The sequence below is a fragment of the Iodobacter fluviatilis genome (assembly GCF_900451195.1).
In the GTDB taxonomy this organism is placed as follows: Bacteria; Pseudomonadota; Gammaproteobacteria; order Burkholderiales; family Chitinibacteraceae; genus Iodobacter; species Iodobacter fluviatilis.
The window spans coordinates 1,842,814-2,073,499 of record NZ_UGHR01000001.1 but is presented as its reverse complement, the minus strand read 5'-3'; the positions used below and the strand labels follow the sequence as shown (position 1 = coordinate 2,073,499).

At 49.3% G+C, this 230,686-nt stretch carries 208 protein-coding genes, 3 pseudogenes and 1 riboswitch (2 of these 212 running past the window's edge); of the genes and pseudogenes, 103 read left to right on the top strand and 108 right to left on the bottom strand.

The window, feature by feature from the left end; genetic code table 11:
* From DYD62_RS09465 to ggt, 3 genes are all read left to right on the top strand, one after another.
* Nucleotides 1–2,828, top strand: partial view of an EAL domain-containing protein gene (locus DYD62_RS09465; protein WP_115227111.1) — the 3' portion only. 1,027 nt of this gene lie to the left of the window's left edge; 2,828 of the gene's 3,855 nt are visible here — the last part of the coding sequence; its start codon lies beyond the left edge, outside the window; it ends in the stop codon at nt 2,826–2,828.
* Nucleotide 2,829: 1 nt separating this feature from the next.
* Complete coding sequence (gene fosX, locus DYD62_RS09460) at nt 2,830–3,243, top strand: FosX/FosE/FosI family fosfomycin resistance hydrolase (RefSeq protein WP_276527787.1); 414 nt, start codon at nt 2,830–2,832, stop codon at nt 3,241–3,243.
* A 91-nt stretch (nt 3,244–3,334) separates the two neighbouring features.
* Nucleotides 3,335–5,068, top strand: a complete 1,734-nt coding sequence (ggt, locus tag DYD62_RS09455; protein ID WP_115227110.1) for a gamma-glutamyltransferase — start codon at nt 3,335–3,337, stop codon at nt 5,066–5,068.
* A 234-nt stretch (nt 5,069–5,302) separates the two neighbouring features.
* On the opposite strand, the pseudogene bioB reads toward ggt, so the two are convergent.
* Nucleotides 5,303–6,294 (bottom strand): annotated as a pseudogene (gene bioB / locus DYD62_RS09450) (biotin synthase BioB).
* A 294-nt stretch (nt 6,295–6,588) separates the two neighbouring features.
* Here bioB and DYD62_RS09445 point away from each other — a divergent pair.
* A complete protein-coding gene (locus DYD62_RS09445) occupies nt 6,589–7,092 on the top strand; it encodes a ComF family protein (RefSeq protein WP_165928613.1) in 504 nt (167 codons plus the stop codon).
* Here DYD62_RS09445 and DYD62_RS09440 read toward each other — a convergent pair.
* A complete protein-coding gene (locus DYD62_RS09440; RefSeq protein WP_267896114.1) occupies nt 7,089–7,850 on the bottom strand; it encodes a substrate-binding periplasmic protein in 762 nt (253 codons plus the stop codon). The genes DYD62_RS09445 and DYD62_RS09440 overlap by 4 nt on opposite strands.
* A gap of 417 nt (nt 7,851–8,267) precedes the next feature.
* Between DYD62_RS09440 and DYD62_RS09435 the strand changes: the two genes are divergently transcribed.
* The gene (locus tag DYD62_RS09435; RefSeq protein WP_115227107.1) at nt 8,268–8,594 is read left to right on the top strand and encodes a helix-turn-helix domain-containing protein; all 327 of its coding nucleotides are present in this window, start codon (nt 8,268–8,270) and stop codon (nt 8,592–8,594) included.
* Here the strand turns inward: DYD62_RS09435 and DYD62_RS09430 are convergent.
* Nucleotides 8,583–9,440, bottom strand: a complete 858-nt coding sequence (locus DYD62_RS09430; RefSeq protein WP_115227106.1) for a radical SAM protein — start codon at nt 9,438–9,440, stop codon at nt 8,583–8,585. The two genes, DYD62_RS09435 and DYD62_RS09430, sit on opposite strands and share 12 nt — an antisense overlap.
* Nucleotides 9,430–9,885: a universal stress protein gene (locus tag DYD62_RS09425; protein WP_115227105.1), complete on the bottom strand. Its 456-nt coding sequence runs from the start codon at nt 9,883–9,885 to the stop codon at nt 9,430–9,432. Before DYD62_RS09425 ends, DYD62_RS09430 begins: the two co-directional genes overlap by 11 nt.
* Before the next feature lie 120 nt (nt 9,886–10,005).
* On the opposite strand from DYD62_RS09425, the gene DYD62_RS09420 reads away from it, so the two are divergent.
* From DYD62_RS09420 to DYD62_RS09410, 3 genes are all read left to right on the top strand, one after another.
* Nucleotides 10,006–10,476: an acyl-CoA thioesterase gene (locus DYD62_RS09420; RefSeq protein WP_115227104.1), complete on the top strand. Its 471-nt coding sequence runs from the start codon at nt 10,006–10,008 to the stop codon at nt 10,474–10,476.
* Nucleotides 10,448–10,861, top strand: a complete 414-nt coding sequence (locus DYD62_RS09415) for a hypothetical protein (RefSeq protein WP_099399242.1) — start codon at nt 10,448–10,450, stop codon at nt 10,859–10,861. Before DYD62_RS09420 ends, DYD62_RS09415 begins: the two co-directional genes overlap by 29 nt.
* 199 nt (nt 10,862–11,060) lie before the next feature.
* Nucleotides 11,061–12,857, top strand: a complete 1,797-nt coding sequence (locus DYD62_RS09410) for a methyl-accepting chemotaxis protein (RefSeq protein WP_165928611.1) — start codon at nt 11,061–11,063, stop codon at nt 12,855–12,857.
* A gap of 120 nt (nt 12,858–12,977) precedes the next feature.
* On the opposite strand, the gene DYD62_RS09405 is transcribed toward DYD62_RS09410, so the two are convergent.
* Nucleotides 12,978–13,397: a hypothetical protein gene (locus DYD62_RS09405; RefSeq protein ID WP_115227102.1), complete on the bottom strand. Its 420-nt coding sequence runs from the start codon at nt 13,395–13,397 to the stop codon at nt 12,978–12,980.
* Nucleotides 13,398–13,476: 79 nt separating this feature from the next.
* On the opposite strand from DYD62_RS09405, the gene DYD62_RS09400 reads away from it, so the two are divergent.
* Complete coding sequence (locus DYD62_RS09400) at nt 13,477–14,127, top strand: nucleotide-binding protein (protein WP_115227101.1); 651 nt, start codon at nt 13,477–13,479, stop codon at nt 14,125–14,127.
* A 72-nt stretch (nt 14,128–14,199) separates the two neighbouring features.
* On the opposite strand, the gene pnp is transcribed toward DYD62_RS09400, so the two are convergent.
* From pnp to rimP, 7 genes are all read right to left on the bottom strand, one after another.
* Nucleotides 14,200–16,350, bottom strand: coding sequence for a polyribonucleotide nucleotidyltransferase (pnp, locus tag DYD62_RS09395; protein ID WP_115228257.1), 2,151 nt, complete (start codon nt 16,348–16,350; stop codon nt 14,200–14,202).
* 282 nt (nt 16,351–16,632) lie between these two features.
* Nucleotides 16,633–16,902: a 30S ribosomal protein S15 gene (gene rpsO, locus DYD62_RS09390; protein WP_099399238.1), complete on the bottom strand. Its 270-nt coding sequence runs from the start codon at nt 16,900–16,902 to the stop codon at nt 16,633–16,635.
* 102 nt (nt 16,903–17,004) lie between these two features.
* A complete protein-coding gene (gene truB / locus DYD62_RS09385) occupies nt 17,005–17,922 on the bottom strand; it encodes a tRNA pseudouridine(55) synthase TruB (protein ID WP_115227100.1) in 918 nt (305 codons plus the stop codon).
* Complete coding sequence (gene rbfA, locus DYD62_RS09380; RefSeq protein WP_115227099.1) at nt 17,922–18,332, bottom strand: 30S ribosome-binding factor RbfA; 411 nt, start codon at nt 18,330–18,332, stop codon at nt 17,922–17,924. The genes truB and rbfA overlap by 1 nt, the downstream gene beginning before the upstream one ends.
* 167 nt (nt 18,333–18,499) lie before the next feature.
* Nucleotides 18,500–21,340 carry a translation initiation factor IF-2 gene (gene infB, locus DYD62_RS09375; protein WP_115227098.1) on the bottom strand — a complete coding sequence of 947 codons (2,841 nt, stop codon included), beginning with the start codon at nt 21,338–21,340 and terminating at the stop codon, nt 18,500–18,502.
* Between the two features lie 18 nt (nt 21,341–21,358).
* Entirely contained in the window at nt 21,359–22,831 is a 1,473-nt protein-coding gene (gene nusA / locus DYD62_RS09370) for a transcription termination factor NusA (RefSeq protein WP_099399234.1), read from the bottom strand.
* Between the two features lie 49 nt (nt 22,832–22,880).
* Nucleotides 22,881–23,315 carry a ribosome maturation factor RimP gene (rimP, locus tag DYD62_RS09365; RefSeq protein WP_099399233.1) on the bottom strand — a complete coding sequence of 145 codons (435 nt, stop codon included), beginning with the start codon at nt 23,313–23,315 and terminating at the stop codon, nt 22,881–22,883.
* Nucleotides 23,316–23,673: 358 nt separating this feature from the next.
* On the opposite strand from rimP, the gene DYD62_RS09360 reads away from it, so the two are divergent.
* From DYD62_RS09360 to dapE, 4 genes are all read left to right on the top strand, one after another.
* Entirely contained in the window at nt 23,674–25,335 is a 1,662-nt protein-coding gene (locus DYD62_RS09360) for an AMP-binding protein (RefSeq protein ID WP_115227097.1), read from the top strand.
* Between the two features lie 11 nt (nt 25,336–25,346).
* Nucleotides 25,347–26,486, top strand: a complete 1,140-nt coding sequence (locus DYD62_RS09355; RefSeq protein ID WP_115227096.1) for a PilT/PilU family type 4a pilus ATPase — start codon at nt 25,347–25,349, stop codon at nt 26,484–26,486.
* A gap of 118 nt (nt 26,487–26,604) precedes the next feature.
* The gene (locus tag DYD62_RS09350) at nt 26,605–26,952 is read left to right on the top strand and encodes an ArsC family reductase (RefSeq protein WP_115227095.1); all 348 of its coding nucleotides are present in this window, start codon (nt 26,605–26,607) and stop codon (nt 26,950–26,952) included.
* 9 nt (nt 26,953–26,961) lie between these two features.
* Entirely contained in the window at nt 26,962–28,092 is a 1,131-nt protein-coding gene (dapE, locus tag DYD62_RS09345; protein ID WP_115227094.1) for a succinyl-diaminopimelate desuccinylase, read from the top strand.
* 69 nt (nt 28,093–28,161) lie between these two features.
* On the opposite strand, the gene DYD62_RS09340 is transcribed toward dapE, so the two are convergent.
* The 3 genes from DYD62_RS09340 to DYD62_RS09330 are packed head-to-tail and all read right to left on the bottom strand — an operon-like array spanning nt 28,162 to nt 30,500.
* Nucleotides 28,162–28,587, bottom strand: coding sequence for a DUF4019 domain-containing protein (locus DYD62_RS09340; protein ID WP_115227093.1), 426 nt, complete (start codon nt 28,585–28,587; stop codon nt 28,162–28,164).
* A gap of 47 nt (nt 28,588–28,634) precedes the next feature.
* Nucleotides 28,635–29,696: a DUF418 domain-containing protein gene (locus DYD62_RS09335; RefSeq protein ID WP_115227092.1), complete on the bottom strand. Its 1,062-nt coding sequence runs from the start codon at nt 29,694–29,696 to the stop codon at nt 28,635–28,637.
* A gap of 30 nt (nt 29,697–29,726) precedes the next feature.
* Nucleotides 29,727–30,500: a MipA/OmpV family protein gene (locus DYD62_RS09330; protein WP_115227091.1), complete on the bottom strand. Its 774-nt coding sequence runs from the start codon at nt 30,498–30,500 to the stop codon at nt 29,727–29,729.
* Nucleotides 30,501–30,713: 213 nt separating this feature from the next.
* Here DYD62_RS09330 and DYD62_RS09325 point away from each other — a divergent pair, with 213 nt between their 5' ends.
* Both DYD62_RS09325 and DYD62_RS09320 read left to right on the top strand, forming a co-directional pair.
* Nucleotides 30,714–31,400 (top strand): response regulator, encoded by a 687-nt coding sequence (locus DYD62_RS09325; RefSeq protein WP_207916351.1) that lies wholly within the window; start codon nt 30,714–30,716, stop codon nt 31,398–31,400.
* A gap of 6 nt (nt 31,401–31,406) precedes the next feature.
* Nucleotides 31,407–32,723, top strand: coding sequence for an ATP-binding protein (locus DYD62_RS09320; RefSeq protein WP_115227089.1), 1,317 nt, complete (start codon nt 31,407–31,409; stop codon nt 32,721–32,723).
* Nucleotides 32,724–32,731: 8 nt separating this feature from the next.
* Here DYD62_RS09320 and DYD62_RS09315 read toward each other — a convergent pair whose 3' ends face one another.
* Nucleotides 32,732–32,947: a (2Fe-2S)-binding protein gene (locus DYD62_RS09315; protein WP_115227087.1), complete on the bottom strand. Its 216-nt coding sequence runs from the start codon at nt 32,945–32,947 to the stop codon at nt 32,732–32,734.
* Nucleotides 32,948–33,214: 267 nt separating this feature from the next.
* Between DYD62_RS09315 and DYD62_RS09310 the strand changes: the two genes are divergently transcribed.
* The 13 genes from DYD62_RS09310 (at nt 33,215) to DYD62_RS09250 (ending at nt 41,567) form a co-directional block, all read left to right on the top strand.
* Complete coding sequence (locus DYD62_RS09310; RefSeq protein WP_115227085.1) at nt 33,215–34,654, top strand: cyclic-di-GMP receptor FimW-related protein; 1,440 nt, start codon at nt 33,215–33,217, stop codon at nt 34,652–34,654.
* A 358-nt stretch (nt 34,655–35,012) separates the two neighbouring features.
* A complete protein-coding gene (locus tag DYD62_RS09305; RefSeq protein WP_115227083.1) occupies nt 35,013–35,450 on the top strand; it encodes a hypothetical protein in 438 nt (145 codons plus the stop codon).
* Nucleotides 35,451–35,694: 244 nt separating this feature from the next.
* On the top strand, nt 35,695–36,213 hold the full coding sequence (locus DYD62_RS09300; protein ID WP_132038622.1) for a helix-hairpin-helix domain-containing protein: 519 nt from the start codon (nt 35,695–35,697) through the stop codon (nt 36,211–36,213).
* A gap of 180 nt (nt 36,214–36,393) precedes the next feature.
* Nucleotides 36,394–36,714 (top strand): hypothetical protein, encoded by a 321-nt coding sequence (locus DYD62_RS23810; RefSeq protein WP_207916348.1) that lies wholly within the window; start codon nt 36,394–36,396, stop codon nt 36,712–36,714.
* 81 nt (nt 36,715–36,795) lie between these two features.
* A complete protein-coding gene (locus tag DYD62_RS09290) occupies nt 36,796–37,032 on the top strand; it encodes a hypothetical protein (protein WP_132038621.1) in 237 nt (78 codons plus the stop codon).
* Nucleotides 37,033–37,227: 195 nt separating this feature from the next.
* Nucleotides 37,228–37,548 (top strand): hypothetical protein, encoded by a 321-nt coding sequence (locus DYD62_RS09285; RefSeq protein WP_207916345.1) that lies wholly within the window; start codon nt 37,228–37,230, stop codon nt 37,546–37,548.
* 153 nt (nt 37,549–37,701) lie between these two features.
* Nucleotides 37,702–37,998 (top strand): hypothetical protein, encoded by a 297-nt coding sequence (locus tag DYD62_RS09280; protein ID WP_115227075.1) that lies wholly within the window; start codon nt 37,702–37,704, stop codon nt 37,996–37,998.
* A gap of 256 nt (nt 37,999–38,254) precedes the next feature.
* Entirely contained in the window at nt 38,255–38,671 is a 417-nt protein-coding gene (locus tag DYD62_RS09275) for a hypothetical protein (protein ID WP_115227073.1), read from the top strand.
* A gap of 342 nt (nt 38,672–39,013) precedes the next feature.
* A complete protein-coding gene (locus tag DYD62_RS09270) occupies nt 39,014–39,250 on the top strand; it encodes a hypothetical protein (RefSeq protein ID WP_115227070.1) in 237 nt (78 codons plus the stop codon).
* 45 nt (nt 39,251–39,295) lie between these two features.
* Nucleotides 39,296–39,553 carry a hypothetical protein gene (locus DYD62_RS09265; protein ID WP_115228254.1) on the top strand — a complete coding sequence of 86 codons (258 nt, stop codon included), beginning with the start codon at nt 39,296–39,298 and terminating at the stop codon, nt 39,551–39,553.
* Nucleotides 39,554–39,920: 367 nt separating this feature from the next.
* The gene (locus DYD62_RS09260; protein WP_115227068.1) at nt 39,921–40,460 is read left to right on the top strand and encodes an ankyrin repeat domain-containing protein; all 540 of its coding nucleotides are present in this window, start codon (nt 39,921–39,923) and stop codon (nt 40,458–40,460) included.
* A 33-nt stretch (nt 40,461–40,493) separates the two neighbouring features.
* Entirely contained in the window at nt 40,494–41,081 is a 588-nt protein-coding gene (locus tag DYD62_RS09255) for a hypothetical protein (protein WP_115227066.1), read from the top strand.
* A 78-nt stretch (nt 41,082–41,159) separates the two neighbouring features.
* Nucleotides 41,160–41,567, top strand: coding sequence for a GFA family protein (locus DYD62_RS09250; RefSeq protein ID WP_115227063.1), 408 nt, complete (start codon nt 41,160–41,162; stop codon nt 41,565–41,567).
* On the opposite strand, the gene DYD62_RS09245 is transcribed toward DYD62_RS09250, so the two are convergent.
* Nucleotides 41,508–41,855, bottom strand: a complete 348-nt coding sequence (locus tag DYD62_RS09245) for an IS110 family transposase (RefSeq protein ID WP_115227060.1) — start codon at nt 41,853–41,855, stop codon at nt 41,508–41,510. The genes DYD62_RS09250 and DYD62_RS09245 overlap by 60 nt on opposite strands.
* A gap of 182 nt (nt 41,856–42,037) precedes the next feature.
* Between DYD62_RS09245 and DYD62_RS09240 the strand changes: the two genes are divergently transcribed.
* Complete coding sequence (locus tag DYD62_RS09240; RefSeq protein ID WP_115227059.1) at nt 42,038–42,487, top strand: HIT family protein; 450 nt, start codon at nt 42,038–42,040, stop codon at nt 42,485–42,487.
* Nucleotides 42,488–42,812: 325 nt separating this feature from the next.
* A complete protein-coding gene (locus tag DYD62_RS09235; protein WP_115227058.1) occupies nt 42,813–43,454 on the top strand; it encodes a hypothetical protein in 642 nt (213 codons plus the stop codon).
* A gap of 101 nt (nt 43,455–43,555) precedes the next feature.
* On the opposite strand, the gene hisC is transcribed toward DYD62_RS09235, so the two are convergent.
* On the bottom strand, nt 43,556–44,656 hold the full coding sequence (gene hisC / locus DYD62_RS09230) for a histidinol-phosphate transaminase (RefSeq protein WP_115227057.1): 1,101 nt from the start codon (nt 44,654–44,656) through the stop codon (nt 43,556–43,558).
* An 808-nt stretch (nt 44,657–45,464) separates the two neighbouring features.
* Here hisC and DYD62_RS09225 point away from each other — a divergent pair.
* Both DYD62_RS09225 and grxC read left to right on the top strand, forming a co-directional pair.
* Complete coding sequence (locus DYD62_RS09225) at nt 45,465–45,968, top strand: YHS domain-containing (seleno)protein (protein ID WP_207916343.1); 504 nt, start codon at nt 45,465–45,467, stop codon at nt 45,966–45,968.
* A 73-nt stretch (nt 45,969–46,041) separates the two neighbouring features.
* Nucleotides 46,042–46,314, top strand: a complete 273-nt coding sequence (gene grxC / locus DYD62_RS09220; protein WP_115227056.1) for a glutaredoxin 3 — start codon at nt 46,042–46,044, stop codon at nt 46,312–46,314.
* Nucleotides 46,315–46,401: 87 nt separating this feature from the next.
* On the opposite strand, the gene DYD62_RS09215 is transcribed toward grxC, so the two are convergent.
* Nucleotides 46,402–46,623: a hypothetical protein gene (locus DYD62_RS09215; protein ID WP_115227055.1), complete on the bottom strand. Its 222-nt coding sequence runs from the start codon at nt 46,621–46,623 to the stop codon at nt 46,402–46,404.
* A gap of 114 nt (nt 46,624–46,737) precedes the next feature.
* On the opposite strand from DYD62_RS09215, the gene DYD62_RS09210 reads away from it, so the two are divergent.
* Entirely contained in the window at nt 46,738–47,790 is a 1,053-nt protein-coding gene (locus DYD62_RS09210; protein ID WP_115227054.1) for a hypothetical protein, read from the top strand.
* Here DYD62_RS09210 and DYD62_RS09205 read toward each other — a convergent pair.
* Nucleotides 47,753–48,370 carry a TetR/AcrR family transcriptional regulator gene (locus tag DYD62_RS09205; protein WP_115227053.1) on the bottom strand — a complete coding sequence of 206 codons (618 nt, stop codon included), beginning with the start codon at nt 48,368–48,370 and terminating at the stop codon, nt 47,753–47,755. The genes DYD62_RS09210 and DYD62_RS09205 overlap by 38 nt on opposite strands.
* 82 nt (nt 48,371–48,452) lie before the next feature.
* On the opposite strand from DYD62_RS09205, the gene DYD62_RS09200 reads away from it, so the two are divergent.
* Both DYD62_RS09200 and DYD62_RS09195 read left to right on the top strand, forming a co-directional pair.
* On the top strand, nt 48,453–49,496 hold the full coding sequence (locus DYD62_RS09200; RefSeq protein ID WP_115227052.1) for a zinc-dependent alcohol dehydrogenase family protein: 1,044 nt from the start codon (nt 48,453–48,455) through the stop codon (nt 49,494–49,496).
* An 18-nt stretch (nt 49,497–49,514) separates the two neighbouring features.
* Complete coding sequence (locus DYD62_RS09195; RefSeq protein WP_115227051.1) at nt 49,515–50,072, top strand: carboxymuconolactone decarboxylase family protein; 558 nt, start codon at nt 49,515–49,517, stop codon at nt 50,070–50,072.
* Nucleotides 50,073–50,184: 112 nt separating this feature from the next.
* Here the strand turns inward: DYD62_RS09195 and DYD62_RS09190 are convergent, their stop codons facing one another.
* From DYD62_RS09190 to gyrA, 8 genes and pseudogenes are all read right to left on the bottom strand, one after another.
* Nucleotides 50,185–51,102 carry an HD-GYP domain-containing protein gene (locus tag DYD62_RS09190; protein WP_115228252.1) on the bottom strand — a complete coding sequence of 306 codons (918 nt, stop codon included), beginning with the start codon at nt 51,100–51,102 and terminating at the stop codon, nt 50,185–50,187.
* A 204-nt stretch (nt 51,103–51,306) separates the two neighbouring features.
* Nucleotides 51,307–51,879, bottom strand: coding sequence for an LOG family protein (locus DYD62_RS09185; RefSeq protein WP_115227050.1), 573 nt, complete (start codon nt 51,877–51,879; stop codon nt 51,307–51,309).
* A gap of 256 nt (nt 51,880–52,135) precedes the next feature.
* Nucleotides 52,136–53,209, bottom strand: coding sequence for a prephenate dehydratase (pheA, locus tag DYD62_RS09180; protein ID WP_115227049.1), 1,074 nt, complete (start codon nt 53,207–53,209; stop codon nt 52,136–52,138).
* A 27-nt stretch (nt 53,210–53,236) separates the two neighbouring features.
* A pseudogene (locus DYD62_RS24030) lies at nt 53,237–53,377 on the bottom strand (excalibur calcium-binding domain-containing protein); the annotation flags it as partial.
* Between the two features lie 242 nt (nt 53,378–53,619).
* Nucleotides 53,620–54,702, bottom strand: coding sequence for a 3-phosphoserine/phosphohydroxythreonine transaminase (gene serC / locus DYD62_RS09170; RefSeq protein ID WP_115227047.1), 1,083 nt, complete (start codon nt 54,700–54,702; stop codon nt 53,620–53,622).
* A gap of 14 nt (nt 54,703–54,716) precedes the next feature.
* On the bottom strand, nt 54,717–55,133 hold the full coding sequence (locus DYD62_RS09165) for a PaaI family thioesterase (RefSeq protein WP_115227046.1): 417 nt from the start codon (nt 55,131–55,133) through the stop codon (nt 54,717–54,719).
* Nucleotides 55,130–55,585: a PaaI family thioesterase gene (locus DYD62_RS09160; RefSeq protein ID WP_115227045.1), complete on the bottom strand. Its 456-nt coding sequence runs from the start codon at nt 55,583–55,585 to the stop codon at nt 55,130–55,132. The genes DYD62_RS09165 and DYD62_RS09160 overlap by 4 nt, the downstream gene beginning before the upstream one ends.
* 116 nt (nt 55,586–55,701) lie before the next feature.
* A complete protein-coding gene (gene gyrA, locus DYD62_RS09155) occupies nt 55,702–58,374 on the bottom strand; it encodes a DNA gyrase subunit A (RefSeq protein WP_115227044.1) in 2,673 nt (890 codons plus the stop codon).
* Between the two features lie 350 nt (nt 58,375–58,724).
* Here gyrA and DYD62_RS09150 point away from each other — a divergent pair, with 350 nt between their 5' ends.
* The 4 genes from DYD62_RS09150 (at nt 58,725) to serS (ending at nt 63,012) form a co-directional block, all read left to right on the top strand.
* The gene (locus DYD62_RS09150) at nt 58,725–59,414 is read left to right on the top strand and encodes an OmpA family protein (RefSeq protein ID WP_115227043.1); all 690 of its coding nucleotides are present in this window, start codon (nt 58,725–58,727) and stop codon (nt 59,412–59,414) included.
* 65 nt (nt 59,415–59,479) lie between these two features.
* Nucleotides 59,480–60,088 (top strand): outer membrane lipoprotein periplasmic chaperone LolA, encoded by a 609-nt coding sequence (gene lolA / locus DYD62_RS09145; RefSeq protein ID WP_115227042.1) that lies wholly within the window; start codon nt 59,480–59,482, stop codon nt 60,086–60,088.
* A 32-nt stretch (nt 60,089–60,120) separates the two neighbouring features.
* The gene (locus DYD62_RS09140; protein ID WP_115227041.1) at nt 60,121–61,431 is read left to right on the top strand and encodes a replication-associated recombination protein A; all 1,311 of its coding nucleotides are present in this window, start codon (nt 60,121–60,123) and stop codon (nt 61,429–61,431) included.
* A gap of 306 nt (nt 61,432–61,737) precedes the next feature.
* Complete coding sequence (gene serS, locus DYD62_RS09135; protein ID WP_115227040.1) at nt 61,738–63,012, top strand: serine--tRNA ligase; 1,275 nt, start codon at nt 61,738–61,740, stop codon at nt 63,010–63,012.
* Between the two features lie 110 nt (nt 63,013–63,122).
* On the opposite strand, the gene DYD62_RS09130 is transcribed toward serS, so the two are convergent.
* The 3 genes from DYD62_RS09130 to DYD62_RS24025 form a co-directional block, all read right to left on the bottom strand.
* Complete coding sequence (locus DYD62_RS09130; protein ID WP_115227039.1) at nt 63,123–64,166, bottom strand: phospholipase A; 1,044 nt, start codon at nt 64,164–64,166, stop codon at nt 63,123–63,125.
* 146 nt (nt 64,167–64,312) lie between these two features.
* Entirely contained in the window at nt 64,313–64,999 is a 687-nt protein-coding gene (locus tag DYD62_RS09125) for a DUF3313 domain-containing protein (protein WP_115227038.1), read from the bottom strand.
* A gap of 230 nt (nt 65,000–65,229) precedes the next feature.
* On the bottom strand, nt 65,230–65,469 hold the full coding sequence (locus tag DYD62_RS24025) for an EAL domain-containing protein (protein WP_267896127.1): 240 nt from the start codon (nt 65,467–65,469) through the stop codon (nt 65,230–65,232).
* Between the two features lie 272 nt (nt 65,470–65,741).
* On the opposite strand from DYD62_RS24025, the gene DYD62_RS09115 reads away from it, so the two are divergent.
* Entirely contained in the window at nt 65,742–66,818 is a 1,077-nt protein-coding gene (locus DYD62_RS09115) for a hypothetical protein (RefSeq protein ID WP_132038620.1), read from the top strand.
* Nucleotides 66,819–66,996: 178 nt separating this feature from the next.
* Here DYD62_RS09115 and tssA read toward each other — a convergent pair whose 3' ends face one another.
* The 5 genes from tssA to DYD62_RS09090 form a co-directional block, all read right to left on the bottom strand.
* Nucleotides 66,997–68,088 (bottom strand): type VI secretion system protein TssA, encoded by a 1,092-nt coding sequence (gene tssA / locus DYD62_RS09110; protein WP_115227035.1) that lies wholly within the window; start codon nt 68,086–68,088, stop codon nt 66,997–66,999.
* Nucleotides 68,085–71,873 carry a type VI secretion system protein gene (locus tag DYD62_RS09105; protein ID WP_115227034.1) on the bottom strand — a complete coding sequence of 1,263 codons (3,789 nt, stop codon included), beginning with the start codon at nt 71,871–71,873 and terminating at the stop codon, nt 68,085–68,087. Before DYD62_RS09105 ends, tssA begins: the two co-directional genes overlap by 4 nt.
* Before the next feature lie 222 nt (nt 71,874–72,095).
* Nucleotides 72,096–72,830: a DotU/TssL family secretion system protein gene (locus tag DYD62_RS09100; RefSeq protein ID WP_165928610.1), complete on the bottom strand. Its 735-nt coding sequence runs from the start codon at nt 72,828–72,830 to the stop codon at nt 72,096–72,098.
* Nucleotides 72,823–74,184, bottom strand: a complete 1,362-nt coding sequence (tssK, locus tag DYD62_RS09095) for a type VI secretion system baseplate subunit TssK (protein ID WP_115227032.1) — start codon at nt 74,182–74,184, stop codon at nt 72,823–72,825. Before tssK ends, DYD62_RS09100 begins: the two co-directional genes overlap by 8 nt.
* 553 nt (nt 74,185–74,737) lie before the next feature.
* Nucleotides 74,738–75,136 (bottom strand): type VI secretion protein, encoded by a 399-nt coding sequence (locus DYD62_RS09090; protein WP_115227031.1) that lies wholly within the window; start codon nt 75,134–75,136, stop codon nt 74,738–74,740.
* Between the two features lie 299 nt (nt 75,137–75,435).
* On the opposite strand from DYD62_RS09090, the gene tssB reads away from it, so the two are divergent.
* The 12 genes from tssB (at nt 75,436) to DYD62_RS09030 (ending at nt 89,892) form a co-directional block, all read left to right on the top strand.
* Nucleotides 75,436–76,002: a type VI secretion system contractile sheath small subunit gene (gene tssB, locus DYD62_RS09085; protein ID WP_115227030.1), complete on the top strand. Its 567-nt coding sequence runs from the start codon at nt 75,436–75,438 to the stop codon at nt 76,000–76,002.
* A 16-nt stretch (nt 76,003–76,018) separates the two neighbouring features.
* Nucleotides 76,019–77,497 carry a type VI secretion system contractile sheath large subunit gene (tssC, locus tag DYD62_RS09080; RefSeq protein WP_115227029.1) on the top strand — a complete coding sequence of 493 codons (1,479 nt, stop codon included), beginning with the start codon at nt 76,019–76,021 and terminating at the stop codon, nt 77,495–77,497.
* A 112-nt stretch (nt 77,498–77,609) separates the two neighbouring features.
* Nucleotides 77,610–78,110 carry an Hcp family type VI secretion system effector gene (locus DYD62_RS09075; protein ID WP_099398105.1) on the top strand — a complete coding sequence of 167 codons (501 nt, stop codon included), beginning with the start codon at nt 77,610–77,612 and terminating at the stop codon, nt 78,108–78,110.
* Nucleotides 78,111–78,179: 69 nt separating this feature from the next.
* Nucleotides 78,180–78,626 (top strand): type VI secretion system baseplate subunit TssE, encoded by a 447-nt coding sequence (tssE, locus tag DYD62_RS09070; protein ID WP_115227028.1) that lies wholly within the window; start codon nt 78,180–78,182, stop codon nt 78,624–78,626.
* 442 nt (nt 78,627–79,068) lie between these two features.
* Nucleotides 79,069–80,856, top strand: coding sequence for a type VI secretion system baseplate subunit TssF (tssF, locus tag DYD62_RS09065; RefSeq protein ID WP_115227027.1), 1,788 nt, complete (start codon nt 79,069–79,071; stop codon nt 80,854–80,856).
* 561 nt (nt 80,857–81,417) lie between these two features.
* Nucleotides 81,418–82,524 (top strand): type VI secretion system baseplate subunit TssG, encoded by a 1,107-nt coding sequence (tssG, locus tag DYD62_RS09060; protein ID WP_165928609.1) that lies wholly within the window; start codon nt 81,418–81,420, stop codon nt 82,522–82,524.
* Nucleotides 82,521–85,088 (top strand): type VI secretion system ATPase TssH, encoded by a 2,568-nt coding sequence (gene tssH / locus DYD62_RS09055; RefSeq protein WP_207916341.1) that lies wholly within the window; start codon nt 82,521–82,523, stop codon nt 85,086–85,088. Before tssG ends, tssH begins: the two co-directional genes overlap by 4 nt.
* 194 nt (nt 85,089–85,282) lie before the next feature.
* Nucleotides 85,283–85,789, top strand: a complete 507-nt coding sequence (locus DYD62_RS24415; protein ID WP_115227025.1) for a putative adhesin — start codon at nt 85,283–85,285, stop codon at nt 85,787–85,789.
* Between the two features lie 197 nt (nt 85,790–85,986).
* Entirely contained in the window at nt 85,987–86,475 is a 489-nt protein-coding gene (locus DYD62_RS09045; protein WP_115227024.1) for a hypothetical protein, read from the top strand.
* Nucleotides 86,476–86,544: 69 nt separating this feature from the next.
* A complete protein-coding gene (locus tag DYD62_RS09040) occupies nt 86,545–87,069 on the top strand; it encodes a hypothetical protein (RefSeq protein ID WP_115227023.1) in 525 nt (174 codons plus the stop codon).
* A gap of 57 nt (nt 87,070–87,126) precedes the next feature.
* The gene (locus DYD62_RS09035) at nt 87,127–89,133 is read left to right on the top strand and encodes a type VI secretion system Vgr family protein (protein WP_115227022.1); all 2,007 of its coding nucleotides are present in this window, start codon (nt 87,127–87,129) and stop codon (nt 89,131–89,133) included.
* Between the two features lie 240 nt (nt 89,134–89,373).
* Nucleotides 89,374–89,892, top strand: coding sequence for a toxin-antitoxin system YwqK family antitoxin (locus DYD62_RS09030; protein WP_115227021.1), 519 nt, complete (start codon nt 89,374–89,376; stop codon nt 89,890–89,892).
* A 26-nt stretch (nt 89,893–89,918) separates the two neighbouring features.
* On the opposite strand, the gene DYD62_RS09025 is transcribed toward DYD62_RS09030, so the two are convergent.
* From DYD62_RS09025 to DYD62_RS09010, 4 genes are all read right to left on the bottom strand, one after another.
* Nucleotides 89,919–90,188, bottom strand: coding sequence for a hypothetical protein (locus DYD62_RS09025; RefSeq protein WP_115227020.1), 270 nt, complete (start codon nt 90,186–90,188; stop codon nt 89,919–89,921).
* A gap of 49 nt (nt 90,189–90,237) precedes the next feature.
* Complete coding sequence (locus DYD62_RS09020) at nt 90,238–90,633, bottom strand: DUF4280 domain-containing protein (protein ID WP_099398095.1); 396 nt, start codon at nt 90,631–90,633, stop codon at nt 90,238–90,240.
* A 194-nt stretch (nt 90,634–90,827) separates the two neighbouring features.
* Nucleotides 90,828–91,910, bottom strand: a complete 1,083-nt coding sequence (gene hppD / locus DYD62_RS09015; protein WP_115227019.1) for a 4-hydroxyphenylpyruvate dioxygenase — start codon at nt 91,908–91,910, stop codon at nt 90,828–90,830.
* Between the two features lie 84 nt (nt 91,911–91,994).
* The gene (locus tag DYD62_RS09010) at nt 91,995–92,780 is read right to left on the bottom strand and encodes a phenylalanine 4-monooxygenase (protein ID WP_115227018.1); all 786 of its coding nucleotides are present in this window, start codon (nt 92,778–92,780) and stop codon (nt 91,995–91,997) included.
* Between the two features lie 156 nt (nt 92,781–92,936).
* On the opposite strand from DYD62_RS09010, the gene DYD62_RS09005 reads away from it, so the two are divergent.
* The 5 genes from DYD62_RS09005 to DYD62_RS08985 all read left to right on the top strand — a co-directional run bounded on the left by DYD62_RS09005 (nt 92,937) and on the right by DYD62_RS08985 (nt 102,141).
* Nucleotides 92,937–93,410, top strand: coding sequence for an Lrp/AsnC family transcriptional regulator (locus DYD62_RS09005; RefSeq protein ID WP_099398092.1), 474 nt, complete (start codon nt 92,937–92,939; stop codon nt 93,408–93,410).
* A 292-nt stretch (nt 93,411–93,702) separates the two neighbouring features.
* The gene (locus DYD62_RS09000) at nt 93,703–94,128 is read left to right on the top strand and encodes an NfeD family protein (RefSeq protein WP_132038619.1); all 426 of its coding nucleotides are present in this window, start codon (nt 93,703–93,705) and stop codon (nt 94,126–94,128) included.
* Nucleotides 94,128–95,075: an SPFH domain-containing protein gene (locus DYD62_RS08995; RefSeq protein ID WP_099398090.1), complete on the top strand. Its 948-nt coding sequence runs from the start codon at nt 94,128–94,130 to the stop codon at nt 95,073–95,075. Before DYD62_RS09000 ends, DYD62_RS08995 begins: the two co-directional genes overlap by 1 nt.
* Before the next feature lie 21 nt (nt 95,076–95,096).
* Nucleotides 95,097–96,029 carry a DHH family phosphoesterase gene (locus DYD62_RS08990; protein WP_115227016.1) on the top strand — a complete coding sequence of 311 codons (933 nt, stop codon included), beginning with the start codon at nt 95,097–95,099 and terminating at the stop codon, nt 96,027–96,029.
* Nucleotides 96,030–96,279: 250 nt separating this feature from the next.
* Nucleotides 96,280–102,141 carry an AAA family ATPase gene (locus DYD62_RS08985; protein ID WP_115227015.1) on the top strand — a complete coding sequence of 1,954 codons (5,862 nt, stop codon included), beginning with the start codon at nt 96,280–96,282 and terminating at the stop codon, nt 102,139–102,141.
* 112 nt (nt 102,142–102,253) lie between these two features.
* On the opposite strand, the gene nudB is transcribed toward DYD62_RS08985, so the two are convergent.
* Nucleotides 102,254–102,718 (bottom strand): dihydroneopterin triphosphate diphosphatase, encoded by a 465-nt coding sequence (gene nudB, locus DYD62_RS08980; RefSeq protein ID WP_115227014.1) that lies wholly within the window; start codon nt 102,716–102,718, stop codon nt 102,254–102,256.
* 228 nt (nt 102,719–102,946) lie between these two features.
* Here nudB and DYD62_RS08975 point away from each other — a divergent pair, with 228 nt between their 5' ends.
* Genes DYD62_RS08975 through DYD62_RS08965 form a run of 3 tightly spaced genes read left to right on the top strand, consistent with a single transcriptional unit; the run spans nt 102,947 to nt 105,374 of the window.
* Nucleotides 102,947–104,155: an aminotransferase class V-fold PLP-dependent enzyme gene (locus tag DYD62_RS08975; protein WP_115227013.1), complete on the top strand. Its 1,209-nt coding sequence runs from the start codon at nt 102,947–102,949 to the stop codon at nt 104,153–104,155.
* 12 nt (nt 104,156–104,167) lie between these two features.
* Complete coding sequence (locus DYD62_RS08970) at nt 104,168–104,572, top strand: SufE family protein (RefSeq protein WP_115227012.1); 405 nt, start codon at nt 104,168–104,170, stop codon at nt 104,570–104,572.
* Between the two features lie 52 nt (nt 104,573–104,624).
* Nucleotides 104,625–105,374, top strand: a complete 750-nt coding sequence (locus DYD62_RS08965) for a basic amino acid ABC transporter substrate-binding protein (protein WP_115227011.1) — start codon at nt 104,625–104,627, stop codon at nt 105,372–105,374.
* Between the two features lie 118 nt (nt 105,375–105,492).
* On the opposite strand, the gene DYD62_RS08960 is transcribed toward DYD62_RS08965, so the two are convergent.
* On the bottom strand, nt 105,493–107,178 hold the full coding sequence (locus DYD62_RS08960; protein WP_115227010.1) for an ABC1 kinase family protein: 1,686 nt from the start codon (nt 107,176–107,178) through the stop codon (nt 105,493–105,495).
* A gap of 407 nt (nt 107,179–107,585) precedes the next feature.
* Between DYD62_RS08960 and DYD62_RS08955 the strand changes: the two genes are divergently transcribed.
* The 5 genes from DYD62_RS08955 (at nt 107,586) to DYD62_RS08930 (ending at nt 113,204) form a co-directional block, all read left to right on the top strand.
* Nucleotides 107,586–108,464 carry a C40 family peptidase gene (locus DYD62_RS08955; RefSeq protein ID WP_115227009.1) on the top strand — a complete coding sequence of 293 codons (879 nt, stop codon included), beginning with the start codon at nt 107,586–107,588 and terminating at the stop codon, nt 108,462–108,464.
* Nucleotides 108,465–108,732: 268 nt separating this feature from the next.
* Nucleotides 108,733–109,080 (top strand): hypothetical protein, encoded by a 348-nt coding sequence (locus DYD62_RS08950; RefSeq protein WP_115227008.1) that lies wholly within the window; start codon nt 108,733–108,735, stop codon nt 109,078–109,080.
* 209 nt (nt 109,081–109,289) lie between these two features.
* The gene (locus DYD62_RS08945; RefSeq protein WP_115227007.1) at nt 109,290–110,063 is read left to right on the top strand and encodes an EAL domain-containing protein; all 774 of its coding nucleotides are present in this window, start codon (nt 109,290–109,292) and stop codon (nt 110,061–110,063) included.
* A gap of 74 nt (nt 110,064–110,137) precedes the next feature.
* Entirely contained in the window at nt 110,138–110,956 is an 819-nt protein-coding gene (locus tag DYD62_RS08940) for a dienelactone hydrolase family protein (RefSeq protein ID WP_115227006.1), read from the top strand.
* 610 nt (nt 110,957–111,566) lie between these two features.
* Nucleotides 111,567–113,204, top strand: a complete 1,638-nt coding sequence (locus DYD62_RS08930; RefSeq protein WP_115227004.1) for an acid phosphatase — start codon at nt 111,567–111,569, stop codon at nt 113,202–113,204.
* Nucleotides 113,205–113,293: 89 nt separating this feature from the next.
* On the opposite strand, the gene DYD62_RS08925 is transcribed toward DYD62_RS08930, so the two are convergent.
* Nucleotides 113,294–113,776 (bottom strand): hypothetical protein, encoded by a 483-nt coding sequence (locus DYD62_RS08925; RefSeq protein WP_115227003.1) that lies wholly within the window; start codon nt 113,774–113,776, stop codon nt 113,294–113,296.
* Nucleotides 113,777–114,020: 244 nt separating this feature from the next.
* Here DYD62_RS08925 and DYD62_RS08920 point away from each other — a divergent pair, with 244 nt between their 5' ends.
* From DYD62_RS08920 to DYD62_RS08890, 7 genes are all read left to right on the top strand, one after another.
* On the top strand, nt 114,021–114,404 hold the full coding sequence (locus tag DYD62_RS08920; RefSeq protein ID WP_115227002.1) for an NUDIX hydrolase: 384 nt from the start codon (nt 114,021–114,023) through the stop codon (nt 114,402–114,404).
* A 53-nt stretch (nt 114,405–114,457) separates the two neighbouring features.
* Entirely contained in the window at nt 114,458–115,624 is a 1,167-nt protein-coding gene (locus DYD62_RS08915; protein WP_115227001.1) for an acyltransferase family protein, read from the top strand.
* A gap of 166 nt (nt 115,625–115,790) precedes the next feature.
* Nucleotides 115,791–117,188 carry a sensor histidine kinase gene (locus DYD62_RS08910; RefSeq protein WP_115227000.1) on the top strand — a complete coding sequence of 466 codons (1,398 nt, stop codon included), beginning with the start codon at nt 115,791–115,793 and terminating at the stop codon, nt 117,186–117,188.
* On the top strand, nt 117,185–117,628 hold the full coding sequence (locus tag DYD62_RS08905) for a hypothetical protein (RefSeq protein ID WP_115226999.1): 444 nt from the start codon (nt 117,185–117,187) through the stop codon (nt 117,626–117,628). The genes DYD62_RS08910 and DYD62_RS08905 overlap by 4 nt, the downstream gene beginning before the upstream one ends.
* On the top strand, nt 117,625–118,992 hold the full coding sequence (locus tag DYD62_RS08900) for a sigma 54-interacting transcriptional regulator (protein WP_115226998.1): 1,368 nt from the start codon (nt 117,625–117,627) through the stop codon (nt 118,990–118,992). The genes DYD62_RS08905 and DYD62_RS08900 overlap by 4 nt, the downstream gene beginning before the upstream one ends.
* Before the next feature lie 325 nt (nt 118,993–119,317).
* Nucleotides 119,318–119,815 carry a hypothetical protein gene (locus DYD62_RS08895; protein ID WP_115226997.1) on the top strand — a complete coding sequence of 166 codons (498 nt, stop codon included), beginning with the start codon at nt 119,318–119,320 and terminating at the stop codon, nt 119,813–119,815.
* Between the two features lie 231 nt (nt 119,816–120,046).
* Complete coding sequence (locus DYD62_RS08890) at nt 120,047–120,418, top strand: lysozyme inhibitor LprI family protein (RefSeq protein WP_115226996.1); 372 nt, start codon at nt 120,047–120,049, stop codon at nt 120,416–120,418.
* Nucleotides 120,419–120,724: 306 nt separating this feature from the next.
* Here DYD62_RS08890 and DYD62_RS08885 read toward each other — a convergent pair whose 3' ends face one another.
* Complete coding sequence (locus DYD62_RS08885) at nt 120,725–122,359, bottom strand: methyl-accepting chemotaxis protein (RefSeq protein ID WP_115226995.1); 1,635 nt, start codon at nt 122,357–122,359, stop codon at nt 120,725–120,727.
* A gap of 217 nt (nt 122,360–122,576) precedes the next feature.
* Nucleotides 122,577–123,113, bottom strand: coding sequence for a DUF4337 domain-containing protein (locus DYD62_RS08880; RefSeq protein WP_115226994.1), 537 nt, complete (start codon nt 123,111–123,113; stop codon nt 122,577–122,579).
* A gap of 209 nt (nt 123,114–123,322) precedes the next feature.
* Here DYD62_RS08880 and DYD62_RS08875 point away from each other — a divergent pair, with 209 nt between their 5' ends.
* Nucleotides 123,323–123,709 carry a ribosomal maturation YjgA family protein gene (locus DYD62_RS08875; protein WP_207916338.1) on the top strand — a complete coding sequence of 129 codons (387 nt, stop codon included), beginning with the start codon at nt 123,323–123,325 and terminating at the stop codon, nt 123,707–123,709.
* 9 nt (nt 123,710–123,718) lie between these two features.
* On the opposite strand, the gene DYD62_RS08870 is transcribed toward DYD62_RS08875, so the two are convergent.
* Entirely contained in the window at nt 123,719–126,400 is a 2,682-nt protein-coding gene (locus DYD62_RS08870; protein ID WP_115226993.1) for an Lcl C-terminal domain-containing protein, read from the bottom strand.
* A 353-nt stretch (nt 126,401–126,753) separates the two neighbouring features.
* On the opposite strand from DYD62_RS08870, the gene DYD62_RS08865 reads away from it, so the two are divergent.
* On the top strand, nt 126,754–127,311 hold the full coding sequence (locus DYD62_RS08865; protein WP_115226992.1) for a hypothetical protein: 558 nt from the start codon (nt 126,754–126,756) through the stop codon (nt 127,309–127,311).
* 202 nt (nt 127,312–127,513) lie between these two features.
* Entirely contained in the window at nt 127,514–129,517 is a 2,004-nt protein-coding gene (locus DYD62_RS23600; protein ID WP_115226991.1) for a methyl-accepting chemotaxis protein, read from the top strand.
* A gap of 41 nt (nt 129,518–129,558) precedes the next feature.
* Here DYD62_RS23600 and DYD62_RS08855 read toward each other — a convergent pair whose 3' ends face one another.
* From DYD62_RS08855 to DYD62_RS24220, 11 genes are all read right to left on the bottom strand, one after another.
* Entirely contained in the window at nt 129,559–130,353 is a 795-nt protein-coding gene (locus tag DYD62_RS08855) for a substrate-binding periplasmic protein (RefSeq protein ID WP_115226990.1), read from the bottom strand.
* A gap of 187 nt (nt 130,354–130,540) precedes the next feature.
* Complete coding sequence (malG, locus tag DYD62_RS08850; protein WP_115226989.1) at nt 130,541–131,431, bottom strand: maltose ABC transporter permease MalG; 891 nt, start codon at nt 131,429–131,431, stop codon at nt 130,541–130,543.
* On the bottom strand, nt 131,431–132,954 hold the full coding sequence (malF, locus tag DYD62_RS08845; RefSeq protein WP_115226988.1) for a maltose ABC transporter permease MalF: 1,524 nt from the start codon (nt 132,952–132,954) through the stop codon (nt 131,431–131,433). The genes malG and malF overlap by 1 nt, the downstream gene beginning before the upstream one ends.
* Before the next feature lie 624 nt (nt 132,955–133,578).
* Complete coding sequence (malE, locus tag DYD62_RS08840) at nt 133,579–134,778, bottom strand: maltose/maltodextrin ABC transporter substrate-binding protein MalE (protein ID WP_115226987.1); 1,200 nt, start codon at nt 134,776–134,778, stop codon at nt 133,579–133,581.
* Between the two features lie 88 nt (nt 134,779–134,866).
* Complete coding sequence (locus DYD62_RS08835) at nt 134,867–135,976, bottom strand: ABC transporter ATP-binding protein (protein ID WP_115226986.1); 1,110 nt, start codon at nt 135,974–135,976, stop codon at nt 134,867–134,869.
* Between the two features lie 3 nt (nt 135,977–135,979).
* On the bottom strand, nt 135,980–137,596 hold the full coding sequence (locus DYD62_RS08830; protein WP_115226985.1) for an alpha-glucosidase: 1,617 nt from the start codon (nt 137,594–137,596) through the stop codon (nt 135,980–135,982).
* Between the two features lie 533 nt (nt 137,597–138,129).
* Entirely contained in the window at nt 138,130–139,428 is a 1,299-nt protein-coding gene (locus DYD62_RS08825; RefSeq protein ID WP_115226984.1) for a maltoporin, read from the bottom strand.
* Nucleotides 139,429–140,002: 574 nt separating this feature from the next.
* Nucleotides 140,003–141,016, bottom strand: a complete 1,014-nt coding sequence (locus DYD62_RS08820) for a substrate-binding domain-containing protein (RefSeq protein ID WP_115226983.1) — start codon at nt 141,014–141,016, stop codon at nt 140,003–140,005.
* Between the two features lie 180 nt (nt 141,017–141,196).
* A complete protein-coding gene (locus DYD62_RS08815) occupies nt 141,197–142,714 on the bottom strand; it encodes an ATP-binding protein (protein WP_115226982.1) in 1,518 nt (505 codons plus the stop codon).
* A 10-nt stretch (nt 142,715–142,724) separates the two neighbouring features.
* Nucleotides 142,725–143,795, bottom strand: a complete 1,071-nt coding sequence (locus DYD62_RS08810; protein WP_115226981.1) for a uroporphyrinogen decarboxylase/cobalamine-independent methonine synthase family protein — start codon at nt 143,793–143,795, stop codon at nt 142,725–142,727.
* A 239-nt stretch (nt 143,796–144,034) separates the two neighbouring features.
* Nucleotides 144,035–144,151: riboswitch (yybP-ykoY riboswitch) on the top strand.
* On the bottom strand, nt 144,119–144,244 hold the full coding sequence (locus tag DYD62_RS24220; protein ID WP_267896113.1) for a hypothetical protein: 126 nt from the start codon (nt 144,242–144,244) through the stop codon (nt 144,119–144,121). It overlaps the preceding riboswitch by 33 nt.
* On the opposite strand from DYD62_RS24220, the gene DYD62_RS08800 reads away from it, so the two are divergent.
* On the top strand, nt 144,243–145,235 hold the full coding sequence (locus DYD62_RS08800) for a sodium:calcium antiporter (protein WP_115226979.1): 993 nt from the start codon (nt 144,243–144,245) through the stop codon (nt 145,233–145,235). The two genes, DYD62_RS24220 and DYD62_RS08800, sit on opposite strands and share 2 nt — an antisense overlap.
* A gap of 50 nt (nt 145,236–145,285) precedes the next feature.
* Here DYD62_RS08800 and DYD62_RS08795 read toward each other — a convergent pair whose 3' ends face one another.
* The gene (locus tag DYD62_RS08795) at nt 145,286–145,735 is read right to left on the bottom strand and encodes a hypothetical protein (RefSeq protein ID WP_115226978.1); all 450 of its coding nucleotides are present in this window, start codon (nt 145,733–145,735) and stop codon (nt 145,286–145,288) included.
* A 612-nt stretch (nt 145,736–146,347) separates the two neighbouring features.
* Between DYD62_RS08795 and DYD62_RS08790 the strand changes: the two genes are divergently transcribed.
* Nucleotides 146,348–146,836 carry a hypothetical protein gene (locus DYD62_RS08790; protein ID WP_115226977.1) on the top strand — a complete coding sequence of 163 codons (489 nt, stop codon included), beginning with the start codon at nt 146,348–146,350 and terminating at the stop codon, nt 146,834–146,836.
* Nucleotides 146,837–146,871: 35 nt separating this feature from the next.
* Here the strand turns inward: DYD62_RS08790 and DYD62_RS08785 are convergent, their stop codons facing one another.
* Nucleotides 146,872–147,744, bottom strand: coding sequence for a methylated-DNA--[protein]-cysteine S-methyltransferase (locus DYD62_RS08785; RefSeq protein WP_115226976.1), 873 nt, complete (start codon nt 147,742–147,744; stop codon nt 146,872–146,874).
* A 237-nt stretch (nt 147,745–147,981) separates the two neighbouring features.
* On the opposite strand from DYD62_RS08785, the gene DYD62_RS08780 reads away from it, so the two are divergent.
* The 4 genes from DYD62_RS08780 to DYD62_RS08765 all read left to right on the top strand — a co-directional run bounded on the left by DYD62_RS08780 (nt 147,982) and on the right by DYD62_RS08765 (nt 151,912).
* Nucleotides 147,982–148,332, top strand: a complete 351-nt coding sequence (locus DYD62_RS08780) for a hypothetical protein (protein WP_115226975.1) — start codon at nt 147,982–147,984, stop codon at nt 148,330–148,332.
* A gap of 672 nt (nt 148,333–149,004) precedes the next feature.
* Nucleotides 149,005–149,652, top strand: coding sequence for a helix-turn-helix transcriptional regulator (locus tag DYD62_RS08775; protein WP_115226974.1), 648 nt, complete (start codon nt 149,005–149,007; stop codon nt 149,650–149,652).
* Entirely contained in the window at nt 149,653–150,606 is a 954-nt protein-coding gene (locus DYD62_RS08770; protein ID WP_115226973.1) for a threonine/serine dehydratase, read from the top strand. It begins immediately after the preceding gene.
* Nucleotides 150,607–151,078: 472 nt separating this feature from the next.
* On the top strand, nt 151,079–151,912 hold the full coding sequence (locus tag DYD62_RS08765; protein ID WP_115226972.1) for a response regulator: 834 nt from the start codon (nt 151,079–151,081) through the stop codon (nt 151,910–151,912).
* 236 nt (nt 151,913–152,148) lie between these two features.
* On the opposite strand, the gene DYD62_RS23595 is transcribed toward DYD62_RS08765, so the two are convergent.
* From DYD62_RS23595 to DYD62_RS08725, 9 genes are all read right to left on the bottom strand, one after another.
* Nucleotides 152,149–152,295 carry a hypothetical protein gene (locus DYD62_RS23595; RefSeq protein ID WP_165928608.1) on the bottom strand — a complete coding sequence of 49 codons (147 nt, stop codon included), beginning with the start codon at nt 152,293–152,295 and terminating at the stop codon, nt 152,149–152,151.
* A 113-nt stretch (nt 152,296–152,408) separates the two neighbouring features.
* Nucleotides 152,409–153,365, bottom strand: coding sequence for a fimbrial protein (locus DYD62_RS08760; RefSeq protein WP_115226971.1), 957 nt, complete (start codon nt 153,363–153,365; stop codon nt 152,409–152,411).
* Between the two features lie 39 nt (nt 153,366–153,404).
* The gene (locus DYD62_RS08755) at nt 153,405–153,926 is read right to left on the bottom strand and encodes a fimbrial protein (RefSeq protein WP_115226970.1); all 522 of its coding nucleotides are present in this window, start codon (nt 153,924–153,926) and stop codon (nt 153,405–153,407) included.
* A gap of 10 nt (nt 153,927–153,936) precedes the next feature.
* The gene (locus DYD62_RS08750) at nt 153,937–154,464 is read right to left on the bottom strand and encodes a fimbrial protein (protein WP_165928607.1); all 528 of its coding nucleotides are present in this window, start codon (nt 154,462–154,464) and stop codon (nt 153,937–153,939) included.
* 86 nt (nt 154,465–154,550) lie between these two features.
* Nucleotides 154,551–155,285 carry a fimbrial biogenesis chaperone gene (locus DYD62_RS08745; protein WP_115226968.1) on the bottom strand — a complete coding sequence of 245 codons (735 nt, stop codon included), beginning with the start codon at nt 155,283–155,285 and terminating at the stop codon, nt 154,551–154,553.
* An 18-nt stretch (nt 155,286–155,303) separates the two neighbouring features.
* Nucleotides 155,304–157,685 (bottom strand): fimbria/pilus outer membrane usher protein, encoded by a 2,382-nt coding sequence (locus DYD62_RS08740; RefSeq protein WP_267896126.1) that lies wholly within the window; start codon nt 157,683–157,685, stop codon nt 155,304–155,306.
* A gap of 173 nt (nt 157,686–157,858) precedes the next feature.
* Complete coding sequence (locus tag DYD62_RS08735) at nt 157,859–158,266, bottom strand: hypothetical protein (protein WP_115226967.1); 408 nt, start codon at nt 158,264–158,266, stop codon at nt 157,859–157,861.
* Between the two features lie 84 nt (nt 158,267–158,350).
* On the bottom strand, nt 158,351–158,878 hold the full coding sequence (locus tag DYD62_RS08730) for a fimbrial protein (protein WP_115226966.1): 528 nt from the start codon (nt 158,876–158,878) through the stop codon (nt 158,351–158,353).
* 278 nt (nt 158,879–159,156) lie between these two features.
* On the bottom strand, nt 159,157–159,513 hold the full coding sequence (locus DYD62_RS08725; RefSeq protein WP_115226965.1) for a hypothetical protein: 357 nt from the start codon (nt 159,511–159,513) through the stop codon (nt 159,157–159,159).
* 517 nt (nt 159,514–160,030) lie between these two features.
* Here DYD62_RS08725 and DYD62_RS08720 point away from each other — a divergent pair.
* Nucleotides 160,031–160,696 carry a response regulator gene (locus DYD62_RS08720; RefSeq protein ID WP_115226964.1) on the top strand — a complete coding sequence of 222 codons (666 nt, stop codon included), beginning with the start codon at nt 160,031–160,033 and terminating at the stop codon, nt 160,694–160,696.
* A 28-nt stretch (nt 160,697–160,724) separates the two neighbouring features.
* Here DYD62_RS08720 and DYD62_RS08715 read toward each other — a convergent pair whose 3' ends face one another.
* Nucleotides 160,725–161,213, bottom strand: a complete 489-nt coding sequence (locus DYD62_RS08715; RefSeq protein ID WP_115226963.1) for a hypothetical protein — start codon at nt 161,211–161,213, stop codon at nt 160,725–160,727.
* A gap of 431 nt (nt 161,214–161,644) precedes the next feature.
* Between DYD62_RS08715 and DYD62_RS24020 the strand changes: the two are divergent.
* From DYD62_RS24020 to DYD62_RS08690, 4 genes and pseudogenes are all read left to right on the top strand, one after another.
* A pseudogene (locus DYD62_RS24020) lies at nt 161,645–161,716 on the top strand (DUF2256 domain-containing protein); the annotation flags it as partial.
* A 2-nt stretch (nt 161,717–161,718) separates the two neighbouring features.
* On the top strand, nt 161,719–163,314 hold the full coding sequence (locus tag DYD62_RS08700; RefSeq protein WP_233702895.1) for a cryptochrome/photolyase family protein: 1,596 nt from the start codon (nt 161,719–161,721) through the stop codon (nt 163,312–163,314).
* Nucleotides 163,315–163,506: 192 nt separating this feature from the next.
* Nucleotides 163,507–164,238: a DNA-3-methyladenine glycosylase I gene (locus DYD62_RS08695; RefSeq protein ID WP_115226959.1), complete on the top strand. Its 732-nt coding sequence runs from the start codon at nt 163,507–163,509 to the stop codon at nt 164,236–164,238.
* 490 nt (nt 164,239–164,728) lie between these two features.
* Entirely contained in the window at nt 164,729–165,133 is a 405-nt protein-coding gene (locus DYD62_RS08690) for a hypothetical protein (protein ID WP_115226958.1), read from the top strand.
* A gap of 127 nt (nt 165,134–165,260) precedes the next feature.
* Here the strand turns inward: DYD62_RS08690 and DYD62_RS08685 are convergent, their stop codons facing one another.
* Complete coding sequence (locus DYD62_RS08685) at nt 165,261–167,960, bottom strand: phosphocholine-specific phospholipase C (RefSeq protein WP_115226957.1); 2,700 nt, start codon at nt 167,958–167,960, stop codon at nt 165,261–165,263.
* Between the two features lie 354 nt (nt 167,961–168,314).
* Between DYD62_RS08685 and DYD62_RS08680 the strand changes: the two genes are divergently transcribed.
* The gene (locus DYD62_RS08680) at nt 168,315–168,710 is read left to right on the top strand and encodes a hypothetical protein (protein WP_115226956.1); all 396 of its coding nucleotides are present in this window, start codon (nt 168,315–168,317) and stop codon (nt 168,708–168,710) included.
* A gap of 132 nt (nt 168,711–168,842) precedes the next feature.
* On the opposite strand, the gene DYD62_RS08675 is transcribed toward DYD62_RS08680, so the two are convergent.
* Nucleotides 168,843–169,601, bottom strand: coding sequence for an SDR family oxidoreductase (locus tag DYD62_RS08675; protein ID WP_233702894.1), 759 nt, complete (start codon nt 169,599–169,601; stop codon nt 168,843–168,845).
* A 267-nt stretch (nt 169,602–169,868) separates the two neighbouring features.
* On the opposite strand from DYD62_RS08675, the gene DYD62_RS08670 reads away from it, so the two are divergent.
* The 5 genes from DYD62_RS08670 to DYD62_RS08650 all read left to right on the top strand — a co-directional run bounded on the left by DYD62_RS08670 (nt 169,869) and on the right by DYD62_RS08650 (nt 174,525).
* On the top strand, nt 169,869–170,480 hold the full coding sequence (locus tag DYD62_RS08670; RefSeq protein WP_207916331.1) for a DUF1697 domain-containing protein: 612 nt from the start codon (nt 169,869–169,871) through the stop codon (nt 170,478–170,480).
* A gap of 460 nt (nt 170,481–170,940) precedes the next feature.
* On the top strand, nt 170,941–171,645 hold the full coding sequence (locus tag DYD62_RS08665; RefSeq protein WP_115226953.1) for an RNA polymerase sigma factor: 705 nt from the start codon (nt 170,941–170,943) through the stop codon (nt 171,643–171,645).
* Between the two features lie 435 nt (nt 171,646–172,080).
* Nucleotides 172,081–172,284, top strand: coding sequence for a hypothetical protein (locus DYD62_RS08660; protein ID WP_115226952.1), 204 nt, complete (start codon nt 172,081–172,083; stop codon nt 172,282–172,284).
* Between the two features lie 389 nt (nt 172,285–172,673).
* On the top strand, nt 172,674–173,282 hold the full coding sequence (locus DYD62_RS08655) for a RhiA family protein (protein ID WP_115226951.1): 609 nt from the start codon (nt 172,674–172,676) through the stop codon (nt 173,280–173,282).
* A gap of 283 nt (nt 173,283–173,565) precedes the next feature.
* Nucleotides 173,566–174,525, top strand: a complete 960-nt coding sequence (locus tag DYD62_RS08650) for a hypothetical protein (protein WP_115226950.1) — start codon at nt 173,566–173,568, stop codon at nt 174,523–174,525.
* Nucleotides 174,526–174,965: 440 nt separating this feature from the next.
* Here DYD62_RS08650 and DYD62_RS08640 read toward each other — a convergent pair whose 3' ends face one another.
* Together DYD62_RS08640 and guaA are read right to left on the bottom strand one after the other, a co-directional pair.
* On the bottom strand, nt 174,966–175,574 hold the full coding sequence (locus DYD62_RS08640; RefSeq protein WP_233702938.1) for an oleate hydratase: 609 nt from the start codon (nt 175,572–175,574) through the stop codon (nt 174,966–174,968).
* Between the two features lie 218 nt (nt 175,575–175,792).
* Complete coding sequence (gene guaA, locus DYD62_RS08635; protein ID WP_115226947.1) at nt 175,793–177,370, bottom strand: glutamine-hydrolyzing GMP synthase; 1,578 nt, start codon at nt 177,368–177,370, stop codon at nt 175,793–175,795.
* A 202-nt stretch (nt 177,371–177,572) separates the two neighbouring features.
* On the opposite strand from guaA, the gene DYD62_RS08630 reads away from it, so the two are divergent.
* Nucleotides 177,573–178,001 (top strand): GNAT family N-acetyltransferase, encoded by a 429-nt coding sequence (locus tag DYD62_RS08630; protein WP_207916328.1) that lies wholly within the window; start codon nt 177,573–177,575, stop codon nt 177,999–178,001.
* Between the two features lie 149 nt (nt 178,002–178,150).
* Here the strand turns inward: DYD62_RS08630 and DYD62_RS08625 are convergent, their stop codons facing one another.
* From DYD62_RS08625 to DYD62_RS08615, 3 genes are all read right to left on the bottom strand, one after another.
* Nucleotides 178,151–179,236 carry an extracellular catalytic domain type 2 short-chain-length polyhydroxyalkanoate depolymerase gene (locus DYD62_RS08625; protein WP_115226945.1) on the bottom strand — a complete coding sequence of 362 codons (1,086 nt, stop codon included), beginning with the start codon at nt 179,234–179,236 and terminating at the stop codon, nt 178,151–178,153.
* 260 nt (nt 179,237–179,496) lie between these two features.
* Entirely contained in the window at nt 179,497–180,903 is a 1,407-nt protein-coding gene (dacB, locus tag DYD62_RS08620; RefSeq protein WP_207916325.1) for a D-alanyl-D-alanine carboxypeptidase/D-alanyl-D-alanine endopeptidase, read from the bottom strand.
* Nucleotides 180,904–180,907: 4 nt separating this feature from the next.
* The gene (locus tag DYD62_RS08615) at nt 180,908–181,108 is read right to left on the bottom strand and encodes an oxidoreductase-like domain-containing protein (protein WP_233702893.1); all 201 of its coding nucleotides are present in this window, start codon (nt 181,106–181,108) and stop codon (nt 180,908–180,910) included.
* A 14-nt stretch (nt 181,109–181,122) separates the two neighbouring features.
* On the opposite strand from DYD62_RS08615, the gene dnaX reads away from it, so the two are divergent.
* The 3 genes from dnaX to recR all read left to right on the top strand — a co-directional run bounded on the left by dnaX (nt 181,123) and on the right by recR (nt 183,854).
* Nucleotides 181,123–182,823, top strand: coding sequence for a DNA polymerase III subunit gamma/tau (dnaX, locus tag DYD62_RS08610; RefSeq protein ID WP_115226943.1), 1,701 nt, complete (start codon nt 181,123–181,125; stop codon nt 182,821–182,823).
* A 15-nt stretch (nt 182,824–182,838) separates the two neighbouring features.
* Entirely contained in the window at nt 182,839–183,168 is a 330-nt protein-coding gene (locus DYD62_RS08605) for a YbaB/EbfC family nucleoid-associated protein (protein WP_099397227.1), read from the top strand.
* Nucleotides 183,169–183,257: 89 nt separating this feature from the next.
* Nucleotides 183,258–183,854: a recombination mediator RecR gene (gene recR / locus DYD62_RS08600; RefSeq protein WP_115226942.1), complete on the top strand. Its 597-nt coding sequence runs from the start codon at nt 183,258–183,260 to the stop codon at nt 183,852–183,854.
* Nucleotides 183,855–183,875: 21 nt separating this feature from the next.
* Here recR and DYD62_RS08595 read toward each other — a convergent pair whose 3' ends face one another.
* From DYD62_RS08595 to DYD62_RS08540, 12 genes are all read right to left on the bottom strand, one after another.
* The gene (locus DYD62_RS08595) at nt 183,876–184,208 is read right to left on the bottom strand and encodes a DMT family transporter (protein ID WP_115226941.1); all 333 of its coding nucleotides are present in this window, start codon (nt 184,206–184,208) and stop codon (nt 183,876–183,878) included.
* Nucleotides 184,209–184,295: 87 nt separating this feature from the next.
* Nucleotides 184,296–185,387 carry an ABC transporter ATP-binding protein gene (locus DYD62_RS08590; RefSeq protein WP_115226940.1) on the bottom strand — a complete coding sequence of 364 codons (1,092 nt, stop codon included), beginning with the start codon at nt 185,385–185,387 and terminating at the stop codon, nt 184,296–184,298.
* Nucleotides 185,388–185,560: 173 nt separating this feature from the next.
* Complete coding sequence (locus tag DYD62_RS08585) at nt 185,561–186,412, bottom strand: carbohydrate ABC transporter permease (protein WP_115226939.1); 852 nt, start codon at nt 186,410–186,412, stop codon at nt 185,561–185,563.
* The gene (locus tag DYD62_RS08580) at nt 186,402–187,304 is read right to left on the bottom strand and encodes a carbohydrate ABC transporter permease (protein WP_115226938.1); all 903 of its coding nucleotides are present in this window, start codon (nt 187,302–187,304) and stop codon (nt 186,402–186,404) included. The genes DYD62_RS08585 and DYD62_RS08580 overlap by 11 nt, the downstream gene beginning before the upstream one ends.
* A gap of 110 nt (nt 187,305–187,414) precedes the next feature.
* Nucleotides 187,415–188,659: an ABC transporter substrate-binding protein gene (locus DYD62_RS08575; RefSeq protein WP_115226937.1), complete on the bottom strand. Its 1,245-nt coding sequence runs from the start codon at nt 188,657–188,659 to the stop codon at nt 187,415–187,417.
* A gap of 175 nt (nt 188,660–188,834) precedes the next feature.
* Nucleotides 188,835–189,443 (bottom strand): response regulator transcription factor, encoded by a 609-nt coding sequence (locus DYD62_RS08570; protein ID WP_099397220.1) that lies wholly within the window; start codon nt 189,441–189,443, stop codon nt 188,835–188,837.
* A gap of 115 nt (nt 189,444–189,558) precedes the next feature.
* Entirely contained in the window at nt 189,559–191,826 is a 2,268-nt protein-coding gene (locus tag DYD62_RS08565; RefSeq protein WP_115226936.1) for a PAS domain-containing sensor histidine kinase, read from the bottom strand.
* 296 nt (nt 191,827–192,122) lie between these two features.
* On the bottom strand, nt 192,123–192,803 hold the full coding sequence (locus DYD62_RS08560) for a Bax inhibitor-1/YccA family protein (protein ID WP_115226935.1): 681 nt from the start codon (nt 192,801–192,803) through the stop codon (nt 192,123–192,125).
* 68 nt (nt 192,804–192,871) lie between these two features.
* A complete protein-coding gene (locus tag DYD62_RS08555; RefSeq protein WP_115226934.1) occupies nt 192,872–193,939 on the bottom strand; it encodes an enoyl-CoA hydratase/isomerase family protein in 1,068 nt (355 codons plus the stop codon).
* Between the two features lie 348 nt (nt 193,940–194,287).
* Nucleotides 194,288–195,727 (bottom strand): metalloprotease TldD, encoded by a 1,440-nt coding sequence (gene tldD, locus DYD62_RS08550; protein WP_115226933.1) that lies wholly within the window; start codon nt 195,725–195,727, stop codon nt 194,288–194,290.
* Between the two features lie 189 nt (nt 195,728–195,916).
* Nucleotides 195,917–196,720 carry a carbon-nitrogen hydrolase family protein gene (locus DYD62_RS08545; RefSeq protein WP_115226932.1) on the bottom strand — a complete coding sequence of 268 codons (804 nt, stop codon included), beginning with the start codon at nt 196,718–196,720 and terminating at the stop codon, nt 195,917–195,919.
* A 17-nt stretch (nt 196,721–196,737) separates the two neighbouring features.
* Entirely contained in the window at nt 196,738–200,526 is a 3,789-nt protein-coding gene (locus DYD62_RS08540; protein WP_115226931.1) for a YhdP family protein, read from the bottom strand.
* A gap of 166 nt (nt 200,527–200,692) precedes the next feature.
* On the opposite strand from DYD62_RS08540, the gene glnE reads away from it, so the two are divergent.
* Nucleotides 200,693–203,374, top strand: a complete 2,682-nt coding sequence (gene glnE, locus DYD62_RS08535; RefSeq protein WP_233702892.1) for a bifunctional [glutamate--ammonia ligase]-adenylyl-L-tyrosine phosphorylase/[glutamate--ammonia-ligase] adenylyltransferase — start codon at nt 200,693–200,695, stop codon at nt 203,372–203,374.
* A 59-nt stretch (nt 203,375–203,433) separates the two neighbouring features.
* Here glnE and DYD62_RS08530 read toward each other — a convergent pair whose 3' ends face one another.
* The 9 genes from DYD62_RS08530 to DYD62_RS08490 form a co-directional block, all read right to left on the bottom strand.
* Nucleotides 203,434–203,805, bottom strand: coding sequence for a hypothetical protein (locus tag DYD62_RS08530; RefSeq protein ID WP_132038616.1), 372 nt, complete (start codon nt 203,803–203,805; stop codon nt 203,434–203,436).
* Nucleotides 203,806–204,022: 217 nt separating this feature from the next.
* Nucleotides 204,023–205,828 carry an aspartate--tRNA ligase gene (gene aspS / locus DYD62_RS08525; protein WP_115226929.1) on the bottom strand — a complete coding sequence of 602 codons (1,806 nt, stop codon included), beginning with the start codon at nt 205,826–205,828 and terminating at the stop codon, nt 204,023–204,025.
* Nucleotides 205,829–205,967: 139 nt separating this feature from the next.
* The gene (locus DYD62_RS08520; protein ID WP_233702891.1) at nt 205,968–206,633 is read right to left on the bottom strand and encodes a DUF502 domain-containing protein; all 666 of its coding nucleotides are present in this window, start codon (nt 206,631–206,633) and stop codon (nt 205,968–205,970) included.
* The gene (locus tag DYD62_RS08515; protein WP_099397209.1) at nt 206,626–206,838 is read right to left on the bottom strand and encodes an FmdB family zinc ribbon protein; all 213 of its coding nucleotides are present in this window, start codon (nt 206,836–206,838) and stop codon (nt 206,626–206,628) included. Before DYD62_RS08515 ends, DYD62_RS08520 begins: the two co-directional genes overlap by 8 nt.
* 109 nt (nt 206,839–206,947) lie before the next feature.
* Nucleotides 206,948–207,628 (bottom strand): Fe2+-dependent dioxygenase, encoded by a 681-nt coding sequence (locus DYD62_RS08510; protein WP_115226928.1) that lies wholly within the window; start codon nt 207,626–207,628, stop codon nt 206,948–206,950.
* A gap of 129 nt (nt 207,629–207,757) precedes the next feature.
* Nucleotides 207,758–209,854, bottom strand: coding sequence for a TonB-dependent receptor (locus DYD62_RS08505; RefSeq protein WP_172476487.1), 2,097 nt, complete (start codon nt 209,852–209,854; stop codon nt 207,758–207,760).
* Nucleotides 209,855–210,016: 162 nt separating this feature from the next.
* Nucleotides 210,017–210,427, bottom strand: coding sequence for an ExbD/TolR family protein (locus DYD62_RS08500; protein WP_099397206.1), 411 nt, complete (start codon nt 210,425–210,427; stop codon nt 210,017–210,019).
* A gap of 2 nt (nt 210,428–210,429) precedes the next feature.
* Nucleotides 210,430–211,107 (bottom strand): MotA/TolQ/ExbB proton channel family protein, encoded by a 678-nt coding sequence (locus DYD62_RS08495; protein WP_115226926.1) that lies wholly within the window; start codon nt 211,105–211,107, stop codon nt 210,430–210,432.
* A gap of 12 nt (nt 211,108–211,119) precedes the next feature.
* Entirely contained in the window at nt 211,120–211,791 is a 672-nt protein-coding gene (locus tag DYD62_RS08490) for an energy transducer TonB (RefSeq protein ID WP_115226925.1), read from the bottom strand.
* Nucleotides 211,792–212,022: 231 nt separating this feature from the next.
* Between DYD62_RS08490 and DYD62_RS08485 the strand changes: the two genes are divergently transcribed.
* The gene (locus DYD62_RS08485) at nt 212,023–212,646 is read left to right on the top strand and encodes a LysE/ArgO family amino acid transporter (RefSeq protein WP_115226924.1); all 624 of its coding nucleotides are present in this window, start codon (nt 212,023–212,025) and stop codon (nt 212,644–212,646) included.
* 103 nt (nt 212,647–212,749) lie between these two features.
* On the opposite strand, the gene DYD62_RS08480 is transcribed toward DYD62_RS08485, so the two are convergent.
* Nucleotides 212,750–215,422, bottom strand: coding sequence for a PAS domain S-box protein (locus tag DYD62_RS08480; protein WP_115226923.1), 2,673 nt, complete (start codon nt 215,420–215,422; stop codon nt 212,750–212,752).
* A gap of 488 nt (nt 215,423–215,910) precedes the next feature.
* Between DYD62_RS08480 and dapA the strand changes: the two genes are divergently transcribed.
* The 4 genes from dapA to DYD62_RS08460 all read left to right on the top strand — a co-directional run bounded on the left by dapA (nt 215,911) and on the right by DYD62_RS08460 (nt 219,651).
* On the top strand, nt 215,911–216,789 hold the full coding sequence (gene dapA / locus DYD62_RS08475; protein WP_115226922.1) for a 4-hydroxy-tetrahydrodipicolinate synthase: 879 nt from the start codon (nt 215,911–215,913) through the stop codon (nt 216,787–216,789).
* Between the two features lie 13 nt (nt 216,790–216,802).
* Nucleotides 216,803–217,945 carry an NlpB/DapX family lipoprotein gene (gene bamC, locus DYD62_RS08470; RefSeq protein WP_165928605.1) on the top strand — a complete coding sequence of 381 codons (1,143 nt, stop codon included), beginning with the start codon at nt 216,803–216,805 and terminating at the stop codon, nt 217,943–217,945.
* 72 nt (nt 217,946–218,017) lie between these two features.
* Nucleotides 218,018–218,233, top strand: coding sequence for a Lar family restriction alleviation protein (locus DYD62_RS08465; protein ID WP_046353191.1), 216 nt, complete (start codon nt 218,018–218,020; stop codon nt 218,231–218,233).
* 437 nt (nt 218,234–218,670) lie between these two features.
* On the top strand, nt 218,671–219,651 hold the full coding sequence (locus DYD62_RS08460; protein ID WP_115226920.1) for a serine/threonine protein kinase: 981 nt from the start codon (nt 218,671–218,673) through the stop codon (nt 219,649–219,651).
* 295 nt (nt 219,652–219,946) lie between these two features.
* Here the strand turns inward: DYD62_RS08460 and nagA are convergent, their stop codons facing one another.
* The 10 genes from nagA to DYD62_RS08410 form a co-directional block, all read right to left on the bottom strand.
* Nucleotides 219,947–221,089, bottom strand: coding sequence for an N-acetylglucosamine-6-phosphate deacetylase (gene nagA / locus DYD62_RS08455; RefSeq protein WP_115226919.1), 1,143 nt, complete (start codon nt 221,087–221,089; stop codon nt 219,947–219,949).
* Nucleotides 221,079–221,510: a PTS galactosamine/N-acetylgalactosamine transporter subunit IIA gene (gene agaF / locus DYD62_RS08450; RefSeq protein WP_115226918.1), complete on the bottom strand. Its 432-nt coding sequence runs from the start codon at nt 221,508–221,510 to the stop codon at nt 221,079–221,081. Before agaF ends, nagA begins: the two co-directional genes overlap by 11 nt.
* A gap of 56 nt (nt 221,511–221,566) precedes the next feature.
* On the bottom strand, nt 221,567–222,460 hold the full coding sequence (locus tag DYD62_RS08445; RefSeq protein WP_115226917.1) for a PTS system mannose/fructose/sorbose family transporter subunit IID: 894 nt from the start codon (nt 222,458–222,460) through the stop codon (nt 221,567–221,569).
* A complete protein-coding gene (gene agaW / locus DYD62_RS08440) occupies nt 222,450–223,217 on the bottom strand; it encodes a PTS N-acetylgalactosamine transporter subunit IIC (RefSeq protein ID WP_099397194.1) in 768 nt (255 codons plus the stop codon). Before agaW ends, DYD62_RS08445 begins: the two co-directional genes overlap by 11 nt.
* Nucleotides 223,218–223,228: 11 nt before the next feature.
* Nucleotides 223,229–223,708, bottom strand: a complete 480-nt coding sequence (gene agaV, locus DYD62_RS08435; protein ID WP_115226916.1) for a PTS N-acetylgalactosamine transporter subunit IIB — start codon at nt 223,706–223,708, stop codon at nt 223,229–223,231.
* Nucleotides 223,709–224,118: 410 nt separating this feature from the next.
* A complete protein-coding gene (locus DYD62_RS08430) occupies nt 224,119–225,279 on the bottom strand; it encodes an SIS domain-containing protein (RefSeq protein WP_115226915.1) in 1,161 nt (386 codons plus the stop codon).
* A complete protein-coding gene (locus DYD62_RS08425; RefSeq protein ID WP_115226914.1) occupies nt 225,276–226,559 on the bottom strand; it encodes a D-tagatose-bisphosphate aldolase, class II, non-catalytic subunit in 1,284 nt (427 codons plus the stop codon). Before DYD62_RS08425 ends, DYD62_RS08430 begins: the two co-directional genes overlap by 4 nt.
* Nucleotides 226,560–226,583: 24 nt before the next feature.
* Nucleotides 226,584–227,366, bottom strand: a complete 783-nt coding sequence (gene agaR / locus DYD62_RS08420; protein ID WP_115226913.1) for a transcriptional repressor AgaR — start codon at nt 227,364–227,366, stop codon at nt 226,584–226,586.
* A 460-nt stretch (nt 227,367–227,826) separates the two neighbouring features.
* Nucleotides 227,827–228,291, bottom strand: coding sequence for a CreA family protein (locus DYD62_RS08415; protein ID WP_115226912.1), 465 nt, complete (start codon nt 228,289–228,291; stop codon nt 227,827–227,829).
* Nucleotides 228,284–229,336, bottom strand: a complete 1,053-nt coding sequence (locus DYD62_RS08410; RefSeq protein ID WP_115226911.1) for an oxidoreductase — start codon at nt 229,334–229,336, stop codon at nt 228,284–228,286. The genes DYD62_RS08415 and DYD62_RS08410 overlap by 8 nt, the downstream gene beginning before the upstream one ends.
* A 230-nt stretch (nt 229,337–229,566) precedes the next feature.
* Here DYD62_RS08410 and DYD62_RS08405 point away from each other — a divergent pair, with 230 nt between their 5' ends.
* Nucleotides 229,567–230,686: the 5' portion of a GNAT family N-acetyltransferase gene (locus tag DYD62_RS08405; RefSeq protein ID WP_115226910.1), read on the top strand. It continues 20 nt past the right edge of the window; the window shows 1,120 of its 1,140 coding nt (coding positions 1–1,120); the start codon lies at nt 229,567–229,569; its stop codon lies beyond the right edge, outside the window.

The window sequence follows — 230,686 nt, the reverse complement described above, 5'->3', positions numbered from 1 at the left end:
ATGCACAAGCGCTGATCGGCCAATCTTTGTTTAATCTGGTTCACCCCGATTATCACCAGACAGTACAAAACCGCTCCAAGCTTATTTCTGATGGCGGCGTGGCCGAGCGCATGATCGAAATCAAGCTGATTCGCCCTGATGGTGGGGTGGTTGATATCGAAGTACAGAGCACTTTAATCACCCTCGATGGCGAGCCCGCTATCCATGCGCTCATCCGGGATATTACCCAAAGAAAACAAGCTAGCCAGTACGAGCAATTTCGCAACCGAACACTAGAAGTATTAGCCAGCGGCGCGCCTCTTTTACAGCAGCTAACAACGCTGGCTCTTGGGGTAGAGCAGCTTTATCCCGCTATCAAATGCAGCATTTTATTGCTGGACCAAGAAGGCCAGCATCTGCGGCATGGCGCGGCCCCTAGCCTGCCTGATTTTTACAATGAAGCCATTGATGGGGTCGCCATAGGAATCGGGGTGGGCGCCTGCGGTACAGCGGCATTTACAGGGCAGCGCGTGATTACCGCAGATATCGCCACCCATCCTTTCTGGGATCAATATAAGCAGCTTGCATCAGATGCAGGCCTTGCCTCATGCTGGTCTCAACCCATTATTGCCTCCAATCACCAAGTGCTGGGCACTTTTGCCATTTACCATGCGATCGTCCACTCTCCTAACCCTCATGACATCAGGATCATTGAGCAATCGGCTCATTTAGCCAGCATCGCCATTGAAAGAAACATCGTTGCCGAGAAGCTCAGAGCCAGCGAAGCACACTATCGCTTACTCACCGAAAATGTATCAGACGTGGCATGGCGGCAGGATATCAATAACAACTACACCTATATCAGCCCGGCAGATGAATTACTGAGGGGCTATCAGTCTCACGAGGTGGTGGGCCATCACATTTTTGAGCATCTCACCCCGGATGGGATCGCTTTTATCAAACAAAAAAGAAAGCAGAGGCAAGGGGAAGAAAACAAAGGCATTCAAACCGGCCCTTACACATTAGAGATTCAGCAGCGGTGTAAAGACGGGCGGCTGATCTGGACCGAAATCCTTTCCACCCCAGAGCGGAATGCGCAAGGCCAGATTACCGGCTATTACGGCATCACCCGGGATATTACCCAGCGCAAGCAGGATGAAGCCGAGCTACGCATCGCAGCGATTGCCTTTCAGTCACAAGAAGGAATGTTTGTGACCGATGTAAACTGGCGCATCTTGCGGGTAAACCATGCGTTTACCACCATCACGGGCTACAGCCTGCAAGATGCACTGGGGCAAACGCCCATCATGCTCACCTCTTTACGCCATAAAGCCGCCTTTTACAGTGATATGACCCATCGCATCCGACAAAAAGGCACATGGCAGGGGGAAATCTGGAACAAACGCAAAAATGGCGAGATCTTCCCTGCCTGGCTGATTCTGACCGAAGTTAAAGCTGAAAATGGCGAAGTCACCCACTATGTGGCCACCCTTACCGACATTACTTCGCGCAAAGCCGCAGAAGAACAAATCCAGAGTTTAGCTTTTTATGACCCACTCACCGCCCTGCCCAACCGCCGCCTGCTGATGGACAGGCTGGCCCAAGCCATGACGCTGGGCGCACGGCATGAAAGCAAAGGTGCCTTGCTTTTTATTGATCTGGATAATTTTAAAATACTGAATGACACCCTCGGGCACGATAAAGGGGATCTCTTGTTGGTGGAAGTAGCCAAGCGGCTTTCTGCCAGTACCCGCCAGGGCGATACCGTGGCAAGGCTGGGCGGCGATGAGTTTGTGGTCATGCTGGAAGATCTGAGCATCAATGCACTCGAAGCCGCCACAGAGGCAGAAGCCGTCGGTGAAAAAATCCTTAGTACGCTCAATCAGATTTACCAGCTTGCCGGTTACAGCCACCACAGCACGCCCAGCGTAGGCATCACGCTGTTTGGCGAACAAGCCGAAAGCATAGACGAGCCATTAAAACGCGCCGATCTGGCCATGTATCAGGCAAAGGCTGCGGGGCGCAACACCCTGAGATTTTTTGATCCGCAAATGCAGGCCGATGTTACCCACCGGGTAGCACTGGAAACGGGTTTAAGAGATGCACTGGAGTGTCAGCAATTTACGCTGTTTTATCAGGCGCAAGTGAAAGGCACAGGGCAGCTTACCGGCGTTGAGGCACTGGTACGCTGGCGTCATCCTCAGCAAGGCATGATCTCCCCCACAAAATTTATCCCCTTAGCTGAAGAAAGCGGCTTAATTCTGGCGCTGGGCCACTGGGTGCTATCAGCCGCCTGCAAGCAACTTGCCCGCTGGGCCAAATCGCCTGAAATGAGCCACCTCACCATCGCCGTTAACGTCAGCCCGCGCCAGTTTCATCAGGCCGATTTTGTTGAGCAGGTACTCAATATTCTTGCACGCACGGGGGCCAGTGCGCAGCAGCTCAAGCTTGAGCTCACCGAAAGCGTGCTGATTGCCAATGTAGAAGATGTCATTCTTAAAATGAGTATTTTGAAACAGCAAGGCGTGGGTTTTTCGATTGATGACTTTGGCACTGGCTACTCCTCGCTCTCTTACTTAAAACGCCTGCCGCTGGACCAGCTCAAAATTGATCAGAGCTTTATCCGCGACATTCTGACCGACAGCAACGATGCCGCCATCGCCAAAATGGTGATTGTGCTGGCCGACAGTTTAGGGCTGAGTGTGATTGCCGAAGGCGTAGAAACCGAAGCCCAGCGCAATTTTCTGGCCAGCCAAGGCTGCCTGTGCTATCAGGGCTACCTATTCAGCAGCCCTCTTTCCTTACACGATTTTGAGGCTTACGCCCTTTCAGAACTGGTCGAGCATTAATATGCCCATTCAACATCTCAGCCACCTCACTTTTATCGTTAAAGACCTCGATCGCATGGCGCAGTTTTTATGTGAGGGCCTTGGCGCAATTGAAATCTACGACAGTCAGAGCCAGCACTTCTCGCTTTCGCATGAAAAATTTTTCAGCCTTGGCAGCCTATGGATTGCCGCCATGCAGGGCGATCCACCAGCAGAGCGCAACTATCAGCATGTGGCGTTTAAAATTGCAGAACACGAGCTGGCAGACTACCAGGCTAGGCTTGAAGCCCTAGGTGTCGAAATCAAACCACCCCGCCCCAGGGTAGAAGGCGAAGGACAATCGCTCTACTTCTACGATTTTGATAACCACCTGTTTGAGCTGCATACAGGCACGCTGGAACAGAGGCTGGCGCGCTATAGCAGAGATAAAGCCTAGGACAAGTAAGCGCCCCTTGCGGCAACTCCCCACTACGCTACTCATCGCGGCTTGTGTAGCATGAGTAGCTCCTGAAGCCGGAGTTGATTCAATGAATAAACCATTCATCGCTACACTCATCGTCTTAATGATTGCACCTGCGTGGGCTAGGCAGCCCGTTGCCACGGGTTATGGTGGCGCGGTGGCGACCATTTCCGACCCTGCCAGCCAAGCCGCGATGCGCATTTTAAATGCAGGGGGTAATGCCATTGACGCCGCCGTTGCAGCCGCGGCCACGCTGGGTGTGACCGATCCATTTAGCTGCGGCATTGGTGGCGGCGGCTTTATGCTGATTTACTCTGCCAAAGATAAAAAAATCATCAGCATTGATTCCCGCGAAACGGCTCCCGCCTACTTCAATCCGCAGGTGTACCAAAAAAACGGCAAAGAAATGGAGTGGGATGATGTGGTGCCCACCGGCATCTCTGTTGGTGTGCCGGGCACGGTGCGTGGCTGGCATGAGGCGCTGGCGCGCTATGGCTCTATGGATATGGCGCGGGTATTGCAGCCCGCCATTCAGGTGGCTGACTCCGGTTTTAAAATCAGCCCTAATTTCTATCGCATTAATCAAATCAATGAAGCCAAATTTGCCCGTTTCAGCTCAACATCGGCATTGTATTTAAAAGACGGTAAAGCCCTGCCTGTTGGCACGAGCTTTCGCAACCCCGATTTAGCCGCCACCTATCGCGCCATCAGCAAAGGCGGTGTGAAAGCCTTTTACGAGGGACCACTGGCCAAGCAAATTGTGCAAGCAGTGAATATGCCGCCCGTGAATTCAGGCGTTTCTGTGATGACAGGGCAAATGACACTGGCTGATTTAAAAGACTATGAAGCAAGGCTGCGCCAGCCTGTTCACTCTACCTACCGGGGTTTGGATTTATACGGCATGGCCATGCCTTCATCCGGCGGCATTGCCATTGCCGAGGCTTTAAACATCTTAGAAGGCTTTGATCTTAAAACCATGCCCAAGGCGCAAGTTGAGCATCTGTATATGGAAGCCGCCAAGCTGGCTTTTGCCGATCGTAACGCCTATGTGGCCGACGGGGAATATACCGATGTGCCTAAAACCGGCCTGCTATCCAAAGCCTATGCGGCAGAGCGCGCCAAGCTGATCGATCTGAAACAAAGTCACGGCAAAGCCAGCGCTGGTGATCCGTTTTTATTTCAAGACGATCAATCCCGCCCACTGCGCCCTAAAGCCAGCCTCAGCACCGAGCCCGCACACACCACGCACCTGACGGTTAGCGATAAGGAAGGCAATATCGTTGCCTATACCTTTACCATTGAAGACTGGGGTGGCAGCGGCATTGTGGTGCCCGGCAAGGGATTCTTGCTAAATAATGAAATGACCGATTTTGAGTTCAGCGGCCCGCACCCGAACATCCCCGAAGCAGGCAAACGCCCGCGCTCCAGCATGTCGCCTACCCTTGCCTTTAAAAATGGTAAGCCGGTATTTAGCATCGGCTCGCCTGGCGGCTCCACCATTATCACCACTGTTTTACAAACCATCGTCAACCATATTGACCTTGGCATGCCACTGGGCGATGCACTGGCCGCACCCCGCCTCAGCCAAAGAAATGGCGACAAAACTGAAGTGGAAACGCTGCTGCAATTTACAGGTAGCCCTCAGGCCAAGGCGCTGGAGCAATATGGACATCAATGGAGTGAAACCGATGAAATTGGTGCCGCCAACGGTCTGCAGTTTAATGCTGATGGCAGCACGACAGCGGTAAGCGAACCATTACGCCACGGCGGTGGTAGCGCCATGGTACAAAAGCCACAGTGATTTAAACAGACACTTCAGCTTAAAACTGAGGGTACAAAATCACGCCCCCTCAATCCCACAGAGGGCACAGAGTTTCACAAAGAAAACAAGAGATTTGCTGCTTTTCTCTGTGAAACTCTGTGTTCTCGTTTTGCTCTGTGGTTCAAGGTGTAGCTCTCTGGCAAGGCAGATTTGTAGAATGGGTGGAGCCGTGAGGCGATACCCATCCTACGAAACTATAAAAGCCTTACCCTCTTACAGGGGCTGAATACTCAACTTAGCAAATAGATTACGATCGCGGCTAACATCAGGGTTGCCTGTAGTCAGTAATTTATCACCGTAAAAATCGAATTAGCCCCCGCCATAAAACACAGCGCCTGCATGGCTTCTGGCATTTGCTGGCGGCCAGCAGAAAGGCGCACAAAAGATTTAGGCATGGTAATCCGTGCTACGGCAATCATACGCACGAACTCTGTCCAATCTATCGCCTCACCTTCTTCCAACGGCGTGCCTTCGATTTTCACCAAATTATTAATCGGTACTGAATCAGGCTGAGGCTCGAGATTAGCCAGCTGAGCAATCAGGCCAACGCGATCCAGCCTTGTTTCACCCAAGCCCACAATCCCGCCACTACAGACGTTCAAACCCGCCTTACGCACCTTACCCAAGGTATCCAAGCGATCCTGATAGCTATGGCTGGTCACAATATTGGCGTAATTTTCTGGCGAGGTATCAAGATTATGATTGTAATAATCTAAACCTGAATCACGTAACTCTTCTGCCTGGCCTTCTTTGAGCATGCCAAATGTTGCACAGGTTTCTAAACCCAGCGCTTTCACCCCGGCAATCATTTTTTTCACTTCAACTAAATCTTTGGTCTTTGGGCCGCGCCATGCCGCGCCCATACAGAAACGCGATGCGCCATTTTCTTTAGCAATGCGTGCCACATCGATCACTTCATCGGCGTTCATCAGCACTTCTTTTTCCAGACCCGTATCGTACCTGGCCGATTGCGAGCAATAACCACAGTCTTCTGAGCAGCCACCGGTTTTCACTGAAAGCAAGGTAGATAGCTGTACCTTATTGGCATCAAAGTGCTGACGATGCACTGTCTGCGCCTGAAAAACCAGATCATTAAAAGGCAAGTCAAAAAGAGCGGCAACCGCCTCCAAAGAGTAAGCACCACTTTCCGGATGTGGCGTTAAACGTTTAAATTCAATGGGATGGGCTTGTTGTGCTTGAGGCATCGTCATGGGCATAGACATCCAAATGTGGCCTTGGATCCGCACAGGAAGCTGGCAATTTCCAAGGTAAAACGCATAATCAAGCTGTGATTGTCTGAATCGGGAGCTCAGTTGTCAAATTTTATCTTTAATTTTTTGAACAACTGTACGCCGCCCTGTCGCTGCGTGCTTTGCGCGGCCAGCTGTAAAAACAGCGCGCTTTGCCCTGACTGCCTGAGCCACTTACCCTATTTAACTCAGGCGCTTTGCCCTCAATGTGCCCTGCCTGCACATGATGGCTGCCTGTGCGCAGCCTGCTTGAATCATCCACCTGCATTTGATTTTAGCTTTGCAGCTTTTACCTATACCCCGCCGATCACACAGCTGATTATTGCCGCAAAGTTTTCCGGCCATTGGTCGCTTCTGCCAACGCTGGGGCAATTACTACTGGACCAAGTCTCTGCCGCACCGCGCCCCCATTTTATCATTCCACTCCCTTTGCACCCTAAGCGGCTAAAAGAGCGGGGCTATAACCAGGCATTTGAGCTGGCAAAGCCCATTACCCGACAACTACAGCTAGATCTGCGGCCTGACCTGCTGGAGCGCCGCATCAATACCGAGCATCAAGCCCGCTTGTCACAAGCAGAGCGCCATAAAAATATGCAAAAAGCGTTTTATACCCGTCACAATCTGGATGGAAAACATGTGGTACTTATTGATGATGTGATGACCTCAGGCTCCAGCCTGCATGCGGCGGCGGCTTGTTTAAAAAAAGCAGGCGCTGCCCGCGTGGATAATTGGGTATTAGCCAGAGCGATCTAAACACCACCCTGACGCTGATAGCTGCGAATAATTTTGCTCATTTCTCCACGTGCAGAAAGTTCTGCTATGCCTTTATTTATCTCATTGATTAATTTCTGCCCATCCGGGTGTGCTTTACTGACTGCAAAATACAGCAAGTATTTTTCTGTACCTGGCAAAGGTTTAATTTGGTAAGCACTCTTTTTTAAATCAAACAAACCCAAATTGGCCAAGCCCCAGAAAACTTCCTGCATATCCACCACTACATCGCAGTGAGCTCTGTCTATTTTCTTTAATAAACTTTGATAATCATAAGCACCCCGATCAATTCTATTCTCTGGCAAACGAATATAAGGTGTCGCACTCCCATGAACAGCACATGTTTTTAAATGAGCCAAGTCAGTTAATCTATTTACAGGAGGCGTTTTATAACGGCTGCGGGCATACAAATATGAAGGCGTCAGGCTGTGATAACTTTTTGAAAAAAAGAATTTTTTCTCACGCTCCGCTGTTTTAAATACCGACATCGCCACATCAAAGCGATGATGTGATTCAACCTCATACATACAACGCGCCCATGGAATCAAAGCAATGTCAGGCTTTTCATCTGATTGAAAAACATGATGAATCACTGCAGCAGAAATACCCTCCACATCTGCATGGCGGTTTAACTGATAAGACATGGGTGGCCAGTGGCTATCCCCGCCACAAACCTGAACCGGTATTGCGGCGGCAGAAATAGAAAAGCCCAAAAAAAGTAAAAAACTCAACAACTTCATTGTTTCACCGCCCATATAAATGAAGCATAGCCTCGCCGAGGATATTTACACATTACTTTACAAAAAACATTTGATTTGACGCTAAAAATGATTGCCTTATATTTAATCCGGCACATCGAAAATTACCTGAAAATATTTTCTATAAGCAGGACTACTTACGCCATCTAAATTAAGCCAGCCATTAAATTATGAATAATTTTCATTTGAGCGTTTTATTCAAAATAAACACTTACTTAGCTATTGTTCTTTAAATAGAGCGCAATAAGTTCCCTTGCATTTGCGTAAATTGTTACGGCCTTAATCGTGTAATAGTGACATGTGCATTATGGATTTGATCGTTAAAATGACGTCAACATTCAGATGACATGAGGCTGCAGGTACGCCCTGCCAGCACATGCGCCACAAAGAGGAAACACTATGCAAAACCAGATCATTAATCCACGTGAAGTTCGTCAGCAGCTCGGCATGAACCAGCAAGAATTCTGGAGCAAAATTGGCGTAACGCAAAGTGGCGGCTCGCGCTATGAAAGTGGCCGTAATATGCCGCGTCCGGTTCGTGAGCTGCTGCGCGTTGTTCATGTTGAGCAAATCGACTTAGAACGCATCAACCGCGAAGACTACCAAATCATTCAACACCTGCGCGAAGAACGCGTAGAGCTGTACAACACACTGCGTGCAGCGGCACAAGCTCACAGCGAAGAAAAGCCGCGTCAGCATTCTGCCTCCAACCACTTACAGGCTTAATTTCACTTCTAGCCCAAGCCCAGTGATCCGCTGGGCTAATTCCTGCATCCATATTGCAGGTGCTGCGGCTAGGCGGCCTGCTTCTGCCTGCATTGAAGGCCGCGCCAACCCATAGAGCAACACACCTTTTATTTTGACGCCTGCAGCAATGCTTTCCTGCAAAAAATCTAGGTAGCCTTGTAATTGCGCCTCATCGGGCAAAGCGCCATCCATTTCAAACATACAGGTTTGAATCCATGTAGGACAATATTTGGCTGCCAGCATTAAACGCCGTGCAACTTGCGTGCGCTTATGCGAGATCTGATTTACCACTGAAAATCCGTCTTCCGGCGCGCGATCCAGCTTAAACCACACTTCTCCACCTGACTCACTCATCAGGCTCAATGCTTCCTGCACTTGCTTGCGGTCTAACTGACTGCCATTGGTAATCAGTACCAGCTTAATTTTCCCTGCCAGATCAAAATCACGAAGAACAGCCATCACCCGCTCTGCGCAGGCTAAAAACTGCAAGCTACTCGTGGGCTCGCCATTTCCGGAAAACGCAACATCATTCAAGCGTCTGGCCTCAGGCGGGACTCGGGTCTGCATAAAATCGCCCTGCACAATATCGTGCAGCAGATGGCGCAACTCGGCCTCCATTAAATCCAAATCCAGCTCTGGCGCACCACCCCGCTTTAAATCCGGCACCTGACAGTACACGCAGCGCCAGTTGCAGGCGTTATTCGGATTAAGATTAATCCCAACAGAAACCCCCCCTGCACGCCGCGAAACGACGGGGTAAACATAAACACAGCCGGCGCTATCCCGGCTGTGGTCAATCACTTGCAAAACGGTCTTACTTGTCATTCGCCTTCGCTCTCACTAATAACACAGGCACAGGTGTGGCATGCACAACGCCTTCGGCCACGCTACCCATTAATAAATGAGTCAGCCCACCATAGCCATGTGTCCCCATCACAATTAAATCTGCCGGCCAGCTACTTGCTTCATTCACAATCGCCAGCGCCAAATTGCCGCCCCATGATTCCAGCAGGCTGGTTTCCACATCCAGACCATCCGCTCTTAATCCTTCTGCCAGCTCGGCCAGTAGTTTCTCGCCCGATTGACGCAAGGCATTTTGCAATTGCGGCACATCCAGAAATTCATTTGCGCTCCATGCAAATTGAGCCAAATCAACAACATGGATCAGTTTCACTTTTGCTCTTTGATCCCCTGCAAAACGCCGCCCTTCAATAATCGCTGCCGCACTGGTATCACTATTATCGACGGGCACTAAAATACGTTGGTACATGATCAGTCTCCTTATTTAAAAGATACAGATATACATGTTTAGTTTAACAGCAAGCCACGGTTGCCTTGCATAAAGCTTCAGCATACACTCGTCCGCATATGTTTAACCGCCCATTTAATAATGCCAAGACTTAAACTCACTTTGCCAGAAGGCTCAGATTTTGAAACACAACTGAATGTACGGGTGACTGATCTTAATTATGGCAATCATCTTGCAAATCAGGCATTACTTGGTATGCTTCACGAAGCAAGGGTTCGTTTTCTGGCTTATTTAAACTATACAGAATTAGGCAATGCAACAACGCCTGGCATTATATTGGCGGATGTTGAAATTCAATTTCGGCATGAGGCCTTTTTAGCTGATCAGCTCAATATTGCACTACGGGTGGATCAACTAAACCGTGTTGGTTTTGATTTGTATTACCGGGTCAGTAATGTAACTGATCAGACTGAAATTGCGCTTGCCAAAACATCGATTGTTTTTTTTGATTATCACACAACACATAAACGAGCATCCATGCCTGCGTCTTTTGAACAGGCGATCAATGCCATAAGGGAAACAAATGAAAAAATACGCAAACAACAGCCCTGAAGCAATGGCTCGGGTTTTAGTCATGCAAATGGTCTGTGATGGCAATTTCAATCCTGAAGAGCTGGAAGAATTAGAGCACTTACATGTTTATGAAGCCATTGGCATCAGCCGCAAAGGGTTTATTCAGGTTTTACAAGATTACTGTAATGACATATCTGATGAAGCAGATGAAGATGGCCGAATCAGCCTGATTAATCGTGAGCGAATTGATCTTATTTTAGATAATGTGAGTGATCCCAAAAAACGTTTACATGTTGCAGCTATGGCGCTTGATTTATCTAAATCAGATCAAATTATTAATGATGCAGAACTTGCTGTATTCGGCCATATGCTCAATCACTGGCACCTTACACTTGATTCATTGCAATCTGCTTTTGAATCATAGGCCGTAAGGGCAGCAATAGAATAAGCCCCCTATTGAGCACAGGCCTGAAAGAAGCCCCTTCTTTCAGGCATATTTTGCTTCTTACGCATTAAATATTTTTTTGAATACAGAGTAATTTCAGCCCGCACTCCGGGATGACAAACGAATAATAAAAATAAGAAAATGCCCTTTGTTTCTGATGAAACATGGAGAAAAAAAGATGGAATGGATCAATCAAATCCACATTTCGCTGGAAAAAGCATTACTCCCGACGCTGGCCAGAAAATTTGCCTTTATTCTGCTCTTTCTCGCCTTCCCCCTCATCATCCTGATCGCCAGCTACTCGGCCGAAGACAGCCTGCGCCAGCTAAGCCAGACCCTACACCTTGCTGCAGCAGACAGCGAAAAGCTGCTCGGCATTATTATTAAGATTCAATTTTGGTGCTGGTTCAGCCTGTTTGCAGCCACCATTCTGGCCCTTATTCAAATCACCTATCTGAAATACTGGATTACACGGCCAATTAATTTAATTGCCAGTGTATTTCGTGATGCCGCCAGCGGAGAAGGCGATTTATCCAAAGATATTCCAGCCATTACTCATGATGAAGTCAGCCAATTAGCACGCAGCTGCAATTTATTTCTGGCCAAGCAGCGTGACATCATCGCTAATGTACAGGCCATGACCGTAGGCATTGCGCTGGAAGCGGCAAAGTCGATGAAAAACATTAAAGAGTCATCCGTTGCAACCCAACAACAAGACCAGCTGGCTCAAATGGTTTGCGAAGCGAGTAATTCAACTACCACCGGCATTAACCAAATCACCGACCGAACCCAGCACATATCAAAAACCACATCTGATAATTTGCAATCTGCACGCTTATCCTTTGCTGAATTACAAGACGTCAGCGCGAAAATCAGTACCATCACCCAGCGCTTGGCGCTTTTCAGCCAGACTGTTGATAATTTAAATCAACGCTCTGCCAGCATTAAATCAATTGTTGGCCTAATCAAAGAAATTGCAAGCCAGACTAATTTACTGGCGCTGAATGCCGCCATTGAAGCGGCCAGAGCAGGCGAACAAGGGCGTGGATTTGCAGTTGTTGCAGATGAGGTTCGTAAACTTTCAGAAAAAGTACGCGTTGCCACTGAAGATATTTCGCACAATATCGACAATATGCTGGATCAAGTTGCTGAAACACTGAATGAAACAGAAATGATTAATCAGGATGCAAACAGCACTAAAGAAGTCGTGATCAATGCATCACTGCAATTCTCAAATATGATGGCGGATTTTGAACAAACCTCGGTCACACTCGTTGATATTGCAAGCACACTAGAGCTGTTTACTTCAGCAAATGAGCTGGTCAATTCAAATGTGACTGAAATTCACAAACTTTCTCTTTCTGTGAATGAGCGCATGGGCCATTCTGCCAGTTCCTCACAAGACTTGGCACAGGCCGCAGAGCGTGTTCAATCATTAATTGGCAGCTTTACGGTTGGCAAAGGAGAGCTGGACGCCACAATTCAGCGTGCTGCGCAATTCAGAGATCAAATAGCAAAACATATTGCTGCATTAAAAGAGCGCGGCATAGATGTCTTTGATCAGCGATATCAGGCAATACCCAACACCAATCCTGCTAAATTTAAAACCGGTTATAGCGCATTGTTTAATAATGAGATTCAGGCGCTATATGATCAGCTGGTAAAAAGCACGCCAGGCGGAAAATTTTCAGTGGCTGTCGATCAAAATGGTTATGCACCTACGCATAACAGCTGGTGCTCTAAAGCAATGAGCGGTGATTTAGAAACAGATTTAATCAACAGCCGTGATCAGCGAATATTTAACGATGCCGTGAGTTTGCGCGCAGCACGAAACTTGCAACGCTTCTTTTTACAAACCTATGTGCGTGACACGGGTGAAATTTTGACGGAATTAGATTTACCCATTCATATTAATGGCCAACACTGGGGCGGGCTGCGTCTGGGCTTTGACGCCAGTACAATGACCAAGGGCTAAAATTACATAAATATAGTGCCGCTGATTTGCCTTTCTGCCTAGCAAACCAGCCCGTCCTAAAACGCTTTTTTTGTGATTGAATATCACCAAATAGAACAGCCGTTTATAAGAAATATGCGTTTACCCAGTCTTAGAGGGCCTTCCTGTTTTAAGCTTTTCTATCGAATCAAATTGCTTTATTAGGCGCTCATCAGGCATCGACACCAAGGCCTGTAAACCCGCCCGCAGTAACTCACTTTTTTTAACTGCAAGACCTGCTTCCAGGCAACGCTGCTTCAGCTCTGCCAGCTGAATATATTCGGCCTCAGGGATCGTAAAGCTATCACGCACTAACCTAGGTTTTTTCACCTTAGTCAGCTTTGTTTTCTTATGCATCTGCGATACCTGCTCCGCAGGCAACGCCTCTACTAGCACCTCTTGCACCGCCTCTGGCAATACTTGTTTTGTTCTTCTGCGGCTAGCTGGCACATTTCTTACTACAGGCTTCTCTTGCTCTACAATAACTTCTTCAGTTATTTCTTTAACTTTACTTGAAGCCATAGTGCGCACTCCCATATAAGGTAAAATCAGTATAAACTATATAAACAATATAAACTGTTGAATTCACACTCAGGTCATTATGCGCAGCATACTTATTGCAAATCCCAAAGGTGGCAGCGGCAAATCCACCCTCTCAACTCATTTGGCAGCATGGTTTGCATGGCAGGAAGAAACAGTCATGCTGGGCGATATAGACAGCCAGCAATCCAGCCGCCACTGGCTATCGCTGCGGCCTCTTGAGTCTCCGCAAATTCTGGGCTGGGATTTGGATGAAGATCAAAAAGCAAGACCACCCAAAGGCACAGGTATTGCGGTACTGGATTCTCCTGCGGGCTTGCACGGCAAGCGTCTGAAGCAGGCACTGATGCGGGTTGATCATGTGGTGATCCCCGTATTGCCCTCTGCTTTTGATATGTGGGCCAGTGCGGCATTTTTTGAAGAGCTTGCAGAAGTAAAAGCTATACGCCGCGAAGAAATATCTGTTGCTGTAGTGGGCATGAGAGTAAACCCACGCACTCAATCTGCCCAGCAGCTTACCGATTTTTTAAAACAATATGATCTACCCCTGCTTACTTGCATTCGTGAAACACAGCTCTATGTGCAAAGCATTCAGCGCGGGCTAACCCTATTTGATCTTCCTGCATCCCGAACCAAACAAGACCGCATACAATGGCAGCCCCTGCTTGATTGGCTGGTCAGCAATAAGCGCCAGCAGCGGCACGCAATCTAATGGTCCGCTCCTTCCAAGCAAAAAAATGCCGGCCTTTTCAGGCCGGCATTTTTATCAGCTAAAACTCAGCAATTATTCCGCTGCAGCTTCAACCGGTGCAACAGCAGCTTCGGCAGCCACTGGTGTTTCTTCGTTTGTTACCGCTTTAATCGACAAGCGGATACGGCCACGCTCGTCTTGCTCAATCACTTTAACACGCACAACTTGGCCTTCTTTCAGGTAGTCGCCCACGTTTTTGATACGCTCATTAGCGATTTGACTGATATGCACCAAGCCATCTTTACCTGGCATGATCGATACAATCGCGCCAACGTTATTGTCCAGAATCTTAACAACCGGACCTTCGTAGATTTTGCCGATTTCAACTTCAGCAGTGATATCAGCGATACGGCGTTTAGCTTCATCCGCGCCTTCAGCAGAGATCGAGGCGATGGTGATGGTGCCATCTTCCTGGATATCAATCTGAGTGCCGGTTTCTTCGGTCAGCGCACGAATCACCGAACCACCCTTACCGATCACATCACGGATTTTTTCCGGATTGATTTTCATGGTGTAAAGACGTGGAGCATGCTCACTCACTTCAGTGCGTGCGCCTTCCATCGTGCCTTTCATGATAGCAAGGATATGCACACGGCCTTCTTGCGCCTGATCCAGAGCCACTTTCATGATCTCTTTAGTGATACCGTTGATCTTGATGTCCATTTGCAGCGCAGTGATACCGTTTTCAGTACCCGCCACTTTAAAGTCCATATCGCCCAAATGATCTTCATCACCCAAGATATCAGACAATACAGCAAAGCGATTGCCTTCCTTGATCAAGCCCATGGCGATACCGGCCACGTGGTTTTTCATCGGAACGCCCGCATCCATCAGCGCCAGACAACCACCACAAACCGAAGCCATCGAGCTTGAGCCGTTTGATTCGGTGATTTCCGAAACAACGCGCATCGAGTAGCCAAAGTCTTCAACAGATGGCAGCATCGCAGCCAGTGCACGCTTAGCCAGACGACCGTGACCAATTTCACGACGCTTTGGCGTACCTACACGGCCTGTTTCACCCGTAGAGTACGGTGGGAAGTTGTAATGCAGCATAAAGCGATCTGTGTAAGCACCGGCCAATGCATCAATTTTTTGCTCGTCAAGTTTTGTACCCAGCGTAGCTACTGCAATCGCTTGTGTTTCACCACGGGTAAACAATACTGAGCCGTGTGTACGTGGCAATACGCCAGTACGGATCGTGATTGGGCGAACAGTACGTGTATCACGGCCATCAATACGCGGGTAGCCATCCAGAATCTGACCGCGAACGATTTCAGCTTCCAGACCTTTGAAAATACCTTTGATTTCATTAGCAGCCAGAGTACCGGTTTCTTCGGTAATCAGTGCAGCCTTAACCAATGCCCATGTTTCATTGATTTTGATAGTACGCAATTGCTTCTGACGCAATTTGAATGCTTCAGACAGGCCAGCAGCAGCCACTGCACGAACTTGTGCAATCAGCGCTTCATTGGCAACAGGCTCAGCCCATACGAACAATTCTGGGTTCGCTTCATCAGCCAACTCATTGATGGCATTGATCGCCACTTGCATTTGCTCGTGACCAAATACCACAGCGCCCAGCATGATGGATTCAGACAATTCATCTGCTTCAGATTCAACCATCAACACAGCTTGTGAAGTACCTGCAACCACCAGATCCATCTGGCTAGTTTTCAGCTCAGATAAGGTTGGGCAAAGTACGTATTCACCGTTGATATAAGCCACGCGTGCAGCGCCGATCGGGCCATCAAATGGCACGCCGGAGATCGACAAGGCAGCAGAAGCACCCAGCATCGCAACGATGTCTGGATCAACTTCAGGATTAACCGACATCACGGTCGCAATGATCTGGATGTCGTTATAAAAACCTTCAGGGAACAGGGGACGAATCGGACGGTCAATCAGACGACAAGTTAAAATTTCTTTTTCGGAAGGACGGCCTTCGCGTTTAAAGAAACCACCTGGGATGCGACCAGCAGCGTAAGTACGCTCTTGGTAATCAACGGTCAGCGGAAAGAAATCCTGACCCGGCTTAACGTCACGTGCGGCTACAACCGTCACGAGAACAACGGTATCGTCCATATTGATCAGAACGGCGCCGCTAGCCTGACGGGCAATTTCACCAATTTCCATGGTGACATTATGCTTACCGTACTGGAATGATTTCACAATTTTATTGAACACTGACTTTCCTTTTTTCACACTAACGCCTCCAGTCCAAGGCGTGATCGGTTTCCGCTGCAGCTTGACTGACTTGCTGCCGGCTTCGGCACAACCAATAGGCTCAGTAAAAAACACTGGGACTTCTTCAACCCGCCGCCGAAACCGCTGTTTGACAGGTTTGAAGGTTCTTATTTAAAAAAGTGCCACGGTTTCTTGCGTAATAATGACAAGGAAAGTCCGTGGCGCTTCTCTAAAGAATACAAAAACAAAAAAGTCGCAGTCTTGCGACTGCGACTTTCTTTATTACTTACGCAGACCGAGTTCAGCGATCAGAGCACGGTAACCTTCAGAGTTAACGCGCTTGAAGTAATCCAGCAGGCGACGACGTGTGCTAACCATCTTGAGCAAACCACGACGTGAGTGGTGATCTTTCTTGTTGGCTTTAAAGTGAGGTGTCAAGTCATTGATACGCGCTGTCAACAATGCAACCTGAACTTCAGGACTACCAGTATCGCCTTCAGTGCGTTGAAACTTCTTAACGATATCTGCTTTTTGAGTAACTGTTACGGACATGCTTACTGCTCCAGTGAGATAAGGCTTCTTTACACATTATAAAGAGCCGTCGAGGAAAACCGAGCCAAAACCCAATCATCCTCCCTTTAATCTGTCTGGGTTTTACAAACCAGACAGAAGTCGTTTAGGCCGCAGCCATGCATGCGGATTCTCAGCCGCAGCGGCCACTTCGCCCAAACCGATGAACCGTGCATTATCCCTGCTTTCGCCTTCGGCGTAAAGACGATACTCACCGGGCAGCAAACCACCCCGCTCTACCGTCATGCCGTGACGAATTTTTTCGAACTCTGCAGTATCAAAAAACAAGGCTGGCAAATCAAGCAGCAGGCAATCAGCAGGCAATAAATAAGCATCACGCGCCTCAACCGGCACATGATTATAATCGTCCAGATTAACTGAATTTTCCAATAGAAAACCTGCAGTTCTGGTACGGCGCAAGCCGGTTAAGTAAGCTCCGCACCCCAAAGCCTTACCAATATCTTCCGCCAGAACACGAATATACGTACCCTTAGAACAGCTGACATCAATCACCAGCACATCACCTTCAATCGAAATAATATCGATGCTGTAAATGGTGATTTGCCGGGATTGCCGTTCAATTTCCACGCCATCCCGCGCGTATTCATATAGGGCCTTGCCCTGGAATTTCAGCGCAGAATACATAGGAGGGGTTTGAGTAACCGGCCCGATAAATGCGTTTACCGCCGCACGAATTAAGGCTGCATCACTAGGCGCATCACCACTTTTGGTGATTTCACCCTCGCCATCTAGGGTGGTTGAAACCTCTCCCAGCTTAATCGTGGCACGGTAGCCTTTATCCGCCTCCAGCATACGCTGGGCAAATTTAGTGGCCTCGCCAAAACACAAAGGCAATAAACCTGTTGCAAACGGATCCAGCACACCCGTGTGGCCGCCTTTTTCTGCCTGCAGCAACCAGCGTGCTTTTTGTAAGGCATTATTACTGGAAATACCAAAGGGCTTATCCAGCAATAAAACGCCATCAATCTTTCGTTTAGCCATTATTCCTTGCCAGCAGTATTTTCATCATCCGCATCAATGCCATCTTCTTCAGGTGCTTTTGGCAAACTGGAAGCCTGATCAATCAAGCGGGATAAATTCATGCCATGTTCTACTGAATGATCATATTCAAAATGCAATTCCGGCATTTTGTATAGAGAGATGCCACGGGCCAGCTGGCTGCGCAAAAAGCCTTTTGCGCGCTCAAGCAAAGATGCAATATCTTTACCCTGCTCTGTCGTTCCAAGAAAAGTATAAAAAACATTGGCATGCGAGTAATCACGTGTGACTTCCACATCCGTAATCGTAATTAAAGATGCCTGCGGATGATCCAGCTCCGCGCGGATAATGGTGGCTAAATCACGTTGAATTTGTTGTGCCACGCGATCGGCACGAGTAAATTGTTTGGCCATACATGCCTCAGCAAAGAGTCCAGCCAAAGCTTTGCGCGGGGCTTCAATGGCGCAAACACTTATAGCTACTTAAAAATGGCGAAAGGCGGTTGCCCGCCTTTGCCGTATTCAACCCGTTTTCTATTTATACCGCAACTTTTTCCAAACAGAAAAAGTGGCGTGTATTTTTAGAGTGAGCGGGCGACTTCGATAATTTCGAAGATTTCCAGCTGGTCACCCAGTTGCAGATCATTGTAGTTCTTCAAGCTTAAACCACATTCAAAGCCGGCCTTCACTTCCTTAGCATCGTCTTTGTAGCGTTTCAGGCTATCGAGCGTACCCTGATGAATCACCACGTTATTACGCAGCAAGCGAACACCCGCATGACTGCGGATCAAGCCTTCCATCACCAGACAACCTGCAATCGTGCCCACCTTGGAAACAGTAAAGACCTGACGAATCTCAACCATACCAATGATTTGTTCACGTTTTTCCGGAGCAAGCATGCCTGACAGAGCCAGTTTCACGTCATCAACCACATCGTAAATGATGTTGTAGTAACGGATATCCACGCCTTCGGCCTCGGCAAGCTTACGCGCCGCTGCATCTGCACGGGAATTGAAACCAACCACAACCGCTTTAGAAGCCAGCGCCAAGTTAATATCAGATTCACTGATACCACCCACAGCACTGTGCAGAATCTGCACGCGCACTTCGTCTGTAGACAGTTTTTGCAAGCTTTGTGACAACGCCTCGGCAGAACCTTGTACGTCGGCCTTGATGATGATAGGCAGATTGCGAACTTCGCCTTCTGTCATTTGCGCCATCATGTTTTCCAGCTTGGATGCTTGCTGGCGAGCCAGTTTCACATCGCGGAACTTACCCTGACGGAACAGCGCAATTTCACGCGCTTTCTTCTCATCAGTCAGCACCATCGCGTCTTCACCAGCCGCTGGCACATCCGACAGACCCAGAATTTCAACCGGAATCGAAGGACCCGCTTCAGTAATCGACTTACCATGTTCGTCGATAATCGCACGAACGCGGCCCGATACCTGACCAGCAAGAATCACATCACCCTTACGCAAGGTGCCTGATTGAATCAGCATGGAAGCTACCGGACCACGACCTTTGTCCAGACGCGCTTCGATGATAATACCCTTCGCAGGTGCATCTTCAGCTGCAGTCAATTCAAGTACTTCGGCCTGCAACAGAATAGCAGACAGCAAGTCATCAATACCCAAGCCTTTTTTGGCCGAGACATCAACAAACATCGCGTCACCACCCCAGTCTTCCGGCACAACTTCGTGTGTCACCAGCTCTTGGCGGATGCGTTCTGGATTTGCTTCAGGCTTATCAATCTTGTTCACCGCAACCACAATCGGCACACCGGCGGCTTTCGCGTGAGCAATCGCTTCGATGGTCTGTGGCATCACGCCGTCGTCAGCAGCAACGACCAGCACGACGATATCGGTTAGCTTGGCACCACGGGCACGCATCGCAGTAAACGCTTCGTGACCTGGGGTATCCAGGAAGGTGATCATGCCTTTCTCGGTTTGCACATGGTACGCGCCGATATGCTGGGTAATACCACCGGCTTCACCCGACGCCACTTTGGCGGTACGGATGTAATCCAGTAAGGATGTTTTACCGTGGTCAACGTGACCCATCACCGTAACAACCGGAGCGCGCGGCAAGAGTACATGTTCAACCGCAGTGCCATCGCCCAGATAAATTTCCGGATCATCCAGCTTGGCGGCCATTGGTGTGTGGCCCATGTCTTCAACGATAATCATCGCTGTTTCTTGGTCCAGCACCTGGTTGATGGTCACCATCATGCCCATCTTCATCAGTGCCTTAACAACTTCAACACCCTTCACCGCCATTTTATGCGCCAGATCGGTCACGGAAATCGTTTCCGGAACCATCACTTCATGCACTACTTTGTCAGTAGGGGCTTGGAAGCCGTGTGCATTATCTGGGTTAGCTGCAGCCTGACGGCCTTTACCACCCTTCTTGCTCTTCCAGTCATTACCTGTATCGCCACCACGGCTGCGAATACCTTTCTTACCACGACCATCGCTCCAAGGCTCTTTCTTACCTGGCGCAGCAGCAGGCTTTTTATCGCCTGGTTTTGCTGCAGGAGAAGCGCTGCTTGGGCTGGCAGCAGGTTTTGCTTTCGCTGCCGGAGCAGGTGCTGGTGCGGCAACCGGAGCAGGAGCTGGTGCTGGCGCAGGAGCCGGTGCAACTGGCTCTGGCGCCTTCATTGGCTCATTGCGCGGCTTACGCAGCTCAACACGCATACCTACACGCGGGCGATCCGGGTGACTGGCTTGCGAAGCGCCCGGCGAAGGACGTGTCACTGCTGGTGCTGGCGCAGCAGGCTTCGCAGCGACCGGAGCAGGAGCAGGTTTCGGGGCTGGAGCCGGTACAGGTGCAGGCTGAGCTGGTTTAGCAACTGGAGCCGGAGCAGGCTTCGCAACCGGCGCTGGTGCAGGTGCAGGTGCAGGTGCAGGTGCTGCAACAGGAGCTGGAGCCGCAACAGGCGCTTCAGCAGGCGCTTTTCCACCTTGCTTGGCGCGCATTTCTGCCGCCTGGCGTGCAAACAGCTCATTCTGACGACGGGCCTGTGCTTCGCGGGACGAGCGCTCTGCATCATCAATCACTTGCCCTGCAGCAGCAGGAGCCGCAACAGGCTCAGCAGCACGCGGCGCAGCAGCGATCACATCAGCAGCAGCCGATGCTTCAACAACACGCTTTTTACGCACTTCAACAGGAATTGACTTTGCTTTGCCTGTTGAGTCGGTTTTACGAATCTCAGTATTTTGCTTACGGATTACAGTGATTTTTTTATCACCATCACCGCCATGTTTCTTTTTCAGGTGATCGAGCAGACACGCTTTGTCGCTTGCAGTAACCACATCTACTTCACTCGATTTATTCACACCTGCTGCACGGAATTGCTCCAGCAGCTCTTGCGGTGCCATTTTAAGCTCTACCGCAAATTGGTTGACATTGAGTTCACTCATGCATTTCTCTCCCGAGCGTTAGGCGAACCAGTGCTCGCGCGCCTTCATGATCAGTTGCTTAGCAGCTTCTTCATCAATTCCGGTCATTTCTATCAGCTCGTCGACGGCTAGTTCGGCGAGTTCGTCTCGGGTATGAACCTCTTTATCAGCCAGTAAGGCAGCAAGTTCTGGTGTCATTCCCTGAAGGCTTTTAAGGTCTTCTGCCTGATGCTCAAGCTTTTCTTCGCGGGCAATGGCTTGCGTCAGCAAGGCATCACGGGCACGAGTACGCAGCTCATTGACGGCATCTTCATCGAAGGCCTCAATTTCAAGCATTTCAGCAATCGGCACATAAGCCACTTCTTCTAACGTGGTGAAGCCTTCTTCTACAAGAACGTCCGCCACTTCTTCGTCAACCCCCAGCACATCAATAAAGAGCTGACGCACATTGGCGAACTCTTCCTGATGTTTTTGCTGAGCTTGGTCAACGGTCATGATATTGATTTTCCAGCCTGTCAGCTCGGCCGCCAATTTCACGTTCTGACCACCACGACCAATGGCCATGGCTAGGTTATCTTCATCCACCACCACATCCATGCTGTGTGTTTCTTCATCAAGCATGATGGAGTTCACTTCAGCCGGAGACAGGGCGTTAATGACAAATTGCGCCGGATCCTGCGACCACAACACAATATCGACGCGCTCACCTGCCAGCTCATTCGTTACCGCATTGACGCGCGTACCACGCACACCAATACACGTACCCTGAGGATCAACACGTGCATCGTTCGATTTTACCGCCACCTTGGCACGCGCACCCGGATCCCGTGCTACCGCCTTGATTTCAATCAGCTGATTTTCAATCTCAGGCACTTCCATTTCGAAGAGCTTGGTCATGAATTCGCTGGAAATACGCGACAACACCAGTTGAGGGCCACGACCCAAACGATCCACACGCAGCAGGAACGCTTTAACGCGATCGCCAACCCGTAAGTTTTCCTTAGGAATCATCTGGTCACGCGGCAATACGGCTTCCAGCTTACCCAGCTCAAGAATGGCACTGCCACGCTCAATCCGTTTGATATTGCCTGAAACAATAAACTCGCTGCGTTGCAGAAAATCATTCAGATTTTGTTCACGCTCTGCATCACGGATTTTTTGCAAAATCACTTGCTTGGCGGTTTGCGCACCGATGCGACCAAATTCAATCGCCTCAAGCTCTACCATCCATGTTTCGCCCACTTTCAGCTCTGGATCATATTCCGGAACATCAGTAATCGCTATCTGACGAGAAGGCTCTTCGTGATCATTGTCTTCAACCACTGTCCAGCAGCGGAAGCTACGATAATCACCACTATCACGATCGATATCCACTTGGATATCCACGTCTTCCTCGTAGCGTTTTTTGGTCGCCGAAGCCAGTGCCATTTCTAATGCACCAAACACGACATCTTTTTCTACGTTCTTTTCACGCGCCAGCGCGTCGACCAGCAACAGAATTTCCCGGCTCATCTCACTACCCCTCCGGCAAACAACCCGAACATTCTAGGCTGATTAGTTCTTAAAACTGCGGCTCCAGCCGCACCTTGTCGATTTGTGATTGCGGCAGGGATAGCTCTTGTCCATCGACTTCTACGCGCACCACATCATTTTCTAGCCCAAGCAAAACACCAACGAGCTTTTTACGTTTATCCGGTAACGGCAAACGCAGCTTCACTTTCACGACCTGCCCGGCAAAGCGCACAAAATCAGCGGCTTTTACAATTGGACGATCCAGCCCAGGGGATGAAACCTCCAGCCGCTCGTAATTCACGCCTTCAACAATAAAAAGCCGCTCAAGGTGGTGACTGACCGTAACGCAGTCCGTCACATTGATACCGCCTTCCTTATCAATAAAGACCCGAACCAACCCATTTCGCGCAAGCTCCAGATCTACGAGTTCGTACCCGAGACCTGGCAGGGTGGTTTCCAGCACGTCCTGCATATTTGCTGCCATACATTCCTTTGCCACTTATCTGGCCAAATACAAAGGCAATATCTGCTTCATCCAGCCAAACATCGCTGTATATCCAATTGCATTTTCGCTGCAAATATCCACAATGACTCAGCCAGCGAATGTCGCCGCATTTTCTGCAAAACAACACTCGGAACACGATACAGGATCGCCACAAACAAAAAATGGGCTGCAAAACTGCGCCCATTTCTTTACCACTTCTCCGGCCTTTTAACCGAAGAAGGCGGGATTGTAACAGAAACAATCATTTAACGAAACAGGGAACATAGATACTTGTGAGCTTGACGCTTGCACACTAGAGTAGTGAAATTTACGTGTAATACAAACCGAGGAAAGATAGATGGATCAAGCATGGTGGGCAAGCTATCAACCGGGTGTTCCCCGGGAAATTGACATGACTGAATTTGCCGCAATCCCCGCGGTGCTTGCTCGCTCAGTTGAGCGGTTTGGAGATCGCCCCGCATTTTTAAATATGGGCAAATCAATCACTTACACCGAGCTGGATCAGCAATCCTCGGCATTTGCGGCCTATTTGCAGCACGATTTAAAACTCCCCCGTGGCGCTCGCGTAGCGGTCATGCTGCCTAATCTGCTGCAGTATCCTATCGCGATTTTCGGCATTTTGCGGGCAGGCATGGTGGTGGTGAACGTCAACCCACTCTATACACCGCGAGAACTTCAGCATCAGCTTAAAGATTCTGGCGCTGCGGCCATTGTGATTCTGGCTAATTTTGCCCATACCTTGGAAGAAATCCTTGGCAGCACCGATGTAAAACACGTATTGCTAACTGAAATTGGCGACAGGCTTAGCCTACCCAAGCGTCTGCTTGTGAATGCAGTCGTTAAACATATCAAAAAAATGGTGCCGGCTTTTAACTTACCCGGTCACACTCGTTTTAACGATGCAATCAGCGCAGGCGGCAAGAAAAAAGCGCAGCCCGTTGAGCTAGACCATAGTGACATTGCTTTCTTACAATACACGGGTGGCACAACAGGGGTCGCCAAAGGTGCCATCCTCACCCACGGCAATATTGTCGCAAACATGCAACAGGCCCACGCTTGGATTGCGCCTTTAGTGGACGAAGGCACGGAAATGATCGTGACGGCGCTGCCGCTCTATCATATCTTTTCACTCACCGCCAACTGCATGGTGTTCTCTAAAATTGGCGCAACCAACCTGCTGATCACCAACCCGCGTGACATTCCTGGCTTCGTCAAGGAAATCGGCAAATACCCGGTCACCTGCATGACCGGTGTAAATACACTATTCAATGCACTGCTTAACCACGCCGATTTTGCCAAACTGGATTTTAGCAAATGGAAACTAGCACTCGGCGGCGGCATGGCTGTGCAGCACGCGGTAGCAGACCGCTGGGTAAAAACCACGGGCGTACGCCTGATTGAGGCCTACGGCCTGACCGAAACATCGCCCGCAGCCATGATGAACCCGATGAATCTGCCCGAATTTAACGGCATGATCGGCCTGCCGATTCCATCGACCATCGGCGAAGTGCGTAATGAAGAAGGCAAAGTATTGCCGCCTGGCGAAGCGGGCGAATTATTTATTCACGGCCCACAAGTAATGGCCGGCTACTGGCAGCGCCCTGATGAAACTGCCAAAGTTTTAGGCAAAGACGGCTTTGTCAGCACGGGCGATGTAGCCATCATGTCTTCAACCGGTTTTTTCCGCTTGGTTGACCGCAAAAAAGACATGATTCTGGTCTCCGGCTTTAATGTTTACCCCAACGAAATTGAAGATGTAGTTGCCAGCCACCCAGGCGTTTTAGAAGTGGCCTGCATCGGTGTAGACGACGAGCGCTCTGGTGAAGCCGTCAAAATCTTTGTTGTAAAGAAAGACCCTAATCTCAGCAAAGACGACATTATTGCCCACTGCAGAAAGAACCTCACCAACTACAAAATACCGCGACAAGTGGAGTTTCGGGACAGCCTGCCTAAGTCAAATGTGGGTAAAATACTGAGACGCGAATTGCGCCCAACTTAAATGAGCTTTTCATGAATCTTTTGCCGTTTTTTAAACTGATGGCGGAGCGTAATGCTTCAGACCTTTTTCTTGCAGCTCAGTCGCCGATTGTGATCAAGATTGATGGCCAGTGCTATCCGGTCAACAATCAGGTTTTAGCCCCTGAGCATGTGAAGCAATTAGCCTATCAGTTAATGACGCCAGAGCGGATTGCAGAGTTTGAAAACACACTGGAAATGAACTTTGCCTACCCTGTTGCCGGGGTAGGCAGTTTTCGGATTAATATCTTCAGAGCGCGCGGCTCAGTATCAATGGTGGCACGCTATATTCGCAGCAACATCCCCTCTTTTGAAGAGCTGCGTGTTCCTCCCATTCTTAAAGATCTCATTATGGAGAAACACGGCATCATTTTGGTGGTAGGGGCAACCGGCTCGGGTAAATCATCCACCATGGCCGCCATGCTGAATCATCGCAATGAGAACCATGCAGGCCATATTTTAACGATGGAAGACCCAATCGAGTTTTTGCATAAGCACAAGAAATCGCTGGTCAATCAGCGTGAAATCGGCATCGACACTAAGAGTTATCATGAAGCCCTGAAAAACGCGATGCGCGAAGCACCCAATGTGCTGATGATTGGTGAAATCCGCGATCGCGAAACCATGACGCATGCGATGCAATACGCGCAAGCGGGCCATTTGTGCATCTCTACTTTGCACGCCAATAACAGCTACCACTCGCTCTCCCGCATCGTCAATTTTTACCCGCAAGAATCACGCGAAGCTTTGCTCTATGACTTATCGTCTTCGCTCAAAGCCATTGTTTCGCAACGCTTGGTTAAAAACAAAGAAGGCAAGCTGGTTGCCGCAGTTGAAGTGCTGCTTAACACCCCTCGCATTTCGGAACTCATTCGCGCAGGCGAACTGAGCGATATCAAACAGGCCATGGAACAAAGCCTCTCGGAAGGCTCGCAGACTTTTGAACAAGCCCTTTATAAGCTCTACCGTAATGGCGAAGTTGAGCTGGACGAAGCACTGAAAAGCGCCGATTCGGCCACTAACCTCTCCTGGCTGGTCAATAACGCTCAGCCCCTTACCGAGCACCAGAACAGTAAACCGGACGACAAACCCGACACCGCACCGGATATGTCCTTCGATATTTCACTGCATTAATCTGAACCGTACTGCCTGCACAATCTCTTCAGCGGTATTTCATCCTGCGGGCGATATCACATCGCCCGCCCCGCCCCATTGTTGTAAAATCCCCCATCCCATCAGGAAGACAACAGCAATGAAGCTCTATGGCATTCCCAATTGCGACACCGTAAAAAAAGCAAAAACATGGCTCAGCGGGCAAGTCCATGATTTTGAATGGCATGATTATAAAAAATCAGGCATCAGCGCTCCGCTTTTAGAAGCATGGATTACACAAGTGGGCTGGGAAACCCTACTCAATCGCCAGGGCACAACATGGCGAAAATTAGACGACGCCACCAAGGCTTCGATCGATAATAAAGAGGCCGCAATCGCTTTAATGATAATGCAAACCTCAATCATTAAGCGCCCGGTACTCGACAACAATGGTACGATCACGGTCGGCTTCAAACCCGAAGTCTACGCATCCCTTTTTAGAGACTGAACCACCGCAATGAACGACCCCACTCTTGCACTGACCCAACAATTATTACGCCAGGCGTCTGTCACCCCGGATGATGCCAACTGCCAGAATATGCTGGCCGCCCGCCTATCGGCCATCGGCTTTCGTATTGAGCATATGCGTTTTGAAGATGTAGACAATCTGTGGGCGCGCTTTGGCGACAGCGGCCCTGTACTGGTCTTTGCAGGCCATACTGACGTTGTGCCTACCGGCCCGCTGGAGCGCTGGCACTCTGATCCATTCGCCCCCACCATTCGGGATGGCCATCTGTTTGGCCGTGGCTCAGCCGATATGAAAGCATCCCTTGCTGCATTTGTAACGGCAAGCGAGCAGTTTCTGGCTAAAAACCCAAACCCTAAGGGCTCGATCGCCTTTTTGATCACGTCTGATGAAGAAGGCCCCGCGCATCACGGCACAGTTAAAGTCATTGAGGCGCTGAAAGCACGTGGCGAGAAAATTGATTACTGCATCGTAGGCGAGCCCACTTCAGCTGAAGAATTTGGTGACACCATCAAAAATGGCCGTCGTGGTTCGCTCTCCGGCCACCTGATTGTGCACGGCGTACAAGGCCATATTGCCTATCCGCACTTGGCCAAAAACCCGATTCACCTGCTCGCCCCAGCCCTAGCAGAACTGGCCAGCACAGTATGGGATACAGGTAATGAATACTTCCCGCCGACCACATGGCAGGTATCCAATATTCATAGCGGCACAGGTGCAACCAATATCATCCCCGGCACCATTGATGCTTTGTTTAACTTCAGATTCAGCACCGCCAGCACGGCCGATTCGCTCAAAGCCACAGTGCATGCCATTCTGGATAAACATCAGCTTGAATATGAAATTGACTGGGCACTCTCTGGCGAGCCTTTCCTAACCGACCACGGCCAGCTGATCGATGCCATGCGCGATGCAGTGAGCGAAGTCTGCGGCAAAACACCCGCCCTTAACACGGTAGGCGGCACATCCGACGGGCGCTTTATTGCTAAATACTGCCCGGAAGTGGTTGAATTTGGGCCGATCAACAAAACCATACATAAACTAAATGAATGTGTGGCAGTTGAAGACTTACCTAAGCTTTCTGCGATTTATGAAAAAGCGTTAGAGAAATTAATTGCTTAATTAAATACGCAACAAGGGCAAGCCCAAAGGCTTGCCCTATTTCCGCTTAATTGACTTTCAATCCAGAGATCAGCCTTTCAGCTTAATAAAATAGGCCATCACCCGCCAGCTATCATTCTTTTCCCGAAATGGCACAACCGTTTCAATGGCTTTAATTTTATTTTCAAACTGACTTTCATACTGCAAAACAAGGTAATCGCCTTCAGGCAAACTAGGCACAGTGTGGGTGAATTCTGCTGATTTAAACCGGCGCGAAACCACTTTACCCAAACGGGCACGCACCGATACCGCCCCCTCCTCCCATTTACGCTTACTCATTGTTTCGTGCAAATGATCAGAAAGCTGCTCCCAGCTGCGAGCGTAATCACCTTCATCCTGCAACCCCAGCCACGACTTAGCCGCCTCATGCGCCTTTGCCACACTCTCCGCCCGCGCACTCCCTGCAAAGCTCAAAGAAATACTGAGCACCAATAAGACCGAAAGAATGTATTGCACTGCTCACCTCCTCATCACATCTTTATTTAACTAACATCAGGCAAGGTTCAGCGACTCACCCGTCGCAACATGTTTTCTAATGGCCCCTGCGAAAAAGACTTACGCCAGTAACTTGCAAACACCACGGCCAGCACACAAAACAGCAGCGCACTCGATACAGAAAAAGCTAAAGATTGATTTTCCAGCATGCCCAGAGACTCCAGCAGCCCCATGCCTAAAATGACATGCGCCAGATAAAAAGTCAGCCCCAGCTGGCCGGTGTATACAAAGGGCATCAGCCACGACTTTTGCCCAAACTTTTCACCCAAAGCCACGCAAAGCGTAATGATTACGACGGCACTTCCCGCCGCACCGATAAAATACAGCGGCAAAGGCGGCATGGGCACGGTACTAAAAAAGACGCCATAAGCTGAAGGCATGCCCATCAGTAATGCATAAGGCAAAAACAATACAATCAACTCGGCCAGCACCGCCGCAAACAAACCCAATAAAAACAATCGTTCACGTATGGCAACATGGCTTAAATTTTGCCGCCCGATCACCATGCCCAACAATAAAAAACCCAGCCATGGCAAAACAGGATGAAAGCCATTAAAAAGCAAATGGCGAATAAAACCGGGTATGGTCCACAAATCAGCATACGACAAAGTTTTCCAATCCCACGCCGTGCTGTAATTCAGCATAACAAACAATGTTGTAGAAATAATTAACAGTAAAACAATCAAAGCCATAATATAGCGGCTAGCCAGCACTAGGCATAAAGTACCCACCAAGATATACATGCCATAATAATGCAAAATATCTGCAGGCCAGATTTCAATATACAAAAGCCCAAGCACAAATAAAAAACCTGCACGCTTTAACAGCACTTTACGGACACCCGCCAAAGCCACTAAATCACCAGAAAACTGCCGGGCAAGCAATGACAAACCTACTCCGGCCAAAATAACAAACAAGGCAGAAGCCCGGCCATCAATGACATTAACGATATTAAGCCATGCCGCATTTTCACTGGCTTGGGCATGCATAACTATTTTAAAATTAACAATCACCATTCCAAAAATAGCCAAGGCACGGGCCAAATCGAAACCTAGGATTCGTTGTTTCATTTTAACCCTCACGCATCACGACCATTGTATTTAGAATGAATAGCCAAGAGCAAGAGAAGCAGAAGGATTCGTTTTTGATTCTGTTAAAGGGCTATTTTCAGCATTCTTTAACAAACGCTTCAACCCCACGGAAGAAGAAATACCCCAATTCTTATCAAATTGATGATTCCATGTCAGGGTTAAGCTAGCCGCATCAAAACCGGCCTTAGGCGAATATATTTTATAATCAGAAGCTAGGCTTTGCGCTGCAGTCACGCCATAATAGGTTTGAGCATATTTAGCGTCGGCATAATGAGCAAAGGCACTGATTGAGACTTGATTTGCCTCGGTGGTATACACAGGCACAGCCAGCGTCACATGATAAGCATTGCCATTTTCTCTGTGATTAAGCTTTAATTCTGCGCCCAGCGATAAATGCGCCACATCCCATAAATTAACGCCCCCCTCTAAATTTAATAACGCCGAGTTTTTAATATCGCCCATACCCTTAAATTTACTTTTCGTATCGGAGACATTAGCAATATCATCTCCACGACTGCCGCCATAAGCCAATGCAATACTGCCATCGAAAATACCTTTTTCTGCCTGAAAGCCAATACCACGCATGCCTGCAAAAAAACCATTTGCAGCCTGATAATCCACATATAAGAGAGGGAATATCTTATTATTCTTTGCCCCCACAAACTCTGGGCCATAAGCCATCCCCACCGCAAGCGTAATTTTAGATTCATCTTTAGGCTGATCTGCCGCATAGAGGGGCGCAACCATTAACAGAGAAACGAAGGTAATAATATGACGCATCATGCCTGCTCGCTTTATGAAAGTAAGCCATATTAAAGCCCGACGATTAAAAGTTCCCCCATTAGCTGTCTATAAATTGTCAACAAATTGTACATAAGTAAAAGCTAAAGAAGTTTGTATAGAAAATGTAGATCTTTGCAATGAAGTGTCTTTCCCCAAGCCATCACTGGCAAGCGCTTGTACAATACCGATTGCATATCAAGCCAAGGGTAAACAATGTTCAGGTTAATGCTGGTAGAAGATGATACTAAGCTGGCGGCGCTCATTCAGGAGTACCTCAGCAGCTATGAGTTTAAGGTAGAGATTATTGGGCGTGGGGATACGGCCCTTGCCCACTACAAGGCAACTCTGCCCGATATTATTGTGCTCGATTTAATGCTACCTGGCTTAGATGGCATGGTGGTATGCCGGCAGATTCGTGAAATCAGCAGCGTGCCTATTTTAATTCTAACTGCCCGCGAAGATATGTTTGATGAGGTGTCCGGCCTAGAGCAGGGGGCGGATGATTATGTCAATAAGCCTATCCAGCCACGTATTTTACTTGCTCGCTTACGGGCCCTATTAAGGCGCGGCGCAGGAAAACAAAGCAACTCCAATGCTCCGCTCAACTTTGGCGACCTGGAAATCTCCAAAACCGACCGCAGCGTACGCTGGAAAAATGAAAATGCTTCTTTAAGCAATTCAGAATTCAAACTATTACTCTTACTGGCCGAATCCGCAGGCCGCGTTTTATCACGCGATGATATTTTAAAATCCATGCGGGGCATTGAATTTGATGGCATGGATAGAAGTATCGACAATAGTATTTCGCGCTTACGCCGCAAATTTAATGATCATGATTCAGAGAAAATAAAAACAGTATGGGGTGAAGGCTATTTATTCAGCCCTTCAGCCTGGGAGTAAGCCACCATGTGGAGAATTTATTTACGCATCTTTATATTAATTACCGCCGTTACCTTTTCATTAACGCAAGTACTCAGCTATCTGACCAATCAGTTTTATGCAGAGCAAATAGAACAATTTTCTATCAAAGATGCCAATGCGCAAATTTTTCTGGTTGAGCAATATCTAGACAATAGTGTTGGGCAGCTTTGGCTAAGCCGCTTTAAAAATCTACAAAAAAAATCCAATCACAGTTATGAACTGATCCCGCTTGAGCGGGCAAAAGCCTTAATTTCTCCACGTAATCTGCAAAGATTACTGGATAGAAAAGTAGTTGTAGATTTTAGAAGCGAGGCCTATTTCCGCCGGGTAGACACAGATAATTCAACCTTTTCTGGTAGCTCAAACCAAGTTATTTATGTTACAGACAAAGAAGACCGTGACCCTATAATTACTAAAATAAAACGCTTTCAATACAGCATTATTTTTTTACTTCTGCTGCTTATCTGCGGCATCTGGGCACATCTGCACTGGCGTGAATTGCAATCTCTTTCTAAAACAGCAAATGAATTTGGCTCAGGCCTTTTATCCAGTCGGGCAAAAGCCAGAAAAAGCGCCATAGTCTACCCCTTGGCACAATGCATGAATTTAATGGCTGACCGGACTCAACGCTTGATTGATTCACAGCGTGAATTACTGCATTCCGTTTCCCATGAATTACGCACCCCAATTGCACGGCTGGAATTTGGCCTTGAGCTGCTTAAAAACGATGCCAATAACAAACAGCTGGAGCCGCGCTTTACTTCAATGGAAAATGATTTACATGAATTAAATGATTTAGTCAGTGAATTATTAAGCCTTGCGAAAATTGAGCAGCAACAAGCCCTGCCCATGCAAAGTGTAAATACAGCGGAGGCCCTGCATCAGGTCATCAATTCATTGAGCCATCTGTTGCAAGAGAAAGAAATGAGCCATTCACTGCATTCAGAAACCAGCACCATATCCGGCGATCCCAAATTGCTGATGCGTGCACTGAGCAATCTATTACGTAACGCGGCTAAATATGCCAATCAAAAAATCAGAATATCCACACTCAGCAATGCCAGCGGCGGTGTTGATATTAGGATTGAAGACGATGGGCCAGGCGTCCCGGCCAATGAGCGCGAACATATATTCGAGCCATTTTATCGCCTAGATAGAAGCCGTGATCGGGCAAGCGGAGGCTTTGGACTGGGGTTAGCCATTGCTAAAAAAGCAGTAACTTTACATAAAGGAAGGATTTGGGTGGATCAATCTGATCTGGGTGGCGCACGCTTTACGATCAGCCTGAGCAGCTCGGCTTAAAACCGGCTTTAAGCAGCGGCCAGCTGAGGCACCCAGCGGATGACCTGAGGCACAGGCTGGGCATTGAGTGCATCGGCCATCACCTGTTTGGCGCAGCTGGTGCACTTACCACAGCAGGTGGCAACCGCAGTTTGTGCTTGTAATTGGGCAAATGTGCGTACGCCACCGGCCACAGCTTTGTGGATTGCTTTGTCAGTAACACTATTACAGATGCAGACGTACATGGCAGCTCTCAGACTGATAACTGTTCTCATTATAATTGAAAACTAGCCCTTGCCAAGTGTTAAATAACACCCATTCTCAAAAAAACCATACTGTATTCCAGCCGATAGCAAACAGCACACGAAGCACAGATTTGTGAAAGCAAAATAGTGCTTTTGCCTTTATATTTCTTTCTTCAATTTTATTGGTAATAATCCCAAAAAATATAAGCCAAGAATGCTCACGGGGTATGATGCCGTTCTAACTTATACCCAGCATGTCCGATCACGATGCCAACGCTTGCTTCTTCCCCATTTGCAGCCCATCAAGACGCTTTAAACTATCCACCCCCTTCCCCGGAACACTCAGCCCGGCGCCAGCATGAAACCCTGTTTGCACTTCGCCATGAAAACGATCCACACCGGCTAAGCACGGCGCTGCTGCAATGCTTTGAATCTACCCTGCTGCTTTTGCCCCAGCTTGAAAAACCCGGCCATTCTGATGTGCACACCCGACAACTCAGCCATTACCTGCTACAGGAACTGATGCAAGGATTTATCCGCACGGCCTTACTCAGAAGTACCGAAACCGGCCTTTTTACCAGCAGCCGCCCCCGACTGGAGGCCTTTGGCCATGCTTTAGAAAGCGCATGGCAACTGGCCTGCCTGTATTCACGCAACAGAACCCCTTTGCCGCCGGGCTTTTGGCGCAGCTGCCATCAGCTCTTTACCGATATCCATGCATTGGGCTGGGCAAAACGCAGCCTGAAAAATGGCAGCACCCCCGGCACGCTCTACCGCAAAATCATGCTACTGGGCATCAGCGCAAGTAATCGTCTTGAGCCCCAAAAAATGGCGATTCTGTTTAAAATTATTGAAGAAGAAGCACGCTTTCTTGAGCTGGTGCAGCGGGATCAGGCGCTCACAGAACAAGGTGCTTTTATTTATCAGACAGATCGTGATGAAGCACCCCGCTTCGCCCAAACCCTGGCAGATGAAGAGCAGCAAGTTTGGTGGACCATCGAAACCCAGGGCATTCTGAAGCAGCTGAGCAGCAGATTACAACGGCTGCTAAATCTTCACGAAGACCGCCACCATGAAATCCAGCTGATTGGCCGTTTACTGCAAGAATGGAGCGCACAGCCAAGGCGGCAGCACTTTCGTATCCGCAGGCAAAATGGCGAACAAATTCAATTAGTCAGCCTTTGGGACCGTTGCTGGGATCTTGCTGCTGGCCACATTGATGAAACCGCCCCAGAGCCTGCCCGACTGAATATTTGCAATATCAGTGCAACAGGCCTGTTGCTGCAGGGCGAATCCACAGATCACCCCCTACAGGCCGGCGAAATACTGATGCTGCGCCGTGGTGGCCAGCACTGGCAAATTGGGCTGGTGCGCTGGCTAAGCCTGCGTGGCGACGGTTTATCCAGCGAATGTGGCATCGAGCTCATTGGCCGCTCACCAGAAGCCGTACAGATTGCCCCTGTGACCAGCCTTGGCACAGACATTCTTACACCAGCGCTCAGCCTTACCGCAAACCACCGCCGTGGCCACAGCGGCATGCTGATCCTGGCTGGCAAGCAATACCAAGCCATGCGCATGTTTACCGTGCACGATTCTCGCGGCATCTGCATCGTGCGGGCCACCCGCCTTGTGATGCAAACCGCTTATTACCAGTTTATTGAAACCCGGCTGGAGGAAATCACGCCCAAAGCCCAGCCGGAGGAGTAATGAACTGCTTTTATCTGTGTTGCGAATCAAGTCCGGCCATTAGCAGAATAATCAAACCGTTTACGCACACGGCACCATAGCAAAGATGACATTAGTCAGACCGCCCGAAGAAGCAAACCCCCACCCCTGCCATACCTGATTAACCAGGCTGCAGCACGATTTACACAATCGATTGCCAACCTGATTCAACAGCGCGAACAAGGTGGAAGTCTCCGTTTAATCGGGTGTAGTATATCGGCATAAAATATCTCAGGCCGCGCCTAGGAAGGTATTTAAAGAAGGCGCAGCGTTTTTATACACCCAAGACGGTGGTTTATCTGCCGTTTTAGGGTGTCTACATATTGTTAGACGCTTACCCATGCTCACTGCCGAGAACATCAAGCGTTCCATTGCCATTGTTGTCTTGGCCTGTTTTTTCCTGCCTTTGTGTCAGTGCACGGCAAAGATGCCACCTACACAAAATGCTAATGCACAGGGAAGCACAACAACCGAGGTGTTTGTTCCTTACGAAAAGGTACGCCTTGAAGACATTAATGAAGTTGTGCTCGTTACGCTTTTTGTTTGGCCTTTGTGCTTCTGGGCACTTCGTCGATTTGCCGTGACAAGAGTAAAAAAGATAGCGATCAATTCGGCAGAAATCGTCTGTGGTCTCGCATCACTCTTCTATCTCGGTCTATTCTTTCGGCTTTGGGGTGATCTCAAATACGGCGGGGTCATTGCGCTCTTTTCTTTTGCTATCCAGGTCGCAGTATCAGCATTCTTATTGGTGCAATATGTCGCCCGTAAGCGCGTCTAACCCTACAGTCGAGGGGATGGCCAGTAAGCTGGCTTCCCTCCCTGCGGTCGGCGCCCCCTCACTTCCACGTTAGGCAGCAGCAACACCATATGGCACATCGACTGACATGAAAATAATACCAAGAGCTTCGCTTCTGATCGCTGCCGTTGCGGCTGTGGCATGCAAGCCTTCCCAGCCCTCTGCTGACTATCTTGCTGTATGCGAAGGCCAACCGCTCCGTACGGTAGAACGGCGCAATCAGGCGATGGAAGATGGTTATGAGATTGATCGTCGCTACAATTGCATTACGAAGCAATCTGCCAAAGTATTGGCCGAGCAGAAAGCACTGTGGGAAGCTGCCAACACACCCGAAGCGAAGGCCGCGCGGCAGGCGGAATTTGAGCGCCGCGTCTCGGAAAGCAAGATTAGCCTTGAGGCGAAAGCTGAAGCCGAGGCGCGCACAGAGCGCGAACGGCAATGGACCGCAGCTGAAGCAGCGCCCATCGAGACTGTAGAGATCAACAGCGCGACCGAGTTGCAACTTGCGGGGTTGCAGGGATTGAGTGCCGACGTTGCGCACCAAATCTTGGAGGAGCGGACGAAGGCTCGCTTTAAGGGCTGGGACGATGTGGTCCGACGCGTCACGGGACTAAGTGCCGCTGAAACCGCAGTGCGGGCTTCCGCATTCGGCCTTACCGTGAACGGTCGCAGCCTCGATAGTGCGGAACCCGACTCCTCCATGGCTCGGTACGCGCGCGAAAAGTGGCTGCGCAGGAATGGATGAAAATCGCAGAAACCGGGGACAGACCACGGTTAATTACTATTTTCGTGGCGTGCTTATTTATTTTTTTGCAGCGGCAATACGTCTAACATGGCATTCAAGCAGACTGGCCGGAATGTGCGGCTGTTTTATTCAATTGCAGCGTAGGCCAGCTGCTTAATTTTAACGTTAGGCTGAACATAAATGGTTGAGGACAATTGGAAACTAAAGCTCCGCTATGGAAAACTTCAAACACCTTTTAAGCATTTCACAGCAATAGGAGAAGGTGTTGTCGGTGAGCTTAAAGATGGTTTTTCATGCCCTCAAGGTTCAGCGTTTATGGGCATGAAAACTTGGGCTTTATCCACTGAACAATCAGCAGATATGCTTAGAGTTATTGGGTCACGGTTAGGCTTTGAGGTAACTGGCAATGTGCAGGTATATGAAACTGAGCCTGTAGATCCGCCCAGCGAAAAACCCTATGGCTACAGCATCCAGTTCACCCCTTTTGGGGAAAGTGACTAGCAATGCCTAACCCGTCCATCAAGCGGGACGCGCCAAAGCGCGCCCCTTATGTCAAACGTTAGGCCTTCGGTGAATACGCAAATGTTTAAATATCAAGACGGCTCAGAAATCATGATTGGAGATTCCGTGCTCCTTGAGAATGGCCGCACTCTGGGGACGGTCAAGTTCATCGTCACCACACCAGAAGAAATGAAGGCGATCAATGTTGAAGAGCCTGGCGTCATGCTCCAATCTCCACCATTTGGGCGAGTCTATCTTCCACAATGGTCGCTAGTGCAAGATCCCTTGAGGTTTGTGTCGCGTGAGCAACAGGCCTAACACTGCGGTCAAGCGGGACTGGCTTACAGCGGGCTTCGCCCACTTCCAGCCAGCCCCTTACCTTCAACGTTATGTGAAGCTCTACTGAAATAATATCTTTGAAGCAAAGAATTTTTGGAGCATAAAATTTAATAGCTTGCGTTAGAGTATTCTGTCTCAAAAGTAGCGTAGAAATTTAATTTTTTGGAGTCGGCCGTGACACCTGAAGTATTCGTCAAAGAATTTGAAGAGCTTAAAGAATACATCGGAGAAGGCTACTTTTCTGAAGGGTCGGAAATATCCAGGCTTTCGCGCTTGCAAGCTGCAGGTTTTAGTGCAAGTCAAATTGAATTAACAAAAGAGCTTGTATCTGAAGCACTCACTGACGCTTTGTATACAGTTCTTCTTGGTCTTGAAGGCAGCGCCTCTATAAGCCGCCACCAAGAAATGTATAAACTGCTAGACGAATCTGGGCAAGAGTTAACTGGCAAAATCGAAAGTTTGGCATGGGAACGGTTCCACGGAAAAAACACATAACAAATCGCTGAAGCATCGCGCACTTCGTGCGCTGGACAGTTTTTAAGTCGCAGTTTTGTGGTTTTGCTGCGCAAAAGTATTCCACAAAACCGCAACTTAAAAACTGCCGCTTAGCTCGGCGTTAGGCATCGCATATTTCCCGTCGGGCTAAAAATGATCCTCATAAATTTCATCGGAATCGCACTGTTGCTTGTGGGCTTGGGTATTCCGGCCATGGCTTCATCTGCACTGCATTTGTCTCACGAAGCTTCCCTGGTCGTAACAGGAGTCTTGCTCGTGGCAATGGATGTGACATGGCGGCTAATCCAGAGAGGTGAAAACTCCTGGCGAGCGGCTCTTGCTCTCCCAAAGCAAGGCGGCAGCATCTTTTTCTTGCCAGTGTGGCTATGGGGCGGGTGGTGGATTGGCCTAGGGATGTATCGCCTTGTATTCGCAAGCCAGAGCAGCTAACGACCTTTCGTTTGCCATTGCAAGTGCACCGCGATTGAGAAACTGAGACCACGAGAAACTGGGGACGGACCACGGTTAATTGCGCATTTTTTAATTAAAGGGACCTCGCCCCTTTAATGACTGCGTTCATAACGTATTTTTTTGTGCCATGGTAATACGCCTAACATGGCATTCAAGCAGACTGGCCGGAACGTGCGGCTTCTTTATTTAATTGCAGCGTAGGCCAGCTGCTTAATTTTGACGTTAGGCCTAGGACATGAATACAAGAAACCGCAGTGCACTACTGGTCATGTTGCTCTTGCCAGTGCTGACCTTTGCTGGCCCAAAGAGTCCCGAAATCCCGAGGGAGAAGTACACCCCCGAACGGACGATGGAGATCATCAATGAATCGAACGCGACGACTGGGAAGGTGAAGGAATGCAAAAACAAGTTCTTCGCTGAGTACCAGGAATCCTTGTACAAGCACTGCGTTGCAACGAACGGTGGCAAGGAGATCGGAGGTGGCTGCGAGCATGTTGCCTATGCATACTCGATTCACGAAAGGGTTATTGAACTGGCGCTTCAAAAGTGCAAGGGCAACGTGATTTCGCCCGCGAGTGGCGCTAGGCCTAACCAGTCGCTCGAGCCGACTCGCGTCGGCAAGCCGCCGCTCGCGGCTCAGCTTCAACGTTAGGGCTTAAATGCGTTGGCTCCTGATAGGTATCGTACTTTTGGCTAATGCTGCGGCTATATTTCTTGCTTTTGCACCTACATTAGTCACCTTCGCGGAAGTGGTACCGCTTGGGGTCAACTGCGCTTCGTGTAGCTCTCCCGAAGTCACCGCAACCCTTTCTCATGCAGCTAGTGTTGGCCGCGCTCAGGTTATCGGTGTGGTTTCGTCCTACAGTTGGCTATTGGTCGCGGTGGCTTGCTTTAACGTTACCGCAGTTATTGCTGCTTTATTCATGCCCGCCCTAACCCGGCGGTCAAGCGGGACGCGCTAAAGCGCGCCCCTTACCTCAACGTTAGGCCTCACATGACAGACCACTCCCTCTACGTGCTACTGAGAAAGCTTGAGGACGCCAAGATTCCATTCACGCTCGCTCGCGACCGACCTGACACGATTCGTGTCACGATGCATTTGGTCGGCGAGCGGACAGAGATTGATGTCTTTGATGATGGCCATATGGAGGTCTCGCGCTTCTGCGGAGCTGAAGACATTGTCGGAGATGAAGCACTTGTGGATAGACTCATTCAAGAAAACCGAGACTGAATGTCGAATGATTTCCGGCTACGCCAAGGCAGTAAGGACAGACACATGGTTCTTTTAGCGATCTCTCCGAAAGGTCTGGCAGATGCCTTGCGGATCTCCGCAAAGACTGGTGAGGCTGTCTGGTGTGGTTCTGAGGCCGTAACGGAGTCCGAATTCAACGCGTCGATGCCGGCGCGCGTCACCCGCTTCGTCTATGGGCTCACTGGCGACAGCGCCACGTTGTTAGATGACGCGCTCGAAACCATAGCGGAACATCATCCCGCACAGACCATTTGGGTCGAGTCAGCACCCGGTGCGGCCTAACCCTTCCTTCAAGCGGACCCGCCTTCGGCGGTCCGCTTAAGTCAAACGTTAGGCACCCCTGCCCATTATTTTGTTTTTTAGTCGGCGCGTTGTGGTGGCAGTTTGTGTTGCGGTGCGCTGATATTTTTATTCTGTTTTGCAGCTTTCTGTTTGCGCTGTTTATTAATACGCTTTTAATTCGTTTGCTCCGTTTTCGTGGCTCCATTATTTAGTTTTGTGGTTTGCTGCGGAAAACGTGGGTTATATTTTTTGTGCAGTAGTAATACGCCTAACATGGCATTCAAGCAGACTGGCCGGAATGTGCGGCTTTTTTATTCAAGTGCAGCGTAGGCCAGCTGCTTAATTTTGACGTTAGCACTTTACGCCTATGCAAACAAATGAACGTAACATTTCTCGAGCAATATTTAAAGGCGAGATTGAAGCTTTTAACTTACTCGTTTCAACAGATGATGAAATAAACTCTATTACTAAGAAAGAGCATTGGAATTTCCTACATCAAGCTTTGGTAAGCGTTTCTTTAGCTCCCTCTCGACCTATGGTAGTACATCTTATTTCTCGTGGTGTCGACGTTAATGCAAAAGACATTTGGGGAAACACCCCATTGCATTATGCAGCGCGAATAAAAAATAGCGAAATTATTGAATTGCTGCTAAACGCAGGAAGTGAGATTAATGCTATCAATCATGAGGGAATTACACCACTTAGACAAACTCTACTTCAAAAACCACATAATTTAAAAGCGACAGAAATTTTTTTGGCCTATGGAGCAGACGTTAACCAACATACCAAAGGTGGTTGTACTACTAAAGAGTACGCTAAAATAATCAGCCATGGCAATGGCGCAGAAATCTATGCTTTATTTGAAAAATACTCAACGGCTAACCCATCATTCAAGCGGGACGCCTAACGGCGCCCCTTAATTCAAACGTTAGTTAAAACTATGATTGAACCAAATTGGAATCAAGAAAGACCGTCCCATTCCGAAATTCAAGAATTTTGGAATGGAAGTATATTTGATGAGGTCGGGGTACAAATAGAAGGAGCTTCTAAAGTTTGCAATGAATTAAAGAGTACTCATGTAAACGGAGGATGTGATATTTTTTGTGCAACATTCATCAACCACCCTGTATTACATTGGTTTGTGTCGAGAAATAGGCTCGATGAGATTTCGTTTTTTGAAAAATTCCTTTCATCTAGAGTATTTGGTGAAAGGCAAATTAAATTTGAATTTGACAATAATTTGGAGTGGGAGTGGTCAAGCTCCTATATTTTGGACGGAGACATCGCGAGGACTTTGAAGTCAGGTGGTGCTTATAAGGCTTTCTCAGGCAGCGGAAAAGAAGCGAAAGCTTTGGGACAGTTACTTTGCACTGATATTTTCGGAGAAAGATATGATGATATTCAGATCTTCAAGACCTATAAGCCTTGGTCGGATTGGTTTTACGACGTTGCGTGGGATCAAACGTGGATGATCGTTGATAAAAGAAATTTACTAATTTGGGCAATTTTGCTCACGGACACTGATTGAAAGCTAACAAGTCATTCAAGCGGACCCGCTGACGCGGGCCGCTCAACTGCAGCGTTATCTGTTCGCAGGAAATAAAGTATGAGTATTAACCTGAAGGAAGTAGACGGCGCATTTATAAAACCTAAGCACAAGGCTTCTTGCCATTGTGGTTCTGTAGAGTTTGAACTTGACCTACCGGATGGTTTAATTGACGTGCGTCGCTGTGATTGCTCTCTTTGCAGAAGAAGGGGCGCAATTGCCGCATCAATTCCACTTTCAGGTATAAAAATATTAAAGGGTGAAAGCTTGCTAAAGCTCTATCAATTTAATACCAAAACAGCCAAGCATTATTTTTGCAGCAACTGTGGAATATATACACACCATCAACGCAGATCTAATCCAACGCAATACGGTTTTAATGTTGCTTGTCTTGAAGGTATTAATCCTTTAAAAATAGCAAACGTGCCAACCTATGACGGTGTGAATCATCCGGCAGACCGAGAATAAGGCACATAACAAATCGCCACTGTGCTTGAGTCCGTCATACTGTTTAACAGCCGTCGTATTGACCAGCTTCACCTCATAATCGGCGTCTTGCAGCGCATCAACCAGCAAATACCAGTTGTAGGTCGACTCCACAGCCACCGAAACAATCGGGCCACACGCAGCCAAGGCACCGAGAATCGTCTCGCGCTGATTGGGCAGGCGTTTCTGACAAACAACACGGTCGCTCGAATCGAGCACCACGATCACGCTATTGTTTGAGTGCAAATCAATCCCCGCGTACAGTTCCATACCGGTCTCCTTGGTGACGACGTTTCGCTAAGTGTTCGCACTCTTACGATACGCCACAGCTCGGAGACCGGCCCCCCATCTACTTTGTTTTTAAGTCGCAGTTTTGTGGTTTTGCTGCGCAAAATTATTCCACAAAACCACAATTTAAAAACTGCCACTGAACTCGGCATTAGGCGCCTCAAATGCAGCATCACGCTCCCTCGCCATATCTCTGCCCGTTCTGCGCAATCGCCGCTGGCGCCGAGTCCGATGCAGTCGTGTTCAATGACGGCAAGGCCATTGGTGTCCTTGGTTTGCATCAAAAAGTTGGCAACGAAGGTCACATCCTCGTAATGCCGGTAGGACACTTTGAGAATTTGTACGAACTGCCTTCCGAGCTAACGGGGCATCTTTTCCTCGTTACACAGCTTCTAGCGAGAGGCATCAAGCGTGCGTTCGGTACTGATGGAATAACCGTCTTACAAAACAACGAACCCGCTGGAGACCAAGATGTTTGGCATGCCCACATACACGTCATTCCACGGTTCACTGGTGACCAGTTTCATGCCAGGCAAGGCGCCTTCATGCCACTTGCGGAGCGTGCCAAGTTGGCAACGACAATTCGCGCCGCACTTCAATCGGCAGGCACCTAACCCTTACTTCAAGCAGACTCGCCTTCGGCAGTTCGCTTAAGTCAAACATTAGGACTCTCAAAATGGGCACTCTCACTCACCCAATGGGATCAGGTCTTGCATTAGCACATAGCAAACTTAGACTAAGTTTGAAAATATGTTAATGCAAGACCTGATCCCAGCTACTTTTCTACCTCAAAGCAGGAAAATAACTAATCCTGTAACAAAGCAGCTGAATTAATAAATCTCACCACTTATTATTATCTTTAAACAGACATTTGTTTGCCCTCTGCCCCACCCTTCAGGCGGCGCTCCTTAAGCAGACCTAGGACTGACTCTCATCATCATGATCAAATCCATTGCCATGCTCTCAACGCTTCTCATCACGCCCTTTTGTGCCGCAGGCAGCCCGATTGCTGAGCAAGCAACACCAAAGCTGGCTGCAGAGTGGTGGCAGTGGGCAATGTCAACGCCTAGGGATGAAAGCCCGGTTGCAGATCTAAGCGGCGCGAACTGCTCAAAAAACCAGAGTGGAAACACCTGGTTTCTGGCAGGTGGATTTGGCTCATCAAAGATTCGCAGAACCTGCACCATTCCTGCAGGCAAGACCTTGTTCTTTCCCCTGATCAATATGGTGTACATTCCAGCAAGGGGAGTTAAATCGATTACATGCGAAGATACAAAGGCCGCAGCCGCGCTGAACAATGACACAGCGCTTGATCTGTTCGCTGAACTCGACGGCAAGCCTGTCAGCAACCCTAGGCAATATCGTATCTCATCCAAAAACTGCTTTGATGCATTCGCCCGGCAACCCGCCTCAATGCAGCCATATAAGGCATTTCCATCGGCGACAGATGGGTTCTGGCTATTGCTAAAACCCTTGCCTCCTGGCCCACATACTCTAAAATTTGGCGGCAAATACAACCGCGAATCCGCTGGCTATGGGCGCATGGTGCAAGATATCGAATACGTTTTGCTTGTCAAATAAGCGCCATACCTTTACCCCCCCATTGGGCGAGAGTAAATCCGAAAAAGAAAAAGCCCCGGCCATCGTTCTGCCGGGGCTTACTTAAACGATTATCTGGCTGATTAATCAGCCAAAGCTTCTTCTAGTACCTCAATAAAACGAGCATTTTCTGCTGGCAGGCCAATCGAAACACGCAGGGTGTTGGTCAGGCCGTATGGGGCTAATGGGCGGATAATTACGCCGCGTTGCAGCATAAATAAATTAAGCGCTGCGGCATCACCGCAGTGAAAGGCAATAAAGTTGGCCTGGCTTGGAATATAGCTAATACCCAGCCGTACAAATGCTGCCGTTAATTGCGCCATGCCTTCGCTATTGACGCGCAGTGTTTCTTTCAGAAATTCTTCGTCATCCAGCGCCGCCGTTGCTGCCGCTTGTGCAAGGCTGTTGACATTAAACGGCTGGCGCACGCGGTTGATGATGTCTGCAACTTCCGGCGAAGTGAGTGCCATACCCACACGCAAACCAGCCAGACCAAAGGCTTTGGAGAAAGTACGCACCACGATCAGATTGGGGAAGTCTTTCAGCCAAGCGATTGAATCCGGTCGTTTTTCCGGAGTAAAGAATTCGGTGTAGGCCTCATCCAATACCACCAGCACATTTTTCGGGCAGTTTTGTAAAAACTCAAGCAAATCGCCTGGCCTTGCCATGGTGCCGGTTGGATTATTTGGGTTTGCAATCCAGACAACCTTGGTATTTGGCTCAATTGCGGCGAGCATGGCGTCTAAATCGTGGCCATAATCCAGCGCATTCACCTGAATACCTTTTGCCCCAACGGCTTGTGTAGCCAGCGGATAAACAGCAAACGCATATTGCGAATAAACCGCAGAATCACCCGGTGCAAGAAAAGCATGAGCGATTAAATCCAGTACATCATTAGAGCCATTGCCCAAAACAATTTGCTCAGTTTTTACATTGTATTTTTTTGCTACTTTACTTTTTAAATCAAAGCCATTGCCATCGGGATAACGGGCTAATTCTGCCAATTCTTTTTCAATTGCGGCCCTTGCTTTGCTGCCCATGCCCAGCGGATTTTCATTAGAAGCCAATTTCACGATATGGTCAGGATTTAATCCCATTTCGCGGGCTAATTCTGAAACAGGTTTGCCCGGCTGATAGGGAGCAATCGAGCGCACGTAAGCGGGGGCCAAATCTTGCAAACTCATATAAACATCCTTTTGTGTGAATCAACTCAACAGGTATCAGGTGATACTAGCCGACATCAATTACGTAATACAAATTGTTGATATCCGCAATATTGCATTTGCCAGCCAAAGATTGTAAAACCCAGACTCCGGCAACACTAAGCAGTTTATTTTGTAACGTTTTTAACAAACAGCCCTTTTACTCAAAACCGACACAGGCTTTAGCCTCCAAGGCTGCTCAAACTTACAAAAAATTCGAAATAAAACCACGATTCAATTTTTTTCATATTATTTTTGGCATAAGTTGCCATATCAACTCTAATTATGCAGCCCTGCATTAATTTAAAGCGCAATTTTACTTCCGCACTTCGGCTTATAAATCAACTAAGCGAAGAATTTTGGCCTAACCATAACGCCATTCTTAGCGCACGATGTAAATAGACAAGGGCTGCGGCTCGCTTTAATTAATCTTTTACTGGTGAGCCAATCGTGTTGCCAGTAATGGCAAATCTGCGTAGAGAAGCGTATCTGCCAAATCTATCTTTTGCCAGAAGTCCTGGGCTGTAGTGCTTGCCATGCCTGCCACCGAAGGCAATACCTAATGTGCTGCTTGTACGCCTCTGTAAGCTGCTGATCATTCAAGCCCAAATACTTTCAAGTTAACACCTTTAATCTTTCTTTTCCTATCAAACAAAAAACCTCAGACTATTCCATAAATTAGAACAATCAATTGTAAAACATGACGATTCTTCTTTTTAAGACACTTAGGCACAATCCATTTACTCGCTCAGCCACAGCGGTAAACCCCTAAACCCAAAAGGAAAACATCATGTCCCCATTTATTTTTCGCCGCACATTTTTTGCTTCAGCCATGCTGGCCTCTTTGATCGTAGGCGGCTTGATGCCGACCTCGGCGTTGGCTTATGACGAAGCGTCTACTGCCGCCATCAATGTAGATGCAAAAAACGTGGCGCTGAAAGGCTTTGACCCGGTGGCCTATTTCACTGTCCATAGCCCTACTTTGGGGAATGCGGCTTATAGCGCCAACCATAATGGTGTGACTTATCACTTTTCTTCCCAAGAGAATTTGGCCAAATTTAACGCCAACCCCGCATATTACGCGCCCCAATTTGGCGGTTTTTGTGCAATGGGGGTCGCGCTGGATAAGAAATTTGATGGTGATCCAGAGGCATGGAAAATCGTAGAGGGAAAGCTGTACCTGAATGTGACCAAACAAGTGCAAAAGAAGTGGCTGGAAGACCTACCGGGCAATATAAATAAAGCCTATCAAGAGTGGCCAGCCATTAAAGACAAAGCTCCCAAAACGCTCTGATTGATATGGACACGCCACACTAAAACGCCGCAGCCTTTCCCAAATCAGCCGCCCCATAGGCTAGGATTTCATCATGTCAGCTATTACCATGTACAGCACCCACACTTGCCCATTTTGCGTGCAAGCCGAAAACTTGCTGCAAAGCAAAGGATTAAGCGTGAATAAAATATGGGTCGATCAAAACCCGGATGAGTTTGCCACCATGCTCAAGCGCAGCGCCCGCCGCTCTGTGCCCCAGGTTTTTATTGGCGACCGCCACCTTGGGGGCTTTAACGATTTACTGGTTTTGGAGCAATCTGGCCAGTTATCAAAGTGGCTAGCAGACGCTCAGCCAAGCCATTCATAGCCAGCACCGTGCCGCAATAAAACACTGATTGCTACGCACCGCGACACAGGCGGTTAAGCCATTTTGTGGTGACACCGCTTGTGCATTTTATGTGCGGCTACAAGATAAGCCAGCACCCGCTTGCCCACCCATTTGCTTCATCAATAACACACTACCCTGCCGCAAATAGCCCTCGCCTTTTATGCCCCGCCACTTGGCAAAACCACGGTCTTTCCCTCGGCCCTCAGCTGCAATACGGAGCCATTCTTTGCTCATCCGCGCTACGCTGGCCCAGCAAGCACAAGCAGGCTCAAGCCCAAACGGCTTCACGCTTTCCTACTCTGAATTATTCCTTAAAATACAATAAAATCTTCCATTTCATCGCTATTCTTTATATTTTTAGCATTTGGTAAATTAGCCGTATTCCTTGCCACGGCGACAACCATGACAGTGCTCTCTATCCCTAGCAAACCATTTGAAACGCTTATGCCACTGGCACCAAGCGTCATTTTGAGCAATGGCCGTCCGCATGTGCCACAGCATTATGTGCAGTATCAGCACAGCATCACGAGCGTGGCTCAAATAATCAGTGAGATTGAATTTGACACACATACCCCTTTATTTGCAGCAGAAGATGCGGGCGGGATGTATTTGCAGGTGGGCCTGATCGGGCGGGAGAATTATGATCGCAGCCATACCATCCGGCCGCAGAAACTGGTGTACGGCAGAAAATGGCGTATTGATCGCGATACGCCCAGCTCTGAAATTATCCAAACCGCTTTTTTGGCCATCAAAAAAGCACGTGAGCACGAGCTGCGTGAGTTACTGACTTTTCGCAAAGCAGCGGGGCAAGTCAGCGCCCCCTTTAGCAGTCACCAAGATTTAGCCCTGATGGCGCAGAACCCAGAGCTGGTCCATGCCCCTAAGACGGTAGAAACAGCAGAGGCTTTACGCTCCTGTTTGTTGCAATGGCAGTTTGCACAGCGCCCCATTGAAGTACTGCATATCGAGCAGCGACATAATCAAACTATTTTGCTGGATATTCGCCTAGGAGAGCCGCCCTTGGCACGCAAAATTGAGGCAGATTTCCCCGAGTTTGACGGCCTGGAATTAACGCTTTTGCTGCAAAACAGCAGTGCATCCGAGCTACTCTATGCACTGATGGACGCCTTAATTGCACATAGTGATCATTGGGTCGCAAGGCACTTTACTTACCAAGGCTTGCATCGTTTTAGCCGCAAGCTTGATCCGCATCGTATTGCCGAGCTATCAATCAGCACCCGCCCCTATCAGCGCGATATGCAAAACAAACCCTTTGAGGCTATTTTTCGCCTTAGCAACTACGCCGTGGATGCAGGGCGTGCGCCGGACTTAGGCAGCGGGCCTCTGGCCGACAAAAACCGTCAGCTCATCAGCCGCTTTGAGCCGCTGGCAGGGCACTTACCGGGCGGTTATGCCACTAAGCATGAGCGGGCCACGCCCGCAGAGCAATTTTAACCAGGGCATTTAGTTGCGCGTGGCTGGCACCATCAATCGCCTGCACCGACATTCCCTGGATTACACCGGCATAGAACATCGCCAAGCCATCCACATCCGTCTGCGCGCTCATCAACCCACGGCGGATATCCAGAGCGATTCGTCCAGCAATCATAGCCAAGGCATTGCGCCGATGCGTGGCAGTAAGCTGCGCCATCGCTTCATTCGCCTCTGCGCTGCGTAATACCCCGCTGGCAATCGGGCAGCCCGCTGGCTGATCGGGCCGGGTGTATTGCTCGGCAGCCGCATAGAGCATGGCTTCCAAGGCTTCTCTGGCGCTTAATGCCTGATCCATCAAAGCCGTAATCTGCTCGTGTTGACGGGCCAGATACAGCTCTAGCGCTTCGCTGTACAGCGCAGGCTTGGATTCAAATGCGGCATATAAGCTTGGAGCGTTAATCCCCAAAGCGCTGGTTAAATCGCTCATTGAAGTGCCTTCATAGCCCTGCGCCCAAAACAATCGCAGTGCTTTATCTAAGGCTAAGGCACGATCAAATGCACGAGGTCTGCCGCGTGTTTTTCTAATTTCGTCGCTTTCCATAATGATTACTACAAAATATATTGACGAGCGAATATTAGCTCGATTACATTATGTATCGTTCATTACATAAATAGGAAAAACGATGAAGCTCCCAGAACAAATACATTTTCAGCGCTATCAATTGCAGCCATTGGGTGAGGTGATGGCTTTAGAGCAGATACAGACCCACATCGGAGCACTAGCTGCCGATGAGGTATTGATCAAGGTCGCTGCGGCTAGCCTGAATTACCGTGATTTGATTATTTTGCGCAATGTTGGCAAAGGGAGTGTAGCTGGGCAAATCCCCTTATCCGATGCGGCGGGAACGGTGGTGGCAGCGGGTGAAAGCGTCAGTGAATGGCCAATAGGCGCACGGGTGGCAACTGGCTTTTTCAGCACCTGGCAGACCGGAAAATACCAGCCTCAGCACCATTTAGCCGGCGCACTGGGTGGCGCGCAAACCGCTGGAGTCTTAGCGCAATATATCGTCGCCAAAGCCAATGCCATTGTGGAAGTACCCGCACACTTAAGCCTGCAGCAAGCGGCAACATTACCCTGCGCGGCAGTTACGGCGTGGCAGGCTTTATTTGACCGCGGCCAATTGGCGGAGGGCGAAACAGTATTAATTCAAGGCACGGGTGGTGTGGCGCTGTTTGCTCTGCAACTGGCGGTAGCGCAGGGTGCACGCGTCATCATCACTTCCTCATCCGATGAAAAACTCGCTAAAGCGCACGCACTGGGTGCATGGCAAACCATCAACTACCGCAAGCAGCCCGATTGGGATCAGGCCGTACTGGAGCTCACTGCAGGCACTGGTGCAGATCAAATTTTAGAGCTGGGTGGCCCTGACACTTTTAGCCGCTCAATCAGTGCAGTGGCAGGAGGGGGGCATATCCATCAAATTGGCGTTCTCAGCGGGTTTGCTCCCAGCCCGAATTTACTGCCGTTGCAATTACAGAACGCCACTATCCACGGCACTTTGGTGGGCTCGCTCGCACACTTTAAGGCTTTAAATCACTTTATAAGCCAGCACAAAATTGAGCCGATCATTGATCGCAGTTTCTCTTTTAACCAGGCACAAGCAGCATTTGATTACCTCGCCAGCGCGCAGCATTTTGGCAAAATCATCATTAATTTCGAGCTGTAAAACTTCAAGGGAAAGTACATGACTCAATTTATCAGCCACAGTATCACCTCCGCTCCTGCCGCCAGCCAGCCCTTACTCAGCCATGCACAGGCTAACTTTGGTTTTGTGCCTAACCTGTTCGCCCATATGGCCAGCGCCCCTGTTTTACTGGAAGGCTACCTCACCCTAACTGGCATTTTCAATAAAAGCAGCATGACTGAAACCGAGCGCCAGATCGTCATGATGACGGCCAACCGCCTGCACCGCTGCGACTACTGCATGGCGGCGCATTCCATGATTGCACAAAGCAGTGTGGCCCCAGAGGTGATTCACGCCCTACGTCATAACACCGCGATTGCAGATGCCAAGCTGGAAGCCTTGCGCCAATTCACCATTGCCATGATCGAAACCCGTGGCTGGCAAAGCAAAGAAGCCGTCGCGCAATTTCTTGCCGCCGGTTATACCCAGCAAACCGTATTGGAAGTGATTCTAGGCACCAGTCTGAAAATCATGTCCAACTACACCACCAGCGTGGCCGATACCGCTTTGGATGTCGTGTTTGCTGAGCATGCATGGCAAGCCGCCCAAGCTGGATAAGCAGCAAAAAACGCCCTCCCCAATGGCTTTTACATTGCGGGAGGGCGTGACTGATTGCCGGCTCTAAGCGGCAGTTTTTTAATTTCGGGTTTTGCCATCAACCCGCATAGGCTCAAGCTACTGCTTGCAGCGCATTGGACCACTCTTGGACCAAGGAGGCGATCTGCTGCTGATCTGCGCGAGGTGCCATTGCCTCGGCGCTGGCTTTTTCCCCCGTTGCCACAATCGAGAGCTGGCCCTCACTGCCGCGCTCCCACACATAATCACCGTTGCAATTAGGGCAGGCGGCGTGTTCACCCTGCTGCGCTACACGATATCGCACAATCGTTGGCCCGCACATGGTGCAGTGCGCCAGCGGAATGCCTGCATCGCTATGACCAACGATATGGTCCAGACCGCCAGCCTGGCCAAGTTGAATAAACACTTCACTACACTCTTTATCAAACTGCCGGCCTGATTCACTTTGAATAATGGCCAGCGCCTTGCTGATAGGCATGCCAGACCGATATGGACGAGAGCTGGTCATGGCGTCAAAAGCATCGCACACCCCCACAATCAAAGCATCACGCGGGATATCTGCCCCTGATAAGCCATACGGATAGCCTTGGCCATCCGGCCTTTCATGATGCCCTTCAACGGCTGCAAGCACTAAAGGCGAAAGTGGGTGGCTGGCCAGTAAACGTGCACCAAGCGAAGGATGGGTTTTAATCACCGCATATTCATCGTCCGTCAGCTTATCAGGCTTACGCAAAATAGCATCTGGCACACCAATTTTGCCCATATCATGCAAGAACCCGCCCATGGCAATACGGCTGACGCTGGGCGCGGATTCTCCCAGTGCCTGCGCCAAAAGCGCCGACATGGCTGCCACCCGCCACAAATGCCCACCCGTGTATGGATCCCGTGCTTCCACCACCCATGCCGATGCCAAGAGGCTAGCTAACAAGCCCTGCTCCTGCACCAGCAAGCGGGCTTGTAGCGCTCCGAGCAAGGTTTCCGAGCGGGCAGAAGCGGGGCGAAATATATTCATTAACTGCTCAAACATAACAATCTCACCACGGTAACTGACTATCAGCTTAATACATCCAGCCATACTACAAAGACTTTTTATAAGCCTAAATCACTTAAACCTAAATGTTCCATCTTATCTTTTAAATAAAAAACGCCATCTATTTTTGATGGCGTTTTTTATAGAGGCATGAATAAAACGGAAAGAAAGGCCGCCGCTGATCACTTACACTTTCCACCACTGCCCTTCAGGCACACTGGGCAAACGGCTTAAAATATCCAGCAAGGCCGCTGGCGTATGGGCAGACTGCAGCTTGTGGTATTCCGCCTCAGCCAAAAAGCCTGCGGCAATGGCGCCTTCCAAAAATTTTGTCAGTGCATCGTAATAATTTGCAGTATTGAGTAAGCCCACCGGTTTAGCGTGCAAACCAATTTGTGACCAAGTCAGAATCTCGAACACCTCATCCAAAGTGCCAAAGCCCCCTGCCATAGCGATAAAGCCATCGGCTAATTCAGCCATTTTTGCTTTGCGGCTGTGCATGGAATCCACCACAATTAATTCTGTACACGATTCTAGCGCCAATTCACGCTCCACCATAAACTCTGGAATCACCCCTATCACCTGCCCGCCCGCATTCAGACACGCCGTTGCCACTTCCCCCATCAGGCCAATATGTCCACCACCATAAACTAGGGTGATTTCACGCTCAGCCAATAACGCACCTAACTCGCGCGCAGCGGCCGTAAACTCAGGCCGAAGGCCGTGTCTGGCCCCACAAAAAACGGCTATCGATTTCATTTTTTACCTTAGCGATTTAAAAGCGGCTTCTCTTGGCCCTGATAGAGTGCTAAACCTTGACCACAAACGAGGGCACAGAGCACACAGAGCCCCTTCAGACCTTGTTTTCTCTGCGAAACGCTGTGCCTTCTCTATACTCTGTGTTTTAAAATTTTGCCCACTCAGCCTTGAACTGATGCACGCTTATAATCAGGAAATAACAGACAAAACAATGCCGCTCCCGTAAGAGCGGCATTCCATTTAGACGGTAATTGAATTAAATCACCGCCACCGGATAAGACCCCAGCACCTTCACAAAGGCTGCCACATCGGCCAGCTCAGCCAGCGCGGCTTGTAGTGGCGCGCCGCTGACATGCCCTTCAACATCCACAAAGAACACATACTCCCAAAGGCCTGCGCGGCTGGGGCGGGATTCGAATTTATCCATGGAAACGCCGTTTCTGGCGAGCGGTTCAACCAAGGTATGCAGCGCACCAGGCCGATTGGGGGCAGAGATCACCAAAGAGGTTTTATCCCGGCCGCTTGGACCTACTTCCTGCATACCCAACACTAGGAATCGCGTGGTGTTGTTTGGCTCGTCTTCAATATTTTGCGCAAGGCTCAGCAGCGCGTAGTTTTCTGCTGCTGCATCCCCAGCAATCGCCGCAGATGATTCATCCAGACTAGCCAAACGTGCGGCTTCTGCATTGCTGGATACGGACACCCGCTGCACTTCGGCGGGCAGGTTTTTATTCAGCCATTCATGGCATTGCGACAGGCTTTGCGCATGCGAATAAACCCGCTGCAAGCCACCCTTGCCTTCCACTTTACGCAGCAAATGGTGATGAATACGCAGCACCACTTCGCCGCAAATCTTAAGCGGGGTATTGACCATTAAATCCAGTGTGCGGCCCACCGCGCCTTCAGTAGAATTTTCAACCGGGGCGACTACATAATCTGCCGTTTTGGCTTCTACCACGCGGAACGCTTCGTCGATCGAGCAGCAAGCCATAGTATGCGCGGCATGACCAAATTGCTTGATCGCCGCCGCCTGGCTGAATGTCCCCTCTGGCCCTAGGTAGGCAATCGTCAGCGGGCGTTCTAATGCTAGACAGGCCGACATGATTTCGCGGAAGAGCTTGGCCATTGTTTCACCGCTTAAAGGCCCTTTGTTTAAAGATTTAACGCGCGATAAAACCTGCGCCTCGCGCTCGGGGCGATACACAATCCCGCTGCCTTTAATCTCACCGATGGTGCGGGCATGGCTGGCACGCTGGTTTAATAGCTGAATAATCTGTTCATCGATGGCATCAATGGCATCACGATGTTGGCTTAGTTGTTCTTCACTCATTGATTTCTCGAATTTAAATAGGCCGTGTTAACGGCGGCAAAACTGCTCTTCACAAGGAATGCCATCATGATCCCCGTCCATTTTTGTGCCTGGGCAGTTATTCAAAAAGAAAGTGGCTTCTTCGCAAGATGACATCTGTGAGCAATGCATTCTACCGTCACAACTATAGCGGCTCACAGGTACAGGGGTGCTCATTGCAGAGACTGTTTCTGGCACTACTTCGGCATGATTAGACGTTAAGGCAAGGGGCTCATCTACTTGCCTTTGATGCTTGGAATACCAATTCCAAGCACCAAAGGCAATAAGCAACAGACACAAAAACTTTATCATCGCTTAGGCAGCCCTTGTTTAATAAAAAACCACTCAATTATTTAGGGAAGGAAAGCCCAATACCCCCCCCTTGCGAATCATTAACCGTGGCTTTTGGCAAAGGTGCGCATGTATTCGCACAGCACACGCACGCCTTCGATCGGCATGGCGTTGTAAATGGAGGCACGCATCCCGCCAACTGAACGATGGCCTTTTAATTGCAATAAGCCAGCGGCCTTTGCGCCTGCCAAGAAATCATCGTCTAATTTTTCATTCTTTAAATTAAACGGCACATTCATGCGCGAGCGGAATGGTTTATCGACTGGGCAGTGATAAAACCCATTCGATGATTCGATGGTTTCATAGAGCAAAGAGGCTTTTTCGATGTTTTTTTGCTCAATTGCAGCAAGGCCGCCCTGATTTAGCAGCCATTTAAACACCAAGCCTGCCACATAAATACCAAATGTTGGCGGCGTGTTGTACATCGATTCGGCATCGGCATGCACGCTGTAATCCAGCATGGTTGGCGTATCGCTGCGCGATTTGCCCAATAAATCTTCACGCACAATCGCAATACAGAGGCCGGATGGGCCAATGTTTTTTTGTGCACCAGCGTAAATCAGGCCAAATTTAGACACATCAATCGGGCGCGATAAAATATTGGACGACATATCGCAAATCAGCGGCACTTCGCTTTTGGGGATATCGGCAAACTCAACACCACCAATGGTTTCATTCGCGCAGTAGTGCAAAAGAGACGCTTCTTTGGAATGCTGCCATGTGGATTCGGCAGGCACATAGCTGAAATTGCGATCTTCACTGCTGGCAATCACATTAACCTTAGCAAAACGCTTCATTTCTTTGATGGCAATCTTGGACCAGTGGCCAGTGTTCACCACGTCGATCGTGCCATTTTCAGAAAGCAAATTCAGCGGGATCATCGAAAAATGAACATGAGCGCCGCCTTGTAAAAACAGCACTTTATAATTTTTCGGGATATCTAAGAGCTTACGCAGATCTGCCTCTGCCTCATGAATAATCTGCGTAAATTCTTTACCGCGATGGCTCATTTCCATTACACACATGCCCGAGCCGTGCCAGTCGGTCAGCTCTTGCTGTACGGTCAGCAATACTTCTCGCGGCAACACCGCGGGGCCAGCAGAAAAATTATAAATCTGTGTCATGGCAAACTTATCCCTTAGGCAAGTAGAAAATGGGCGCGGGCAACCGCCACCGGCTTACTGCGATCTTCCTGCCAGGCTGTCATCAGCACGTTAGCAACGCGCTTGCCCTGGCGAATAATTTCACACTGAGCGTAGAGCTCTACCGGACGGCCAGTGCGTAAGTAATCAATTGAGAAATCCACAATCTTAGGCACGCTATGCGCCTCCGATGCCCACATCACATGCAAAATGGCGGCGGTTTCTAAAAAGCCACCGATCACACCACCGTGCAGAGCAGGCAGAATGGTATTGCCAATGTTATGCGTCTGAAATGGCAGAAAAAACAAAGGCTGGCCGTTATCTTCACGGCTTTGAATCCCCAGTAATTTGGCATAGGGGACTGCATCAACAGCCATGGCTAGGGAATCAAAACTGGTAATCGGCGGGCTCATGCTGCCACCTCTCGCGCGGAATTACGCATAAATGTCCCTACGCTGTAAGCAATAGGATCGTTGATGTCTTCCTGATACGCCGTCGCACGGGTAAAGGCAATCTGCTTAGTGAGTTTATAGCATTCTGCGGTGCAATAAATGGGGAAATCCGGCTTGGCAGGGCGAAGATAATCGAGACGTAAATCTAAAGTGGCGATGGCTTCCAGCTCGGTCAGCATAGTGTAAATAGCGCCAGCGCTGGTGGAATCCACCAGCGAGGTAACCACGCCGCCATGAATGACCCGCGTTGCAGGATTGCCAATCAGCTCGTCTTTAAAAGGCAGGCAAACGGTCATGCTGCCGTAATGCGCTTCGCCAAATTTAAAACCCAGCACCTGACAGTGCGGCAGGGTCATAAACCATTCTGAAATTTGATTAAATAATGCAGGTGATGCAACAGGCGCTTCGCTCATAGACCATCCCTTATTTGAGCAGGGCTGATGTTTAAAACAAGCACCAGCCACAGCAAACTCCACACACAACACTGGCCTGTCTTGCAGGCCAGTGTTGTTATTGCGATGAGAAAAGCTTACTCAGCCGCTGGCTCGTCGCCTTTTTCAGCACCACCCTCTGCAGCGGGCGCATCGCCCTCTGCAGGAGCTGCGTCTGCAGCAGCAACTTCACCTTCAGCAAGTAACTCGTCATCTTCCAGCAAATCGTCATCTGAATCAGTTTCACACACTTTTTCCAGACCTGACAAATGCTCGCCTTCATCCAGATTAATCAGACGCACGCCCTGAGCCGCGCGGCCTGTTTCACGGATTTCAGCTACTTTGGTACGAATCAGCACGCCGCCGGTGGTAATTAGCATCACGTCATCGCTGTCTTCAACCAAGGTGGCCGCAACGAGCTTACCGTTACGATCGCCAGTATCAATGGCGATCACGCCCTGCGTACCACGGCTGGTAAGGCGGTAATCGCCGACCGGTGTGCGTTTGCCATAACCGTTTTCGGTTGCAGCCAACACTTGCTGATCGTCGCGCTCTGCCACCAGCAGGGAGATCACTTTCTGACCTTCCTGCAGCATCATGCCGCGCACGCCGGTCGCTGTACGGCCCATGGCCCGCACGTCACCTTCGTGGAAGCGAACAGATTTACCTGCGTCAGAGAACATCATGATCTGATCGCCACCATGCGTCAGCTCTACGCCAACCAGGTAGTCGTCCATATCCAGACCACAAGCAATAATGCCCTTCTTCATTGGACGCGAGAAATGCACGAGTGAGGTCTTTTTCACCGTACCCATCGCTGTGGCCATAAAGACAAACTGATCTTCGGTGAATTCTTTCACCGGCAGAATCGCACTGATTTTCTCGCCTTCCTGCAGTGGCAAGAGATTCACAATCGGCTTGCCACGGCTATTACGGCCGCCCTGTGGCACGTTGTAAACTTTCAACCAGTAAACACGGCCATGCGATGAGAAGCACAAGACGTAATCATGGGTATTTGCCACAAACAGCTTGTCGATGAAATCATCTTCTTTGGTCGCAGCAGCCTGTTTACCACGGCCACCACGGCGTTGTGAGCGATATTCATCAGCAGGCGTGGCTTTCATATAGCCGCTGTGTGTCAGTGTGACCACCATATCTTGCGGCGTGATCAGGTCTTCTAAGCTGAGATCTTCACCGTAAGCAATGATTTCAGACTTACGCACATCACCAAATGCGGTTTTAACTTCGTTCATCTCGGTTACGATGATTTCGGAAACGCGCTCTTCACGCGCCAGAATATCGAGTAAATCGAGAATCTTTTCCATCACATCACGGTATTCGCTGACGATTTTGTCCTGCTCAAGACCCGTCAGGCGCTGCAAACGCAGCTCCAGAATCGCTTGAGTCTGCACTTCAGACAAGCGATAGCCATTTTGCGGATCAAAGCCAAATTCAGCAGCCAAACCATCCGGACGCGATGCGCTGACATCAGTGCGGCTGAGCATGTCTTCTACCAGCTCAGAGCGCCATGTGCGGCTCATCAGGCTGATTTTGGCCTCTGCAGGCGTTGGTGCAGCTTTAATCAAGGCGATGATTTCATCGACATTGGATAAAGCAACGGCCAAGCCTTCCAGAATATGCCCACGTTCGCGCGCTTTACGCAGCTCAAACACGGTACGGCGTGTCACCACTTCACGGCGATGACGCAGGAAGCATTCCAGCACCTGCTTGATATTCAACAGGCGCGGCTGGCCATCGACCAGTGCCACCATATTGATACCAAAGCTGTCCTGCAGCTGAGTGTGCTTATAAAGATTATTAAGAATAACCTCAGCCACTTCGCTGCGTTTCAGCTCAATCACCACGCGCATACCGGATTTATCCGATTCATCACGGATTTCGGTAATGCCTTCGATGGTTTTTTCACGAACCAGCTCGGCAATCCGCTCCAGAAGACGCGCTTTGTTGACTTGGTAAGGTAGCTCATCAACGATGATGGCCTGCTTATCGCGGCTGACATCTTCGAAGTGCGTACGCGCCCGCATAATGACGCGGCCACGGCCCGTACGATAGCCTTCACGTACGCCGTGAATACCATAAATGATACCGGCGGTAGGAAAATCGGGCGCTGGGATGATGTCGATAATCTCGTCAATCGTCAGCTCTGAATTGGCCAGTAAGGCCAGACAGGCATCAATGACTTCGGTGAGATTATGCGGCGGAATATTCGTCGCCATCCCGACGGCAATCCCCGACGAGCCATTAATCAACAGATTAGGCACACGGGTAGGCAGAACAGTGGGTTCGAGTTCTTTTTCGTCGTAGTTAGGCGTGAAATCGACAGTTTCTTTATCGATATCAGCCAGCAATTCAGATGAAATTTTTTCTAAACGACATTCTGTATAGCGATAGGCAGCAGCAGAATCCCCATCGATAGAACCAAAGTTACCTTGGCCATCAATGAGTGGGTATCTGAGGGAGAAATCCTGCGCCATCCGCACCAAGGCCTCGTAGGCAGCGGTGTCGCCGTGCGGATGATACTTACCGAGCACGTCACCAATCACGCGGGCACACTTCACATAGGAGCGATTCCAGACGTTATTGCTTTCATGCATTGCAAACAGAATGCGGCGGTGTACCGGCTTTAAGCCATCACGAACATCGGGCAAAGCGCGTCCTACAATTACACTCATCGCGTAATCGAGGTAGGAACGTCGCATTTCCTCTTCGAGACTTACCGGGATTGTTTCTTTGGCAAAGTTTTCGAGCATCTTAGATAGGGGCCGGGGCGTCATATAATACGCACCACGCGTAAACACTTACGGTGGTGCCGTTGCAATGCCACAACACTTTTGTTGCAGCACGCGCGTTCGATCACTAAGTGTACCACGGGGGCGAAGATGCTCCAATTGAGCTACCCTCAACAGGGCCTCTCCACAACAGAATCAGCCCCTGCGGCAAAAATTACAGCCTTACTATTTGCCGCAAGCATTGTGAAACCATTAGAATGCAGCACGTGTATGGAAAAAAAGCCTTGACGGGTTATCGGGCAAGGCTTATCCAGAACCTACAAGCAATATAAATATCAGCTTGCTAAATGATTCTCTAGGAGATTAAAACTATGCTGTCGATCAAGCAATCCCTGACACGCCTTGCCGTTGTAACTGCTTTAGGTGCAATGAGCACTGCAGCATTTGCTGGCGTTGAAGCTTACACACAAAACGCAAATACCAATGGTGGCGTTGTTAAAAATGGTATCGGCGAATGCTGGCGCACAGGCACCTGGTCTAAAGAAGCCGCAACCGTTGAAGGTTGTGATGGCTACGTTAAACCAGTTGCTAAAGTAGCTCCAGTTGTTGTTGCTCCAGCAGTTGTGGCTCCTGTAGTTGCTGCTCCAGTGATCAACACTAAGCACTTCACACTGAAATCAGACGTTCTGTTTGACTTCAACAAAGCATCTCTGAAGCCAGCTGGTAAAGACGCTTTGGACAAGCTGTACGAAGAAGTTAAAATGATGGACCCTAAAGACGGTGAAGCACACGTTATTGGTTACACTGACCGTATCGGTTCAGACAAATACAACCAGCCTCTGTCAGAAAAACGTGCTAAATCTGTAGCGGATTACCTTGTTTCTAAAGGCGCTCCAGAAGGCAAAGTTAAGTTTGAAGGCCGTGGTAAGGCTGAGCCAGTTACAGGCGACACTTGCGGTAAAATCAAAAAACGCGCTAAGTTGATCGAATGCCTGTCACCTGATCGTCGCGTTGAAATCGACATCAAAGGCACAAAAGAAGTTGTAACTCCAGCTAAGTAATCACTTAGACTGCACAAAAAGCCCCGCCAGTGCGGGGCTTTTTTACTATTCACCCGAGAAAACCAATGCGTAAACTTGCTCTCATTATTTTACTTGCAGTGACAAGCCAGACTGCCTTGGCTGATGCGGCAGGTGATTTAAAAAACTACCTGAGCAATACCCAATCCTTACAAGCCAGCTTTAAGCAAACAGTCACCAGCCAGCAGGGCAAAGTGCAGCAAAGCAGCGGAATACTGGCAATTCAAAGGCCAGGCTTATTTCGTTGGGTTTATCAAAAACCCTTTGAACAACTGATTATTGCCGACGGCAAACAGGTCTGGCTGTACGATCCTGACTTAAAACAAGCCACCGTAAAAGACATTGGCAAAGCCTTAGAAAGCAGCCCCGCCGCCCTGCTTGCAGGCAACAATCAATTTGAGCGCAATTATAAATTGCGTACTCTGGCCAGCAGCGAAGGCGTTGATTGGCTGGAAGCCATCCCCAAACAGCCTGATCAATCCTTTGACGCCGTAAAACTAGGCTTTACCCAGGGCCAGCTGACACAAATGGAGTTACACGATCACTTTGGGCAAACCACACGTATTTACTTTAGCGCACTTAAAATCAACCCCAAGATTGATGCTGGGCAGTTCCGCTTTAGCCCACCCAAAGATGCAGATGTAATACGTGAATAAGCACTAAAAACCCCCAACACGGACATTCTCTTTTGAGTGATTTATTTGCAAAGCCCGGCCATATTCCGCTTGCCGAGCAATTACGCCCCAAAAATATAGCCGAAGTGGTTGGCCAGAGGCATCTGCTCGCCCCAGGCAAGCCACTCGCTGCGGCCATCTCGGGTGGCAAGCTGCATTCCATGATCTTATGGGGCCCGCCCGGCGTGGGTAAAACCACCCTTGCCCGCCTGCTTTCCAGCGCTTTTGATGTGGAATTCATTGCGCTTTCTGCGGTATTTTCCGGCGTAAAAGACATCCGCGCCGCAATGGAAGAAGCGGAAAGCCACCGCAGCATGGGACGGCATACCTTACTCTTCGTAGATGAAGTACACCGCTTTAATAAGGCACAGCAAGACGCTTTTTTACCCTTTGTTGAATCAGGGCTTGTGACCTTTATCGGCGCAACCACTGAAAATCCTTCTTTTGAAGTCAATTCAGCCCTGCTTTCCCGCGCCCAAGTGTACGTTTTAAATGCACTATCAGAAGCCGAGCTGACAGAATTACTGCAACGCGCCTGCCATGAATGCCTGCCCGAGTTGACCTTTGAGCCTTCTGCCATTGACACGCTCACAGGCGTTGCCGATGGCGATGCCAGACGCCTGCTGAATCTGATCGAGCAATCAGCCACCGCGGCTCTCGCCGCCAAACGCACGCACATTGATAGCGCATTTTTAAGTGAAACGCTGACACTCAATGCCCGCCGTTTTGATAAGGGTGGCGATTCATTTTACGACCAGATTTCTGCCTTACATAAATCGGTGCGCGGCTCTAACCCCGATGGCGCGCTCTACTGGCTGACCCGCATGCTGGATGGTGGTGCAGATGCCCGCTATTTATCACGGCGCATTGTGCGCATGGCTTGGGAAGACATCGGACTTGCGGACCCCCGCGCCATGCAAATTTGTAATGATGCAGCCAGCACCTTTGAGCGCTTAGGCAGCCCGGAAGGCGAGCTGGCACTGGCTCAGGCGGTGATTTACCTCGCCATTGCCCCCAAATCCAATGCGGGCTATATGGCTTATAAAGCAGCCAAAGCCTTTATTGCCAGCGACAAAAGCCGCGAAGTCCCCATACATCTGCGTAACGCCCCCACTAAGCTCATGAAAGAGCTGGGCTATGGCAAACGCTATCGTTACGCTCACGATGAGCCTGAGGCCTATGCTGCAGGCGAAAGCTATTTGCCAGAGGGGCTGGAAGATTTACACTTTTACGAGCCAACGCAGCGCGGGCTGGAGGGTAAAATTACCGAAAAATTACGCCATCTTGCCGAGCTGGATGCAGCGTGGTTAAAGCAAAATCAATAAATCAGCTCACACAAAACCCAAATCTTGAGCCACGAAGGACACGATCACACGGAGTTTCACAGAGAAAACCAAGCCATTACATCAAAATGACCAAAGCATTGATCCATAAAAATTAGCTATTTCTTGGACACTCCCTCACTTTGGGTTTCTCCTCCTTCCTCGTTTTTGCCTTTCTCCGTGTTCTCTATGCCTACCGATTTAAGGTTTAGATTTAGCTTTATAGATTTGGCTTAAGATTTTAGGTTTTTAAGAGCTTGCCAGACGTGTAAACTATCTGCCATTCACTGAAACAAAAAGACGACGATTATGCTCGATATCAACTTACTCCGTACCGACTTAGAAAACGTGGCTGCACGCCTTGCCAGCCGTAAGTTTATCCTTGATGTAAACGCTTTTTCTGCACTGGAAAACGAGCGCAAATCGCTGCAAACCCGCACTCAAGACTTACAAGCCAAGCGCAATGCCAGCTCCAAGCTGATTGGCCAAGCCAAAGCAAAAGGCGAAGATGTTTCTGCCATCATGGCTGATGTTGCCTTGCTGGGTGACGAGCTGAAAGCGGCCGAAACCGCGCTGGCTGCGCTGCAAGAAAAAATCAATGACATGCTGCTGTCCATGCCGAATCTGCCGCACGAATCTGTGCCAGAAGGTAAAGACGAAACCGAAAACGAAGAAGTACTGCGCTGGGGCACGCCGCGCGTATTTGATTTTGAAATCAAAGACCATGTTGATTTGGGCGGCCCGCTGGGCCTGGATTTTGAAACCGGTGCAAAATTATCTGGTGCGCGCTTTACCGCACTCAAAGGTGGCATCGCCCGCCTGCACCGTGCCCTCGCTCAATTTATGCTTAATACCCATACACTGGAGCATGGTTACGAAGAGGTTTACACCCCCTACCTGGTGAACGCCGCTAGCATGATGGGCACTGGGCAATTACCTAAGTTTGAAGAAGATTTATTCAAAGTAAACCGCCCCGATGCTGAACCCTTGTACCTGATCCCTACAGCCGAAGTGCCGGTCACCAACTTTGTTCGTGACAGCATAGTGAAGCTTGAAGACTTACCGATGAAGTTCACCGCACACACACCGTGTTTTCGCTCTGAAGCCGGTGCATATGGCCGTGATGTGCGTGGTTTAATTCGCCAGCATCAGTTTGAAAAAGTAGAGTTGGTGCAAATTGTTCACCCGGATGAATCGCTCAAAACACTGGAGATTCTAACTGGCCACGCAGAAGCCATCCTGCAAAAGCTGGAATTACCTTACCGAAAAGTAAAACTTTGTACCGGCGATATGGGCTTTGGCTCGCAAATCACTTACGACTTAGAAGTCTGGCTGCCCGCGCAAAACACTTATCGCGAGATTTCCAGCTGCTCCAGCATGGGCGCCTTCCAAGCCCGCCGCATGCAAGCCCGCTTTAAGAATGAACAAGGTAAAAACGAACTTGTTCACACCTTAAACGGCTCAGGCCTTGCCGTAGGCCGTACGCTGGTTGCTGTGTTAGAAAACTACCAAAATGCAGATGGCAGCATTACTATCCCTGCCGTATTACGCCCTTATATGGGTGGTTTGGAAGTATTAAAGTAAACTTTTTCTGTTTTAAATTAAAAAACCTGCCCCTTCAAAGGCAGGTTTTTTAATGCCTTATTTCTTCAAATCTGCAACAACACAAATATGCACATTATTCAAATTATAAATCATGGCGAAATAGCAATACCAAACCCTATTACATTTTGCCGTATATTGTAATCAAGCAGATTATCACCATAGCCACTAAAGACTTGCCCATACACTTTCAAATTACCCGTCAACGGATACGTCCAGTCTAGCTGTACCGCGCCATGCCCCGTGCGGAAATTTTGTCGCATCAATACGCTTAATTCCTGCCCTGAAGTAAAGCGATATCGTGCAGTGACATCACCATGGCCCATAAAATCAAGCAAATCCGGATTATCATCGGTTCCATCCTGCTCTTTGAAGCGATACCAAGGCCGAACTTCCAACGAGAAATTATCTTTTTCGAAACCAAAATCAGCATAAACACGATTCCAGCTGCGGGATAATGGATTACTACGGCCATTAGACTGATGTGCCAGCCCCAGATTCAGAAAACGCCACTTCATTATTCCCAAATCCAGATCTGTACGAATAGATAAAATGCCTTCCGGCTCATAATTTGTTTCGCGAAATGGTGCGGAATAATCGCTGTTATATACTTGCCAATAGCTTTTTTGAGTATAAGCAAGCCAAAAATCTGCACGATCAGAAAAAACACTTTCCAATGCTTTTACTTTAAAACTCAGCTGAAATTTAGCTTCAGCATCATTAACCGCATCCACACCCGGCGCTAATGGAATTTGCTGCCCGGTTGATGCCGAGGAGCTGGGATGCTGATTACGATTATCGCTATAACTAATGGGTAAAAAATAATTTGTTTTATATGTGCGCAAGGCAAAAGTGCCCTTCTTCTGATCCAACTCCCATTGATCCCCTAAAGCAGAAGACGCGGATTGATTAATATCAGTAGACGGTAAAGTGCGCGGCTCTGCATTTGATTTCTCAATCGCTTCAGCCCTTACCTCTGGCGGCTTTGCAGCTGCACCTGCCTGATCAAGGTTGTCGTAACAAGCCAGCCTAGCTTTAGGGTCTGTTATGGATTTGCATTGCTGCAACAGACCAACATCTGCCGTTGCATGAGCCGCTACAGTCACACCAAGAAGCAATATTTTTGAGCACTGCATAAAAGACTTTCCCTTGCCAAGAATTCAATTTGTTACATAAAAAACAGCGCATGAAGAAAAACTCACCAAACTAGGATTAATAAGTTTTTATAAAACATAATGCTGCCATTACAGCAGCATTTGCCAAGCAATAGAAAACAAGGAAATTAATTTTTAGCAGAGTGGCTTATCGTCATTGCATGTACTAATAAATCCGCACTTTCATGGCACCATTTATCAATCAATTTCTCTATCGTTTTAAGCTGCATCGGCTCATCTTTCTGTACTGTTTTTGTACTTTTACGCAAATTCACACTGCCAGCAAGCAGGCTGCCACTTTGTGAATCTTCTAATTGAGCAATATTGCCAATTTTCATTAAATAAGGCTCTTTACCTGCGGCCAGCCTAGCAAGATTAATCACCGCTTTCGCGGGCAAAACATCAATAACGTCAATGCCGGGGCGCTCCTGAGCCAAGCCTGTTATGGCCACCCGCATTTTAGCTACACCCGGGCCAGCCTCCTGAACCACAGCAATACCAGCTTTACGGAGCTCTCCGGTCATTTTCTTGTGGAAATATTCAGCTATTTTATTTTCTTCACTCCCCTGTAATAGCTGCCAATTACTTTCTTCAGAATGCCTCATAAAATACAAAGGCTCTATCAACACAGCATTGTAATCTTTGAGGCTGATTCCCGGCTGCACATACAAACGGCGGGAGGCATCTTTATCTGAGGGTTTAAATGCGGAAAGAGGAACAGTAAACAGATTTTCAGGCTGAATTTCTTCAGAAGCAAAAGCAGGCACGGTCAGAGTCACCGCTAATACCAGAGCATGGATTAAATTGGTTTTCATTCATCATCCTTTTTTTACAGACGTGGCATTAAGTATTATGCACAATATTTTCTGAAAAAATAGAGAGGATTTATCTATCCAATTTGCATATATAATTTCAACCTCTGATATCTGAGCATCAGATAGCCCCCTCCCCCCCATTACAACTTTTGCTGATTTTGCCCCTGAAAAACCGCTATTTATCCAAGTTGTTCTGATATAGATGACAACCGTCTTGACTCAATTCAATCTTATGACATTAAGTCCGTCTTAATCAAAAGCTCAAATTTCTCAGGGGGCACAGGCTTAGAAAATAAACAGCCCTGTGTAGAATCACAGCCTGCTCCAATAAGCAGATCCCGCTGCTCAATGGTTTCCTCCCCTTCCGCAATCACTTTTAATCCCAGCTTATACGCCATCACAATAATCGCTACAGTTAATGTCATATCACTTGATCCGGGTGCTAAATTGCGAATAAAAGACTGATCAATCTTTAAATTTACTCTTGTCAGCCGACCACCAATATGGGCCGAAGCCCTGCTGGCAGATAGATGGATCAGGGGACATGACGTATTTCAATACGGCGACAGATCAGATACATATTTGTGAGGAAGAAATCTGTCGACTGTACTTTTATGCCGCACATTTTTATCGCGCCAGCCATTAAAAACAAACAATAAATTACTACAATCTTGCAAATAACAACACAAAACATGTCATATGCTTTAAAATATCGACCACTTTAATAAACACGAGCTGTAAAATGCAGATGATGAAGTACGCCACACCCATCCTTGCTCTATTACTCGCAGCATGCGGGGGAGATGAAGGCAATACTGATGCAGTGGTGGCAACGCCCTCAACAAGCTCGTCCATTGCACAAGTTCTCCTTAATCAATATTCCAGTAATGAGGTAAATTTAAATACCGTATTAGCAACTGAGCCACTATACAGTGAATCAGTTCAAACAAGCAGCAATGCAAATGGCAAACAAGAAGCCAGCATTGAACGTTATGACACTATTTCAATTCAGAATAAAACATTCATTGAAGAACAATTTCGTTTCAATTCAATAAGTCAACAATGGATGAGTCTGCTGGCAAACGACAGTACAACACTTTATTTAATGGATGGGCAATGGGGACATTTAGGGCAAGCAAAAGTAACATCCAAAGGTAATGACATTATTCTTGATTACGGAAATGACATTCAGTACATCATCAGTGGCACCAGCAGAGATATTAGTAATGTCGCAGTCATGGATGTTAATTTAAGCAAGAACAATAACCAAACCGGCCCTGATTATTCATTATTCAAAACACCGGCCCCCGCATTTCCTGCAGGGTCAAAAGCTTACTATATTGGCAAAAGCCCGCTCAAAACGACATATCGCAGCCGCTATAGTAATGCAGTCAACTTTAAATCCATTGATGAATGGACAGCTTTTTATTCAATAAACAGCAAAAACACATTGGATAGCAGTAACTTGTGCCCTTTCCAATTTGATCTCACCCGCAAAACTGTGGTTTTCAGCAATAATCCTTATGCATCTCAAAAATGCACTGCTAAAGAACAGCCATATGAACTTCGTACGATCAAGCAGCAGCAACTATTAATCATGACGCCCAATCAGACAGAAAATAACAGCTTTATTCGTAAAGAATTCTATGCCATTTCTAATGGCAATTTATTAGAAGGCGAGGTGCAAGAGCCTTTTGAACTAGCAAATGGGACTGTATCCGCCTCTGGCTTTTTTAGCCTTGAAGTTGGATTTAATAAAACAGCGATTAACCACTTATTAAAGCATGGTGGCCTTCCAGCTTCGGCACAATTAAGATAAATATTGCATGCCCGGCATGATTTAAAATCATTATTTGTTTTAGCCCCCATCTGCCCGCCATAAAATGGCATTAAGTGTATGGCGGATGGGGCTCACACTGATTTAAGAAATCAACACAAACAAAACTTCATTGCGAATGAAGATGCAACTGTAGTAACACACCCTATTTATCCCCTCCTCAAGGCAGCACCCCCAGCAATGACCAGAGCCTTCTTGCTTCTGCATCGCTGGAGATCAGCTCGGCCAGTAAATCTCTGAGGGGTTTGTTGCCCCATTCCACGCTGCGGTAAATCAGATAGGGCACGGGGCTGTGGGGCTCGGTACGGGCGAGGTAATCGGCGATCAGCTGCAATTGCCGGTAGGCTTCTTCACGACTATTAGGTTGCAAAAAAGGCAGCGGGTCGGGTTTTCTTTCTGCAGCAGGCGCGGGTAAAACCAGATCAGGCGTAGCGGGCAAAGGTTGTGGGTGCATAGTCAGCCACTCTTTTAAAATCATTTCATGCTCTTGCATCAGCAAAAAAAGGGGCTGAAAAGTAGGCGCGTCGTGACCCATTTTCTGATCGCATTCCTGCACCAGACCGGTAATTTGCGTCAGCCCATGCAGCACAAAGCCGTGTGCGCTGCGCAGCAGATTTACATCAGCGGCACGAATGGTATCGTTGATTTTTTGCTCCAGCTTTTTAGCTGCTTCCACAAGGGGCACGGCGGTTTTGCTGGTGTTTTTTCCCTGATCGAGACCCAGATTTTTTTGCCATGTGCGCCAGTCTGCCAGCGTAAAGCTGTCTAAATCGCTGCGCTGATCCAGCACAGGTAGCGGCATACGCGATAGGAGCAGGGTACTGTAGGCATGCACACCCCAAGCCAGTGGCCCCGTGCGATAGCTCATATCGCCATCTTGCGGCAATGGATGCACCGTATCCCAATAGCGCTGACACAGGCCCAGCAATAAACTCAGTGCAGCGCTCAGGCCCTCAATACCACGCCGGTGCATCCAGGCCTCGCCCAGCCAGACCGCCACGGTCAGATCTTTGCTGCGGCTTTGTAAAATTTGCCTGCCCAGTTTTTCAACTGTGGCCCAGTCGCCCCGTTTTACTTCGGCCTGCCAGATGCCGGTTGGCAGGCTGGTATCGTCTTCCCTTTTGGCTTCGCGCAGTAAATCGTATTCGGCTTCATAGCGAATCGACATACCACAGGGTGCATCCTGCGAGATAGGCTGCAACAGCGACTCCAGACTCCCCTGCAAACCGCCAGGTTTGATTTCTACACTCATGGTGCCACCAATGATTTATCTGAATCTGCTAGGGTAATTTGTCTAAAAGGCGAAGCCGGCGCTTTAAGGGGCAAGGCCTGAATCAGCTGCGTTGGCAGCAATGACTTTGCCCCCACCGCGCTGATGCCCAAACGGGCAAACATTTGTGCCCGTGGCTTAGCCGGGCCACCCAGTGGCAGGCTGAAAAGCATTGCGGGATAGCTGAACTCATCCTGCAAAACCATGCCAGAAGGGGCCTGATGATGGCGCAGAAAATGCAGCAAAGACCATGCACCGGTATAGCGCCATTCGGCAGTTTGATTGAGTACCATTAAGGCAGGCTGCGTGTTTTCTTCGATGGGCAGTTGCGGGGAATCAGCCGCCCAGCGTAGTGAAAACACAATGGGCTGGCCCAGCAACCAGCGCTGTTTGGCCCGCTCCCCCAACGGAAAGCGCATGCGCTGCGTACCCACCATCAGGCCCCATTCGATCACCTGATCTGCACCCTGCTCTTTATCTTTATCACTACGCCACTGCACATCAATATCCAAGCCCAGTGGCTGAGGCTGCTCGGCGCTGCCCCGTAATAAAATAGGACCGAGCAGATCGCGGCTGTGCTGCAACCCCAGTAAAAATAATCGAGCAGCATCCCGGTTAGGCGATTCATTATCTTCAAGCCCAGCTTGGGCGGCAGGCAAATACGCATCAATTAAACGCAGTAGTGTGCCTACCCGCTCGGCATCCGCATCCGGCGCATTGCCATTGGCGGCAAAGGGGAAACGCCCAGCCAGATATTGATTAAAATAGCCTGATAACTGCTGCCATGCATAGGCGCTGTTTTGTGCCCTTAGCCCCATGCAGCGCTCATTAGCCATATTGACCAGCTTTTGCGCCCGTTCAAAAAAGTAGCCTGGCCCTGCGGGCAGCTCCACCTGCCGCAGCACGCCATAGCAGGTGCTGGCATCCATTTCATTTAAATCTTTGCTGATCAACTGTGCTAATAAAGCTGGGCCACTGTCTGGCGCTTTTTCTTTCATTTTTTTCAGATCAGCCGCCAGCCCTTTCCAGCGTAAAAGGGTTTGCATATCTTTGACCGGCAGCCCCTTGGGATGCGCTGCCAGCCATTCCAACACAACGCCCTGATTGATCGCTACAGTGGCCAGCTGCTCCAGCTGCCGGTTGAGATACTGTTGCAATTCCAGTGGGTTATTTGCTTTAAAACCTTTAAAACTGGCATTTTTCTTGCCATCCCACCATGAAAAAGTGGCTTGCTTAGGCTGATAAAGCGCTAACTCCGCCAGCATGCCATCGGCCTGGCGTAAGGAGGTCAGCGCACGCTCGTTCATTTCTTTAATCAATTCAGCCGATAAATCAGCACGACCCAAATCCAGCAGTGCCGCATTGACTTCAGGGGCGATCCGGATCAGCCCTTCCATGCTGTCTGCCACATTTCTTTGCCCCTGATCATCCACCGCCTGCCCGTCCATGGTATGCCACATGGCATGAGCGGCACTGCTGCTGGCCAAACCGCCAAGGCCCGCACGATAAGCATCAGGCACTTTGCTCAGGTTTTGGGTCTGGTAATGCTGGCGCTCCTGATAAATCCGTAAAGCGGCAGCCAGCCTTGCCTCGCTCATTTCCCGCAGGCCACCACTCACTTGCAAATGCCCTGCCGTATGCCCCTCCATCACAAAGTTTTGCTGCAACAAATAACTGATGGCCGATTGCAATTGCAATACATCTTCTTTTAAGCCCACTTCCCCGCGCGAGGTGAGCGAAGAGTCACGATTTGACCAGCGCTCTTTAAATGCTTTTCTCAGCTTAGCCGCGTACTCTTCGATAGCAGAAACAGCGTCTTTACCTATAAAAGCACTGCCCTTGGCATGATTCAGCATGGCCGAATAGCCTGGCACTAAATCCATGCCTGATGCGCTGCTCCATGCACTGTTTGTGGCGGCAATCAGCTGCTTAAGCAGGGTAATTTGCTGGTTTAACTTGCTTAAATCGGCATAACTATTGTGCTGAGCGCTTTGCAGCTCGGTAAGCTGGGTTTGCACACTGTCAGCGGTTTCAATAAACGTGGCATCTGCATACAGGCGGCTCAGCCAGTGCTGCATTAAGGCATCAAAATTTTGCTTTGTATCTTTCGCCGCAGCTTGCAGCTGTACCGGCTTACCCATCCACTGGGCGTAATGAGCAAGAATAACTTCTACTTTATGGCGCAGTGGTAGGCGTTCAGGGCGAAAATCGCCGTCCCACAGCCGGTTAGACAGCTCACTTAGCTGGCTGAGCGCATCTGGCCCGCCACGCAGGGCGCGGTTATACGAAATGACATTTTGCTCCACCAACCTAGCCTGCTGGACTAAATGCTGCGCCGCCACATAGCGTGGCCATGTTTCCGGGCTAGCGGTATCGTCGCCCATTTTTTTGCTATCTGCGCCCTCAGCTTGTAAAGCCTGTAAATCCGCATGAATTCGCCGCTGTACCGCAAAAAACCATTCTGTCTGCAATAAGCTGGCTATTTTTTCAGCCAAGGCGTGGTCAAAGTTTGAAAACAAAGAGCTTGGAAAAGCAATGCTTTCATAATCAAGGCGCGGCGCAGCAAGGAGTGCCCGCCATAAAGTCAGCGCTGCTTGGCTGTTTGGATCGGATTCGGTTTGCGCCGATCCGCTGCTCATTGAGCTTAAAGCCCGGCTCAAAGCCATGGCATCCTGCCGCTCTGACTGCCATACCCAAGCCATAGCCAAAAACCACAGCACACAAAAAGCCAAGGTGGCCAGCCTAGCAAAACGATGCCAGCGCTGACGCAGCGACATAATCCGCACAATGGGTTGCGCCAAACCGCGCTCAGCGGCCATCCGCTGCCGCAGCAGGCCGGAGCTAAATACGGGGACATCCGGCACTGCGGGCTCAGGCGCAAAAACATCGGCGTCTTCCTGCTGAACCGCATAACTTGCCGCGCAATATAGCCCGCGTAAAACAGGGGCATCGCCCATGGCATTGCTCTGAAAAGCAGCGTCTGCCAAGGCATGTAAAGCAGCGCGCAGCGCATCAAATTGCCTTGGCAACAAGTAGAGCACATCGCTTACGCCACTATTTAAGGTGGCGATCTCGCAGATGCAATCTCTCAGCTGCCTTTGCATTTGCGTCAGCGCAGCATCTAAATGCTCGCGCTGATAGGCCGCTGTCAGCGGTAATACGGAAGACCAGCCCAAAATGCTGTCTTGCGCCTCATCAGGTAAAGACTCAATCAGCTCGCTCATCCCCGCCACATCCTGCAAGCCGGTAAGCAGCCAGTAGACGGGCAGCGTTTGCCCCAGTTTTTGCTGTGCATCCTGAAATTGCTTACAAAGCGTCACATCCAGCGGGGTGTCTTTATTCATCAGTTGCTTGGCTGATACCGCCCAGATCACCGCATCCAACGGCCTTTGCCCGCGCACCCTGAGCAAGGCGCCCAGCAAACGCCGCCATGCCGATAAAGCCGCCAGCGCACCATCTGCCTGCTGATAAATATCGTGCGGCGGCAATAAAACTACCGCATCACTACTGGAATAAAAGCGCCCGAACCAAGCCGATTTCTCAACACTTTTCAGTTGCCAAGCACGGCACAGCTGCTCACTACTGGCCTGATCATCGCCCAGCAACAGCAGCCATGGCACTTGATAGCGCCCCTCAATGCCCGCCTCTTTTTCCATCTGCCGCACGGCATCGATAAAACCTCGCCCAAGGCGATCGGCCTTATTACGCCATAGCCACCACAGCAGCAAAATGGCCGCAATAATCAGCAAAATAATCAGCAGTTTCAAGGTTTGGCCTCATACCGCAACAGACATGCCGGATCGATCTGCACACAAATATCCCGCCTGAAGAGGTAGCTCAACGCTAGCGAAAAAAGGGCATTAATATCAGCCAGCTTCACGGTTTCACCTCATACAGCTGTGGATGCGCCGGATCGGTCTGCAAACAAACATCCCGTCTGAAGAGGTGGCTCAACGCCAGCGAAAAAAGGGAATCAAAATTGGCCAGCTTCATGGCTTGACCTCGCTGAGCGGCGGATGTGTTACATCAATTTGCGAATAAATATCCCGCCAGAATAAATGGCTCACCCCAAACATCAGCAGCAATAAAAAAGCCAGCATCAGCGCCAGGCGATAGCCATCGGGCAGCATTTTTCGCTCGATCAGCTGCAAAGGCTGCGTTACGCTATGGCCGCTTAATACCTTGCCCAGCAGCGCTACATCGGGCTCTCTCTGGTAAATCTGTGCAAACAGCGAAGTACACCAAGCCTCAAACAGTGCGGGCTCCCGCCGCAAGCGCCCGCGAAACCCCAGCACCAGCGTCATCAGATACACCGCAGCCAGATCACGCTCGCTTGAATCCTGGCGCTCAATTAAATGTTCAATTTCATCAGGCAAGGTTTCACCCGAAGTACGGGTATTAAACAGACGAAACTCCAATGGGGTGGTTTGCCATGCGGTCTGGCCACTCCATTCGGTAAACAACAGCACTTCGTCGACTAGGGCAACAAAAGCATATTGCACCGCCTGAGCATGCATTTTGTTGGCCGCCCCCGCCTGCGTCATTACCATGCGATAAACCCGCCGCGCTAATACGCTGGTTTCCTCTGCCACACGCAGCAAGAGTTTGTCCACGGGCTCGGCGCTGCTCAATAAACTGGGGGACAAGAGCAACCATTCTTCCCAAACTTGGCAAAAAGCCTGCTTCAAAGGTAAAGCGGCCTGCTGGCGTGCAAAATCAGTCATGATCCGCCTCATTCAGCACCGGAATATCGTCGCTTGCTTCAGGAAAAAACAAGACAATGCTTAAAGGCTCAGCTGCTGCATTTTGCGCTGGCACTGCGATGCAAAGCGGCTCGTCAGGATTAAACCACTCGCCAAATTCATACAGACTGAACAAGCGGGTATCGTCACCCACGCTGTAACTCACCTGCTCCTGCCTGTCGAGCGGGCGGTAAAGCACGCCGCGCATTCTTTGCCTTTGTAAGGTTTCCAGCTGCGACAAGGATGCAATCACGGCCCTATCTAGCCATAACCTCGCTGCATCGTCGCCCGCACCACCCGGCATTTGCACGCCAATCACCCACTGCCCGCCCAGGCGTAAAACCGCTGGAGGCCGGATCACAAAGCCTTCTTTTTCTAAGGTAAATTCGCTGCGGCCATAGCCTGCTTTAATCCGCATTACCGACTTCATAATGAAACCAATTACATCATCAAAGCAGGCGAGTAATTCTTCGTAATGAAAAGCCCGAAAAGCCGGCACGCCCGCCTGCGGGTTCAGGGCACAGACCGATCCCGCCACGCCGTTTAATATCAGATAGAGGGAAAGCGGATGCGCCACCCGGCTATCCAAGGCGCTTTGCAGCTCGGGCAATCTAGCCCAGAGCGCGGCCAGCTGCCGGTCAATTCTAGCGCTGTCGCCCTCATTATTATCCTGCAGTGCCTGCCTGAGCCGGCCGGCTAAGAAAGCACACTTACCGCGAATCTCGGTACATAGCGCGGCAATGCGTTTACCCAGCAGGGATTCAGGCAAGACCCTGGGCTGGGGTGCAAAATACGCCTTACGGGCAAAGCCGCCCGCGCCTTCCTCTACCCTGAGCAGCGGCAGACACACACCATCAGCGCGATGCTGCTCGTCTAAAATCGCCAGATCAGGCCGCCAAAAAGTCAGTACGGCGGGGGACTCTTTGCTGACTAAATCAGGGATATCCTTGCCATCTTGCGACACATAACGCCGCCCGCTGGCATCTAATTCGCCCGCACGATAAAGCGGTGGCACCACCAGATAAAGCGTGAGCTGATGCTGCGGCGATGCGGTAACAAGGTCTTGAAAATTGAGTTCCAGCGGCGGGTGTACGCCAGGCCGGATACAGAGCCACAGCCCGTCTGGCAGAATGGCTTCCAGCGCCAGTACACGTAAAGTACCGCTGATTAAAGCCGCTTCGTCGATCTCCACATTCAGCACACCCCAGTAATAAGGCTGCGCTGCGGCAACAAGCTGAGCCGCCAGTATTTCGGCCCGCAAAGACTGCTGTTGAAAATGCTGTGGCAAAAGCTGCATGCCCTCAGACCAGCAAATGGCTTCCGGAATTTGCCCCACGTTATCCCCTGAATGGTGATTTGTTTTTTTCTGGCTAAAACGTCTTCTTACTCAGCTTTGTTGGGCGGATACCCCCCCCACTTCTGGCCACAATCGAAAGATAAATCTGGTTTTACTTAGGGTGTGCAAGTTGTTTTTCTTGCGTAACTCACTTCGAAGTAGTTGTATTCCCTCTCAGCAAAACAGTAAGAAACGTCGTAACAATACTCTTGGCACAGGGCTTAAATCTCCCCTTGAAGCACGCCGAAGCGAGGAACAAGCGGGCGGGGTTTCTTTGATGCCTGTTTGAGCGAAGCGAGTTCCGCAGCCGCCGCTCGATTGTCCGCAGATGAGGGGCCTTCGTGCTGATGGGGTCGCCTTCTTTGCTTACTTTCTTGGCGAAGCAGAAATCAATACTTCGCGGGGATCCCGCACCAAAACACAACGTGCCGAAGGCACTAAAAAGGTCTTTTTGTCTTTGCTCAGCACTCAAGGGAGTTCTCCCGCACTTCATCATTTCACTCGTATTTAGAAATTTTCTTAAACTTGATGCCAATTTTTCAGAAATTAGACCTCACTCCCCACTCACCCAGCGCACATCCTGGCTGTCTAAATACAAAATCACATTTTTTTGCTGATCCAGCCTCAGCCGATGCATGCCGGGGGAGCTGTAGCCTGCGTACACCAGCACGACCGATCCGCGCTGGCCTTTTACCGGCGCGTCGGTCACGTCCAGCCTTTGACCTGGTACCAGCTCTTTGCTCCACACATACAGCGCCAGCGGAAAATCACGCTGTAATTGGGCGCGCTGCTCAAACCACTGAGCAGCAGGCAGGGCGAGTAACTTTTTAAGCAGCTCTTCATCATCCACCACCACCAGATCAATCGGGATGGGCGTGTCGTCGTTAGCCTGCGATGCCACAGAAAATGACACGCTGCTCAATTTGATCGTGGGCTTAAACATAGAAAACATAGAGCAAGCCGGCAGGCAAAGGCAAAGAAGCAGCCCTAGTACCATACGAAAGAGTGTCAGTAAACCCCGCACAAACACCTCTGTTTAACTTACTGAAAATAATTATTCACGAATGTTTATTATAGAAATAACTTTCGTAAAACTTCCAACTAAATATTTGCAATTACAAGTTTCGTCTTCTAGATTCAACAGACCAACCCATACATTGAGCAGCGCATTTGGCTTAAGCACACCTCACGGGGAATGCGGGTAAGCCGCCTTCAAAGTGTATAAGTCAAAGCGCCAACCATGAGGTCATCATGTCAGAAAGCACCCAACACAAACTGGATCGCGTTCGCCCTCCACGCGTACAGATTACTTACGACGTTGAAATTGGTAACGCAATTGAGAAAAAAGAACTTCCGCTGGTGGTCGGCATTCTGTCTGACCTCTCCGGTCACCCTAAAGAAGCACTGCCCAAGCTGAGCGAGCGGCGCTTTATCAATATCGACAGAGATAACTTTATTGAGGTGCTCGAATCCATCAGCCCAAGGCTGGCCATTCAGGTGGACAACACCATTGCCGGGGATGGCAGCAAGCTCAATATCGAGCTGAATTTTTATGAGCCTAAAAGCTTAGACGATAAAAACACAGCGGCTAAATCAAGCGACTTCAATCATTTCGACCCGATCAGCATCGTGAATAAAGTAGCGCCGCTGAAAAAGCTGTTTGAAGCCCGCCAGCGTCTGCGTGATTTACTCGGCAAGCTCGATGGCAATGATGATCTGGATAAATTATTGCAAGACGTGGTTGCCAATACCGAGGGGCTAAAAGAAATTCAATCTGCCCTGCCTGCCACCCCAGAGCCTGCCCCCGCAGCTGCTTAATTGACGGAGAATCACCATGCCAGAAACACAGCCAGCAGCAGCGGCAAGCGGAGCAACTGCCACTTTAGGTTTACTCGATAAAATCATTCAGGATGGCCGGATGGCGCTGGATGAAAGCCAGAAAAGCCATGCCACTGATTTGCTGGGCGAATTTGCCACGCAGGTACTCGATGGCGTGATGAAAATCGATAAAGATACGGTGGCCATGATTAACCAGCGTATCAAAGACATCGACGAGTTAATCAGCACCCAGCTTAATCAGATCATGCATCACGAAGAAGTACAAAAGCTGGAAGCCTCTTGGCGCGGCCTGCACTACCTTGTGATGAACACCGAAACCGGCACACGTCTTAAGCTGCGTCTGATGAATGTGTCGCGCAAAGATTTGCAAACCGATTTAGAAAAAGCGGTGGAATTTGATCAAAGCGCCCTGTTTAAACAAATTTACGAAGAAGAATACGGCACCTTTGGCGGCCACCCTTTCAGTGTCTTGGTAGGCGACTATAAATTTGGCCGTCATCCGCAGGATATTGCGCTTTTAGAAAAACTATCCAATGTAGCCGCTGCGGCGCACGCCCCTTTTATTGCCGCTGCCGACCCCAAACTATTTGATATGAGCAGCTTTGCCGATCTGGGCCTGCCACGAGATCTGGCTAAATTATTTGAAAGCAGCGAGCTGATCAAATGGCAAAGCTTCCGGGCCAGCGAAGATTCACGCTATGTATCGCTTGTGCTGCCACACTTCTTGCTGCGCCTGCCCTACGGCCCCGACACGCTGCCCACTGAAGGCATGAATTATGTGGAAGACGTAGATGGCACCAATGCCAAGAAATACCTCTGGGGTAATGCCTCATGGGCACTGGCACAACGCATTACCAACGCGTTTTCGCTGTATGGCTGGTGTGCCGCGATTCGCGGTGTAGAAGGCGGCGGCGCAGTAGCAGGCCTGCCATCGCATACTTTTGCCACCGCATCGGGCGACAAAACGCTGAAATGCCCTACCGAAGTGCCGATCACAGACCGGCGCGAAAAAGAGCTGAATGATCTGGGCTTTATTGCGCTTTGCCACAAAAAGAACACTGATCTGGCCGTGTTTTTTGGCGGGCAAACCACCAACAAACCCAAGACCTACAACACCCCGCAGGCCAACGCCAATGCCAGCATCTCCGGCATGTTGCCCTATGTGCTAGCCGCATCCCGTTTTGCTCACTACATCAAAGTGATCATGCGGGACAAAATCGGCAGCTTTATGACGCGTGACAATGTTCAAAGCTATCTGAACAACTGGATCGCCGATTACGTGCTGATCAACGACAACGCTCCGCAAGAAATCAAGGCGCAATACCCGCTGCGTGAAGCCCGTGTTGACGTCACCGAAGTCGCAGGCAAACCTGGCTCCTACCGCGCCACCGTCTTCCTGCGCCCACACTTTCAACTGGAAGAACTGACCGCATCCATCCGCCTAGTGGCCGAGCTGCCACCACCTGCGGCTTGATTGTAAAAAATAGAGGGTGGGCACGTAGCCCACCCAAGTAAGACACGTTAATGACACGGCGACAGTGTTCCACCCAAGCCGTCAATCAACACCACACAGGGAGCTTTAAACAATGGATGCCATTATTCTTGACTTGGGTGCAGACATTAAGGGCGAATGTATGCTCGAGGGCTATGTCGACAAAATTGAAGTGATGTCGTACAGCCACAATGTAGCCATGCAAGTCACCAATGACGTCAGCAACTCTGAACGCACCTCAGGCAAACCGCATATCGGCGAGTTTACCGCCACTAAATTTGTCGATGCCTCCACCCCGCTGCTCAATCAATACTGCTGCGCCGGTAAAGACATTCCCGAAGTTAAAATCACCATCGGCCGCAATGCCTCGGATGACAGTGGCAAAATTGTGGCCTTTATTGTTTACACCCTCACCAATGCGCTGATTTCCAATGTCAGCGTCAGCGGTGGATCTGGTGGTAAGCCCGTTGAAACCCTGTCTTTAAATTTCACCAAAATCAAGTGGGAGCTCACCACGCAAAAAGACAGCGGCGACAAAGAAGGCACCGCCGCCAGCACATGGGATCTCACTGCGAACAAGCTCATTAAGGGCTAACGCTAGGACGGTTTTAAGCGTGCTGCACGCAGTGTGCGCTTAAATCCGTCCATCTCTTTGGCCTTGGCGATGCAAACCGAAAAATTCAGAGTGCCCTTATTTGAGCGCCTAGAAGACGACGCGCCACAAAGCGCAGAAGTCACCCCGCACCGCCAGTATGGCAAAGCCGCGGTGATGGCATCGGTGTGCCATGAGCTTTCCCGAATACTCAATACCCGCAGAAGCAGCATGCCTAGGTTAAGCGAGCACAGCATTATTGACTACGGCATCGCCGACTGGAGCGGCTTTAAAACGGGCTTTGATGCAGACCGCCGCCAATTTATCCGCGACATCAAACAAGCCATCAGCGTGTTTGAACCACGGCTAAAAAACATACAGATCGAGATATTCAGCACCGATGGTCGAAATGCCGCCCTGAGTATCTGCGCCGAATTACGCGGCACACACAACGAACGAACCGTGCTGTGTATTAAGCAAACTGAGGATGGGATGAGTGTTGAGGAAGTAGATGTTTAAACAACTCCGATGCATACAAAAACCCAAATTTTGAACCACAGAGAACACGGAGGACACAGAGTTTCACGGAGAAAAACAACTTCAGAGTTAAATCGTTTGCTTTGAATTCAAACCCTTTGCAAACCCATACATCTGCATTGTTATCTCAACACATCGCACTGGGCTTAGATCTCCCCTTGAAGCACGCCGAAGTGAGGAACAAGCGGGGCGGGGTTTCGGCAAGGGAGCGAGGAACGAGCCAATCCCGCCCGCCGCCGACTCGATTGTCCGCAGCTGAGGGGACTTCGTGCTTCGTGGGGTCGCCTTCTTTGGCTTCGTTTCTTGGCGAAGCAAGAAAGGAAGGCCCCGCGGTGGCTACCGCTCCAAAACGCTGTGCCGAAGGCACTAAAAAAGATCTTTTGTATTTGGTGGTTAAATCGACGGCATACCAACAAGGCCACAAATGAGCGATTCGATAGACGATGTTTTGCTTGATTACTACCAGCGGGAGCTCACTTGGCTGCGCCACGCTGGGGCGGATTTTGCTGAGCGTTTTCCTAAGATTGCCCATCGCCTAGAGCTATCCGAATACGAATGCCCCGACCCGCATATTGAGCGCCTGCTCGAAGGATTCGCTTTCTTAAATGCCCGCCTGCAACGCCAGTTAGACGATGATTTTTCGCAGCTGAGCAGTGCATTACTAGAAGAGCTTTACCCCTACGCCATCCGCCCCATGCCTTCCACCGCCATTGCCTGTTTTCAGGCCGATGCAAGCAAGGGCAATGCCAATGGCGGGCTTGAAATCAAGCGCGGCACGTCGCTGTTTGTAAACCACCAAAGAAACGAGCAAGAAACCGACAGTATTTACTTCAGAACCACCGCCCCGCTTACCGTCTGGCCTTTGCAAATTGACGACGCGCTATTGCTGGATGCCGAAGAAGCACAAAAACTCACCGGCCTTGCCAAGGCGCAATCGGCGCTTAAAATTCGCATTCATTGCAATGCTGCAGGAGGCTGGCCAGCGCTGACTTTAAACACACTCAAAGTGCATTTAGCCGGATCGCCGCTCACTGCCGCAGCGCTTTACGATTTACTTGGCGCACACAGTATCGCCCTATTTAGCTTACTGCAAAACAAGATCACCCCCATCAAAGGCTTACCTGAGGCCTGCGGGTTTACTGATGATGAAGCGCTTTTACCCAGTGAAAGCGGCGCACTCGCCAGCCACCGCATGCTGCTCGAATACTTTAGCTGCCCGGCCAAGTTTGCATTTTTTGAGCTGCCAATCAGCATCCCTGCCAGCACAGCGCAAGATTTAGACATCATTATCGTGTTTAACACCGCACCAGCCAGCCGCCTTAGCCTGCAAGCCAGTGATTTGGCCTTGGGATGCGTGCCGGTGATTAATTTATTCCCACGTACTTCCGAGCCTTTACGCCCCAGCGGAAAAACGCGCGAATACCGCATTGTGGCCGACAGCCACAGAGAGCACGCCACCGAGATTTATGCCATCGGCCAGGTACGCGCCAGCAAGGCCTGCGGCGCGCAAATAGTGCCGCGCTATTTTGGCCTAAACCATGGCAACACCAACGGCTGCTTCTGGCACGCCAGACGCGTTGACGGCGTCGCTCAGCGGCGCGGCAGCGATATGTTGCTCACTTGGGTAAACGCACATTTTCTGGCCACCGACCCGCCCGCCCCCACGCTGAGTGCAGAGCTGCTTTGCACCAATCGTTTTCTCGCAGAATCGCTGGCGGCTGGCACAGTACTGGCCTTTGAGCAGCCCGGCCCTGTGGCCAAAGTGCGCCTCATGGCCTCGCCCACGCCGCAGCTGCCCCACAGTAGCGCCGCGCAATGGCGCTTGGTTTCGCAGCTTTCCTTAAATCATTTGTCACTCATCGAAGGCCCGCAAGCCCTTGCTGCGCTACGCGAAATATTAAACCTCTACAACGTCGGCCACAGCGCCGCCACCCAACAACAAATCGCCGGAATTCGCAGCATCTACACCCAGCGCACAGTAGATCGAGTCGGCAAAGAAGCATGGCGCGGCTGGCGCAACGGGCTGGAAGTCAGGCTGGAGCTGGACGCCAGCCTGTTTGCAGGCAGCAGCCGCGTCTTATTCTCCGGCGTACTCGCCCAATTCTTCGCCCAATACGCCAGCGTAAACCGCTTTATCCGCACCGTATTGGTAGAAAAAGACCGAGAAATAAAAACATGGCAACCGCTAGTGGGCGATCCCTTGATTCTGTGAATTTATCAAGAGATGAAAACCCAAATCTTGAACTACAGAGAACACAGAGTTTCACGGAGAAAGCCCTTTTTGAGTTGAGCTATTTATTTGAGTTTTTGAGCATTTTCAACTAAAGCAATTTTTATCGCGATTCATGGCACGGGGCTTAAATCTCCCCTTGAAACACGCCGGAGTGAGGAACAAGCGGGGCGGGGTTTCGGCAAGGGAGCGAGGAACGAGCCAATCCCGCCCGCCGCCGACTCGATTGTCCGCAGCGCAGGGGCCTTCGTGTTTCGTGGGGTCGCCTTCTTTGGCTTCGTTTCTTGGCGAAGCAAGAAAGGAAGGCCCCCGCGGTGGCTACCGCACCAAAACACTGTACCGAAGGCACTAAAAAGATCTTTTTAAGGTTTTTTTAATTTTAATTAGCAAACACGAAACATACGAAAAAGACCAAAAACGGCGGGTTGCACCCGCCCTAAGATGATTCAAAACTTGCACGTGCGCGGCCATCTGATGAGAAACATCAACTGGAAACGCACCCCATAAACCATGAGCCATGCCGCATGCAAAGCAGAAACAAACATGCCTGCTAACACCCTCATCAACGAGCTCTTCGCCGCGCCCTATCGCTTTGAGTTTGCTCAGGCGCTGGCGCTGCTGGAAAAATGCTACCCGCGCAAAACGCCGCTGGGTACAGGGCTGGACCCCCGCCAAGAAACGGTGCGTTTAAGCGGGCCGCTCTACCCGCTGTTTTACCCCAGCGCACTGGCCTCGCTCAGCAAAACCAGCCCTCGCCTTTGCTTCAGGGCCAGCACTAAAACCTTCAAACTTAGCCTCAAAAGCAAGCCTGTAAAGCGGCGCTCGCACGCCAGCCAGCTAGAATTACAAGCCTGCCATTTTGGCCTAGGTGGCCCTGATGGCCCGCTGCCCTATGTTTATCAGGAATGGCTGCAAGGGCGGCGCTTACAAAAAGATTATGCTCCGGCAGCTTTTTTGGATTTATTTCATCAGCGCATCCTCGGCCAGCTGTATCGGGTGCAGGGCAAGCATCGTATTGCCGCGCCATTTACCCCGCCGGATCGCAGTGCCGTACAGCCGCTGCTGCGCGCACTGGCAGGCATCCTGCCCAAGCCCTTACACAATCGCCAGCAGATCAGTGATCAAGCCTTACTGGCACGCGTACCCATCCTTGCTAATCGTCGCCGCTCGGTAGAGGGTTTTAAAGCGCTGGTTGCCAGCTACTGGGGCGATGCGCTGACGATCAGGCAATTTGACGGCGCTTGGAGCAATCTGCCCGCATCACACCTCAGCCTGCTGGGGCAAAAAAACAATACGCTGGGCCACAATGCCGTGGCAGGTAAGCGAATCTGGGACGAACACGCAGGCATTACCCTCACCCTTGGCCCGCTGTCTTTAGATAAATATCTAGCCTATCTGCCCACAGGCAAGCTTTACGACAAGCTGATGGCGCTGGCGGCGTTTTATTTTGGGCCAGAGATGCGTTGCAGGCTGGTATTAAAACTCTCCCCTGATGCCAAAACAGCCAGCGACGGCAGCAAAGAATCCCCTGCCCGCCCGCTATCCAAAACCGGCACGCCCTTTTTACTCGGCCAGACCACGTGGTTGGGCGGCTCAAGCAATACCCCCCGGCAATGCCAAATTGCCCCTAAAACGGCAGCCACACTATGAGCCTGGATTTAAGCGCCCTGATTGCCCTGCTGAACATGCCCTGCCGCGAAGCACTGGAGCGCGCCGCCCAGCGCTGCCTGGTACAAACACATTTTTATATCGAAATAGAACATCTGCTGCTGGAGCTGATCGATATCGAAGCAGGTGATCTGGCCGCCATTTTGCCACGCTGCGGCATCAGCCGTGATGCGCTCAACACCGAAATCAACACCGCGCTGGAGCGCTTTAAACGCGGCAACACCCGCACCCCGGCCTTTGCCACGCACACCGTTAAGCTTTTAGAAAGCGCCGTGGTTTACGCCACTGTCAGTCACAATCAGCGAGTGCGCTCCGGCATGCTGCTGCTGGCTATTTTAGAAAATGAAGAACTGCGCAGCCTGCTGCTCAATGGCGTTTCATCCTTACTCAGCATTAACCGCGACACCCTGCGCAGCGAGCTGAGTAACTGGAGCGCCGCCTCCTGCGAAGCGCCACCTGCACCCGCCAAAGAAGCCGGGCAGCAGCCCGCCGCTGCAACCACTGGCAACATACCCAATGCGCCAGAAAACAGCGTGCTCAGCCAATACACACAAGACTTATGCGCCGATGCGCGCGCAGGCAAGATTGATCCGATTGTTGGGCGAGATGGCGAAATCCGTCAGGCCATCGATATCTTGCTGCGGCGCAGGCAAAACAACCCTATTTTGGTGGGCGCACCGGGCGTGGGCAAAACGGCGGTGGTAGAAGGCCTAGCACTCAGAATCGCCGCAGGCGAAGTACCGCCCGCACTTAAAAACGTGGCACTGCGTGTATTAGATTTAGGCCTGCTGCAAGCGGGCGCCAGCCTGAAAGGCGAGTTTGAGCAGCGCTTAAAAAGTGTGATCGAAGCGGTTAAAAACTCAGAAATCCCGATTATTTTATTTATTGATGAAGCGCATACGCTGGTGGGTGCTGGCGCGGCCGAAGGGCAAAACGATGCCGCCAACCTACTCAAACCCGCCTTGGCCCGTGGCGAGCTGCGCACCATCGCCGCCACCACATGGCTGGAATACAAAAAATACTTTGAAAAAGACCCGGCGCTGGCAAGGCGTTTTCAACTGGTGCAAGTAGAGGAGCCAGACGAGGCCACCGCCATCGAAATGCTGCGTGGCGTGGCGGCTGAGCTGGAGCAGCACCACGGTGTGTATGTGCTGGATGCAGCTATTTGCGACGCGGTAAAACTATCACACCGCTATATCACCGGCCGACAATTACCCGACAAAGCCATCAGCGTGCTCGACACCGCCTGCGCCCGCGTGGCGCTGGCCCAGCACGATGTGCCGCCGCAACTAGAAAGCGCCCGCCACCGGCAAAACGCCATTAACGACGAACTCAATCGACTAGAGCGCGAGCAACTCACCGGTGCACCGCACCAAGAGCGCATCACCGCTTTACAAGCCGAGCATGGCCAGCTTAAAGCGCAGATTCAAGAATTAGAAAACCGCTGGCAGGAAGAAAAAGCCGCCGTGGTGGAGCTACTCAGCGCCCACGCTGCCTTAATCAAATTAGCCAAGCAACAGCCACGCAGCAGCGATGAAGAAGAGTTGTTTACCGACCTGCCCGCCACCATCAAACGGCTGGAAAGCGGGCTGGACACCATCCGCCAAGACGACACCATGGTGCCCGCCCATGTGGATTCGCGCACCGTTGCCGCCGTGATTGCAGGCTGGACAGGGATTCCGGTTGGCAAAATGCTGGCCGACGAGGCCTACGCCATCCGCACCCTCGCCAAGCGCATGGGGCAAAGGATTGTCGGCCAGCAAAGCGCGCTGGATACCATCGCCAGCCGCATTCAGGCTTATCGCGCGGGCCTGACCGACCCGGCTAAACCGGTCGGCGTATTTCTGCTGCCCGGCCCCACTGGGGTCGGCAAAACCGAAACCGCCTACGCGCTGGCCGATGCGCTCTACGGCGGCGAGCGCAATCTGGTGACCATTAATTTGTCTGAATACCAAGAAGCCCACACCGTCAGCCAGCTAAAAGGCGCACCGCCCGGCTATGTGGGCTACGGCAGCGGCGGCGTGCTCACCGAAGCGGTGCGGCGCAAACCTTACTGCGTGGTCTTGTTGGACGAAATCGAAAAAGCCCACCCCGATGTGCTGGAAGCGTTTTACAACGTATTTGATAAAGGCATGATGGAAGACGGCAGCGGCCTTGTGGTCGATTTTAAAAACACCGTCATCCTCGCCACCAGCAATGTAGGGGCCGAGCTGATTATCGACACGCCCCCACAAAATTTCGCTACCACCCAATTCGCCGACGACTTGCGCCACACCCTACTGCAATCCTTCCGGCCCGCTTTTCTAGCCCGCATGACCGTCGTGCCCTACCGCGCCCTAGACGACGCCATTCTCAGCGAAATAGTCAAAGCCAAATTAGCCAAATTAAAAAAACGCTATACGGATGCGACGGGTAAAACATTTGAATTTGAAAGCGGGATAGTCGCGGCGGTATTGGCAAGATGCCGGGGAGCGGGAGCGAGGGATGTGGATAATGTTTTGATGGGAGAGGTAGTGGGGAAATTGGCGGAATGGGTGTTGGAGTGATGGTTGACATTTAAAGTTTTTATGGGAGGAGAGGGAATTGCCACGTAAAAGATCTGATCCTGATTTGTTTCATATATGACCCCATACTTTTATATGGCTTTTGCTTAAATACGGAGTTAGTCAGCAGCTTAATTTTGAGGTCGCGAGATCAGACTTAGTGCCATTTTTAAACTTTAAACTCAGGTGAAATTAGAATGCCAAGAATTATAGTTAACTGCCACGGTGGGCGCGTTATTGGTTTCCCCGCTCACCCTGGCCCATTTCTGGTTCCAGTAGGTATATCAATTCATTTCTATGTATTGGATGGTGGAATACTTGATAATGAGACTGGATGGCATATATCCAATCAAAGAATGAGAGGTGAAGCTCTAGGCGGCGTATACCATCATGTAATTTTCGGAGGTCAGATGTGTCAAGATTATTATGGCCTTCCATATGCTGGTTTGGGTATATCGAATGGTATCTTCCTAGAAGAATTGAACGGAAGAAGAGGAGAAAATTATATCAGGCCAATTCTTCAAGCACTCGGAAGCCAACGATGGGGGAACCCTGAGCCCAATACCATAAATCCTATGTATGTCAATTTACCAGCTGTTCAAGGTGGTGGAGATTACCCTAGAGCCGTAGTGACCCTGAGCGATATAGCGAATTGCCCCGGTGTAACAGATGTTGATTGGATAGCGTGCCGGGAACATTGGTAGGCAAAGGGTCACCCATTAGCCCTTTCCGTCAATAGTGACGCACAAAGACTTGAGCGTCCCGCGCAAGCTTTGTTCTGCCTACGCCCTTGCTTGCTACACTTTTGCGCACTTGATTTTCAATCATTGACTACGCACACGGCGCACCAGTCACCCATGAATTCAAATTTGCCAATAATTAAGACTGAATGGAGGTCCCCATGGAAGACAAAGAACGCTACCAAGCCTCAGTGCTCTATTCAAATGTTGCAGATTATGAAACAGGCGGTGTGCGATATATTGCGCATTGGCTATGGTGGGAAGGCAGTAAGTGTATAAGCCATCCTATCGGCGCGGAATGTGGCAGCGCCGGGCTTGAAAAAAACAGCAGCAAGCACCCTGATCAGGTCTTTTGGTCCCAGAGCAGACTCATTGCAAGGCCCAACTCTAAAGCAATCATTGTAACGGATTGCAAAATATTGCCATGTAGCAAAGATGGAGGCTGTGCATATCGTGTCCCCTTATTAATAGAAAGAGTATTTGGCTCCGGCATTCCCATTGGTGTTTTTAGCCACAATGACTATTACACTAAAGCAGGAAAGTTTGGCTACTACACTGAATCTGGCGCATCACAAAGCGATATTGATTCGGCAATGGGCGATATTTTCACTTGGGACTGGGATGCAACCAGCGACGGATCAACGTACTAATAAAAATAAGAACCGTCACACTTTATTGTTTATGAAATACATATTCACGCTAATTAAAAAGGTAAAGCCATGTTTTTTAACTGTGTAGAACCCGCCCATGATTTAGTTGGCCGTGATTATTATGATTGGCACTTTACAATTCGTGCCGGACTGGGCCATCACATTATTTTCCCCCATGTTGATTCATGCCTTGGTGTTATTTGTCAGCTGCCTAACAACACTGTTTTTGCCGGGCATATTAATGGCTTTTATCAAAATGATTATTCACCCACATCTCATCAAAATGCATTTCAAGATTTGATACAACAATTAAACGGAGCAACAGTCCTAAGAGCTGCTGTGTTTGGGAATATTGGAGATGGTCAGGATTTAGCAGGCTGGAGTGATTACATCCAGTTTCCCTGGGCTAATCGCGTCGATTTTCTTTCCAGCAGTTGCGAGCGTGGTATTGATGTAATGTTTGATGTTGATAGCGGCCAATTACAGCTGATGCGCTATCAAGATGGGCGAAATTTTCGACAACAGCCTCTGGCGCAAAGATTAGCCAATCTCAATCTTTATACTATCAATGGTTATCAGCTCATCACTGTTTAACCCATTGCTATTCATATTCCATTATTCAATCTCTAATCATTCTTGCAGAACCAGCCCATGACCCGCCCCACCGACACAGCCACCTCAATCTCCCTATCCGCCTCTGCCCTGGCGGATCTTTACCCCGATGGTGTGTCGGGGGATGAGGGTTTGAATCAGTTAGGGACGATGACGCTGGCGGGCTATAGCGGCACCGCGCTCACCATGGATGCGGCAATTGCCACGCATCTGACTGTCACCCTTAGGCACGATACTAAAACGCGGCCGCTGGATATGTTGTGTGCGGAGATTCGGCAGTTGCCGGGGGACGCCACGGTAGATAAATACAGCCTGACGCTGCGCCCCTGGCTGTGGTGGCTGACGCTGGCGAGTAATAACCGCGTGTTTCAGGCCAAAAGCGTGCCGGATATTGTGAAGGCGGTGTTTGCTGTGCATGGCTTTAGCGATTATTCGCTCAAACTCGATGCCACTTATGATCCGCGTGAGTACTGCGTGCAGTATGGCGAGAGCGATTTTGCCTTTGTTTCCCGCCTACTGGAAGACGAGGGGATTTTCTGGTTTTTTACCCATGCCGACGGCAAGCACACGCTGGTGCTGGCCGATAGCAACGATGCCTTCCCTGCCTGCCCCAATGCCAGCAGCATCGCTTGGCTGGGGCAGGATATGGGCGGACGGGAGCTGCACGGCATCCGCAGTGGCGAGCTGTGCCAGCAGGCGGTTTCCACCGCTTACAACACCAGCGATTACGAATTCACCACCGCCAGCACTTCGCTTTATTCGCAGACCAAGGCGGTGGATGGCGCACGCTCGGTGTATGAGCATCCGGGCGGCTATACCGCCAAGGCCAAAGGAGATGCGCTGGGCAAAATCCGCGTGGCCGGTTTACGCAGCCAGGAGACGCGCTTTATTGGCGAAAGCGACTGCCGCTGGCTGATCCCCGGCCACACTTTTACGCTGAGCGGCCACGATAATGCCGCCGCCAATATTGAATGGGTGGTCACCGCCGTTACGCACGACACCAGCCATACCCATTACCGCAACCGCTTCAGCGCCATCCCCAAGGCAACGCCCTACCATCCACCAAGGCTCACCCCCAAGCCGCGCATGCATACGCAAACCGCGCTGGTGGTAGGCAAATCAGGGGAAGAAATCTGGACTGACGAATATGGCCGCATCAAGATCCAGTTCCCATGGGATCAGGATGGCAAAAAAGACGAAACCAGCTCCTGCTGGGTGCGGGTGATGCAGGCGTGGAGCGGCAAAGCCTTTGGCGCGCAGTTTATTCCGCGCATCGGCCAGGAAGTGGTAGTGACCTTTATTGATGGCGATCCAGACAAGCCACTCGTCACCGGCTGCGTGTACAACGGCGACAACAGCCTGCCCTACGCCCTGCCCGCCAATCAGACGCAATCTGGCATCAAAACTAATTCTTCCAAAGGCGGTGGCGGCTTTAACGAGCTGCGTTTTGAAGATAAAAAAGACGCCGAAGAAGTGTTTCTGCAAGCGCAAAAAGACCTGAAAACCAATATTCTCAACGACGCCACCCACACCATAGGCCACGATGAAATCCGCACGGTAAAAAACGACCGCACCCGCACCGTAGAAGAAGGCAACGACAGCACCACCATAGCCAAAGGCAACCGCACACTCACCGTGAGCAAGGGGGATGAGACTACCGATATCAAAGGCAAGCGCAGCGTAAAAGCAGGCGGCGACGAGGCGCGGGAAGTAGGCGGTGATCTGACGCAAAAAGTCACAGGTAATTATTCCATCACTGTGGATGGCAATCTCAGCATCAAAGTCAGCGGCACCATCAGCATAGAAAGCAGCGGCGCTTACACCGCCAAGAGCGACGCCGCGCTCACCAATCAGGCGGGGACATCACTCACCAATAAAGCCGGTACAGCGCTAACCAACCAAGCAGGTACATCGCTGGATAATAAAGCGGGCACCACCCTTACCAACGACGGCGGTGTTAGCCTGATGAATAAAGGCGGCGCAGAGCAAACCGTGGATGGGGGCGGCATGCTGACCATTAAAGGCGGGCTGGTGAAGATTAATTGATGTTTTTGGGTGCATTGAAACCCAAATAGTTGTGTGATGAACTGATCCCCCCCTTTGAAACAAGGGGGATTGGGCTCCGACAAACGCAAATAATCCGAAAGCAAATCCCCCTCACTCCCCCTTTATTAAAGGGGGAAGCTACTGCGCAAAAGTGGTGCAGAAATTTGTACTTAGCAAATACAAGCTGCGGGTTGCCCCCGCTCTGGCGAACAAGATGCAAAACAAAACACCGAGACCACCATGCCCCAAGCTTTTGAACTAACAAGCGGCAGCAGCAAGCTGAGCGGCACAATGACAGATGGCGTGCTAGACGGGCCGTTTAAAGTGCTGGATGCCAAAAAGCCCCTCGCCTCCATGCAATATAAAAATGGCGATCTGCATGGGCCGATGCTGATGATGCATCCCAATGGCAAACCCTCCGCACAGCTTAATTACCATGCAGGCCAGCTGCATGGCCCGGCCAAATTCTTCTCGCCACAAGGCGCTTTGCAGCGTGAATGCATCTACCAGCAGGGGCAGCTGCATGGCGCGGCTAAAAATTTTTTTAACAATGGCAAAGTGGCCCAGCTGGAGCTCTATCAGGCGGGGCTGCAACATGGCGAGCAATTGCGTTATCACCCCAATGGGGAAATTGCAGAGCGCCAGCAGTTTAAAAATGGCCTGAGCGAAGGCGAAGCCCAGCAGTTTGCGCCAGATGGCAAATTGCTGGGGCCGGATGGCAAGCCGGTTTCCAAAATGAAGGCTTGGCTAAAAACATAAGGCTCGTTTTTTAAGTAAAGACCCGGCTAAAACAGCTTTTTAAGCAGCCGGTAATAACCCACAGGCGCGGCTGATTGACGGCCTGTGCTGCGCGTTGCGCTACATTGAATCAGCCACTGGCTTTTTGCGGCAATCAGCTGTTGATTAATGCCCTCAATCACCGCGCTGGGATTAGTAACTTTGGCCTTACTGATCAGCTCAACACTGGTGCACTGGCGCTGCTTTTGCAGCAGTGCACACACACGCTGCTCTTCAGGATTGAGATTAAAGGTGCTAAATGGGTTGCTTGTAGACATAGATAAACTGCAGTTTCATAAGCCCGCTATTGTGGCATGGCCGTGCATACTAGGCGATTAAATCCTGCATCTGCCCCGGCATCACAATCTTAATCACCCCGCCCCAGTTACACATCAGCATGCCGCCGGAGTTAAGTGCAGGCATGCTGCCAATCAGCACTGTAGGTGCACCGCCCGGTATCCACGGTGCAGCAGTCATTGGAATACACGGCATAGGGGTGAGCACCCCCAGTGCGGCTGCTGTTGCTGCTGCCACCATAGGATTGGCCGGGCTCATGCACGTACCAAATGGCGCAACATTCACAATGGGAATGTAATCCATAATATTGGCAGCAGGCATGCCCCCCGCCATGCAGCGGTTCAGCGGCAAGACATTTAAAGTGCCAGGTGCAGCGCCAAAGCTGCATTGCAAAGAGGCACCGCTGCAAACCTGTGGGCTTCCCATGGTTTCTCCTTATAAGCCAATATCTGCAATGCCCCCAGCAAGGGTGAAACCCTCGTATTTTTCAGCATTGCTCGCGTGCGTTACCCGCCCTACACTGGCTTATTATCGACAAACGAAAGCACAAAGTCAGCTTTAAAAATAAAAAAACCGCCAAAAGCGTCAGCTGATAGCGGTTTTTAATACAGGCAAAAAACTTAATCTGCGCTTAATACACCACGGCGAACCTGATCGTCTTCGATCGATTCAAACAGGGCTTTAAAGTTGCCTTCGCCAAAACCTTCATTGCCTTTACGCTGAATAATTTCAAAGAAAATCGGCCCGATCACAGTTTCAGTAAAGATTTGCAGCAGAGTGCCACCGCCTTCAGTAGGTGCGCCGTCAATCAGAATACGGTTTTTACGTAAGCGCTCTAAATCTTCACCATGGCCTGGTAGGCGCGCATCGGTGCGGTCGTAATAGCTATCCGGGGTATCAAGAAAACGTGTACCGCTGGCTTTTAATGATTCTACTGTGGCAAAAATATCATGGGTGGCAAGCGCAATATGCTGAATGCCTTCGCCTTGGTATTGGCGCAGGAATTCTTCAATCTGGCTTTTATCATCGGATGATTCATTAATTGGAATACGAATCTTGCCGCAAGGGCTGGTCATGGCGCGGGAAACAAGGCCGGTCAGTTTGCCTTCGATATCGAAATAACGAATTTCACGGAAATTAGCGATGTTTTCATAAAAACCCGACCAAACATCCATATTGCCGCGCATCACATTATGGGTAAGGTGATCCACTTCGTATAAACCTACACCTGCCGGGTGCTGATCCACGCCTTCAAGCGGCACGAAATCAACATCATAGATATTCTGGTCTTTACCATAGCGATCAACAAAATAGAGAGCCGAGCCACCAATCCCTTCCACCGCAGGAATATTGAGCTCCATAAAACCAATCGGGCGGTTATAGGGTTTAGCGCCGTGCTCAATGGCATATTTATATGCGCGATCAGCATCGGCCACGCGCCAGGCCATGGCACAAGCGGATGGGCCGTGAATGGCGGCAAACTGGCTGGCTGGCTGTGTAGGCTCGCCATTAACAATAAAATTAATTTCCCCCTGACGGAAAAGACTGGCATTTTTGCTTCTGTGTCGTGCGATTTCCACAAAACCCAGTGAAATAAACAAAGCCTTCAGATTATCTAATGCTTCCTGAGTATTGCCTGTGTATTCCACAAACTCAAAACCATTGGTTTCAAGTGGGTTAATGCTTGGTTTTTCCATTTTCATCTATCTCTCCAGTAGGTGAAACCCAGACACAAAAATGCCGTGATTCAATTTATAAAAATATCACCACGGCATTGCCATATCGGGTTAATTTAGACCGTGCTTAGCAGTCCATTTTGAAAAATCGTCTTCCAATGCATCAAAGCTTTTAATCACAAACAAATCTTCCTGCATATGCCAGATGTCATATGCCGTTTCTGCCACTTTTTCGATATCAAATTCATGTTTACGGGTTTGATCAGACAAACTAAACATCACTTCTTTGGGAGAAGACGCAATACCGGCACCAAAAATACGCAGCCCGTCTGCTTCTTCGATCAGGCCAAACTCTACGGTGTACCAGTAAAGACGCGGCAACCACATTTTAGCGGGGTGATCCAGTTCAAAAGCACGCACGCCTGCACGGCCAAAGGCTTCAAAAAATGCAGCAAAACGGGGATGAGTCAGCAGCGGGGCGTGTCCCAACAAATCATGGAACATATCTGGTGCAGGGGTATAGCCAATTTCATCCGGCTTACGAATAAAATCGGTAGAAGGAAAAATGCGCTGAGCTAATAATTTAAAGAAATCTTCATCCGGCACAATCCCGGATACACGCGTCAGCTTCCAGCCAGAGAGGGCTTCAATCTTGTCGCTGATTTCCACCAGACTTGGAATACGGTCACAGGGAAAGCCAACTTGTTCGATACCATCCAAAAAAGCGTGGCAAAGACGGCCGGGCAATACCGCTTTTTGGTTGGCGATCAGCGTGGCCCAAGTCTGATGCTCAACATCGGTGTATTGCGGCACTGGATAAGAACGAATATCAAGTACAGCGTCTGGCACAGACATTTGCATATCAGATCTGAGGGTTGCTGCTTCATCGGTATACACAAGACTTCTCCTAAATGGTATTTTTCACAGCAACTGTTCTACACTAGCCTTTCATTTTACAAAAAGTGTCGAGCAATTTTGCTTCTAAAATGCCAATAAAATAAATATTTATGCAATTTATCACTAATTAAACATAAAACAAGGGGAGAAAACACCATGGAACTAGATAGGACTGATATTAAAATTCTGAATGAGCTTCAGTTGCATGGCCGTTTAAGCAATGTAGAGCTGGCAGAAATCATCGCTTTGTCTCCTTCACCTTGCTTGCGCAGGCTCAAACAACTCGAAGATAGTGGGGTTATTCGCAAATATGTTGCACTTTTGGATCCGCTTTTAATCGGGCTGGGATTGCAGGCATTTATCCGTGTTTCTTTAGAGAAACGCGGGCATAGTCATCTGCAGGAATTCGTAACCGCCATCCAGGAATGGCCGGAAGTGGTGAACTGCTATGCCATGACTGGGGAAATGGATTATCTGCTGCAAGTGTATTTTGAAGACATGACCCACTTTTCTAAATTTGTCATGGGGCAACTGCTCCAGCACCCGGGCATTGCCGATATCAAATCAAGCTTTGTATTGAAAGAATTTAAAAACACCACACACCTGCCTTTAAGTCATCTCAACCCATAAAGGCCAGGGGTGAGGCCCATGCTGCCTCACCCCTCATTCCCCTCTTTACCCAAACAACTTTAATTACGATTGCTGCCGAACTTTCGCGGGCAGGATCACTCTTAAAAAAACCTCTTGGAAATCACACCTGCCTACACAGGTCTTACAAAAGAAATAAAAACATCCCAACTCTAAAACTTACATACTGTCTGTTTTCCATCAATAAGCTGATGGAAGTCTTCCTTACCGCTTGCCAGAGCCTGGGTATTTCAGCTATACCAAAGCAGATATTCATATCAAAAGACACAGCGTAATGAGTTCAACAACTCTCTGGCTCATCATGGCAGCGATTCTTGCCGGATTAGAAATGCTGACAGGCACCTTTTACTTACTGGCAGTAGCTACAGGGCTGATTAGCGCGGCCTTAGCCGCATGGCTGGGTTTTGGTTTTGCGGTACAGGCCAGCAGTGCCGCCCTGATTGGGCTTATGGCCGTGGCCGCACTCAGGCAATGGCACAGCACACACAACGCCAGCCCAGAGGAAATAAGCAATGATATTGGCCAGCGGGTCGAGATTGTGGAATGGCAGGGCGAACGACGCGCGCGGGTGCGTTACCGCGGCACATTATGGGATGCGGAGCTGGCCGCAGATGCAGACACAGGCTTAAACAACTACACAATTATTGCCACACAGGGCAGCTCTCTTATTATTAACCACTCACCACTAAGGCACTCCTGATGGAATTCGGATTTCCCTTTTTCTTTTTAATTATTGCCGTCATTTTCATCGCAAAAACATTTAAGGTAGTGCCTCAGCAGCACGCCCTTATTATTGAACGCCTTGGTAAATTTCATTCCGTATTACAACCGGGTTTAAGCTTTATCGTGCCCTTTATTGACAGAGTGGCTTACAACCTTTCCCTTAAAGAAATCCCGCTAGATGTCCCCTCCCAAATTTGCATTACACGGGACAATACCCAACTGCAAGTGGATGGCCTTTTGTATTATCAGGTTACCGACCCCAAGCTGGCATCCTACGGCACATCAGATTACGTCATGGCCATTATGCAGCTGGCACAAACCACGCTGCGCTCGGTGATCGGCAAGCTGGAGCTGGATAAAACATTTGAAGAGCGTGACGACATCAATGCGGCCGTAGTCAATGCACTGGATGAGGCCGCACGCAGCTGGGGCGTTAAAGTTTTACGCTACGAGATCAAAGACTTAACGCCACCCAAAGAAATCTTGCACTCCATGCAGCAGCAAATTACCGCCGAGCGTGAAAAACGCGGCCGAATCGCGCAATCCGAAGGGGTCAAGCAAGAGCAAATTAACTTAGCCACCGGCCAGCGCGAAGCATCCATCCAGCGTTCTGAAGGTGAGCGACAAGCCGCCATTAATGCGTCCGAAGGCGAAAAACAAGCCGCAATCAATAAAGCTGAAGGCGAGGCCGAGGCCTTACGCCTTGTTGCGCGCGCCACGGCGGAAGCGATTCATATGGTGGCTCAAACCATTAAGCAACCGGGCGGACTGGAAGCGGTGAATTTAAAAGTAGCCGAGCAATATGTCGCAGCCTTTGCCAATATTGCAAAAGAAGGCAATACCATGTTGCTGCCCGCCAACGCCAGCGATGTGGCGGGTATGGTGGCCACTGCAATGTCTGTGATTAAACCCCCACAGTCTTAATCCACGTAAGGAAATAGCGCCATGTCAGAACCCAAATACCGCCTCGTTACCCGCAGTGATTTCGATGGTTTAGTCTGCGCGGTGCTATTAACTGAGCTGGATATGATCGACGATATTTTATTTGTCCATCCTAAAGATATGCAGGACGGCAAGATCGCCATTAACGCCAATGACATCACCACCAATCTGCCCTATGTGGCGGGTGCGTATTTATCATTTGATCACCACCTTTCCGAAACCATTCGTACCGTCGGTGAAAAAAGTAATCATATTATTGACCCCAAGGCGCCCTCAGCCGCACGGGTGGTATATGACTATTACGGTGGTAAAGCCGCCTTTCCTAAAATCAGCGACGATATGATGATTGCGGTAGATAAAGCAGATTCAGCCGAATTTACCCGCGAAGAAATCCTGAGCCCCAGAGATTGGGTGCTACTTAATTACCTGATGGATGCGCGCACCGGGCTGGGGCGCTTTAAGAATTTCAGAATATCCAATTATCAGTTGATGATGGATTTAATCAAATACTGCGGCAGCCACGGCATCGAAGACATTCTGGCCCTACCTGATGTACAAGAACGCATCGAAGTCTATTTTGAGCACGCACCGCAAGCCAAAGAACAACTCATTAATTGCAGCCGTATTTATGATAATTTAGTGGTGCTTGATTTACGCAATGAAGAAACAATTTACGCCACCAATCGGTTTATGATTTATGCGCTTTACCCACAATGCAATATTTCAATTCATATGCTGTGGGGCTTGCATCAGCAAAATACAGTTTATGCCACAGGCAAATCCATTATTAACCGCAGCTCACAAACCAATATTGGCGAACTGATGCTGGAATACGGCGGCGGCGGGCATGAAAACGCGGGTACCTGCCAGGTAGCCAATGAAGATGCCAACAAAGTATTGCGTGAATTAGTACTCAAAATTACAGCTGATGGCTGATTCTGAGTGAATCCATGCCTCCTTGCATAGCCATGGCGCTTGAATACTGAAGATCATTAACGACTCAGCCACGCCTAAGGAGTTAAAGCACTGCCTGCCCCTTCTTTTGCAGGCCTTTTGATTGCTGACTAAGCGAAGGTGGTTTTTCACCTTAAACAGAACAAACGCTTCCAGCCAGACCCTTGGAGTAAGTGTGGACATTCCCGGCTACAGTCTGAAAAACACACTGTATCAAGATGTAACAGGAAGCATGGTTCGCGCCGTCCGCGCTGACGGCACGGCCTGCATCCTGCGTATTGCATCACTCCCTAGGGCCAGCATCACCTTAAACAGTGAACGGGAAATACTCGATCAGCTCCAGACCAAACATACGCCGCAGGTGCTTGATTTATTCAAGCATGGTGCATCAATGGTACTGGTTTTAAGCGATTGCCCGGGCCGCACTTTAGAAGACCTGATCAGTGAATCAGGGCACAGCGCCAGCACCACCCTCCAGCTGGCCATCACCTTAGCCAGAAAACTTCAGCGCACCACGGCCATTGCACAGGCGCTGGCCGTTTTGCACGCCAGCGGCAAACCGCATGGCAGGCTATGGCCGGATCACATTATCATCGCCCCGGATCACAGCATTCGCTTTGTGGGCATGGCCGATGGCGGTGAAACAGACCCGCAAAAACACCGTGCAGCGTATTTTTCCCCTGAGCAAACCGGCCGCCTGCGCTCTGACGTGAATCCGCGCAGCGATTTATACACGCTGGGGGTGATCTGCTACCGGATGTTTACGGGGCAACTACCGTTTAACAGCAATGACACGCTGTCTTTAATCCACGCGCATCTGGCCAAAATCCCCACAGCGCCGAGCGAGATCTCTGATACGCCGCAAGCGCTTTCCGCCATCATCATGAAGCTGCTGGAAAAAATCCCCGAAAAGCGCTACCACACCGCTGCGGGACTTGCACATGATTTACAGCGCTGTACTGACCGGCTGTCTAACGGACTGACCGCTACGTTCCCACTGGGCGAAGACGATGAGCCTGGCGTACTTCATTCATCTAACACGCTTTATGGCCGGGATTACCAAAGGCTGGGTCTGCTTGATGCCTTTGCCCGCAGCCAGAGCCAGGCCGCCGAAGTGGTACTTATTTCCGGCTACTCTGGCATTGGCAAAAGCTCGCTGGTGCAATCGCTCAGACCCGACATCATTATGGCGGGTGGCTTTTTTATTGAAGGAAAATTCGATCAGTATCAGCGCAGCATTCCCTATGCCGCACTATCGAGCGCGTTTGATAAACTGATCCGTCAGTGGCTGGCCGAGCCCAATACCGATCACTGGAAAAAACGCGTCCTTGCCGCTGTAGGCAGCAATGCGCAAATTTTAATTGACGCCATTCCCGCCCTGCAGTGGCTGATCGGCCCTCAGCCGCCTGTTGCCGAGCTAGGCCCAGCAGAGCTGCGCCACCGCTACAACAAAACGCTAATCGATTTTATTCAGGGGATATGCCACCGCCAATCGCCCCTGGTATTGTTTTTAGACGATTTACAATGGGCAGACCCAGCCAGCCTAGATTTAATGGGCCAGCTGCTTACCAACATCCACAATAAACACCTTCTGCTGATCGGCGCTTATCGCAATACCGATGTGGTTTCCGGCCACCCTCTGCTGCTGGCGCAGGCCGAGTGGCAAACACAAAATGTACGCAGCACCTTGTTTGAGCTGGCACCGCTCACGCCCGCACAGGTGAACGATTTTTTAATTGATATCCTGCACACCGCCGAGCCTACTTTCTCCCTAGCCAACCTGATCCATAAAAAAACCGGCGGCAATCCTTTTTTTATGGGCAAGCTACTCCGCACCCTAGTTGACGAAGCGTTTATCTCCTGGGACAGAGAAACACGGATGTGGGCATGGGATATCAGCCGCCTTGCCACGCACAATGTCGCCGAAAACGTAGTCGATCTTGTCATTGAACAGCTACACCGGCTACCTCCCCATGTGCAGGCACTGGCCAGCGCAGCCGCCTGCTTTGGTAATTTATGCAGCCTCAGTGATCTGGCCGCCATTACCGGGCTGACTCAGAGCAAAGCCAATGAAAGCCTGCATGTCTTACGCCAAGCCGAGCTGATGACAGAAATCCCGACCGATGCGGGCAAGCCAAGGCAAATCCGTTTTATGCACGACAGGGTGCAGCAGGCCGCCTATTCATTACTCAGCGATACAGAGCAGCAGGAAACCCATTTACGTATTGCCCGCCATCTGGCCAGCAACCGTGTTGGCACACAGTTCCAGGAACAGCTATTTATTATTGCCCAGCAATTTAGCGCAGGATTAGAGCTTTTTTTACAGGCAGGCGATCCTGAACAAAACCGTTATTTAGCGGATTTATTTTTGCAAACGGCCACCAAAGCCATTACCTCAGCCGCCTACGCCAGCGCCAAGCAGTTTGCCAATAATGCACAACGTCTTCTGAATGAAGACGAACACGCAGACTGCGACTACCCGCTGCGGCTGCGTATGAACTACACACAGGCGCAAGCAACTTTTCTTTCTGGAGATTTAGCAGGCTCGGAAGCCATTATTTTGTCCACCGTGCCGCAACTCCACACTGCAAGAGAAAAAGCAGAGTTTCAGAACCTATTAATCATCGGCAAAACACTCAGTGCCGATTACCAAGGTGCCATTGAAGCGGGCAAAGAGGCGCTGGAATTACTGGGCTTAGTTTGGCCCAATAACCCCGAAGCAGCCTTCCAGGAAATCCTCGCCCAAATCGAAGAAAAAATGAAAGACCGCAGCCCTGCCGATCTGCTGCAATTACCGGTACTCAGTGACCCGACCCAACAGCTTATCCAAAAAACGCTGCTTAACCTGGACACTTCCACCTCTTTTGGCCATCCACGCTACTACCCCTTTATTATTTCCCGCATGGTGCTTACCGCGCTGGAATATGGCAACTCGATCGAGATTTGCAAGGGTTATGGCACGTTTGGTGTATTACTGGGCAGCTTATTCGGCCAGCATCAGCGCGGCTTTGAGTTTGCCAGTCTGGGCTATCAGCTGATCAACCCGCTGGATGCACAAGCCCTTAAATGCAAAACAGGCTGGCCCTATGCGGTAGGCTGCCTCCCCTGGGTGAAACCACTACATGATTCGCTACCACTGATTCAGGACAGCATTAATGCAGGCCTCATGACAGGGGATCAGCAGTTCACCGGTTATCTGTACTGCGCCGATGTGTTGCACCGCTATATCAGTGGCCTGCCTTTGTCTAAATTAAGCGAGCGTATCGGGCAGACATTGCAATCTTCAATCGCCAGCAAAAACCAGTGGGCGATCGACACCCTGAATGCCTTACATTTTTCTGTGCTGGCTTTCACTGCCGATACATGGGATGGCAACACGCCCAACGAGGCTATTTTTGTACAAGAATGCGAGCAAAGAGACAGCCGCTCTTCGCTGTGCTTTTATCATATCTACCGCGCCCAGCGCATGCTGTTTGCCGGGCGTTATGAAGAAGTCATTCAGCATGCCCGCCAGGGGCTGATGCTCAGCCGTTACATCATGGGCTTTATTGCCAATTTTGATGTGCTTTGGTGCCTAGCGATGGGGCTTGCCAATCGCTCGCCGTCTGAAAAAGAGCGAGAAGAAATAGAATCCTACCGCGAACAGCTGGCGGCATGGAGCCATGATTGCCCTGCTAATTTCTCGCACAAACTGCTTTTGCTCAATGCTCAGATTGCCCAGCTTAATGGCCAGCATGAAGTCGCACTTGCCTATTGCCATCAATCGGTGACTGCCGCACGCAGCCAAGGGTTTACGCAGGATTTGGCGCTGGCGGAAATACACGCCTGTAAATTATGGGTTGAGCACGGCTACCCCATTTATGCCACCCACCACCTTAAAAATGCAATTTCCAGCCTTCAACACTGGGGCGCACTGGGGCTGGCCAAATCTTTAAGTCATGAATACAGCGCAGTCTGGCAATTCATCCCCCCCGAAGAAGACGTATTTCATGGCCGGGCGCTCTCCTCAGCCGGTGTTTTAAAAGCATCGCAGGCCATTGCCAGCGAGCTGGCGCTGGACCCGCTACTGGTGCGCTTAACCGAGCTAATGATCGAAAGCGCCGGTGCCACCATGGGCGCGCTGATTCTGGCAGAAGATGGCCAGCCCCGGCTTAAGACGGTTGGAATTATCGAAAACAACACCATCACCGTCCGCCCCAGAAACAGCCACAGCCTACCGGTTGCGGCCTCGATTCTGCAGTACGTCTGGCGCACCTTAGAAACCGTCGCACTGGATGATGCGGGCCTTGACGAGCGCTTTCAGCGTGATTCCTACGTGCATAACACCCGCGTTAAGTCTGTTTTGTGCGGGCCGATTATCAAGCAGGGCGTGCTACTTGGCGTTTACTACCTTGAAAACCCACTGGCGGCAGGGACTTTCACCATCGCGAGGCAGGAAGTCATTCATGCCCTGTCAACGCAAGCCGCCATTTCGATGGAAAACGCACGCTTGTACGATGAGCTAGAAAGCCGTGTTGAAATTCGTACCCAGGAACTCAGCGCCGTTAACCAGCACTTAGAAAATGAATTAGCAGAAAGAAACCGTATCGAAAAAGCGCTCAGAGAGAGCGAATCACGCTTTCGTGCCATTGTTGAAAGCATGCTGACGGGGTATATGAAAACCGAGCTGGCCAGCGGCAAAATTCTTGCCATTAACTCAGCCATGCTGGATATCCTGGGCGTTGGCAGCGCAGAAGCCCTGCTTGGCCAAAGTGCACTTTGCTTTTTTGAAAGCCCCCAGGAACAAAAACAATTACAAGAAATGATACTGAAGCACGAAAGAGTCAGCCGCTACGCCATTAAGATTCGCAATAGCAACGGCCATGTTCTGGATGTGCTGACCACGAGCCGCCTCTTGTACAACACCGAAGGCGAGCCCAGCCATATTGAAGCCACCATGATGGATATCACCGAGCTGAATCACGCCAAAGAAGCGGCCGAAGCAGCCACTAAAGCAAAAAGCGCCTTTCTGGCCAATATGAGCCATGAAATCCGCACACCACTCAATGCGATTCATGGCATTGCCCATCTAATGAAGCATACAGATCTGGATGAAAAACAAGGCGATTACCTGAGTAAACTGACGCAATCGACCAATACCCTGATAGCACTCATTGACGATATTCTTGATTTTTCAAAAATCGAGGCAGAGCGCCTTAATTTAGAAAACGAAACTTTTTCCTGCCGCAATATTGTGACTCAGGTCATTTCGCTGCTGCGCTTTCGGGCAGAAGAAAAAGGCCTCACTTTACAGCTGATTTTGCCAGGGCAATTTGCCGAGTGGCGCAAGGGTGACGCCTTACGCTTAACCCAAATCCTGATTAATTTGCTGGGCAATGCCATTAAATTCACCCAGCAAGGACGCGTACAACTGGAGCTGAGCAGCCCGAGCGAAACACGGCTGCTGTTTACCATCAGCGACCAAGGAATAGGGATGACTGCAGAGCAAATCAGCCGCCTTTTTCAGCCTTTTATTCAAGCCGACAACTCAACAACCCGACAATTTGGCGGCACGGGGCTGGGGTTATCAATCAGCAAAAAATTAGCCAACTTAATGGGCGGCGACATCACAGTAAGCAGTCAGCCTGGTGTTGGCAGCCAGTTCAGCTTCAGCCTAGATCTGGCTATTGCCGCTGAAACCCCCGAAACACAAGCCCCGGAAACACCGGAAAAAGCCTTAAGTTTTGAAGGCAAACATATTTTGGTGGTAGACGATGTGGCCATTAACCGGCTGGTGGCTAGGGAGCTGTTATCGCTGTTAAAAATCAGCTGCGACGAAGCCAATAATGGGGCAGAAGCGCTGAGTAAACTTAGCAGCCATCACTATGATTTGGTGTTTATGGATTTACAAATGCCCATCATGGACGGGCTGGAAGCCACGCGGCAAATGCGCGCCAGAGGCGATTTAACCCCTGTTATTGCACTCACCGCAGACGCGCTGGAATCACATAAAAAAACCTGCGCCGAAGTCGGCATGAACGATCATCTTGCCAAGCCCATCATTCCACTGCAGCTGAACATCCTGCTCAAGAAATGGCTGAGCAGCAAACCTTGATTTATTAAAAACAAGGGAAAAAAAGAACACAAAGCACTCAGAGAACCCCTTAAGTGCTTTAGGTTTTGCTATGTGTGTTCTGTGCCTGCGGATTTAAGGTGAAGAGACAAACTTAATGCGCACAGCGCTCCGACAGGCTGCGAATCGCATCGGCATTAGATGGCGAAAACACCATTTCGGCGGCTTGCGACCAATTTACCCATTTAAAGCGCCGATGTTCGCCTTCGGCCAGCGTTACCGCCATCACCGCAGGGACTTCTAGGCTAAACACATGCTCGGTATTGTGCGTAGTACCCGGTGCATAGCGGTGACGCCAGATTTCAAAAATCTCGAAATCGTGACTTTGTTGCCAATTGCGTAATTTGTATAAAGCAGTATCGATGCCGGTTTCTTCAAAGACTTCACGGCGCGCCGTTTGCTCAAGCGATTCATCGCCCTCGCGGCTGCCTGTAACCGACTGCCATGCCTCATTAAAATCAGTCCGCTCCATAAGCAGCACCTGCAAATCAGGCGTGTGAATCACAATCAGCGCAGACACTGCCTGCTTATAAGGCCTTACTGAAGTTGGAGTTGTCATAAAAAATAAATGGGCCGTCGAAGCACAAAGCTTAAACCATGCAGCCGCCCACTCACAACTTCATCGCATAAAAAGCACAGGTCATGCAGCATATATTTAATCATCAGGCACGCTGTGTAAACGCAAAATCATGCAAACGGCATTTACCGGAACATCCCAGCATTCTTTCCCATGAGAAAAAACCCTAGTCGCGCTACAATCGCGGCCTGTACAGATTGTTGAGCCACTATGTTTGATGCCCACGCCCTTCGCGCGCAGTTTCCTTTACTGATGCGCGCTCCCGGCTTAATTTACCTCGACAACGCCGCCACCACGCAAAAGCCCTTGGCGGTACTGGATGCTGAGCGTCATTTTTACGAAACAGCCAATGCGAATGTGCATCGTGGCTCGCACCGCCTTGCCGTAGCTGCCACCGATGCCTTTGAAGGCGCACGAGCCAGCGTGGCACGTTTTATTAATGCGGCTTCCAGCGATGAAATCGTCTTTACGCGCGGCACAACCGAGGCCATTAATTTAGTGGCGCAAAGCTGGGGTGAGGCTAATTTGCGCGCTGGCGATGAAATCATCCTCACCACGCTGGAGCACCACGCCAATATTGTGCCCTGGCAGATGCTGGCCGCGCGCTGTGGTGCCATCATCAGGCCCGTGCATTTACTGCGTGATGGCAGTCTGGATATGGACCACTTTCATGCCCTGCTTTCAGATAAAACCAAACTGCTTGGCCTAACTCATATTTCCAACGCCATCGGCAGCGAGCTACCCGTCGCCGATTTAATCGCTGCGGCGCACCGCTTTAGCGCCAAAGTATTAATCGACGGCGCTCAGGCCGTGGCACATAAAACCATCGACGTACAAGCGCTTGATGCCGATTTTTATGTGTTTTCCAGCCATAAAGTGTACGGCCCCACCGGCATAGGCGCGCTATGGGCCAGAGCCGAAATTCTAGCCGCCATGCCACCATGGCAGGGAGGGGGCGAAATGATAGAGCGCGTTTCTTTTGAAACCACCAGCTACGCCCCCGCTCCCGCCCGTTTTGAAGCGGGCACCCCCGCCATCGCCCAGACCGTTGGCTTTGCCGCCGCGCTGGACTGGCTGCAAGCCCAAGACCGCCCGGCGATCGCCCGGCATGAAGAGGCTTTGCGCCAGCAGCTAGAGCAAGGGCTTGGGCAAATCGATGGTCTGCGCGTGATCGGCACAGCAGCACACAAAGGGCCGGTTGTTTCTATCGCTTTCAGCGAAGCACACCCCTATGATGTCGCCCAGTTTCTGGATGCCAGAGAGATTGCGGTACGTGTTGGCAACCACTGTGCTCAGCCCTTGCTCAGCAGTATGGGGCTGCAGGGAACCCTGCGCGCCTCTTTTGCCGCTTATAACACCGCAGACGATGTGACCGCACTGCTGACAGGCTTAAGTGAAACACTGGCCATACTGGCTTAAAACAGGACTGTCATGAATAAAACAGAAATAGAAAGTAAGCTGGCCAGCGCCCATGGCTGGGAAGGAAAAAATCGCCTACTGGTACAGCTGGCCCGGGATTTAGCTCCGCTTCCCGCCGCAGAATTAAATGATGAAAACCGCATTGTGGGTTGCGAGAGCACCGCATGGCTCAAAATCAGCTGGCAAGGTGAATATATCCAATTGGCAGCAGACAGCGAATCCCGCATTGTAAAAGGCTTACTTGTCTTACTCATGGCGGCCTATCAGGGCAAAACACGTCAGGAGATCAGCGATTTTGACTGTGAAGCCTGGCTAATTGCACTGGGATTAACCCGATTCCTCTCGGCATCCCGTGGCAATGGGGTAAAAGCCATAATTGGTAAAATTCACAATGCAATTATTACTAGCCCGCATTGACGCCATTTGTCAGCAAAGTATCCTGTTATCCCTCGTACACAAGGAAGATTTAATGAAAAACTTACGTCAGTTAGTTGCAGCTTTAATCGCCAGCAGTGTAATGGTTATGCCCGCTTTTGCCGCCGAACGTGTACTGACCGTTGGCTCCGATGCTACTTTTGCCCCCTTCGAAACCCTGAATAAAAAGCAAGAAGTAGAAGGGTTCGATGCCGATCTGATTCAGGCAGTGGCCAGCAAAGCCGGCATTCAGATCAAACTGATCAACACCCCGTGGGAAGGCTTGTTTGCAGGCCTGAATAATGGCGAACGCGATATCGTGATTGCGGCCGTGACGATTACCCCAGAGCGCCAGAGATCCATGGATTTCACTGCGCCTTACTTTGAAGCCAAGCAACTGATCGTGGTTTCTGCCAAAAGCCCGATTGCAAAATTAGCTGACCTAAAAACCAAGAAAATGGCCGTACAAAACGGCACCACAGGCGATATCGTGGCGCAAAAGCATTTTGGTAAAGGCAACACCAATATCCGCCGCTATGAATCCATTGTGCTGGCCTTGCAAGAATTAAAATCCGGCGGCGTAGACGCAGTGATTGGTGATAACAGCGTAGTTAAAAACTACCTGATCAATAATCCTAACTCTGGCTTCAAGCTGATTGACGACACCAGCTTTGATAAAGAGTTTTACGGCATCGCGGTTAAAAAAGGCAATGCAGCCCTGCTAGCCAAGCTCAATAAAGGCTTGGCAGATGTAAAAGCAGATGGCTCTTACCAAAAGATTTACGCCAAGTATTTCGGCAAGTAATCTGCCTTACTGCCCATAAAAAAATCGCCTTCCGGGGCGATTTTTTTATGGCTGAATGAACACAGAAATCACAGAGCAAGCGCCATTTCATAAGAAAATAGCAATGACTCCACATTCATTAAATTTCTTCTTTCCCCGATATCCAAATCGACAGCACCAGCCAGATTGTATTTAATACGGCCAGCACAAAGCCGATAAAACCCAATAAAGGTAATCCAAATATCGTAGGGCCCGCCTGCACCGTCATGACAATCGAAGAACCAATAATCAAAGCCCCCGTCACAATTCCCATCGTCAGGCGATTGGCGCTGCGGGTAATTTGCTGGCCAAACTGATCCAGCCGCTTTAAATCCAGATCAATACGTAAATTACCCCGCCTAGCCTGCTTTATCAGCTTACCAATATCTCGGGGCAGGCCGCTTAATAATTGTACTGCTTCAAATACGCCCTCTTTACTGCGTTTCATTAAGGATCGCGGGCTGTAGCGCGCCAGAATCACTTCTTTCACAAATGGCGTTAAGTGCGTAACCATCTGAAAATTCGGATCAAGCTGCCTGCCCAACCCTTCAAGGGTAATCAGGGCTTTAAATAAAAGAGTTAAATCTGAAGGCAGTGTAATCTGGTGCTCGCGCATCATTTGCACCACATCATTTAATAAATTACCAAAACGAATATCTTTTAAAGCTAGGTTTTCATAATCAAACATAAAACCGGCGATATCCGAGATCAGCTTTTCCTCATCCACCACCGTATCGCCTGTCCACTCCAGCAGCACATTTAAAATGCCATGTTCATCACGCTGCGCTAATGCCGCCAGCAAATCTACAATCTGATCCCGGCGCGGATGGGGAAGACGTCCGACCATACCAAAATCTAAAAAGGCGATTTGATTATCCGGCAAATACTTTACATTGCCCGGATGCGGATCGGCATGAAAATAGCCATCAATCAGCACCATTTTAAGCACCGCATCGGCCCCGCGTGCTGCCAAGATGCAGCGATCCAGCCCGGCTGCATCCACGCCGGATAAATCATTACCGGCCACGCCACCGATATAACTCTGCACATTCAGGCTTTCTGATGTCCATTCCCAATACACTTTAGGAATAACAATATCCAAATGGGTTTTAAAATTTTGTGCAAAGCGCTCGGAATTTCTGGCTTCGGTTGAAAAATTTAATTCACGGCGTAAAGACTTAGAAAACTCTTCGGCAATTTTAACCGGCTGATAGCGGCGAGATTCAGGAAACTCAAATTCCATTAATGATGCGATATGCCGCAAAATGCGTAAATCTGCTTCAATTTTAGGAATAATGCCGGGGCGGCGAATCTTTAATACCACCTCGGTGCCATCAAATAATTTTGCCCTGTGCACTTGCGCAATAGAAGCCGCGCCTACCGGATGCGGATCAAGCTCTAGGAATATACCGGCCGGGTCCTGGCCCAGTAAGGTGGTTAATTCAGGCAGAATCAGTGCAAAATCAACCGGCGGCACATTGCTTTGCAATTTTTCAAATTCAGCAATCCACTCCGGCGGAAACATATCTACCCGGGTTGCCAGCACCTGGCCCAGCTTGACAAAAGCAGGGCCAAGCTCTTCAAGCGCGCGGCGCACCCGCACAGGGGATTCAAGCAGCTCTGCCTCATGATTGCCCGGCAAATGCAATAAATCGCTAGCGCGCTCAAGGCCTTTGGATAAGCCCAGTCTTTGCACCAGATTCCCCAAACCATGCCGCACCAGAACAGCCACAATTTCACGCACCCGTGGCAAATCGCGCATCACGGTAAAGGTTTCTTTCAGCATTTATTTATCCGTAAAAATCATAAAAAACAGCGAGGGGGTAACGATACAAACAACGGAGTATTTCTATCATAAATGCGCATTCAAGTGGGCTTATCTTGCAAATAATATAAGCCAATTAAATACAAGCAGAAGAATAATGACAGCCGGGTTAATCTGCATTACACACCAAAAACAGGACTGGGCTAAATTCGCACACAAGTATTCCAATTTTCCTGCCTGAATGAACATGTTAATATTGGCAACTGCTTACAGTTCATTAAAATTTAATGCTTCAATTTGCAATCAGGCAGGGCATTTGTCCCATTTAAATGCCCTCATGCGGCACCTGATCCATTGAGCTTAGATAGCGGACTCCCCAACAACCCAAAGCAGGCTAGCCCCTGCACAATCAGAGCCATCATTCCCACATGAAATGGATTAGATTAATCAGCACATTATTCGTGGGCATTTGTGCACTTCCGGCTTATGCCGATGAACTGCCCACCATTGAGGTCGATCCCGCCGTTGAGCAAGCTGCTCCAGCAACGACCACCCCCAACACCCCCCGCTCCCGCAAAGCTAAATCTGATGTAAAACCCGATTACGCCCCTGCGCAAGACATGCTTTTACAAGCCATGAGCTTAATTGGCGTGAAATACAAATGGGGAGGCGCCACGCCCGAAGCAGGCCTCGATTGCAGTGGCTTTGTGCGCTATGTATTTCAAAACTCGATGAATATCGCCCTGCCCCACAATGCCCTTGGCATGGCGCAATCCGGCTCAAGCATCGACAAGGAAGAGCTGAAACCTGGCGATCTCGTGTTTTTCAATACGCTGGGCCGCACGTTTTCGCATGTGGGTATTTATATGGGCGACAACCGTTTTATCCATTCACCACGAGCGGGTAAAAGCGTTGAAATCACCAATCTGAATCAAAGCTACTGGAGCTCACGCTTTACCGGCGCCCGCCGCTATGATGGCACAGGCGGCACGCCGGTTAATATGGCGGCACTGTTAGCCAGCGTCCCTAAAAACACCGGTTCGTCCAAAGTAAGCGCAACTGCCAGCAGCAAACCGGTATGCAAAACCATCAAGCGTAAAGGCAAGAAACACCAGGTTTGCGAAGCCCCTAAAACAGCAAGGGAAAGCACAAGCGGCCGCAGCAAAACCAGCAAAGCGGCAACTTATAAAAAAACCAGCAAAACGGTATCTAAGATCAGCAAGGCAAGTAAAAATACGGCGGCTAAATCAAGCAAAGCCGCGCCTAAAGCAAAACACAGCAGCACCAGCAAGAAAAAGCACAAGTAAGCTGTACACGGCTCAACCACACCGCCAACCGCGGTGTGGTTTTTTGCGCCTGTAGCTGGCAGATCCCCCCCTACTTTGCCTAAACGCCACCACTCTTCTACACTTAATGCTGTCTGCAATTGACAGCATTCGCCATGAGCACTTACGAGCGACCCTGAGGCCGAAGCAGGCCTGAGTATTCTGAATACAACCCCCTGTCTCTGGCACAGCTTTTGTTGAAGCTTAATCGTCCTGCTCAGGCACAACGACTTACTGAAAATTAAAAACAATGCGAATTTCATTTATTTTGCTGATGGCGCTCACGCTGATCTCCTGTAATAAGAGCCCCGCCCCTTTTGCTAAACCCCATATCAACAGCCAGAGCACGTCTGCTTCATCGCCTGCTGCCACCCGCAAGAAAACAAAAAAAATCATCCATCGCGCCGAAGAATGCCTGCATTTTTCAGGCGAATTTGGCGGTGATCAATCAGAGCGGGATAAAGAGGTAAGCCAGGAAATGGATAAACTCAGATGTGACACAATTGCTGCCGACTTAAATAAACTCAATCAGCAGCTACCCAAAGACTCCCCGCTTGCCCCCAAAGTGAAAGCTCTATTGCGGGAATATCAAAACTAAACGGTTCAATTTAAAACCCCGCCATGGCAAATAAAGTAATTCGCCCATGCAATCCGAATGCATCATGACTAAACTACCTATAAAACAGCACAAAACCTTACAAAAAAACAATATATACAGAAAGGTAAAGCAGGATCGATTCGCAGCTTAAGCGGTAAACCGGCAAAACCCTTAGTCTGTTGAGGGTGATTTACTCAAAGGTGAGCATAATGAACACGCAATTTTCCACGCCCTTCAGCCCATCCAGTTGCAAAGACTGCAGAGACGCCAAAAATCTGGGCTTTGAATTCACGATGGCTTTTCAGCCGATTATTGATATCGAGAGTGGCGCGCCTTACGCCTACGAAGCCTTAGTCAGAGGAATCGATGGCCAGGGGGCACAATTTATCCTTGAGCAAGTCAACGCAGAAAACCGCTATCGTTTTGATCAGGCATGCAGGGTTAAAGCCATCGAGCTGGCCGTAGCCTGCGGCTTAGTTGAAATACCAGACTGCAAATTAAGTATTAATTTTCTGCCCAATGCCGTTTACCGGCCTGAAACCTGCATCAGAGCCACGCTGGAAGCCAGCGACCAATTTAATTTTCCTGCCAGCCGGCTGATGTTTGAAGTTACAGAAGGCGAGCAGGTCAGCGATACCCAGCACCTTAAAAATATTTTTGCCGAATATCGCAAACAAGGCTTCACCACGGCGATTGATGATTTTGGCTCAGGTTACTCAGGCTTAAATTTGCTGGCCACCTTTCAGCCCCATGTTATTAAATTAGATATGGAATTAACCCGTGATATTGATAGCAGCCATGCCAAGCAAGCGATTGTGGCCGGGGTATTACTAACCGCCTCACGATTGGGCATTGATATTATTGCCGAGGGCATAGAAACCCCTGCCGAATTAAATACGCTTAGGGATTTTGGCGTGCGCTATTTTCAAGGGTTCTTATTTGCTAAACCTGCAACAGGCCAACTCCCCCTTGCCATACGCTAGCGGGTACATCAACAGACAAGCAGCATCAATAAATATGCCGCTTTATATTTAAGAATCAGATTCAGGAAGAAGCCATGACTGAAGTCGCACGTCGTACTTTCCTTAAAACCAGTTTAGCTGCAGGCTTTGCCTTGGCCGTCAGGCCGGTCGCCGCATCCACTATTCAGACGGATAGCCAGGGATTACTAGCAGGGCCGGTAAATATCGGGGAGATGCCAGCCTATCGTGCGCAGCCAGAGCTAGCCACTCAAGCATTGCCCACGGTGATGGTGATCCAGGAAATCTTTGGCGTGCATGAGCATATTCAGGATCTTTGCAGGCGTTTGGCCAAACAGGGTTATTTAGCCATTGCACCTGAGCTGTATTACCGCCAGGGCGATCCTCGCCAATTTACGGATACACAATTGCTGGTCAAAGAATTAGTCAGCAAAGTACCAGATGAGCAGGTATTGGCGGATTTAGACCGCACAGCAGTATGGGCGGCCACACATGGCGGAGATCCACAACGTCTTGCCGTCACAGGCTTTTGCTGGGGAGGCCGTATAACATGGCTGTATGCAGCGCATAATCCAAAGATCAAAGCCAGCGTGGCATGGTATGGGCGGCTGACAGGGCAAACCAGCAGTAGTAATCCACAGCACCCCATCGATATTGCAGCAAAAATAAAGTCCCCGGTTTTAGGCTTATATGCGGGTAAAGATCAGGGTATTTCGCTTGAATCGGTAGAGCAAATGCGCAAGGTGCTGCGCCCGCAAGCCCAGCCTTTTAATATCGTTGTTTACGACAATGCCAGCCATGGTTTTAACGCAGATTACCGCCCCAGCTACCACCCTGCCGCAGCTCAGGACGGCTGGAAAATGATGCTGGATTGGTTTAAACGCTTTGGCGTTTGATGCTTACTAGGGACGGCTCTTTAAGAGAATGCGCCCTACTGCGGTGTGGTTTTTACGTCGGCTTGTCGCCTCCCACATGCCTCATACGGCCTAAATTCACCACCCACCTGTTATTTTTTTGTAACACACCGCACGCATATTCTTCTCCATACTCACGCAAAATACCTACGATGGCTAAAAGCCAATACGGCTTGAGCTTTAATCTACGGCGGCAAATCGCATGCAATTGCAGCTTGCCAGATACAGCATATTCGCATTTTTGCCATCCTCTTCGGTGAGGCAAAAATGGAGGAGCTGGAAGTGCTGACCCAAGCCAGCGGCGGCCGCGCTTTTGACACCAACAAAGCTGGCCTGCAAGCGGTATTTAAAGATATCTGGGGCGATCAGTAATGGCCCCAACCTATACAGCGAAGGCGCCGATAAACGCATCAGCCACGGCGAATACCTGAAACAAAAATTTCAGCCCTAGCAGTTTATTGAGCACCAAGGCAATATTTCATTTGTATTTCAGTAAAATTACAATTTTATGAACTTATCTCTTTAAGTCCCACCGCTTCTTATGATGAAATAAAGGCACAACAACCGCACACGGCCATTTCGGGACAACATCATGAGCAAGAAATCAAAAACATCCGCACCAAGCGATCCAAGCCGCCGCCGTTTACTGGGCGGGCTAGCCGCAATGGGTGCTGCATATACCCTGCCTACCATGAGCGATGCCAAATCGCCCCCAGCCCAAAAAATCAGCCTAGCAGGCAAGCAGCATTTAAAAGACAAAGTAAAAAACGTCGTGGTGATCTATTTAGAAAACCGCAGCTTTAACAATCTCTACGCCAACTTTCCCGGCGTGGCCGCTCCTTTAGCCAGCGCACAATACGCCCCCCAGCTGGATCGGGATGGCAAGCCGTTAACGACCCTGCCTAAAATTTGGGGCGGGATGGTGCAACGCGGGCAGATGGTGGCAGGCAAGCGTTATTTTATAGATGAGCAGCAAATCAGCGGCTTGCCCAATGCACCATTTGCACTCAAAGACGAAACCGGGGCGCTGCTGCCGGAATCGGTGATTACCCGCGATCTGTGCCATTTGTTTTATCACAACCAGATGCAAATCAACGGTGGCAAGAATAATCAGTTTGTCGCATGGGGTGATTCAGGAGCGCTGGTCATGGGGCATTACAGCGAGGGTGCTAAAAACCTGAATCTTTGGCAAATTGCCCGCCAATACACACTCTGTGACAACTTCTTTATGGCCGCTTTTGGTGGCTCTTACCTGAACCATCAGTTTTTGATTTCTGGCCGCACCCCAGAATACTTCAATGCAGCGAACAGCCCCGCCAAAGAAAAAATTGCCGTATTGAGCGATGGGCCACAGGGCTATCAGCTGGCGCTCAGCCCCAAATCACCGGCATCGGCCATGGATGGCAAACCTAAATTTATCAATAGTGGGGCCATTACCCCCGATGGCTACGCCGTAAATACCATGGCCCCGCCTTATCAGCCTAGCTATGTACCCCCTGCCGCTGGTGGCGATCCGCTTCTGGCCGATCCGGCCGACCCAAGCACACTGCCACCGCAAGATTACAACACCATCGGCGATTTACTTTCAGCTAAAAACGTAAGCTGGGCCTGGTATGGCGGCGCATGGCAAGCCACGCTGGATGGCAAAGGCGGTGCAGATGCGCCTAATTTTCAATACCATCACCAGCCGTTTAATTATTTCAAACAATTTGCCCCCGGCACCAAAGCGCGCGAAACACACTTATTAGACGCCGGCATGGGCGACAGCCCGATTTCCAACCGCTTTATCGCTGCGGCCGTGGCAGGCACGCTGCCACAAGTGGCTTTTTATAAGCCACAGGGCAATTTAAACATGCATGCTGGCTATTCTGATGTGCAATCAGGCGATCAGCACACGGCCAATGTGCTGCAACACTTAATGAGCGGGCCGCAGTGGAAAAACATGGTGGTGATCATTACCCATGATGAAAACGGCGGCTGGTGGGATCACGTTGCCCCGCCAGAAGGCGATCGTTGGGGGCCGGGCTCCCGCATCCCCGCCATGATTGTTTCGCCTTTTGCCAAAAAAGGCACGGTGGATCACTCTCTGTATGACACCACTTCCATCATCCGCTTTATCAGCAAAGTGCATGATTTGCCCGAATTAGAAGGCATTCAATTACGCAATGCCGCCTTTAAGGCTCGCGGCGCGCAGCCTCCGGGGGATTTAACCGCAGCGTTGGATTTATAAAAAGTCTCAATAAAGATGCAAAAGCCCCTGTCGACCAAATCGGCAGGGGCTTTTTATAAGTTTGGATTTAACCCACCAAGGCTAAAACCTTATACAGCAGATGCCGCTGAAGCATGTTTTTTCACAGGGGCTTTTTGTGCTGCTGAGGCTGCAGATGCAGCATGCTTTTTAGCCTGCGCTTTTTGCACGGCAGATGCAGCTGAAGCAGCATGCTTCTTTGCCTGGGCTTTTTGTACTGCGGATGCTGCTGATGCTACATGCTTTTTAGCCTGCGCTTTTTGTACTGAAGACGCTGCAGAAGCTGCGTGCTTTTTAGCCTGCGCTTTTTGCACGGCAGATGCAGCTGAAGCAGCATGCTTTTTTGCCTGCGCTTTTTGTACTGCGGATGCTGCTGATGCAGCAGTGTGCTTTTTAGCAGGTGTTTTTTTGCTTACATGTTTGCTTGCAGAAGCACTCACTTTAGCAGAGTGGGCTTCAGCCTTAGCAGGGGCAGAGGCTGTTTCTGCTGCCATACCCAAAGCGGTAGTCGCAACAAATACAGTAGCAGCAAGCGTTGTCAGCAGTTTGTTCATGATATTGCTTCCTATAATCGCCCGGTAGTGAGCGTGTAAATCCAGTATCTACTCCTTAAATTGATAATTCGATATGGGTTTGGTTGCGATCTGTAACGAACTGTCCGCAAAAATGCCGAAAGCATAAATCAAGATCATAAGCATACTTTCCCACTACCTACTGACTACGCCCCATATCAAAACACCATCGCCACGAAGGCATAATGTAAGATGCAAACCTGATAAGGGATAGACAGGACGGGCCATGAAACCACTGCAATGTGCATGTCTGGTTGACGTGCAAGACCAAAAACTACTGCTGGTTAAAGTTCGCCAGAATCAACACTGGTATCTACCAGGAGGCAAGATCGAGCAGGGAGAATCCCCCGATCAGGCTCTTGGCCGGGAATTAGCAGAGGAATTAGGCATTGCCATTCAGGATGCCCGCTATCTGTATACCGTTATTGCGCCAGCCTACGGGCAGGCAGGCGATGTGGCACTGATTTGTTACCATGCAAAATGGCAAGGCGAACCACGCGCCATGGGCGAGATCAGCGAAGTGGCATGGCTCCCTTTACAAAACATGGATCAATTCGCCCCTGCAGTACAAGTACTTTGCCGTGATTTTATCGGCAGCGTACCTGCGTAGTAACACCCACCGTAAATCGCCATGCAACTAAGCTAATGCGAAGGCCGCAAACGATGACACAAGCCCACCTGCCAGAACGATTCTATTCGCTTGATGCGCTCAGGGGCATCGCCGCACTCTGCGTGGTGTTCTGGCACTGGCAGCATTTTTTTTACACAGGCACCACAGCCGGTCAATTTGATCCTGAACAGCTGCCTTTTTTTGATGGCTTATCCATTCTTTACACTAAAGGATGGCTGGCCGTTGATTTGTTTTTTTGTCTTTCAGGTTTTATTTTTTACTGGCTGTATTCCAAAAAAATTGCCCGCAGAAACATTACATCAGGCCAGTTTGCTCTATTGAGATTTTCCAGACTTTATCCGCTGCATTTGGCTAGCTTATTCATTGTGGCGGCTGGCCAGCTATGGATCAGCCATACACGGGGGAATTACTTTGTTTATCCCTTTAATGATGCCAAACATTTTTTGCTTAATCTGCTATTTACTTCTTCATGGGGGTTTGAGCAGGGCTACTCATTTAATGCCCCGATATGGTCTGTTTCTGTAGAAGTTCTTTTGTATATTATTTTCTTCAGCTGCTGCCGCCTCTTGCCCGTCCGCGCCGTTCTTTTAGCCGCCATATCCATAAGCGGCTTTCAGCTGATCCAAGACTATTATTTGCCTATAGGCCGGGGACTAGGCTCATTTTTTTTGGGCGGACTTGTGTTTATTGCTTATCAGGCCGTACTTAAATCAAAACACGCTGCAGCACTGAGGCAATTCGTGTTGTTGATCACGCTTTGTGCATGGCTCCTTTGCATGGCCGCCCTGCATCAAAAAACAGATTTTAATTCGCTCACTATTTTTAATTATCCCTTAACACACAGAATGCTGGAGCTGATCGGGTCATGGCCGGTTGTGGTGCTTTTTCCGCTCAGTATTTTATCGCTGGCGCTGATTGAAACGCGGCATGGCCCATTCGCCAGACGCATTGCTTTTTTAGGCGATATTTCGTATTCATCCTATTTGCTTCATTTTCCGCTACAAATATTATTTTCAATTCTGCTGGCCCGCCTCTCATTCGATCAGGCCATTTATTACTCCCCATGGCTGATGCTTTTATTCTTTGCCCTGCTGATAATGATTAGCTTTGTTAGTTTTCGATACTTTGAAATGCCTGCCCAAAAACGATTACGACAAATCAATCTGTTGAGGCCCAAAACAGTGCAAAGCACCATATAGCTCAGAATTAAACCCCTTAGCCCCCAAAAAGCGACCAACAAAACATTGAAGAGCCCCCCTTTAAAGCGGGCCCAATCGTTTTTCACCAACTTATTACTTTGATTTAACCTCGCTTAGCCCGCAGGATTCATCCCTTATTTAAACAAACGCCCCACATCCGTCCACCATGCTGCGCTACTTTTCCTTTCGTACCCTTTTGATTGTTGGCTTTGCTTTAGTGGCGCTCACCCCTTCGGCAGCACTGGTGCAACTTCGCTATGGCTTGGCAGGGCTGACCATTAAGGCGCAACAACAGCAGGATCTGGCCAGTGACTGGTCAAATGCTTCGCAACAATCTCAGGAACAAGCGCTGCATCTGGAGCGGGCCAGCAGGCAATTATTGATTTTGCCAGAGGCCACTTTTCTAAACGCGGCCCACAGCGCCAAAAAGCGACTGGAAGCCGCCCAGCAAACCTTTAGCACCCACCCGCTTCTTCGCCACAGCAGCCAGCGTATTTTACAACTACTGCAGAAGGCAGATCCTAAGCGGCGGCTCAATAAAGCACAGGTGAATGTGTTATTTGGTTTACTGAATGAGCAACTTAAAAATCAGGATCAGCTCATTGAGCAACAACTGGCCCAGCAACGCCAGCAATGGCTTGCAGAAGTCGGCCAGAAGCAAAAACAAGTGGATCAGCTTGCTATCCTGTCGCCCGTTGCAGCCCTGAGCCTCGCTATTTTAATGGCGGTGATGTTCAGCTGGCCGATAGGGCAACTCAAACGCAAGATTACCCAGCTGGCGCAGGGGCAACGCGGGCAAAGCTGGCACCTTGCTGGACCTGCCGACTTGCAAGGCTTAGCCAAATCGCTGGCTGAGCTTGATTTGCGGCTGGTGGCGCTGGAAGCCCAGAAAGCACAATTTTTTCGCCATGTTTCGCACGAGCTAAAAACCCCGCTGGCGGTGATTCACGAGGCATCATCCCTTTTGCAAGAAGAAGTGCTGGGCCATTTAAACCAGCAGCAAAAAGAAATCAGCGCCATGGTGCAAAGCAATGTGCAAACCTTAAGGCAGCGTGTGGACGCGCTTTTGGCGCATGATGCAGGGCGCTGGCTGTCTGCCGGGCTGGAAATATCCCCCCTAGATATTGAGCAATTTTTAGCTCAACGCCTACAACAATGGCGCATTTTACTGGCTAAAAAATCCCTGCGTATCCGGCAATCCGGCGTGGCACGGACAACCAGTGCCGACCACGCCAAGCTAGGGATTATCTTGGATAATTTACTGCTTAACGCCATTCGCTTCAGCCCGCCAGAGGGCGAAATTGCCATCTCTTACGGACAAACTGGTCAGCAAAGCTGGATAAAAATCCAGGATCAGGGGCCGGGCGTTGCTAGCGAAGAGGCCGAATCCATTTTTGAACCATTTCACTGCGGCCCCGCCCCCGAGGGCGAATCTGCGGGCTCCGGCATTGGGCTGACCATGGCCAGAAGTTTTGCCCAGCTCATGCACGGTGATGTAGAACTCATCCCTAGCCAGCAAGGCGCATGTTTTCGCCTGCACTGGCAGCTACAAGGTCAACCATGAAAGACGCCATTCCTTTATGTATTCCCATCAGCATTTTTCTGGGCTGCATGGCGCTTAGCGCTTGCACCACCACCGGCCCAATCGTGCCGCCTGTGGCCGCATCCGCTGTTGCGTGCAAGCCTGAAATTGCATCCGCACCGGCCAGCGCAATGCCCGCCGACAAACTACAGGCACTGGCTCAGCAGCTTATGAGTAATCATGCCGATCTGAACCGCATTCAAACTCAGCTAGATGCCATCCAGATCACAGACCCAGTAAGCCAGAGCTTTGCCCAGCTGATGGCCAGCCAGCTTGCCGAACGCAAAAGGCTGAGCAGCCTGCTTGATAAGCAAACAGCCGCCACCAAAGAGCAGCAAAAGCGTGCGAATGATCTGGCAGCCAAGCTGGACGCCTTAAAAGAAATGGAAAAAGACATGCTGGAAAGGAATAAAAAACCATGAGCAATAAAATCTTGCTGGTTGATGATGATCCCGATCTCTTACGTCTGGTTTCCATACGCCTGATTGCCGCAGGTTATGAAGTAGAAGCCGCCGCCAGCGCCGAAGCGGCGCTGAATGCACTTGCCGTGCAGCGGGCAGATTTGCTGCTCTGCGACTGGAAGCTGCCCGGCATGGATGGCATGGCCTTGTTTGAAGAAGTGCGCCGCCGTTACCCCGCCCTGCCGGTGATTATGCTGACCGCCCACGGCACCGTACCCGATGCCATCGAGGCGATCAGCCACGGCATGTTTGCCTATTTAATTAAGCCCTTTGATGGTAAAGCACTACTGGATAAAGTCAGCCAAGCCCTAGTTTTGGCCAGCCCGCCCAGCCAAGATCATGCCGAGGCCGACGCATGGCGAGCTGGTTTTATCAGCTGCAGCCCGGTGATGGACGAGCTGCTGGCCGAAGCACGGCTGGTCGCGGTGACCGATGCCAGCGTGCTGATTCGCGGCGAAAGTGGCACAGGTAAAGAAGTGCTGGCCCAGGCCATCCACCGCGCCAGCCAACGTGCCAAACGGCCCTTTATTGCCGTGAATTGCGGTGCAATCCCGGAAAACCTGCTGGAAAGCGAGCTTTTTGGCCATGAGAAAGGTGCTTTTACTGGTGCAAGCCAAAAGCAAAACGGCCTGTTTTTAGAAGCCGATGGCGGAACGATTTTTCTGGATGAAATTGGCGATATGCCGCTGCCGCTGCAAGTAAAATTACTGCGTGTACTGCAAGAGCGAGAAGTACGCCCGGTTGGCGCGGGCCGTGCGGTGCCAGTGAATGTGCGTGTGTTGTCGGCCACGCACCGCGATTTGCAATCCTTGCTACAGGACGGCTCGTTCAGAGAAGATCTGTTTTACCGCCTGAATGTGGTGTCTTTGGCACTGCCATCGCTGAACGGGCGACGGGAAGATATCCCCCTACTGGCAAGGCATTTTCTAGAACAAGTGGTGGTGCGCTATGCCAAGACCGACTGCCACTTTGCCGCCGACGCGCTCAGCTTTTTAAGCACGGCCAGCTGGCCGGGGAATATTCGCCAGCTTTCTAACCTTGTTGAGCAATGCTGCGTACTGGCCACCGGCCCCATCATCACGCTGGCTCAGGTACAAAAAGCCATGGCCAGCGAATCTGCCGCCATTTTGCCACTGGCTGAAGCCAAACGGCTGTTCGAGCGCGATTACCTTGAGCGCCTGCTGCGTCTCACCGGCGGCAATGTCAGCGACGCCGCTCGCCTGGCCGATCGCAACCGCACCGAATTCTACCGACTGCTGCAAAAACACGAGCTAGCCCCTGCTGCTTTTAAAACCGACCTCAGTACTTATGACGATAAGGCCTGAAATTTTTCAGGTAGCTCAAACCCGCCATATGCCACATATGGTCATCGGCGGGCACCACCCCCATGCCAGACTTGCAGTCACCCATCCAATACCACCACATCTTCGCCGTCGTGTTTTAGCAACATCATTTACCTTTAAAAATCATACACTTACAAAAAACAACTTTATTGTGTCGTGCTTTGGCGACAGATACAAATAGCTCCGCCTGAGCCATAAAACAATAACCCATTGAATATAAAAGGATTTTAAAACTGGCACGGTGTTTGCTATGGGTAGTACATCGAACGAGAAATCGTTTATCCACACCCACACAAGGAAATACACCATGAAAAAGAATTTACTCATCGCCGCCCTATTTGCTACTTGCGCCGCTACTGCCGTTTGGGCAAGCTCTACAGATGCTTCAGCTCCTGCTGGCCTGCGTGCAGATGCGAATGATGCTTCAGTTCCAGCAAGTGTTGTTGCTGAAGCCTCCGATGCATCCACACCAGCTAGCCTGCGTGCAGATGCAAATGATGCTTCAGTTCCAGCAAGTGTTGTTGCTGAAGCCTCCGATGCATCCACACCAGCAAGCTTACGTGCAGATGCAAATGATGCCTCAGTACCTACAAGTGTTGTTGCTGAAACCTCTGATGCATCCACACCAGCAAGCCTGCGTGCAGATGCCAATGATGCTTCAGTACCTACAAGTGTTGTTGCTGAAGCCTCCGATGCATCCACACCAGCCAGCCTGCGTGCCGATGCAACAGATGCATCTGCTCCGGCGGCTCTTGTTGCTGATGCCAGCGATGCATCGGCTACGGCCAGCATTAAAGTCTCTTAAGCGCCTTGCTTAAACCAAAAAAAAACCACGATTTTGATCGTGGTTTTTTTTGGTTTCCCCTCTTCACATCAGATTGCATTCTTAGCCCAACCTAGGGGAGCTACATTTCTGTCCAATAATGAAAGCATCCAAAGGTAATATAATAAGTCTACGTCTAGGCTATGCTATAAAAAATAATCAACGCCTAGCTGCAACTTACTTCATTACCCCTTAAATACATGGATGCTCCTTATGAAAAAATTACTTATCTCTCTCATGCTCTGCACTTCAGGCCTAAGCTTTGCAAACTCTGCTTGCGATATGCCCAAAAATGATTTTGACGGGCTGTATTGCCTGAATAAGGTTTATCAAGAAGCAGATAAAGAACTGAATGAGAACTTTAATAAATTAAAAGCAAAACTCGATAACAATGGCAAAAGCACATTAAAACAAGGCCAATTAAACTGGATGAAGGAGCGCAATAACAATTGCTCCAGAAAAGACAGTAGCGGTTTTTACGTTAATCTGGATTGCGCCGCCAGCACCACCATCCAACGCTCACAATTCCTGCAAGACCGAATCCGCGAATGCGCTAGTTCTGGCTGTCAAAATAGCAAACTGTAAGCGGCTATTGAATTTATAGGGTGATAAAACATCAATCCTGTCAGTTTAAAAATTTGTACCGTAGGTGCGGCTTTAGCAGCGAATGTTTTATATACACGCATTGCTAAAGCCGCTACTACAAAAAACATCGCCATTTAGCTTACGTGACCAAGATTGGTGACCACCCACCATACAATAATTGGCAATCTCAAAAGAACGATATGAGCAAGTCAAAGTACTCAGCGTATGCAGCCGCCCATAAATTACCCTTTTAAGACCGGCGGTGTTTAAGCCGGCCCGGAACTCTAATCACTCTGCTGATGCATTTCAGGCAAATTTAAAAAAAGCCACCGATCTTTGCAGCGATTCGGCCAGCCCCTTAAGCTGCTGAGCCGCTCTGGAGGTTTCCGCAATAGCGCGGTTATTTTCTTCTGACATCAGCGCTATTTTTTCTACATTTCCTGCCACATTATTGCTGGCAACAGATTGTTCCAGCAAAGAGGACGAAATATCGCTCACCATATCCACCACCCGCACAGATGAATTACGAATTTGCACAATCGCCTCACCTGCCTGATTAGCCGTATTTACGCCATTTTCAACCTTATCCACACTTTGCTGCATCGTGCCCAATGTCTCCTGACTGCCAATCTGAATATGACTGATCATTTCAGAAATTTCTCTTGTCGACTGGCTGGTGCGCTCAGCCAATTTACGGACTTCATCCGCTACCACCGCAAAACCACGGCCCTGCTCCCCTGCGCGGGCCGCTTCAATGGCGGCATTCAGCGCCAGTAAATTAGTCTGATCGGCAATCTCTTTAATTACATTCACAATGGATGAAATTTTATCTGCATGTCCACCCAGCTCGTTCATCCGTGCTGCAGCAAGACGAACTGTTTCGGCAATACCAATAATATCGGCCACCGTGCTGCGAATAACATCACTGCCATGATCAGATAAAGAACCCGATTCACGCGTAAGCACCTGGGCATCTCTGGCATGATCTGAAACATGATTAATGCTGACCGTCAGCTCTTCAATAATAGCCGCCATAGACGTTGCAGCATGACTTTGCTCGCTGGAAGCATGGGCCAGCTGGCCCGAGCTGGCCGCAATCTGCTCTGCAGAGGCCGCCACATCCTGCGAGTTATCCTGAATACAGCGGATGATTTCAACCAATTTGGCCTGCATACCCGCCAAAGCACGCATCAGTGCGCTGATTTCATCGCTTCCTGAAGTTTCTATTTTTTGATGTAAATCACCACCAGCCACCGCATTTGCGCTGCTTACCGCATGATGCAGACGATTAACAATGCCACGCCCAATCGCCACGGATGAAATCACCGAAATCACCACTGCAATCAGCGTGCCCAGCCATAAAGACAAAATTGTATTTTTACGGATCGATTCATTTGCCAACTGATTGGCATCATTGGCTACCGTCGCATCTTTGGTGATTTCATCGAGCAAATCGGCAAAAGGAGCAATTTTCGCTTTATTACCCAAGGTTATTGCAAGCGCCGCCAAATCATCCATGGTCGCTTTTTTATCATTAATTTCAGTACGCTTTTTAATAAAGGGGTCTGCATAATCCTGTAACCACGCATTGATCATCAATTGCACTTTATCGAGGCGGGCCAGTTGCGCAGCTTCCCCTTCTGCTTCCTTCCGGATTCTGGGCAACGATTTTTCATACAGGCTTTTTATTGAAGCGCGATAGGTGCTCAGGACTTTGGCCTCGCCGGTGTAGCCATACTGACGCACTGCTCCGGCAGCGCGGGCCACATCACCATAGACATTATTACTTTCGGCAATCAGCCGTTGGCTCTTCAGGCGCGCCTCGCTGGATTCATTGAGCTGATTCAAATTAAATGCGGTCATCAGCGTTAAAATCAGCATCACCCCCACAATCAAACCAAAGCCAATGTAAAGCTTTTGAACCATGCTAAAGGCATTCATTCTGCAATCCTCGGTTAACAGGTGGTCTGATCTTTATAGCGGATCCATCTGCCATACCTGTCAACAAAAGAAATATTTTCGACGAACTGCATTAAATATATGTAAGCAATAAGCGAATCATACGAAAGCAATTTGCATGAATAAACATCGACTGCCCCGCTGATTAAGCTGCAGATATCAAGCGCTTAATCTCAGACACTGAGCTTTGCACTGCTTCTTACATAAACAGAAAAAACCCATCCGCAAAATAAAACATCCCCATCAGGCCCATTGGCCAGGCCGTATACCAAATTGCCTTACGCTTAAATAGGCCTGCAACCGAGCTTAATAAAATGGCAATTTGCAAAAAAATCACGGCCAGACCAAATGGCTTGGAATGGCGCTGCGCCTGATTGCGCTCTTCTTCTAAGGCCTTGGCTTTTTGCTGAATTTGCGCCTTTTCTTGTTCGTACTTCCTTACTTTTTCGGTGTAATCAGCCAGCACATCCTCATAGCGCTGCCTTACTTCTGGCGCAGCCTGCTCAGGCAGAGCCAGTAAATCCAGCACCAGCTTTTCTTTTTGCAGCTGATATAAATTAGCCTTCACGCTTTTAGCCTGAAAAAATGCCCATTGATCAGATGCCTGAGTCTGGCTAATAATGCTGCGGGTAGAAAAACCACCGCCTTTAAATGTAGATAAGGTTGCACATACCGCCAAAATAACGGTACTTAGCGCTAAGTAATTAAGCCAAGGATCTTTTTTTTCTTCTGACATAGTTTACTCATTTATTTTCATGGCATAGCGGCCAAACGGGGCGTCATTGAACTTGAATTACGAATATTTTTCAAGCCCTGCCAGACATAAGCTTATCAGCCATAAATGCCCCGCAAATCAATTAATCTTTTTACGAAATTATGAATACAGCTTCGCCGGATGATTAGCACGGCTACTTTCTATTCACCCATTTTATTAAGGCGATCATATTGAAGCGCTCTGTTTATTACCTGATTGCACTGCTGATTTTTTCATTAGAAATCGCCATTGCCCGTGGTATTTTTGGCTATGGGTTTATACGCGGCAGCCTTGGAGATATTCTGGTGATTGCACTGCTCTATGCCGTTTTTCGCGCATGGCGCAATCCGCCATTACGCAGCGCAATCATGGCCATTGCCTCTGGCTTTATTGTTGAAGGGCTGCAATATATACATCTGGCTAATTTATTAGGGTTGCAAAAAGGCAGCGTCCTTTATATTGTAATTGGCAATACCTTCAGCCCTGAGGATTTATTGATGTATTTAATTGGCGGCGGATTAGCATGGCTGGCGGATCAGTTTGCTTTACGGCGTACAGCAGCCCAGCATTCATCGTAAAAACGGCCATCAGGCCAGCGCCAATTGCTGCAGATGGCTGGCTGGCTCTGGCTGCCCGCCATGGCTTAAATCGCGGGCAAGGCAGATTTCGATCAGATTAGGCGCAATGGCGCGGGAATACACTTTTTGCCCTTCGCTGCATTGCGGAAAATCGATGCGCTTATAGCGCAAATCAGGATCGCTTCTATCCATACGCTGATCAGTACGGGCGCGGGGGGAATGGGTGTAAGCCAGATTAAACACCCCATCCATAGGCCGCCCTACCTCGTGCCACTGGCCGTAAACACCGTGCGCAGGCAGGCAGGGATCGAACTCGCCATTGAGCAATTTGCCCACCGAAAATAAAAACGGCGCGTCATCATTTAAGCGCGAGCGATGAATCACTTTCAGCGTTTCACCCGGGCAGAGCCGCAGCAAGCCCAGGGCCACACCCGTTTTGGCCGTGGGCCGCCACGGGTTGCCAGGGTCGGCCAGCAGCGGCGGATGCACCGAGATTTCCAGCTGCTCAAACGCCATAATCGCGCCAATGGGCGAACCGTTTAAGCCAAACAACTCCATCACCCAAGGGGATCGGCAGGCATTACCCGCCAGCAGCACGTCCACCGCCAGCGGCATGCCGCCGTGGCTGTTAAATGCCGCCTGCATGGCCGCAAAAAAAGCGATGGCCCCGCGCTCTATCCGTGCCCGCAGATAATCGCGCAGCTCGCTTTGCGGAATCTGAAACCCCACCTCCACCTTTTGCCCGTCGCGGTTTAACAGCGGCATTTTGCAAATATCACCGTCTTCCAGCCCTTCCAAATTGCCTGTTTCGCAAAAAGAGCGCAAACGCCCCATCATCACGATGCTATTGGTTTGAGCCGGGCGGGTTTTTTCCAGAAACATATCCGACCCAGCAAAATCTTCTGCGTCTTGTGGCAATAGAAACGCAATTTTATGCAAACGGCACTGTGGCAGATTATGGCGAAAGGTAATGTAAGCTAGATTCTCAAGTAATTGCTCGCCGCCCAGCATTCTGTCACCTGATGCACCAAAGTGCTCGATTACCTCTTCCCATCCCGCCTCCGCCTCTGCCGCATCGGGCAGACGGTAATAGCCAAAATCAAAATCGGTGGTACCGCCACCAAAATCAAACACGGCAAATGCCCGCCCTTCACCGGTGGCACAGGGGGAAAGCTGCAGGGCTTTAAGCGCACAAGCGGCATAGGCAGCAGGCTCAGAGCCACGCTCTTCAACCCTGAATTGTGCAATATGCGGGCCATAAACAAGGCTTTCAGGCAGGCTGCGCTGCAAGCCATGATGAAAAGCACTGAGGATTTTTTCCTTAGTGTCATGCGGAAAGCTCACAGGAAAAGTCATGTAATAGCGTAAGAAAATGCCGCGCTGCCGCCAATTTATAAACATCCCCAAAAACCAAGCGTAAAGCTCAATCGGGTTGAAATCGGCGTAAACATCGGCCACTTTTTTACATGGATACTGCTTAAATGGCGGCAGAATGCGCTCTTCCTGATGAATTTGATCGCTGATGCGCGTTGGAAGCTCATCCTGCGTCCATTGCTTCATCCGACTAAAAATACTGGAGATGCGCTTGGGGTCGGTGTGGTTATCGCGTAAATGATCGCGCGCCTCGTGGGCACAATGGATATCACGCCAATCCACCAGCGGGCGATACACCTCAGAGGTCCACGCCGCCATCAGCGCCTGCCAATCCATCACTTCCAGCACGGTGGGGTTTTCATAATCGCTGGCCTGCGGCGGCTCCCATAAATTACTTTCGCCTATCCTCAGCAGGCGGTCATGCGCGCCCTCCCTGAACGCCACCACCGTGCTGCTGGTGCCAAAATCAATCGCCACATTGGCATCACGAATATCCAGCTCGGGGTTACGCGCCCGCATCTGCCCCGCATGGGCCAGCGCAATTTTTCGGGTCTGACGATCATCCGCCACGGGCCACAGCTCCCACAGACCTTTGGCCGAGTCAGAAAAAGTACTGCTATCGATATCCGGCAGGCGGGTGCTGATGTAATCCAGCTTACGTAATAAAGCAGGCCAGTCTGTGGCATTGCTGTTCACAGCATGAAAGCCATCGTTTTCTGACGATGCTAAAGAGCGCCATTTTTTCCACGCCGTCAGGGCCGCATCAAACTTGCTGGATTTTGGAAAACGCGCGCTGCTGGTCCATGCACCCAGCCATGTCCAGCCCAGCTCAAACAGGCCCTGCGGATAGCTGCCAGGCCAGTCTGCGCAAAGAGTATCGTCTACCGCAATCATATTGCCTGCGCCATCCGGCCCCATAAATTCATCGGGCTGATCTAGATATACGCAGCCTTTGTCGTAAAGCCACAACGGGCAATCAAACCAGTTGTATTCTTCGCAAAGCGGAAAACCCGGTGCATAGGCAATATCAATCAGCTCGGCTCGTGTTGGTAAGCGCCAGTTGGCCAACCCCGCCCATTCTAGCTGCCGCACTTTTGCCTGAGCACGAAGTAAATCCAGCTGCGGCCCGGCCTCAGTCATTTCTTGCCAGATCAAACCCGTTTGCGGATTAAGAATCACCCCTTCCCCATCACGCCGGTGCATAAACCAGCTCATCCCCGACTGGCTGAATGCATGCCACGCCTCACGGCGGGTTTGCAAATGGTGCAGGTATAAAAGCTGACAAGCTTTAGCGTGAGAAAAATAAAGCGGATCCATGCAGTTAATCCCAATCAAGCCACAGCATCCAGCCTAGGCAATAATAAAGCGGTATGAAGAGAAATTTACGCATTTAAGTAAACCTAAGCCGCCCGTTTAAATATCTGCAGGCCATAAATTCACCCTAATTTGTAAGCTTTAACAATCACGCATTTAATCCGGACACACTAAATCCTTTTTAACAACCCATTTAATTAAATATAAATATGCCAATCAAATCAAGCACTCAGCCTATGTTCATATTTTATAATAATAAATTAATTACCTGACAGACACCTCTGCCATATCCTTTTATAACAATACTCTCCTGCGTTTTCCTTTATTTAATTGAAACACCTTCTGGAGTTACTCGTATGGCATTCACTCCGATTCAATTTAATAGATTTAAAGACCACCCTAATCTGGAATGGCTGCGCCAGCATGCCGCATCCAGCCGTGCAATTCATCAGAACACCATCAGGGCAAAAATAGAAGAAGCGATTCGCTCTGCTTATCCGGATCGCGCCACCGAAGACAATATCCGCTGGGTAGCCCAAAAAACAGACACACCATGGGGCAGCCCTTATCGCCCGGCAGAGCAGTCTTTGGGCTTGGTGCATCAGCAGGCCGCAGCCGAAATTGAAGGAAGCGACGCACAAATGGCGCAAGCGGTACGTATGGTTTTCAACAAAACAGCGGATGGGCGCTCTGCCCCCGGCACAAGTGGTATTAACCATATTCATGTGGGCGGCAATGCGCAGCTCAATTTGCTCTTTGATTTAGCCAGCGCCACCATTCTTGGGGTGGTCAACGGCCATATGGATGGCCAAATGAAACCTGCAATTCGTACCGAAAGCGCTAAAGTGGCCAGCCGCAAAAGCGGGCCCACCGTACAGATGAAAGTATCGGGCAATACCGTCAGCCGGGCCTGAGCAAACGGGGGTGAAAAAACATTTTTCACCCCCTTCTTTTATTGTGTACTTTCCCGAGCACTGATTCAGCAATACGCAAGCAATCTACAGATTAATCCAAGCATAAACTTACCTTAATCATCTTTTATATGGCGCTTATCCCCCTTTAAACAGGAAGAGCCGTCAACTACACTTAAGATGTTGTTATTGCTGGAATATTTTAATGAAAGCACTTTTTATTCCTGTGGTTCGCTTTGTGTCTGTATTGCGCTTCGCACAAAAATTTGTCCTGATTGCTTTTGTGTTAGCAATCCCCACCATTTATATGCTCAGCCTCATTTTATTGGGTTTCAGCAAAGACCTGACCACCGCCCGTAACGAGCATCTTGGTTTGCAATACGCCACCCAGCTGCGGGATGTGATGACCCTGACACAAAGCCATCGCGGCTTAAGCTCATCCTATTTGCAAGGCAAAACCGATTTTGGCCCGGATATCGTGGCCAACGAGCAAAAACTGAAAACAGCCATTCAAAACACGGATGCCCTAATTAATCAAAATCACTTCCCCAGCTTAAACTCAAATTGGACGCAGCTAAAATCACAGCTGGAATCATTAACGGCCCGCTGGAAACAAAACCAGCCCGCAGAAAACTTCAGCGTGCACACCGGGCTGATTGATCAGATAATTAAAATCACCAGCGATCTGGCGCATCTCTCCGGGCTGACACTTGATCCGGAAACAGACAGCTACTACCTGCAGGATGTTTATTTCTCCCAGCTGATTCCGGCGGCGGAAGCGCTTGCCAAAGCCAGGGGCTTGGGCGCGCGCCTTGCCACCGCAAAAACCGCCACATCAGATGAAATCGCGCAAATGAATACCCTTGGCGCCATCATCGCCTTATCTGCAGACCCCATGAAGGAAAAGCTGGCCCGCACCAGCGCTACTGAGCTTCTTAATGAAGGAAAGTCTCTGGCAGAGCTGATGCATGCCGATCATGCCTATCTGCTGAAAGCCTTTGCAAATACCGAAATCAGCGTCGATCCTAAAGCTCACTTCACCCGCATTACGGCATCCATTGAACAGGTCAACACACTGACCGGGCATATTTTTGAATCAATCAATGCCTCATTAAGCCTCAGAGAGCAAAGCATTGAACAAAGCAGGCAGATCATGCTGGTATTAACTTCATCCATGCTGCTATTGGGGGGCTATTTATTTATTGGCACCTATCTTTCCATCCATGGTGCCGTCAGAACACTGCGCCGAGAGGCAGAAGCCTTTGCCAGCGGTGATTTATCGCGCTTTGTACATCTGAACGTAAAAGACGAATTAGCCGAAGTGGGTGACAGCTTTAATGCCATGGCCCAAAGCCTGCGGCAAATTATCCAGCATATTCATCTGAATACACAGGCCGTTGCTCGTGCCGCAAAGCAGCTCAATCACAATGCCGCATCCATGCAGGAGGCCTCCTTATCCCAGGCCAATGCATCGGGTGAAATGGCCGCCGCCATAGAAGAAATGTCAGTCAGCATTTCAACCGTGTCAGAGCACGCCGCCTCATCCGAAGAGCAGGCAAACAACGCACAAAATGAAGTCGATCAGGGCCAGCGGCTGATGCAGGATGTATTAACTGAAATTGTTGAACTATCAGCCAATCTGGAAACGCTGGGCGGCAATGTAGACAGTATGAAGATACATTCCAGCGAAATAGGCAAAATTGTGCAGGTCATTAAAGAAATTGCCGAGCAAACCAATCTGCTGGCGCTCAATGCCGCCATTGAAGCTGCACGCGCAGGGGAACAAGGCCGAGGATTTGCAGTAGTGGCCGATGAAGTCAGAAAACTGGCAGAAAGAACCGCATCGTCTACGGGTGAAATCACATCACTAGTAGACACCATACGCAGAGATACCGACGCTGCAGCGAAAGGCATGGAAGTGGCTCGCCAGGAAATGGAGCGTGGCAGCCAGCGGGTAGAAAAAGCCACGTTTGCCTTTGCCCACATTAAAGACAGCAGCAAGGCCGAGCTGAACGCAGCCGCCGAAATCAACACAGCCATGGCCGAGCAAAAAATCGCCAGCCAAACCGTAGCCCAAAGTGTTGAACAAATTGCCCGCATGGCCGAAGACAACAGCGCACGGGCCGATCAGAATTCAGCCCTCTCCACCGATTTACAGCGCAGCGCAATCGAGCTAGACAGGCTTGTTTCACAATTTAAGCTGGAATAAACCGGCGTTTTTAACACTGAATTCGCATCGCGCCACACCCGCTAAGGCCTGCGGACGAGATAACGCTGCTGAATCTGCTTTAATGTGCCGTCTTTGATCAGATCTTCTAGCGCCTGCTGAAACGCCTGAAAAACTGGCTGGCTGACACTGACACGGCTGAAGGCAAAATATGCCTCCTGAGTCGGCCACTCTTGGGCGAGCGGCGCCAGCTCATCGGCCAGCTTTAAATCGTAAATTGCCGCCTGAGTGGCCAATAAATCGCCCAGCAGCAGATCGACCCGCCCATGCTGAAGCTTAATTAAATTGATCGCCATCGTGGGCGCGACATCCACAATCACGCCCGCTGGCGGCGTTTTCAGCCACTGATCCAGCGCCACGCCATAACTATCCCCACGGGAAACCCCCAGCGCCACAGGCCCAAGCTTACTTAATTCGGCTAGGGTATTAAAAGACCAGCGCCCATCTTTCTTACGCACAAAAAAATGCACATTGCTTGGGCGATAGGCTCGAGAAAACAACATCGTTCGCTCGCGCTCCGGCGTTTTAAGTACCTCCATCGCCAAATCGGCCTTGCCCTGTGCCAACTCATTTAATGTCCGCTTCCATGGCATTTGTGCAAATTGCAAAGGGCAATCCACCCGCTTTGCCAACGCCTGCAGCACCTCCACCGCCAAGCCCTGCATCCGGCCCTTCTCATCCTTAAAATGATAAGGTGGCCAAGTATCCCAACCCACAATCAAAGGCCGCAAACAGGGGCTGGCCGCAAAGAGACTGCTGCAGACCCCCAACGCCAGCGCGCACAATGTAGCGGATACCTTACATCTGGAAACCATCATTCATCTGCTTACAAAAGGATGAAGAGATAACATTTAAAAACTTAAATATCCATCTATAGCCACTTTAGAGCACTCACTACGGGCAAAGCAATGGATGAAAAAAATGAGCCACCCAATAGGTGGCTCACAAGAAACACGCAGCTCAGCGGCAAACACCCCTGATATAAAAACGATGTACTGCCACAACTCAGCCCTTCACCCCGCCCGAAGTCAGGCCGGATACCATCCAGCGCTGGGCGAATAAGAACAGCAGGCTGATAGGCAGGCCGGATAAAATCGCGGCGGCGGCAAAATCGCCCCACAGGTAGTTCTGGGTATAGAGATAAAGCTTGGAGCCCACCGCCAGCGTCATTTTATCCTGCTCGTGCAGCAGCACCGATGCCACCGGGTATTCGATAATGCCGCTGATAAAGGCCAGTAAAAACACCACAAATAAAATCGGCACGGCCATCGGCAAAAGCACGTAGCGGAAAGATTGAAACGCGGTAGCGCCATCGACTCTGGCAGCTTCTTCGATCTCCACCGGAATGGTGTCAAAATAGCCTTTGATCGTCCAGATATGCAGGGCAATGCCACCAGCATAAGCCAGCACTAAGCTACCGTGGGTGTCGATGCCCAGCCACGGCACATAATTGCCGATTTCATCAAAGATGGCATAAATCGCCACCAGCGACAGCACGGCGGGAAACATTTGTAAGAGCAGCAGAGCATTCATGCCAAACACGCGGCCACGAAATTTAAGCCGGGCAAAAGCATAGGCGCAGCTGGTAGACAGCAGTAAGATCACGCCCGCGCTGATAAAAGCCACCTTCACCGAGTTAAACAGCCACAGCAGCACCGGGAATTGCGGCTTAATCAAGACGCCATCACCATCCACATAGCTAAAGCCCAGCGCCAGCTTCCAGTGCTCCAGACTAATCGTGTCAGGAATCAGGCTGCCAGCCGCAAAATTACCTGGCCGCAGCGAGATGGAAATAATCATAAAAAACGGAAATAAAATCAGCAGCAAAAAGGCGATCAGCGCAAGGTGCGCGCCCAGCACCCGCCATTTATGTGATCGATCAAGCACCATGGCCATTATCGTTTCTCCTCTTGATTCACACGGGTCAGCTTTAAATTAATGAGCGACAGCACCGCCACCAGCGCAAAAATCACCGTAGAAATGGCCGCTGCCAAGCCAAAGTTTTGCCCCGAATCCTGAAAAGCCAAGCGATAAGTGTATGAAACCAAGATATCGGTAGTGCCAGCAGGCACTTTGCTATCAATAAAATCTGGCCTGCCATCGGTGAGCAAGCTGATCAGCACAAAGTTATTAAAGTTAAACGCGAATGAGGCAATCAAGAGCGGCATCATCGGTTTGAGAATCAGCGGCAGGGTGATTTTAAATAAATTAGTCAGCGGACCCGCACCATTAATGGCCGAGGCTTCGTATAAATCGCTAGGAATGGATTTAATCAGCCCTGAGCACAGCAGCATAATGTAAGGATAACCCAGCCAGGTATTTACAATTAAGATCATTGCCTTGGCATTAAACGGGTCTGAAAACCAAGCGGGCCGCAAGCCAAATAGGCCGTTGAGCACCATATTGATTTCACCAAAGCTTTCATTAAATAAGCCACGGAATACCAGAATCGAAATAAAACCCGGTACGGCGTAAGGCAAAAACAACAGCGTGCGGTACACACCGCGAAAACGCAGCGCTTCCCAATTCAGCACCACCGCCAGCACCATGCCCACCACAAAGGTAAACACTACCGTCAGAAAAGCGAATAACACAGTCCAGCCAAAGATTTTAAACATCGGCCCCTGGAAATCGTCACTGGCAAAAATCCGCGTGAAATTACTAAAACCCACATTCACTTTAAAGCCCGGAATCAAGTTTTCACCTGCGGCTGTTTCGTAAAATCCGGTTTTAAAGTTGGGCTTAATCAGGCTGCCATCTTGGGTATTACGCAGGCTGCCATCTGCATTTTTTTGGTATAAAAGCTGGGTAGGCGAAAACTGGCTGAGGCTGCTTAAACGCCATGACTGGGTTTGATTGGGTAAAGTGACGCGCAGCGCTTTTAACGCTGATTGTTTGGCAATCACCGTTTTAATAGATTCTTTTTCGGCCAGGTTTTCAGTGCCCAGCACTTGCAATTGCAGCTGTTGTGGCTTGTTGTCTTGTAATTTAAAAGGAGGAGAAACCCAGCTCTGCCCTGCTTCATCGCTTAATTTAAGCCGGTATTGCCCACCAGCCTGATGCAGGGAAAACGCCATACCTGCGCCATCTGCCGTGGTGGTTTCGCTCAGCATATAGGCCGTTACGCGATCAAAGCTCAGCAGATTGGTCGAGCTGTAATTGGTAAAACCAATCCCTGCGGTATACACAGCGGGGAAAACAATAAACACCAGCACAGCCGCCACGCCCGGATAGAGATAGCGGTAAGCGTAAGCCTTGGGCGATAAAAACACCCAGGCGCTGGCGGCCATTACCACCAAGCCAGCCACAGCGCTTAAGGTATGCCCTGCCTGATAAACGCCCAGCAGCAGCCACAAACCCGCTAGGAGCAGCACCCCACCTAGCGAAGCCAACAGCCAGCGCCTATTCAATCCGCTCATTCTATTTTCCCTTAGTCGCATAAACCAGCTGCGCCCTTGCTAATAAATATTTCAAACATCGAATCATCGTAGTGCGGGTGAAACCCGCCAGATTTTTCTATGAAATTGTGTAGAAAACGGCGGGTTTCACCCCATACGCGCTAACCAAACTTTTTTGTCATTAGCAAACAGCGAAAAACACGATACCCACGCTCTCGGCACGGGGCTTAAGTACCCCCCTGAAGCACGCCGAAGCGAGGAACAAGCGGGGTGGGGTAGTCGTCAATTCGTGTTTGAGCGAAGCGAGTTGAATTGACGCCACCTCGATTGTCCGCAGTGAGGGGCCTTCGTGCTGTTTGGGGCGGCCTTCTTTGGCTTCGTTTCTTGGCCGCGCAAGAAAGGAAGGTCCAGCGGGACGCCCGCACCAAAATTAATGTGCCGAAGGCACTAAAAAAAATGGCTTTTGACTTTGCTTAGCGCATATGGGGTTTCACCCGCCCTACAAAAAAAGCCATACATACCAATAGATCCAATTGATATCTATAGAGCGAGCAAGTCTTTCACTCGCGGCGGCAATGCACGCGTGGGCACGATAAAACCGTGTGCCCACCCTACAAATATCACGATCGCAGTAAACAATTCGCCTTACTTACTGCTAATCCGTGCCGCTGCAGCATCCAGGCCCTGCTTAGGGGTTTGGCGGCCTTGCGTTACATTTTGCAATGCTGATTTTAATGAAGCCCAGAAGCGGCCCATTTCCGGGATATTAGGCATAGGCTGGCCCGCTTTAGCAGATTCCATCGATGCTTTAATCGCCGGATCAGATTTCAGCTCATTAAAAAAAGCTTTATTGGCGGGCACGCCCAAGGGCACATCGGCATTCATGGTTTTAAGGCCTTGTACGGTGAGCATATGGTTTTCTAAAAACTCCACCGCCAGCTCTTTATTCTTAGAAGAGCGATTCAGCATGGCACCCAATACACCCACAAAGGGCGCGCCCGGCTTACCATTAATCGATGGAATTGGCGCTACTGCCCAGTTGATTTTGCTCTTTTTCAGATTGTCCCAGGCCCAGGGGCCATTGATCATCATGGCGATCTTGCCCTGATTCACACCGGCTTCCATATCGGCATAAGTCGCGCTTTTTGGCATGACGCCGGTTTTAATCATTGTATTAATGGTTTCTAAGCCCGCAATAGCTCCAGCATTGTTGACGCCCACATCTTTCGCATCGTAAGTGCCATCAGCCTTAGGCTTAAAGGCATACGCGCCGCCTGCTGCCAGCAATGGCCAGCTAAAATAAGGCTCGCCGTAATCCCACAGAATGGCTTTTTTGCCCTGCGCGGCTAGTTTTTTATCCAGCGCCATCACATCATCAAAGCTCTTAGGCGGCACAGGTACGAGGTCTTTGTTATAAATCAGCGCCAGCGCTTCAATGGCAATCGGATAGCCCCATTGTTTACCATTTACGGTAAAAGCTTTCCAAGCCAGCGGGTCGATCTCGGCCTGCACTTTCTTGGATGGCGTAATCGGGCTAAGTAAGCCTGCCGTCATCCATTCACCTAGGCGATCATGCGGCCAGATCCAGATATCCGGGCCTTTGCCTGCGGCAGCCGCCTGCTGAAATTTAGAAGGCGCATCTTCGGGATGCTCCACCACTACCTCTACCCCAGTGGCCTTGGTAAAAGCGGCGCCCACCTGCCCGATGCCCTTATAGCCCTTATCGCCATTCACCCAAATCACCAGCTTATCTGCAGCAAAAGCAGGCCCGGCAAAAGAAATCGCGACTGCTGCTGCGATAGTAGAAACTGCAAACTTGCCAAACTGGCGGCGTGTTGTATTCATAAACCCTCCAAAAAACCAAGCAAAGCCCTTGCCAGAGAAATACCCAGCGCAGGCAAAATAAAGCTGCAATTTTTAAAAAGCCAAATGATTATTCGGCCAGTGGGTGAAGACGGCGCATTGCGCTGCCATCGGCTTTAAACAAGAAACCGTGCTCCGGCCTAAAGTGCAGCACGCTGCGCTCGCCCGGTTTTGAGCTAAACAGCGCAGGCATACGGGCCACAAAGGTATCCCGCATGCCGGGCACTTCTAAATACAACATCGATGCTTCACCCAGCTGCTCCAGCGCCAGCGTGATACCGCTCAGCGCATTACTGCCCGCTGCGGGTGAAATTTTCAAATGCTCGGGGCGCACGCCCAGTGTGACTTCGTCACCGATATTTGCGCCTGCCGCATCCACCGTCACCGCAAGCTGGCTGCCATCTGCTAAGGCAACTGTCACGCTGCCTTCATCAATTGCGGCAATCTTGGCGCTTAAAGTATTCATTTTGGGCGAGCCAATAAAGCCCGCTACAAACAGATTATCCGGCTGGTAATACAGCTCAATCGGCGTGCCAACCTGCTCTACCTGCCCGGCACGCAGCACCACAATCCGGTCGGCCAAGGTCATCGCTTCGGTCTGATCGTGGGTGACATAAATCATGGTGCTACCCAGCTCGCGGTGCAAACGGGCGATTTCAATCCGCATTTGCACCCGCAGCGAGGCATCCAGATTAGACAGCGGCTCGTCAAACAAAAACACCTTCGGCTTTTGCACAATGGCGCGGCCAATCGCCACCCGCTGCCGCTGCCCGCCCGACATATCGCGCGGCTTGCGATGCAGCAAAGGCTCAATTTGCAAAACTTTGGCTACCCGCTCTACCAGTGGCGTGTATTCGGCTTTTTTCATGCCCGCCAGCTTTAAGCCAAAAGCGAGGTTTTCAAATACATCCATATGCGGGTAAAGCGCGTAGCTCTGAAACACCATAGATATGCCACGTTTTACCGGCGGCAGCTCGTTGACGCGTTGCCCATCGATACACATTTCGCCATCAGTAATGTCTTCTAAGCCCGCAATCGTGCGCAGCAAGGTTGATTTACCGCAGCCAGAGGGGCCAACAAACACAATAAATTCGCCATCTTTGATTTCTAAATCGATGCCATGCAGGGTATACACCGAAGAAAACGCTTTTTTAATCCCTTTTAATGAAACAGTAGCCATACCTTACGCCTCTACGCGGGCAATCAGCGCGCCCCAATGGTCAAACTCAATCACGCCTGACTTAATACTTGCGCCACTCAGGCCCGCATCGGCCAGTTGCGTGAGCTTGTCTTTACACGGCAGCGATTGGCGACTTTCAGATAAATTAAATACGCACAACCAGCGCTCACCATTGAGGCTGCGGCTAAAGGCCAGCAGCGGCTCTGGCGCATCCACAAACTGAATATCACCCTGCCAAAGCACGGCTTGCGTCTTACGCCAGCTAATAAAATGGCGATAAAAGTTTAAGGTGGATTCAGGGTCATGCTCTTGCGTGCTGACGGCCAGCTGCTGGTGTGATTCAGGTACCGGCAACCAAGGTGCGCCGGTACTAAAGCCAGCAGCGGCGGCATCATGCTGCCAGGGCATCGGTGTGCGGCAGCCATCGCGGCCTTTAAACTCCGGCCACATGGCAATACCGTAAGGATCTTGCAATAGCTCAAACGGAATATCGGCTTCGGGCAGCCCCAGCTCATCCCCCTGCCACAGGCAGGCAGAGCCTCTAAAACACAGCAGCATCGCCAGCATACTGCGCGAAAATCGCGGGTTTTGACTGTTATTGCCCCAGCGGCTCAGTACGCGCATCACATCATGATTGCCAATAGACCAGCAGCCCCAGCCATCTCCTATGCGCTTTTCAAGGTCTTCAATTTGCTTGCGGATATACGCCGCAGTAAAGTCTTTAGTCAGCAAATTAAAGCTATAGGCCATATTCAGCTTATCGCCGCCTGTGGTGTATTCGGCCATCACTTTCAGGCTGTCGTCATCCCCTACTTCACCCACACTCATTGCGCCGTATTCATCCAGCAGCAGACGCACCCGTTTTAGAAAGTCGATATTTTCTGGCTGGGATTTATCATGTACATGCGCTTGAAAGCCGTAAGGATTATCCGGGCTAACTGTCTTGGTATCTTTACTTTTAGCGGGCGGATTATTACGCAGCTTGCGATCATGAAAATGGAAATTACACGCATCAAAGCGAAAGCCATCCACGCCACGCGCCAGCCAGAAACGAATCGCTTCTAAAATGGCATTCTGCACGTCAGGGCAATGGAAGTTTAAATCGGGCTGGCTGCTTAAAAAATTATGCAAATAATATTGGCAACGGCGCGTATCCCACGTCCACGCGGGGCCACCAAACACAGACAGCCAATTATTTGGCGCAGAGCCATCGGCCTTGGCATCGGCCCAAACATACCAATCGGCTTTGTCGCCCTTACGGCTCAGGCGGCTATCGGCAAACCAGGCGTTTTGATCCGAGGTGTGCGAGAGCACCTGATCGATCATCACTTTTAAGCCCAGCTCATGCGCCTTGGCTAGCACCGCATCAAAATCGGCCAGCGTGCCAAACAGCGGATCAACCTGACAATAGTCGCTTACATCGTAGCCAAAATCTTTCATTGGCGATTTAAAAAACGGACTGATCCAGACCGCATCTACCCCCAGCGCGGCGATATAGGGCAATTTGCCGAGCAAGCCCTGCAAATCACCCACGCCATCGGCATTGGCATCTGCAAAGCTGCGTGGATAAACTTGATAGATGACAGCACCACGCCACCATTCACGATCTGTCTTGAGCATGACTCAATCCATTATAAAATTCCAGGCAAAGCCCGGAGGGGTTCAACACGCTAAGCCAGCCTAAACATCCTGTTTTAGCTGACTTAGCACTTAAGTCTTATTCAAGACCCGAGCTTACTCATGGATCATCTTTTTAGTGCCTTCGGCACGTTGGTTTTGGTGCGGCATCCCCGCGGGGGACTCCCTTTCTTGAACGGCCAAGAAAGGAAGCAAAGAAGGCCGCCCCACGAAACACGAAGACCCCTACGCTGCGGACAATCGAGTCGGCGGCGGGCGGGATTGGCTCGCTGCCTCGCTCCCTGGCCGAAACCCCGCCCCGCTTGTTCCTCGCTACGGCGTGTTTCAAGGGGACTCTTAAGCCCTGTGCCACCAGTCCCGGTAAAAATTCAAACTTTTTAAATTGAACATGACCAGAAATCAAAGCCAATGAACATATTTAAAAGACTTTTCTCCGTGAAACTCCGTGTTCTCTGTGGCCTCCGTGTTTCAAGATTTGGGTTGTCTAATACCAGTTAAGACTGCACCAGCCCAACTTACCACCATACTTCGGCCTGAGCGCCAAAGGTGAAGCCGCTTTTATCATTGCCAAACGGGCCATTGGCCGACAGCGGGTTATTTACCGCTTTCAGGCCAGCCGCTTCTTGAGCGGCTTGATCCCACTTGGCATAAGTTGCAAAAAAGCGCAGTTGTGGGCGGCTGAAAAAGCCTTTTTCTGGCTGCACCAAAAACGCTGCGGTGGTTTTTAATAGATTGCGGGCATCGCCCTCTTCTGGCTTAACGCGGTCGTAACCTACTTCAATGGCAGCGCCAAGGTTATCTGTAAACATATAAGTCGGGCGTACGCCAAACGACATCCAAGTCTGGCCTTTGCCTGCCGCAGCCGGATCGGTTTTTTGCCAGATAGCGGCCATCATGCCGGAATAGCGGCTGTTTTCAGGTTGCCACATCAGCTGCTCAACCACGCGATACGCTTTATCGCCCGAATCAGCGTTTACATTCGGGTAGCCACCCGCAAAGCTAGAGATATTGCCCTTGGCGTATTGCAGGGCAATCTTATTAAAGCCCCCAAAAACGCCACTTTGCGTATGCATCAGATTCAAGCCAAAACCATCAGTAGCCTTGCCCTGATCTTTGTCGGCCTTATTGGCAAAGCGCAAATCAACGCCCACCGTCAGCTCACCATTTGGGTTCACTTTAATGCCAGAGAGGCGGAAATCATGGCCGGATACGCCGATTTTGCGATCCAGATTTTCGATACTGGTGTCGGATGTGGTCACGGTATTTTGACGCCATGCGTAGGCAAATTTGGCAAAACCCACATCTACATTTTCAATCCCAGCGCCGGGGCCGGAGTTATCCCAAAAGTAAAAGTCATTGATATGCACATCTTGGCGATCATAAAAACGCTTACCCGCCCACAGCTTACTTTCCCCTAGGCCTACGCCTTCAGCCGTGACATACATTTCACGGAAAGCAAACTCGGCAGATTTGCCAGAATCACTTTCCCAATCCTGAAACTGCTTGGCAGAAACAGCAAGACGCGATTCAATTCTAAAACGCGTGCCAGTTTCTTTTTTCTCAAATACATTACCGCCCACCGCAAACTCAGCGTAAGTTTCGCACTCATTGCCTAGGCGATACTTAGAGCCTGCGCCATCGAGCTGAAAACAGGATTGCGATCCGCCACCTGTAGCATTCGAGCCAATACCGCTGCGCGCATAGCCATGAAAATCGACCGGCATGGCCAGTGCACTGCCTGCCAGCCCGAGGCCGCAAACGGCCAGCGCTAACTTTGCCGGTGCAAAAATCTGATTTACTGATTTGAACTTCATCTCATCTTTTCCCTGTATAGGTACGGCCATGCAGCTAAAACGAATAAGCCACCTTGTAGTAAATCAATAAACCCCTACAAAACAGCAAATCATATTGCCAAGGCAGATCAAAAGCGCTTTCAATCCATCATTTTATTTGTTTTAAACGGTTTGAAAGCGATAAAAACAAAGCCATCCACAATTTCCAAAGCGGTTTGGATTTGATTTTTCGTAAGTTAATCCAGGGCACTACACGCTGTAAACTACATTGTTAACCCTATTTACAATATTCATACATCATTAAAACGCCCATTTATTTACGCCGCATCCTGAGCTCAGGGCAATAAAAATGCCCGCTTCCTTACAAAAGAAACGGGCAATCAACAAAACGGGTTCTACATTACAAATCGGGCAGAAACAGGGCGTAATTCCCCAAAAAACCACATACCTTTGGCCATTCTAAAAAAACATGAGGATGAGCACGGCTTTATGCCCGCCCACATAAATACTTTGTTTCCTCACTCTTGCCTACAAACCTTAGGTTTTCTCCGCGCCCCTCCGTGTTTTAGGATTTGGGTTTTAACAAGCAGCCTAATTAAATCAAACAAGCCTGATCACTCGTGCCCGGCTGCAACAGGGTTGGCCAAAGCACTTGTAAGGAGGCGGGGTCTTCCCCTCTCAGCCTTGCCAGCATCAGCGAGGCCAGTGTGATGCCTGCTTCACGCGGATCTGGCTGGCGGATGGCGGTGATGTTTTGCCCCATGGCCAGCTCTGGCGCAACGCCGCCAAACACAATCAACGAAATATCCGTCCCCGCCCTCAGCTCTGCCTGCCTAAGTGCCGCCAGCACGCCCATGGCGGCCAGATTGTTGTCTACAATCACCGCCGTTGGCCGCTGGCTGAGCTTTAGCAGGCGGTGCATTAACGCTTCGCCCATTTGCGCCGTCAACGCGCCTTCTTGTAATAAAGCCGAATCAATAGCTACACTTGCGGCCTGCATAGCGGCCACAAAACCCTGCTTACGCTGCATGGCAAAATTAAGCGCTAGGGGCGCAGAAATCAGGGCGATTCGCTTATGCCCCAAGGCTAGCAGACGCTCTACTGCTGCACGCGTACCGGCTTCGTTATCGTAATCAAACCAAGGATAAGGTGCATCCATTTGCGAGCGGCCGTGCGCGACAAAAGGAAACTGACACGATTGCAAATAGCGTAATCGCTCGTCAAATACGCAGGTACGCGCCACAATCAGCCCGTCTACCCGGTGCCCGGCGGTAATGCGCTGATAGGTTTGCAACTCATTGTGGTTGTCTGCCGAAATCAGCATCAGATCGATGCCTGCATCATTAAACTGATCGGTCATCCCGCCCACAATGGCATGAAACACCGGATCATTTAAATCATTAGGCTGCAACGGGTAAATCATGCCCACGCAATCGGTGCGGCCCAGCGCCAGTTTTCGGGCGGTACTATTAGGCCGATAGCCATGGCGCTCGGCTGCTGCGGCCACTTTAAGCCGCGTCTTTTCACTGACATCAGAAAAAACATTTAAGGCGCGGCTTACCGTCGTTGGCGATAAATTCAACAACTGAGCCAATTCCCGCAAATTCATTATGTTTTCTGTAAGATTTTGATCATTCAGCTTATACCACGCTGCCCGCCGCTTGCGCCAGAATTGAAGGCATAAACAAAGTCATATTGCAGCATCATTGCAAAAGGGAAGCATCAGCCTTACAAAACGAAGGCCCAGCGATATGCCGATAAAACAAGGCACCTGCATTAAGCGCTGTATTTAGATAGTCAGCCATTTTTTAAGCATGGCTTGCAGGGCATCGATATGAATCGGTTTGGCTAGAAAATCATCCATGCCTGCATCAAGGCACAGCTGACGATCATGCTCAAACACGCCTGCGCTCAAAGCAATAATGGGCGTACGGGGGCGATGCGCTGCGAGCTCTATCTGCCTGATCTGCCGAGTTGCTTCAAAGCCATCAATATCGGGCATCTGGCAATCCATAAAAATCAGGGTAGGCATGACGCCATCGACAAGCCGCTGGATCGCTTCGCGGCCATCCTGAGCCAGCTCCAGCGCGAAACCCAGCTTAGATAAAATCGTTTTTATCACAGTTAAATTAAGCGGATTATCATCCACCACCATAATGGGCAGAGTGTGTTTTGCCCCTGGGTTTTCATAAACAATACTGGAAGGCATGGCCGCCGGTTCTGAGAAATCCAGCCCTACACGGACACTAAACCAAAAGCAGGACCCCTTGCCCGGCTCGCTCTCAACGCCGACCTCGCCCTCCATCAGGCGTGCCAGCTCACGCACAATGGACAATCCCAAGCCGCTGCCTCCGTATTTGCGCGTATTGCTGTTATCAAGCTGAGAGAAAGGCAGAAATAACGCCGATTGCTGCTCTGGGCTGATGCCAATACCCGAATCCGACACCCTGAACATCAGCATGGCATGATCGCCATCACGCTGGCTTTCATACGCCTCTACCATCACCGTGCCGGCATCCGTAAACTTCACGGCATTGCCCAGTAAATTAGCCAGCATCTGCCTTAAACGCAGTGCATCGCCCAGATAGCGCGGCCTGTCTGCAGCCTGAAGCCAGCTGCGACGCACGCTGATGTTTTTTTGAATCAGGCTATAAGAGAACAATGAAAGCACATCGTCCATGAGCTTTTCTGGCTCAAACACCGCAATATTCAGATCAAATTTACCCGCCTCTACTTTGGATAAATCCAGAATATCGTTAAGCAGCGTTAATAAGCTCTGGCCTGATTTCAAAATAATTTGCGCGTAACTCAGGCGCTCTTCTTTCTCTAGGTCATCCAGTAAAAGCAGCTGCGCCATGCCCAAAATGCCATTGAGCGGAGTACGAATTTCATGGCTCATGGTAGCCAAAAACTGGCTTTTTGCATGATTTGCCGCGTCTGCCTCTGCTTTTGCCCGCCGCAGTGCATCTTCTTGGCTGGCTTTCTCGGCCACAATGGTATTAGACATTTGCATCGCGGCCGAGCGCAGCAGGCTGACATGATCAGCGACCAGCACCCGACTTAGTTGCGCCATACGCACAAACAATCCTTTGCTCGTCAGCTGTACATCACCCTCAACGGAAACCTCCGTATTGGAATAACAAAACGGACCTATATCACAAGATAAAACCGCCGTTTGGTGTGCGGCCAGAATTGCATCAATGCTGATTCCCGGCTGCAATTTAACTGCGGCAAATTCCTCAGCAAAAACAGCATTCCAATCCAGCAAAGTACCGGCCTGATCAAACAAGGAGTAGCTATGCAACATCACAATGGGCTCAGGCGTAGCCTAACTGCCGCGCCGCAAGCGCGGTGCCCTCAATACGGGCTGCAATTTTAGCAAATGCGGTTTCGCGGCTGGTACTGGTGTCATCGCAAAAAGGGGAAAAGCCACAATCATCGGTCGTCGCCAGATAGGGATGCGGAATATAACGTGCGGCTTGCAATACTCTTTCGCAAACAGTCTCGGCGGTTTCAATCTGCGGATTAATCACGTCAATCACCCCCACAAAGATCACCTGATCAGGCTTACGGTATTGCTGAATAATTTTCAGCACCCTCTCCGGGTCTTTCTCGCAGGCCAGCGCGATATAAAAACACCCCACTTTTATTTCAAACAGACTAGGGAGTAATTCGGCGTAATCCACATCGGCACTATGAGTGGAATCATGATCACTGCCGGCGCAGGTATGAATGCCAATTTTTTGCCGTTCTTCAGGGCTGAAGCGATCCAGCAGCATATTATTGATATCAATAAAGCTGCGCAAAACCTGCCCGCTAGGATCCAGCTTTACCGAGAGACGCCCCTCGGTAAAATCAAGCTGCACTTTGCTCGCTCCTTGGGCAAAACAACCACGAATTTCTTTTTCCTGCTCGGCCAGTAAATCAGCCACAAATTCATCACGGGGATAATCGGCAATGCCCTTCACGGGGTAAAGCAAACTTAAAGCAGAAGCCGAGATAATGGCCTGCTTAAAGGGCTTTTGCGTATATTGGCGCGCCCGGCCAATGGTTTCATGGGCAAAACGTGCAAACCGGAAAGGTCCGCGGGTTAAGCGGGGCAACTGGCGGATATGCCCGTCATGAAAAGGAATACATAAGCCATCTGCGGCCATGTTTTCATTCCCCTCTACCCCATAGGTGGCAAAGCTATGGGTTTTTCGTTGCTCGCCATCCCCCAGTACAGACGAACCAATCGCCTCCAGATTTAAAATGGTGTCTTTAACCGCTTCATCATAAAAAACCTCCAGCTCAGCAGCGCTCATCTCGCCCTGATCATACAAAGCCTGTGCATGCTGCAATTTTGCTGATCGCGGAATACTGCCAATGGATTCAGTTTTGATACTCATAAAATAACACCCCCGAATTTTGCTTCCTTTAGTTTAAGTCAGACACCACTACTTGCATAATCCTTTCCTTATCATTTCATCCCACACAATACATTGGCATTAAAAACCCAAAAAAACCATAAAATACTGCAATGCAAAGCTCAAGTATGGTCGGCCAGATGATTGCAACGCCCGATATCCACTCCATGCAAGTGTTAACAAGTACCTTGCCCGGCACCACGCCCTCTGCCAGACTCTCCCCTCCTGTCATTGGGGAGTAGCTATCCTTCGCGCAAAGCGAGGGAGGTGGCGTCAACAAACTTGCGGCTTCTTGCTGCATGGCGTCATTGATCATCAGCCGGTATGGCGAATGATTCAGCGAGACCTTTGGCCTCGATCCGTTTGCCTGCCGGGCAAGCCGTTTCGTTGCGCCATTGGTTTAAAGCTTGCCCGGCATTGTGATTTCGCATGTTCCTCACCCTATTGCTGTTTTTCTCATCTGCCATTGCCATCTATTTAGCCTGTGATTATTTCGTCAACGCCATTGAATGGTGTGGCCGGCATATGAAGCTGGGCGCGACCGCCGTGGGCTCAGTGCTCGCAGCTTTTGGCACGGCGCTCCCCGAAAGCGCGGTCACTTTTACGGCAGTGGTCTTTGGTGCTACGCCCGCGCAAAAAGAAATTGGCGTAGGCGCGGCCATGGGCGGCCCCTTGGTCCTAGCAACGATTGCCTATGCCGTGGTGGGCTTGGCGCTCTGGCGTAACCGTCAGCGTCTGGCCCGTACCGATTATTTAGTCAAGGTTGATCAGGTACGGCTTAGCCGGGATCAGCTGGCGTTTTTAGCCATTTTTATATTCAAAGTAGCACTGGGCTTAGTCGCCTTTGCGTTTAAGCCCTATTTGGGTCTGCTGTTTCTGCTGGCTTATGCCGTTTATGTATGGCGGGAAATCAACACCGCCGAAACGGCAGCGGAGGAAGAAGAACTAGAGCCATTAAAGCTGCGCCCGGGCAGCGATCATTGGCGCTGGGCTGCTTTGCAGGTGAGCTTAGCCCTCGCGGTGATTGCCCTTGCCTCGCATATTTTTGTATCCCAGCTCGAAAACTTAGGCGAGATGCTGGGCCTAGCGCCGCACCTAGTGGCCCTTTTGCTCAGCCCCGTAGCAACAGAATTACCAGAAATCATGAACACCCTGATCTGGGTGCGGCAAGGCAAGGAGCGCTTGGCGCTGGCTAATATATCGGGGGCGATGATGATTCAGGCCACCATCCCCAGTGCGCTGGGTATTTTCTTTACGCCCTGGCTATTCGACGGCCCGCTACTCGCCTCCGGCATCATTACCACCGTGGCGATTATTGTGCTGTATTTAATGTTTAGGCGCGGCAAAGTCACAGGCAAGCAATTAAGCTGCATTGGCTTTCTTTACGCAGGATTTGCGCTCTACTTAGGCTGGGCAATCTGAAGCAGAACAATGCCCATCGGCGCGGATAAATTCACCGATGGGCAGCGTGTTTAAATCGAGATATGTAAATCGAAACGTGCACCGTTAGAGAAGGTGCACGTACCTGCTCCCAGCTCTGCGCTGCTCATGCTGTAATCGCACTTGGCGTAGCCGCCTTTATTACCCACCGCATTTGCATTGCCTTTGGAAGACCCCGGAGCACGGGTGGCTTCGCCTGCATAGGCTTCTTTGCCTGCACTAAAAGCAAATTCGCCATGGCCTTTTTCAGGATTACTGATTGTGCCGTTGATCCGGCCAATCGCAGCAGCGGCCTCATTAGTCGGATAAAGCCTTGCGGTATACACAGGACGTGGAGCCACAACTTCAGCCATCGCCACAGGTACTGGCTGACGGGGCGACGAGCCTGCACCCGCAGTTGCAGGCTGAATAGGCACGATATAACAAGCAGACAACATCGCGGCTACAGAAGCGGCAATCAGCAAGCCTTTTACTTTTTTCATGATGAACTCCTTTCTATTTTTACTAGGCAGTCTTACTGTGTTTGCCAGCAGTGTTTCAGCATGATTTAGCACTGTCAAGATAGGTCTAACCATTGGATCAAGAAAAAAACCCGCACGAATAAACCCAGAAAAAACTTACAAGCCATCAAAAAAAAGGCCAGATAAAAGATCGCCTGCAAAACAAAACCTGCCTGCCCCAAGCTTTTATGCCCTTTTCATTGGCGCTACTTTGCCCGGCAGCCGATGGGCACTTCCTGACTAAAACCTTTCTTGCACGGCCGACCGCTTTTTTAAGGCACGCCTCTGCAGTAGAATTTCGTCATAAATTGGCAATATTACCCGAGCCTTTCTGATACTAAAGCACGCCTTTTTTAAGCTCGCGGATAAAGAGCAAGGCACTAAAACTAAAATCCCTTTATCATCTGCCCTTCGGCGCTGTTGTAGCGCCGAAGGCATTTATTAATGGGCCGCTCAACAGCGATGAGTTTCTAAGCAAAGAAAGCGCGGGCAAGATCGCCACGCCATCGTTAATCGGTGCAGTGATGTTTGAATGCGTCATGCCGCCTTGCAAGAAGTTATCGTTTGTAATGAGGCCCTAATCAGGATTACCCAATGAATCAAACCCATATCACCGAATTTTTTGACCTGATCGCCGATGGCGGCCTAGAGCAAAACGACATCATGGCCATGAGCGCAGAAGTGCTTAAAGCCGAAAAAGATGCAGATGCCTATCTGGCAAACGATAAAGAAAGCGCTTACCAAGCCCATTTTGCGATTCCACTCTGGGAATGGGTCATGATCGAGCAGCTGGAAGACGGCCTGATTTTCCGCGGCAAACAAGCCGATGCGCTCTATGCACAAATTGAAGATGCTTTTGGTGAAGGTGAGCTGGATTTAGCGGCCGCCACACTCAAAACACTCAGCAATGCAGAAGCCCTTGCCCTGATCCAAAAAGAGCTGGCCCCAGCCTACACACTGGTGAACTTCAGCAAGCCGCTGAATGATGAACTGCAAATCGTATTGATTCGCAGCAATAAACTGGATCGCTTTTTAGCACTGTGCAAAACACTTGAGCTGTGTGCTGCGCCCAGCTGCCTGTAAATGTAAACAGAGCTAGGCCCGCCATGCTCCAGCGCCTAAAAGAGGCTGTGCTCTGCCTGAGCCGCCTCTTCTGGTGCGAATCCCTCGTATCTTGCCGACTCCCATGCGTGAATCGCATGTTTGCGCGCCTCACCCCAGTAATAGCCACCCAGCTTACCGCCCTGCTGAATCACCCGATGACAGGGAATTAAAAATGCAACCGGGTTTGAGCCTATCGCCGTGCCCACCGCCCGCGCCGCACTGGGGCGGCCAACGGCTTTGGCAATCTGGGAATAGCTCACTACAGCCGCAGGCGGAATCTGTAGCAAGGCTTTCCAAACACTAACCTGAAAATTCGTCCCCGCCACATGCAAAGAAATAGGCTTATTTGGCTTTTTTGCCACGCCAAACATGCCATCTAAGACTTCAAGCGTGGCTTGCTGCTCTTCATGCACCACGGCATAGGGCCATTTTTTGCATAAATCGGCCAGATGCGCGCCCATCGCCTCGCCCTGCAAGAAGGAAAACTTACAAATTCCTCTAGGCGTAATCGCAATAAATGCAGGGCCAAATGGCGTGTTATGCACGCCGTAGCCGATGGACAAACCCACCCCTTCCTTTTTGTACTCCCCCGGCGTAACGGCCTCCAGCTGCACAAAATGATCATAGAGGCGCGAGCCACTGCTTAAACCCAGCGAATTAGAGACTTCGAGCAGTGATTTGGATTCACGCAATAATTGTTTGGCCCGCTCTAAGGTCAGTACCTGCAAAAAACGCTTGGGCGTCACCCCTGCCCAGCGGCAAAACATGCGCTGAAAATGAAAGGGGCTTAAATGTAAGTGGGCTGCAATTTCATCCAGCCTTGGCTGACTGTGCAAATGGGCAGAAATATAAAAAATCGCTTTTTCAATACGCTCGTAGTCCGTCATTTCAATCCCATCCCGATGTATTGCGGCCTGCGCTTACCGGATTTACACCCATTGCGGTACAAATATTCAGCAGGCCCCGCTACGGCAATAAACGCTGCTTGATATAAATCATACGCAGAGTATGGGGATTAAAAGCTACAGCCGCGACCCGAATCTTGCTATGTTCAAAGAGCCCGCAGCAATAAACCGCTCTACAATGCAGGCAATTTGGTCAAACAATTAAGCAGAAGCCCGCCCATGCAAACTCTAAAACTCGCCCTTATCGCCCTGTTGCTAAGCGCCTGCACAACTGCCACGCCACCCGCCAGCGACACTCTGCCATCAAAGGCCCAAAGCTGTGCAATGGAAGGCGGAGAAATAAAACAAGGCGGCATCATGGGCCACAGCTACTGTGTAAAACCTTACCCCGACGCCGGAAAAACATGCCGCGACAGCACAGATTGCCAAGGAAAATGCCAGGCCGACCTAGGCACACCGCAGGCAGAAGACGGCAAGCAAACAGGCCATTGCCAAGCCAACACCCTGCCCTTTGGCTGCTATGCAGAAGTCAAAAACGGCAATATCGGACCAGGGCTGTGTGTGGATTAGCCTGAGCAGAGGCCGCAACGCCGAGCCGTTTCACCATCCCAAAATAAGCGCAGAAGGGGTGCATTGTCCGGCAACCGCACCACGGGAAGTCATGCTGCTCACTGAAACACACCTTGCCCTTATTGGCAAAGGAAGGCGGTGCACAGCAGCCATTAAGCTAGCCTGAGACAAAGGTAAAAATCATCTGGGCTGAATCAGCTTGCTCAGCCACAATCTGCCAGCCCAATGTGCGTGGCTGCGCCATAACAAAGCGGCCTGCTGAAGTAGGCAAACACTCATCGCCCCCGTTCAAAGCGGTGCTTGCCAGCCGTATGCATTTATTTAAGTCATACGTGCGCCTAGCCCTCACCTAGCGATGGCAAAACCCTTCATCACAAAGGCAAATTTAAGCTACGGGCTGGCTTTTGCCTGCTTAACATGCCCGCCCCAATTTTCAGAACAAAATTTCAATCCTTTACATCAGTCTGGCAATGGGCTTTGTTTATGGTCTACATCGCACTTGCCTAGGCATAACTAAACAATGAGCATGCATGAACCACCCCATTTATAAACGCTGAATTTGTAAGAAATCAGCCACTTATGCAAATTCAATACGTTCATCAGCAAATCATTCTATTTGCATATTTTTTAGTATACTATAGACAAATTAGTACACGACAGGTTGACTTGCACATGGATAAGATCACATCGAATCACCTTGCGGACCGCAGCCAGCAGCTGTTGGAACGCCACAGACATATTGCGGATGGAATCAGCATTCTTCTTGCTCCCCATGTAGAAGTGATCATCCATGATTTAACAACGCAAACCATTGCGCATCTAGCTAATAATTTTTCTCAGCGGGAAATTGGCGATGCCTCAGCCTTAGATGATATGACCTTCGGCCCTGATGAACAGATCATAGGCCCTTACGACAAGCTTAATTGGGATGGCCGTCGCCTGCGCTCCATCTCAATATTGCTGCGCGACGATAACGACAACGCCATTGGCATGCTATGCATGAATATGGATATTTCAGTATTTGAGAATGCCCAAACTGCGCTAAACCTCTTGATGCCCCATGCAGCAATCAAGCCGCAGCCGGAAAAACTGTTCAGAGATGACTGGCAGGAACGAATCAACACTTTTTTACATCAGTGGCTGCGCGAGCACCATCTCGAACTCGCCTATCTAACAAGCCAGCACAAACGTGAATTGGTGCATCAGCTGTATGCCGAAGGGGCTTTCGAAGGGAAAAGCACTGCAAATTACGTCGCTAAAATATTAAACATGGGGCGTGCAACCGTATTTAAATACTTAAAAGAAGCCAAAGGAAATTAAATGAATACCTTGCTTAGCCGTATTGTGCACGCTCATCAGGCGCTTCGCCCCCAAGTTGCAGTCACTCCGCTTAGCTATAGCGCGGCCCTGTCGCGGCTAAGTGGCTGCGAGGTTTATCTTAAATGCGAGCACTTACAGCACACGGGCTCATTTAAATTTCGTGGCGCAAGCAATAAATTGCTCCAGCTAGACGCGCAAGCCAGAGCGCAAGGCGTTATCACTGGATCCACCGGCAACCACGGGCTGGCCGTTGCACGTGCGGCTAAAATTGCGGGTGTAAAAGTCACTGTATACACCCCAGCCAACGCCTCCCAGATAAAGCTCGACGCCATTGAAGCCTTGGGCGCGCAGGTCATCAAGCTGAATGCAACGCCACTGGAGGCCGAGCAGGAAGCCGCCCGCCAGGCAATTTATTTACAACAGACCTTCATATCCCCTTACAACGATATCGACGTTATCGCAGGTCAGGGCACGATTGGCATGGAGCTGAATGAGCAGTGCAATACACTCAGCGCCGTCTTTGCATCGGTAGGTGGCGGTGGCCTCATTGCGGGCCTTGGCACCGCCATAAAACACTTTCAGCCCGCCGCTCAGATCACCGGCTGCTGGCCAGCCAATGCCGCCACACTCTATGCCTCACTGCAAGCGGGCCGCCTGATCGACATCGAAGAAACCGATACCCTCTCTGATGGCACCGCAGGCGGTGTTGAAGCCGGATCGATCACCTTTCCTCTTTGCCAAAAAGTGATCGATGACAAGGTTTTGCTCACCGAAACAGAGATCAAACAAGCCATGCATCTGCTGGCACAGCATGAGCGCTGGATCGTCGAAGGTGCAGCGGGTGTCGCAATGGCAGGCATGCTGAAGCAAGCGCCACAATACCAAGGCAAAGCCGTAGCAGTGGTGCTATGCGGGCGCAATATTGTGCTGCAAAAATTTCTTGCTGCCATTTAGAACCAGCCTATTCGCCGTATCCCAGTCTGGCCGCAAAAAAACCATTAATAAAAAAACCTGCCAATCCCATTTAACCGGGCTTGGCGGCTGGAAATAAAACAAGCCTGCCGCATTGCTGCATGCCCCCTGTCGTTTCTTGCATACATATCATTTTGCAAAAGAAATAAAGGCGCTTTATATAAATTGAGCGCACTGATCAGGTGCGCAAACACGCGCCATTTAAGTGCATTTATTTTCAATGAAAATTATTTAAACAGATAGGCAACAGAATGAAAAACACTAAAAATACTCACATAAAAATTGATTACAATCATATAAAAAAACCACAAAACGCGCAGTATGATGAAATATAAAAAACAAACATAACGATTATAAGTTTATCAAACCAACACAAGTTGTCAATATTATATAAAGATCGAAAAACAAAAGCATATACATATATATTTGTGTAAAATTTAATACAAGGAACATCATGCCAAACATCAGTACTACAATTCACTCTCTTCACAAAAACGAGCACAAACCTATCCTAAAAAACTTTCACAGTGATAATGAAAAAAAATCTTATTCAGAATCTAGCAATATGAATTGCTATTCACAAACACAAGACCAACAAGTACAAACGATACTTATCGTAGAAGATCATATAGTAAGCCAGACCACGATCAGCCATCAGATCAAAGAATTAGGCTATATTCCCTTAATTGCGAAAATGGGATGCGATGTATTGGCGATGTTGGGAAGCGCACAATGGCAAGGAATTTCACTGATACTAATGGACTGCATTATTCCTGATATCGACGGATACAGCATCAGCAAATATATCAGGCTTTTTGAAAAAAAACACGCACTCCCCCCCATTCCTATCATTGCCATTTCTGCCAACAAAGATAATGATCACAGAAAAAAATGCATTGACTCCGGAATGAATGGTTTACTTTCAAAACCTCTTTATCCGGCTGAATTAAAAAAAATCCTGCACGCATGGCTTAAAGCACCTGCTGGCCCGGCCTCTGTGTATCTTCCACTGACCATTCAGGATCTGGGCATCCTGTTTATCGATTCAACGAATGCCGACCTTAAAGAACTAAGCATGGCTGTAAAACTCGCCGACAATAAACGCGCCATAAACTACGCACATCGTATTTATGGATCCGCATTATCTGTTGATGCAAAAGAGATCGCGGAAATAGCAGGGAAACTGGAAAGAATTTTAATTGAAGAAAAGCAAGTAAACGACAGCGCCCTGCAAGCAATTGAAAATCTGAGCTCCGCTATACAAAAATGGGAGCAGATTCATTCATGACGCCACCCCTTACAGACTCGGCTCAATTAAGCCCGCTGCTTTAATCAGGAGAAAACCGTGAACGGCAAACTACTGCTTGCAAAAGCATCATGACCCAAAGCAATACCACAGATATATGCACAAAAAATGTCTATGTATGAGTCAGGTTAAAAATCATGAAGCCCTATCAACGCTTCACTGCATATAACACAGCAGTCTGTATAATCCATATACTTAACGGCAATTAGTTTCAAAAATCAGATTATCAGAAAATTACCTGCCTTTGCTGCACCTGTTGATAACATGCCAACAGTAAAATCTTTACTCACTACAAAACCATCTAATCGGTCAAAGTCATAACATTGATTGAAATTCAGATAAGTCCAAGTTGCCGCTTTATTCATTCAAAGACCTGTACCATTCTTCAAACCAAGACTAGTTGTGGTTAAAGAAGGGTTTGATGGCGTATAAAAGCAGTAGTCAACACAAAAAATAGGTGAATCACTGCTTCTATATATTATTTATAATTAATTTCAAATACTAAATTTTCTGAAAAATTACCTGCCTTTGCTGCACCTGTTGATAGCATGTCAACCGTAAAATCTTTACTCACCACAAAACCATCCAATCGGCCAAAATCATAAAATTGATTGAAATTCAGATATGTCCAAGTTGCTGCATTATTCATTGAAATTCCAGCACCATTCTTCAAGCTAAGACTATTAGACGCTAAAGAAGGATCTGATGGCGTAACAAAACGGTAATCAACACCAAACTTTGCTCCGCAAGCCGCATTCTTTGAAACACTGATATTCATATTTTTTCGGGCAATTAATTGCCCTAGCGTAGCAGACCATGCAGGGAGAGAACCAAAATCAATCGCAGGGGGTGTAACACTGACTGAGGTGGAACAATCCGCCACCCTTATTTTTGAGAGGCCTGTAATGAGCAATTGGAAACTACTGGCTTGTGAGTTTAAACCATTGACACCATCAAGCTGAAATAATGAAAATGTATCTGTGCCATTATATGGCATTGTGATATCACCTGTTTTCTTTAAATAGAAAGAAAAATCAGCCCACATATAAACACAATGGCGGTCGACCTGATTTCCACAGAAAGTGGTATCTGCACTGGCATAAAATCTGGCAGCGCCCACGCCAAAATCAGGGTGATCGGTTTCCCAATAAACAAGACCAATACTTATCCCTGAGCCAATTCTTTTTGAGTGATCTGGCTGAGGATAAACAAATATCCCTTCTGAATAATTAACACTTGAAAAACAATAGATTTTCAACCTGTAGCGTGGGGACACGTATAAAATAGAGCCATTGGGTTGTGCTGCTGGTATAAAAATATCACCGACAGGCGAATCTACCCGTGTCGCCCCCCAAAAATTATCCAGATGGCACTCTATCGCATGTGAACCACATGAAAAAAACAAAATAAATAAACAAAATAACCATTTTTTCATGATGCTTGCTCTAAGGTTAATGGTATTGCTAATAAATAATCAGGGGTAAATCAGAGAAAACTGGGCTGTTGAATTAAACAGCCCTTCTTTAATACTCTTATTTTTAATTGCCTCAGGATCAGCCTGTATAAAAGCCGTAAAATTAAAAACATTTGTCCCAGATAGTAAAGTCAACGCTCCTGTTGATTTTCCCAGCGGCAAGTCTTTATCTAAAAACCGCAAACCTACCGCAATTCCTTCTGCGCTGTTAAGCTGCATATCAGGCATCAGCAAGCCGGGCTGTGCAATACTTTCAGGACCTGAAAAAATAATTTCAAGTGTTTTCCTGATACTGATATCGCACTGCTCCAGCCGTATTTGAAAGCGGTGTGTTATTGATCGCTTATTTCTGTACAAATAATTTTTATCTGCTACACCTAAGTCAACCATTTGAGCCTCACTACCCGCAAACAATTGGCACGGCACTTCCACTAATTTACCTTTGAAATTAAAATCAATAGCCATTGCAGAATGAATACTCAGCAAATAAAACAAAACAAAAAGTGTTTTTTTAAACATCATTACCGCCTTTTTATTCTAGTCTAGTAATAAATGTGGCTGATGCTGAAAAATCACCAGCGGTCAGCGGCCCCCCTCCATTTATTTTCACTGGAACGGCAAATATTTGTAGTGGTAATTTATAATCAATCACCATCATGCTGTTTAATGCAATCACCTTATTATCTTTACTGAGCTGAATCCCTAAATCAGGAATATTCGTCAATAGCGCATTGGACCCATCCACCGCCCCTTTCCCCATAAATGCAACTTTAATGGTGCCATTTACGGGCTCAGTACACTTAACCGTAATAGGGATCGCGGTTTTATACTTGATGCCATTGACGTTATTTACCCCTACATAACCAAAATCAATTTCAATATTTTTTCCACCATTAAAAACACAAGGGGCCGGAACATAAACCTGCCCCATAATCGGAATGGATGTTCCACCTGCAGCCCATACGGCAGGCACTATCAATTCAGCAAAAACCACCAAACATGGCATGCATAAAACGAGAAGCAGTATCCGAACACAAATAGATTTGGTCTTTTTATCCATGGTATATACACCTGTTAAATGCTGACTTTGTGTCCACCCCATGTAAAATGATGGATGACCATTCTTTGTAATGGCACAATGCAACTTTATTTAATGCTGCTTTTTTTCTCTGCCACACACAGCCCACCTTTCTGACAGATAAATTTCAATTCTGGGTGCCCGCCGAAATCATCCACATAGGTAATAAAAAAGTGACTTAAATTGTTTTCTTTCAATTTAATATCCAACTCTTTTTTGGGAGGTGCCATAAATCCTTCAAAACCACTGACAGAATCTTCTTTCATATTTTTTGATAAGCCTGTCACTGTAATATGAAGGGCAGTTGGATTATTCACCTTATAGCCACTATCCGTTTTTGAAAATGTAAGTTGCTCCTGCCATACATCCCCTTCAGCAGGGATAACCCCCAGTGGCCTGTAAAACATTTTTATCTGGGTTTGCAGTGCAATTTGCATCACATTAGGCTTATCACTTTTAGGCGGAATTTCTCTTAAGTTAAAATAAAAAACACTTTCTCTGTCTTGCGGCAATAAGCTGACTGCTGCCGTTTTTTCAAACCGTACCAAGCTACTTGAATTAGGCTCCAAACGCTGCAAAGGCGGCAAAACTGCAAAAGGAATATCCGCTTTTTCATGCGCGGCATTCTCAAGCCACGATTGCGCAAGAAAGGGTAGTTCTTTATTCTGATTTTGTATATTTACACTCACAGATTTAGATTGCTCATTATAAATAAGCCTTGTTCTGTCTAAACCTACGGCGGCATTCACACCACAAGATATGCAAATTAAACTAAAAAACAATCCGAATTTAAGTATGTTCATAGATCAACTCCGTAATTTCTATTCAGATAAACATAAAAGAGCAAGCGTTTTTTCAGCATTAATGGTTAAAGGAATATTAATCCGGCATTTTTTACTGCTCCATACCACATCAAAGTAGCCCCCTGGCTGAACCCCGGTCAGGTATGCAGCCCCCTGCTCACCTACTAAGCCAACCTCCCGGCCTGTCGCATCTGCAATTGCAGCGCCAAATGGAGGATGGCTGCCATTAGCAAACGACAATACCGCCATCAGCTTACTACCCTGCACCAGCAGAAACTTACGATAGCCCACGGCCCCTTCCGTTAGCGTAGCATCCACCACCGGAGCAATCGCCTCGGCATCGTCCCCTAACTGATTAACGTCAACGGTTGTAGAAGTACGGTAATAGCTATTGATATCCCCTACTACCGCCTTGCCCCAAACATTACTATGCGTCTGTCCACCATTGATCGGCACCCCGCCAAGGCTACTGGTATCCAGCATAAGACGAGTTCCGCCGCTTACATTTTGCTTATGCAAGGCAAGCCCCTGCTCCGTAATCGTTAAGCCTCCACGTACAGATGCAGATACCGCGCTATATTCACCCCTTTCATAACTGGCATTCAGATTAAGCACCCCTGCATCGCCACTATGCGAATAATAGCCACGGAGTAATTCTGTATTGCCCTGATCTGTTTCCCTCGCTCCCGCCGTTAATTGCCATGTATTGCTGGCATTCTGATAATCCCCATAACTTATCGTATTATATTTTTTATCTTCATATTGCTGCCCGCTATAGCTGATACTACGCCCTCTTCCAAATGGAACAGAAAGACTTAAAAGAACACTATTGCTCCTTTCCTCTTGATCCAATTTCTTTTCAACCGCTAAATTAGCTGAAATACCCTTTATCGATTCAAGGTCAAAAATTTTACTTGCAGAAAAGCTGATTTGCTCAGTTTTTTTGCCACTCCAAAAAGTCTGATGATTATATGAAAGATATGCAGATAAATTTAAATCGGCAAAACTTTTATTAGCCGTTACCGTATACATTTCTTTATTATTTTTTCCAACCATTCCTATTTTACCGGCTGAAATAAAATCATCCATAGACATAAATTCACGGTCAGAAAAACGATAACCCGCAAAAGTAATTTCACTATTCTGATCATCAAATCTTTTTGCATAGTTCACACGTACTGAATACCCCTGAGCATCACTATGATCAGGCAAATAAGCCATTGATCTGCTTACATCCAATGAAACAGCACCAAATTGATATAAATCCCGCCCAATACCCACAGCCTGTGCATTGTATTTTTCAGCTAAAACAGCGCCACCAAAAACCGACCAGCTATTATCAATACCATATGAGAATTCACCCGAAGTGAAGGCTGGGCCATCCAGATCATGTTGATTTGTTGATAACTTACCACCGGAAACTTTATAGCGGACCCGGCCAGGGCGGGTCAGGTAGGGCACAGCGGCAGTGCTGACTTGAAAAGCCTGAACACTGCCATCCTGCTCTTCTACCCTAACATCCAGCTTTCCCCTCACCCCGCTGTTTAAGTCCTGAATATTAAATGGCCCAGCGGCAACCGTTGTTTCATATAAAACATAACTATTCTGTGAAACAGTCACTCTGGCGTTTGTTTTTGCAATCCCTCTTATTTCAGGTGCATAGCCTTGCAAAGATGCAGGCAACATGCGGTCATCACTTTCAATTGCTGCACCGGTATAGCGGAATGGATCAAACAGAAAGGAATTTAAATAATTCTCCCCAACCGTAAAATTAGCTCCATAGCTTGGCAAAGCACGGTAAGCGTAATATCTTGACCAATCAAAATTTCCAGTTCTGCCTCCACTGCTCTTTTGCCCCTGAAAATCGGCCCTCAGCCGCCATGGCCCGGCATTCATCCCCGCCGTACCATAAATATCTGCCTGAATAATTTGATCTTTATTCACCGGCTTAGTGCTTGAAACATTTAAATTATAATCAAGCAGCAGAGCAGGAACGCCATTATCCCAAAAGGAAGGAGGCACCCAATTAGGGTCTGAGTATTCCATCCATGCCTGAGGAATACTCAGTTGAATAAAGCCCTCGTTAATGACATGGCTTACAATGGCCCCATTCAATTGGGTCACATTAGCGCATTCCCCACCATGCCAAGAACTCATTTCCGATTGTATTTTTTCTTTTAAGCCCATACGCCGGACAATCTCAGGCGTAAAGCACGCTTCAGCACTATCCTCTTCATTGTTTCTGCGAAAGAAATAGACCGCCTGCTCCGGAATAATGTTTTTATTTACTTTAATAGAAAGAATATACTTCCCAGGCAGAATATAGTCCTTTTTTGAGAACACAGACAAATCCACATTTCCCCGCTCCTCAATACCTAACACATCAGTATTAAACTCCACTGCATTACAAAAGACAGGAAAATAGAAACAAATAGTTAATATATTTTTTTTCAATTTTACTCTCTTTATAATTTAAATTTACTTGGCAAAAAAACCATTACACTAAGAATAAGAAAATAAAACCCATACCCGGCGTTTAAAATCTTTTGATTTTGCGTCAAAAAAAACAATCATTAAATCACCGCTTTTAGCCAAAAAGATGAAGATGAATCAATATTTTCATTTGCCGCATCATCACGATCACCCTCAAACCACCGGCTATTTTCTATTTCAACACCCGCTTCGTTTAAAACTTCAACTTTAAAATCATTTAATCCAGTTTTTGTTTTTATTTTTTTAATTAGTTCGCACTGCGAAAATGAAAGCTTTAGATAAATGACATTATCATCAGCGCTCACCAACTTATTAAAATTCGGCTGGTAATTTAAATCCTGATAGGTGCTTTCAGAAAGCAAAATACATGGGCTTTCATAAACACCATCCTTACTATAAAACCCAGTATTTCCTGCATGCGCCGGTACAAAATAGCAATACGTTAAAAAAATCAATTCACCCAAAAAAATACATGGCCAAAATTTCATAAAATTTTCACCTTTGCTAAGCCAAGAAATTTAGCCAGAAAATTTAAAGGAGAAAGAATTACTTTCTCCTTTAAAAGCAAGGTTTTATTTATAATTCAGGCTAAATTGAACCATTGAACTAAAATCACCAGGAATAACATCAGCTGCAGTTGCGCCTGTTCCTTTCAGGAAAGCATTAAATTGCAACTGATTTCCACCAGAGGTCAGAGCATAAAGAGAGCTGGCCACGCCCAATACCACCGCTTTACCTGTGGCATCAACCATCCCGATCCCTGCGCCTTTTGCCGTACCATTTTGTAAAGCAATTAAGGCAGGTACATTGGTATCAGCTAAACCAGTAAAGGTCACTTCAACTGAATTTTTGGTTGAAATATCGCACCCCTCAAGACCAATACTAAAGTTTTGCTTAGCCGACTCCCCGCCAGCAATTAATTTAGAGCTTGAAACAGAACCAAACTGAACTGTCTGATCCGCTGAACCAGGCAATACTGAACATGGCGCATCAACAATCGCACCTTGAAAAGTCACAGTACCACCACCTTGACTGCCTGCATGTGCACCAGCCATTAATACAGAAAGTGAAATCGCTGCAGCAAATTTATTAAGCATCATAACCAAATCCCCTAAATTCGTTTTTAAGTTAAATTCATGTCATCCCTTATGACACTTCGTATTCTTCTCTTTTAGCCTGCTATAAAAAATAAGACAATTCTCAAGACGACTAAGGCATTATATTGATGGCTGTAAAACCACCCCTTCCTCTGCACGAAAACAGATATCGAAAAAAAAGGCCAGCATAGCTGGCCTTTTTTCATAACTTGTTACAAACATGCTTCGCATGATTATTCGACATTTTTATCGAGAAACTTCCATCATCCAGAGCATAAAAATTATTTATCAAATTTTTTCAATTCTTTAAATTCAATCAAACTTATTTCACGCCATTTGTCGCAATAGCTTGTGTCAGCTATTTTTATTTCATCCTCTTCAGAAACACTCTGCTCAGGCCTTTTAACATAATCATCATCCTGATTTTCCCTTACCCCTGCAGCAAAATATAGCCTATCACACGCCAAAGCATCATAGTTGTTTTGCGGTAAACCTTCATTTTCTATGGAACAAAATAAAATTTTTTCATTATTCTTTTTTATAAATTTTCTATAATTAAGTTCAACTTTTACCATGTAAATTAATAATATAAAACATGAAAATATAATCATTGAACTTGCCACTATAAAAAAAGTCATATTATTTACCCTTTAACTCATCATGATGTATTAATTCATTTAATTTTTTATAATGTTTGAAAAAACAAATGTCGTTGCTAATACGTCTATACTACAAAATGACAAGCGGGAAAAACATAAGAATCTACCTAACTAAACTAAGTAAAAACAGCAGTAGCCCCATCAAAAAAGATAGCTTACGCAGCAACAAAAAAACCTTTCAAGACGATCTTGACAGGCCAAATTAGGCTTAAAAAACACAAGTAAGACAAAAAATGCCATTCATCTACTTTTACAGCACAGCTTACTTAGTTTTTATAGCCCCCCCTTGTAGAGTATATATATGGGGCTTGAACACTGATTTAATGCCAATTTTAAAAAATTAGCGCAACCTGAAATTTTAGTGTTGAGAATATTCTCATATAAATCTTAAAGAAAGAACTGTAGATTTCGAGCGCGATCAGAGCATCAAACATTTTGTTTTTGCCCCGTTAAGCATATTTAAAGACCCAAACTTACCAGGCAGGACATCTGAAAAATGAATAAGAAAGTTAATTTAATGATTCTTGACGACCACGATGTAGTCAGAGCTGGTTTAGAGACCAGTGTTTTGCACAACGATGAGCTTCATCTTTTAGGAAGTTTTCGATTAAGCGAACAACTTTTAGTGGCACTTAAGAATAAAGAACCAGATATTATTTTGCTTGACTTCAGCCTTGGATCGGATGAAATGGATGGCTTTAATTTAATTCAGTACATTCACTCTCATCATCCAAAATGCAAAATACTCGTTGTCTCTGCTATTGAACTTTCTGGCACAATTTCTTTAATACTACGGGCGGGTGCTAAAGGATTTTTTAGTAAAACTCAGCCACTCGATCAGCTAAATCAGGCAATACGCACAGTCTATTTAGGCCGCACTTATCTGAGTACAAAAATTAAAAATGAAACCGGGATCCGCTTTGACCCGAAGAAAAAAGAGCAAGACATTGAAGTCGTTAACCCGTATAAAAATCTATCCATTCGCGAAGCAGAGGTGATTCGGTGCTGCCTGAGTGGCATGACCATGACAGACATCGCTGGAAAATTTTCTAAAAGTATAAAAACGGTCAGTGCACAGAAACTTTCTGCATTTAAAAAAATAGGCGTAAACTCAGACAGAGAGTTGTTTATACTAAATGCAAATTTCATAAAATCTGAATAAACACGATTCGATACGATAAATCATTCTGCTATAAATATTTCCACTCCCCTTTCGTAAAAAGATATGATATTTGCAGTATTTTTTTGTGAAAATTAAGTTCCAAAAAACTTCTTGCTCCATACAAAACAAAATGAGTATTTGATATTTTCCCCGCCACTGCAAGCGGGGACTGCTCACCCCAGCCTTTTTTTACAAGAGACATACCTAATTCATAAGGCAACAGAATTCGTAAGTTATAACCATCTTTATTATCAATACATACAAACTCTTTTTTTGCAGTAAAAATATAAAAAGCCATTGATTCGGTCACACCACCTATATTATTTACACTTAATGAAACACTATCAAAACTCATCAAATAGCAAAAAACATCCTCAATAAAGTCTTTATTATCGATCATACCAAACCGGCCATCCTGCCATATTTGCACTCTGTACTCGCTGTCCGTCAGGCGCCTCCTTGCATTTTTAACCCATAGCTCCAAATGTTCCTGGTTACTGTTTTTCAAATAAATCATACTTTTTCATCCCTCACTTTTTTTAAATCGACTATAAATCAATCCGTTAAGCTATAAAAAAATCACTCATACGTATAAGATATCGCATTCAAAAAAATATAATATAAGAATATTCTCGATTTCAAAAAAAACCCGCTGTAGCCACCCACAAGCACTATGGCGGGTAAAAAAAATCCATTTTTTAATTGTTTCAACTCCATAAAAAACCTTTGCAAATTCATCACCAAAGTAATCCGCACACTTCACGGCAAGGTTTCTTGCCTACATGTAATCAGCGGGGCGTAATGATAAATTAAACGTCAGCCAGATCAGTGTAAATTGCTTGCCCGCTTTTCAATTCAGCACTTAAAAATTACTAACTAAAGCAAGTAAACTATCATTACACCGCCCGATTAATCCCATCTGCTTTAGCCTATTTCTGATGACGCAACATGGCACACCATAAACTTACCCTGCCCCAGAAAATCTGCCCTGTTTGCCAGCGCCCCTTTGTGTGGCGCAAAAAATGGCAAAAAAATTGGGAAGCCGTCAAATACTGCTGCGTGCGCTGCGCCAATCAAAAAGAGCCACGATGAGCACCTTAAGGCTAATTCTGGGCGATCAGCTTAATATCAGGCACAGCTGGTTTAGCGAAAGCGAGCGGGCCAGAAGTGATCTGACTTATGTGCTGATGGAGCTGCGCAGCGAAACTGATTACGCTTGGCATCACGCCCAAAAAGTACTGGGCATTTTTGCTGCCATGCGCGGCTTTGCCCAAGCCCTGCAAAAAGCGGGCTGCCGCGTGCGCTATATCAAGATTGGCGATCAGGATAATCAGCAAAATTTTATTGATAATCTGCATGCCCTGATTAAAGCCGGGCAAATCAGCCAGTTAGAGCGCCAGCAAGCCGATGAATACCGCCTAGAAAGTGCGTTTCAAAGCGCCGACTTTGGCATTCCCGTTACCGTGGTAGATAGCGAGCATTTTCTGCAAGACCGAGCCAGCATCAGCCAACAGTTTGCGCAAAAAATCCCGCGTATGGAGTACTTCTACCGCGCGCTGCGTAAGCAATATCAAATTTTACTGGATGACAATGGCCAGCCCCTGGGCGGGCAATGGAATTATGATCAGGACAACCGTAAACGCTGGGGCGGCCAGCCCCCAGCCAGCCCTTGGCTAAACCACCACAACGATCTCACCGCCCTGTGGGACGAAATCACCCAAGCCCAGATCAAAACCCTAGGCGCACCGCAGGCAGCTGATTTTGCCTGGCCGATTAGCCGCAGCCAGGCCAAGCAAACGCTGGCGGTATTTATTGAAACCGCCCTGCCCAATTTTGGCGCGTATCAGGATGCCATGAGCAGCGCATCGCCCACTTTATTTCATGCAGGAATTTCATTTGCGCTGAATATAAAACTGCTGCACCCCATGGAAGTCATTCAGGCCGCAGAAAAAGAGCTAAAAGCCGGGCGCGTTTCCTTATCCACCACAGAAGGCTTTATCCGCCAAATACTAGGCTGGCGGGAATTTGTCCGCGCCGTGTATTGGGCACGGATGCCGGGCTATGCCACGCTTAACGCCCTAAACCACCAACGCCCCCTGCCGCGCTGGTTTTGGAGTGGGCAAACCAAAATGAGCTGCTTAAAGCACGCGATTGATCAATCGCTGGCCTTGGGCTACGCCCACCATATTCAGCGCCTAATGCTTACCGGCAACTTTGCCCTGCTGGCAGGCATTGCCCCGGATGAAGTCGATGCATGGTATTTGGGCATCTATGTGGATGCCTTTGAATGGGTAGAGCTACCCAACACCCGCGGCATGAGCCAATACGCCGATGGCGGCCTGCTGGGCAGCAAGCCCTATACCAGCTCCGCCAGCTATATTCATAAAATGAGCGACTATTGCAAAGGCTGCAGCTATCAGCACGCGCAAAGACACGGCGAAGGCGCCTGCCCGTTTAACAGCCTGTACTGGCATTTTCACCACCGCCACAGCGCCACCCTGCAAAAAAACCCCCGCCTTGGCATGACCTACCAAACATGGAAAAAAATGCCAGAAAGCGAACAAAGCGCCACATTATTGCAAGCAGAGCACTACTTAACGAATATTGATCACCTGTAGCTTTTTAATTAAGGGCTACCATTTTGGGTAAAGAAAGCACAGTGACTCATTTAAAACTAAATAGATAAGCAGATAGTGGTATGGGATTGCTGCAAATAAACTATGGCTATTCGGGGTAAAAATGAGCACCTTCAAGCACCATAAATACTTTAATCTTTTGCATAGCAGCCCAATCAAACCAGCGAGATAACAATGCAGAAATTTGCCGAAATCAAAGCCCGCGCCATTGCACGCAAAGGAGGCGAGCAGGCCTTGCAGGATTTGCTGCCCCCCGTAGCCAGCGAAGCACAGTTTTTAGCCCTGCCCGATCACCGCATCCTAGCCATGATGTGCAAAGCCATTAATCAGGCAGGCTTTAACTGGACCGTAATCAGCAATAAATGGCCGCAGTTTGAAGAAGCTTTTCTCGGCTTTGATCCAGACCGGCTGGCCATGCTCTCAGCCGAGCAATGGGAAGCCTATTGCAGCGACGTGCGCGTGGTGCGGCACTGGCCAAAAATTCAGGCGCTGATGGAAAACGTGAGCTTTGTGCGGGAATACAGCCAGCAACACGGCAGCTTTGCGCGTTTTCTAAACAGCTACCCCGCAGCGCGGCAAGTGGAGTTAATGGCCTTTCTAAAAACCCACGGCAGCCGCCTGGGAGGGCAAACCGGGCAATGGCTTTTGCGCTACATCGGCAAAGACGCCTTTGTGCTAACCCAGGACGTGGTACTGGCCCTACAACAAGCCGGCCTCGACATCCCCGACCAGCCCACAGCCAAACGTGATTTAAATAAAATCCAGCAGCTATTTAATGACTGGGCGCTAGAGACTGGCCTGCCCTATACGCATCTAGGCAAAATCGCCGCCTATTCGGTGGGGGTGAATTATGAAAGCCAGTTGATTCAGCAGGAGAGTAGTAAGTTTAAGGCGGTAATTGAATAAGGTTCACTCATTACATTTAAAAATCATATCAGCAGGATTGGCTGATTTAGTGTTTGAATCAAACTAATCATCAGCACTAAAAAAAATGATAAAAGCCCTGTAAATACAGGGCTTTTATCATCGTTCATATAACGACGCCAGAGGTTGGATTACTCCTACTCTATTATTTAACAACACCATAAACACATACATAATAAAAAAATTCAGACCGCCATAACATTGATAATGTCATTTTCACCACAGGGTTTTATACAGGGGAAGCCATAGGAAACCTTGCCTCTAGGCCACTCTAACCAAAGCAGATCGATAGCGAACCTGATTCAATAGTATAAAAATAGAACGGGAAATTCAGGTTAATCTCATGTAATATAAAAGAATACGTCAGGATTCACCCAGTAAGACATTAAATGGGCCCCTGCGTTTTACTTTTCTAAATCGGTTATTTTTTCTGCTGCTTTAGAGTACCAACACCTTACTAAGACTTTATTTAATGAAATTTCTATCAGCTTTTATTGTTACTCTATTCTTTAGCTCCCCAACATTTTCCCAAGATATGAATAATGATGAGAAAGAATGCCGAGCACAAGGATTCATAGTTTTATACAGTTGGTACAAACTTGATGCTTGCCTTACATACCAAACAATTAATGTAGAGACGATTAAGGAAGCCAAAAATAAAATTTTTAAAGCTTACCCCAAGTTACAAGCAACTGTAGATTCAAACAGTGAATTCTCTCAGAACGCAAAAGAAGCAGCGACAACTTGGAGTCCTTATACCGTTGAGGACAACCAGAATCCTGAGTTATTGAAAATCATTTGTAGAACAAATTTGGATTTTTTGAATATAGTAACCACTCGAGAAGATTGGAAATTAGCTCTTTCATGTATGCGCTAAAACCTAACTTCGAAAAACTTTAGGATCAAGTCTTACATTTAACATGAGCAATCAACTTAACCTGCTTTGCGAGCCAATGTAAGTTTCATCCAATGCACATTGTAAGACCTGACCACGAGACTTTGTATTAGCGCAATGTTTGTAAAGCTTTGTTTGCGCCTGCAATAGCACGAATTTCGCTGGCGGGGAGTGGGCGATTCCAGATGGCGATATCGTCAAAGCTAAGGATGAATTTCTCCTTTGGATAGCGCTTGTAATAATCGCCGCGTGCGTCTTCGTTTAAGGCCCAGCGCTGGTAGCTAGGGATGATATTGCCGCTGACATTACTATAAGAAAGCACGGCTTCGCTAACAATGCCACTGGCATTGCTGGCATAGCAACGCATGGTTTTACTGGCAAGATCAAGGGCGATGGCAACGTAGACCCATGCGCCTGTCACCATGGCAAGGTAAGCATCTGCGCGGTTTGTACCATCGCCGATATTAAATTTAAAGCGCCCATCCCCCGAGTGGCCGATTGAAATCCCCGCATTTTTGCCTGAAGCCCAGTCTTTGTTGGTGACGATACTGCTCATATTGCTGCCCATATTGCCCGGCATTTTGAGCCAGAAGCCAAGAGTAAAGGCGCTGCTGCTGATTTCAAACGGCATAAACGCCGCAGAACCTTTGCTGGCATCCAGTTGCAAGCAGGATGAAAACTTACCGGCTGGGTAGCTAATGCCGCCTACGCTACTAAGCGCACTGCCTGTTAGCTCATCGGCTAGATTGCTTTCGCTGCGGTAGTAATGCGTCAGATTATTGAGTAAGGCGGCGGTAAATTCAGCAATCGGTGGCGGTGTGGGGGTGGGTGCCGGGGCAGGAGGAAGACCGGGAATATTGATGCGGCCAGGGAAGGTTTGGCTTAATCCTCCTTCGATATGGCCGCAGTATTCATATACAAAACCAGTATCACCATCGATCAGCAGCATGATGTCATACCAGTTATTCAGGGTGGAGACGATGAAGGTATTGCTGCTATTGGCTGCAATGGTTTGTGCTGTGCGCTGGCCCGCTAAATAATCATCGATAAAGAGAGTAAGCGGCGCAGTGGCGCGGTTTTGTACCGCGATGCTGATAAAGCCGCCACCAGGATTAGGGCTGACGGTGATTTGCGGGCAAGCCCCGTTTTGCCATGCATTGCTCAAGATGCTGCCTGCAAAGCGACGATAAAAACTATTGGGGCCGTGAATAGCAAGATCAAACTTACCATTGGCGGCTGCCGTGGCATCAATCACTTGGTTTTGCACACCATTGGCGGGCACGGTGATAAAAATCGGATTAAAAACTAAAGCACCATAGCCGTGCAGATCAAAGGCTGCAGCCAGACTGCCAGCATTACTAAATTGCAGGGTGATTTTTTTGCTGGCAGGATCAACACTGGCATCCAGACGGGGCTGAACAGCTAATGGGCGCAGCGGGCGAGAGCCGCCCGCTTCGGTGGCGGGCTTGCTTAATTCACCATTAGGCACAGCAGCGGGCAGGTTTTTACAGGCGTATGCGGCATCGCTGGCGAGGATGGCTGTATCGGGAATAGTGGATGGGTAACCATAACCGCTGGCAGAAAAATCGAAGCCATCTGTTAAATCGGCACAGACACTACGCCGCCATGCACTGATATTTGGCTCTTGCACGCCGGTGAACTTCTCCAGAAAGCGAATCACCGAAGTCAGATCACAGGTCTGGCTATAGACAAAGCCACCGACGCTCCACGGTGAAATCAGCCAAGTAGGCATGCGATGCCCCAGCCCCAGCGGATAGCCATCTTTCCATTCATTTGCGGTGCCAATAGGCGCGGTGGGCGGCACAACATGATCAAAAATGCCGCCGTTTTCATCATAGGTATAGATAAATACTGTTTTGGCCCAAACCGCAGGATTGCTGGCGAGGGCATCCAGAAAGCTTTTAGCGTAATCTGCCCCGGCATTGGGTGAATTGGCGGGGTGCTCGGATAGGGCGGCGGGTGCAATAATCCAGCTGACGGCGGGTAGCGCGTCATTAGCTACATCTTTGGCAAAGGCGTCGCGAGTGCGGCGAGCCATCCCCTGCTGGTAAAGTGAGGAAGTGGGCAGGGCTTGTTTAAATTTGCTAAACCAAGCCAGCGCATTGTCATCGTAATTATCCTGCTCTTGATACATTTTCCAGCTAATACCAGCGGCTTGCAGGCGCTCGGCGTAGGTGGTCCAAGTAAAAGGTGTGGCTTCATTATTATCCATCACCGCGCCATTGGGCCATAAGCCTTGGCCATTGCTGCCTGACATTAAAAATAAGCGGTTGGGATTGGTGCTGGTATTGGTCGAGCAAAAGAAATGATCACAGGTAGTAAAGGCATCTGATAGCGCGTAATGAAAGGCGATATCCTCACGCTGATAATAGCCCATGGCGTAATTGCCTTTATTGGGAATCCACTTATCCATCTTTCCCAGATTAAAAGCGTTACGGCCACTGCTCCAATCGTGGTTTACATCGACCATACATTGGGCATTGGTGGTTTTGCTATTAAGGCGAAAAGGCCAGATGGTTTGATTGCTGGCATTCTTTTGGGCAAAAACGCTGCTGCCATCGGGCAGGCGCAGCGGATGCGGGTCATTAAAACCACGCACACCATTCAGGCTGCCGAGGTAATGATCAAAAGCACGGTTTTCCTGACTTAAAATCACCACATGCGCGACGGAAGATAAACTGCCGCTCTGTATGCCAGCAGCAAGAGCGCGTTGCACGCTCATTGGCAAGGCTGCCATTGCGCTGCCTGCACCAGCATATTTCAAAAACTGACGACGATCGATACCCATTGTTTTTCTCCTCAAAGGGCATTGATCCTCGCTTAGTTGTGTGTAAGTAAAATAACATCTAGATCAATTTTGCATGACAAAGGCATTTCCCAATAAATCAACCATGGTCTGTCCCGGTTTTTGCCAATTCATCCAGTCATACCCTGACATCGTTTTATTGCGGCAAGCGCTGTCTGTTTCTCATTTTTACGAATTAATAACAGATATCGGGGCATTGCCAGCCAGACGTTGTAAATAAAGGACTGAAATCAAATGCACTCAATAAACTCCTCAGTCTTAATTGCACAAACTTTTATCAACTGTATGTATAATTTTATTTCTTACAGCTCTAAAACGTTCAATGCAGGGAGTTTCATGCAAAAGCTCATGGTACGAATCAATATTCTGGTAATTGCAATCTTCATACTATCTTGGTTAGCAATTTGCACACTTCGCAATTCAACAAGTTTAATTATCATCTCTACAATCTTTTTAGCCATTGTGCTGTCACCACTGGTTTATGCAATTTCAGTATTTAAGTCCCGGCCTGATAAGTTAAAAATTGCATTTCGTACAAATGCAATTGCCGTCTTTTGCTATACGGCGGGGCTTGCTTTAGTACTAACGCTTCACTGGCGTGGCCAAGAACCAGAACAAAATTACATACCAATGCTATTACTATTACTTACCCCATCATTACTCAATGTATTTTCGCTTGTCCAGTTGCAACAGAAACAGGGCCAAAGCACCATAGAAGAAACAATCAACTAAATTAACTGCAACAGAACCTATATGGTCAGGCCTTACATTTAACACGAGCAATCAACTTAACCCTCTTTGCAAACCACTGTAAATTTCATTTGATGCAGAATGTAAGACCTACCCCCGAAACTTCGAAACAACTTAAGTACGATTAATCGAAATCCCACCATCCACCAGCAGCGCCGATCCGGTCGTAAAGCTAGATGCATCGGAAGCAAGATACAGCGCCGATTGGGCAATTTCTGCCGGTAAAGCCAGCCGCTTCATAGCATAAAGCCCCTGCACAAAGGCCAAGGCTTCTGGCGTGCTGGCAAAGGCACGCCCCATCGGCGTATCCGTGCCACCCGGCAACAGCGCATTGACGCGTACGCCTTGGGCGCCAAACTCGGCCGCCAGCGCTTGCGTCAAGCCAACCAGCCCCGCCTTACTCGCCGCATAAGCCGCCAGTCCCGGAAAACCCAGGGTACAACCCACAAAGGAAGACGTAAAAATCAAAGATCCACCACCCCGCTTTAGCATGGCGGGAATTTGATGCTTGGCCCCTAGAAACGCACCTGTCAGATTGGTGTTCATCACCTCATGCCATGCCGAAAGCGAGATATCAGGCGTCGCCCCCATTTCCCCAATCATACCGGCATTATTAAACGCCACATCCAGCCCACCAAAATGGCCGACGGCCAACTCAACCAGCGCCTTGGCAAAAACCTCATCCCGCACATCACCCGCCAGCGCAATCGCCTGCCCACCTGCTTGAGTAATCTCATCGACCAACTCATCCAACTTTGCCTGACGCCTTGCCGCCAGCACCACACTCGCCCCTTGGCTTGCGAATAACTTTGCGCTGGCATAACCAATCCCAGAACTCGCCCCAGTAATAATCGCCACTTTATTAGATAACATGCAAACCTCCCCCATTGAGTTTCTGCCCCAATTGCCTAGGCATGAATACAGTGTGGAGATTTAAGCCCTAGATAACGACCCGAATCTTGCTCTATTAGGTGGTTCAATTAAAATAAATAGCCGCTTAACAAGCTGCACAATAGCGCTATGAGTTCTAATTATGTATTTTCCTGATTACGCCTCTTGCTCAATAATCTCTGTGTAAATGGATTACATGAGTAAAGTGCACGATTTTTGAATTTGTAGGTCGGGTGAAACCCGCGAGCAATGCCGAATAAACACGCGGGTTTCATCCGCACTACGATATTTATAATGCGTTTGCACAAGAGGCATAATCAAATGAAGACTTACATCGCGCTTTTTAGAGCCATAAATATCGGCGGGAAAAACATATTAACGATGAAGGCGCTAATTGCCATTTTAGAAAACCTTGGCGCGCTAAAGGTAAAGACCTACATCCAAAGCGGCAACGCCCTATTTCAGACATCAGAAAGAAATCTTTCAGAATTTAAATCTAAACTCATTAGCCATATCAAACTACAACACGGCTTTGAGCCGCAGATTATGATGGTAGCCCGAGAAACAATAGAAAAAGTAATCCTAGAAAGCCCATACCCCGAAGCAGAAACAGACCCCAGCAGCCTGCACCTTGGCTTTCTCGCCACCCCGCCCAGCCATCCCCAATTAGCAGAGCTTAATGCCCTAAAAAAAGAAAGCGAGCGATTTCATTTAAGCCCTTCCGTATTCTATCTACACACCCCTGAAGGAATAGGCAGATCAAAACTCGCAGCAAAAGCTGAAAAACTACTAGGGGTTGCAATGACGTACCGTAATTGGAAAACGGTTTGTAAAATTAGGGAAATGGCGGATGAGGGCTAAAATCAAATAAATCTACAATGTAGGGCGGGTTAGCCAAAGGCGTAAGCCGCCAATCTGATTCCGACCTAACAACGAATGATCAGCGCGGGTTGATAAACCTAACCCGCTCTACAGGGCTTATTTTGCAAGCAAGTACTAAGACCTGCCCTGTTTGCAGCAACATCTTTCGTTTAGAAACTATTCCCCGCTAACCACAAAACAAATCCCCCCAGAAACGCCCTGTCAGCAGCCCTATCCCCCCCCCCCAACCTTCTCCACATTACGTCTTACAAAAAGCCCCCCGCCCAAGAAATAAACACCTTAGTCCTACCCTTCAGCTTCTTTCCAATAGGCTGACAAAACTCTTTTGTTTTCACACTTATCCATCTCACATCGTCTACTTACCACAGGCTGTCTTAATTCTTGTTCAAGAAAAAAATATTAGACAGAGAAATTATCGGTACAACCACAGAGGCGCAATATGGGGAAGAAACTTAACAAGCTTAAACGAATCTGGAGCGATGCTTCAGAGCAAGAACTTATCCAAGCCCTTGCCTGCCACAATGAAGGTGCCTTTGAGGAGTTTATCGTTCGCTATCGCCATTATCAGCAACATCTGTGTAATCGCATTTGCTCAGGCAATACCGAAAACAGCAACGATTTATACAGCCTTGTCATTCTTCATATCTATACAGAAATTTCATTCAAACTATCGCAAATTCGCCATCTGGGTGGCTGGCTGCGCCAAGTTACCAAAAGCAAATTTATTGATCAGCAGGGTTGGCTAAATGCAGAAAATATGCGGCTTCAGCTGCATCATAAAGAAACAGACCACCAGAAAAACCGCCCAGCTTCACCTGAGTGCCAGGCGCTTGGCGAGGAATTACTCACACAAATTCAAAAGGTACTTCTGACTCTGCCGCCAAATTTACATGCAGTTGCCTATTACCGTTTTGTAGAAGAAATGCCTTTCAAAGAAATAGCCCAAAAATTGAACATCAAAGATGAACTAGCACGCAAACGTGCACAGCAGGCGCGTGACCTTCTGCAACCTGCACTTCAGACTTACATGAATATTAATATACAAGGCAATTACGCAAGTAACAATGAAAGCCCTGACTGCTTAGCCTCCGAACAATATGAATACGATATTTATGCACCCGCTTTTTTTGATACTTTGGCTTAAATAAATGGCGCAGGTAATACTAGCCCCCTTAATTTAAATCCTTAAAATAATACTGAATATATTTTATGATTAAGAGGAAATAATAATACTTGAATTACGCCTACATTATTCCGCACTCAGTAAAATACTGATTAAGCTTAAAAATTTAAAAGCCAAAGGGTGGACTTTATATTTCACCGCCGATGAAATTTAAACAATTACCCGTAAGAGGTTTTTGCTTTTCAACCAACCATAAAAATGCCCCATCCCATTTGCACTTGGAATTTATTCCGGATTAGCACAATATAATAATATATTAATGGTAAAAAACATCATAATTCATTAAAAATATTTTAAAAATATACATTTCATCAAAGGCAACAGCTAAAAAATTATTCACAGAATCAGAGTCTGCAACGTCTTACTAATAACCAATTAATTTAAACAACAAAAAAAATGGCAAAAGAAAAAGATGTCAGCTCATCAACAGGCTTCAAAATGGTTTTTATTTCTAAGAGTATTCATCCCGATAAAATAGTTAAAAAATTTACAGAAGAAATAAATAGTAACGCCGTTATATTTACCAGTGAATTTGCGAAAAAATCACGGGTGCGCATACAAACATTATATGCTCTACTAACTAAAACCACATCATTTTAGACTTAATTAAAAAAATATAAATACAGTTTGCATATATAAGCGCCAATAAAGCAAAAACCTATTCGTCAGGCAATACCGGCTATTCAGGAACTTTTTACACCACACTAAAAATAAGAACAAAAAACAACCTATCAATTCGTCAATTTATGCCCGCAACAAGCTGCGGCATGCAATGAAAAAATATTTAAGAATAACAGACCCCCCCAAAAAAAAAGAAGGCATGAACTTAGAAATACCCCTAGATAGCGACTAAGAACAATTTAAAATAAAAATATTAAATAGTAATTAATTATTAGAAAGCAATTTTTACAACCAAGGAGAAGCACAGAAACAGACTCATGTAATTTATTTTCCAATTTTAATTTATCAAAAACCCTGAAGGACACACCATGACTGCTTATACTCTTTCATTTCAAAACAACTCCAGTAACTCCGCCACGGCTTGCGTTTACACCACCGATCCTGATATCGGCGTACCCAATGTCATGTCTTTGGCATGGCTAACCAAACCATCCCATCCGACTACCCGTTTAAATTTTGGCTGGAACATTGATTACAGCCTTGTTTGGTCAGAAAACGGTGAACTTAAACCAGGCGCCACTTTCGCAGCGTCCCAAACGTGGGGGGTCGATCCAAATAGAAGCAATGCCGTAACGCTGACTTACGATGAACATGGCTATACCTTTGCCGACAAAACTGCCGCGGCTCCGGCTGGCTCGCTCATCGTCCAACAAAGTTCAACAGTGCCTCTGCGCAAGGCTTCCGTTGGGATTGGTATCTCTGGTCAGCCCGCTCTGGCCGTCGATGCACAACCAAACATTCACCTCGCATTTACCCCTCATCCCAAATACTGGATCACCTTTGGTAGCTACGAAGTAGGTGAGGTATTGGATTTAGAAGAAATCTCTGATTCATTTGAAATTGATTATCCGGCCAATGTTTATTCGGCAGTGGCAACGCTCGATATTAACAATAGCTGGAGCGTGAATTATAAATAATACAAATATGGCGGCATTGTTTCTGAAAGTCATTTATCTTGCTGCCTCGTAGGCTGCAAAAAAAATGAATGATATCCACCCAGAATTGGTGCATACCTCTTAATCTATTTCTTATTCATTTTATTGATCATATTTAAAAATACAATCAATAATTCTCCGTGGCATTTACACATACCTTTTGCAGATTCTCACTTTGTGCACTAGCGTTTTATTTTTCTTTACATCAGCAATGTAATTTCTTTGCTTTAAATTTCTAACTTAAACATAAAAACGAGTAAAAATCATGAAAAAAATTACGTTTAACCTCCCTCTATCCACCCCTTTAAATCTAGGTAACTTAAGACTAGAGCAACACGCCGTTCCTGTCGAACTAGAGCTCGCTGCGGGCGATCACATCTTTACCAGTACTCCATTTGAAATTGGCAGTTATTATCATTTCAAAGTATTTGCTCAAATAACCATACCATACAGCTATGACTCAAAATTACATTACATCACCATATGTGGACCAGAAGACATAAGTGACAAGCAGGTGGTTTTACACACCTGCCTTGATCAGCATCCTAATTTAATAAACAGTCATACTCTAAACAGTAATGGGATAGCGAGTGGTATTAACAATATGTGGATGAATTTCATCAACAACACACCCATATTGAAGCAATTTAATCAGAGTATCGTTCAACAAATAATTGACACTCTTGCAAAAAAATTACTGCAAGTGGGGATACACGGTGTGATTCAAACTGGAGCCGCCCCTTTTATAACTCCAAGTAATTACCAAGATTACAAGGCTATGTTCGCTTCAAGAAAAACGGAGGTAGTACAACCTTCCTTGGAGGACTTATTTGAAATACAAGAAATCGTTAATTCAAGCTACTACGGCACCATTACATGGACCGAGAATTATTCCTTTGCAAATATTATTGGTTCCACACACGATCCTAAGCCTAGTCCATATGACGCGTGGATTCGCCTTTGGGCCGATAAATGCAATGGAGGATTTAACACAGATAAATGTTCATCCTATCAATATTCAAACGGAATAAATAACTTTAATTGCAATCCATCAGATTTTGTTGGTGGACATGTTATTGTTGGAAAGGTCGCCGCATCAGTAGCTACTGGCGGCACTGCTTACATTTTTCCAATTTGTAAAGCTCACAATGGCAAAGATAACATTTATATGTCATCTAGATACAACCCTAAAGGAGTTGTGCTTCATAACTACAATCAAAACTAATGTGAGCCCGATATATAACTATCGGGGCATCCTGTTTCCCCCGATAGTTATATAGTTTAGTAGATATGCATGGGGGATAACCCAGCAAAATCAACTTCATGGTTTCTGGCTGGCCGCCTACATTGTAGTGGCTCTTGGACGCGCATCGCGGCCAAGACTTAGCCAAGTATTTAATCGCCACCATTCAGTTAAGCACATCCCGATTTGCAAGCGCTAAGGCACTTTATGCTGGCGACTAAGGATGCGCACATAGCCTCTACTACCCGTTTGATTTTACTGAGCTTGGCAATCCTGCTCGCTTTATGGAAATTAACCTGCCTGCGATCTATCTGGCTTAAATTTGCAAGCCCGTCTATTGGGATAGACAAATGCTCGCCTGCAGGCTGCGCTGGCCGCGGTTTAGGCAGACTAGCCATTGGCTCATGCTAGCCTGGCTAAGCTTACTTCAGCGCCTTCAGCAACGCTTCAAACTGAACTTTTACTGATTTATCATGCGCTGTAATCGGCAGCACCTCGAGATTTATTTTTAGCAATTGATACACCGCCAATTGCGCCACCCGCACGGAATATTCCACGGTAAAAACCACATCCTCAGGAATTTCCACAAACTGGCTGATAAAGGCCAAGTTTTTGGATGCTGCTGGCACAGGCAGTGGCCGATCACACAGCTGGCGCGGCATAAACATGCTGGTGATATAGGGCATGCGGCAGGGAATGCAGTTAGCGGTTTGCACCGTATCTAGATCAAAGCGCAAGTGGCCGCATAATTCACGCAGGATTTCTTTGCCATTGCAATCTGCCATCGGTTTGGCAACAAAATTACCGACCCGATCAGGGGATAGCGCATAACCCCAAAACACTTGCACATCTTCAGGCTGATTGGCGAAGTGCGGTTGATGCGGCAGAACGACAGACATCAACCAATTGGAATCCTTAAACGTGACCAAGCCGCCCGTGCCCGGCTGATTGCCGCTGAACTTGATCATTTGATTGAAAAAAGCAGGATCGCTCAGTATGACGGTAAACGATTCCCAGAGCGATTGAGCGATACGGCGATTAAACGTAGATGGGTTGCCGAACTCTGGCCGGCAAGCGGTAAAACTGGGGCCAGACCACAGTTAAACACAAAGACCAAACAAAACACCCAAAACCTTACAAATCATTTTCACCAACAGATACCAAAATACTCACCCAAAAACAACAAAACCCCAGCCATAGGCTGGGGTTTTGTTTTTGCTTGCAATACTCAACAAACAAAAAAACAGGATCATTCCCACTCAATCGTAGCAGGTGGCTTTCCGCTTACATCATAAACAACGCGATTAATACCTTTCACTTCATTGATGATGCGATTCGATACTTTGCCCAGCAAATCGTAAGGTAGTTCGGCCCATTTGGCGGTCATAAAGTCTGAGGTCACCACGGCACGTAGTGCCACTACGTAGTCGTAGGTGCGGCCGTCGCCCATTACGCCGACGGATTTTACTGGCAGGAAGACGACGAAGGCTTGACTGGTGAGTTCGTACCAGTTTTTGCCGGTTTTTTCGTCTACCGCAGCGCGCAGCTCTTCGATAAAGATGGCGTCGGCAAAGCGTAGTAGATCAGCGAATTCTTGTTTCACTTCGCCAAGGATACGCACGCCTAGGCCTGGGCCTGGGAATGGGTGGCGGTAGACTAGCTCTGGGGCTAGGCCGAGCGCCACGCCCAATTCGCGCACTTCGTCTTTGAATAGTTCGCGCAGTGGCTCCAGCAAGGAGAGCTTCATGGTTTCTGGCAGGCCGCCTACATTGTGGTGGCTCTTGATGGTGTGCGCTTTGCCGGTTTTTGCGCCAGCCGATTCGATCACATCAGGGTAGATGGTGCCTTGGGCCAGCCATTTTGCGCTTGGCAATTTGGCAGATTCGGCCTGGAATACTTCGACGAATTCGCGGCCAATGATTTTGCGCTTGGCTTCAGGGTCGGTTACACCAGCCAGGTGACCCATAAATTGTGCAGATGCATCAACGTGAATCACTTTTACGCCAAGGTGCTCGGCAAAGGTATCCATCACTTGCTTGCCTTCATTCAGGCGCAACAAGCCGTTGTCTACAAACACACAAGTCAGTTGAGTGCCAATTGCACGGTGAATCAGCGCCGCGGCTACGGATGAATCCACGCCACCTGATAGGCCCAGAATCACTTCGTCTGTGCCAACTTGCTCGCGGATTTTAGCTACGGCTACGTCGATGTAGTTAGGCATGGTCCAGCTTGGCTTTGCGCCGCAGATATCGAGCACAAAGCGGTTAATCATTTCACGCCCTTTCAGGGTGTGCGTGACTTCCGGGTGGAATTGCACGGCGTAAAAACCACGCGCTTCATCAGAAATCGCGGCAATCGGGCAAGCTTCGTTGCTGGCGATCACGGAGAAACCGGCTGGCAGCGCAGTGACTTTGTCACCGTGGCTCATCCAGACTTCCAGTACGCTTTGGCCTTGGCTGTTTTTGCGATCTTCAAGGCCGCCGAATAATTTGCTGTTTTCTTGCGAGCGGATTTCAGCAAAACCAAATTCACGTACGGTGCCTGCTTCTACCTTGCCGCCCAGCGATTCGGCCATCCATTGCATGCCGTAGCAAATACCGAGTACCGGCACACCCAGCTCAAACAATTTAGGATCGGCTTGGTAATCGCTCTCGTAAACTGAATTAGGGCCGCCGGAAAGGATAATGCCGGTCGGATTAAATTCACGAATAAAATCGATCGATACATCAAAAGAATGCAGCTCAGAATACACATGCGCTTCGCGAACACGGCGGGCAATCAGCTGAGTTACTTGCGAGCCAAAGTCCAAAATCAGAATTTTATCCATGCTGTCAAAATCTTTGATGTTTAAATAATCGCCGAATTTTACCTTGCTATGCCCCTTCGGGCCAGCACCTATTCAGCAAACAGCGGCCATACGTGCAGATTTGCCCTATCTCAGCGCGTGCAACCGCTGTTCTTTCTAACAAAGCAAGCGCATAAAATGCCAAAGGGATAAACTTGTAAGCACTATGCCAAGGAGGACCGTCATGCCCATCAGCGATTACCACATCAGCACCGATCCGCAACGTTTTGATCTGGATGCTGTTCATGCATTTTTAAGCCAATCTTACTGGTCTCCCGGCATTTCACGCGATACGGTGGCCAAAGCTGCGCAAAACTCACTGGCCTTTGGGGTGTTTCTGGGCGACAACCAGGTAGGATTTGCACGGGTGATTACCGACAAGGCCAGCTTCGCCTATTTGGCCGATGTGTATATTCTGGACGCGCACCGTGGCCAAGGCTTAGCCAAGTATTTAATCGCCACTATTCTGGCCCACCCGGATTTGCAGAGCTTGCGGCGCTTTATGCTGGCCACTAAAGATGCCCACTCGCTTTACACCCAGTTTGGCTTTTCTGAGCTGGCCAATTCTTCGCGCTTTATGGAAATCCATAGCCCAGCGGTGTATCAGGCTTAGTAGTGGAGCATAAACAGGGTGTTGGCTTAGGTGATAAAGCCTGCGAACCCAGCCTGTCATTCCCCTTTAGTCCGAACCGGGCCTTCAACTGCCCACAAAAAAACGCCGCCCTTGATCAATAAGGAGCGGCGTTTTTTCTGGGCAAGCCATTAGTTTTTTGCCTGCCCCAAACGATTAAGCATGGCTTTCACTGCGGACATTTGAGGTGAGGTTTTGCTGTAAAAATTTGGTGCTAAAGGATTAAACGGGTCTGAATATCCCCAGAAATCCCAGCAACCCTTGGGGTTAAGCGGGGTAAAAAAGCCGTAACTGGCTTTGGCCTGCGGGTAGAGCACGATAATTTTATTTGCGTCAGCCAGCTCGTTATAACCTGTGGTGCCATAAAACAGATTGCCGATTTTCTCAGCCCCCTGCTCGCAGCCATGAAAAGCCACATGCACTTTGCAGGTTTCCGCCTCACATGCCTTAGGCACATACAGATAAGCATCGTCACTCATACTGGTGTAGCCGGACTTAATAAATTCGCTTTGATCGAACTGGACGATTTTGCCACTGAGTGTAGATACCGCGGGCTGCAAATCGCCGTAAATATGCTTCAGTATGTCTTGCGACTGAATAAAATCACAATCGTTGATATAGGGCGACTGGGTATCAGCGCAAACCACGTCTTTTGCGTTATTAGTGATGATGGCGTGGCCTGCGTTGACGCTCTGAATATATTTAATATTTTCTGCAGGCAGCCCGGCCAGCTGGTAAAACGCGGCGGTCTGATCAACAACGGCCGTTGCCACGGTTTTATCTGCCTTACCACTAAACAGATAGACCTTCTGATTCTTTAGAAAATCAAGCGAATCAATCGCCCCCACCCCTGCAAAACCTTTCGCCAGATTAATCAGCAACTTGGGGTCTGGCGGGCCATACACGCTAAGCGATGGATTCATGCAAGCCGTTTGCGCCACGGTTGACGATGGTGGCGCAGGGTAAGCCGAACCTGAGCAATAAAACGGCCCGCCAGCCACAACGCCCGCCCCTACCAGCGTGCTTGAGAAAGCCGCATGAAACTGCGCTGCCATAAATGCACCTGAAGACAAGCCGGAAACCGAGGTCTGGCTTAAGTCCACCTGATATGCAGGCAGTTTGACGGCTTTTTCTGCATGGGCTGCATCAGCCAGCAAACCCATCAAGAGCATGGCCGAGGCGATGCGAAAGGACGTACTTTTAAAAAAATCTTTCATGAGATCCCCTTGTTAATAATGAAAACCCTTATTTTAACTTTCATTATTAGAAATATTTATAGGAAATCCCACATCACAGCTTGAATATTTTATGAAACTTTAGCGACGGGCTTTATATAGAAAGAGGCTAAAAATAAACATCCTTAGCAACGGTCGCCCCTAGGGCTTATCGATGGCCCAGCAAAGCATGGAATACCCCGCGATAAAAGCAGGAAAACGAAACATCAACAAGCCATGTTAGCCGCTAAGCACGCTCAAGCTCACGGCTTAGCCACCCTGCGGTGCACAAAGCGCAAGATTTCATCCAGCACCGGCAAACCTGCGGTGGCCTGCGGATGGTTAATCATCGCCACCACCACCGATGTCTGGCCGTTGACATCACGCACATAGCCTGCTGCTGCGCGCACATCACGCAAAGTGCCCGTTTTGATATGAGCCTCACCCACCATCGAGCCAAGGCGCTTTTTCATCGTGCCATCGAGTGCCACCAGCGGCAAAGAGGAGATAAATTCTGCGGCATAGGGGCTTTGCCATGCATCGATCAATAACTCGGCCATATGGCGTGCGCTAATTTGCTCCTGCCTTGAGAGTCCTGAGCCGTTTTCCATTTTTAGCTCATCAAACTGCTTGCCACGGCTGTTTAGCCAATGGCTCACCGCCGCAAAGGATTTGGCAGAAGAGTCTTTTCCCGCCTCACCCGTACCTAGGCTAAGGTACAGCTGGCGTGCCATGGTGTTATTGCTGAATTTATTAATATCCCGAATCACATTCGCCAGATCAGGCGAGCGGGCCGTCAGCAAAACCTGCGCCTCAGCGGGCACCAGACCTGCGCGATTCACACCACTGATCACCCCGCCCTGCTCCGCCCATAAGCTGCGAAACAGGCTGGCGGTATAGCTGGGGTGATCCAGCAGCGCCAGATAGCGCTCGCCCGTACAGCCCGTGGGCATACTGCCGCTCAGCACGATTTTGGCGCTGCTGCCCTGATTATCAACAGCCAGCTGGAGCTTGTTTTTGACCGCCTCGCAAGACGCAGCGGGGCTGCTGCTCAGGCGATTATCGATGTGTACGGCAGCTAAATTAGGCTCCAGCGATGTCACCACGCCACCAGCCTCGGCCCTGAGTGTTAAACGCACGCTTTTTAAATTACTCAGCAGGCTGTCTGGGGAAACTAAAAATGGCCGGTAAGGCTCATCGCCATCGTCGTCATAGGGGGTGTTTTCGTCGCTTACGCTGAAGAAACTACGATCAAGCACTAAATCGCCCCGAATCTCTTTTACGCCAGCGGCTTTTAAATCGCGCAGCATCAGCCAAAACCGCTCTAAATTCAGCTTTGGATCCCCATAGCCCTTAATGTAAAGATCGCCATTTAAAATGCCATTCACGGGCTTAACCGTGGATGAGATTTCAGTAGTCCACTGATAAGCCGGGCCTAAAAGCGACAAACCGGCATAGGTGGTCACCAGCTTCATGGTCGATGCCGGGCTGCTGGGCTTGTCTCCCTGAAAATAGAGTGCGGGCTGAGACGATTGCAGCGGTACAATCGCCAGACTCAGCGAATCGCCTGGTAGTTTTGCGGCCTTTAAAGCGCTTAAAATCTCGGCTGGCAGCCCGGCAGCGTGGACGTTGCCCCATGCAAGGGCACAAACTAATAACAATTTTTTCAAAATTTCACTCTTTGTGAGCAGCCTGACGCGCCTGCCAGGCGGCATAATCCGCAAGGTACTGAGCGCGTAAAACATAATAAATATCAAAGACACAGCTATCCCCACAGCCGCTTCCGCAGCAGGATTCAAACTCTGGCTCTATTGGCGCCGTTGGCGCGGGATCATCTTCGGGAAAGGTAAGCTGATTATCAAGTGGCAGCATCATGGTAGAATTCATCTATGGCTTATCAAGTACTGGCACGCAAATGGCGGCCCAAATCATTCGCCCAACTCGTTGGGCAAGAACATGTGATCAAAGCGCTGGCAAATGCCTTCGCAAATGATCGTTTACACCACGCCTATCTGCTGACCGGCACACGCGGTGTGGGTAAAACCACCATCGCGCGGATTATGGCAAAAGCGCTGAACTGCGAAACCGGCGTCACTGCCACGCCGTGTGGCGTGTGCCCGGCGTGTATGCAGATTGACGCGGGGCGCTTTGTTGATCTCTTAGAGATCGACGCGGCATCGAACACCGGTATCGACAATATTCGCGAAGTGCTCGACAACGCACAATATTCGCCGACCGCCGGGCGGTTCAAAGTGTACATTATCGACGAAGTACACATGCTGTCAAAAAGTGCGTTTAACGCCATGCTTAAAACGCTGGAAGAACCGCCTGCCCACGTTAAATTTATTTTAGCCACCACCGACCCGCAAAAAGTACCCATCACGGTACTGAGCCGCTGCCTGCAGTTTTCCTTGCGCCAAATGACGCCGCAGCAAGTCTCCGGTCATTTAACGCAGGTATTGCAAGCCGAAGAAATCAATTTTGAGCAAAGCGCACTCAATATCCTAGGCCATGCAGCCAATGGCTCGATGCGCGATGCGCTCAGCCTACTGGATCAGGCTATTGCTTATGGCGGTGGCGATGTGGGCGAGCTAGCCGTACGCGCCATGCTGGGCGCGGTGGATCAGAGTTATTTATTTGATATTCTGCAAGCGCTGATCGCTGGCGATGGCAATGCGGTCTTGGCCACAGCAGACGCCATTGCAGGCCGTGGTTTATCTTATGAATCGGCCCTGCACGAGTTAGCTCATTTGCTGCACCAAGTTGCCGTGGCACAAGCCGTACCCAAAGCATTAGCCGACGATTTGCCGCAGCGGGAGCAGATTGCCGGTTTGGCACAGGTGATGAGCCCGGAAGACACCCAGTTGTATTATCAAATTGCCCTGCACGGCCGCCGCGATTTGCCGCTGGCACCAGATGAATACGCGGGCTTTAGCATGACGCTGCTGCGCATGCTGGCGTTTTCCCCTGCAGAAGCAAGCCAGATTAATCTGCCAGCGCAAGCAGTCAGCCCGGCCGCAAGGGCTGCGCCAGTCACTCAAGCCGTGCCTCAGCCTGCACCCAATCCACCGGCACAGCAACAAGCCGCGCCACGCCCGCCGATCAGCGATGAGCCCAGCCATTACGATGCGCCGCCTTGGCACGAAGAAGAGCGGGCTGCACCGCCAGCACAAGCACCCGCCGCTATTGCAGCGCCTGCCACAAAAGGCCCGTTTAATGGCGACTGGCGCGCGCTGATTTTGCAGCTCAAGCTGGGTGCTGCAGGCATGCTGGCGCAAAACGCAGAATTACTGGGCTATACCGCGAACTCGATTGAGCTATTAGTCGGCGAAGAACACACTGCTGTCGCCAGCCGCGCCTATCAGGAAAAGCTGCGCGAAGCACTGAGCAACCACTTTGGCCATGAGATTTCACTGAGCATCACTCTTGGCTCGGCCAGCGGCGATACACCCGCAGCCATCGCCCTAAGGGAAAAACTGGCCCGCCTTGCCGAGGCCACGCAATCAATTCAAAACGATCCTTTTGTACAATCCGTGGTGCGTGATTTTGGTGCCACGGTGATTCCTGATTCAATCAAACCACTCAGTTAACCAAGGAGCAAGACAATGTTTGGTAAAGCCGGCATGGGCAATCTGATGAAACAAGCCCAACAAATGCAAGAAAACATGAAGAAAGCGCAAGACGAGCTGGCTACTGTAGAAGTAGAAGGCCAAGCGGGTGCAGGCATGGTCAAAGTCACCATGACATGTGCCAATGTAGTAAAACGCGTTGCCATCGATGACAGCCTGATGACCGACGATAAAGACATGCTCGAAGACCTGATCGCAGCGGCATTTAACGATGCCGTACGTAAAGCGGCCTCCACATCCGAAGCAAAAATGGCCGGCTTCACCGCGGGCATGCAATTGCCACCGGGCTTTAAAATGCCGTTTTAATTGAGTTTGCTTTCGTATGGCGGAGTACCCCTCCCCTGCGCAGCTATCCAAAAGGGGCAATCTGCCCCTTTTTTACGCCAGAGCGCCCCATGTCTACACCACCATCCCTGCATGCCCTGATCGCCGCACTGAAAACCCTGCCCGGCATAGGCCCCAAATCCGCACAAAGAATGGCCTTTCATTTAATGCAGCGCGATCAGAAAGGTGCGGCCGATTTAGCCACTGCGCTCAATAACGCGCTGGGCAAGCTCAAACACTGCAGCCTGTGCAATACCTTTGCCGAAGTGGATTTATGCGATGTTTGTAGCGATGAAAAACGCCAGCACAATCTGCTTTGCGTCGTAGAAATGCCCACCGATTTAATGATGCTGGAGCAAACACTGGCTTTTCACGGCCTGTATTTTGTACTCATGGGCAGGCTTAGCCCGCTCGACGGCATTGGCCCCAACGATATTGCACTGCAAAGGCTACTGGAGCGCGCCAGTGATGGCGTTGTAGAAGAAGTCATCCTAGCCACCAACTTCACCACCGAAGGCGAAGCCACAGCTCATTATCTGGCCGAAATGCTGCGAGCCCGCGGGCTGAAAGTCAGCCGAATTGCCCGTGGCATGCCGGTAGGCGGCGAGCTGGAACACGTCGATGCAGGCACGCTAGCACAAGCCATGCTGGAGCGGCGCAGTGTTTGATTTTTAGTTAGCCTAGCTAAATTAATGCGCCGACATCTTAGAAAACAGCTGCAACACCACTACCCCGCTTACAATCAGGCCCAAGCCAATAATGGCAGGCCAGTCTGGTTTCTGGCCGTAAAACAGCATCGCTACAATCGTCACAAGTACAATGCCCATGCCCGACCAGATGGCATAGGCCATGCCAACCGGCACACTTTTCAGCACTAAAGACAGCATCCAAAACGCCACGCCATAGCCCGCAACCACAATCACACTGGGCATCAACCGGCTAAATCCTTCAGTCGCTTTAAGGGCTGAAGTGGCAATCACTTCGGCCACAATGGCTATTGCCAATAAAAAATACGCATTCATTATTGAGTCGCCTACAAAAACAAGCCCGCCATCTTACGATATGCGGGCAAAGAAAGACGGGGAAATAATGACGCATCCAGCAAAAGGTTACTCGATCCTTAAGGTGGTTTCTGGATCAAACATCACCGCCTTAGTCATATCGAGGGATAAGCGCAGCGTTTCACCCGGCCCTTTCACCGCCCTAGGGTGAATCCGTGCCACCACGGGGGTATGATTTATTTCCGTAAAAATCATGGTATCCGGGCCTGTAGGCTCGGTAAGCTGCACAAGACATCCCAAACCACCGGTTTCAGAGTCCGCCACATCCAGCTGCTCTGGCCGGATACCCAGTAAAACTTTCTGCCCCAGCCGCTGGGTAAGTTGCGCGCTTTGTTTTACCGCTAAAAACTGGATATCCCCTTCAGATTGCAAGCTCACCCCAACACGGCCATCTTGCTCAGCCAAATGGCAGGGAATAAAGTTCATTGAAGGCGAGCCAATAAAACCCGCAACAAATAAATTAGCGGGTTTCTCATAAATATCCTGCGGGCTGCCAAATTGCTGAATAATGCCGTCTTTCATTACCGCAATTTTATCCCCCAGCGTCATTGCCTCAATTTGATCATGAGTCACATAAACAATGGTGGTTTTTAATCGCTGATGCAATTGCTTTATTTCAGTACGCATTTCTACACGCAATTTTGCATCTAAATTAGACAGCGGCTCATCAAATAAGAATAAAGTTGGGTTTCTGGCTAAAGCCCGCCCCATGGCTACCCGCTGCCGCTGCCCACCTGATAATTCAGCCGGCTTTCGATTTAATAGCGGGGTAATTTGCAGCATTTTAGAAACGCGCTCAATAATATCTTCCTGCTCTTTTTTTGGCACGCCACGCGTTTCCAAACCAAAAGCAATATTTTGCCGAACGCTCATCGTGGGATAAAGCGCGTAGCTTTGAAACACCATGGCGATATCTCTGTCTTTAGGCGGCACATCATTCACCTTGCGCCCGCCAATATAAATCTCACCGCTACTTGGTGCATCAAGGCCTGCAATAATATTCATTAAAGTGGATTTACCACAGCCTGATGGCCCTACCAGAATCAGAAATTCACCGGCTTCAATCGCAATATCAATACCTTTCAGAATATCTGTATCACCAAAGCTTTTGATGATATTTTTAATTGCCAGTGCGCCCATTATTCAATCCTTCTGATATTAATGCAGTACCACGTGGGGCAAATAAGCCTTGCCCTATAGGCAAGCAAAAAAGCCGACTATATAGGGTGTGCAAGTCATTGCGCACCGGCTTGTTGCGGTGCGTAACGCCTACGGCGTTTTGCACCCTGTTTCAATACTACAGATTAGAAAAATCAACCTTTTACCGCGCCTGCTGTTAAACCACGCACAAAATATTTACCTGCAAAAACATAGACCAAGATAGTAGGCAAGGCGGCAATAATGGCGGCGGCCATATCGACGTTATATTCTTTAACGGATGTAGAAGTATTGGCTAGGTTATTTAAACCCACGGTAATCGGCTGACTATCTCCGGCTGAAAAAACCACCCCGAATAAGAAATCATTCCAGATATTGGTAAATTGCCAGATCAGCGTCACCATAATAATGGGGGTAGACATGGGCAAAATAATCTTAAAGAAAATACGCCAGAATCCTGCACCATCCAGCCTTGCCGCTTTAATCAATTCATCCGGAATGCCCACATAGTAATTTCTAAAAAACAAAGTGGTGGATGCCAAGCCACATACCACATGCACAAAAACCAAACCAGTCGTTGAGCTGGCAATCCCCAGCCAACCCAAGGTTTGCGCCATAGGCAAGAGCAACACTTGAAAGGGCATAAACACGCCAAATAAAATCATGGCAAAAACAATTTCTGATCCCTTAAAACGCCATTTAGCCAATACATAGCCATTAATTGCACCGAGCGTGGTAGAGATTAATACGCCAGGAATCACCATACGAACCGAATTAAAAAAATAGGCAGATAAACCATGGCATTCCACGCCTGTACAGGCAGAAGACCATGCTTTAGCCCATGCAACAAATGAAATTGAGCTAGGAAAGGAAAGTAAATTACCACTTCTGATTTCATCCAGGCCTTTAACAGAAGTAATAAACATCACATACAGCGGCAATAAATAATAAATAGCAGCAAGGCACAACAGGGTATAAAGCAGACCACGGCCCATTTTATTTGCCATTTTTCTTGACCCTTAATTCTGAATAAAGATAAGGCACCACCAGCGCGGCAACAGTGGCCAGCATCATCATTGAGCTGGCCGCCCCCACGCCCATTTGCCCACGGGTAAACGCCATTGCATACATAAAGGTAGCGGGTACATCAGAAGAAAACCCAGGCCCGCCCCCTGTTAGTGCCATCACCAGATCAAAACTTTTAATAGCAATATGCGACAAAATCATCAGCGTAGAAAAAAAGACCGGCCTTAAAGCAGGCAGAATGATTTTCCAATAGATTCGGGGTAAAGAAGCACCATCAATTTGCGCGGCTTTTAATATGGAATCATCCACACCTCGCAAACCAGCCAAAAACAAAGCCATTACAAAACCAGATGATTGCCATACCCCTGCAATCACCACGGTATAAATCGACATATCAGAATTAACCAGCCAATCAAACGTGAACTGGGTAAAGCCCCAGTCGTGCATAAGTTTTTCTAGGCCTAATCCTGGGTTTAACATCCATTTCCAGGCGGTGCCCGTCACCACAAAAGAAAGGGCCATGGGATAAAGATAGATCGTACGCAATACACCTTCGCCACGAATTTTCTGATCTAAAAAAATAGCCAGCCCAATACCTATGGCCATGCCGCTACCAATAAATAAACCTGCAAATATAAATAAATTTTTTACTGCAACCCACCAGCGCTCATTCTCAAACAACACCTGATACTGAGCCAGACCGGCCCATTCTAAATTGGGCATTAATCTTGAAACAGTAAATGACAAATACCCATTCCAAAGAATAAAACCATATAAGAAAACTAGAGTAAGTAAAAATGAGGGGGCTAAAACGAGGCGCGGCAGCCAGCGCTCCGCGAAACCATAGTGTGCTTCCTGAGCGGATACAGACATTGTTTTCTCCAGAACGGGCGATCCAGCACGCGGGAAAGACAAACTGATCAGTAAGACAAGGACAAAACAGGGGGCAGCACTGAGGCTGCCCTCCCCGTTTATCACCGTATTTATTTCACTTTTGCTGCAGCAACCAATTTAACGCTCGCTTGTTGCGCCGTCATGGCGTCATCATTCCAAAATTGCGAAATGACATCGGCTACAGCGCCTTGAGTTGCTGAATGCATGGCCATGCCATGAGCCCAGGAGGGCAGTAAGGACCCTTTGGCAGAGGTGGCTTTAAAATCTTCGGCGGATTTTTTGCCACAATCATCAAACTTACTCATATTCAGCCCCTGCCGAACAGGGATAGACCCTTTATTCAGATTAAAGATTTCCTGAAACTCTGGGCTCATTAAAGTAACTGCTAAATCTTTCTGCCCTTTTTCAGCATCTTTATTTGGCAGTTTAAACATGGCGAAACTATCGATATTAAAGGTGTAAGCCGCCGCAGTACCAGGAGCGGCCACACAGAGAAAATCTTTACCCGGCACTTTGCCCGCAGCCAAGAATTCACCCTTAGCCCAATCGCCCATAATTTGCATAGCGGCTTTGCCATTAATGACCATAGACGTGGCTAAATTCCACTCCCGCCCGGGGGCATTTTTATCGGTATAAGGTTTAAGTTTTTTATAGGTCGTTAGCGCATTAATCATACTGGCGCTTTTCAAAGTGGCAGGGTCAAGCTGAATAAAGGCTTTTTTATAGAAATCACTACCGCCAACGCCCAAGGCGACTGCTTCAAATACCGTGGCATCCTGCCAAGGCTGGCCGCCATAGGCAAGCGGCTGAATACCGGCTTTTTGCAAGGCATCCGCAGTTTTAAAAAATTCATCCCAGGTTGTTGGCACTCTGGCATTTGCTTTTTTAAGTAACTCCGGATTAACCCACAGCCAATTAACACGATGCACATTAACCGGGGCGGCGACATAACTGCCTTTGTATTTCATGGCACTGGCCACCACAGGCGGCAGCAATTTATCCCAGCCTTCTTTTTTTGCCACATCATCTAAAGAAGCTAAAACACCTTCATTACCCCATTCCTGAATGGATGGCCCTTTGATTTGGGCTGCTGCAGGCGGCTGGCCAGAAACGACGCGTGTTTTAAGCGCCGTCATTGCGTTATCGCCTGCACCACCTGCCACGGCAAAGTCTTTCCATTTATGGCCTTTGGCTTCCAGCATCTTTTTAAGTTCTACAGCCGCTTTTGCCTCTCCACCAGAAGTCCACCAGTGCAATACTTCAACATCCGCGGCATGCACGGAAAACGCAATTGAAAAGCTCGCCGCCAACAAACTCACCTTCAGTTTCTGCATTATCGTATTCCTTATGTTGGGTACGCACATTGCTGACTATGTGTGCTCCAATTACTTTAGATGGGCAATATAGTCATTTAAATGAGGCGAAACACGATTGGGCAATAACCTTAAGGCAAATGCCTTATTAAACCCAAGCCAACACAGGAATAGCGTTTTATATTAAATACAAAAATTAAATCTCTGAGATTTGCACCCCTTTCAGCGAAGCAGCGAGGCCGCCCGCAGAACGTACTTTTAATTTGGTGTAAATACGCGCGCGGTGTACTTCTACCGTTTTAATACTGATATCTAATTCATCAGCAATTTGCTTATTTAAACGGCCGGTGAGCAATTCACGCAGCACTTCACGCTCGCGCGGTGTAAGGCTTTCAAGGCGCTCATCCAAAGATTGACGGGCATTCCAAGCACTACGCGCTTCTTCATCACGGGAAAGGCAGGCTTCAATTCTGGATACCAGTAGGCCGTAATCGCATGGTTTTTCTAGGAAATCCATCACGCCGTCTTTCACTGCGGCAACAGCCATTGGCACATCAGCATGGCCTGTCAGGAAAATAACCGGCGGCAAATAGAAAGCATTTTTTAATTCGGCATACAGCTCTAAACCACTCATGCCCGTCATGCGGACATCAATAATCAGGCAGCTGTATTCCGATGCATCCGATTCATTTAAAAAATGCTCTGCCGATTCAAAACCAAAAACAGGCCACTGATGCGCTTCGAATAAAATTTGCAGCGCATCACGAACAGCGGAGTCATCATCAATTACAGCGATTGGTCGCATAACAATTACCTTTCAAGATAGTAATACTGAAGAGGGCCAGGAAAGCCACTATGACTGATTCCCGGTCAAACACCGAAACATACAATCAGTGGCACATCACTGCCCCGGCTCTCATTTAAGATAAAACAATGGGAAGGCGAAAAATAAAACAACTGCCGCCATCAGGATTTGCCTGAATTTTTAAATGCCCCTGATGCTGTTCAATCACGGAGCGGCAAATATTCAAACCAATCCCCATTCCCTCGGGCTTACTGGTATAAAAAGACTGAAACAATAAAGCGGGGTTTTCAATCCCCGAACCCCTGTCGGCCACACAGACCTCAAGCCAGTCTTTACCTGCATAGGCACTGACCCGGATTTCTCTTTGTGCCACAGGTGTTTCCAGCATGGCCTCCATACCATTCTTAATTAAATTAAATAGCACCTGTTCCAGCATCACGCCATCTCCCATTACCTTAGGCAGGGCGGGACTTAAATCCAGAATAATGCGACTTTGATATTTTCGGGCCATCGGCTCAAGTAATTGCATGGCCACTGCCAGTAGCTCGGCAAAATCGCAAAGCTCGCTGCGCGATGCACGCCGGGATGAAAAGTTACGAATCCCGCTGATAATTTGCCCGGCACGCCTAGCCTGCTCACCCATTTTGGCCAGAATATGCCTGACCGAATTTTTTTCATCACGGGATAAGATTTCTTCCCCAGCTGCAGCATAGCCCGCAATCGCCGCCAGCGGCTGATTAAGCTCATGTGCAAGGCTTGATGCCAGCTCGCCCATACTGACTAATCTGGCCGTATGCTGAAGTTTTTCTTCCCTTGCCCGCTCTTCTTCAGCAATTTGCCGTCTTTCAGTGATATCGGCAGCGATTTCCAACCAGGCCACCAGCCCGTCCACCCACTGAATCCGCCTGCGTTGCACCAGAAACCAGCGACCGCTGATCGGGTCCTGCCGCTCTGCGGCGGCCTCTCCAATCGGTAAAAGCGGCCACATACAGCACTCTCCATCCGCCTGCAGTGGGAAGGTATGACTATGGTGACGGTTGCGGTAGCGCACGATGCCACTATCCACATCAAACACAGATACAGCGGCATCCAGGCCTTCCAATACAGTAAGTAGCTGTTTGCGTGATTCAGCCAGTGCCTCACGCTCACTTTGCAGCTCGGTCACATCATATAAAGACGCCATCCAGCCCCGGTGCTCTCCCCGCCCGTCCACCAAGCGTGAAGAATAAAGGCGCACATCAAAACGCTCGCCATCCCGGCGCATAAAACGAAGTGCAAAACCGCTGACAGGGCACTCTCCCGACAAGAGAGAGTTCCAGGCCGCAGCACAGGCCGCAAGCTCTTCAGGCGCCCAATAAGGCATAGGGGACGATTTGCCCAACAACTCGGCTTGCGATCTACCCACCATGCTGCAAAACGCCAGGTTAGCGTAAATCAGATGCCCGGAGGTATTAATGGCCAGTAAACCAGTGGTGAGTGAATCCTCCATTGCGGCACGAAAACGCATCTCGTCCCGCAAAGCACCTTCTGCCTGCTGGCGCTGCTGCATCCGTTTTTTCAACAGGCTCAAAGCCCACAGCAAAGCCACCAGCAATGCAAACACCACACCCAGCAGCCAAAGCTGTGTCACGGATGTTTTTTCATGCCGCACGCTGGCGCGTAATTTCAAGCCATGTCCCAGAGGCTCAAAACCCACCGACCGGCTTATCCCGGTCAGGCTTATCCGTGCATCATGGGGGGCCAGCACATTCCCTTTGCCATCCAGCAATGATAAATCGTAGCGCTGCACCATCCACCATGGCACCCGCTGTTGCAAAATTGCAGGCAGAGCATACGCAGCTAGCACAGAGCCCAGATACACGGTGCCTTTAAAAATAGGAACAACCAGCACGATCTGAGCCACTTTAGGCTCGCCCGCCATAATCACATTTGAATATAAAACATAGCCCAGCGTGGCCGCGCCATCGAGCACCTCCAGCAAGAGAGGATCATCCAGAGGCACAAGGCTTTGCGGCCGCGAGCTGTACGCTGGCAAGCCCCACACCCGGTTCCCCCCGGAATTAACATAATCAACCGAGAGCATTTCGGGCGATGCCCGCAACAGGCTATCGGCTCTGGCGCGAAAATCCTCCTCGCGCAAGGCATTCGCTGAAATACCATAAGCCAGATTTTCAATCGCATTCTGATTGGTTTGCAAGTGCAAGCGCAGGCCCTGCTCCTGCCAAAGCAAATCTTGAGACAAGACCGTATCCTGCGCACTTCTGGCCTGGCGAAAATCAAGCCAGACAAAGCTTGTCAGCGCTAGCAGCACAAGGCTGATCGAAATATAGGCGAGCCACCACAGCCAATGCTGACCGGCTCGGCGCATCAGGGAAGAATTCATAGTTGGCCAGCTTGGGGCATATAGGGAAAAAACATCTTGGCCAGTTCAGTGCTTCAGAAATAACATTTTTTTTATGATAGTAGCGTAAATAACTCACGCAAACATGTGAGGAGGATAGGGTGCATTGTAACGAGCCCCCATATGGTAAAACCCTAAGATAAAAAAAACGCCGGAGCAAATTGCCCCGGCGTTTTTAATCAATCCAGCAGAAAATCAAGACTAGAACTTGGTATTAAGCAATATAAACAAAGACTTATAAAGAAAACAAAAAACAGTGTTCAGCCTTTATTTCTGAATTAATCGCGACTATTACCTGTGAAAGCCATGATTAAATTCAACAAACTGGTAAATAAATTGTAAACATTCAGATAAAGGCTCAGCGTAGCGCTCACATAATTGGTTTCGCCACCATTTACGATTCGGCTGACGTCATACAAAATAAAGCCAGAGAAAATCATTACTGCTACGGCTGAAATGGTCAGAGACAGCGCAGGAATCTGGAAGAAAATATTAGCCAATGCGGCCAGAATAATCACCACCAGACCAATCATTAAGAATTTCCCCATAAAGGAGAAGTCTTTCTTAGTGACCGTTGCAATCGTCGCCAGCGTAAAGAAAATAGCCCCTGTACCGATTGCGGCCATTGCAATCATTTCTGCACCGTTGCTAAAGCGTAAAGCCATTTGCAACATTTGCGACAGCCACAACCCCATAAACCCGGTATAGGCCAGCAAAATAAATACGCCAGCAGCGCTTTCTTTGGTTTTCTCAATGGCGTAGAAAGAACCAAAACTAATACCCATAAAGACAATAAAGCCCATCATAGGTGACATGCGGAACTGCATGGCAATACCCAAAAATGCGCCAATAGCTGTTGGTACCATGGTCAGTGCCAACATAAAATAAGTGTTACGTAATACGCGATTACGCTCGGACGACAGCGCTGAGCTGCCATAAGCTGTGGTGTTTAATTGCATGATCGTGTCTCTCCATTCTCACGGACTGGCCGTGTATGTCAGATAGATGGGTGTGATATAAAAAAGTTTCAAGGAGATTGAAAGAAAGATTCAATATCTGCAACTTTTACCAGAGAAAGTGCTTTTGGTGACCATTCAGGCTGATCATCCCTGTCGATCAGTTTAGCACGCACCCCTTCATGGAAATCACCGTGCCGTAAACAATTTCTTGCACCTATCCACTCCATTTCTACCACCTCATCGTAAGAAAGTGCTTGTGCCCGCTGCGCCATTTCCCACGTCAGATAAATAGATGTGGGTGATCCAGCGGCCTGCAGTGCCGCAGCCTGACGCAAAGCGAGTGCATCACCCTGATAATTTTGAATCCGCCCGCAAATAGCCAGCAAATCATCTCCAGCACAGATGGCGGCTACTTCATCAGCCAAGGGCAGCCATACCGATTCAGGCAGAGGGCAAGGCCAGGCCGCTGACAGCGCCGCAAGCGCCCCGGAAGCCAGCTCTGCATCACGCTCACCCGCACCACTCCAAGGCAAGGCTTGTAAAGTAATGATCAAGTCAGTAAAAGAGCACGATGGCAAAGCGAACTCTGCCGCGCCAAAAGCCAGAGCATCGGCCGCATTCAGGCGGCTGCCTGTCAGCGCCAATAAGCGCCCTATCTGCCCTTGTAATTGCTGCAGCCAAAAACTGGCACCCACATCAGGAAACAGTCCAATGCTGATTTCCGGCATGGCTAACACACTGGATTCCGTGACGATGCGATGGCTGGACGCTGCAAAAATCCCCCAGCCGCCGCCCATAACAATGCCATTTCCCCAGGCGATCACGGGCTTAGGATAACGGTGTAATTCCCGGCAGAGATCATACTCATGGCGGAAAAAATCATCGCCTTCATGTAAAAACTCGGGCTGACTCATGGCGTGGTAAAGCGCACGAATATCGCCGCCCGCACAAAAAGCCCGCTCGCCCTCGCCGCGTACCAATACCGCCACCAACGCTGGATCATGCCGCCAAGCCTCAATCTGCTCACGAATCTTCAAAACCATAGGCAAGCTTTGCGCATTCAGCCTGCTGGAAGCTAATAAAATCTCACCTAAAAACAAACCATTACTCAGCGCAATCTGCTGAAAATGCACCATCTTTATGTCTCTCTTTAAAACAAGGGGGAGTGCTACGAAAATTAGAATTAACAATTAAAAGTCAAAAAGACCTTTTTAGTGCCTTCGGCACGTTGATTTAGCTGCGGGCGTCCCGCTGGACCTTCCTTTCTTGTGTGGCCAAGAAAGGAAGCGAAGCCACAACCTCAAAGCACGAAGGCCCCTGCACTGCGGACAGTCGGCGGCGGGCGAGATTGGCTCGTGCCTCGCTCCCAAGCGATCCCCCGCCCCGCTTGTTCCTCGCTCCGGCGTGTTTCAAGGGGTTATTTAAGCCCCGTGCCAAGAGCGCGGTTATTACAGTTTTTCATTGTTTGCAAACATCAACCCAAACTAGCCACCCGTGCCACCCACTGTCAGCCCACCATCAATGCGTAAAGTAGGTTGGCCTACGCCAACCGGTACGCTTTGGCCTTCTTTGCCACAGGTGCCCACACCTGGGTCTAGCGCCATATCATTGCCGATCATCGATACACGAGTCAGTACATCGGGGCCGTTGCCGATCAGGGTTGCGCCTTTTACCGGATACATCAGTTTGCCATCTTCTACCCACCATGCTTCGGAGGCAGAGAATACGAATTTTCCGCTGGTGATATCCACCTGACCACCGCCAAAGTTAGCCGCGTACAAGCCGCGCTTGATGGAGCCGATGATTTCTTCAGGCTCCGCACTGCCCCCCAGCATCAGGGTATTAGTCATGCGCGGCATCGGCAGATGGGCAAAGCTTTCACGGCGGCCATTGCCTGTCAGCGGCATATTCATCAGGCGTGCATTCAGGCTGTCTTGCAGATAGCCTTTTAAAATGCCGTCTTCGATCAATACAGTGCGCTGAGTTGGATTACCCTCATCATCAATATTGAGCGAGCCACGGCGGTCACTGATCGTGCCATCATCCACCACGGTCACGCCCTTAGCTGCAACCTGCTGGCCAATCTTGCCACTGAATGCAGAAGACCCCTTGCGATTGAAATCGCCCTCTAAGCCATGACCAATGGCTTCGTGTAATAAAATACCCGGCCAGCCAGCGCCCAGCACCACGGTCATTTCACCGGCAGGAGCCGGGCGGGCGTGTAGATTCAGCACGGCCTGATCAACCGCTTTTTTGGCGTAATCTAGCACCACAGCATCATCAAAATAGCCGTAAGCAAAACGACCACCACCACCTGCACTGCCCTGCTCACGCAGGCCGTTTTCTTCCACAATCACCTGAATAGACAAGCGGCAGAGCGGGCGCACATCGGCAGCGCGATGGCCATCGTGGCGCGCCACGTAAATCACCTCAAACTCGGAAGCTAAGCTGGCCATCACTTGCACCACGCGCTTATCTAGGCTGCGCGCAGTGCGCTCTAGTTTTTCCAGCAGCGCCACTTTAGCCAGCTCATCAAGGCTGGCCAGCGGATCAACCGGCTGATAAAGCGAGTGGCCTACAATATCCCGGCCCAGTGCCACGGTATTTTGCCCGCCTTGGCGGCCAATCGCCCGCGTAGCGGCGGCGGCTTGGGTCAGCGCATTCAGGCTGATGTCATCAGAATAAGCAAACGCAGTTTTTTCACCCGACACGGCTCGCACACCCACGCCGGTATCAATATTAAAGCTACCTGACTTCACAATGCCTTCGTCCAGACTCCATGCTTCGCTGCGGCTGTACTGAAAATACAAATCGGCGTAATCAATATTATGTGTCAGCATCTGGCCAAACACCTGATCGAGCTTGGCATCGTCCAGATTAAAAGGCGTCAGCAACGTTTGGCGGGCAGTTTCTAAATGAGTCATTGTTTTGTCGCTTGAGTGAATCAGATGATTGAAAGGTATTACACACTATCTTTAAGGCACAGGGAAGGCGAGAAATCCCCATGGAATTTATAAAGTCGTCACACCGTAAAGATTAATGGGCCAAAATGACTGTAAACACAGAGATCAAAGAGTGCTCTGTGCCTGCAAGCCTTTTAAGGAAGTTCACGACTAAAGTAAGCGATGCGTTAAGGCGGGCAGGATGCGCCTTACTCTGTCCATCTGGCTGGCTTTTAATTCAGCCATCACCACGCCTTCACCGCTGGACTGACAGGCCAGAACCTTGCCCCATGGATCGATAAGCATACTGTGGCCAAAGGTATGGCGACCGGTGGAATGCTCACCGCCTTGCCCAGATGCAATCACATAGCATTGATTTTCGATGGCGCGCGCGCGCAGCAAGACTTCCCAATGTGCCTCGCCTGTGGTTTGGGTAAATGCAGCGGGCAAAATAATAAAATCAAGCGGCAACATGGCGCGGAAAAATTCAGGAAAACGCAAATCGTAGCAAACCGATAAGCCAATCCTTCCAAAGGGCGTATCAAAAGCCACGGGCTGATGCCCCGCTAAAATCGTATCGGCCTCCCGAAAGCACTCCGTGCCATTATCAAAACCAAATAAGTGCATTTTGTCATAGCGCGCCACGCACTCGCCTTCCGGGGAGTACACAAGACAGCTGTTATTGACACGGCTTACATCAGCGCAAATCAGGGGCACAGTGCCACCGACCAGCCAGACGCCATATTCTTTGGCTGCATCGGCTAAGAAACGTTGAATTGGCCCGTTTCCAAATGCTTCTTTAACTGCCACTTTATCCGTATCTTTATTGCCCATAATCGCAAAATATTCAGGCAGCACGATCAGCTGAGCACCAGCATTTGCAGCATTTTTAATCAAACGCGCTGCGCTAGCTAAGTTAGCAGCCACGTCAGGGCCAGACACCATTTGAATGGCTGCGGCAAGCAAAGTATTCATTTTCCCTCGCTCAATATCTATTTTCTATTAAAGGGCATGCGTGACAATGGGCTGCTGACACTTTTAATTTGCGGATCTGACATACTGCCTGTGATGTCGTATTCATAAGCCACCAGCTGGCCCAGCGGGTCTTTTAAAACACGCTGCAGTAAGAATGTAGCCACGCCAATCACAGGGTTAATAATGGTGGTGGCCACAGCCACGCTGTCACCAATCACCGGCACAATCCGCACGCGTAAGTTTTGTGTGGCCGCCATAAAATTAGCATCCCCTCTGAATAAGACTTGCGCGGCGGGCCCAGCAATCACCAGATTATCGGTGCGTGCCACGCCACGGTCGATCACGCTATCCCCACGGATTGAATCAAATTCAAAGCCTTCAGAAAATACATCTCTGAAATCAAGCTGCACGCGGCGGGCCAGGGATTGCAGGCTGAGAATCGATAATAAGCGCCCTACGCCCGGATCAACCTTAGCAAACTGCCCGGCCTCCACATCCACGCGCAATTTACCTTGCAGGGTTGATAGATCAGGCGGGAACAACTCGCCATCCCATGCCACATCGCCACTGAGCTTGGCGGGAGCACGGCGCATGGTGTCTGGCACACCAAGACGGGTCAGCAATTTACCGAGGTTTTCAGTTTCAATCGCAAAATTGCCGCTGATTCTGCCCGGTGTTTTACCCCAAACGCCGCTCATATTCAGCTTGCCATCGGGGTTGCTGATATTCACGCCGCTTAAACGCCAGTTCTCCCCCTGCTGCACCGCATCGACTTCCAGCTTGCCTAACTGTAAATTTTTATAGCGAAAATCATTCACTTGCAAATCAAGCGCAGGCAACTGTTGCAATGGCGATGCCAGCTGCACTGCTCCGTAAGTTTGAAAAGGCAGCCACAGCTTACTTAAGCGGCTGCTGAGCTTACCCTTTTCGTGGCCATTCCATTCAAAAGTGCCAGCCAGCTCTTGGCTCTCAACGCTGCCCTTCCAGAGCGATTCATTTTGTTCCTGCGCCTTAATCCGCACATCGATCAGACGCCTGCCCCAGCTCAATACACGGCCAAAGCGTAAATCCACACTTAAAGGCCCAGGGCGGCTGCCCGTCTGATCACCGATCAGCTCATCAGTCAGCGCCAGCCAGCTTTGCACATTTAATTCTGGCAAGCCGCCGCTGATATGGATGCCTGCTTTAGGCATGACGGGCAATGTCCCAGAGCCCAGCATAATTTGCCCCTGCAGCTTATTGCCTAAGGATAATTGCCCTTGCAAGCTTCTGTCGTAAGCAAACTCGAGCAAAGCAGGGTCATTGGCATTACCGCTTAAACGCAGACGCAGCGGCCGGTTATCCACGCCGTTTTTAGCCAGAGGCGCTGGCAAATCAACACTTAAACCCTGCAATGGCGATTGAATACTTAAGGAGTACTGAGCCTGCCCGGTGCTTAAGCTGGCCTGATAAGGCACTTTCCCGTGCAGGCGTTGTTTAAACGGCACACCATAGCGATCGGCCACGTCCTGAATATCAGCCTGGCCAGCCATATTCAGCAGCAATGCACCCTGTGCATTGCTTGCGCCGGAAAGCTTCACGCCTCCCCCTAAAGCTTGCGCTTTTGCGTCTTTAATGGTCAGCGACTGCTCAGTAAAACCAATCTTGCCATCGGCTTTAGTCAGGAGCGGAACCGCCCCGCCAAAATCGAGCTTATTACCCGAAAAGCGGTATTCACCCAAAATCTTGCTGGCATCGGTGTTTTCCAGTGGCAGGGCTAATTGCAAGCTCAGCTCGCCATCCCCTTCCGCTTTCAGATCGTCAATAAAACCTTCGGTACTCTGCTTAACCGGGCTTTGGTGTACAAAACGTAAAAATGCCTGAGTTGCACCCTGCGCCTTGCCTTTGACATTCAGCATAGGAGACAGCGTATCCATCTCAGGAATCGATACCGCCACATCACGCAAATTCACCGCAAAGATTTTGCCCTTACTGGCCCTGATATCCATTGCTGCGCCATGAAAATCAAGAAACGCATCGATATGCTCAATTGCAGGCCAGTCATCGGCATAAGACAAAGCCACATCTTTCGCATCTGCCGTGATTCTGAACACGCCATCTTTAGGATTACGGAAAGGAAAGTTTTCTAAATTGCCACGTAATTCGGCCCGTCCATTAACGGCTTTACCGCTGAGCAAGGATGTTTTTAGCCATGCCAGCGTTTCATCCCCTGCGGCGCGGGGCAAATACAAGTAAGCACGCTTGGCTTGCAGCTCACGAATATCGCCTTTTAAATTTAGATTGCCCAGCCCCTTACCAGGCCAGATATATTGCGCACTAGCGCGTAAATTTGTATCCGCATTGGCCAGCTCAGCCTGCGGCACATCCAGCTTCCATCCCCCTGCTGCCCGCTGCCATGCCAGCGTAAAACTGCTGCGGTCAAAATGCAGCGGCTCAACAAATTGCGCGGGCATCGTCAGTGATAAATCACGGCTGGCAATCGTGGCCTTGCCTGTGTCCTGATCCAGCCTAGCTTTGACATCAAAGCGCCCTAATAATGGCAGCCCCTGTTGCGGCAGAGCCAGCTCCAGCGCTTTGGCATCTATTTCAGCACTATATTTTTTTGCTTTTTGCCATGGCCCTTGCCAATTAAGCGTCAGCTGATCAATCCGGCCCTTCATTCCCGCATCTTGATACGCTGCTGGCAGCCATGCAGAAAGCGCCCCTAGGCCGTTCAAACTTAAAGACTGCAGCGCTAGGCTGTGTTTGTCTGAACGATCGCGCTGGTAATCAAGCCGGCAGTTTTGGCAAAGATCACCACTGGCCGTGGCCATATGGGCGGCTTTTAAACGTAATGACTGCTGCTCCTGATCATCCTGCCAGACAAAGCCCCCTTCAAAAGCGGGCAAAAACAAGGCCTGCGGTGCATCAGGCCAAGCCAGCACTAAATTGTTTATTTTTAATTGGGTATCCAATTTTTCAAGCTTGGCCTTAGCAAAATGCACGCTGCCCCTCAGCCCGCCCTCGCCTTCCGCCTGAGTAAACCATTGCGCCTCACGGGGCAATCTTTGCGCCAGTTGTTGCAAATCCACACGGGGCATATTAATCGTCAGCTGTCCGGACCAGCTCCGCAGCTCACCCACATCCTGACCACGCCAGTTTCCTGATAAGGAAAAAGCATCGGACACCACTTTGGGCGGCAAGACAGAAAGCTCAAAACGATGGCGGCCAAAACGCTGTTTGATATCCAGATCAAAGTTAGAAAAGACCTGCTCGCCTGTGTGGCTTTGCTCATCTAGGTAGTTTAATTTGCCATCGCTGATTTTTAGCTCGCCCTGCGCCAGCAGCCAGTTCATAAACCGGTTCTCGTTTTTGCCCGCCCCCGTTTTCAACGGAAAGCCCGCCACAAACCACTGCCCTGCCTGATCGCGGCGCAGGTTTAAATGAGGAGCTACGGTCGCCAGACGGCTGAAGAGCAGCTCACCGCGCAGCAACGTCCACCACGACAAATCAGCATCAGCGGAAGTAAGCTGCAAACCGGCCTGCCCGGCACCAGACACTTTAAAATGATCAACGCGAATATAAGGATGAATGCCCCGCCAGCCACCAGACAAACGCCCCATTTCGATCTGGCTGCCGGTGGCATCCACCAGCTTTTGCACCAGCCACGGCCGGTATTCATCAAGGCGAGGCAGCACATAAAACTGCCACGCCATCACCACAGAGCAAAAAATCAGGCCGACACCGGCCAGCACCCGCAGCAAGGCACGGTAATGCCAGTGTAAAAAGATAGAAAAACGTTGCAGTAGCTTAGAAAAAACAGGCATTCAGTGCGGCTCGGACATGCCAAAATCAGGCAGTGCTGTGTTAGGCTTTGCTGACACTTGAGCAAAGCAAATCGCTGGAGAAACATCACGACCGGCTGCAGCTTAGTGTCAAACAGCGCCCTAGGTTAGGGGATACTTGATTTTAACCGTTTTTGAGCCTCCACCGATGACTGATCTGATGCAAAGTTCTAAATCCTTACTTGCCCCGGCCTTAGCGCACAGCCGATACCTTCAGCAACTACTGCTCCGCCACCCCCATCTGGCCGAAGAAACAGCCGAGCAACTTGCCCAGCCTTACACCCGGCAGATGATGGAAGAACAGCTAAGCCAGCTGTCCGGCATGGACGATCAGGCTTTAAAACAACGCTTACGCCGCTTACGCCAAGCCGTTATGGCCAGACTGATCAGCAGAGAGCTGGCCGGGTTATCTGATCTGACCGAAGTGATGCACAGCATCAGTGATTTAGCCGAGGTTACGCTGGCCACCGCTTTGGCATGGGTATCGCAGCCCGACGCTCGTTATGGTCAGCCCATTGGCGAGGAATCTGGGCAGGTGCAGGAGCTCATTATTGTGGGCATGGGCAAATTAGGCGGGCGTGAGCTAAATGTCTCATCAGATATTGATCTGATCTTTATTTTCCCCGAAGACGGCCAAACCACTGGGCCGCGCAAAATCAGTAACTCTGAATACTTTGCCCTGATTGGCAAACGCCTGATTAATCTAATTGGCGAAATCACCGAAGATGGCTTTGTATTCAGAGTGGATATGCGGCTGCGCCCATTTGGTGATGTAGGCCCGCTGGCCTGCAGTTTTGCAGCCTTAGAAAGCTATTTACTCACCCAAGGCCGCGAGTGGGAGCGTTATGCGTGGATCAAAGCCCGCGCACTCTCTGGCGATGAAACCGGGCTGATGCAAATGGTGACGCCTTTTGTTTACCGCAAATATCTAGATTACGGCGCGTATCACTCCATGCGTGAGCTGCACAGCCAGATCCGCCGCGAAGTCGCCCGCAAAGACAAAATCGACAATATTAAGCTGGGGCCGGGCGGGATTCGTGAAATCGAATTCATAGGCCAAGTTTTTCAGCTGATACGGGGCGGGCGCAATAAAATTTTACAGCTGCGCCCAACAGTAGCCATTCTGGATGAGCTGGCCCAGCAAGGCATACTTACCCACGCCGCCGTAGCAGAGTTGCAGGAGGCTTACCGCTTCTTACGTAATACCGAACATCGCTTAATGTATCTGGACGACGCACAAACCCAGATGCTGCCTTTAAATACGGAAGATCAGGCCCGCATCGCGCACAGTATGGGGTTTGCACAGTGGGAGCAATTCAGAGAGCAGCTCACAATTCACCGCAGCCGCGTCAACCAGCACTTCGAGCATGTATTTGTTTTGCCACCGGACGAGGGCGAAGCCCATCCGCAAGCCGCCATCTGGCTGAGCGCACAGGATGGCGACAGCACCGATCTGGCCACGCTGGGCTTTGAAAACCCGGATGAAATCAACCGCCGGCTTGCCGCAATGCAAAGCAGCAGCCGCTATCAGCAAATGCCAGACCGCTGCCGAAAACGCATCGACAGCATTCTGCCACCTTTAATCGAAGTAGCCGCCAGTTTTCATAATCCTGACGCTACGTTCACCCGTATTCTCGATTTACTCGAGGCCATCAGCCGCCGCGAATCCTACCTTGCCCTACTAGCCGAGCACCCGCGCACACTCAAGCGACTTGCCAGCCTCTATAGTGCCAGCCCATGGGTTTCGCAGTATCTGACCCGCCATCCTATTTTGCTGGATGAGCTGCTCGATTTTCGCTTACTAGAAGAGCAACCAGACTGGCCAAAGCTTGGCAAAATTTTGCGCCAGGAGTTAAAAGATTTAGACGATGACACCGAAGCCAAAATGGATTGCCTGCGCCATTTTCAGCATGCGCAGGTATTCAGACTGGTGTGCCAGGATTTAGACGGCTTGCTGGTTTTAGAAACGGTATCTGATCATTTATCTGATCTGGCCGATTTAATGCTCACCGTTACGCTTGAGCAAGTCTGGCAAGAGCTGCCGAACAAACACCGCAGTCACCCGCAATTTGCGGTCATTGGCTACGGCAAACTGGGTGGTAAAGAGCTGGGTTTTGCCTCAGATCTAGACATCGTTTACCTCTTTGATGATGATCACCCCAACGCGCCCGAAGTCTATGCCAAATACGCCAAACGCGTGGTGAACTGGCTGACCGCGCTGACGCCCGCCGGCCATCTTTACGATATTGATTTGCGCCTGCGCCCCAATGGCACATCGGGCCTGCTGGTTTCCAGCATTGGCGCATTTGCACAGTATCAACGCGAATCGGCATGGGTATGGGAACATCAGGCGCTGACCCGCGCCCGCTACTGCGCCGGTGATCGCATTGTGGGCAATGCTTTTGAGGCCATACGCGAAGATATTTTGCGCACACCCCGTGATTTAGCCAAGCTGCGTGAGGAAGTAAAAACCATGCGGGAGCGCATGCTGGAAACGCATCCGGCACATGCAGAAGATGTAAAACATGTGCGGGGCGGTATTGTGGATATCGAATTTATTATGCAATACCTGATTCTTGCCCACGCCAGTGCGCATCAGGATTTTTGCCTTAACAGCGGCAATATCGCTCTGCTGACCACCGCAGCCCGGCAGGGATTAATCCCTCTGGAAGCGGCTCAGCTTGCCGCAGATGGCTATCGGGAATTACGCCGCCTGCAGCATAGCAGCCGCCTGAATGGCACTCAGCTGACAAGCAAAATGCTGACCCCTATTCAGCCACAACTGGCCGCAGTGCGCCTACTCTGGAAAACACTATTCGGGGAAGATTAAAACAAGACGATAAAAGACGGGCCAAACATCAGCCCGTCGGATTCCTTTTAAAAACAACGCTATATTTGATGTTCATTGGCGCTTACATCTGGGAACGCAGCAAAGCTGACCGCTGCAGCGCCATTAGGCAGGTAATCCGCCAGCAAATACGCCTCTTCGCGTATCCGCCCCATCAGTGCCACAACGAGATCCGGCTGCAAGCTTAATTCAAACCAGAATTCTTTACGCCAGACAGGATTAAGCCCCACATCGCCCCCCGGCTCCAGCTCGCTCACCGACGCCTGACGAAATGCAAAACCCAATGCAGCTAAAAAGTCAGCAAACTCGGGCCCGCTATCGCTCACCTCCAGCACAAACGCGGCCATCCCCGGCGCCACTTGCTGTAAATTTACATAAATATGGGTATGAAAAGGCAGCTGCACCGTTTGCATACACTGGGTGCAAAAAAAACCGGAACGCGGCGCATATTCGCTTTCATCTGCATAGGTATCAGCAATTGGTAAGACGGGATGCCCGCAACTATGATACGAATCCACACTAAACCTTTCATTAGAAAGCAATAAATATAATGATACGCTTTCATACCAGCGCTGGGGCAAAAAAAAAGCACCTGCATTTGCAGGTGCTTTTTAGTCGAAGCGATGCAGATCAGCTTGCTGCGACTTCAGCCTTCTGACGCAAGCGGATATGCAATTCACGCAGTTGTTTTTCATCCACGCTATTGGGTGCATCGGTCAGCAAACACTGTGCGCGCTGGGTTTTAGGGAAGGCGATCACGTCACGGATAGATTCCGCACCCACCATCAAAGTCACCAAACGATCCAGACCAAATGCTAAACCACCGTGCGGAGGCGCACCAAACTGCAGGTTTTCTAACAAGAAGCCAAATTTGTTTTGCGCTTCTTCAGCATCAATTTTCAGTGCGCGGAATACTTTGGATTGCATTTCTTCGCGGTAAATACGAATCGAGCCACCACCAATTTCAGAGCCGTTTAGCACCATATCGTAGGCTTTAGCGATACATGCGCCCGGATTGTTATCCAGCATATCTTCGTGGCCGTCTTGCGGTGCAGTAAACGGATGGTGACACGCGGTCCAGCGATCGGCTTCTTCGTCGTGCTCGAACATTGGGAAATCAATCACCCACATTGGCTTCCAGCCTTGAGCAAAGTAGCCGCCCGCCTCGCCTTTCTCGTGACCAATCTTGATACGCAATGCGCCAATCGCCTCATTCACTACCTTAGCTTTATCTGCACCAAAGAAAATCAGATCGCCATCCGTTGCACCGGTGCGGGCGATAATTTCTTTCAGCGCGGCTTCAGACAGATTTTTAACAATCGGAGATTGCAGGCCTGAGTGCTCGTCATTGCTCAGTTTAGTAACATCGTTCACTTTAATGTAAGCCAGACCCTTAGCGCCGTAAATCGCCACAAACTTGGTGTACTCGTCGATTTCCTTACGGCTAAGTGCAGCACCACCCGGTACGCGCAAACCTACTACGCGGCCATTGGCCATTTCTGCAGCAGAGCGGAATACTTTGAATTCTTCCGTCTTCATCAGATCGGTCAGCTCAACAAATTTCAAAGTCACACGCAGATCAGGCTTATCCGAGCCATAGTAATACATGGCATCGGCGTAAGTCATGCGCGGGAAGTCGGTCAGCTCAACGCCAATCCCTTCTTTAAACACGTGCTTGGCCATCGATTCGGTGATGTCCATGATTTCGTGTTCGTTCAGGAACGAGGTTTCGATATCGATCTGGGTGAATTCCGGCTGACGATCAGCACGTAAATCTTCATCGCGGAAGCACTTCACAATTTGGTAGTAACGATCAAAACCCGCCACCATCAGCAATTGTTTAAATAGTTGTGGCGATTGTGGCAAAGCAAAAAACTGACCATCGTGCACACGGCTAGGCACCAGATAATCGCGTGCGCCTTCTGGTGTGGAGCGGGTCAGCATCGGGGTTTCGATATCAATAAAGCCACGGCTGTCCAGGTAATTACGGATCAGCATGGCGATGCGATAACGCAGGCGCAGATTTTTTTGCATGACCGGACGACGCAGGTCAATCACGCGGTTTTGCAGACGTACGTTTTCAGAGAGATTTTCATCATCGATCTGGAACGGTGGGGTGACTGCGGTATTCAGAATTTTGATTTCAGTGGCCACAATTTCAATTTCGCCAGAAATCAGGTTTTTATTGGCTGCGCCTTCCGGACGGGCACGCACCAGACCGGTGATTTCCAGAACATATTCATTGCGGGAGGAATCCGCAGTAGTAAACGCTTCCGGGGTATCCGGGTTGATCACAACCTGTACCAAACCTTCACGATCACGCAGATCGATAAAGATCACACCACCATGATCACGGCGACGATGCGCCCAACCTTTAATGGTGACGGTTTGCCCGAGGTAACGGCTGTCAATAAGACCACAGTAATCTGTACGCATTTAGTTTTCTCTTTGATTTAATCAGTGTTGATCATGCTGGCAAGTGATTGAAAAAGCCAAGGATAAGAAAAAAAAGCCCTGAGCGAAAAACGCAATCGCTGCAAAGCATTTTTAACGCCATCTTTGGCTTTGTAACGGATTAAACCGTCTTGCCGGGTGTAACCACACCCATCGAAATAACATACTTTAAAGCTTCATCGACGCTCATATCCAGCTCGATCACGTCGGCCTTTTTAACCATAATAAAATAGCCTGAGGTGGGGTTAGGTGTTGTGGGTACATAAACACTCACATAATCACCATCCAGTACGGCGGCCACTTCCCCTCCCGGCATTCCGGTCATAAAAGCAATCGTCCAAGCATCCCCGTGAGGAAAACGCACAAGCAGCGCCTGACGAAACGCTTGGCCGGAATCAGAAAACAAAGTATCTGAAACCTGCTTCACGCTGCTATAAATTGAACGCACGATGGGAATGCGGTTAAGAACTTTTTCCCCGACCTGCAATAAGCGCAGGCCCAGCACATTGGTCGCAAACACACCCGTCAGCAGTAATACAACGACGGTCAGAATCACGCCAAAACCAGGAATATGATGCGAGCCCACTAAAAAGGGAAACGATCCCTCTAAAGCCTGCAGCAGCCATGAATCCGGTCGCATTGAAGTAGGTAATAAAGCACCGATCTGATCCATCGTGCCAATAATCAGCTGCAAGACCCACAGCGTGATAGCCAAAGGCACCCACACTAATAAACCTGTCAGTAAGTATTTTTTGAAATGCGTCATCAGCATGGATTTATTAAGCATCCGTGGGCGATTTAGACGAAGGTCCACCTTTAAAATCGGTCACATACCAGCCGTTCCCTTTCAATTGAAAGCCAGCCGCAGTCAGCTGCTTTTCATAAGAGGATGCATGGCAGGCAGGGCACACGGTAAGCGTGTCATCCGACATCTTCTGAATATGCTCGTCAGAATGACCGCAAGCAGCACAGCGATAAGCATAAATAGGCATTACGTGTAAGCTCACACAAAAAACACGGATTATACCGCGTATAGGCACACTGATCGAACCCGCAGAGGCTGAGAAAGCATAAAAATTTTCACCACAAGCACTCTTAAGGCTACAGATCAGCCCAGCGGCGTAATAAATTGTGATAGGTGCCTGTCAGCGAAGTGGCAATATCGTGCGATCCGCCCTGCTGGCGCAACTGGCGGATGGAGGTGTCCAGATCAAACAATACCGCCCGCTCGCCCACATCACGCACCATGCTTTGAATCCACATAAATGAAGCCAGCCGCGCACCACGGGTAACCGGCTCCACCCGATGCAGGCTGGTGGACGGATATAAAATCATGTCGCCCGCAGCCAGCTTTACCTCATGCACACCGTAGGTATCTTCGATCACCAGCTCGCCACCGTCGTAATCCTCTGGCTCAGCAAAAAACAACGTGGCCGATAAATCCGCACGGATACGCTCTTGCGTGCCAAAAATCCCCTGCACGGCATTATCAATATGATTGCCTAAATCCATGCTGTTTTCGTAGCGGTTAAATTGCGGCGGCATCACGTAGCTGGGCAGCGCGGCAGAAAAAAACATCTCATTGGCATTGAGCGCCTGCAAAATAATCGCCCCCAGCTCTTTTGCCAGCGGGCTGTCTTTTGCCAGCTGCTCATTGCGTTTCACCGACACGGATAGCGTGCCCGAAGTCATTTTGCCATCCTGCCACTGAGCCGTTTCCAGCCGCTCCCGACAATAAGCCACAGTCTGCGCATCCAGCACCTGAGGAATATGCAACAACATATAACAAATCCTTTAATCAAACTCAAAATGCAAAAAACCGCCACGCAAAAATAGCATGGCGGCTTGACTTAGCGCACGATTAACACACTGCTTTAAACATTAAGCAGCACAGGCGCCTTTAACAAAAGATCAGAAACGATAGCTGGCTGTTAAATGTGCTGTACGGCCTGTACCTGGCACGGTAAAGCCGCGATAGAGCCCTTCATAGTGGGCAGTGTCAAATAAGTTATTAACATTCAACTGCACACTGTAATCACGGAAGCGGTACTCACCCATGGCATCCCAGCGCGTATATTTAGGCAAGTAAACTGTGTTTTCTAAACTGGTATAACGCTTAGCCATCATATTAAAGCCCCCACCCACTTTCCAATTACTATCAATTTGGTAAGTGCTCCACATATTAGCGGTATAGCGAGGTGCATTATCTGCATCATTCCCTTCTACCGAAGGCTTACCTGTAGGTGCTCGCTCGTCAATGATTGGCTTCATCAGTGTAAATCCACCAAACACCTGCCAATTCTCACTAATACGACCTGCGGCCTCGACCTCTATACCATCGGTATGACGTCGGCCGGATAACAAATATGCTGAGTTTTGATTGCCATCCATATCTGTCTGACGTTCATTCGTTTTTTCTGTGCGAAATAATGCCGCACGTAAATTCAAGCCACCTTCAAGTAATTCCCAACGAGCACCCGCTTCAATATTGCGGTTTTTTTCTGGAGGGGTATTCACGCCCAAAGGATCCAGAGAGTAAGACTCTGCAGAAGGGTTGAAAGAAGTACCATATGAAATGTAATAAGATTGTGTTGCAGTAGGCTGAAATATCAAGCCAGTACGCCAGCTCATAACATTATCTAATCGTGACCGCGACGCCTGAGGCATAGCACCAGGTGCTTTATCTTCATAATCAGTATCTACCTTAAAGTGATCAAAACGACCACCAAGCAATACTTTCCACTGTGGATTTAGCTCAATTAAATCTTGAGCATACGCCGCGATAGTATCTCCATTCACCCGTGAAATGCTTGTTATAACAGGCGCAGGACAGCTAGTCACTTCAGCATGAGGGTTGCTATTTCCCACAGTAGTCGTAGGAAGAGTACATGCTCCGCCTCGAACAAAGTTATCTACCTTTTCACGCGTCAGCTCAAAGCCCAACATAACATTGTGTCGAAGGGTGCCGATGTCAAAATCCCATAACAAATCGGTCACATTTGAGTAAATTTCTTGATCGCGCATACGCAGCTTACGATTTCGCCCGACCACAGTGTCATCCGTCACTGGAGAAGTCGGTGTCGCAAGCTTTAAACCTGCTTGTGTAGCCCATAAATCAAGGGAGTAAATACCAATGCGCGTTGAGTTTTTCAGTAAAAGATTAGGATTAATACGATGCTGAATATTCAAACTAGCCACATCGGTTTTATTTTTTTCATAATCCACTTTCTTCAAACCATAAAACTGATCTACACGCTCAATCGGTTGCAATGTTGGCATGTAGTAAGGAACGCCATAGTCAGGAATATTGTTTTCCTGATAATGCATCAAAGAAAGAGTCACTTCAGTAGGCTCACCCAAACCCAAAACCAAAGAAGGCGCAACCCCCCAGCGATTAGTCTCCGCACCTTCACGCGTACTACCTGCCTTTTGCGCCATCACATTCACGCGTAACGCAGAATTATCACTCAAGCTCCGATTCAAATCTGCTTCACCACGGTAAAACGACTCCGTACCGATAGTCCCAGTAAATTGATTTAAATCACCACGAAAGGGTGTTTTGCTAACTTGATTAACAATACCACCGGTTGAACCGCGTCCATAAACCATCGAAGCCGGGCCACGCAACACTTCTACCGTATCGGTATTAAATGTATCGCGATTGTATTGCGCCGCATCGCGGAAATTATCTAAATACAAATCGTTAGACGCACCAAAACCACGCAAGCGCACGCCATCGCCACTACTGCCACCTTCAGAGGCATTAAAAGTAATTCCCACCGCATTTCGCAATGCTTCTTTCAAAGAATTGCTATCCTGGTCATTCATTAAAGAACGAGTCACGCTGGTAGTAGATTGCGGAATATCACGCGCGGCCTGTGGCGTGCGGCCTACGTGGGTCACAGGCGCGTTGTAGGTTTTATCGGTGTCTTTGGTGTTTTTAACATCGGCCTTTACTTCAACCGGTGCGAGCTTCACTTCGTCAATCGGTGCTGCATTTGCGCTCATCGCGCCAAATAATGCTGCAGCCGCAGGCAGTTTAGCCAGGTGGCGGATGGCCGATTTAGGCTTGTGTATCTCTCTCATGGGTAGGTCTTCTATTTTTTTTGAGTCAAAAAAAACGAAGGTCATCTGACCTTCGTCCGGTAAAACGTTCAGTCTTATGCTTAATCAGTTTCCGTCTGTCAGCAGGCCAATTTTCGTTAACCCTGCTTGCCTTGCTGCCGACATGGTTTGTGCAATCAGCTCGTAACGCACGCTTTTGTCCGCCAGCAAATGCAGCTCGGTCTGAGCATCTTTTGCTACGGCGGTTGCGAAGCGAAGCGGTAATTCATCCGCACGAACAGGTGTTTTTTCCCACTCAATCTGCCCGCTTGCCGTCAGCGTAACCCGCAGCACCGCAGGCGGTGTCTGGGTGACTTCTGCCTTAGCCTTAGGTAAATCAACCCGAATGGAATGCGTCATCACTGGCGCAGTTACAATAAACACCACCAGAAGCACCAGCATCACATCGACAAGCGGCGTCGTATTGATTTCTGACATCGGCGCGTTATCGCTTTGATCAAAGCCACCAAAAGCCATGCTTATTTACCTTCTTTTTCTACAGCGGCAGCGGTTAAAAGCTGAGCATGCAAATCATGTGCAAAACCATCAAGCCCCTGCGCAATCACCCGGTTAGCCCGCACAAAAGCGTTGTAAGCTACCACCGCGGGAATCGCCACAGCCAAACCTGCAGCCGTTGCCACGAGCGCTTCGCCGATAGGCCCGGCAACCGTTGCCAGTGATGCATCACCCTTGGTTGCAATAGCCACCAGCGCGTGATAAATCCCCCACACCGTGCCAAACAAACCTACGAAGGGCGACACCGAGCCCACCGTTGCCAGCCATGACAAACCCAGCTCTAGGCGCGCGTTTTCCTGGCTTAAGCGAGTGCGTAAAGTGCGGACCAGATAATCATCTAAAGACACAGCCAAACCCAATCCCTTGCCGGCATTGCTGCGGTAATGCGCCAAACCTTCCCAGCCGGCACGGGCCAGCTTGGCCTCAGGTGCAATAGCATGGGCAGCCAAGCCGGTGGCCTCATTCCAATCTGATGCTTTCCAAAAGCTGGCTAAAAAACGGGTTTGCCCGCGTTTAATGCGTAAAAGCAGGCTGCTGCGCAATAAAATCAGACACCAGCTCACCACCGACATGGTCAGCAGCAGCACAAAAACCGACACCAGAACAGGGTCACCCGAATGCCAAATTAACGCTAAATCCATTACAAACCTCTTTTAAATTACAAAATCCACAGGAACCATGGCACTCATTACAACCGGATTATCACCACGGCGGCCTGGCACAAACTTCCAGCGCTCAACCGCTTTTTTAGCGGCATCATCTAGGCGGCGATAACCGCTGCTGCGCGCTAATTCAACCTCAATAGGCAGGCCAGACTCACTGACCTTCACCCTGAGCATCACCCGCCCCTTTTCACCCAGTGCCATCGATTGAGCCGGGTAGGAAGGACGAGGATTTGCAAGATAGCTGGTATTAAATAATGGGGGGGTTTCAACAGGTACTTCATCCGAAACCTGCTTGCTGTTTTTACTGCCCGCCGTAGCCGGTGCAGGCACAGCCTCTGCGGGCGCCGCCGTTTGCGCAGCGGCAGCCATCTGCCCGACGGCCATCTGCTCGGGTGCTTTTATCGTTTCGGGCGTTTTACTCACTGTCTTAGCAAGCACTGGTTTTGCTGTTTGCGGCTTGATCACAGGGCGGGGTTTGGCCTGGGGCTTACTTTCAGGCTGCTTAACAACATCCTCTCCCATAGGAATGGGTGCAGGCGCAAGCAGCATGAGTACCTGCTTCGGCTTTGCAGGCTGCACTGACATCGTCGTTAAGCCATAAAGCAGAGCAGAGTGGCCGAGCAAAGCCACCGCAACAATGAGAGTTCTATTGATAATCATTCTCACACTTTAAACGAGAACAATTCTTCTTTCAAGCAATATTTACATTTCTGCACCGCACAAAAAGCCTGTCTACCAAGAGATTTTGCAATACTTACAACTAGGGTATGTTGACGTTTCATTCACAATTGCGCCGTGAATGAAACGTCAACATACCCTAGGCATTTGCAGACGAATCCCTTACATTGTCGGTGACTTCACTATTTTAGCCCTCTCAAAAAAGACCCACTGATGACCATATCAACTGTATTTAATGGTGCAGCATTATCAGCCAGCCTAATCATGGCCATTGGCGCACAAAACACTTTTGTATTAAGACAGGGTCTAACCAGACAACACATATTTCTGACCGCTCTGATTTGCTCTCTTTGTGATTTAGTTTTGATGTCGATTGGTGTGGCCGGCATGGGGCATGCGCTCAACACCATGCCCGATTTGCAGCGCTGGATGGCCATTTTTGGCACTGTTTTTGTACTCTGGTACGGCTTCAATGCATTTAAGAAGGCACTCCACCCCGATGTTCTAGGTGATGATCATCGTGAACGCGCCTTTGCCACACCGGGCAAAGTGATACTGGCGGGGCTGGCTTTTTCTTTGCTCAACCCTCACGCCCTGCTTGATACCGTGGTTTTGGTTGGCTCCATTGGCGCACAACAAGCCCCTGCCGAACGGCCTCTATTTGTACTCGGCGCGGTCGGATTTTCATTTGTCTGGTTTTTCTCGCTCGCCTATGGCTCCAGCAAGCTCAGCCACCTGTTTAATAAGCCATTAGCGTGGCGGATTCTAGATATTCTGATTGGCTTTATGATGCTGGCTATTGCTGTGTCCCTGATCAAAATGGCAGGCTTTTTTTAGTTGCAAAAAAACGGGCTGCTTAATAAATAAGCAGCCCACCTCTATCCTTAGCAGATCAATGTCTTAGATGACTTATCCACAATTCACACACGCCGCTATCCCCTTATTCTGTGAGCCGATTTGCCCCTGCCAGAAAATAACGATTTCGTCCCTGATGCTTGGCTTGGTAAAGGGCCTGATCGGCAGCCTGCACAAGGCAATAGGGATCAACCCCCTGTAGTGGCAAAACAACGGCAATGCCTGCACTTAATGTCACTACCTTCGCCACATCCGATGTCTGATGCACAATAGCCAGATTACGTACCTGATTTAAAACCGCCTCGACCACCTGTACCGCACCCTCCTGATCTGTACCCGGCAACACCAGCACAAATTCCTCCCCGCCGTAGCGCGCAGCAAAATCCCCAGGACGATGTAAAGCCGAGGCAATAGCCATAGCCACCCGCTTCAGGCATTCATCGCCCGCCTGATGACCAAAATGATCGTTATAACGCTTAAAGTAATCCACATCGAGCATCGCCAGCGCCAGACACTCACCCGCCCTTGCCCCACGCGCCCACTCCTGCACCAGCGTCTGATCAAATAAGCGCCGGTTAGCAATCCCTGTCAGGCCATCCAGATGGGCCAGCCTAGATAATTCCTGATTGGCCTGAGACAATTGCTCGTGGCTGCCACTTAAACTGGTCTGCACCGCCTCCAGCTCTTCAATGGTTTCCTGCATTTTTTGTTCATCTAATTTGTGCTGGGTTAAATCATGCAGCGTCGTGATAAAAACATGCGCACCATCAACTTCCACTTCGGCCAGCGCCATATCCATTAAAACTTCCACCCCCTCTTTATTAATGGCAACCACCTCGCGCATACCTTGCGTATCAACCCCCAGCCGCGTAAAAATCTCCCCTGCCAGGTTTTGCTGCAGATTCATTTCTCCCAAATGAGGAAATAATAAATTCAAGGACTTTCCTCTTAAATTATCGTAAGCAAATACTTTTAATGCCGCAGGATTAGCATCCAGAATCAAACCATTCATGCCCACAGAAAGCACGCAATCGTGCAGGCTATCCAAAATAGCTGAGGTGCGTGATTCATTTTGCTGCAATTTCATTTCGGCCATTTTTCGAACACTGATATCATTCGCAATCCCCATATAGCCGGTAATTTCACCCTGCTGATTGCGAACCACATTCATGGTTAATTCAACCGGAAAAGCATGGCCATCCCGGTGCTGATAAATCCAGTCGCGCTGGGTATAACGCATGGCTTGAATTGAAAAAACATCAGATCCAATTGGCAATGGCTCTCCCAACTCTTTTTCAAATTCAGCAATAAATAAACGGGCAGACTCTGCCTGATGAAAAACAGCGGGGGTCTCTTTTCCGATCAGCTCGCCCGCCTGATAGCCCAGCATTTCCTCTGCGGCCTGATTAAATAAGCGGATCGTATTTGATAAATCAGTGACAATAATTGCAGATCCTGCCGAATCAAGAATGGCCTGCTGCAAACTACTAAAAGTAGCCAGAGCCAGCTCAGATTGTTTTCGCTCACTGATATCGCTGGCCGTAAGCACTACACCGTTCGATAAGGCAACCACACTAAACAATAACCAGCAACTATTCCCATCAGGACCAATACATTCTTTTTCCTGCTGATATTTTGTTTTAGTAAAATACACATCACTGCACACATCAAATAAATAGCCATATGCAATACGATTTACTGCTTTTTCAAAAGACATTTTTGGCGTATCGTCTAAATGCAATTGCAAAAAATCAAATCCATTTTGATTCACTTCAGAAAAATCAAAATCAACCAGCTTCCAACTTTCATCTTTGATGGCTTCCAGCACATAAATGGCATCCACACTGGATTGAGTGGCCGCTTTAAATAACTCTTCACTCTTTTGCAATGCACGTTCAGTTTGTGCAGACAGCGTTACATCGTGCAAAACATTAATTGCACCAATTTGCTTTCCTGCAGAATTAAACTGCGGGCTGAAAGATAAATCAAAGACCCGGATTATTTTGTCATCCCCATGCAGAGCACGGCGAATCACAAAGCATTCCCCCTGCAAGACACGCCCCCAAAAAGTAATTAAATTAGATCTGTCTTCTTCAGATTTCAATTCGTAATGCAGCAAACAATCACGCCTTGCTACTTTCACCCCATACAACAAGAAAAACAGACTAGCAAAGCTTTGATTAAAAACACTGAATCTGAATTCCATATCAACAGCAACAATCGGATCATTAGAGCTGCTTAAGATGCTTTCTAATTCTTCTTTCATTTCTTTTTGTTCAACAAGCAAAGCAGAGCGTTCGGCTTCCTGTCGTTTTGACGCTGTTAAATCACAAATTAACGCTTGGCAACTCACATTGGCATAACCTGGCACAGGCAATAGTGATGAAGAAACCCAAACTACACGCCCCTCCCCCGGCAGGAAACGATACTCCACAACAGGAAGCTGCCCTTGCCTTGCTGCCGCATACATCGCAATCACCCTAGGGCGATCTTCCGGATGAATAGCGGACAACCAGCCTTCCCCCAAGGCTTGCTGCAAAGATAAACCAGACAATAAGCGCCATTTTTCATTCACATAGCAGCATTGCCCTTTTTGATCATTTAACAAGACGGCAAAAGCTGAGGCATCAAAAATAGCCGTATTACAATCCACCTTAGCGGGGGCCCTTAATGCCATAAAAAGCACACAGAGAAACAGATAGCCGGGCCATTGCAGAACATGAAAGACAAGCAACAGGGATAGCGCAATCCATGCCACTCCATCCCTCCATCCTGGCCTTCTGCCCCCTAACAAGAACTCAGCAACTTGCACTGCCCCTCCTTGCCCTTCAAGATCACCAGCTGACAAGCCCGTCCACGCTCACCACCTTGCTTACAATGCAAGCACAGCATCCTTCAGGATGATTAACAACAGTATAGATAAGTAATTTTAAATCGCCCCCTATGTGCTTCAGCCCCTCATTCTCATGTTTTTTCGTAAGATTTTTACCTTACAAGACCTAGTTCGCATAAAAAATAAAGCAGAATGACTGGCATTTTGTGTGAAAAAATCGGCGATTTGATAGCACAAAAAAAAATTAAAACAACAGCTAAGCCTTGAATATTAAGGAAGCAGAGGCACACTGCCCTGCAAAGAATCAAAAAATCGCAGCACGAAGCACTGGAAAAGCAAGCCATGACAGGTTTCCTGCTGCTTCATCGTTCAGTTAGAATAGGACTTTGTGTTAATGACTGGATTACAGGCTCATGTTGACAGGTAGTCTGGTGGCGATTGTCACCCCCATGTTCGAGGACGGAAGCCTCGATTTCGCGAGCCTTAGAAAACTCGTCGACTGGCATATCGAACAAGGTACCGACGGCATTGTTGCCGTAGGGACCACGGGAGAGTCGCCGACGGTTGATGTAGACGAGCATATTGAAATTGTTCGTGTGGTTGTTGAGCAGGCCGCAGGCCGCGTGCCGGTCATTGCAGGTACAGGCGCCAACTCTACCCGTGAAGCCATCAATCTTTCACTGCGGGCAAAAGCCGCAGGTGCAGATTATGGTCTTTCCGTTGTGCCCTACTACAACCGCCCTACTCAGGAAGGGATGTATCAGCACTTCAAAGCCATTACCGAGCAAAGCGAGCTGCCGACCATTTTATATAATGTGCCGGGCCGTACCGTTGCTGATTTATCCAACGATACCGCCTTACGCCTAGCCGAATTACCCTTTATCGTCGGCATTAAAGACGCCACAGGTAATTTGGAAAGAGCTGCAGATCTGGTTAAGCGCGCGCCCAAAGACTTTGCGCTTTATACCGGGGATGATGCTTCAGCCATGGCGTTTATGCTGATTGGCGGGCACGGTGTCATTACCGTAACAGGCAATATCGCCCCAAGACAAATGCATGTAATGTGCAAAAAAGCCATTGCTGGCGATGCAGCAGGTGCCCGTGAATTAAACGATCCGCTGCAAGACTTGCACAAACATTTATTTATTGAAGCAAATCCTATTCCTGTGAAGTGGGCTGTAGAGCAGCTTGGTTTGATTAAAGCTGGCATTCGTCTGCCCCTTACCCCCCTTTCACAAGGCGCGCAAGCCATCGTGGCTCATGCCATGGCCGCAGCCGGACTGACCCACTGAGAAGATGCCAATAATGCTCCAGATGAAAAAATCCTCACAACTCCTCGTCATGAGCCTGTGCATTGCCATGGCAGGCTGCACTACGGATCAGCTTTTGCTGCAAAAGAAAGTAGATTACCGCAGCGGGAGTGACAATATTGGTAAAAACAATCTTGAACTGCCGCCAGAATTAACCGCACCAGCAAGCAACAACCACTTTACTGTGCAGCAAAACACCGTTTTAAGCAGTGTGGCGCCTGCAGTGGCTAATCCATCACAGGCTGTTTTAGAAGCAGGCAGCCGCGCCAGAATCGTTCAAGCGGGCAATCAGCGCTGGTTAGTCGTGAAGGGTGACCCTGAAAAACTTTGGCCAGAAATCCACGAATTTTGGCTTGATAACGGCTTTTTGCTGACACTGGATAACCCGGCCATCGGCATTATGGAAACAGACTGGCTGGAAAACCGCGCCAAGCTGCCTAAAGACTTGGTATCACGGATGCTTTCCAAAATATCCGATCGTATTTTGTCGACGGGCGAGCTGGATCGCTACCGCACCCGCGTAGAGCGCGGCAGTGAGCCTGGCACCAGCGAAATCTACATCTCTCATCGCGGGATGATGGAGGTGTACAGCAAAGATGGCAGCAGCGACTCCGCTGCCACACTCAGCAAAAACAGCGACAACACCAAAACCATCTGGACACCTAAAAAGCCTGATCCTGAGATGGAAGTTGAAATGCTGTCCCTCTTGCTGCAGCGCTTTGGCCTTGATCAGGAAACAGCAAAAGCCGTTGTTGCCAAGCCTTATCAGGCACCTGCAGCGGCCAGCCTGATTGAAAACGGCAAGGCCTTGTCGATTGCGGATAACTTTGACCGCGCATGGCGGCGTGTTGGCCTGGCGCTGGATCGCTCCGGCTATGTGGTTTACGACCGCGACCGCAGCAAGGGCGTTTATATGATCCGCCGTGCTGATACCGATATCGCGGGTGAAGACAATAGCAGCATCTTCAGCAAACTGGCCTTCTGGAAGAAAGACGCAACGCCGGAGCAAAAACAAGCCAGCGAGTATGAAATCCACTTAACAGAAGGCCTGAAGCAAACTAAGCTGACTGTGACTTCTAAAAACAAGAGCGATGATAACGGCAAAATTCTTTCTGCACTCCTGAATGAATTGAAGTAAGCCCCCGCCGCACCGCTCAACCCATGCCCGCTGCTTGCGGGCATTTTTCTTTACCTTAAGGCAACACCCGCCATGCTTAATTCAAGACCCGTTCCAAAAATCACCACAGCCGAGGGCGATCCTCAAGCTTGCCCTAAGTGCGGCTCCAAGCCCGAAGTTACCAAAGCCGGATCAAACCGCTGCTGGGTGCAATGCTCTAAATTCGGCAAAAACGGCAATTGCAGCGCCATCTCCCAGCAAGGCACAACCAAAAAAGAAGCCATTGCTTTGTGGAATAAGCTGAAATAAGCAAATAGTTTTTTTATTTGCAAACAGTGGAAAAACACAATAACCACGCTCTCTGCGTAGGGCTTCAAAGTCCCCTTGAAACACGCCGGAGCGAGGAACAAGCGGGGCGGGGTTTCTTTGATTCTGTTTGAGCGAAGCGAGTCCCGCAGCCGCCGACTCGATTGGACCGCAGCAGGGGCCTTCGTGGTTTTGAGTTTGTCGCTTCGCTTCCTTTATTGGCGAAGCAAGAAAGGAAGGCCCCGCGGTGGCTAACCGCACCTAAATCAACGTGCCGAAGGCACTATCTTTTTGATTTTACTTAACTCACATAGGAGTTCACCCCTACGACAACGTGACGCTTGCAAAACATAATAAATATCTTGCAGCACTAATAAACAACACCCATCATCAAATCGCCAAATCGCCCCCGCCCCCAGCTTTAGCCGTACAATCTCCCCATGAATACTATCCCTCCATTTGCCCATCTCACGCCCGATTGCGTGATGAACGCCATCGACAGCCTTGGTCTGCCTTGCGACGGCAGGCTGCTTGCGCTTAATAGCTATGAAAACCGTGTCTATCAAGTAGGGCAAGACGACGGCCCGCCGCTGGTGGCTAAGTTTTATCGCCCAGAGCGCTGGAGCCGTGAAGCGATTTTAGAAGAGCACGCTTTTACCCTAGAGCTATTCGAGCGCGAGCTACCGGTTGTGCCGCCGATTATTCACCAGGGCAGCAGCCTGCATACTTTTGAAGGCTTTCAATTTGCGATTTTTAATAAACACGGTGGCCGCGCGCCAGAGCTGGAATCGGCGTCAACTTTAGAATGGATGGGGCGCTTTATTGGCCGGATTCATGCCGTGGGCGCGCTCGCCCCCTTTGTTGATCGCCCTGCGCTCAATATCGAAACCTTTGGCACCGGCCCGCGTGATTTTCTGCTTAGCCACGACTTTATCCCCGCCTCGCTTAAACCCGCATGGGAAAGCGCGGTTGCCCTTGCGCTCGATGGCGTGCGCCGCTGCTTTGACAGAGCGGGTGACGTCACCAATATCCGTGTACATGGCGATTGCCACATTGGCAATGTGCTGTGGACCGACGCTGGCCCGCACTTTGTAGACTTTGACGACAGCCGTAGCGCGCCTGCCGTACAAGATTTATGGATGCTGCTGTCAGGCGAGCGGCAAGAAATGAGCCGCCAGCTGGTGGATGTACTGATAGGCTACGAAGACTTTTGCGATTTTGACCCAGGTGAGCTGCATTTAATTGAAGCGCTGCGCACCCTGCGCCTGATCCACTACTCCGGTTGGCTGGCCCGCCGCTGGCACGACCCGGCTTTTCCTGCCGCTTTTCCCTGGTTTAATACCGAGCATTACTGGCAAGACCGCATCTTAGAATTACGCGAGCAAATCGCCTTGATGGATGAGCCACCGCTGGTGGTTTAAAAACATTGCAAGGCGGACACATGCTTTATGTGCAGGCGGTGTATCTTTTGCAGGTTGGGTTAGCGGGCTTTATCGCGTAACCCAACATTCTTTTGCGCCTAAATGTTGGGTTACGCTAGTTTATCCACCCTTAAATGGGCGAATAAACCAGCTAACCCAACCTACAAAAGCGTCTGGATTGGGTTTCTCCTGCCCTACGAATAATCCAATGACTTGCAAACGAGCAAGTCACATGACAAATACGCATCACGGCAACGAAACAACTGCCCATTAAAATTGGCGTAAAGACCTCCCCCTAGCAAGCTATCCTCACCCCCTTCACCCAAGTTTCCACAACTTCCAACTCGGGTGTAATCACAGCAAAGCTCGCTTTTTTGCCGATTGCAATGCTGCCTAAATCACTTAAACCTAATGATCTGGCCGGATTACGGCTGGCAAGAGCCCATGCCCGCTCCAGTGGCAAGCCCAGCCAATCTTTAGCGTGGCGCACCGCATCAATCAGATGCAGCGTACTGCCTGCCAAACTACCCGCCTCGGTGCGCACGACACCGTTTTGCATGGTTACAGACATCTCGCCCAGCTGATAAGAGCCGTCTGCCATGCCGGTTGCGCGCATGGCGTCGGTGATCAGCACTAAGCGCTCTTCACCACAACAGGACAAAGCAATTTGCACAGCCGCAGGATGAACATGGTGTCCGTCGGCAATCATTTCGATATCACATGCTGAGGTCAGCCCCGCGCCCACCACGCCAGGGTCGCGATGGTGCAGACCGCGCATGCCGTTATAGCAATGCACAATACCCTGAGCGCCCGCATGCAGAGCTTGCCGCGTTTGATCATAGCTGGCATCGCTATGGCCGATCAGCACGCGGATGCCCTTACGGCGCAGCCAGGCAATAGCCTCATCCGAGCCCGCTAATTCAGGCGCAAGCGCTAAGGTATGCAAAGAATCACCGGCAATATCCAACCAGTGCTGCAGCTCGGCGATATCTAAAGGGCGCATCCACTGCACCGGATGTGCACCACAGCATTTGGCAGTGAAATACGGGCCTTCCAGATAGCTGCCGATCAGCTCGGCCCCCGGCAAGCCCCGCTCGCGGCTGGCTTTTACCTCCCGCAGCGCAGCTTCAATCGCAGGCAGCGGCGCAGTGACCGTGGTGGCTAAAAAAGCCCCTACGCCAAAGCGGGCAAAGTGCATCGAGATCTGATCAAACGCCTCGCTGCTGGCATCCATAGTGTCAAAACCTGCAGCACCATGCACATGGCTATCAATCAAAGCAGGCATCAGCCAAAGCGGGCCCAGATCAAGATCAAACTCGCCCTGAGGCACGATGGCGGCGATCAGGCCTGCGGCGTCTATCTCCACCACCGCATGCTCCAGCCAGCCCTGCTCAGTCAAAACGCGTGCAGCACGCAGGCGTAGTGATTTACAAGGCATCGGCTGGCTCCGCCCGTTTGCGGGCAAGGCGCTCAGCAAGGCTAACCACCCCACTTTTGCCTGCTGTGACCAGCCGTTGGCGAAACTCGGCCACATCGCTGATTTCATCGCGCTCAAACAGCATTTCGGCAAACATTTGCAAATTCAGCCCGGCCACCACTTCAATATTGCTACGCTCCTGCGCAATAGTTGCCGCTATCCTGAACGGTGAGCCCCCCAGCAGGTCGCAAACAAACACCACGCCCGCTCCCTGATCCACAGCGGTCAGCGCCTGCCTTAAAGAAGCATCAAGCACCGCAGTGCTATTGCCTTCAGGGAAATCCACCGCAATCAGCTGTGCCTGCTCGCCAAACACCTGCACAATCGCTTCATAAGTACCGCTGGCAATGCGGCCATGACCTGTCAAAATTAAGGCAATCATTTTCTCATCCTTTAAAGCTGCAGCGCCTGCCTAAACCCATACGCTGCAGCGTGTGATTACAAGAAACCAAATAATTTTCCAGCCAGACCCAACAACACCGTTACGCCAATCAGCTTCACGGGTGAATAGCCTTTTTTCATCAGGGCAAACATCAAAAAGGTGAATACCAGCGGCAAGAGATTAGGCATCAGCTTATCGAGCACATCGGCTTGCAGCGCAATTTTGGCCTTACCCGCATGAATTTCCAGCTGCGTAGACAGCCTGACATAAGACGCCACCAGCGCACCAATCACCGTCATCCCCACAATCGATGCGGCATGCGATATTTTCCTGGTATTGGCTTTTAATGCACTGATCGCCCCCAGCCCAGCCCGGTAGCCATAATGCGCCAGTCCAAAGCGCAGACCAAAGTGCAATGCGTTAAAGAGCAGTAGAAACACAATGGGCCCAAACAAGCTGCCTTCCAGCGCCAGCGCAGCACCAATCCCTGCACAAATCGGCAGCCAAGTCAGCCAGAACATCGCATCGCCAATCCCGCCCAAAGGCCCCATCAGCGCCACTTTGACAGCGCGTATGGTGGAGATTTTTTCCTTGCTCTGCTCCATTGCCAGCACAAGGCCGGATAGAAAAGTCACATCAAAGGGGTGGACGTTAATAAATTCCATATGCATCTGCGCGGAATTCTTTAAGTCTTCTGGGTTTTTATGGATTTTGCGCAGTGCAGGTAAAATCGTATACAACCAGCCCCCCGCCTGCATCCGCTCGTAATTAAACGAGGCTTGCAGGGCCAAAGAACGCCAGGCCATGCGGTTAATGTCTTTTTTAGTGAGCGGCTCGGCAGGGTCGGTATCGATATAGTCATCGCGCTCAACATGGCTGGTAGCGAGGGCCTGCTGCATACGCAGCTCGGCTTTGGCCGCATTTGCGGCTTCAGTATCGTTAAATCCCATCTTCCACCTCCACATTGCGGGCAGCCTGAGGCTGTGCGCGGTTTTGATTAAAGTAATCGGCCATTGCAATGGCTAAAGCGCCCAGAGCCACCGCCAGAATCGGCAGTTTCAGATAAGTCACCGCCACAAAACCCATAATGAAATAAGCGATGTAATTGGTTTTCAGCATGATTTTCATCAGCAGCGCAAACCCAATTGCTGGCATCATGCCACCCGCCACGCTCAGGCCATCCAGCACCCATTTTGGCGCTTTTTGCACCACGGCCCCTGCCGCTTCTGCCCCAAAGTAAATCGGCAAAAAAGCCACCACAAAATAAAAGACAAAGAGCGTGATCATGCCGAGGTAATTGACCCACTCGATGCCACGCCAGTTGCCCCGCTTCACCATCTCATCGCATTTGTGCATCATCGGCGAAAACGTAGTGAAGAGCACGGTAATACAACCCTGCACCGCAATTGAAAACGGCACCGCTACGCCAATTGCTACCGTGGGCTCGGCCTTGGTCAAAATGGCAAAAGCCGTGCCGATAATCCCGCCGATCACCACATTGGGCGGCTGCGCCCCGGCCAGCGGCACCATGCCCATCCAAACCAGCTCTAAAGTGCCGCCCACCAGCAAGCCGGTTTGCACATCACCTAAAATCAGCCCCACCAAAGGGCCAATCACCACGGGCCGGTGCATATGCGTCAGGCCGTCAAATAAATCGACCCCCGCCACACCCGCCAACAGCGCAATCAATAAGGCTTCAAATAGCATGATTTCAATCCTTACAGCAGTTTAGAAACAAGATCACCCGATTCATCAGGCACCCGACGAATTTCGCAAACCACCTTAAGGGCAGCCAGCTCGCGAAAAGCTTGCACATCGGCATCGTCCACCGACACTGTTTTATGAATTTGGCGCTTTCCTTCGGCAAAATGCATATTGCCCACATTCACGTCATGAATCGGCACGCCACCCTTCACCAGCGTCAGCACGTCCTGCGGTGTTTTACACACCAGCAAGATCTTTTGATGCGCCGCCGCTTTATGAATGACCTCTATGGTTTTTTGCAGTGTGAAATAGCGCGTTTGCACTCCTTCGCTCACCACCATATCCATTAAGTTTTGCTGTACCGGATCGGCCGCCGCGGCATCATTGGCCACCAGCACCAGATTCGCCCCAAGGCTGCCTGCCCAGGTCACTCCCACCTGACCATGCACAAGCCGGTTATCAATACGGGTAAGTAAAATATTTGGCCCAGCCATGACGTGCTCCTTGTTTTTTAATTATTTCAGTGCCTTCGGCACGTTGATTTAGGTGCGGCATCCCCGCGGGGACTTACTTTCTTGCTTCGCCAAGAAAGTAAGCAAAGAAGGCGACCCCGACCAGCACGAAGGCCCCTCACTGCGGATAATCGAGGCGGCGTCAATTCAACTCGCTTCGCTCAAACACGAATTGACGACTACCCCGCCCCGCTTATTCCTCGCTTCGGCGTGCTTCAAGGGGAGATTTAAGCCCCATGCCACGTGGAGATAAGCGAGAGACCACTAGGCTTGAAAACATTCAAAAACTCAAAAACAATTCAATTCAAGCCTTGGTTTACTCCGTGAAACTCCGTGTCCTCTGTGTTCTCTGTGGTTAAAGATTTAGGTTTTCGCGGCATACCATCAGTGAGTTAAGCCGGATAGGGATAAATTTTTACGCCTTGCACCACGCGGTTTACTTCGCCAGTTGGGCAGGGGTTATCGGGGGCCAAACCCAGCGCTAATGAGCATTCAAAAGCAAAGAGCTGGGCAAACAGCAGATAAGGCAGTGATAAATACAGCTCATCTAGGCATGGAATGGTGACTTCAGTCAGTGGCAGGTTGGCGGCGCTTTTCGGGCCTAGGGCGACAAGCTGCTGAGCAATGCCATTGGCGATGACTTCTGCCTGAAAATCATCGTCGTAGCGGCGGGTATAAGAATCCGCCGCAGCCATAAACATCACCACGCAGCTGTGGCTGTCGATCATAAATTTGGGGCCATGACGCACGCCTAATGTGGAATCAAAACGCGTGGCGATTTTCCCGGCGCTCAGCTCCAGCATTTTTAAAGCAGCCTCTTCTGCCAACCCCGCCATTTCGCCACTGCCAAGGTAAATCACCCGCTTAAAGCCCATGCCTGCCAGCGCTTTGGCTTGCGATGCCCAGCCCGCCAGCTGTGATTCGCAAAAGGCCGCCACTGTTTCGATTTGCTCTTTGGCACGGCTTAATAAAATGCCCGGCGTCAGCATCATGGCCGCAGCCACAAACATGCAGCTGAAGCTGGAGGTCATGGCAAAGCTTTGATCGTTTGCGCCTTCAGGCATTAGCACACAATAAGCATGGGAATTACCCTGGCTGTATTTCGCCAGCTCGCCTTCAGGATTACACGTCAGCACTAAATGACGGCAGTAAGGCAAAAGCTGATTAGCCAGATTGACCGCCGCCACACTTTCCGGGCTATTGCCTGAGCGGGCAAAAGACACCATCAGCGTAGGACGGGACGGGTCCAGATAGGCGAGTGGCTGGCTAACAATATCGGTGGTCGAAATCGCCTCGGCAGCAAGACCAAAAGAGGCCCGCAGCCATGGCTCTAAAGTGCGCCCTGCAAAAGCAGATGTGCCAGCGCCGCAAAGGATAATCCGTAAATTAGGCGTGGACAGCACATCCAGCATCCATGCCTTCCACGCTAATTTGTCCTGAATCAGCCCTGTCATCAGCTCGCGCCAAAGCCTGGGCTGCTGGCTGATTTCACGGGCAGTGTGCACAGCACCATGGTCGGCAAGCACGCTTTGCTCATAGTTGAGGTAGTTCATGATTGTGCCTCCATGCCGCAAGCACGGGCGTAGAGCTGAGTGACTTCCATGATCTTATCGACCACCCATGCTTCAGGCTCGGCAGGCAATAAACCCGCGCTGATTTTTTTGGCCTGCTCAGGCAGGTATTGGCTGATTAAGGTAGGCAGCGGCGGCTGGCGGCGTAAATTATCAAAGAGTTTTGCTGCTGCCGCGCTCACTTCAGGATGCGGCCAGTAATAGCGAATCCGGTCAGACAAGCTGTAATTGCGATCCAGATACTGCTGATGCCCGGCCTGATCGTAATAAGCCAGCCAGTAATCCGGCTCTTCTTTCATCACTTGAGTGAGTGTGTCTTTTAAATGCGAAGCGGCAAATTCACCGATGGCTTCGCGCTCAATTGCATCCAGCGCAAACATCGCCTCACGCAGGGCAAATGTTAAGCCCGGGCCTACTTTTAAAATGGCAAAGTGATCCTGCACCAGCTCCCGAAGCGAGGCCTCTGTTTGGTAATCGGTAGAGTGCGCCTCAAATACCAGCGCTTCTTTGGCAATAAATGCACTGAGCGCGGTGGCTTTATCACGCTGATAACGCACCACCTTATGATGATCAAACTCAACGCCCGGCTGTACCACCATGGCAATCACCCTGGGCCAAGCTGCCGCGCAGCCTGCTTCGGCAAATACCTGCTGATGCACGGCCAGCGTTTGCGCTGCGGCCGCTGGCGAGGTGACTTCCACAGCATCCAGCGATTCTTGCGCGCCGCCCGGCACCGGCACTTCGGTACCAATCACATACACAGGCGCTTCCCCCCCTACTGTTTGCCAGGCGCCTTCAGCCACTTGGCATAACGCTGCGGCACGCTTAGCCACCGTGGAATCGCTCAGTGGCACAGGGTCCCCCGCGCACGACATCGAGCAATCCAAATGAATTTTGCGAAAGCCTGCCAATACATAGGCACTGACCATTTCGGCAGCTTTAGCCATGGCCAGAGCTGCGGGCTCTTTTTGCCAAGCATTCGGTCCTAAATGATCACCGCCTAAAATAATGCGCGCCTTTGCAAATCCCACTTTATCGGCAATTGCAAATACATATTCTTTAAAATCAGCTGGCTTCATGCCGGTATAGCCACCAAACTGATTAACTTGGTTAGAAGTGGCCTCAATTAAAATATAACTATCATTTTGCAGGCCCTGCTGTAATGCAGCTTCTAAAACCAACGGATGGGCAGAGCAAATTGAATAAATACCATTAGCCTGCCCTGCTTTATGCTGCGCTATCATTTCTATTAAATAAGACATAAAGGCTTACTCCTTTAAAAAACTTTATTCCGCCACAATCACGGTTACGCCCATTTGCGTTAATGCCTGCCGGTATTCATCGCTGATTCCGCTATCTGTAACCAGAATATCGACCTGTGGCATTTTGCAAATCACACAAAAACTACGTTTGCCAAATTTACTGGAATCAGACAATAAAATAATCTGATCGCAAGCGGCCAGCATGGCGCGATTAAGCTGTGCATCTTGCGCATTGGTGGTGCTCACCCCTGCTAATAGATCAATGCCATCTGCGCCAATAAATAATTTATTAAAATGATGTAATTTAACCGCCTGCTCAGCTTCTGGCCCACACAGTGAATATGAATCTGCGCGCAAAGTGCCACCGGTCATCATGACGGTAAAACGCGGATCGGCCACTAATTCGCTGGCTAAATTAAGCGCATTGGTCATTAAGGTGATTTTTTTATTGCTGCCAATATAGCGGGCCAATAAAGCCACGGTAGAGCCTGAATCCACAACAATTGAATCACCGTCTTCAACTAAATCTGCAGCCCTACGGGCAATTAATTGCTTTGATTCTGAGCGGATATTTTCTTTTTCTCTGAATTCCAATTCAAAAGAAAAATTCTGTGAAAGCGTGGCACGGCCATAAGAACGGCGAATACAACCACTTTGCTCTAATTCATCTAAATCGTGCCGGATAGTAACGGTAGAAACACCTAATTCCTGAGCCAGAACACTGACATTACAACTTTCATGCTGGCGCAATAAATCAACAATTCTTTCATGTCGTTTTTGCATGTTTTTTATAGGGTAATTGGGCATGGCAAGCTCTGCTTTTATTCATTCACTGCTTGTAAAAAAACCTGAAGACAACAAGGAAGTGACTCGAATTTATTCCTACAAAGCAAAGGGTGTCAACGCATTAATTTTCGACTTCAAACCACTCAATTTTCGACTTAAGCGAGAGTCGATAGTGATAAAAAATGATGATATGTAGTATTAATACATAAGTAGGCAATATAAAACCGGATTTAAACCTTGAAAAAATAGCGAAATATAACAAAAACACCAGAAATGAAATAATACTACGCAGCATACAAAAAACCAGCCGCAACAAATCAGACCCTCACAATGAAAGAAGATCGAAAGAACTACATTTTTATCGCTTTCGTTTTAGCCCGTTAAAATGCTGCTTTTTGCAAAAATAAATCAAAAAAAACGCGGCCAGGCCGCGTTCAAATTGATTTATTTTCAAAGCTTAAAAATCGTGAAGCACTGAATTTTACTTCATAGGAATTTTCACATCCCCTGCCGACACAGCGGTTACGCTATTTTGCGGGCTGCCATCGATTAATTTATCAGAGTACGTCAGGTAAACCAGCGCATTACGTTTGACATCCACCATTCGCACCACTTGCACCGATTTAAAAAACAACGAGGCAGATTCTGAAAACACCTCTTCTTGCTGCGGCAGCGGTTTTTTAAACACCAATTTACCGATTTGCCTGCAGGCAATCGAGAATTCAGCCTTATCTTCAGCCAAGCCCAAAGAGCCTTTCACGCCCCCCGTTTTAGCCCGTGACATATAGCATGTTACGCCTTCTACCTTGGGATCATCATAGGCATCAACCTGCACACGATGATTGCGCCCTATCAGCTTAAACGCCGTGGTGACCGAACCCACTTCTTCGGCAAGACTAAAACTACTGATCATTAAACCTAAAAAACACAGCGCCCATTTACCCATTAAAGCTCTCCATTTTCACCCAAGCACCCGTTTCGGCACTTTGTTGAGCTGCTTCCAGCAGCTGCATAATCATCACACCTTCAAAGGGCGTGACCGGATTTTTGCCAACACCCAGCGCCGCATCACGCACTGCTGCGTAATAAGCCGCATATTGCCCAAGCGGCATGACAATCTCTTCACTTTGGGTTTGATCATTCACGCTATGGTGCAATAAACCCGGCACAGGATCGAGGCCAAAGCCTGCGGCATCTGGCAACAGCCCTGCTTTTAGCTGAGTTTCTTGTACATCCAGACCCTGCTTGCTAAAGCTTGCTAGGCTGCCATGCAATACATAGCGCGGCGCGCCACCGCTGACTAAGCAGCTGGCAGACAGCTTTACCCGCATCGTTGGGTAACGCAGCAGTACATGAAAATCATCCACGGCCTGAGCGCCTGCACGGCGCATTTGCAAATCGGCAAATACCGCCTGCGGCGGGCCAAACAACTGCAGTGTCTGGTCGATTAAATGCGGACCCAAATCAAACCACAGCCCGCTGCCCGGCTCGGCACTTTCGCGCCAGCGATCTCTGGTTTGCGGGCGATAGCGATCAAACTGGCTTTCAAACTGCGTCACCTCACCAAGGCGACCACTGGCCAGCAGCGCTTTTAAACCTAAGAAATCAGCGTCCCAGCGGCGGTTATGAAAAATAGATAATACTTTGCCAGATACCTGTGCCCGCAGCGCCAGCTCTTTAGCTTGCGCCAGCGTTAAAGTAAATGGCTTATCCACCACCACATGCTTACCTGCATCCAATGCCTCACAGGCCAGCGGGTAATGGCTGGCATTGGGCGTGGCCAGCACCACCAGATCAACCAGAGGGTCATTGATCAGCGCCATGGGATTGGGCAGTACAGCGGCTTGCGGGTAACGATCTGTCACCAATTGGGTCTGGCTTGACGCCACAAAACGTAAATCCAAACCTGCCGTAGCGGCAATCAAAGGGGCATGAAATGTTTGCCCTGCATAACCAAAGCCCACCAAGCCAACCGCTAAATTCTTTTGCATTTTTTTTTACCTCCAAACCGATGGCTAAGCTTACCCTAGGAATACAGAATAAAAATGCAATCTTTCACTACTGCACAGCAAGATGCACATCACTTTAGCTCATAATAAAGAGGCTTAGTTGCCTTGATAGAAAGCTAAACCCCAAACCACAGAGTAAATCTAGGAGACAGAGCCTAAGGAATCATTAACAATGATCTGCTCCCAGCAAGCCATAAATCAAATGGAAACGCATGATCAGCATTCACTCGCATATCGATGACATTGCCGCAGCAGATTGGGATGCGCTGGCAGGCAAGCAGCCTTTTATAAGCCACGCCTATCTTGCTGCGCTTGAAAACACCGGTGCAGTCAGTGAGCACAATGGCTGGACGCCCTGCCATTTAGCGATCAGGGATGCAGATCAGCAATTAACCGCAGCCATGCCCTTATATAGAAAGACGCACTCCTACGGAGAGTATGTATTTGATTGGGCATGGGCAGAGGCTTACCAGCGCCATGGATTGGATTACTATCCCAAGTTAATCAGTGCAATTCCCTTTACACCGGTTACCGGGCCAAGATTACTGGCTCAAACAGAGACCACCCGAAAACACTTACTGGCCGCGGCCATTGCCATTGCGCAAGAATCAGGCGATTCATCGTTTCATCTTTTATTCCCTCCGGCTATCGAAGCCAGCTTAGCGCAAGATAACGGCCTACTTAGCCGCCACGACGTACAGTTTCATTGGCTACGCGGTGATTGGCGGGATTACGCTGATTTTAGCGATGCGCTCACCCGGGATAAGCGCAAAAAATTACGCCAGGAACGGCGTAAGGTCAGCGATGCAGGGGTGAGTATTATTCGTAAGCGCGGCAGCGAGATCAGCGAGGCCGATTGGGCTTTTTTCTACCGCTGCTATAGCAATACTTATCTAGAACACCGCTCCACACCCTATTTAAGCTTGGCGTTTTTCCTGCAAATCGCCAACGCCATGCCGCAATCCTGCCTGCTGGTACTGGCTTATCAAGATGGCCAACCCATTGCAGCAGCACTCAATATCATCGGCCCAGATCGGCTTTATGGCCGCTATTGGGGTGCGGCTTGGGGGCCTGCAGGCTATGTGGGCAATCTGCATTTTGAGCTGTGTTTTTATCAAGGAATCGAGTTTGCACTGGAAGCGGGCTTAGATGCTTTTGAGGGCGGAGCACAGGGGGCGCATAAATTAGCTAGGGGATTTGTACCTGTCGCCACTCAGTCGGCTCACTGGCTAGCCCACCCTGGCTTTAGTGATGCCATCGATCAGCATTTAAACAGGGAACGAGAGGCTGTGGCCAGCTGGCAGAGCGAGCTGGAACAACACAAACCGTTTA

Bases quoted from the DNA above. Each gene is read 5' to 3' on its own strand.
- glnE (WP_233702892.1), top strand. From the start codon at position 200,693: ATGACTGATCTGATGCAAAGTTCTAAATCCTTACTTGCCCCGGCCTTA.
- DYD62_RS08745 (WP_115226968.1), bottom strand. From the start codon at position 155,285: ATGAACATACTTAAATTCGGATTGTTTTTTAGTTTAATTTGCATATCT.
- DYD62_RS09225 (WP_207916343.1), top strand. From the start codon at position 45,465: ATGTCCCCATTTATTTTTCGCCGCACATTTTTTGCTTCAGCCATGCTG.
- DYD62_RS08760 (WP_115226971.1), bottom strand. From the start codon at position 153,365: ATGAAAAAATGGTTATTTTGTTTATTTATTTTGTTTTTTTCATGTGGT.
- DYD62_RS09040 (WP_115227023.1), top strand. From the start codon at position 86,545: ATGTTTTTTAACTGTGTAGAACCCGCCCATGATTTAGTTGGCCGTGAT.
- DYD62_RS08510 (WP_115226928.1), bottom strand. From the start codon at position 207,628: ATGTTGTTGCATATTCCTCAGGTGCTGGATGCGCAGACTGTGGCTTAT.
- DYD62_RS08555 (WP_115226934.1), bottom strand. From the start codon at position 193,939: ATGGTGCATTTTCAGCAGATTGCGCTGAGTAATGGTTTGTTTTTAGGT.
- DYD62_RS08925 (WP_115227003.1), bottom strand. From the start codon at position 113,776: ATGAACAAACTGCTGACAACGCTTGCTGCTACTGTATTTGTTGCGACT.
- dnaX (WP_115226943.1), top strand. From the start codon at position 181,123: ATGGCTTATCAAGTACTGGCACGCAAATGGCGGCCCAAATCATTCGCC.
- DYD62_RS08910 (WP_115227000.1), top strand. From the start codon at position 115,791: ATGCTGCGCTACTTTTCCTTTCGTACCCTTTTGATTGTTGGCTTTGCT.
- DYD62_RS08490 (WP_115226925.1), bottom strand. From the start codon at position 211,791: ATGATTATCAATAGAACTCTCATTGTTGCGGTGGCTTTGCTCGGCCAC.
- DYD62_RS09265 (WP_115228254.1), top strand. From the start codon at position 39,296: ATGGTTCTTTTAGCGATCTCTCCGAAAGGTCTGGCAGATGCCTTGCGG.
- DYD62_RS08545 (WP_115226932.1), bottom strand. From the start codon at position 196,720: ATGAATACTTTGCTTGCCGCAGCCATTCAAATGGTGTCTGGCCCTGAC.
- agaF (WP_115226918.1), bottom strand. From the start codon at position 221,510: ATGATTGCCTTAATTTTGACAGGTCATGGCCGCATTGCCAGCGGTACT.
- DYD62_RS09205 (WP_115227053.1), bottom strand. From the start codon at position 48,370: ATGGAAAGCGACGAAATTAGAAAAACACGCGGCAGACCTCGTGCATTT.
- DYD62_RS23810 (WP_207916348.1), top strand. From the start codon at position 36,394: ATGGTTGAGGACAATTGGAAACTAAAGCTCCGCTATGGAAAACTTCAA.
- DYD62_RS08695 (WP_115226959.1), top strand. From the start codon at position 163,507: ATGCAGAAATTTGCCGAAATCAAAGCCCGCGCCATTGCACGCAAAGGA.
- DYD62_RS08810 (WP_115226981.1), bottom strand. From the start codon at position 143,795: ATGAGTATCAAAACTGAATCCATTGGCAGTATTCCGCGATCAGCAAAA.
- DYD62_RS09245 (WP_115227060.1), bottom strand. From the start codon at position 41,855: ATGGAACTGTACGCGGGGATTGATTTGCACTCAAACAATAGCGTGATC.
- DYD62_RS09305 (WP_115227083.1), top strand. From the start codon at position 35,013: ATGCTCACTGCCGAGAACATCAAGCGTTCCATTGCCATTGTTGTCTTG.
- DYD62_RS09360 (WP_115227097.1), top strand. From the start codon at position 23,674: ATGGATCAAGCATGGTGGGCAAGCTATCAACCGGGTGTTCCCCGGGAA.
- DYD62_RS09430 (WP_115227106.1), bottom strand. From the start codon at position 9,440: ATGACAAGTAAGACCGTTTTGCAAGTGATTGACCACAGCCGGGATAGC.
- malE (WP_115226987.1), bottom strand. From the start codon at position 134,778: ATGAATACAACACGCCGCCAGTTTGGCAAGTTTGCAGTTTCTACTATC.
- DYD62_RS09310 (WP_115227085.1), top strand. From the start codon at position 33,215: ATGCCAACGCTTGCTTCTTCCCCATTTGCAGCCCATCAAGACGCTTTA.
- DYD62_RS09335 (WP_115227092.1), bottom strand. From the start codon at position 29,696: ATGAAACAACGAATCCTAGGTTTCGATTTGGCCCGTGCCTTGGCTATT.
- DYD62_RS08890 (WP_115226996.1), top strand. From the start codon at position 120,047: ATGAAAAAATTACTTATCTCTCTCATGCTCTGCACTTCAGGCCTAAGC.
- lolA (WP_115227042.1), top strand. From the start codon at position 59,480: ATGCGTAAACTTGCTCTCATTATTTTACTTGCAGTGACAAGCCAGACT.
- serC (WP_115227047.1), bottom strand. From the start codon at position 54,702: ATGACACAGATTTATAATTTTTCTGCTGGCCCCGCGGTGTTGCCGCGA.
- gyrA (WP_115227044.1), bottom strand. From the start codon at position 58,374: ATGCTCGAAAACTTTGCCAAAGAAACAATCCCGGTAAGTCTCGAAGAG.
- DYD62_RS09270 (WP_115227070.1), top strand. From the start codon at position 39,014: ATGACAGACCACTCCCTCTACGTGCTACTGAGAAAGCTTGAGGACGCC.
- DYD62_RS08415 (WP_115226912.1), bottom strand. From the start codon at position 228,291: ATGGGTAAATGGGCGCTGTGTTTTTTAGGTTTAATGATCAGTAGTTTT.
- DYD62_RS09090 (WP_115227031.1), bottom strand. From the start codon at position 75,136: ATGTTTTCTATGTTTAAGCCCACGATCAAATTGAGCAGCGTGTCATTT.
- DYD62_RS08945 (WP_115227007.1), top strand. From the start codon at position 109,290: ATGAACACGCAATTTTCCACGCCCTTCAGCCCATCCAGTTGCAAAGAC.
- DYD62_RS08580 (WP_115226938.1), bottom strand. From the start codon at position 187,304: ATGTCTGTATCCGCTCAGGAAGCACACTATGGTTTCGCGGAGCGCTGG.
- DYD62_RS08410 (WP_115226911.1), bottom strand. From the start codon at position 229,336: ATGCAAAAGAATTTAGCGGTTGGCTTGGTGGGCTTTGGTTATGCAGGG.
- DYD62_RS08930 (WP_115227004.1), top strand. From the start codon at position 111,567: ATGAGCAAGAAATCAAAAACATCCGCACCAAGCGATCCAAGCCGCCGC.
- DYD62_RS09440 (WP_267896114.1), bottom strand. From the start codon at position 7,850: ATGAAGTTGTTGAGTTTTTTACTTTTTTTGGGCTTTTCTATTTCTGCC.
- DYD62_RS08675 (WP_233702894.1), bottom strand. From the start codon at position 169,601: ATGTTATCTAATAAAGTGGCGATTATTACTGGGGCGAGTTCTGGGATT.
- DYD62_RS09195 (WP_115227051.1), top strand. From the start codon at position 49,515: ATGACTCAATTTATCAGCCACAGTATCACCTCCGCTCCTGCCGCCAGC.
- recR (WP_115226942.1), top strand. From the start codon at position 183,258: ATGTCTACACCACCATCCCTGCATGCCCTGATCGCCGCACTGAAAACC.
- malF (WP_115226988.1), bottom strand. From the start codon at position 132,954: ATGAGCGGATTGAATAGGCGCTGGCTGTTGGCTTCGCTAGGTGGGGTG.
- rimP (WP_099399233.1), bottom strand. From the start codon at position 23,315: ATGGCAGCAAATATGCAGGACGTGCTGGAAACCACCCTGCCAGGTCTC.
- DYD62_RS08655 (WP_115226951.1), top strand. From the start codon at position 172,674: ATGACTGCTTATACTCTTTCATTTCAAAACAACTCCAGTAACTCCGCC.
- DYD62_RS09025 (WP_115227020.1), bottom strand. From the start codon at position 90,188: ATGTCTACAAGCAACCCATTTAGCACCTTTAATCTCAATCCTGAAGAG.
- DYD62_RS08575 (WP_115226937.1), bottom strand. From the start codon at position 188,659: ATGCAGAAACTGAAGGTGAGTTTGTTGGCGGCGAGCTTTTCAATTGCG.
- truB (WP_115227100.1), bottom strand. From the start codon at position 17,922: ATGGCTAAACGAAAGATTGATGGCGTTTTATTGCTGGATAAGCCCTTT.
- DYD62_RS08895 (WP_115226997.1), top strand. From the start codon at position 119,318: ATGAAAAAGAATTTACTCATCGCCGCCCTATTTGCTACTTGCGCCGCT.
- DYD62_RS09425 (WP_115227105.1), bottom strand. From the start codon at position 9,885: ATGTACCAACGTATTTTAGTGCCCGTCGATAATAGTGATACCAGTGCG.
- DYD62_RS08915 (WP_115227001.1), top strand. From the start codon at position 114,458: ATGACACAAGCCCACCTGCCAGAACGATTCTATTCGCTTGATGCGCTC.
- DYD62_RS08680 (WP_115226956.1), top strand. From the start codon at position 168,315: ATGCAAAAGCTCATGGTACGAATCAATATTCTGGTAATTGCAATCTTC.
- DYD62_RS09235 (WP_115227058.1), top strand. From the start codon at position 42,813: ATGATCAAATCCATTGCCATGCTCTCAACGCTTCTCATCACGCCCTTT.
- DYD62_RS08630 (WP_207916328.1), top strand. From the start codon at position 177,573: ATGCCCATCAGCGATTACCACATCAGCACCGATCCGCAACGTTTTGAT.
- DYD62_RS09240 (WP_115227059.1), top strand. From the start codon at position 42,038: ATGCAGCATCACGCTCCCTCGCCATATCTCTGCCCGTTCTGCGCAATC.
- DYD62_RS09150 (WP_115227043.1), top strand. From the start codon at position 58,725: ATGCTGTCGATCAAGCAATCCCTGACACGCCTTGCCGTTGTAACTGCT.
- DYD62_RS09185 (WP_115227050.1), bottom strand. From the start codon at position 51,879: ATGAAATCGATAGCCGTTTTTTGTGGGGCCAGACACGGCCTTCGGCCT.
- DYD62_RS08795 (WP_115226978.1), bottom strand. From the start codon at position 145,735: ATGAAAAAAGTAAAAGGCTTGCTGATTGCCGCTTCTGTAGCCGCGATG.
- DYD62_RS09030 (WP_115227021.1), top strand. From the start codon at position 89,374: ATGCCCCAAGCTTTTGAACTAACAAGCGGCAGCAGCAAGCTGAGCGGC.
- DYD62_RS09000 (WP_132038619.1), top strand. From the start codon at position 93,703: ATGAGTTCAACAACTCTCTGGCTCATCATGGCAGCGATTCTTGCCGGA.
- DYD62_RS09415 (WP_099399242.1), top strand. From the start codon at position 10,448: ATGAAAAAATACGCAAACAACAGCCCTGAAGCAATGGCTCGGGTTTTA.
- pheA (WP_115227049.1), bottom strand. From the start codon at position 53,209: ATGAGTGAAGAACAACTAAGCCAACATCGTGATGCCATTGATGCCATC.
- DYD62_RS09290 (WP_132038621.1), top strand. From the start codon at position 36,796: ATGTTTAAATATCAAGACGGCTCAGAAATCATGATTGGAGATTCCGTG.
- DYD62_RS08995 (WP_099398090.1), top strand. From the start codon at position 94,128: ATGGAATTCGGATTTCCCTTTTTCTTTTTAATTATTGCCGTCATTTTC.
- DYD62_RS08465 (WP_046353191.1), top strand. From the start codon at position 218,018: ATGCTTAATTCAAGACCCGTTCCAAAAATCACCACAGCCGAGGGCGAT.
- DYD62_RS08570 (WP_099397220.1), bottom strand. From the start codon at position 189,443: ATGCGACCAATCGCTGTAATTGATGATGACTCCGCTGTTCGTGATGCG.
- dapA (WP_115226922.1), top strand. From the start codon at position 215,911: ATGTTGACAGGTAGTCTGGTGGCGATTGTCACCCCCATGTTCGAGGAC.
- DYD62_RS08770 (WP_115226973.1), top strand. From the start codon at position 149,653: ATGAATACCTTGCTTAGCCGTATTGTGCACGCTCATCAGGCGCTTCGC.
- DYD62_RS08765 (WP_115226972.1), top strand. From the start codon at position 151,079: ATGCCAAACATCAGTACTACAATTCACTCTCTTCACAAAAACGAGCAC.
- DYD62_RS09125 (WP_115227038.1), bottom strand. From the start codon at position 64,999: ATGAAAACCAATTTAATCCATGCTCTGGTATTAGCGGTGACTCTGACC.
- DYD62_RS08665 (WP_115226953.1), top strand. From the start codon at position 170,941: ATGGGGAAGAAACTTAACAAGCTTAAACGAATCTGGAGCGATGCTTCA.
- agaV (WP_115226916.1), bottom strand. From the start codon at position 223,708: ATGGCTGGGCCAAATATTTTACTTACCCGTATTGATAACCGGCTTGTG.
- DYD62_RS08885 (WP_115226995.1), bottom strand. From the start codon at position 122,359: ATGAATGCCTTTAGCATGGTTCAAAAGCTTTACATTGGCTTTGGTTTG.
- DYD62_RS08730 (WP_115226966.1), bottom strand. From the start codon at position 158,878: ATGATGCTTAATAAATTTGCTGCAGCGATTTCACTTTCTGTATTAATG.
- DYD62_RS08565 (WP_115226936.1), bottom strand. From the start codon at position 191,826: ATGAATTCTTCCCTGATGCGCCGAGCCGGTCAGCATTGGCTGTGGTGG.
- DYD62_RS09355 (WP_115227096.1), top strand. From the start codon at position 25,347: ATGAATCTTTTGCCGTTTTTTAAACTGATGGCGGAGCGTAATGCTTCA.
- grxC (WP_115227056.1), top strand. From the start codon at position 46,042: ATGTCAGCTATTACCATGTACAGCACCCACACTTGCCCATTTTGCGTG.
- DYD62_RS08460 (WP_115226920.1), top strand. From the start codon at position 218,671: ATGAATACTATCCCTCCATTTGCCCATCTCACGCCCGATTGCGTGATG.
- DYD62_RS08515 (WP_099397209.1), bottom strand. From the start codon at position 206,838: ATGCCTATTTATGCTTATCGCTGTGCTGCTTGCGGTCATTCTGACGAG.
- DYD62_RS08720 (WP_115226964.1), top strand. From the start codon at position 160,031: ATGAATAAGAAAGTTAATTTAATGATTCTTGACGACCACGATGTAGTC.
- DYD62_RS09300 (WP_132038622.1), top strand. From the start codon at position 35,695: ATGGAAGATGGTTATGAGATTGATCGTCGCTACAATTGCATTACGAAG.
- DYD62_RS08505 (WP_172476487.1), bottom strand. From the start codon at position 209,854: ATGAGCGCAAATGCAGCACCGATTGACGAAGTGAAGCTCGCACCGGTT.
- DYD62_RS08520 (WP_233702891.1), bottom strand. From the start codon at position 206,633: ATGCTTAATAAATCCATGCTGATGACGCATTTCAAAAAATACTTACTG.
- DYD62_RS08750 (WP_165928607.1), bottom strand. From the start codon at position 154,464: ATGGATAAAAAGACCAAATCTATTTGTGTTCGGATACTGCTTCTCGTT.
- tldD (WP_115226933.1), bottom strand. From the start codon at position 195,727: ATGACTCATTTAGAAACTGCCCGCCAAACGTTGCTGACGCCTTTTAAT.
- DYD62_RS09405 (WP_115227102.1), bottom strand. From the start codon at position 13,397: ATGGCTTCAAGTAAAGTTAAAGAAATAACTGAAGAAGTTATTGTAGAG.
- DYD62_RS09260 (WP_115227068.1), top strand. From the start codon at position 39,921: ATGCAAACAAATGAACGTAACATTTCTCGAGCAATATTTAAAGGCGAG.
- agaW (WP_099397194.1), bottom strand. From the start codon at position 223,217: ATGCTATTTGAAGCCTTATTGATTGCGCTGTTGGCGGGTGTGGCGGGG.
- nusA (WP_099399234.1), bottom strand. From the start codon at position 22,831: ATGAGCCGGGAAATTCTGTTGCTGGTCGACGCGCTGGCGCGTGAAAAG.
- DYD62_RS08825 (WP_115226984.1), bottom strand. From the start codon at position 139,428: ATGAAGTTCAAATCAGTAAATCAGATTTTTGCACCGGCAAAGTTAGCG.
- DYD62_RS09160 (WP_115227045.1), bottom strand. From the start codon at position 55,585: ATGAGCGAAGCGCCTGTTGCATCACCTGCATTATTTAATCAAATTTCA.
- DYD62_RS08900 (WP_115226998.1), top strand. From the start codon at position 117,625: ATGAGCAATAAAATCTTGCTGGTTGATGATGATCCCGATCTCTTACGT.
- DYD62_RS08815 (WP_115226982.1), bottom strand. From the start codon at position 142,714: ATGTTGCATAGCTACTCCTTGTTTGATCAGGCCGGTACTTTGCTGGAT.
- DYD62_RS08950 (WP_115227008.1), top strand. From the start codon at position 108,733: ATGCGAATTTCATTTATTTTGCTGATGGCGCTCACGCTGATCTCCTGT.
- DYD62_RS08965 (WP_115227011.1), top strand. From the start codon at position 104,625: ATGAAAAACTTACGTCAGTTAGTTGCAGCTTTAATCGCCAGCAGTGTA.
- DYD62_RS08755 (WP_115226970.1), bottom strand. From the start codon at position 153,926: ATGATGTTTAAAAAAACACTTTTTGTTTTGTTTTATTTGCTGAGTATT.
- infB (WP_115227098.1), bottom strand. From the start codon at position 21,340: ATGAGTGAACTCAATGTCAACCAATTTGCGGTAGAGCTTAAAATGGCA.
- DYD62_RS08855 (WP_115226990.1), bottom strand. From the start codon at position 130,353: ATGATGGTTTCCAGATGTAAGGTATCCGCTACATTGTGCGCGCTGGCG.
- tssE (WP_115227028.1), top strand. From the start codon at position 78,180: ATGCAAACCGAAAAATTCAGAGTGCCCTTATTTGAGCGCCTAGAAGAC.
- DYD62_RS08425 (WP_115226914.1), bottom strand. From the start codon at position 226,559: ATGTCTTATTTAATAGAAATGATAGCGCAGCATAAAGCAGGGCAGGCT.
- tssB (WP_115227030.1), top strand. From the start codon at position 75,436: ATGTCAGAAAGCACCCAACACAAACTGGATCGCGTTCGCCCTCCACGC.
- DYD62_RS09275 (WP_115227073.1), top strand. From the start codon at position 38,255: ATGAATACAAGAAACCGCAGTGCACTACTGGTCATGTTGCTCTTGCCA.
- DYD62_RS24220 (WP_267896113.1), bottom strand. From the start codon at position 144,244: ATGCGAAATCACAATGCCGGGCAAGCTTTAAACCAATGGCGCAACGAA.
- DYD62_RS24415 (WP_115227025.1), top strand. From the start codon at position 85,283: ATGCCAAGAATTATAGTTAACTGCCACGGTGGGCGCGTTATTGGTTTC.
- DYD62_RS23600 (WP_115226991.1), top strand. From the start codon at position 127,514: ATGAAAGCACTTTTTATTCCTGTGGTTCGCTTTGTGTCTGTATTGCGC.
- guaA (WP_115226947.1), bottom strand. From the start codon at position 177,370: ATGGATAAAATTCTGATTTTGGACTTTGGCTCGCAAGTAACTCAGCTG.
- hisC (WP_115227057.1), bottom strand. From the start codon at position 44,656: ATGAGTTTGCAAGATTTGGCCCCCGCTTACGTGCGCTCGATTGCTCCC.
- DYD62_RS08495 (WP_115226926.1), bottom strand. From the start codon at position 211,107: ATGGATTTAGCGTTAATTTGGCATTCGGGTGACCCTGTTCTGGTGTCG.
- DYD62_RS08835 (WP_115226986.1), bottom strand. From the start codon at position 135,976: ATGGCTACTGTTTCATTAAAAGGGATTAAAAAAGCGTTTTCTTCGGTG.
- bamC (WP_165928605.1), top strand. From the start codon at position 216,803: ATGCTCCAGATGAAAAAATCCTCACAACTCCTCGTCATGAGCCTGTGC.
- DYD62_RS08595 (WP_115226941.1), bottom strand. From the start codon at position 184,208: ATGAATGCGTATTTTTTATTGGCAATAGCCATTGTGGCCGAAGTGATT.
- DYD62_RS09320 (WP_115227089.1), top strand. From the start codon at position 31,407: ATGTGGAGAATTTATTTACGCATCTTTATATTAATTACCGCCGTTACC.
- DYD62_RS09190 (WP_115228252.1), bottom strand. From the start codon at position 51,102: ATGAATATATTTCGCCCCGCTTCTGCCCGCTCGGAAACCTTGCTCGGA.
- DYD62_RS08955 (WP_115227009.1), top strand. From the start codon at position 107,586: ATGAAATGGATTAGATTAATCAGCACATTATTCGTGGGCATTTGTGCA.
- DYD62_RS08775 (WP_115226974.1), top strand. From the start codon at position 149,005: ATGGATAAGATCACATCGAATCACCTTGCGGACCGCAGCCAGCAGCTG.
- DYD62_RS08605 (WP_099397227.1), top strand. From the start codon at position 182,839: ATGTTTGGTAAAGCCGGCATGGGCAATCTGATGAAACAAGCCCAACAA.
- DYD62_RS08940 (WP_115227006.1), top strand. From the start codon at position 110,138: ATGACTGAAGTCGCACGTCGTACTTTCCTTAAAACCAGTTTAGCTGCA.
- DYD62_RS08445 (WP_115226917.1), bottom strand. From the start codon at position 222,460: ATGGGATTTAACGATACTGAAGCCGCAAATGCGGCCAAAGCCGAGCTG.
- DYD62_RS08785 (WP_115226976.1), bottom strand. From the start codon at position 147,744: ATGACGGACTACGAGCGTATTGAAAAAGCGATTTTTTATATTTCTGCC.
- rpsO (WP_099399238.1), bottom strand. From the start codon at position 16,902: ATGTCCGTAACAGTTACTCAAAAAGCAGATATCGTTAAGAAGTTTCAA.
- DYD62_RS09165 (WP_115227046.1), bottom strand. From the start codon at position 55,133: ATGAGCCCGCCGATTACCAGTTTTGATTCCCTAGCCATGGCTGTTGAT.
- tssF (WP_115227027.1), top strand. From the start codon at position 79,069: ATGAGCGATTCGATAGACGATGTTTTGCTTGATTACTACCAGCGGGAG.
- DYD62_RS09400 (WP_115227101.1), top strand. From the start codon at position 13,477: ATGCGCAGCATACTTATTGCAAATCCCAAAGGTGGCAGCGGCAAATCC.
- nudB (WP_115227014.1), bottom strand. From the start codon at position 102,718: ATGACAACTCCAACTTCAGTAAGGCCTTATAAGCAGGCAGTGTCTGCG.
- DYD62_RS08725 (WP_115226965.1), bottom strand. From the start codon at position 159,513: ATGACTTTTTTTATAGTGGCAAGTTCAATGATTATATTTTCATGTTTT.
- DYD62_RS08960 (WP_115227010.1), bottom strand. From the start codon at position 107,178: ATGCTGAAAGAAACCTTTACCGTGATGCGCGATTTGCCACGGGTGCGT.
- DYD62_RS08625 (WP_115226945.1), bottom strand. From the start codon at position 179,236: ATGAAAGATTTTTTTAAAAGTACGTCCTTTCGCATCGCCTCGGCCATG.
- DYD62_RS09045 (WP_115227024.1), top strand. From the start codon at position 85,987: ATGGAAGACAAAGAACGCTACCAAGCCTCAGTGCTCTATTCAAATGTT.
- DYD62_RS09115 (WP_132038620.1), top strand. From the start codon at position 65,742: ATGCAGATGATGAAGTACGCCACACCCATCCTTGCTCTATTACTCGCA.
- DYD62_RS09435 (WP_115227107.1), top strand. From the start codon at position 8,268: ATGCAAAACCAGATCATTAATCCACGTGAAGTTCGTCAGCAGCTCGGC.
- DYD62_RS08670 (WP_207916331.1), top strand. From the start codon at position 169,869: ATGCCGAATAAACACGCGGGTTTCATCCGCACTACGATATTTATAATG.
- serS (WP_115227040.1), top strand. From the start codon at position 61,738: ATGCTCGATATCAACTTACTCCGTACCGACTTAGAAAACGTGGCTGCA.
- DYD62_RS08830 (WP_115226985.1), bottom strand. From the start codon at position 137,596: ATGCTCAAGACAGATCGTGAATGGTGGCGTGGTGCTGTCATCTATCAA.
- DYD62_RS09325 (WP_207916351.1), top strand. From the start codon at position 30,714: ATGTTCAGGTTAATGCTGGTAGAAGATGATACTAAGCTGGCGGCGCTC.
- DYD62_RS08780 (WP_115226975.1), top strand. From the start codon at position 147,982: ATGCAAACTCTAAAACTCGCCCTTATCGCCCTGTTGCTAAGCGCCTGC.
- DYD62_RS08540 (WP_115226931.1), bottom strand. From the start codon at position 200,526: ATGCCTGTTTTTTCTAAGCTACTGCAACGTTTTTCTATCTTTTTACAC.
- DYD62_RS09255 (WP_115227066.1), top strand. From the start codon at position 40,494: ATGATTGAACCAAATTGGAATCAAGAAAGACCGTCCCATTCCGAAATT.
- DYD62_RS23595 (WP_165928608.1), bottom strand. From the start codon at position 152,295: ATGAATAAAGCGGCAACTTGGACTTATCTGAATTTCAATCAATGTTAT.
- DYD62_RS08530 (WP_132038616.1), bottom strand. From the start codon at position 203,805: ATGCAAACGGTGCAGCTGCCTTTTCATACCCATATTTATGTAAATTTA.
- DYD62_RS08715 (WP_115226963.1), bottom strand. From the start codon at position 161,213: ATGATTTATTTGAAAAACAGTAACCAGGAACATTTGGAGCTATGGGTT.
- DYD62_RS08685 (WP_115226957.1), bottom strand. From the start codon at position 167,960: ATGGGTATCGATCGTCGTCAGTTTTTGAAATATGCTGGTGCAGGCAGC.
- DYD62_RS09250 (WP_115227063.1), top strand. From the start codon at position 41,160: ATGAGTATTAACCTGAAGGAAGTAGACGGCGCATTTATAAAACCTAAG.
- tssA (WP_115227035.1), bottom strand. From the start codon at position 68,088: ATGAGTGTAGAAATCAAACCTGGCGGTTTGCAGGGGAGTCTGGAGTCG.
- tssC (WP_115227029.1), top strand. From the start codon at position 76,019: ATGCCAGAAACACAGCCAGCAGCAGCGGCAAGCGGAGCAACTGCCACT.
- rbfA (WP_115227099.1), bottom strand. From the start codon at position 18,332: ATGGCCAAACAATTTACTCGTGCCGATCGCGTGGCACAACAAATTCAA.
- DYD62_RS08880 (WP_115226994.1), bottom strand. From the start codon at position 123,113: ATGTCAGAAGAAAAAAAAGATCCTTGGCTTAATTACTTAGCGCTAAGT.
- DYD62_RS09005 (WP_099398092.1), top strand. From the start codon at position 92,937: ATGGAACTAGATAGGACTGATATTAAAATTCTGAATGAGCTTCAGTTG.
- DYD62_RS08590 (WP_115226940.1), bottom strand. From the start codon at position 185,387: ATGGGCGCACTGGCAATTAAAAATATCATCAAAAGCTTTGGTGATACA.
- DYD62_RS08430 (WP_115226915.1), bottom strand. From the start codon at position 225,279: ATGAACTACCTCAACTATGAGCAAAGCGTGCTTGCCGACCATGGTGCT.
- DYD62_RS08790 (WP_115226977.1), top strand. From the start codon at position 146,348: ATGAATCAAACCCATATCACCGAATTTTTTGACCTGATCGCCGATGGC.
- hppD (WP_115227019.1), bottom strand. From the start codon at position 91,910: ATGAAAATGGAAAAACCAAGCATTAACCCACTTGAAACCAATGGTTTT.
- DYD62_RS08870 (WP_115226993.1), bottom strand. From the start codon at position 126,400: ATGGATCCGCTTTATTTTTCTCACGCTAAAGCTTGTCAGCTTTTATAC.
- DYD62_RS08615 (WP_233702893.1), bottom strand. From the start codon at position 181,108: ATGATGCTGCCACTTGATAATCAGCTTACCTTTCCCGAAGATGATCCC.
- DYD62_RS09035 (WP_115227022.1), top strand. From the start codon at position 87,127: ATGACCCGCCCCACCGACACAGCCACCTCAATCTCCCTATCCGCCTCT.
- DYD62_RS08990 (WP_115227016.1), top strand. From the start codon at position 95,097: ATGTCAGAACCCAAATACCGCCTCGTTACCCGCAGTGATTTCGATGGT.
- nagA (WP_115226919.1), bottom strand. From the start codon at position 221,089: ATGCCTTGTAAATCACTACGCCTGCGTGCTGCACGCGTTTTGACTGAG.
- DYD62_RS08920 (WP_115227002.1), top strand. From the start codon at position 114,021: ATGAAACCACTGCAATGTGCATGTCTGGTTGACGTGCAAGACCAAAAA.
- DYD62_RS09330 (WP_115227091.1), bottom strand. From the start codon at position 30,500: ATGATGCGTCATATTATTACCTTCGTTTCTCTGTTAATGGTTGCGCCC.
- DYD62_RS09280 (WP_115227075.1), top strand. From the start codon at position 37,702: ATGATCCTCATAAATTTCATCGGAATCGCACTGTTGCTTGTGGGCTTG.
- DYD62_RS08690 (WP_115226958.1), top strand. From the start codon at position 164,729: ATGAAATTTCTATCAGCTTTTATTGTTACTCTATTCTTTAGCTCCCCA.
- DYD62_RS09130 (WP_115227039.1), bottom strand. From the start codon at position 64,166: ATGCAGTGCTCAAAAATATTGCTTCTTGGTGTGACTGTAGCGGCTCAT.
- tssH (WP_207916341.1), top strand. From the start codon at position 82,521: ATGAGCCTGGATTTAAGCGCCCTGATTGCCCTGCTGAACATGCCCTGC.
- ggt (WP_115227110.1), top strand. From the start codon at position 3,335: ATGAATAAACCATTCATCGCTACACTCATCGTCTTAATGATTGCACCT.
- aspS (WP_115226929.1), bottom strand. From the start codon at position 205,828: ATGCGTACAGATTACTGTGGTCTTATTGACAGCCGTTACCTCGGGCAA.
- agaR (WP_115226913.1), bottom strand. From the start codon at position 227,366: ATGCCCAATTACCCTATAAAAAACATGCAAAAACGACATGAAAGAATT.
- tssG (WP_165928609.1), top strand. From the start codon at position 81,418: ATGCCTGCTAACACCCTCATCAACGAGCTCTTCGCCGCGCCCTATCGC.
- DYD62_RS08560 (WP_115226935.1), bottom strand. From the start codon at position 192,803: ATGCAATTAAACACCACAGCTTATGGCAGCTCAGCGCTGTCGTCCGAG.
- DYD62_RS09315 (WP_115227087.1), bottom strand. From the start codon at position 32,947: ATGTACGTCTGCATCTGTAATAGTGTTACTGACAAAGCAATCCACAAA.
- DYD62_RS09210 (WP_115227054.1), top strand. From the start codon at position 46,738: ATGACAGTGCTCTCTATCCCTAGCAAACCATTTGAAACGCTTATGCCA.
- DYD62_RS08970 (WP_115227012.1), top strand. From the start codon at position 104,168: ATGAATAAAACAGAAATAGAAAGTAAGCTGGCCAGCGCCCATGGCTGG.
- DYD62_RS09075 (WP_099398105.1), top strand. From the start codon at position 77,610: ATGGATGCCATTATTCTTGACTTGGGTGCAGACATTAAGGGCGAATGT.
- DYD62_RS08975 (WP_115227013.1), top strand. From the start codon at position 102,947: ATGTTTGATGCCCACGCCCTTCGCGCGCAGTTTCCTTTACTGATGCGC.
- DYD62_RS08905 (WP_115226999.1), top strand. From the start codon at position 117,185: ATGAAAGACGCCATTCCTTTATGTATTCCCATCAGCATTTTTCTGGGC.
- DYD62_RS08485 (WP_115226924.1), top strand. From the start codon at position 212,023: ATGACCATATCAACTGTATTTAATGGTGCAGCATTATCAGCCAGCCTA.
- malG (WP_115226989.1), bottom strand. From the start codon at position 131,431: ATGGCCATGGTGCTTGATCGATCACATAAATGGCGGGTGCTGGGCGCG.
- DYD62_RS08700 (WP_233702895.1), top strand. From the start codon at position 161,719: ATGGCAAAAAAATTGGGAAGCCGTCAAATACTGCTGCGTGCGCTGCGC.
- DYD62_RS09100 (WP_165928610.1), bottom strand. From the start codon at position 72,830: ATGACTGATTTTGCACGCCAGCAGGCCGCTTTACCTTTGAAGCAGGCT.
- DYD62_RS09020 (WP_099398095.1), bottom strand. From the start codon at position 90,633: ATGGGAAGCCCACAGGTTTGCAGCGGTGCCTCTTTGCAATGCAGCTTT.
- DYD62_RS08865 (WP_115226992.1), top strand. From the start codon at position 126,754: ATGGCATTCACTCCGATTCAATTTAATAGATTTAAAGACCACCCTAAT.
- DYD62_RS08985 (WP_115227015.1), top strand. From the start codon at position 96,280: ATGGTTCGCGCCGTCCGCGCTGACGGCACGGCCTGCATCCTGCGTATT.
- DYD62_RS08800 (WP_115226979.1), top strand. From the start codon at position 144,243: ATGTTCCTCACCCTATTGCTGTTTTTCTCATCTGCCATTGCCATCTAT.
- dapE (WP_115227094.1), top strand. From the start codon at position 26,962: ATGAACGACCCCACTCTTGCACTGACCCAACAATTATTACGCCAGGCG.
- DYD62_RS08735 (WP_115226967.1), bottom strand. From the start codon at position 158,266: ATGAAATTTTGGCCATGTATTTTTTTGGGTGAATTGATTTTTTTAACG.
- DYD62_RS09420 (WP_115227104.1), top strand. From the start codon at position 10,006: ATGCCAAGACTTAAACTCACTTTGCCAGAAGGCTCAGATTTTGAAACA.
- DYD62_RS08585 (WP_115226939.1), bottom strand. From the start codon at position 186,412: ATGGCAAATAAAATGGGCCGTGGTCTGCTTTATACCCTGTTGTGCCTT.
- DYD62_RS09200 (WP_115227052.1), top strand. From the start codon at position 48,453: ATGAAGCTCCCAGAACAAATACATTTTCAGCGCTATCAATTGCAGCCA.
- DYD62_RS08820 (WP_115226983.1), bottom strand. From the start codon at position 141,016: ATGAATTTGCGGGAATTGGCTCAGTTGTTGAATTTATCGCCAACGACG.
- DYD62_RS08660 (WP_115226952.1), top strand. From the start codon at position 172,081: ATGGCAAAAGAAAAAGATGTCAGCTCATCAACAGGCTTCAAAATGGTT.
- fosX (WP_276527787.1), top strand. From the start codon at position 2,830: ATGCCCATTCAACATCTCAGCCACCTCACTTTTATCGTTAAAGACCTC.
- DYD62_RS08650 (WP_115226950.1), top strand. From the start codon at position 173,566: ATGAAAAAAATTACGTTTAACCTCCCTCTATCCACCCCTTTAAATCTA.
- DYD62_RS09350 (WP_115227095.1), top strand. From the start codon at position 26,605: ATGAAGCTCTATGGCATTCCCAATTGCGACACCGTAAAAAAAGCAAAA.
- DYD62_RS08500 (WP_099397206.1), bottom strand. From the start codon at position 210,427: ATGGCTTTTGGTGGCTTTGATCAAAGCGATAACGCGCCGATGTCAGAA.
- DYD62_RS09410 (WP_165928611.1), top strand. From the start codon at position 11,061: ATGGAATGGATCAATCAAATCCACATTTCGCTGGAAAAAGCATTACTC.